Source organism: Chryseobacterium sp. II3a, assembly GCF_057815135.1.
In genome coordinates this window covers 173,015-403,700 of the sequence record NZ_JBYPZJ010000002.1, presented here as the reverse complement: position 1 = coordinate 403,700, position 230,686 = coordinate 173,015, and the positions used below count along the sequence as shown (strand labels likewise).

Annotated in this window: 196 protein-coding genes, 1 pseudogene and 1 riboswitch (2 of these 198 cut by a window edge); of the genes and pseudogenes, 86 read left to right on the top strand and 111 right to left on the bottom strand. The window is 35.2% G+C overall.

The annotated features are described in order from the left end of the window. The 3 genes from AC3HD6_RS06620 to AC3HD6_RS06610 form a co-directional block, all read right to left on the bottom strand. Positions 1 to 363, bottom strand: the 5' portion of a protein-coding gene (locus AC3HD6_RS06620) for a DUF2589 domain-containing protein (RefSeq protein WP_488895631.1). It extends 228 nt beyond the left edge of the window; 363 of the gene's 591 nt are visible here — the first part of the coding sequence; the start codon lies at positions 361 to 363; its stop codon lies beyond the left edge, outside the window. 359 nt (positions 364 to 722) lie between these two features. Continuing rightward, positions 723 to 1,760 (bottom strand): patatin-like phospholipase family protein, encoded by a 1,038-nt coding sequence (locus tag AC3HD6_RS06615; RefSeq protein ID WP_488895630.1) that lies wholly within the window; start codon positions 1,758 to 1,760, stop codon positions 723 to 725. Positions 1,761 to 1,950: 190 nt separating this feature from the next. Further along, positions 1,951 to 2,451, bottom strand: coding sequence for a M15 family metallopeptidase (locus AC3HD6_RS06610; RefSeq protein ID WP_488895629.1), 501 nt, complete (start codon positions 2,449 to 2,451; stop codon positions 1,951 to 1,953). Positions 2,452 to 2,805: 354 nt separating this feature from the next. On the opposite strand from AC3HD6_RS06610, the gene AC3HD6_RS06605 reads away from it, so the two are divergent. After that, on the top strand, positions 2,806 to 4,389 hold the full coding sequence (locus tag AC3HD6_RS06605; RefSeq protein WP_488895628.1) for a Na+/H+ antiporter: 1,584 nt from the start codon (positions 2,806 to 2,808) through the stop codon (positions 4,387 to 4,389). Positions 4,390 to 4,802: 413 nt separating this feature from the next. Here the strand turns inward: AC3HD6_RS06605 and AC3HD6_RS06600 are convergent, their stop codons facing one another. The 3 genes from AC3HD6_RS06600 to AC3HD6_RS06590 all read right to left on the bottom strand — a co-directional run bounded on the left by AC3HD6_RS06600 (position 4,803) and on the right by AC3HD6_RS06590 (position 9,056). Beyond that, positions 4,803 to 6,449 (bottom strand): DUF6035 family protein, encoded by a 1,647-nt coding sequence (locus tag AC3HD6_RS06600; protein ID WP_488895627.1) that lies wholly within the window; start codon positions 6,447 to 6,449, stop codon positions 4,803 to 4,805. Between the two features lie 188 nt (positions 6,450 to 6,637). Next, complete coding sequence (locus tag AC3HD6_RS06595; protein ID WP_488895626.1) at positions 6,638 to 7,903, bottom strand: AbiH family protein; 1,266 nt, start codon at positions 7,901 to 7,903, stop codon at positions 6,638 to 6,640. 352 nt (positions 7,904 to 8,255) lie between these two features. Further along, the gene (locus tag AC3HD6_RS06590) at positions 8,256 to 9,056 is read right to left on the bottom strand and encodes a type IV toxin-antitoxin system AbiEi family antitoxin domain-containing protein (protein WP_488895625.1); all 801 of its coding nucleotides are present in this window, start codon (positions 9,054 to 9,056) and stop codon (positions 8,256 to 8,258) included. A 544-nt stretch (positions 9,057 to 9,600) separates the two neighbouring features. Here AC3HD6_RS06590 and AC3HD6_RS06585 point away from each other — a divergent pair. The 6 genes from AC3HD6_RS06585 to AC3HD6_RS06560 all read left to right on the top strand — a co-directional run bounded on the left by AC3HD6_RS06585 (position 9,601) and on the right by AC3HD6_RS06560 (position 16,548). Beyond that, positions 9,601 to 11,115 carry a Fic family protein gene (locus tag AC3HD6_RS06585; RefSeq protein WP_488895624.1) on the top strand — a complete coding sequence of 505 codons (1,515 nt, stop codon included), beginning with the start codon at positions 9,601 to 9,603 and terminating at the stop codon, positions 11,113 to 11,115. 386 nt (positions 11,116 to 11,501) lie between these two features. Next, positions 11,502 to 11,882, top strand: coding sequence for a hypothetical protein (locus AC3HD6_RS06580; protein WP_488895623.1), 381 nt, complete (start codon positions 11,502 to 11,504; stop codon positions 11,880 to 11,882). A gap of 135 nt (positions 11,883 to 12,017) precedes the next feature. Continuing rightward, positions 12,018 to 12,491: a hypothetical protein gene (locus AC3HD6_RS06575; RefSeq protein ID WP_488895622.1), complete on the top strand. Its 474-nt coding sequence runs from the start codon at positions 12,018 to 12,020 to the stop codon at positions 12,489 to 12,491. Beyond that, on the top strand, positions 12,491 to 12,934 hold the full coding sequence (locus AC3HD6_RS06570; RefSeq protein ID WP_488895621.1) for a hypothetical protein: 444 nt from the start codon (positions 12,491 to 12,493) through the stop codon (positions 12,932 to 12,934). Before AC3HD6_RS06575 ends, AC3HD6_RS06570 begins: the two co-directional genes overlap by 1 nt. Next, positions 12,924 to 16,163 (top strand): tetratricopeptide repeat protein, encoded by a 3,240-nt coding sequence (locus AC3HD6_RS06565; protein ID WP_488895620.1) that lies wholly within the window; start codon positions 12,924 to 12,926, stop codon positions 16,161 to 16,163. The genes AC3HD6_RS06570 and AC3HD6_RS06565 overlap by 11 nt, the downstream gene beginning before the upstream one ends. Continuing rightward, positions 16,150 to 16,548 (top strand): hypothetical protein, encoded by a 399-nt coding sequence (locus AC3HD6_RS06560; RefSeq protein WP_488895619.1) that lies wholly within the window; start codon positions 16,150 to 16,152, stop codon positions 16,546 to 16,548. The genes AC3HD6_RS06565 and AC3HD6_RS06560 overlap by 14 nt, the downstream gene beginning before the upstream one ends. Positions 16,549 to 16,812: 264 nt before the next feature. On the opposite strand, the gene AC3HD6_RS06555 is transcribed toward AC3HD6_RS06560, so the two are convergent. The 5 genes from AC3HD6_RS06555 to AC3HD6_RS06535 form a co-directional block, all read right to left on the bottom strand. After that, positions 16,813 to 17,064, bottom strand: coding sequence for a hypothetical protein (locus AC3HD6_RS06555; protein WP_488895618.1), 252 nt, complete (start codon positions 17,062 to 17,064; stop codon positions 16,813 to 16,815). Positions 17,065 to 17,476: 412 nt separating this feature from the next. Then, on the bottom strand, positions 17,477 to 17,704 hold the full coding sequence (locus AC3HD6_RS06550; RefSeq protein ID WP_074230777.1) for a superinfection immunity protein: 228 nt from the start codon (positions 17,702 to 17,704) through the stop codon (positions 17,477 to 17,479). Positions 17,705 to 18,011: 307 nt separating this feature from the next. Further along, positions 18,012 to 18,674 carry an alpha-ketoglutarate-dependent dioxygenase AlkB family protein gene (locus AC3HD6_RS06545; protein WP_488895617.1) on the bottom strand — a complete coding sequence of 221 codons (663 nt, stop codon included), beginning with the start codon at positions 18,672 to 18,674 and terminating at the stop codon, positions 18,012 to 18,014. 56 nt (positions 18,675 to 18,730) lie between these two features. Then, on the bottom strand, positions 18,731 to 18,952 hold the full coding sequence (locus AC3HD6_RS06540) for a hypothetical protein (RefSeq protein WP_212650173.1): 222 nt from the start codon (positions 18,950 to 18,952) through the stop codon (positions 18,731 to 18,733). Between the two features lie 37 nt (positions 18,953 to 18,989). After that, positions 18,990 to 19,763: an XRE family transcriptional regulator gene (locus AC3HD6_RS06535; RefSeq protein WP_212650174.1), complete on the bottom strand. Its 774-nt coding sequence runs from the start codon at positions 19,761 to 19,763 to the stop codon at positions 18,990 to 18,992. A gap of 61 nt (positions 19,764 to 19,824) precedes the next feature. Between AC3HD6_RS06535 and dinB the strand changes: the two genes are divergently transcribed. The 6 genes from dinB (at position 19,825) to AC3HD6_RS06505 (ending at position 28,060) form a co-directional block, all read left to right on the top strand. Then, a complete protein-coding gene (dinB, locus tag AC3HD6_RS06530) occupies positions 19,825 to 20,973 on the top strand; it encodes a DNA polymerase IV (RefSeq protein WP_212650175.1) in 1,149 nt (382 codons plus the stop codon). Between the two features lie 18 nt (positions 20,974 to 20,991). Next, positions 20,992 to 24,045, top strand: a complete 3,054-nt coding sequence (locus AC3HD6_RS06525; RefSeq protein ID WP_488895616.1) for a DNA polymerase III subunit alpha — start codon at positions 20,992 to 20,994, stop codon at positions 24,043 to 24,045. A 776-nt stretch (positions 24,046 to 24,821) separates the two neighbouring features. Then, on the top strand, positions 24,822 to 26,039 hold the full coding sequence (locus AC3HD6_RS06520; protein ID WP_488895615.1) for a tyrosine-type recombinase/integrase: 1,218 nt from the start codon (positions 24,822 to 24,824) through the stop codon (positions 26,037 to 26,039). Positions 26,040 to 26,046: 7 nt separating this feature from the next. Next, positions 26,047 to 26,430: a hypothetical protein gene (locus AC3HD6_RS06515; RefSeq protein WP_488895614.1), complete on the top strand. Its 384-nt coding sequence runs from the start codon at positions 26,047 to 26,049 to the stop codon at positions 26,428 to 26,430. Further along, a complete protein-coding gene (locus AC3HD6_RS06510) occupies positions 26,376 to 27,044 on the top strand; it encodes a tyrosine-type recombinase/integrase (protein ID WP_488895942.1) in 669 nt (222 codons plus the stop codon). Before AC3HD6_RS06515 ends, AC3HD6_RS06510 begins: the two co-directional genes overlap by 55 nt. After that, positions 27,041 to 28,060, top strand: a complete 1,020-nt coding sequence (locus AC3HD6_RS06505) for a site-specific integrase (RefSeq protein ID WP_488895613.1) — start codon at positions 27,041 to 27,043, stop codon at positions 28,058 to 28,060. Before AC3HD6_RS06510 ends, AC3HD6_RS06505 begins: the two co-directional genes overlap by 4 nt. 40 nt (positions 28,061 to 28,100) lie before the next feature. On the opposite strand, the gene AC3HD6_RS06500 is transcribed toward AC3HD6_RS06505, so the two are convergent. Genes AC3HD6_RS06500 through AC3HD6_RS06485 form a run of 4 tightly spaced genes read right to left on the bottom strand, consistent with a single transcriptional unit; the run spans position 28,101 to position 31,437 of the window. Then, positions 28,101 to 29,084: a hypothetical protein gene (locus AC3HD6_RS06500; RefSeq protein WP_488895612.1), complete on the bottom strand. Its 984-nt coding sequence runs from the start codon at positions 29,082 to 29,084 to the stop codon at positions 28,101 to 28,103. Between the two features lie 44 nt (positions 29,085 to 29,128). After that, the gene (locus AC3HD6_RS06495) at positions 29,129 to 30,139 is read right to left on the bottom strand and encodes an adenylate/guanylate cyclase domain-containing protein (RefSeq protein ID WP_488895611.1); all 1,011 of its coding nucleotides are present in this window, start codon (positions 30,137 to 30,139) and stop codon (positions 29,129 to 29,131) included. Further along, a complete protein-coding gene (locus AC3HD6_RS06490) occupies positions 30,140 to 30,916 on the bottom strand; it encodes a nucleotidyl cyclase domain-containing protein (RefSeq protein WP_488895610.1) in 777 nt (258 codons plus the stop codon). Between the two features lie 8 nt (positions 30,917 to 30,924). Then, the gene (locus AC3HD6_RS06485) at positions 30,925 to 31,437 is read right to left on the bottom strand and encodes a Pycsar system effector family protein (protein ID WP_488895609.1); all 513 of its coding nucleotides are present in this window, start codon (positions 31,435 to 31,437) and stop codon (positions 30,925 to 30,927) included. A gap of 283 nt (positions 31,438 to 31,720) precedes the next feature. Between AC3HD6_RS06485 and AC3HD6_RS06480 the strand changes: the two are divergent. Then, positions 31,721 to 32,122, top strand: a pseudogene (locus AC3HD6_RS06480) (Y-family DNA polymerase); the annotation flags it as partial. A 57-nt stretch (positions 32,123 to 32,179) separates the two neighbouring features. Further along, positions 32,180 to 32,959: a DinB/UmuC family translesion DNA polymerase gene (locus tag AC3HD6_RS06475; protein ID WP_488895941.1), complete on the top strand. Its 780-nt coding sequence runs from the start codon at positions 32,180 to 32,182 to the stop codon at positions 32,957 to 32,959. 166 nt (positions 32,960 to 33,125) lie between these two features. Here AC3HD6_RS06475 and AC3HD6_RS06470 read toward each other — a convergent pair whose 3' ends face one another. Beyond that, positions 33,126 to 33,737, bottom strand: a complete 612-nt coding sequence (locus AC3HD6_RS06470) for a YdeI/OmpD-associated family protein (RefSeq protein ID WP_488895608.1) — start codon at positions 33,735 to 33,737, stop codon at positions 33,126 to 33,128. Positions 33,738 to 33,742: 5 nt separating this feature from the next. Continuing rightward, positions 33,743 to 34,876, bottom strand: coding sequence for a serine hydrolase domain-containing protein (locus AC3HD6_RS06465; RefSeq protein ID WP_488895607.1), 1,134 nt, complete (start codon positions 34,874 to 34,876; stop codon positions 33,743 to 33,745). A gap of 97 nt (positions 34,877 to 34,973) precedes the next feature. Between AC3HD6_RS06465 and AC3HD6_RS06460 the strand changes: the two genes are divergently transcribed. Then, positions 34,974 to 36,302, top strand: coding sequence for a M48 family metalloprotease (locus AC3HD6_RS06460; protein WP_488895606.1), 1,329 nt, complete (start codon positions 34,974 to 34,976; stop codon positions 36,300 to 36,302). Positions 36,303 to 36,471: 169 nt separating this feature from the next. Here the strand turns inward: AC3HD6_RS06460 and AC3HD6_RS06455 are convergent, their stop codons facing one another. Both AC3HD6_RS06455 and AC3HD6_RS06450 read right to left on the bottom strand, forming a co-directional pair. Next, positions 36,472 to 38,001, bottom strand: coding sequence for a hypothetical protein (locus AC3HD6_RS06455; RefSeq protein ID WP_488895605.1), 1,530 nt, complete (start codon positions 37,999 to 38,001; stop codon positions 36,472 to 36,474). Positions 38,002 to 38,082: 81 nt separating this feature from the next. Then, positions 38,083 to 39,624, bottom strand: a complete 1,542-nt coding sequence (locus AC3HD6_RS06450; protein ID WP_488895604.1) for a glycine--tRNA ligase — start codon at positions 39,622 to 39,624, stop codon at positions 38,083 to 38,085. Between the two features lie 327 nt (positions 39,625 to 39,951). On the opposite strand from AC3HD6_RS06450, the gene AC3HD6_RS06445 reads away from it, so the two are divergent. Both AC3HD6_RS06445 and AC3HD6_RS06440 read left to right on the top strand, forming a co-directional pair. Next, positions 39,952 to 40,668, top strand: coding sequence for a pseudouridine synthase (locus AC3HD6_RS06445; protein WP_488895603.1), 717 nt, complete (start codon positions 39,952 to 39,954; stop codon positions 40,666 to 40,668). Between the two features lie 477 nt (positions 40,669 to 41,145). After that, the gene (locus AC3HD6_RS06440; protein WP_488895602.1) at positions 41,146 to 42,183 is read left to right on the top strand and encodes a quinone-dependent dihydroorotate dehydrogenase; all 1,038 of its coding nucleotides are present in this window, start codon (positions 41,146 to 41,148) and stop codon (positions 42,181 to 42,183) included. A gap of 33 nt (positions 42,184 to 42,216) precedes the next feature. Here the strand turns inward: AC3HD6_RS06440 and AC3HD6_RS06435 are convergent, their stop codons facing one another. After that, entirely contained in the window at positions 42,217 to 43,110 is an 894-nt protein-coding gene (locus AC3HD6_RS06435) for a hypothetical protein (protein ID WP_488895601.1), read from the bottom strand. 16 nt (positions 43,111 to 43,126) lie between these two features. Beyond that, positions 43,127 to 44,371, bottom strand: a complete 1,245-nt coding sequence (locus AC3HD6_RS06430) for a DUF445 domain-containing protein (protein ID WP_488895600.1) — start codon at positions 44,369 to 44,371, stop codon at positions 43,127 to 43,129. A gap of 106 nt (positions 44,372 to 44,477) precedes the next feature. On the opposite strand from AC3HD6_RS06430, the gene msrB reads away from it, so the two are divergent. From msrB to AC3HD6_RS06415, 3 genes are all read left to right on the top strand, one after another. Further along, entirely contained in the window at positions 44,478 to 45,005 is a 528-nt protein-coding gene (gene msrB, locus AC3HD6_RS06425) for a peptide-methionine (R)-S-oxide reductase MsrB (protein ID WP_488895599.1), read from the top strand. Between the two features lie 129 nt (positions 45,006 to 45,134). Beyond that, a complete protein-coding gene (locus AC3HD6_RS06420; protein ID WP_488895598.1) occupies positions 45,135 to 45,893 on the top strand; it encodes a murein L,D-transpeptidase catalytic domain family protein in 759 nt (252 codons plus the stop codon). Positions 45,894 to 45,984: 91 nt separating this feature from the next. Further along, positions 45,985 to 46,398, top strand: coding sequence for a cupin domain-containing protein (locus AC3HD6_RS06415; protein ID WP_488895597.1), 414 nt, complete (start codon positions 45,985 to 45,987; stop codon positions 46,396 to 46,398). 138 nt (positions 46,399 to 46,536) lie between these two features. On the opposite strand, the gene fabF is transcribed toward AC3HD6_RS06415, so the two are convergent. The 4 genes from fabF to AC3HD6_RS06395 all read right to left on the bottom strand — a co-directional run bounded on the left by fabF (position 46,537) and on the right by AC3HD6_RS06395 (position 50,384). Beyond that, positions 46,537 to 47,778 carry a beta-ketoacyl-ACP synthase II gene (fabF, locus tag AC3HD6_RS06410; RefSeq protein ID WP_488895596.1) on the bottom strand — a complete coding sequence of 414 codons (1,242 nt, stop codon included), beginning with the start codon at positions 47,776 to 47,778 and terminating at the stop codon, positions 46,537 to 46,539. A gap of 191 nt (positions 47,779 to 47,969) precedes the next feature. Continuing rightward, entirely contained in the window at positions 47,970 to 49,238 is a 1,269-nt protein-coding gene (locus tag AC3HD6_RS06405; RefSeq protein ID WP_488895595.1) for an acetyl-CoA C-acetyltransferase, read from the bottom strand. 10 nt (positions 49,239 to 49,248) lie between these two features. Then, a complete protein-coding gene (locus AC3HD6_RS06400) occupies positions 49,249 to 49,854 on the bottom strand; it encodes a TetR/AcrR family transcriptional regulator (protein WP_488895594.1) in 606 nt (201 codons plus the stop codon). A gap of 113 nt (positions 49,855 to 49,967) precedes the next feature. After that, a complete protein-coding gene (locus tag AC3HD6_RS06395) occupies positions 49,968 to 50,384 on the bottom strand; it encodes an OsmC family protein (RefSeq protein ID WP_488895593.1) in 417 nt (138 codons plus the stop codon). A gap of 255 nt (positions 50,385 to 50,639) precedes the next feature. On the opposite strand from AC3HD6_RS06395, the gene AC3HD6_RS06390 reads away from it, so the two are divergent. The 12 genes from AC3HD6_RS06390 (at position 50,640) to AC3HD6_RS06335 (ending at position 71,416) form a co-directional block, all read left to right on the top strand. Then, positions 50,640 to 51,518, top strand: coding sequence for an AraC family transcriptional regulator (locus AC3HD6_RS06390; protein ID WP_488895592.1), 879 nt, complete (start codon positions 50,640 to 50,642; stop codon positions 51,516 to 51,518). A 475-nt stretch (positions 51,519 to 51,993) separates the two neighbouring features. Continuing rightward, complete coding sequence (locus tag AC3HD6_RS06385) at positions 51,994 to 54,957, top strand: SusC/RagA family TonB-linked outer membrane protein (RefSeq protein ID WP_488895591.1); 2,964 nt, start codon at positions 51,994 to 51,996, stop codon at positions 54,955 to 54,957. A gap of 14 nt (positions 54,958 to 54,971) precedes the next feature. Then, positions 54,972 to 56,609 (top strand): SusD/RagB family nutrient-binding outer membrane lipoprotein, encoded by a 1,638-nt coding sequence (locus AC3HD6_RS06380; RefSeq protein WP_488895590.1) that lies wholly within the window; start codon positions 54,972 to 54,974, stop codon positions 56,607 to 56,609. A gap of 151 nt (positions 56,610 to 56,760) precedes the next feature. Further along, complete coding sequence (locus AC3HD6_RS06375) at positions 56,761 to 58,059, top strand: MFS transporter (RefSeq protein WP_488895589.1); 1,299 nt, start codon at positions 56,761 to 56,763, stop codon at positions 58,057 to 58,059. A gap of 34 nt (positions 58,060 to 58,093) precedes the next feature. Further along, positions 58,094 to 59,065 (top strand): glycoside hydrolase family 130 protein, encoded by a 972-nt coding sequence (locus AC3HD6_RS06370; RefSeq protein ID WP_488895588.1) that lies wholly within the window; start codon positions 58,094 to 58,096, stop codon positions 59,063 to 59,065. 10 nt (positions 59,066 to 59,075) lie between these two features. Then, positions 59,076 to 61,418, top strand: a complete 2,343-nt coding sequence (locus AC3HD6_RS06365) for a GH92 family glycosyl hydrolase (protein ID WP_488895940.1) — start codon at positions 59,076 to 59,078, stop codon at positions 61,416 to 61,418. Positions 61,419 to 61,452: 34 nt separating this feature from the next. Next, on the top strand, positions 61,453 to 62,880 hold the full coding sequence (locus AC3HD6_RS06360; protein WP_488895587.1) for a glycoside hydrolase family 125 protein: 1,428 nt from the start codon (positions 61,453 to 61,455) through the stop codon (positions 62,878 to 62,880). Positions 62,881 to 62,989: 109 nt separating this feature from the next. Then, positions 62,990 to 65,140, top strand: coding sequence for an endo-beta-N-acetylglucosaminidase H (locus AC3HD6_RS06355; RefSeq protein WP_488895586.1), 2,151 nt, complete (start codon positions 62,990 to 62,992; stop codon positions 65,138 to 65,140). A 60-nt stretch (positions 65,141 to 65,200) separates the two neighbouring features. Further along, positions 65,201 to 67,606, top strand: coding sequence for an endo-beta-N-acetylglucosaminidase H (locus AC3HD6_RS06350; RefSeq protein WP_488895585.1), 2,406 nt, complete (start codon positions 65,201 to 65,203; stop codon positions 67,604 to 67,606). A gap of 121 nt (positions 67,607 to 67,727) precedes the next feature. Beyond that, complete coding sequence (locus AC3HD6_RS06345) at positions 67,728 to 68,594, top strand: ROK family protein (protein ID WP_488895584.1); 867 nt, start codon at positions 67,728 to 67,730, stop codon at positions 68,592 to 68,594. A 17-nt stretch (positions 68,595 to 68,611) separates the two neighbouring features. Next, complete coding sequence (locus AC3HD6_RS06340) at positions 68,612 to 70,894, top strand: GH92 family glycosyl hydrolase (RefSeq protein ID WP_488895583.1); 2,283 nt, start codon at positions 68,612 to 68,614, stop codon at positions 70,892 to 70,894. A 24-nt stretch (positions 70,895 to 70,918) separates the two neighbouring features. Then, a complete protein-coding gene (locus tag AC3HD6_RS06335) occupies positions 70,919 to 71,416 on the top strand; it encodes a cupin domain-containing protein (protein ID WP_488895582.1) in 498 nt (165 codons plus the stop codon). Positions 71,417 to 71,743: 327 nt separating this feature from the next. On the opposite strand, the gene AC3HD6_RS06330 is transcribed toward AC3HD6_RS06335, so the two are convergent. The 5 genes from AC3HD6_RS06330 to AC3HD6_RS06310 all read right to left on the bottom strand — a co-directional run bounded on the left by AC3HD6_RS06330 (position 71,744) and on the right by AC3HD6_RS06310 (position 77,946). Then, positions 71,744 to 74,449, bottom strand: coding sequence for a TonB-dependent receptor domain-containing protein (locus tag AC3HD6_RS06330; protein WP_488895581.1), 2,706 nt, complete (start codon positions 74,447 to 74,449; stop codon positions 71,744 to 71,746). A gap of 68 nt (positions 74,450 to 74,517) precedes the next feature. Next, the gene (locus tag AC3HD6_RS06325) at positions 74,518 to 74,844 is read right to left on the bottom strand and encodes a hypothetical protein (RefSeq protein WP_488895580.1); all 327 of its coding nucleotides are present in this window, start codon (positions 74,842 to 74,844) and stop codon (positions 74,518 to 74,520) included. A 55-nt stretch (positions 74,845 to 74,899) separates the two neighbouring features. Next, on the bottom strand, positions 74,900 to 75,550 hold the full coding sequence (locus AC3HD6_RS06320) for a hypothetical protein (protein WP_488895579.1): 651 nt from the start codon (positions 75,548 to 75,550) through the stop codon (positions 74,900 to 74,902). A gap of 82 nt (positions 75,551 to 75,632) precedes the next feature. Continuing rightward, complete coding sequence (locus AC3HD6_RS06315; RefSeq protein ID WP_002982671.1) at positions 75,633 to 76,319, bottom strand: response regulator transcription factor; 687 nt, start codon at positions 76,317 to 76,319, stop codon at positions 75,633 to 75,635. A gap of 88 nt (positions 76,320 to 76,407) precedes the next feature. Continuing rightward, entirely contained in the window at positions 76,408 to 77,946 is a 1,539-nt protein-coding gene (locus tag AC3HD6_RS06310; protein WP_488895578.1) for a sensor histidine kinase, read from the bottom strand. 201 nt (positions 77,947 to 78,147) lie between these two features. On the opposite strand from AC3HD6_RS06310, the gene AC3HD6_RS06305 reads away from it, so the two are divergent. Continuing rightward, positions 78,148 to 78,633, top strand: a complete 486-nt coding sequence (locus AC3HD6_RS06305) for an SRPBCC family protein (RefSeq protein ID WP_488895577.1) — start codon at positions 78,148 to 78,150, stop codon at positions 78,631 to 78,633. Between the two features lie 116 nt (positions 78,634 to 78,749). Here AC3HD6_RS06305 and AC3HD6_RS06300 read toward each other — a convergent pair whose 3' ends face one another. The 7 genes from AC3HD6_RS06300 to AC3HD6_RS06270 all read right to left on the bottom strand — a co-directional run bounded on the left by AC3HD6_RS06300 (position 78,750) and on the right by AC3HD6_RS06270 (position 85,897). Then, positions 78,750 to 79,577: a hypothetical protein gene (locus tag AC3HD6_RS06300; protein ID WP_488895576.1), complete on the bottom strand. Its 828-nt coding sequence runs from the start codon at positions 79,575 to 79,577 to the stop codon at positions 78,750 to 78,752. Position 79,578: 1 nt separating this feature from the next. Further along, a complete protein-coding gene (locus AC3HD6_RS06295; RefSeq protein WP_488895575.1) occupies positions 79,579 to 80,418 on the bottom strand; it encodes a hypothetical protein in 840 nt (279 codons plus the stop codon). 1 nt (position 80,419) lies between these two features. Continuing rightward, positions 80,420 to 81,307, bottom strand: a complete 888-nt coding sequence (locus AC3HD6_RS06290; RefSeq protein ID WP_488895574.1) for a hypothetical protein — start codon at positions 81,305 to 81,307, stop codon at positions 80,420 to 80,422. A gap of 552 nt (positions 81,308 to 81,859) precedes the next feature. Further along, positions 81,860 to 82,198, bottom strand: a complete 339-nt coding sequence (locus AC3HD6_RS06285; protein ID WP_068940622.1) for a hypothetical protein — start codon at positions 82,196 to 82,198, stop codon at positions 81,860 to 81,862. A gap of 91 nt (positions 82,199 to 82,289) precedes the next feature. After that, entirely contained in the window at positions 82,290 to 84,335 is a 2,046-nt protein-coding gene (locus AC3HD6_RS06280) for a S9 family peptidase (protein ID WP_488895573.1), read from the bottom strand. A gap of 140 nt (positions 84,336 to 84,475) precedes the next feature. After that, complete coding sequence (locus AC3HD6_RS06275) at positions 84,476 to 85,216, bottom strand: uroporphyrinogen-III synthase (RefSeq protein WP_123276203.1); 741 nt, start codon at positions 85,214 to 85,216, stop codon at positions 84,476 to 84,478. 12 nt (positions 85,217 to 85,228) lie between these two features. Beyond that, positions 85,229 to 85,897: a DUF4271 domain-containing protein gene (locus tag AC3HD6_RS06270; RefSeq protein ID WP_488895572.1), complete on the bottom strand. Its 669-nt coding sequence runs from the start codon at positions 85,895 to 85,897 to the stop codon at positions 85,229 to 85,231. Between the two features lie 240 nt (positions 85,898 to 86,137). Here AC3HD6_RS06270 and AC3HD6_RS06265 point away from each other — a divergent pair, with 240 nt between their 5' ends. The 4 genes from AC3HD6_RS06265 to AC3HD6_RS06250 all read left to right on the top strand — a co-directional run bounded on the left by AC3HD6_RS06265 (position 86,138) and on the right by AC3HD6_RS06250 (position 89,588). Next, positions 86,138 to 86,854, top strand: coding sequence for a polyprenol monophosphomannose synthase (locus tag AC3HD6_RS06265; protein ID WP_488895571.1), 717 nt, complete (start codon positions 86,138 to 86,140; stop codon positions 86,852 to 86,854). Positions 86,855 to 86,901: 47 nt separating this feature from the next. Next, positions 86,902 to 87,267 (top strand): DUF4296 domain-containing protein, encoded by a 366-nt coding sequence (locus tag AC3HD6_RS06260; protein WP_488895570.1) that lies wholly within the window; start codon positions 86,902 to 86,904, stop codon positions 87,265 to 87,267. A 69-nt stretch (positions 87,268 to 87,336) separates the two neighbouring features. Beyond that, positions 87,337 to 88,467, top strand: a complete 1,131-nt coding sequence (gene tgt / locus AC3HD6_RS06255; protein ID WP_160137123.1) for a tRNA guanosine(34) transglycosylase Tgt — start codon at positions 87,337 to 87,339, stop codon at positions 88,465 to 88,467. An 8-nt stretch (positions 88,468 to 88,475) separates the two neighbouring features. Further along, positions 88,476 to 89,588, top strand: coding sequence for an LptF/LptG family permease (locus tag AC3HD6_RS06250; protein WP_488895569.1), 1,113 nt, complete (start codon positions 88,476 to 88,478; stop codon positions 89,586 to 89,588). On the opposite strand, the gene AC3HD6_RS06245 is transcribed toward AC3HD6_RS06250, so the two are convergent. After that, positions 89,582 to 90,298, bottom strand: coding sequence for a biotin--[acetyl-CoA-carboxylase] ligase (locus tag AC3HD6_RS06245; protein ID WP_488895568.1), 717 nt, complete (start codon positions 90,296 to 90,298; stop codon positions 89,582 to 89,584). The genes AC3HD6_RS06250 and AC3HD6_RS06245 overlap by 7 nt on opposite strands. An 87-nt stretch (positions 90,299 to 90,385) precedes the next feature. Here AC3HD6_RS06245 and rsfS point away from each other — a divergent pair, with 87 nt between their 5' ends. The 5 genes from rsfS (at position 90,386) to AC3HD6_RS06220 (ending at position 95,063) form a co-directional block, all read left to right on the top strand. Next, entirely contained in the window at positions 90,386 to 90,751 is a 366-nt protein-coding gene (rsfS, locus tag AC3HD6_RS06240) for a ribosome silencing factor (RefSeq protein WP_129057874.1), read from the top strand. Positions 90,752 to 90,772: 21 nt separating this feature from the next. After that, positions 90,773 to 92,791: an ATP-dependent zinc metalloprotease FtsH gene (gene ftsH / locus AC3HD6_RS06235; RefSeq protein WP_068940612.1), complete on the top strand. Its 2,019-nt coding sequence runs from the start codon at positions 90,773 to 90,775 to the stop codon at positions 92,789 to 92,791. A gap of 135 nt (positions 92,792 to 92,926) precedes the next feature. Beyond that, on the top strand, positions 92,927 to 93,508 hold the full coding sequence (locus tag AC3HD6_RS06230) for an LUD domain-containing protein (protein ID WP_068940610.1): 582 nt from the start codon (positions 92,927 to 92,929) through the stop codon (positions 93,506 to 93,508). A gap of 24 nt (positions 93,509 to 93,532) precedes the next feature. Then, positions 93,533 to 94,405, top strand: a complete 873-nt coding sequence (locus AC3HD6_RS06225) for a phosphatidate cytidylyltransferase (RefSeq protein ID WP_488895567.1) — start codon at positions 93,533 to 93,535, stop codon at positions 94,403 to 94,405. A gap of 4 nt (positions 94,406 to 94,409) precedes the next feature. After that, positions 94,410 to 95,063, top strand: a complete 654-nt coding sequence (locus tag AC3HD6_RS06220; protein ID WP_488895566.1) for a phosphatidylserine decarboxylase family protein — start codon at positions 94,410 to 94,412, stop codon at positions 95,061 to 95,063. 135 nt (positions 95,064 to 95,198) lie between these two features. Here the strand turns inward: AC3HD6_RS06220 and AC3HD6_RS06215 are convergent, their stop codons facing one another. From AC3HD6_RS06215 to AC3HD6_RS06200, 4 genes are all read right to left on the bottom strand, one after another. Then, positions 95,199 to 95,549 carry a DUF1801 domain-containing protein gene (locus AC3HD6_RS06215; protein ID WP_066694508.1) on the bottom strand — a complete coding sequence of 117 codons (351 nt, stop codon included), beginning with the start codon at positions 95,547 to 95,549 and terminating at the stop codon, positions 95,199 to 95,201. A 21-nt stretch (positions 95,550 to 95,570) separates the two neighbouring features. Beyond that, complete coding sequence (locus AC3HD6_RS06210) at positions 95,571 to 97,409, bottom strand: ABC transporter ATP-binding protein (RefSeq protein ID WP_488895565.1); 1,839 nt, start codon at positions 97,407 to 97,409, stop codon at positions 95,571 to 95,573. A gap of 233 nt (positions 97,410 to 97,642) precedes the next feature. Beyond that, the gene (locus AC3HD6_RS06205) at positions 97,643 to 98,566 is read right to left on the bottom strand and encodes a M28 family peptidase (protein WP_488895564.1); all 924 of its coding nucleotides are present in this window, start codon (positions 98,564 to 98,566) and stop codon (positions 97,643 to 97,645) included. A gap of 177 nt (positions 98,567 to 98,743) precedes the next feature. Continuing rightward, positions 98,744 to 99,133 carry a DUF4293 family protein gene (locus AC3HD6_RS06200; protein ID WP_488895563.1) on the bottom strand — a complete coding sequence of 130 codons (390 nt, stop codon included), beginning with the start codon at positions 99,131 to 99,133 and terminating at the stop codon, positions 98,744 to 98,746. 143 nt (positions 99,134 to 99,276) lie between these two features. Here AC3HD6_RS06200 and rho point away from each other — a divergent pair, with 143 nt between their 5' ends. Both rho and AC3HD6_RS06190 read left to right on the top strand, forming a co-directional pair. Beyond that, complete coding sequence (gene rho / locus AC3HD6_RS06195) at positions 99,277 to 101,097, top strand: transcription termination factor Rho (RefSeq protein WP_488895562.1); 1,821 nt, start codon at positions 99,277 to 99,279, stop codon at positions 101,095 to 101,097. 203 nt (positions 101,098 to 101,300) lie between these two features. Continuing rightward, complete coding sequence (locus tag AC3HD6_RS06190) at positions 101,301 to 101,897, top strand: superoxide dismutase (RefSeq protein WP_068940595.1); 597 nt, start codon at positions 101,301 to 101,303, stop codon at positions 101,895 to 101,897. 69 nt (positions 101,898 to 101,966) lie between these two features. Here the strand turns inward: AC3HD6_RS06190 and AC3HD6_RS06185 are convergent, their stop codons facing one another. From AC3HD6_RS06185 to AC3HD6_RS06175, 3 genes are all read right to left on the bottom strand, one after another. Beyond that, the gene (locus AC3HD6_RS06185; protein WP_488895561.1) at positions 101,967 to 103,466 is read right to left on the bottom strand and encodes a T9SS type A sorting domain-containing protein; all 1,500 of its coding nucleotides are present in this window, start codon (positions 103,464 to 103,466) and stop codon (positions 101,967 to 101,969) included. A gap of 331 nt (positions 103,467 to 103,797) precedes the next feature. Next, positions 103,798 to 104,217: a DUF6146 family protein gene (locus AC3HD6_RS06180; RefSeq protein WP_488895560.1), complete on the bottom strand. Its 420-nt coding sequence runs from the start codon at positions 104,215 to 104,217 to the stop codon at positions 103,798 to 103,800. Between the two features lie 49 nt (positions 104,218 to 104,266). Continuing rightward, positions 104,267 to 105,466: an endonuclease/exonuclease/phosphatase family protein gene (locus AC3HD6_RS06175; RefSeq protein ID WP_488895559.1), complete on the bottom strand. Its 1,200-nt coding sequence runs from the start codon at positions 105,464 to 105,466 to the stop codon at positions 104,267 to 104,269. Positions 105,467 to 105,879: 413 nt separating this feature from the next. On the opposite strand from AC3HD6_RS06175, the gene AC3HD6_RS06170 reads away from it, so the two are divergent. The 3 genes from AC3HD6_RS06170 to AC3HD6_RS06160 all read left to right on the top strand — a co-directional run bounded on the left by AC3HD6_RS06170 (position 105,880) and on the right by AC3HD6_RS06160 (position 111,912). Beyond that, complete coding sequence (locus tag AC3HD6_RS06170) at positions 105,880 to 108,624, top strand: carboxypeptidase regulatory-like domain-containing protein (RefSeq protein WP_488895558.1); 2,745 nt, start codon at positions 105,880 to 105,882, stop codon at positions 108,622 to 108,624. Between the two features lie 11 nt (positions 108,625 to 108,635). Next, the gene (locus tag AC3HD6_RS06165; RefSeq protein WP_488895557.1) at positions 108,636 to 110,795 is read left to right on the top strand and encodes a DUF5689 domain-containing protein; all 2,160 of its coding nucleotides are present in this window, start codon (positions 108,636 to 108,638) and stop codon (positions 110,793 to 110,795) included. Positions 110,796 to 110,937: 142 nt separating this feature from the next. Continuing rightward, the gene (locus AC3HD6_RS06160) at positions 110,938 to 111,912 is read left to right on the top strand and encodes a phosphotransferase enzyme family protein (RefSeq protein ID WP_488895556.1); all 975 of its coding nucleotides are present in this window, start codon (positions 110,938 to 110,940) and stop codon (positions 111,910 to 111,912) included. 66 nt (positions 111,913 to 111,978) lie between these two features. Here the strand turns inward: AC3HD6_RS06160 and AC3HD6_RS06155 are convergent, their stop codons facing one another. From AC3HD6_RS06155 to AC3HD6_RS06135, 5 genes are all read right to left on the bottom strand, one after another. After that, positions 111,979 to 112,449, bottom strand: coding sequence for a DUF6702 family protein (locus tag AC3HD6_RS06155; RefSeq protein ID WP_228407579.1), 471 nt, complete (start codon positions 112,447 to 112,449; stop codon positions 111,979 to 111,981). Between the two features lie 58 nt (positions 112,450 to 112,507). Further along, positions 112,508 to 113,260 (bottom strand): LOG family protein, encoded by a 753-nt coding sequence (locus AC3HD6_RS06150; protein WP_488895555.1) that lies wholly within the window; start codon positions 113,258 to 113,260, stop codon positions 112,508 to 112,510. Between the two features lie 9 nt (positions 113,261 to 113,269). After that, a complete protein-coding gene (locus AC3HD6_RS06145; protein WP_488895554.1) occupies positions 113,270 to 113,983 on the bottom strand; it encodes a nucleotidyltransferase family protein in 714 nt (237 codons plus the stop codon). A gap of 69 nt (positions 113,984 to 114,052) precedes the next feature. Continuing rightward, positions 114,053 to 114,469: a RapZ C-terminal domain-containing protein gene (locus tag AC3HD6_RS06140; RefSeq protein ID WP_488895553.1), complete on the bottom strand. Its 417-nt coding sequence runs from the start codon at positions 114,467 to 114,469 to the stop codon at positions 114,053 to 114,055. A gap of 45 nt (positions 114,470 to 114,514) precedes the next feature. Continuing rightward, entirely contained in the window at positions 114,515 to 115,540 is a 1,026-nt protein-coding gene (locus AC3HD6_RS06135; RefSeq protein ID WP_488895552.1) for an aminoglycoside phosphotransferase family protein, read from the bottom strand. Between the two features lie 261 nt (positions 115,541 to 115,801). Here AC3HD6_RS06135 and xrtF point away from each other — a divergent pair, with 261 nt between their 5' ends. Both xrtF and AC3HD6_RS06125 read left to right on the top strand, forming a co-directional pair. Beyond that, positions 115,802 to 116,332, top strand: coding sequence for an exosortase family protein XrtF (gene xrtF / locus AC3HD6_RS06130; RefSeq protein WP_488895551.1), 531 nt, complete (start codon positions 115,802 to 115,804; stop codon positions 116,330 to 116,332). Next, positions 116,319 to 116,753 carry an exosortase F system-associated membrane protein gene (locus AC3HD6_RS06125; RefSeq protein ID WP_488895550.1) on the top strand — a complete coding sequence of 145 codons (435 nt, stop codon included), beginning with the start codon at positions 116,319 to 116,321 and terminating at the stop codon, positions 116,751 to 116,753. Before xrtF ends, AC3HD6_RS06125 begins: the two co-directional genes overlap by 14 nt. A 26-nt stretch (positions 116,754 to 116,779) precedes the next feature. On the opposite strand, the gene AC3HD6_RS06120 is transcribed toward AC3HD6_RS06125, so the two are convergent. The 19 genes from AC3HD6_RS06120 to AC3HD6_RS06030 form a co-directional block, all read right to left on the bottom strand. Continuing rightward, on the bottom strand, positions 116,780 to 117,766 hold the full coding sequence (locus tag AC3HD6_RS06120; RefSeq protein WP_488895549.1) for a cation diffusion facilitator family transporter: 987 nt from the start codon (positions 117,764 to 117,766) through the stop codon (positions 116,780 to 116,782). 57 nt (positions 117,767 to 117,823) lie between these two features. Next, positions 117,824 to 118,816 carry an aspartate-semialdehyde dehydrogenase gene (locus AC3HD6_RS06115; RefSeq protein WP_068940569.1) on the bottom strand — a complete coding sequence of 331 codons (993 nt, stop codon included), beginning with the start codon at positions 118,814 to 118,816 and terminating at the stop codon, positions 117,824 to 117,826. 67 nt (positions 118,817 to 118,883) lie between these two features. Next, complete coding sequence (locus AC3HD6_RS06110) at positions 118,884 to 119,324, bottom strand: hypothetical protein (RefSeq protein ID WP_488895548.1); 441 nt, start codon at positions 119,322 to 119,324, stop codon at positions 118,884 to 118,886. An 86-nt stretch (positions 119,325 to 119,410) separates the two neighbouring features. Further along, entirely contained in the window at positions 119,411 to 122,023 is a 2,613-nt protein-coding gene (locus tag AC3HD6_RS06105) for a TonB-dependent receptor (protein WP_488895547.1), read from the bottom strand. A gap of 208 nt (positions 122,024 to 122,231) precedes the next feature. After that, positions 122,232 to 123,092 (bottom strand): carboxylating nicotinate-nucleotide diphosphorylase, encoded by an 861-nt coding sequence (gene nadC / locus AC3HD6_RS06100; RefSeq protein WP_488895546.1) that lies wholly within the window; start codon positions 123,090 to 123,092, stop codon positions 122,232 to 122,234. Between the two features lie 12 nt (positions 123,093 to 123,104). Then, positions 123,105 to 123,743 carry a hypothetical protein gene (locus tag AC3HD6_RS06095; protein ID WP_488895545.1) on the bottom strand — a complete coding sequence of 213 codons (639 nt, stop codon included), beginning with the start codon at positions 123,741 to 123,743 and terminating at the stop codon, positions 123,105 to 123,107. Positions 123,744 to 123,753: 10 nt separating this feature from the next. After that, a complete protein-coding gene (gene nadB, locus AC3HD6_RS06090; RefSeq protein WP_488895544.1) occupies positions 123,754 to 125,325 on the bottom strand; it encodes an L-aspartate oxidase in 1,572 nt (523 codons plus the stop codon). A 30-nt stretch (positions 125,326 to 125,355) separates the two neighbouring features. After that, positions 125,356 to 125,982 carry an NAD(P)H-dependent oxidoreductase gene (locus AC3HD6_RS06085; protein ID WP_488895543.1) on the bottom strand — a complete coding sequence of 209 codons (627 nt, stop codon included), beginning with the start codon at positions 125,980 to 125,982 and terminating at the stop codon, positions 125,356 to 125,358. A gap of 123 nt (positions 125,983 to 126,105) precedes the next feature. Beyond that, on the bottom strand, positions 126,106 to 128,373 hold the full coding sequence (locus AC3HD6_RS06080; protein ID WP_488895542.1) for a T9SS type B sorting domain-containing protein: 2,268 nt from the start codon (positions 128,371 to 128,373) through the stop codon (positions 126,106 to 126,108). 38 nt (positions 128,374 to 128,411) lie between these two features. Beyond that, positions 128,412 to 130,670, bottom strand: a complete 2,259-nt coding sequence (locus AC3HD6_RS06075) for a T9SS type B sorting domain-containing protein (protein WP_488895541.1) — start codon at positions 130,668 to 130,670, stop codon at positions 128,412 to 128,414. A gap of 166 nt (positions 130,671 to 130,836) precedes the next feature. Beyond that, positions 130,837 to 131,313 carry a ribonuclease HI gene (gene rnhA, locus AC3HD6_RS06070; protein WP_488895540.1) on the bottom strand — a complete coding sequence of 159 codons (477 nt, stop codon included), beginning with the start codon at positions 131,311 to 131,313 and terminating at the stop codon, positions 130,837 to 130,839. Between the two features lie 24 nt (positions 131,314 to 131,337). Then, positions 131,338 to 132,924: a replicative DNA helicase gene (gene dnaB, locus AC3HD6_RS06065; RefSeq protein ID WP_488895539.1), complete on the bottom strand. Its 1,587-nt coding sequence runs from the start codon at positions 132,922 to 132,924 to the stop codon at positions 131,338 to 131,340. Positions 132,925 to 133,076: 152 nt separating this feature from the next. Continuing rightward, a complete protein-coding gene (locus tag AC3HD6_RS06060) occupies positions 133,077 to 135,176 on the bottom strand; it encodes a T9SS type B sorting domain-containing protein (protein ID WP_488895538.1) in 2,100 nt (699 codons plus the stop codon). A gap of 36 nt (positions 135,177 to 135,212) precedes the next feature. Further along, the gene (locus AC3HD6_RS06055; protein ID WP_488895537.1) at positions 135,213 to 135,809 is read right to left on the bottom strand and encodes a tetratricopeptide repeat protein; all 597 of its coding nucleotides are present in this window, start codon (positions 135,807 to 135,809) and stop codon (positions 135,213 to 135,215) included. A 299-nt stretch (positions 135,810 to 136,108) separates the two neighbouring features. Beyond that, positions 136,109 to 137,344 (bottom strand): MFS transporter, encoded by a 1,236-nt coding sequence (locus AC3HD6_RS06050; RefSeq protein WP_488895536.1) that lies wholly within the window; start codon positions 137,342 to 137,344, stop codon positions 136,109 to 136,111. Between the two features lie 92 nt (positions 137,345 to 137,436). After that, positions 137,437 to 137,799 (bottom strand): hypothetical protein, encoded by a 363-nt coding sequence (locus AC3HD6_RS06045; protein ID WP_488895535.1) that lies wholly within the window; start codon positions 137,797 to 137,799, stop codon positions 137,437 to 137,439. A gap of 69 nt (positions 137,800 to 137,868) precedes the next feature. Then, a complete protein-coding gene (locus tag AC3HD6_RS06040; RefSeq protein ID WP_488895534.1) occupies positions 137,869 to 139,368 on the bottom strand; it encodes a GH3 auxin-responsive promoter family protein in 1,500 nt (499 codons plus the stop codon). 136 nt (positions 139,369 to 139,504) lie between these two features. Continuing rightward, on the bottom strand, positions 139,505 to 139,807 hold the full coding sequence (locus tag AC3HD6_RS06035) for a hypothetical protein (protein WP_488895533.1): 303 nt from the start codon (positions 139,805 to 139,807) through the stop codon (positions 139,505 to 139,507). Positions 139,808 to 139,986: 179 nt separating this feature from the next. Then, positions 139,987 to 140,382 carry a hypothetical protein gene (locus tag AC3HD6_RS06030; protein WP_488895532.1) on the bottom strand — a complete coding sequence of 132 codons (396 nt, stop codon included), beginning with the start codon at positions 140,380 to 140,382 and terminating at the stop codon, positions 139,987 to 139,989. Positions 140,383 to 140,629: 247 nt separating this feature from the next. Here AC3HD6_RS06030 and mfd point away from each other — a divergent pair, with 247 nt between their 5' ends. The 7 genes from mfd (at position 140,630) to pth (ending at position 148,741) form a co-directional block, all read left to right on the top strand. Further along, the gene (gene mfd / locus AC3HD6_RS06025; RefSeq protein ID WP_488895531.1) at positions 140,630 to 143,998 is read left to right on the top strand and encodes a transcription-repair coupling factor; all 3,369 of its coding nucleotides are present in this window, start codon (positions 140,630 to 140,632) and stop codon (positions 143,996 to 143,998) included. 372 nt (positions 143,999 to 144,370) lie between these two features. Next, on the top strand, positions 144,371 to 145,192 hold the full coding sequence (locus tag AC3HD6_RS06020) for a hypothetical protein (RefSeq protein ID WP_488895530.1): 822 nt from the start codon (positions 144,371 to 144,373) through the stop codon (positions 145,190 to 145,192). Between the two features lie 7 nt (positions 145,193 to 145,199). After that, a complete protein-coding gene (locus AC3HD6_RS06015; RefSeq protein WP_488895529.1) occupies positions 145,200 to 146,015 on the top strand; it encodes a hypothetical protein in 816 nt (271 codons plus the stop codon). Between the two features lie 7 nt (positions 146,016 to 146,022). Beyond that, positions 146,023 to 146,757: a hypothetical protein gene (locus AC3HD6_RS06010; protein WP_488895528.1), complete on the top strand. Its 735-nt coding sequence runs from the start codon at positions 146,023 to 146,025 to the stop codon at positions 146,755 to 146,757. Positions 146,758 to 146,902: 145 nt separating this feature from the next. Further along, on the top strand, positions 146,903 to 147,043 hold the full coding sequence (locus AC3HD6_RS06005; RefSeq protein ID WP_488895527.1) for a hypothetical protein: 141 nt from the start codon (positions 146,903 to 146,905) through the stop codon (positions 147,041 to 147,043). Positions 147,044 to 147,150: 107 nt separating this feature from the next. Beyond that, entirely contained in the window at positions 147,151 to 148,092 is a 942-nt protein-coding gene (locus tag AC3HD6_RS06000) for a hypothetical protein (protein ID WP_488895526.1), read from the top strand. An 85-nt stretch (positions 148,093 to 148,177) separates the two neighbouring features. After that, positions 148,178 to 148,741 (top strand): aminoacyl-tRNA hydrolase, encoded by a 564-nt coding sequence (pth, locus tag AC3HD6_RS05995; RefSeq protein ID WP_488895525.1) that lies wholly within the window; start codon positions 148,178 to 148,180, stop codon positions 148,739 to 148,741. Positions 148,742 to 148,881: 140 nt separating this feature from the next. Here the strand turns inward: pth and AC3HD6_RS05990 are convergent, their stop codons facing one another. The 4 genes from AC3HD6_RS05990 to AC3HD6_RS05975 all read right to left on the bottom strand — a co-directional run bounded on the left by AC3HD6_RS05990 (position 148,882) and on the right by AC3HD6_RS05975 (position 152,302). Continuing rightward, entirely contained in the window at positions 148,882 to 149,517 is a 636-nt protein-coding gene (locus AC3HD6_RS05990) for a carbonic anhydrase (protein ID WP_488895524.1), read from the bottom strand. A 54-nt stretch (positions 149,518 to 149,571) separates the two neighbouring features. Then, complete coding sequence (locus AC3HD6_RS05985; RefSeq protein ID WP_488895523.1) at positions 149,572 to 151,164, bottom strand: SulP family inorganic anion transporter; 1,593 nt, start codon at positions 151,162 to 151,164, stop codon at positions 149,572 to 149,574. Between the two features lie 148 nt (positions 151,165 to 151,312). Further along, positions 151,313 to 151,612, bottom strand: coding sequence for a hypothetical protein (locus AC3HD6_RS05980; protein ID WP_068940520.1), 300 nt, complete (start codon positions 151,610 to 151,612; stop codon positions 151,313 to 151,315). Positions 151,613 to 151,633: 21 nt separating this feature from the next. Next, positions 151,634 to 152,302, bottom strand: coding sequence for a carbonic anhydrase (locus tag AC3HD6_RS05975; protein WP_068940518.1), 669 nt, complete (start codon positions 152,300 to 152,302; stop codon positions 151,634 to 151,636). Between the two features lie 391 nt (positions 152,303 to 152,693). Here AC3HD6_RS05975 and AC3HD6_RS05970 point away from each other — a divergent pair, with 391 nt between their 5' ends. Together AC3HD6_RS05970 and AC3HD6_RS05965 are read left to right on the top strand one after the other, a co-directional pair. After that, on the top strand, positions 152,694 to 153,800 hold the full coding sequence (locus tag AC3HD6_RS05970) for a helix-turn-helix domain-containing protein (RefSeq protein WP_488895522.1): 1,107 nt from the start codon (positions 152,694 to 152,696) through the stop codon (positions 153,798 to 153,800). Positions 153,801 to 153,901: 101 nt separating this feature from the next. Next, positions 153,902 to 154,510, top strand: a complete 609-nt coding sequence (locus AC3HD6_RS05965) for a DUF2306 domain-containing protein (RefSeq protein WP_488895521.1) — start codon at positions 153,902 to 153,904, stop codon at positions 154,508 to 154,510. Here AC3HD6_RS05965 and AC3HD6_RS05960 read toward each other — a convergent pair. Genes AC3HD6_RS05960 through AC3HD6_RS05950 form a run of 3 tightly spaced genes read right to left on the bottom strand, consistent with a single transcriptional unit; the run spans position 154,507 to position 156,791 of the window. Beyond that, positions 154,507 to 155,064, bottom strand: coding sequence for a serine O-acetyltransferase (locus tag AC3HD6_RS05960; RefSeq protein ID WP_488895520.1), 558 nt, complete (start codon positions 155,062 to 155,064; stop codon positions 154,507 to 154,509). The genes AC3HD6_RS05965 and AC3HD6_RS05960 overlap by 4 nt on opposite strands. Positions 155,065 to 155,075: 11 nt before the next feature. Continuing rightward, entirely contained in the window at positions 155,076 to 156,227 is a 1,152-nt protein-coding gene (locus AC3HD6_RS05955; protein WP_488895519.1) for a glycosyltransferase, read from the bottom strand. Next, positions 156,228 to 156,791, bottom strand: a complete 564-nt coding sequence (locus AC3HD6_RS05950) for an acyltransferase (RefSeq protein WP_068940507.1) — start codon at positions 156,789 to 156,791, stop codon at positions 156,228 to 156,230. A gap of 41 nt (positions 156,792 to 156,832) precedes the next feature. Here AC3HD6_RS05950 and AC3HD6_RS05945 point away from each other — a divergent pair, with 41 nt between their 5' ends. Both AC3HD6_RS05945 and AC3HD6_RS05940 read left to right on the top strand, forming a co-directional pair. Further along, positions 156,833 to 157,807: a 3-oxoacyl-ACP synthase III family protein gene (locus tag AC3HD6_RS05945; RefSeq protein ID WP_488895518.1), complete on the top strand. Its 975-nt coding sequence runs from the start codon at positions 156,833 to 156,835 to the stop codon at positions 157,805 to 157,807. A 26-nt stretch (positions 157,808 to 157,833) separates the two neighbouring features. Then, the gene (locus AC3HD6_RS05940) at positions 157,834 to 158,070 is read left to right on the top strand and encodes a phosphopantetheine-binding protein (protein ID WP_488895517.1); all 237 of its coding nucleotides are present in this window, start codon (positions 157,834 to 157,836) and stop codon (positions 158,068 to 158,070) included. Between the two features lies 1 nt (position 158,071). Here the strand turns inward: AC3HD6_RS05940 and AC3HD6_RS05935 are convergent, their stop codons facing one another. Both AC3HD6_RS05935 and AC3HD6_RS05930 read right to left on the bottom strand, forming a co-directional pair. After that, a complete protein-coding gene (locus AC3HD6_RS05935; protein WP_488895516.1) occupies positions 158,072 to 159,250 on the bottom strand; it encodes a glycosyltransferase in 1,179 nt (392 codons plus the stop codon). Beyond that, positions 159,250 to 160,089 (bottom strand): glycosyltransferase family 2 protein, encoded by an 840-nt coding sequence (locus tag AC3HD6_RS05930; protein WP_488895515.1) that lies wholly within the window; start codon positions 160,087 to 160,089, stop codon positions 159,250 to 159,252. The genes AC3HD6_RS05935 and AC3HD6_RS05930 overlap by 1 nt, the downstream gene beginning before the upstream one ends. 252 nt (positions 160,090 to 160,341) lie before the next feature. On the opposite strand from AC3HD6_RS05930, the gene AC3HD6_RS05925 reads away from it, so the two are divergent. The 8 genes from AC3HD6_RS05925 to AC3HD6_RS05890 all read left to right on the top strand — a co-directional run bounded on the left by AC3HD6_RS05925 (position 160,342) and on the right by AC3HD6_RS05890 (position 169,544). Continuing rightward, positions 160,342 to 161,112, top strand: a complete 771-nt coding sequence (locus tag AC3HD6_RS05925; protein WP_488895514.1) for a class I SAM-dependent methyltransferase — start codon at positions 160,342 to 160,344, stop codon at positions 161,110 to 161,112. Between the two features lie 147 nt (positions 161,113 to 161,259). Continuing rightward, positions 161,260 to 162,288, top strand: a complete 1,029-nt coding sequence (locus AC3HD6_RS05920) for an acyltransferase family protein (RefSeq protein WP_488895513.1) — start codon at positions 161,260 to 161,262, stop codon at positions 162,286 to 162,288. A gap of 167 nt (positions 162,289 to 162,455) precedes the next feature. Then, the gene (locus tag AC3HD6_RS05915) at positions 162,456 to 164,183 is read left to right on the top strand and encodes an HAD-IIIC family phosphatase (protein WP_488895512.1); all 1,728 of its coding nucleotides are present in this window, start codon (positions 162,456 to 162,458) and stop codon (positions 164,181 to 164,183) included. A 14-nt stretch (positions 164,184 to 164,197) separates the two neighbouring features. Continuing rightward, entirely contained in the window at positions 164,198 to 164,434 is a 237-nt protein-coding gene (locus AC3HD6_RS05910) for an acyl carrier protein (RefSeq protein WP_488895511.1), read from the top strand. Positions 164,435 to 164,444: 10 nt separating this feature from the next. After that, positions 164,445 to 165,881 (top strand): MBOAT family O-acyltransferase, encoded by a 1,437-nt coding sequence (locus AC3HD6_RS05905; protein WP_488895510.1) that lies wholly within the window; start codon positions 164,445 to 164,447, stop codon positions 165,879 to 165,881. A gap of 53 nt (positions 165,882 to 165,934) precedes the next feature. After that, positions 165,935 to 166,873 (top strand): hypothetical protein, encoded by a 939-nt coding sequence (locus AC3HD6_RS05900; protein WP_488895509.1) that lies wholly within the window; start codon positions 165,935 to 165,937, stop codon positions 166,871 to 166,873. Positions 166,874 to 167,191: 318 nt separating this feature from the next. After that, the gene (locus AC3HD6_RS05895; RefSeq protein WP_488895508.1) at positions 167,192 to 168,625 is read left to right on the top strand and encodes an MBOAT family O-acyltransferase; all 1,434 of its coding nucleotides are present in this window, start codon (positions 167,192 to 167,194) and stop codon (positions 168,623 to 168,625) included. Position 168,626: 1 nt separating this feature from the next. Further along, the gene (locus tag AC3HD6_RS05890) at positions 168,627 to 169,544 is read left to right on the top strand and encodes an SGNH/GDSL hydrolase family protein (RefSeq protein WP_488895507.1); all 918 of its coding nucleotides are present in this window, start codon (positions 168,627 to 168,629) and stop codon (positions 169,542 to 169,544) included. 7 nt (positions 169,545 to 169,551) lie between these two features. Here the strand turns inward: AC3HD6_RS05890 and AC3HD6_RS05885 are convergent, their stop codons facing one another. From AC3HD6_RS05885 to AC3HD6_RS05765, 25 genes are all read right to left on the bottom strand, one after another. After that, entirely contained in the window at positions 169,552 to 170,493 is a 942-nt protein-coding gene (locus AC3HD6_RS05885) for a glycosyltransferase family 2 protein (protein ID WP_488895506.1), read from the bottom strand. Positions 170,494 to 170,690: 197 nt separating this feature from the next. Then, positions 170,691 to 171,635, bottom strand: coding sequence for a glycosyltransferase family 2 protein (locus tag AC3HD6_RS05880; protein WP_488895505.1), 945 nt, complete (start codon positions 171,633 to 171,635; stop codon positions 170,691 to 170,693). Positions 171,636 to 171,913: 278 nt separating this feature from the next. Then, positions 171,914 to 172,849 (bottom strand): glycosyltransferase family 2 protein, encoded by a 936-nt coding sequence (locus AC3HD6_RS05875; RefSeq protein ID WP_488895504.1) that lies wholly within the window; start codon positions 172,847 to 172,849, stop codon positions 171,914 to 171,916. Between the two features lie 2 nt (positions 172,850 to 172,851). Beyond that, the gene (locus AC3HD6_RS05870; protein WP_488895503.1) at positions 172,852 to 173,787 is read right to left on the bottom strand and encodes a glycosyltransferase family 2 protein; all 936 of its coding nucleotides are present in this window, start codon (positions 173,785 to 173,787) and stop codon (positions 172,852 to 172,854) included. Between the two features lie 4 nt (positions 173,788 to 173,791). Beyond that, positions 173,792 to 174,610: an FkbM family methyltransferase gene (locus tag AC3HD6_RS05865; protein ID WP_488895502.1), complete on the bottom strand. Its 819-nt coding sequence runs from the start codon at positions 174,608 to 174,610 to the stop codon at positions 173,792 to 173,794. A gap of 41 nt (positions 174,611 to 174,651) precedes the next feature. Continuing rightward, positions 174,652 to 176,448 carry an asparagine synthase (glutamine-hydrolyzing) gene (gene asnB, locus AC3HD6_RS05860; RefSeq protein ID WP_488895501.1) on the bottom strand — a complete coding sequence of 599 codons (1,797 nt, stop codon included), beginning with the start codon at positions 176,446 to 176,448 and terminating at the stop codon, positions 174,652 to 174,654. Positions 176,449 to 176,494: 46 nt separating this feature from the next. Then, positions 176,495 to 177,436 (bottom strand): glycosyltransferase family 2 protein, encoded by a 942-nt coding sequence (locus tag AC3HD6_RS05855; protein ID WP_488895500.1) that lies wholly within the window; start codon positions 177,434 to 177,436, stop codon positions 176,495 to 176,497. 34 nt (positions 177,437 to 177,470) lie between these two features. Next, positions 177,471 to 178,604 carry a hypothetical protein gene (locus tag AC3HD6_RS05850; protein ID WP_488895499.1) on the bottom strand — a complete coding sequence of 378 codons (1,134 nt, stop codon included), beginning with the start codon at positions 178,602 to 178,604 and terminating at the stop codon, positions 177,471 to 177,473. Positions 178,605 to 178,638: 34 nt separating this feature from the next. Then, positions 178,639 to 179,763: a hypothetical protein gene (locus AC3HD6_RS05845; RefSeq protein ID WP_488895498.1), complete on the bottom strand. Its 1,125-nt coding sequence runs from the start codon at positions 179,761 to 179,763 to the stop codon at positions 178,639 to 178,641. A gap of 32 nt (positions 179,764 to 179,795) precedes the next feature. After that, positions 179,796 to 180,758 (bottom strand): glycosyltransferase family protein, encoded by a 963-nt coding sequence (locus AC3HD6_RS05840; RefSeq protein ID WP_488895497.1) that lies wholly within the window; start codon positions 180,756 to 180,758, stop codon positions 179,796 to 179,798. Positions 180,759 to 180,770: 12 nt separating this feature from the next. Next, positions 180,771 to 181,559: a glycosyltransferase family 2 protein gene (locus AC3HD6_RS05835; protein WP_488895496.1), complete on the bottom strand. Its 789-nt coding sequence runs from the start codon at positions 181,557 to 181,559 to the stop codon at positions 180,771 to 180,773. Positions 181,560 to 181,570: 11 nt separating this feature from the next. Then, positions 181,571 to 182,521, bottom strand: a complete 951-nt coding sequence (locus AC3HD6_RS05830; RefSeq protein WP_488895495.1) for a glycosyltransferase family 2 protein — start codon at positions 182,519 to 182,521, stop codon at positions 181,571 to 181,573. Position 182,522: 1 nt separating this feature from the next. Then, a complete protein-coding gene (locus tag AC3HD6_RS05825) occupies positions 182,523 to 183,191 on the bottom strand; it encodes an NAD-dependent epimerase/dehydratase family protein (RefSeq protein WP_488895494.1) in 669 nt (222 codons plus the stop codon). A gap of 65 nt (positions 183,192 to 183,256) precedes the next feature. After that, positions 183,257 to 184,183 (bottom strand): glycosyltransferase, encoded by a 927-nt coding sequence (locus AC3HD6_RS05820; RefSeq protein ID WP_488895493.1) that lies wholly within the window; start codon positions 184,181 to 184,183, stop codon positions 183,257 to 183,259. Between the two features lie 64 nt (positions 184,184 to 184,247). Beyond that, positions 184,248 to 185,111: a glycosyltransferase family 2 protein gene (locus AC3HD6_RS05815; RefSeq protein WP_488895492.1), complete on the bottom strand. Its 864-nt coding sequence runs from the start codon at positions 185,109 to 185,111 to the stop codon at positions 184,248 to 184,250. Between the two features lie 6 nt (positions 185,112 to 185,117). Beyond that, positions 185,118 to 186,335, bottom strand: coding sequence for a glycosyltransferase (locus tag AC3HD6_RS05810; protein ID WP_488895491.1), 1,218 nt, complete (start codon positions 186,333 to 186,335; stop codon positions 185,118 to 185,120). Continuing rightward, the gene (locus AC3HD6_RS05805; RefSeq protein WP_488895490.1) at positions 186,336 to 187,436 is read right to left on the bottom strand and encodes a DegT/DnrJ/EryC1/StrS family aminotransferase; all 1,101 of its coding nucleotides are present in this window, start codon (positions 187,434 to 187,436) and stop codon (positions 186,336 to 186,338) included. Continuing rightward, positions 187,429 to 187,926, bottom strand: a complete 498-nt coding sequence (locus AC3HD6_RS05800; protein ID WP_488895489.1) for an acyltransferase — start codon at positions 187,924 to 187,926, stop codon at positions 187,429 to 187,431. Before AC3HD6_RS05800 ends, AC3HD6_RS05805 begins: the two co-directional genes overlap by 8 nt. Then, positions 187,916 to 188,338, bottom strand: a complete 423-nt coding sequence (locus AC3HD6_RS05795) for a sugar 3,4-ketoisomerase (RefSeq protein WP_068940445.1) — start codon at positions 188,336 to 188,338, stop codon at positions 187,916 to 187,918. Before AC3HD6_RS05795 ends, AC3HD6_RS05800 begins: the two co-directional genes overlap by 11 nt. Further along, the gene (locus tag AC3HD6_RS05790) at positions 188,328 to 188,729 is read right to left on the bottom strand and encodes a sugar 3,4-ketoisomerase (RefSeq protein ID WP_488895488.1); all 402 of its coding nucleotides are present in this window, start codon (positions 188,727 to 188,729) and stop codon (positions 188,328 to 188,330) included. The genes AC3HD6_RS05795 and AC3HD6_RS05790 overlap by 11 nt, the downstream gene beginning before the upstream one ends. After that, positions 188,726 to 189,985: an ABC transporter ATP-binding protein gene (locus AC3HD6_RS05785; protein ID WP_488895487.1), complete on the bottom strand. Its 1,260-nt coding sequence runs from the start codon at positions 189,983 to 189,985 to the stop codon at positions 188,726 to 188,728. Before AC3HD6_RS05785 ends, AC3HD6_RS05790 begins: the two co-directional genes overlap by 4 nt. A gap of 44 nt (positions 189,986 to 190,029) precedes the next feature. Further along, positions 190,030 to 190,878: an ABC transporter permease gene (locus AC3HD6_RS05780; protein WP_488895486.1), complete on the bottom strand. Its 849-nt coding sequence runs from the start codon at positions 190,876 to 190,878 to the stop codon at positions 190,030 to 190,032. A 169-nt stretch (positions 190,879 to 191,047) separates the two neighbouring features. Continuing rightward, entirely contained in the window at positions 191,048 to 191,911 is an 864-nt protein-coding gene (gene rfbA / locus AC3HD6_RS05775) for a glucose-1-phosphate thymidylyltransferase RfbA (RefSeq protein ID WP_488895485.1), read from the bottom strand. Between the two features lie 241 nt (positions 191,912 to 192,152). Next, the gene (gene rfbB, locus AC3HD6_RS05770) at positions 192,153 to 193,232 is read right to left on the bottom strand and encodes a dTDP-glucose 4,6-dehydratase (RefSeq protein WP_488895484.1); all 1,080 of its coding nucleotides are present in this window, start codon (positions 193,230 to 193,232) and stop codon (positions 192,153 to 192,155) included. Between the two features lie 4 nt (positions 193,233 to 193,236). Then, positions 193,237 to 194,550, bottom strand: coding sequence for a UDP-glucose dehydrogenase family protein (locus AC3HD6_RS05765; RefSeq protein ID WP_488895483.1), 1,314 nt, complete (start codon positions 194,548 to 194,550; stop codon positions 193,237 to 193,239). 214 nt (positions 194,551 to 194,764) lie between these two features. Between AC3HD6_RS05765 and rimP the strand changes: the two genes are divergently transcribed. The 12 genes from rimP (at position 194,765) to pckA (ending at position 214,422) form a co-directional block, all read left to right on the top strand. Then, entirely contained in the window at positions 194,765 to 195,232 is a 468-nt protein-coding gene (gene rimP / locus AC3HD6_RS05760; protein ID WP_488895482.1) for a ribosome assembly cofactor RimP, read from the top strand. 18 nt (positions 195,233 to 195,250) lie between these two features. Further along, a complete protein-coding gene (nusA, locus tag AC3HD6_RS05755) occupies positions 195,251 to 196,486 on the top strand; it encodes a transcription termination factor NusA (protein WP_347216810.1) in 1,236 nt (411 codons plus the stop codon). Between the two features lie 79 nt (positions 196,487 to 196,565). Continuing rightward, positions 196,566 to 199,520, top strand: coding sequence for a translation initiation factor IF-2 (gene infB, locus AC3HD6_RS05750; RefSeq protein ID WP_488895481.1), 2,955 nt, complete (start codon positions 196,566 to 196,568; stop codon positions 199,518 to 199,520). 559 nt (positions 199,521 to 200,079) lie between these two features. Next, positions 200,080 to 202,929, top strand: coding sequence for a SusC/RagA family TonB-linked outer membrane protein (locus tag AC3HD6_RS05745; protein WP_488895480.1), 2,850 nt, complete (start codon positions 200,080 to 200,082; stop codon positions 202,927 to 202,929). 12 nt (positions 202,930 to 202,941) lie between these two features. Then, a complete protein-coding gene (locus tag AC3HD6_RS05740) occupies positions 202,942 to 204,375 on the top strand; it encodes a RagB/SusD family nutrient uptake outer membrane protein (RefSeq protein ID WP_488895479.1) in 1,434 nt (477 codons plus the stop codon). A gap of 112 nt (positions 204,376 to 204,487) precedes the next feature. After that, entirely contained in the window at positions 204,488 to 205,171 is a 684-nt protein-coding gene (locus AC3HD6_RS05735; RefSeq protein ID WP_488895478.1) for a hypothetical protein, read from the top strand. A gap of 111 nt (positions 205,172 to 205,282) precedes the next feature. Then, positions 205,283 to 207,220, top strand: a complete 1,938-nt coding sequence (locus AC3HD6_RS05730; protein WP_488895477.1) for a putative porin — start codon at positions 205,283 to 205,285, stop codon at positions 207,218 to 207,220. 12 nt (positions 207,221 to 207,232) lie between these two features. Next, complete coding sequence (gene bshC, locus AC3HD6_RS05725) at positions 207,233 to 208,819, top strand: bacillithiol biosynthesis cysteine-adding enzyme BshC (RefSeq protein ID WP_488895476.1); 1,587 nt, start codon at positions 207,233 to 207,235, stop codon at positions 208,817 to 208,819. A 38-nt stretch (positions 208,820 to 208,857) separates the two neighbouring features. Further along, complete coding sequence (locus tag AC3HD6_RS05720; RefSeq protein WP_488895475.1) at positions 208,858 to 210,813, top strand: amino acid ABC transporter substrate-binding protein; 1,956 nt, start codon at positions 208,858 to 208,860, stop codon at positions 210,811 to 210,813. Positions 210,814 to 210,884: 71 nt separating this feature from the next. Further along, complete coding sequence (fabD, locus tag AC3HD6_RS05715) at positions 210,885 to 211,760, top strand: ACP S-malonyltransferase (RefSeq protein WP_488895474.1); 876 nt, start codon at positions 210,885 to 210,887, stop codon at positions 211,758 to 211,760. Between the two features lie 12 nt (positions 211,761 to 211,772). Beyond that, positions 211,773 to 212,678 (top strand): GYDIA family GHMP kinase, encoded by a 906-nt coding sequence (locus AC3HD6_RS05710; RefSeq protein ID WP_488895473.1) that lies wholly within the window; start codon positions 211,773 to 211,775, stop codon positions 212,676 to 212,678. A gap of 127 nt (positions 212,679 to 212,805) precedes the next feature. Continuing rightward, on the top strand, positions 212,806 to 214,422 hold the full coding sequence (pckA, locus tag AC3HD6_RS05705; RefSeq protein ID WP_068940413.1) for a phosphoenolpyruvate carboxykinase (ATP): 1,617 nt from the start codon (positions 212,806 to 212,808) through the stop codon (positions 214,420 to 214,422). A 182-nt stretch (positions 214,423 to 214,604) separates the two neighbouring features. On the opposite strand, the gene AC3HD6_RS05700 is transcribed toward pckA, so the two are convergent. Continuing rightward, complete coding sequence (locus AC3HD6_RS05700; protein WP_488895472.1) at positions 214,605 to 215,012, bottom strand: type II 3-dehydroquinate dehydratase; 408 nt, start codon at positions 215,010 to 215,012, stop codon at positions 214,605 to 214,607. Between the two features lie 30 nt (positions 215,013 to 215,042). Then, on the bottom strand, positions 215,043 to 215,996 hold the full coding sequence (locus AC3HD6_RS05695) for a helix-turn-helix domain-containing protein (RefSeq protein WP_488895471.1): 954 nt from the start codon (positions 215,994 to 215,996) through the stop codon (positions 215,043 to 215,045). Between the two features lie 392 nt (positions 215,997 to 216,388). On the opposite strand from AC3HD6_RS05695, the gene AC3HD6_RS05690 reads away from it, so the two are divergent. The 3 genes from AC3HD6_RS05690 (at position 216,389) to AC3HD6_RS05680 (ending at position 222,579) form a co-directional block, all read left to right on the top strand. Next, positions 216,389 to 217,636 carry a hypothetical protein gene (locus AC3HD6_RS05690; RefSeq protein ID WP_488895470.1) on the top strand — a complete coding sequence of 416 codons (1,248 nt, stop codon included), beginning with the start codon at positions 216,389 to 216,391 and terminating at the stop codon, positions 217,634 to 217,636. Between the two features lie 314 nt (positions 217,637 to 217,950). Beyond that, positions 217,951 to 218,048: riboswitch (SAM riboswitch) on the top strand. 83 nt (positions 218,049 to 218,131) lie between these two features. After that, the gene (locus tag AC3HD6_RS05685; protein WP_488895469.1) at positions 218,132 to 221,068 is read left to right on the top strand and encodes a SusC/RagA family TonB-linked outer membrane protein; all 2,937 of its coding nucleotides are present in this window, start codon (positions 218,132 to 218,134) and stop codon (positions 221,066 to 221,068) included. A gap of 17 nt (positions 221,069 to 221,085) precedes the next feature. Beyond that, entirely contained in the window at positions 221,086 to 222,579 is a 1,494-nt protein-coding gene (locus AC3HD6_RS05680) for a RagB/SusD family nutrient uptake outer membrane protein (RefSeq protein ID WP_488895468.1), read from the top strand. Between the two features lie 273 nt (positions 222,580 to 222,852). Here the strand turns inward: AC3HD6_RS05680 and AC3HD6_RS05675 are convergent, their stop codons facing one another. From AC3HD6_RS05675 to AC3HD6_RS05650, 6 genes are all read right to left on the bottom strand, one after another. After that, positions 222,853 to 223,467 (bottom strand): hypothetical protein, encoded by a 615-nt coding sequence (locus AC3HD6_RS05675; RefSeq protein WP_488895467.1) that lies wholly within the window; start codon positions 223,465 to 223,467, stop codon positions 222,853 to 222,855. Next, positions 223,433 to 223,702, bottom strand: a complete 270-nt coding sequence (locus AC3HD6_RS05670) for a hypothetical protein (RefSeq protein WP_488895466.1) — start codon at positions 223,700 to 223,702, stop codon at positions 223,433 to 223,435. The genes AC3HD6_RS05675 and AC3HD6_RS05670 overlap by 35 nt, the downstream gene beginning before the upstream one ends. A gap of 186 nt (positions 223,703 to 223,888) precedes the next feature. Then, positions 223,889 to 224,251, bottom strand: a complete 363-nt coding sequence (locus tag AC3HD6_RS05665; RefSeq protein WP_488895465.1) for a hypothetical protein — start codon at positions 224,249 to 224,251, stop codon at positions 223,889 to 223,891. Between the two features lie 251 nt (positions 224,252 to 224,502). After that, entirely contained in the window at positions 224,503 to 225,105 is a 603-nt protein-coding gene (locus tag AC3HD6_RS05660) for a hypothetical protein (RefSeq protein WP_488895464.1), read from the bottom strand. A gap of 225 nt (positions 225,106 to 225,330) precedes the next feature. Further along, complete coding sequence (locus AC3HD6_RS05655) at positions 225,331 to 225,792, bottom strand: hypothetical protein (RefSeq protein ID WP_488895463.1); 462 nt, start codon at positions 225,790 to 225,792, stop codon at positions 225,331 to 225,333. Between the two features lie 120 nt (positions 225,793 to 225,912). Beyond that, positions 225,913 to 226,107 (bottom strand): hypothetical protein, encoded by a 195-nt coding sequence (locus tag AC3HD6_RS05650; RefSeq protein ID WP_488895462.1) that lies wholly within the window; start codon positions 226,105 to 226,107, stop codon positions 225,913 to 225,915. 512 nt (positions 226,108 to 226,619) lie between these two features. On the opposite strand from AC3HD6_RS05650, the gene AC3HD6_RS05645 reads away from it, so the two are divergent. Then, positions 226,620 to 226,943: a DUF6660 family protein gene (locus tag AC3HD6_RS05645; protein WP_488895461.1), complete on the top strand. Its 324-nt coding sequence runs from the start codon at positions 226,620 to 226,622 to the stop codon at positions 226,941 to 226,943. Positions 226,944 to 227,078: 135 nt separating this feature from the next. Next, positions 227,079 to 230,686, top strand: the 5' portion of a protein-coding gene (locus AC3HD6_RS05640) for a CusA/CzcA family heavy metal efflux RND transporter (protein WP_488895460.1). It continues 754 nt past the right edge of the window; only the first 3,608 of its 4,362 coding nucleotides appear in the window; its start codon is at positions 227,079 to 227,081; the stop codon falls past the right edge of the window.

Genomic DNA, 230,686 nt, shown 5'->3' with positions numbered 1-230,686 from the left:
TTCACTAGCAATACTCTGGGTTTCCACAGAATTAAGTTTGGCGTTAAAATCAATAGTCATTTCATCAATTCTTAAAGACGGAATTGACAGCATACACAGCAATGGAACACTTAATTTTACTTCTGATTTTACTACACTTTCATTGTTTTCAGCAGTGCTGGGAACTGACTTTGTATAGATAAAATCCACATACTTAAGCTTTTTGGCTCCTCCTTCCGGTGCTCCTTCTTCAAAGCCGACTTCTTTAATAAAATTTACTTGTGACATGGATGCATCATGCTGAGCCTTGATTGCTGCCTGCATAGGCCCTCCGATGTAAACACTGAAATCTAAACTGTTTAATTCTTGTACTAAATTTGCCATAATTCTAAAATTGTTAAGGTTATTAATTGGTTAATAATATATAGTAGTGCTAGCAGACTAATATTCAGTATTGGGCAATAGATATCCTGTTCAGTATTTGATGAACTGAAGGTTATTATTAAAAAATAATAGGGATAATGTAAGTTTGAAATAAGCTTATTTAGCTTTGGTTTTCTTGGTTATTTTGTTGATTCAAAGATCGTTCACTTAAGCGTCAAAACTTGTCGTGTTATAATTTATTTTCATTTTTATTTCATTTTTTATGAATATTATAAATTGATACGATCAAGTGTTTGCATTCAGTAAGAATTTTAATATAAGCTTGAAAGCTTATTTAAGGGTGATATAAGCTTTTAAGCTTATATTTTGTTTTTGATAAGCTTTTGGACAATCTGATTTAGAACTTCCCGGTTATCATCAATGTAGCTTAAGCCGGCTTGTATCAGGTTTTCAATATTAGACCGTCTTACATTATCCATGGCTGGAGAAGCATTTTTCAATGAAGGATTCAGACGGTAATAGTTTTTCTGGTTTCTCAAACCTAATGTCTGAAACATTTGAGAAAGCTGATAGTCTACAGTTTCTGCATTGGCAGACATTAAAATATCAATAATTGGTCCTACCCAGCCAATTTTCCCAGCCTTTTCAAGTCTTTTAAAAGGATAAGGTCTGGCTTCAATTCCCGTTCCGATCGAAATAAGAATCATATCATTTACTCCGGGATGATTGGCTTTCTGATGATTTTTCAAAACTTCTGCAAAAGGAATTTTTCTGGCCTCTGCATAAGCGCAAAGAGCAGGATTATTGGCAAACATTCCGCCGTCAATCAGGCTGAAGATTTGGCCATACATTGATTTGATCTGTACCGGGCTGAAATAGGTAGGTGCTGCAGAAGTTGCTCTGCAAACATCTTTTACATAAAAATTATCTGTACTGAGATGAGCTTCACATGAATTGAAAAGTTTCGCTCTTCTGTTCTCTATATCATAACTTGTTATTAAACATGGTTTTATTAATTCCTTTAATTCTAAATTTCCAAAAAAGTCATTTAAGTTTTTTTCAAGAGCTTCCTGAGAAATTCTTTCATTCAATAATCCAAATGGATTAACCAGCTTTTCCCAAAAGGAAACCTGGAAAATATCACCGCCCTTTTCAGCATACAATTCCAACCCTTTTTGGATAGAATATTTTGCTTTACGAACTTCATCGGGACATAGAATAATAGAAGCAATCAGTCCTCCTGTGCTGCTGCCGGCCACCAGATCAAAATAATCCCCAAGCTTAGCACTTGGTTTATCATAATACTGGAGCTGTTCTTCTATGTAGCGCAGAATAATACAGGTAATAATCCCTCTTATTCCGCCTCCGTCCAAAGAAAGAATGGTTGTCTTTTTCATATTATTTTGTTAATTGCTTTTTTAAGAATACATTGTAACAAGATCTTATGAAATCAATGATTTTAGTCAGAAAAAATGTTTGGATTTCATGCTCAGACCTTGTTGCTTTTAGTGGCTTTCTTGTAAAACAAAGGTAGGGCGGGGAAGCGACAGAACTTGACGTGTTTAAATTAATTTCAAAGAAAAAAGACTAAAAAATAACATAATTTTGTTGATCTCTAGACTTTTTTAAAAGTGTTCTCCAACTTGTTTTTACAGGTCCTTTTTTCGAAGGAATTGTCTTTTTTTCAAAGTGGGAAAGATCTTTAAATGTTTTCCAGTTTCCACCCCAATCCCAGCCGTGTTTAGCAAAGATTTTTACACATTCATACCAATCTGCCACCTTGTCGTTATCCCAGTCTTTTGCGGTATCCCAACTCGCCGTTTTTCCATCAATTATAAGGCACATGTCTACCGCAAGACCATAATTGTGAATACTTTGGCCTGCCTTGGCATTCGTTACCTTTTTTCCGGATGTAATTCTTCCGATAGCATACAGCTTTTCCTGCTCTTCGAAAGACCTCAATCCCTGTGTGATTCTTATTTTGGCTCTGCCTGTAAGCGCCTTATCACATTCTTTAATAATCTGTTTTACTTCATCTCTTACCAATGGGTGAAGCTTCTGAATTCTTTCTAATGTTACTTTTTCCATATTCTTTTATTATAGAGCAAAAGTATAGACCGGAAGCGACAAAACTTGACGTATTTAGAATAAAAAAATATTTATTCATCCTCTCTTGAATTAATTACTTAAAATAAAAAGTCTGTCCGTCTGATCAGTCTTTAGTTGTTTATATATTGACGATTGTAAGATAATCCTATCATTGTAAACCATCTTTCTCATGAGCGGGGATGATGTTGAGGTGTTATTGTACAGTTTCTATTTAAGTTTTGATAAGATTGAAAAAATGAGTGCTAAAATACAGATTGAGTGTATATTTGTAAAAGATGTTGTCTTCACATAGATCATGAGGATGATGGATAAAAATTAAAAAACACAATTTCAATGCACACCGTTTTACCCTTTTTATTAGCCATGATAGCCGCTATAGTATTATTAAATATGTGGGCTGTTAAATTAAAAATCGCTTATCCGATTTTGTTGGTTGTATTTGGACTTCTTGTAAGTTTTATACCCGGCTTGCCTGCTGTAAAGATCAATCCTGACCTTATCTTTTTTATATTCCTGCCACCACTACTATTTGAGGCTGCCTGGACTATTTCCTTTAAAGAGATGAAGAGATGGTGGCGTATTATTGGAAGTTTTGCTTTCTTAGTTGTATTTTTTACTGCGTTTTCAGTAGCTATTGCTGCCAATTATTTTATTCCGGGATTTACAATTGCTCTGGGATTCTTGTTGGGAGGCATTGTATCCCCGCCAGATGCTGTAAGTACAGGTGCTATTATGAAGTTTGTGAAAATTCCCAATACGACTGCAGCTGTTTTAGAAGGAGAAAGCCTGCTGAATGATGCTTCTTCGCTGATTATCTTCCGTTTTGCACTTATTGCAGTAGGAACCGGACAATTTGTATGGCAGGAGGCTTCATTGGATTTTTTATGGATGGTGATTGGAGGGGCAGGAATTGGTCTATTATTAGCCTGGATTTTTGTGCAGGCTCACAAACGGCTTCCTACAGATGCTTCTTCAGATATCGCATTGACGCTTATTGAGCCTTATCTGATGTATTGGGTGGCAGAACAAATTCATTGCTCCGGGGTTTTGGCGGTTGTGTGCGGAGGCCTGTATATGTCTGCTAAAAGAATGATCTTTTTAAACAGTACCAGCCGTATAAGAGGATATAGCGTATGGGAAAGCTTTGTATTTATTCTGAATGGTATTGTTTTCTTAATTATCGGACTGGAGCTTCCTGAGATTGTAGGCGGGCTGCGTTCTGAAGGAATAGCCTTAAAGACTGCCATTAATTATGGAGTATTAGTGACAGCTATTCTTATTATAGCTAGAATAATAAGCTCCTATGCAGCTATGATTGCCACAATTATTTTTCGTCCTTCTGTAACTCCCAGAGCATCTTCCTTGCGAAGACGGCTAATGTTGCCTATTTTACTTGGATGGACGGGAATGAGAGGCGTGGTATCCCTGGCGGCAGCACTTGCTATCCCTCTAACTCTTGAAAACGGGAACCCTTTCCCAAACAGGAATCTTATACTATTCATCACCTTTGTAGTAATACTGCTTACCCTTTTGGTACAGGGGCTTACATTGCCTTATTTTATAAAATATGGAAAAGTTTTTGAAGATTTTATAGATGAAGAAAAAGAGGAATTGGCCCGAAAGGAAATCAAACAAAAATTAAGACAACATGTTTATCATTTTCTTAAGAATAAACATGAAAGTGAACTTCATAGTGATGCGGGAATAGAAAGGTTACTGAGGCATTGGGAAGAAAAAAACAAAGCCAATGATGCTGACTGGATGAACGAAAAGTCCAAAGCTGTTTTTATCGAAATGCTTGAAAGCCAAAGACAGTTTCTTTCAGAACTTAATAAAGATGTTTCTGTGAATGAAGAAATTATCAGGCATCAGCTCTATCAGCTTGACCTGGAAGAAGAACGGCTGCGAATGATTTAATTTACCGTAAAGCATTCAAATAAATGATGTTTTTGAAAACAAAATTAAAATGCTAATGCGACAAAATGTGTCGTGTTATAAAATATTATTTATTTGTTTTTCAGTGTGTTAAATATGATGTTAATTCATGGTGAAAAAGTGATTTTATTCTTGAAAAGTAATAATTTTGTATAGATAATTCACGATCGTCATGTATGCGCTGGTAGATTGTAATAACTTTTTTGTTTCCTGTTATCAAAAGTTATTATTTATCGAAAGTAAGCATACGTATTGTTGCTAATTGTTTGATTTACAATTCTAATTATGATAACAATGTTTTGATAATTAGAACTAACTATGTATGTTTTGAAGAGATCACTAATAGGTCTTAAACACTGTATTAATATATTTAATGAAAATTTTACTTCTTAAATCTAATTATAGACCTCTGGATAAAGATCTTTCACAAGCGCATCCACATCGTACTCTTGTTTCGGGAAATTTTGATAAAGTTTCTCTAATTTAGAGTGGAAAGTCTTTTTTTTGTCTTGTTCTATTATCAGATCCCAAATTTTATACTTTTTGAAGGCTAATTCAATGTATTCCCAATACTGGCTGTAAAAATGAATAGCATTGTTTCCAAAAGTTATCCAGTTCGAAAGCTTGGATCCTATTATTTTATTGTGTTTAGCAGATTCTAAGATGAATAAAAAAGTATCTTTTTCATATGCCTTGTGTATAAGTTTCCTGCTTGCCACCCTATTCCATATCTTATAACTTTCAAATTCATTATTGTCCAAACGAGAACTGATAAACTCCAAATCTTTTTTTTGTAGGACATATCCTCTTTCGAAAAACAGTTTACAGATGTAATGCTTAGAAGGGATTTCTTCTTTTTTATATAATTCTAGGAATGGTATTTCATCGTCAGAATCCGAGTGATTGATATTGAATTCAATATTTTTATTTTTTAAGATAAAAAATAGAAAGGTATAGTTATATTCATCCGTTTCCCGGATCCATTTAATTATAGGAGACACTTTCTTGTTTTTCAGGTCTAAAGTCTTATTAAGTTCTTGAAGTTCCAGATAATTGAGTTTATCTATATTGTCATCAATTAGTCCATAGGAGGAAAATTTCTTAGATTTTTCGTCTTTGATCTGTTGGATGATTTTCTTGACCTTGGTTTTGCGCTTCTGCTCCTCTATGACTTGTAGGGCGTTCCATTCGTCATCTTCCTTCTTCTGTAACAAGCCGATAAGTTCGGTCTGTTTTCTTGCCTCATTTACTGGTAGATCATAATAAAAAGCCTGAACTTCCATTTGGTCGAAAGAGATCTGTTTAAGTTCTACGGATTTTTCTTTCCATTTGGTCTTTACTTTATAATCATCAATGTACACCTCTTTGTATTCACATTTTAATGCAAATGAATTAAGGGTCTCGTCAAGTTTGAAAAAATTGTGATACTTATTTAGATACTTGACATCTTGTTCAAATCTGTCCTGATTTTTTACATTAAAATTGTCCAGGATCCAAATCAGGTAGATGTTATTCTCTTTATAAAAGTTATGCCTTCTTAACATATACCACAAAGGCAATTTTGATAATTGAATTTCGAATACAATTTCTTTATCTAAGAATTTGCAGTACACATCAGGCTTTCTTTTTTTTTCATTCCTGAAAATGAATTTACTGTCTATCGCAATACTACTTTTGTCAACACCTTCTACACTTGAAAGTGAGTGTCCGATTCTGTTTTTAAGGTACTTATGCCGCTTTGATTCATTACTTTTTATAATTTGAATGTACTCGCTTTGCTGTTGCGGTGTTAATGAGTTATCAGATAATAAACAATATGAATGTTTCGGCAAATGTCTGAAGAAATGACGGTCATAAATACTTTTAGATATGGTCAGATCTTGTTCACATTCGACACAGACGGGAATGATCTTTTTCTCATTAATGAGTCTTCTAATCTCAGAATCAACTTTTCTGTTTTCTTCGAAAAGTATGTTGGCATCCAAAATATCTCCTGAGATTTTGTCACGTGCAATACTAATTAAACGTACACTTTTTTTCATCTCTATATTATTTTTACGGACATTGAAAAATCTTGGGAGTTTTTCTCATTATAATGTATGAATATATTTTATTTATTATTCTTCTGGTGACGCAAATTTTTAAATTTAAGATTTTTATAGCAGATCGATCAGATAGATAAGTTGGCTTACCGATGCTATGATTTCGCATAAAAAAGGGATAGAATGTTTTAATCCACATCTTTTACTTCAAGCTGTAACTTTAAAGGTATAAGGGGTTCGCTGTACCTTTTATTGACGACCCTGTCTCGAAGCTTTGCTTTACTATTGAAATTTCGGGAGATGTTTTTATAGATGTCCAAAAAATTATTCTCAGTCGCATTTTTCTGATGATAAAAGACTTTAATTGAAGCACAGTTGTCGTGTTCGAAGATTGTGTTTAACAACGTTCGGTCAGAATTACCGCAAGAATGTCCCAAAATGATAACTTGGAATAACCCGTCATTGATCATGGTCAGGATCTTTTTGTAATTATCTGTTTTTGCGTAATTGATAGATTTTATATGATCTAAATACCTGTTATCATTAAGTTTTTCTATTTCTTTGTAATGATCATCAAGCTCATCTCCATATCCGAAGATGATGGGATTTTCCTCACTGTTTAGTTCACCGTGAATATGATACACGTTTGTCTCAGTAGCAGTATAATGTGATTCTGTAGATGTATAGTTGAAATTTATAAATTCTGTGTACGGCTTTTTCGAAGTAAATAATTGTGGAAAATGTCTAAGAATATAAGACGTAAAATGTTCTTTTGAACGTGAGTGGATGTTCTCACGACTAAAATCTTTAACGATTTGTTGATCGATGCTTCTTAAATATTGTCCCCTTTTCATTGTACCGTCATATTCTTCGATATGTGGTCTCAATAGGCTCCAGTGATCGTCAATTATTTTGCGGATCACTTGTTCAGATAAATCCTGGAAGACTATAGGACGATCAATGATGTCAGCGATCCGGTCTCGTATTTTTGTGTTGATTTTAAATTTATTCTGCACATCGCTAAGATATTTTTCAAGTAATCTGGTAATAGCTGCAAATTCTTTATTCAAAACATCAATAACATTGGCTGTATCTCTTCGGTTAGATCTTGACAGGTCTTTTAGATTATTATAAAAATCTGATTCTATGTCCACCCAGCCGTCATAATGCAGCCCTTTTGATAAATGTAGGAAGAAATTATTTTTAGTAATGAAATTTCGTTTATATTCCGAAGAAAATGCTTGTAGTTCAGGGAATGTTCTTATGATATCGCTGCCCTGCGTATTGTGTTTGGAATTTAGAGAAAATTCATTACAGTCAAAGAGAGATTGGTCATACCTTTCATATTCCTCGCATTTGTCCTTCCAATATTTATTGATAAAATTTTTGTAGCTGGTTGGCATTCCGTGTGCTAGGTCAAAGCCATTTCCTATAAGGACTATTCTATTTATCATGGTCACATTTATCGATTTTTAATTTTGTAAAAATTACGAAAATTTTTGCAAAATTGTTTGTGAGAATCTTCACTCACTCCTTTATCGTAAATTTTTTCGACTGATTGTATTCAATAGGGATTTTATGTTTGTTCGTAGAGAAGAGCCTTGACATTTCACAGGAACTATAACCAAAGGACCAATATTAAGATGAATTCTCCTTCGCATTAATTGCTGACTGAATAAAACCCTGAAGGCATTCTCCAGATTCGTAGGCGGTAAATTGATCACTTGGTTCTGGCAAGCAAGATTTAGCGTGTTTGAATTTGACCGAGTATTGGTAAGTCTTTACACTATCTGATTTAGATGAACGTCATTGTAATATTGAATTATCGTAATAAATTTTCCATTTCTCACAGTATTGTGGATCTGAGATTTCATAGTCCAGATAGAAATTAAACATGCGGTTAAATTGCAGCAATTCAGAAAAAGATGCTTTTTCATATCCTGAATTTTCTAAGTAGAACCCTAGCGATTGATGGTATGGATAAGCAAATGATAGTTTCTTATAGTAATGGATCAATTTTTCAGGATCTATTAATGTTCGGGCATTTTTAAATGATTTCAATATATTTTTGGATCCTCCGGAATAAGATGGACGTATAGTGACATCTATTAAAGTCTTTTCAATATCTGAAACTCTCAGATTATCTTTGGTAATGTTCATATGATCTGAGTTTTGTCCTTTTAGAAAGTTAATAGTGAACTCGTCGAACTTTTTGAAATTAGTTGTCATTCTTTGTGGTTTACTGAATGCCTGATCAATTGCGGATTGTGTTAGACTGCCAGAAGGTGTAGATGTTAAGATTTTTTCTTCTGACATATATATTATCTGCTGTGGTGAATTATCAAGACCGTGAATATGCAATGCAGATTGGTGACTGAAATAATAGTACCTTGCATAAGCGAGAGCGATTTCATAATTATTTGCTCTTAATTTTTTAGGTAAGTATATATCTTGGTGTGAAATATAGAAATGTTCCAGAAGGTATTCCCGGATTTCTTTCTTGTACTTTTTTAGCTTGCGAAAACTTGCTAGATCGTTGATAAGACTTTCGAATTCTCTTTTATTGATAGGTTTGATAATAATACTTGCCAAATAGGCGTCAATCATATTTGAAAATATCATAATAAGGGAGTATTACTTTAATTGTATACAATTAAAGTAATACGAAGATACAATATTTTTCCTACAATAGCAATAGTTCAAAATAAAAAATTTGTCATGTTTTCTGCTTAGTTTATAATTTTTTTGGATCTGTAAGAGTGCGATAGGCTTTGGCTAGTTTACTCTAGTTGTATTACCACGAATTTATGGAGTAAAGGTGTTTTTTGGATTACACATTACACTTATGATAAATAGTAAGCAAGTTGTTTACCGCTAAGCTTGGCGTTGTTATATAAAAAAGCTAGTAGCTATGCTACATAATAAGATAATGGGGGTAAAGCAACGTAAAGCTAATAATGATACAACATAATAAGCTAATAATAATGCAACACAATAAGCTAATAATGATGCAACATAATAAGCTAATAATAATGCAACACAATAAGCTAATAATAGTACAACATAATAAGCTAATAATAATACAGCACAATAAGCTAATAATGGTGTAGCATAATAAGCTAATACTTATATTTGTAAAAAAGTTAATGTAATGGCTACACCTGCTGAAAAACTAGCCGCATCACTTGAAGTTCTGAAAGAACTACAAGATAAGGGTATTACGGCTATACGATCCTCTGATATTAACCGTACTCACCGAGAGAGGCTAACTAACGGTGGTTTTCTAAAAGAAGTTATGAAAGGATGGTACATCCCCGCAAGGCCGGACGAAACTGTAGGAGAAAGTACGGCTTGGTTTACATCCTACTGGGATTTTTGTGCGGCTTACTTGACCGAACGGTTTGGAAGTGATTGGAGTTTATCGCCGGAACAATCCCTTCATTTGCACGCCGGAAACCAAACGGTACCGACACAGCTCCTTGTCCGGGCGGTCAAAGCAAGAAATCAGGTTACTGAACTTGTACATGGAACATCCCTATTCGAAGTGAGGGCAAACTTGCCAGAAAAAAAAGATTTTCATATAGATAGTCATGGGTTAAGGATGTTCTCTTTACCATCTGCATTACTCAACAGCTTTGAAGATTTCTATGTCAGAAACCCCGTGGATGCAAGAACAGTACTGGCGACTTTTAGAGACGCATCAGGTATCCTGGAACTTTTACTTAACGGTGGGCACAGTGTTATTGCTGGTAGAATTAGTGGGGCTTTCCGAAATATTGGAAGAGATAGGATTGCCGATGATATTATAAAGGGAATGGGGGCCGCAGGTTATAATGTAAGAGAACTCGATCCTTTTACTGCTCCAAGCCCTATTGTTATTAATCATCGTGAATTGTCTCCCTATGTAAACAGGTTGAAGCTTATGTGGCAAAACATGAGAAATACGGTTATAGAGAATTTTCCGCCGGAGCCAGGATTACCAAAAGACAAAGAAGCTTATTTAAATCAAGTAAAAGATAATTATACAAAAGATGCTTACAATTCTTTGTCTATTGAGGGCTATCGTGTCAGTATCGAATTAATTGAACGTGTCCGTTCTGGACAATGGGAGCCTGACAATAATGAGGTTGACCGACAACAACGTGATGCTATGGCGGCTAGGGGATATTGGCAGGCTTACCAGCAAGTACAGCAAAGCATTGAAAAGATATTAAATGGAGCTAATGGTGGGGAGATAGCAGATTATGACCATCAGGAATGGTACCGTGAAATGTTTGCACCAAGCGTAGCAGCCGGTATTTTGAAAGCTTCTGATCTGGCAGGATATAGAAATCAGCCCGTTTTTATAAGGCGCTCCCAGCATGTCCCGCCCAGTGCCGAAGCAGTTCGTGATTTAATGCCCACATTTTTTGAACTGCTTGTCACCGAGGAACATGCGGGTGTAAGAGCTGTCCTAGGTCATTTCATTTTTGTCTATATACATCCTTATATTGACGGGAATGGGAGAATCGGACGTTTTCTTATGAACACTATGTTAGCATCGGGCGGATATTCCTGGATTGTTGTTCCGGTTGAAAGAAGGCTCGAATATATGGCTGCCTTAGAAGCTGCAAGTACACAACAAGATATAAAGTTGTTTTCACAATTTATAGCAAGTCTGATATAAAACGTTTGATAAACAAACGTAAAATATACCATATTAGTTATTAAAAATATATCTTAATTAGGCAATTCTACAGCATCTGTTTCGATTAGAATTGTAATAGTTTATCTTACATTTGGTACTTAAGATGATCCCTGCATTCAATGTAGGAGGTTAATTTTAATTAACTAAAAAAATATGTGAAATAAAGAGCTGGATTGCTACTCTGGGCAACAATTTCTGCCAATCATTTACACGCATCTTTAAGTATCTTCTCTACTTCTTGAGATTTTTCTGAAATATCAATGACTTTTGATTAAAGCATCATTGGACTTGATTATAAATAATAGTAACCATAAAATAGAATCTACTTCTTAATATTTTTTTGTAAATTTATTGAAACAATAAAAATGCTTACTCAGTTCGGATTAGATTATGGCTTAAAACCCGATTTTGCTATCCTTTCGGATACTTCTTTCCAGCAAAATTTTAGTAAAGCCAAATGTATTGGTCTAGCTTATATTCATTGTCCAGATAAAAATGGAAATAGAATACCATGTGAGTTAGTTTTTTTGGTAGAGGATGAAGATTATGCAGATAAATTCCTTGACTCATTAATTGCCTGGAAAGAAAAATCAGGGGATAGTAAAGCTGTCGATTTAGAATTTATAGAATATTTAAATGGAGACTATCTACTATCTATTTCTCCAAACGTTCCTATTTTGATTGAACGTATTATACCCGAACATTTGCGAGAACATGTAAATCCTAGTGTTATTTTCGTTGCATAAGGTAAGGGTGGAATGAGGATAAGTGAAAATTATAAAGACTTTAGAGATAATTATGTCGAAGGTAGAAATATAGCAATTCGATATTTTATTGTTGACAAGAATAATAACATCTCGAAAAGAAGCGAAAAATATTTTTTGAAGACCGAATTTAAATTTTATAAGGAAGGCCAACTAGGAGAAACTTCTTTATTAAATCCGCTTATAAATACAAATATTAAAAGATCTCGTCCACCAAAAATTGCTAAGGATAATGAGGAATTTATTAAGCGTCGCAGTAATAAACTTAGATATTTTTTTCCAGTAACATTTCAGAAATTAAATACGGAAGGATGGCTTGAGGGGAATATTAAAAGTGTGAGTACAAAGTATTCATTGGATCAAATTACACAGGCTGTGTGCAATTTGATTTTATTTGAAAGACTGAAACAATCTACTGTGCCTATAATAAATACTGTTGAGAATGGATATGATCTCAAAATCATTGAATATTTGTCGGAAAATTACGAATCGTACAACAGCTATTTTCCAGAAACGGAACACTTTACAAAACAAAAAGTTGAGAGACAAATCCGTCTTGATGAAAAATACTTTAAAAAAAGAAACTTATAATGAACACAATATTTGATTCAATCGTTGATTTTTTAATCACCGAAAAAGCTGGAATTGCTAGTAAAGTATTAGCGAGTGCTACCTATGATGTGCTTAAAACCAATTTGCCTTTTAACTTATTAAAACAAAAGATTGGTAACATGTTTAAAAAAGAAAGAGATGCAGACACGTTTATAAAAGAATTGTGTGAAAAACCTGCAACTGATAGTTATCAGAAAGATGTTGCTAACGTATATTTAGAAACAACGGGTATTGTAGCTCCAGATAATCTTGTTGCTCTACTGGAAGAATGGATTAAGGAAAACAGACAATCGATTGAAAACATAAATAATATTCAAATTTCTAATTCAAGTGGATTTAACATCGGCGTTCAAAATGCAAAAAAGGATATAATCAATATTCAGGGAGATTACTATTCTAAGAATGAAACAAATGAAAATTGATCAGCAGGATGCAGACATTATCATAAATGTTGGGGGGAGCTTCCACAATCAAGGACAGATCAATGCTAATGAAGTGTATCTAAATGTTAATGGTGAAGAACTTCATAATATTGTTCATCAAGACCAAAATACATTAAAGGCACAATTTAGCATCAATTATCTTGAAAATCTAAAGAAAAATTTTGAACAAAAAATAATTATTGACCGGAGTATATACACCGAAGTAGAACAGATCTTTGAAAATAATTCTGAGCTAAGCATAATTGGTCCCCCAGGTGCTGGTAAAAGCTGCTTGCTATTTGAACTGTCAAAAAAATATCAGGAGGCTATTTATATTAATATAAAAAATAAATCCATAAAAACAGTCGTCCTACATTTAATCAACAAGATTCGGATGAAGAATGGTCAAGAGTTGATTAATGCTATTGATGTTGATTCAAGTCTGGAGATTTTGCAAGACCTGCTTGTCAGTAGTAAAATGATCTTTTTTATTGACGAATGTGAAGAAGCTTTCGAGACATTAGATCGAATTTTACTTTTGAACAAGTTTGAAAATAGATTTTTGTATGCATCTCAAAGTATACAAGAATTTTTGTCTTGCAATATTGAGACTTTTCAGTTAAATAAATTTAGCTTAGAGGAAGCCAAACAATTTCTATCCGACCAGAAGATCATTCTAGAGTTTACAAAATTTAATGAATTATATGAAGCTTCCCACGGAAATCCTCTTTATTTATTTTATTATAGCCACTTTACTATTGACCCTTTTCCCAGGGATCTATTAAAATATCATCAAGCAATATGGGGAAGGCTATCCAGTAAAGATAAAGAATGTTTGATCTTTATAGCTTTGTCCTATTTGCCTATTTCTATTCTTACTGTAAATTCCTTGGTGAAATTTGATAGTATCCAGGAAGCCACGGATTATATAAATAAATTGCGTCTCATATCAATTTCGCAGGAGACTGGTCTTTCTATATTCCATCCATCATTCAAAGAATTTATTTTAAATGAATTAAAAAAAAGTTCAACTCTTAAAACTTACCAGATTAGACTCGGGGAGTTCTTTATAGAGGAGAATGAATTTGTTCAAGCAACATATTTACTGGTTGATCATAAACCGTTATCATTAGAAAATTTTGGATTTGAAGTACTTCCTGATCTGGTCAACCGTGGCGATTTCGAATTAGCAAATCGTTTGATTGAAATCCTACTTAATAAAAAGAGATCTCGTTATATCACTGGATATCTTAAATATAACATGTATGGGAATCTACGAATATTAAACAAAATAGAAGAGGCAAACAAAGCTCTGGATGAGGCGCTTAAGCTACTTAAATCTGTTAAAGATCGAAGGTTTTATCTTATGGCCTTAATGAACAAAGCTGTGGACCACGTTGAGAAAGGAGAGAAGCAATTGGGACTCGAAATGGTTGACCTAATCATGGAAGATAATCTTTGTTCAGATGGATTGTTTAAAGCTCAGTTGTTGGTTACTTTATCTAAAATATACATCGATTTACATCAGTACAGGAAGTCTGCTGTTGCTGCTAAAACGGCCTATGATCTATTTGCCGAGCAGAAACATTACTATGGGCTTATTTCAAGTCTTGGAAATTTAGCCGCAGCGCTTGGTAGTCTTGATAAGGATGGCCCGGCAAAACTTTACTCTTTGAAGCTTCTTGATCAACCACTAGATGATGTTAATTACGCCATAAAACTTGTTGCATTAAACTCCCTGACTTCATTAAGCAGGAAGAGCAAGGATTATGTAAATGCAAAAAAATATGGACATGAAGCTGTTTATTTATGCCAACATCATAAACTTGAATCTAAAGCAGTACTTAATCTGGTAAACTATGGAAATGTCATTAGGGATTTTGGTGAAACCCACGAAGCAATACTGATTTACGAAGAGGCACTTACGCTAAGTTTGAAATTAGATTTATTTAAAGAGCAATCAAGAATATATTGGATTTTATCAAATATTTACGAGGGATTGGGTGACAAGATCAAAAGCTTAGAATTCATCAATAATTCCATAAAAATTGCAGAAAAAATAAACTATGAGTACGGTATTGCACATGCTTATGAAGAAAAGGCTGCTTTACTTCTGGAAAGGAAGGAGGTCGAAAATGCTGGGAAAGATTATGAGAAAGCATTCAATGTTTTTTTGTCTATGGATGATATGCAACATGAAACTAGGCATTGTTTGACGAAAGCGCTAATTTGTTATGCTGAATCTAAAAACCAGATTCTTTTTTTATCACTTGTTAATCTTTCACTTGATAGTTTTGAGGACAAAACATTTATTGATATTAGTGGATTAATTGACCATGATCTTAATAATTTCGATATCTGCAAATATATTTATGATTTAACAGAAAGATCTATCAAATCTCAAAGATCGAGAAACCTAATAACTTCGTACATCAATTATTTGAAATTTTGTAAAGAAAATCCTAAAAAGTTCAAAGGCAATTTTTTAAAACTGTTGGTTTTAATGGTTGAAAATATTAATTCAAATGATCTTATAAAATCAAATCTTGCTATTCTGATTGAACAATCTGGAGAGTTATTAAATTTTGATGATGTCACAGATCTTATTAATATCTTAAATCAAAAATTAGAAGGTTTTTTTGCACGTCAAACTAGGGATGAAATTATTTTTATTGTCAGACTGGATGAGAATTATAAGTTTGAATTTATATGTTTTAAGAATGAACTAGTTAATTTAAAATTGATCATAAATTTCATTCTTTTTATCTTTTCTATGTCTGAATGTTTGATTTTAAAAAAAGAAAGGAAAGAAGACGTTTGTAAAATTAACTTCATCAAGTATAGTAGTTTTATTTCACTTGCCAAGTTAAAAAATTCTATTTCTTTTGAAGATGATTTTCAGACTGTTTCTTTAGAACGAGTAGATTTTTCAATACCAATTTATATTATTGTTAACGACCAGTATGAATCTTTTGCGAACCTTGCAGAAGATATGAACAATAAATGTAATATGGCTTTTATCCGTTCACTACTCAACAGTATTATAGATCATTTTTATCATTTGAATAGTAAAAATAGTAACAAATACCTGACACAGATAATACCGAGAATAGCATATTTATATGATTATACATCAGTGGTAGCACATATCGATCTAAAATCTGATTTTCAGGTTGATCTAACAATTCTTGATGTTGCATTAAAAGAATTTCAAAATGGAAGAAATTAATAAACTTTTTACAGAAGCGATGGTCGTTTTTTTTCGTACGCCACAACATAAAAATGATCTACCTTCTATTGGCGTCGGATTTTCAAATACAGATAAGCCAGCAAGAGCAAAGAAACTTTTAAAATTAATTAGCCCAAAATTTATTCTTCGAATAATTCGCGATCAAGTTCGTATTAAGCTGATTGGATTAAATGATGAAGAGATAGTATTTGAAGCAGAACTAAATTATAATGAAGAAGAGTTTAATGTATTCAAAGACGTGGTTTTAAATGGTTCCAAAGGAACATTGGTTTTAGGTACTTTTATAAATTGTGAATTTTACATTGTCAATCAAAAGGATTGTGCTGAAACTTTTAATTTAGAAAAGATTGAATTAATTGGGTAGCTGTTCTAAAATTGAAACAAAAAAATTTAATTAAGATAACTTTTTTAATGAACAACAGTAAGAATTAATGGCATTTAAAAGTGGGAACTAATTTCAACATATTAACAAATTTTTAGCCTTTCTCCTTAAACTTTCTCTAAAAGATGTTACAGAAGTTCTACCAAAAAGATAAGATGAAAAGAAAGTAGTTATTAGAAAAGGTGCAAATAATAAAATAATTATGCTTATAAAATAAATAACTTCACATTACTGGAAGCCGTTTAATTATACGAAATTAGTACAGCACAATAAATATTTCGGATCTACAGCATCTTGATCATAAATATGATAAATGTTAAATTTATATCCTTCTTTATCTACAAATACTCCTAAAAATATGTTGCCAAGGGTGGTGATGTTTAATCTTTTATGCAGCTCCAGGGACATTTCATCAAAAGTATCAAACATATTTTCATCTTCAATTCTTTTTTCTACTCCATTATTATAAATGTAATCTAGATGTTCCAAATTTTCCATGTTATTAATTTTAATCTACAAATAAGCTCTAAAAAATTTATATTTCCAAACTTTGAATTTAAAATCCAATGCTTTGTCCTTTAAAACATATATTTTATGATATAAAAATATACAATGTTTTCTGTTAATTTTTCAGACTTAAAAATCTTTCATTGTAAGAAGATTGCCAAATATCTTTAACTTCTGTTTCACTAAAGATAATAATTTACAAGTTCGGACTTTAAAAATTCTCAATTTTTACCATTAATCATATTTTTATACCGAAAAAGATTTAATTTTTCCCGTTTCTTTTTAATTTTTATATTGTTAATTCCCAGTTTTACGAGCTTGCGTAATATATGATTAATTTCGCTTTCTGATACTTTTAAAACTACCTTTACCATCCTATAATTGCTTGCTTAATATTCTTACATTAAAATCCTTTGCTGCTAGATACTGCTTTTATAAATGAAAGCCACCAACCATACACTGTCCACCCAAAAAATGCATTGATTAATAATACGACTAGAAATTTAAACTTTAGAACTGGAAGGCGTAGTAAAGCTATCATTGAAGGAATGAAATAAATGAACAAAATTATTTTTAGAAATAATGCTCCTCCTTCTTCTTGTTGGGTTGTAACGGTCAAAATTTGTATCATGCCTATTTAATAAAAAGCGTGGAACTAATATCAATCCGTACATAGGTGCCGCGAAGTACCCGATAACCAGAAAGACTTAGCCCACGCCGTATAAGCATGGGCGTAAGTCTATCATTTTTGGTTATCATTTTAAAGTTCGCGGCTTTATGTACCAAAACGATAGCTTACGCTTGACGTTATTTTAATTTATAGACAAATATATAAAATCAAAATTAAAAAGTTATATAATAAAAATAGCCGTCGTCTACTCTTAAAGAATAAAAAGAGTATGTAGATAAAGCATCTTTAGGGCTACTGTTTATTGTGATTATGCAGTTTGCAAACGAAAAGTTAAATTAATACGTTCTTTCATTGGAATAGTAGATTTAGCAATTCTGTGTTCCCAGTGTTCTTGTAAATCACCCTTCATAATTAATAATGACCCATTAGGAAGAGGAAGGCTGTATTTGCTCTGATGATAATCTACTTTTCTAAAGTCAAAATTTCTTGTTTGTCCAAGGCTTATTGAAGCAATAATTGGTCGTTTCCCATATTTGCTTTCTTTATCTCGGTGCCAAGCAACAGAATCATTGTGATCTCTATAAAGGTTCAATAAAACACCATTGAATTGATAGCCAAATTCATTTTCTATTCTCTGCTTTAATGCTAAAAGATCAGGATTCATCGGTTTTCTATTTTCTTCAGAACTGTAAGATTTTGTATCTCCGTACCAAGCTGTCAAACGTGGAGTCAATACCATCTTCTCATACATTTTTTGAGTACGTTGTTCCCAAGGTGCTGTTTTCAGTAGCTTATTTTTTAGCTGGTCAGCTTCTTTCCCGCTTAGAAAATTCTCTCTGTATTCCAAAAGATCTTTTGGAAATTCATAAAATTCTTCAGTATCAAATAAACTAAGCTGGCTCATAGCTGTATTCTTTTTTAATATTATATTTGTTTTACCCCCGTTGATAGGGGGATTTTTTTTCATCATTTGTGTTTTTAATCCTGTTGTATGTATAATAGAACAGGATTTTTTATAAATTGATTTTACTTTGTGTTGGAAAAGCTATTTTCAAAAACGTTTATATTAATGATTTTATCATGAGCGATATCATAAATAAGCTCTACTGAAAAGCTCGAAACCTTATAAAGAATATATTTTGATTGGGAAGTGGTTCGTTCATTGAGAAAAAGTCCATGAGCAATAGTAAAATCATATTGCGCCGGGCGGTCTGGTAAGTTCTGAAAATCATAATAGGAGATAAACATAATCTTAATATTATATAAATGCTTGTATGTGATTGATTTATTTTTTTGAAAGCTTTTGATCTAATTCTTGAATATCTCTTCTAATTTCAAGGAACATATGTTTAAAATTATAGTTTTCAAAATTATCAGGTTCAAAGTCTTCGGGAAAAATTCCTGATGCATATTGCCAGATTTCAACAACTTCTCTTAAGGGAATATCATAAGGTTTGTAAAATGAATTGTCAGCAGCAACAGTTATTGATTTCTTATTTCTTGAGGTAAATCTTTTATAAGAAATACCATCATTTAAAGTCACAAAAACATAACTTTTATTTTGTTTCAGGTCATCAATATTTTCAACATACTTTCCGATAATGTAAGAACCATCTTTAAATGGTGGCATCGAATCTCCCTGAGCTGGAAAAGCTCTGTATTTTCCATTTGTAAGGAAAGGTAACGAGATTCTCTGTAAGCTTTCGATATATTCTGGATCGCTATAGCCAGACAAGTATCCCATGGATGCTTTTTGAGGTACAATTTCAATGCTGTTATTTCCCAATTGATCTACGACCACTGGGAGGACAATCCTGTTGTCCGGTAGTTTCAATACATCTTCTAGCGGATATTTCCTAATATCCACAGTAAGAAGCAGATCAATACTCAAATTAAAGTATTTTGAAATTCTGATGAGCAGCTCATAAGGAGCTTCAGAACGCCCATCCTCATATTTTGAATAACGCACCCTGCTCATTAAAATTTGATCCGCGAGCTCCTGCTGTGATAAATTCTTCTGAGTCCTTAAAAACCTGATGTTATCTGAAAAAATTGACATTGATACAAATTGTATCTGCAAATATAATAAAAATGATACAAATAGTATCTAATTTTGTAAGGTGAATCGTGCGATTGTACATATGGACTTGGACACATTTTTTGTATCCTGCGAGAGGCGTAATAACGCTCAACTTGATGGAATTCCCCTTATTATAGGAGGTGGAGACCGTGGAGTTGTTGCTTCATGTTCCTATGAAGCAAGGAAATTTGGAGTCCGCTCAGCGATGCCGATTCGAATGGCTCTCAGATTATGCCCAGATGCTAAAGTGATTCGTGGAGATCATGAGCTGTATTCTAATTTATCACATACCGTAACTGAAATTATTCAGGAAAAAGTACCTGTGCTGGAAAAAGCAAGCATCGATGAATTCTATTTGGACCTTACCGGAATGGATAAATTTTTCGGATGCTATCAATGGACTCAGGAAATTGCAGCGGCAGTAAAAAAAGAAGCCGGGCTTCCCATAAGTTTTGCTTTATCTACTAATAAAACCGTTTCAAAAATCGGAACAGGAGAATCAAAGCCCTTAGGAAGATTAGAGATTAAAGAATTGGAAGTTCAACCATTTTTAAACCCTTTATCTATTAAAAAAATTCCGATGGTTGGTGATAAGACTTTCCAGCTGTTGTCAAGGATTGGTATTCGTACCATTCATACTTTAGCTGAAATGCCGGTACTGGTACTTCAGCAAATGATCGGAGTCAATGGAAAAGAACTTTGGAAAAAAGCGAATGGGATTGATGAAAATCCTGTTGTTCCTTATTCAGAAAGAAAATCGATTTCAACGGAAAGAACTTTTACGAATGATACAATGGATATCATGGAACTGAAAAGACTAATATCAGGAATGGCTGAACAATTGGCTTATCAATTAAGACAGGAAAAATGGCTGACTTCAACAGTAGTAGTCAAGATCCGTTACGCAAATTTCGATACGGAAACAAAACAGCATAAAGTAGCCTATACTTCAGCGGATCATACACTTTCGAGAGTGGCTCTGGAACTTTTCAATCAGGTATATACAAGAAGAATGAGATTAAGATTGGTGGGGTTGCGGTTTACAGGGCTTGTTCATGGTAACCATCAGATGAATCTGTTTGAAGATACGGAAGAACAGATGAACTTATACCAGACGATGGATTATTTGAAGAATAGATTTGGTGTTGATGCAGTCGGTAGAGCATCAGGTTTTGATTTTGGAAAATAACTTGTAAACTTTTCTATTATGTTTCTAAATTGTCATTCTTTCCACAGTCTTCGTTACGGTACTTTATCGGTAGAAGAATTGGTACATCAAGCGCATTCTTTGGGCATTAGAGAATTAGTATTAACGGATATTAATACGATTACTGCTATTTATGATTTTAAGAAAAAATGTGAAGATGTAAGCATTAAACCTATCGCCGGAATTGAAGTCAGAAAAGAAAATAAGCTGCTTTATATTGCTATTGCAAAAGAGTTCTCAGGAATTGGTGAAGTCAATAAAGTGTTGACGGATCACAATTGCCATGGAAATGAACTTTCTGAAACAGCTCCTGCATTTAAAAATGTTTTTATTGTTTATCCAATAGATAATATTCCTTTAAAGCTAAAAGAAAATGAGTTTATTGGAGTCCGGGAAGAAGAATTGAACTTATTAATCCGTCCAGAGTTTAATAGATTGATTCCGAAAATGGTGGTTCTTCAGCCGGTTACATTCAGTACTAAAAAAGAATATAATCTTCATAGAATCTTAAGGGCTATTGACAATAATACTTTATTGTCGAAACTGAACGAACAGGATGTTTGCGGAAAATCAGAGTATTTTAAATCCACAGATTTTATTATCAAGGCTTTTCAAAGGTATCCTGATATTATAAAAAATACCAAAAGATTATTGAGAGCCTGTAGTTTTGAATTTGATTTTGAAAAAGTTAAAAATAAACAATATTATACAAAGTCCAAGAAATCTGATGTAAAACTTCTTAAAAGATTAGCTTATTTAGGGTTAGAAAAACGCTACGGGAAAGATCATGAAATCGCAAAAATAAGAGTAGAGAAAGAGCTAAAAGTAATTGATGAGCTCAACTTTTGTTCTTACTTTTTGATTACATGGGATATTGTGCGATACAGCAATAGAATGGGGTTTATGCACGTTGGCCGTGGAAGCGGAGCAAACTCCATTGTCAGTTATTGTATTGGAATTACAGATATATGTCCTTTGGAACTTGATCTTTATTTTGAGAGATTTCTCAACCTTAACAGGAAAAGTCCTCCGGATTTCGATATAGACTGGAGCTGGCAGAATAGAGATACAATACTGGAGTATATTTTTAACAAATATGGGAAAGATCACGTTGCGTTTTGCGGAACCAATGTTGAATTCAAATATAAATCGAGATTCAGGGAGGTTGGAAAAGCTTTTGGACTACCAAAAGATGAACTGGATGAACTGACAAAAAAGCCAATGGAAGTTCATGAAACAAATTCTGTTGTCCAAACAATTCATAAATACGTCAGGCTGATGGAAAGATTTCCCAATCAAAGGAGTATGCATGCCTGCGGAATTTTAATTTCTGAAGAACCTATTACCAATTATTCTGTTCTCGAAATGCCACCAAAGGGATTTCCTATCGTTCAGTTCGATATGAATGTAGCGGAAGATATTAAGTTGGAAAAATTTGATATTCTGTCTCAAAGAGGTCTGGGAACCATAAAGGATACCGTCGAGCTCATTAAAAAAACAAGAGGAATTGATGTTGATATCCGTGACACAAGCATTTCCAAAGATGAAGAAAAAGCTAATGAATATTTAGCGATAGGAAGAACGATCGGTTGTTTTTACATAGAGTCTCCTGCTATGCGGGGTCTTTTAAGAAGATTACAATGTGATAATTATAGGATATTGGTTGCAGCTTCCTCTATTATCAGACCGGGAGTAGCACAAAGTGGAATGATGCGGGAATATATCTTCAGGCATAATCATCCGGATCAGTTTCAATACTTTCATTCTGTATTTGAGGAGCATCTAAGAGAAACATATGGAATTATGGTTTATCAGGAGGATGTAATCAAAATTGCTCAGTATTTTGGTGGCTTATCCTTAGCTGATGGAGATATCCTGCGAAGGGCAATGAGTGGAAAAGGGCGCTCTATTAAAAAACTTCAGGAAGTAAAAGCTAATTTTTTTAAATCTTGTAAAGAGAAGGGGCATTCTCTGGAATTGACGGCTGAAGCATTTCGACAGATTGAGTCCTTTGCGGGGTATTCTTTCTGTAAAGCACATTCCGCCTCCTATGCTGTGGAAAGCTATCAGAGTTTATATCTGAAGGTATATTATCCCCTGGAATTCATGGTCTCTGTGATCAACAATCAGGGAGGATTTTACCGTACAGAAGTTTATATCCATGAAGCGAAAATGTCTGGAGGAAACGTTCAAGTTCCTTGTGTGAATTCAAGTGAATTTCAGACTACTTTAAAGGGGAAAAATATTTTTTTAGGGTTAATGCTTTTGGAAGGATTAGAGACAAGAATTGCCCACGGAATTGTTGATGAACGGGGAAGAAATGGAGATTATAAATCTTTACAAGACTTTATCAAACGGATTCCGATAGGTATTGAAACGATTCAGACCTTAATTTTTATCGGAGCATTTCGCTTTACAGGTAAACAAAAAAATGAACTTCTTGTGGAGGCAAGAGTATTATTGGTGAATTTTAAACCGGAGAATCGAGGTTTAATGTTGATTGAAGAACCTGTCCAAGAATTTAAGCTTCCTGAACTCAAAAGAGAAAATTTTGAGGATGCTTTTGATGAAATTGAATTGATTGGTTTTCCTGTTTCATGCAGTCCTTTTGATTTATTGCAAACAAAATATAGAGGTTCTGTTTTCGTAAATGATTTATTGAAATTCCATAAAAAGCAAGTGAAAATGTTGGCTTATCTAATTGCGAGAAAACATGTGCCAACAAAGAAAGGTGAAATGTATTTTGGAACCTGGATCGATGCGAACGGAGATTATTTTGATACAGCACATTTTCCGGACAGTCTGAAACAATACGGTTTTCAGGGAGGAGGCTGCTATTTGCTGTTGGGAACCGTAGAAGTAGATTATCATTTCCCTACCATTACTATTCATAAAATGGCAAAGATGCCAATGATTCCTGACCCACGTTATTCTTATGATAAGGAAAAACAATATGATATTCATCGACAGATTAAAGAAGATGTAAGTATGACTAATAGAAAGCCTTACCCGCAGACTCATGAAATTAGTTTATCTAGATATAAAGTACAATAACAATTGTGAAATTTTGGCTGTAAGACGACTCGCAGTGTTCTTGTATAAAGAAGATACTTACGTTTATTGCTTAATTATTATTTTTTTTAAAGTTCAAATATTAAAATTTAGTTTTTTTATTGTACTTTTAGACTTCCAATTTTCAAAAATGAAACGGTTTTATCTCAGTTTAGTGTTTAATAAATATCTATTATATGGTAAAATCATCTATCAGGCTTAAATTATTATAAAAATATTTATGCTACTTCCCAACTAAATTATTATCGAGGTTTTTCGAAAATGAAAATACGAATGCGTAGTACATGAGCTATGTGTTATATAGGCAAATTCAAATATTAAATCCCCTGCTAATAAATAATTTAATTTGCTATTGAATATTATAACAATATATTACATTGTTATAATTATTGCATTTTTAATATTTGATAGTTTTCTTTGATGAATTATGAATGACTTCGTTGGTGAAGTGGTGTTTTTTTTATAAAAATATAAGTTATTTATATAATTTTTATTAAGTTTGTGTAAACAAATAAAATCTGCCTAGTATTGGTCCACTAACAGATTTTTTTTGTTCGATAAAATTATATGGAAAAAAGAGAATTCTTTTGTCCCCTATATCTTATTTTCTTATATCAAATATAAAAAATATTGCTAAATAAAAAAATATCTTAATTAAATTTTTAGTGAAAAATTTAATTATCAAATTGATATAGAGTGATAACGATACTCAGTTTCCAATATTTAATCAATTATTGTTAAACTTTATATCAATATTTATGAACATTCATGAACTACACTCGCAGCTTGAAACGTATATTAAAGAGAATATATATTCAAGCAGTATGACAGAACGCTTATCTACAGAATACAACAGGCTTCTCGCATACATGAAAGAAAAATCAACTGAGATTTACACACCGGAATTGGGAAAGACCTATTTAAAATATAGGGATACGATTATCAAGAAGCGTAAGTACCACCACTATGATGCACGTTACATTACACTGCTAAATGGAATGCTTCAGGATCGCTGGATATTAAAAATTTCCCGAACAAAGTATGATGCGCCATTTCCTGGGAGAATTGGACCTTTTTTTACAAAGTTTCTTGAAGAGCACGTAGCTGAAAAAAGATTAAAGACAGCAACCAGAAATAATTATTATCGAAGTCTTTACAAATTTTGTGAACGAATGGAGTATGAAAAGATAATAGAATTAAAAGATATTACTGCTGAAAAAATTCTTGATTTTATGTCATCCGTAAAAAATTGCAAAGATCACAGTGCAATAATATTAAGGGCGGCGCTAAAGAAGCTTTATAATGAGGGGATGATAGATCGTCGCACGTCAAAGATATTAGATCATTTAAAAATCAGAGTAAGAAATGAAATCCAAACATACTTTACAGCTGATGAGATTTTATGGCTTGAGCAAAGTATAAATAGAAGTATACCAAAAGGCAAAAGAGATTATGCTATGATTTTATTGGCAACTAGGTTGGGGTTAAGATCTTCTGATATTAGATATCTTAAATTTTCCAATATTGATTGGAAGAATAATATAATTCGGTTGGAGCAATTCAAAACAAAAGTTCCTATTGAATTACCTTTATTGGTAGATATTGGGGAAGCATTAATTGATTACATCAAAAATGGTAGGCCTAAGATAAAATCAAAGGATATATTTCTAAGAGCTAATGGACCATATACAACTATGACTAGCACAGCCTTTCACAATAATATCCGCGAATACTTGAAAAAGGCTAATATTGATTATAGCAATAGAAAGCATGGTAGCCACGCATTGCGTCATAGTTTAGCTACTAACTTATTGAAAAATAGAGTTCCAATATCAATAATCTCAGATGTATTAGGACATTCGGATACAACAATAACAATGGATTATTTACATATAAGTGTAGAAAATTTACTTGAATGCTCCTTGGATGTCCCAATAGTTGATCCTAATTTTTACTTACAAGCAAACTTTAAATAATATAATTATGGAAAAAAAATTTATATATACCAGTAAATTAGCTCCTTATATTCAGGGTTTTTTAAAAGAGAGAGGGCTTAAAGGATATAATTCATCGGCACTTAAGTGGATTTTATTAGAGATCGATAAATTTTGTAATGATTACAACATGAAAGACCATTTTATAAGAGAAGAGATTGTAAATAAATGGAGAAAAACCAGAACTAATGATAGCCCCCGATCTTTATACATGAAGTACAATGCTTGGATTCAATTAGGCAATTATATGCGTGATTTAGGGATAGACTGTTATGTACCGATTTCTTATAGAAAAGGAGCAAAAAATAATTATATTCCATATATTTTACCCATAAAGAAATTCAAACTATATTTTTACTGTCAAATTCCTTAAAGATCAGTTATCAGTATTCGCAAACCATGATTTTTACTATGCCAGCAATGCTTCGATTGCTTTATAGTACCGGGTTAAGAATTGGCGAAGCATTAGCAATTAAAAATAAAGATATTAATTTTGAAAAAAGAACAATAGTAATAAATGATTCAAAAAATAATACACAAAGGCTCTCAGCAATAAATGATTCGTTATTACCAGTATTGTTACAGTACAAAGAATTTAGAGACAAAAACCCAATAGAAAAAATTCTTTTACCTGAATCGCCATTTTTTATTACACAAAGAGGAAAAAGCTGTTTGGGAGAAAGTCTTAGGCGTTGGTTCTGTGATATTTTAAATAGAGCAGGAATATCTTCAAAATTGGGAGGAAATCCTCCACGAATTCATGATCTAAGACATACTGCGGCTGTTCATAGCCTTGCAAATATGGTACGTAATAACATAGATGTTTATTGTGCATTGCCTATGATTTCTGTGTTTTTGGGTCATAATGATCCAAGGTCAACTAATAATTATGTTAGGCTTACAAACGAAATGTTTCCTGGAATAATACAGCTAGAACATCCGACATCTTTAATTTTCCCTCAAATCCCAAAAGTGAATAATCCATGACTGATTTTGCTAAATATCTCCAAAGTTTTTTCCATAAATATCTTGCTGGAAATTATGGAGCGTCATCCAATACGATAAGAGCATATAAAAAAAGCTTTAATCTATTGGTGACATTTCTGAGTAAAGTGAAAGGTATCCCTCCTCATAAATTAGAATTAAAACATTTAAATAAGCAATCCATAGAAGATTTCTTAATGTGGCTTGAAATACATTGCAAAAATTCCATTTCAACAAGAAATAATCGTTACGGAGCCATTTGTTCTTTTTGTAAATATTTACAATATGAAGTACCAGACAGATTAGCTGAGTGGCAAAATATCCGATCAATTAAAAGTAAAAAAGGATTTTCAAAAGTAATGAATTACTTGTCTTTAGAAGGTATACAGTTATTGCTCAAACAGATATCTGTAGAAACTTTGGCTTCTAGACGGGACTTGGCTATGCTTGCGCTATTATATGATAGTGGGATGCGGGTTCAGGAGCTTGTAGATTTAAGCCCATCATGTGTAAGGTTTGAATATCCTTATCATATAAGAGTAACAGGTAAAGGTAATAAACAACGAGATGTTCCTTTGCTGAAAGAACAAATTAATTTATTAGAACAATATGTCAAAGAGAATCATTTGCTTAGACCTGAAAAACAATTTAGCCCTTTATTTTTTAATCGAGGAGGAGGAAAGCTTACGACGGCAGGTATAACTTATATTTTAAAGAAATATGCAGAAAGTGCTAGAAAAGTTAATAGTCAACTGATTCCTGCAATTATTAGTCCTCATGTTTTTAGGCATTCTAAAGCAATGCACCTTTTACAAGGTGGAGTTAATATTGTTTACATTCGAGATATTTTAGGACATGTAAGTGTACAAACGACGGAAAGATATGCAAGAGCTGATTCAAAACAAAAACGAGATGCTCTTGAAGCAGCTTACCAAGATGTAATCCCAGAAAAAGGAAGACTTGGGTCTTGGGAGGGAAATGATAATGAGATAGATTTTTTAACTAGTTTAGGAATATAATAAAAAGGAACTACTAAAATCAGTAGTTCCTTTTTATTTGTTATCTCAATCTCTGCAAGTTTGTTAAATAACGCTTGCAATTATGCCGATCTGTGATGTCTTTCCATTTTGTCCCGATAGCAGTTTTAGCAGCCAAGACAATTCCAAGACCACCAATGATCTGGTTTACATATTCTGGGGCTGTTGCTGCCGAATTTTGTAATAGGATGTATGTTGCAAGCGGAATAGTAGCAACACCAAATCCCTGAGTTAAAATTTCGGAGGTCAGTTCTGAATATATGTCATTAAACCTATCAACGAATTCGCGCTCAGTTATACCTTGTTGAACATTGTTGATAGAGTTATTGAGTTCGGAATTAAATGCTTTTATTTTATCCCGATTTTGATTTCTGAACCTAATGATATTTTCAATGGAAATTTCTGAAATATTTCTTGGAACTGTTAAGGTTAAAACTCCTTGAGTAAAATTTTGTTTGTTAATTATAGCTCTGGGGATTGCTCTGCTATAATTTAAAAAATTGTCAAACCTATTATTGTCTGTTATAATAGATTTTCCCTCTTCAAAAGCAATTTCTTCTGCAAGAAAGGTCATAAATATAAATGCGAGTTCTTCAGATACAAATATTCCAGTATTATCTTTTTTTCCGTAATTGTTTGTAATACAAAATTCCTCCCAGTGCATGGAGAATTTTTCCTTATAGATCTTAAAGTTTCTTTTAGAGGGATCCGTAATATTTCTCAAAATATTTACCCTATTAAAAATATTTGAATATCGATAAGGAGCTTGCTTAAGCTTATCGATAAACTCAATAGCTTTTAACGAGGCTCTATCACCTTGGTTATAATCAGGAGAATATGGCTCTATCAAATCAGTGTTGTCTATAACCCTTTGATAGTCGATGGAAAGTTCATTCCTCCTGTTGTAGGGGATTATAGGATTAAAATTGTCCACATAAAGTAATGCAAATTTCAGCCAATTTGGTGAAGGAGGCTCAAATGTTGGGAAGTAAACTAAATTTTCCATTTATTCAATATAATTATTTGTGAATTTGACTATTAATTTTGTGTTCAAGAAGTAAGATTCCACATCATTGAAGAACCGTAAACATCGCAACGTACGTCGCGTATTTTATGTTTTTGTTTATTCCAGCTAGTAGTTTTAGCCAAATCAAGATCAGGACTTTCATCCAATAAGCCTTTATATACTCTTTCAGTAACCAGTATCGGAGGGTAAACTATTGTCCTTGTTTTTCTTTTAAAAGAAGTCATTCTGCCTCCGCTGTTAAAATATTCCTGTTTATGATCATACATCACAAAACTTTGTGCAAACTCAGACTCTGTCATTTCTACTGTTTCTGTTGTAGTAAGATAAAAAGGAGCATTTGGATTATAGCCTTGATTTTCGCCATACATTCCCATCAGCCCCGCCAAACCGTATCCCCCTTTTATGGCCCTAGGGTTTATAGGGTTTCTTACAACTTCATAGTAAGTTTCTGTAATAGTTTTATTTCCTAAGTCAGTCAATCTTGAAGCAATATTGGCGGGATAACCAGCCCAAACAAGCCCTTTGTTTTCCGGTCCTTCAGTACCATTTCTTTGAATGCCAACCTTAATTATTCTAAGTTCTCCATAATCAATACCTATTCCGCATTTGAAATCTACCCCACTAAATTTTACATTTAAAATCTTATTTGCTATATGGTTAATGGTTATTGCACACTTAACAGCATTGGTGAAACAATTTGTTGTAGGGAAGACAATCATTACCCTATCTCCGATGATATTTCTAGTATGACCACCATGTGCTCTACTAGCCTTAATAACCGCTTTGGTAAAGGCTGTATAAATTCGTCCCAAGGTTTTCGATCTGTGGCTTTCATTGAGAACAACTGAATTCCTTATGTCTACATATAAAACACAGGTTTCAAGTTTTTTACCTTTTTTTAATTTGTTACGTTCATAGCTTAGAGCTGGATCATTGGCATTTGGAACTAAATAAGTATCACTATATTCAAATTCTGTATTAATTACATCCTGAATATCAACTTCGATTTCGGTTATAATTGATTTTATAGACACTTATTTTTGATTTAATGGTTCATATTTAATATAGCATAATTGTTTATAAGAGACTCCTTTCAAGTAAGGAATGTCCTTTTTTGATAATTTCCAAGGAATATATCTGGTAAGGATCTTTGTGTCTTGTGTAGTTTTGGTCATTTTATCATAATATGCGGAAACATCTGTGTCCTGATAATAATTAATACTATTATCTTCAGAAATAGTTTCGAGCCTGAAAAGCTCTGTTAATGGTTTTCCGATTATAGTATATTCATTGTAAAGTCCACTTTTATTTTTAAAATAGTTTATAAATCCAGCATGTAAAGCTATTTTACTTTCAAACCTCGTGTTGGCTGTTGCAGCAATAATTGCTTTTGAACATTTACTTGCCATTTTAATATTTTCATCAAAAGTTAAAAGGGAAAAGGGAGGACCAAAAACAGCTATAATCCCATCTCCGATTATTTTATCGATTTCACCGTTATGCTCATATATAATAGGAATCACCAATTTATAGTACTCATCAAAAAATTCGCTTATCGCATCTCCATCCAAACCTGAGAATCTTGTGGAAAAACTACATACATCTATAAAAATTAATGTTACCTGTGCCGGAAGTCCAAATTCAAAATAACCAATATAGGTAGGATTGAGGTTTATAACTGAATCATTGAATCCTTTTTCAATTCTATCCGGATCAAAAGCTTCATTTAAAAGAGGAGCGTAGTCTTCCGTTAGAGGACTATTTTTGTTATATTGGATATTTAGTGATCTAATCTGCTCTAGATTTGCCATATTTTAGGTTAAAGGTTTTGGATTAAATATGAAAAGATAGTAACCAATATAATTACAAGGCTGGTTATGAAAAACCTAAGTGACCATCCTACATTTTTGTATTTATTCCAACCTATTTTTGAAATTATGTGGATTTGTTCAGTTATTTGATCAGTTAATTTGTCCTCATCGTCGATAATTGTCTGTGCGCGAGTTTTATAGTCAGCCTGAGTAAGATCTTTGTAAATGTGTCCAAAGTAAATGATTGAAGTCGGATTTACATTTTTGAGTGCTGGATTTACACACAGGAATGCAAAAGTTATAGATATAAGACTTGCCAATCCGTACGCAAATACAAGGATTGTGATCCATACTGAATCTTTTAGTGAGTCAAAGACTGCCGTAGAATTAGTATAGGCAATTGTAAAAAGGATTCCATAAACTGTAAGGAGCAGTGTTGCCTTTGTTTCTGAAAATCTGAGCCATTCAATATTTAATTGAAGAATTTCCCAATACCTTTCGGGATGTTTAGGTTCATACATGGTGAGATTAATTTTTGAGAAATATACAATTTATCTGAAAAAGATGGTTACGGGAAACTACTTAAGTTTTGAATTTCACATTATTTTTCAACTTTAGGTTTGTTATTTCAAATTAATGTGTAATCTTCGTCCAATTCTGACTAGCAATTATTCTGTTTTTTAATTTGTTATCACTAGCTTAACATGAAAATATAATATTAATGTGTTTATTTTCAGTGTTTTGTTTTTATGACTTTCGATAATATTTAACTTTTGATAACAACTCTTATCGAAAGCTTTTGATAATTCCTGTGAGAGGACTCTGGATCCAGACCTTGAAGGCAAACCCGTTGTGGTTCTTTCCAACAACGATGGATGTGTAGTGTCCAGAAGTAAGGAAGCAAAAGATCTTGGAATTCCTATGGCAGCTCCTGCATTCAAATACAAAGATCTCTTCAAAGAGCATAATGTAAAAAGCTTTTCTGCAAAATTCGAGCTCTATAATTATAAAAGCCAGCAGGTCATTAATATAGCCCGTTCTTATGTTCTGGATTATGAAATATACAGTATTGATGAGCTTTTTCTAGACTTAACAGGCTTCAAATATATTGATATTCACGAATACTGTGCTAAAATCAAAACAGAAATTCAGGAGAAAGAAAATATTCCTGTAAGTATTGGTATTGCCCCCAGCAAGACTTTATGTAAAGTAGCCAACAGAATTGTAAAGGATTTTCCGGAGCAATTTAATGGAGTGTATATTATGGATACTCCTGAAAAAATAGAAAAAGCGTTGAAATGGCTGAATATAGGAGATGTTTGGGGAATAGGAAGAAAACTGGCTGCTAAAATGAATGATAGCGGTGTGTATAAGGCTTGGGACCTTCTTCAGAAACCCGAAATGTGGGTTCGGAAAGTGATGGGAATTCATGGGGTAAGGATGATCAACGAGTTGAAAGGAATCCGTCAACTGGAACTGGATGCTCCATCTCCTAAAAAATCAATTGCGGTTACCCGAAGCTTTATGGAAATGCTTACTGATAAAGAAGCTGTCCGGGAGCGGGTAAAAACCTTTGGAATGTATTGTTCAGAAAGATTACGCCGCCAGAATACCTGCTGTAAAATGATAACGGTCTTTGTGCAAACCAACCGATTCAGAAAAGACCTTCCTGAATATAGAAATGCTATGACTCAAATTCTTCCCAATCCAACCAATTCATCCATATTGATAGGAAGAGTAGTGAATGAGCTTTTTGAAGCCGTTTACAGAGATGGATTCCACTATAAAAGGGCAGGAGTGATGGTCAACGATTTTGTTCCTAAAGATCAAAGACAGATCAGCCTTTTTGAAGAAGACATACAGAATCAACATCTTCCTGTGATGAAAGCAATGGATGCTATGAACAGAAAGTTCGGTAAGGATAAAGTCCGCCTTGGAAGTATGAGCGGTGAAAATACTTTTGGTCGTGCCCAATTATCTCCGGAATATGAAGCATTCTTGAAAAAGAATACGCTGCCAGAGGCGAATTTTAGGTTTCATTGATTTTAGCGGTTTATGTGGTTTTATGGAATAAGAGGGTCTATGTAGAGAGTCTTTGAAAGTGTACCTTAAATTATTTCAATTCAATATAATTTCAGGCTTGTTGATCAAATGCTATTTTTTCAATAATTTGTTAATTTTTTTAATTCCGGATTAAGAGAAATTAAATTCATCTTCTTTCATACTTCCAATTCCTTCCTTTTCCTTCTCCAATCCATTCCAAAGCTTGTTCCATTCTTTTATTTCTGGTAGCTTCAGTTTTGGCTTCCGTGATCCATGTGATATATTCCTTTCTAAAGGATGGGGATGCTTTTTGAAAAACTTCTAATGCTTTTGGTTGTGCCTGTAACTCAGATGAAAAATAATCAGGAGTTTCTATTTCTGTTTTGGAAGGAGCTGCTTTTTTCATAGTAACACCCATATCTGTAAGCTCCATGGCTTCTTTAATGGCTTTTTTCAGTTGAGGTTTTGAAGGAAGATCTTCAATCTTTGTAATTTTCCCCAAACTAAACATGGAATTCTTTTCAATATCCTGTGTGAGTTCCTGCATGGTTTTCATTTCCTTTTCAAGCCAGAACCCAAATGTGCAGTGTTGTTTGAAAGAAGCCATAGCACAGAGGTTTTTACCCTTGTAAATAAAATGTGGAAAACTCCACTTCATGGTTTCCTCCGCATCAGGACAAGATTCATGAACGGTTTCCCGAATGTAGTGAAGAATAGGTTTAGCAAAATCCTGAGACTTTTCAATATAGGTGTCTATTTTTGAGCTGTATTTCTCCATCTTTTTTATTGGAATAGTTGTACGGTTTCATTAACAAGGAACTTCACCTGATCCGGTCTTCCTCTGTCATTTTTAGGATTATTAGGATAGCTTCCGGTTTTTACGATGACCATATTATGTTCCGGAACCATAATGATATATTGCCCCTGAAGTCCCAGAAAATAATAATGCTTGATTGGGTTGTCATGATTGATCCAAAGACCCATTCCGTAAATGTTTTCAGACTTTTCTGTAGGCGTTCTCATCTGCTCAATAAAGTCTGTGTTAAGAATTTGCTGATCTCCAACTTTACCATCATTCAGAAATAGAAGCCCAAGTTTAGCAAAGTCTCTTGCATTGGAATGGATACAGCAATAGGTTTTTTCCATCCCATAATCATCGGTGCTCCATTTTGCATTTTGTTCCATTCCCATCGGAATCCAGAATTTTTCAGAAAGGTAACTTGCCAATGGTTGTTTCAAAACTTTTTTTAAGGCGAAACCAAGGAGCTGTGTAGAGCCGCTCTGATATTCAAACTTTGTTCCCGGCTGTTCTTTGAATTTTCTTGAAAATACAGCTTTTACAAGGCTTTTTCCATAATAAGCTTTGGCATTGGGAAGAAAGGGGTTGTTGTAATTTTCATCCCAATCAAGACCAGATTCCATTTGGGCCAGATTTTTCAAGGTAACTTCATTTCCGAAAGCCTTTTCTTTAAATTCGGAATACAAATCAGACAGTTTTTCATCAATGTTATTAATCAGTCCTTCTTCCAAAGCTTTTCCCAAAAGCATCACTGTAACAGCCTTTGCCATAGAAAAAGAATTGGTTTGTGAGAGCTGATTGTATCCGTCCCAATATTGCTCATGAAGGATCTTACCATTTTTTATGACTACAAAAGCAGCTGTTTTGGAGTGTTTTAAATCGTCAACTAAAGTTTTCGGTAATTTTCTTGTGTTGTATTCGGGAACTTCTTCCCATCGTTTGGGATCTTCTGTTGTAATAGGATTGCTGGGAAACAGGTTTCCGTCATCAATATAGGCACTTGATTTTCCCTTAAGGTATGTTTTGGAAATTCCACTGAATAAATAATCATATCCCAAAAAGTAAGCTGCTGCCGCTCCTGCTACAGCCCCGCCTATGATGTATTTTAGTATTCTCATTTTTCGTCAATCGGTCTTTAACAAATTTAAAATAATTTGTGAATAAAAATAAGAATCAATCACCAAATACATTATTTTTGCTTAATTGATGAAAAATATGACCAGAAAACTTATTGTATTGATGTGCTTTTTGCTGTCAGTAGCGGGGATTTCCCAAACCTATAAAGCAATAGATACCGCGGATTACCTCCAGCGGAAAGATTTTTTGAAAAACTTTACGACCAATAATGAAACTCTGATGAAAGGGCTGAGGTCACAGTATTCTGGAAGAACAGGTTCTGAAATGTCTAAAGTATATAAAGAATTCGGAGCTGATTTTGAAAAACAGGTGAAAAATAAAGACTTTGTTTTTAAATCTGAATTTGATGCAGTTATTAAATCTTTAGTAGAAAGGCTCAGAAAAAATAATCCCAGAATTCCCAAGGATCTTAAAGTTCTCATTGCAAGAGACAATACTCCCAATGCTTACTGCCTGGCAGATGGAACTTTTGTGATTAATATGGGACTGTATAACTGGATGGATAATGAAGCTCAGATAGCAGGGGTAATTTCCCATGAATTAGGACATAAGATAGAAGAACATACGCTGAAATCTATACTGAATAGTGTAGAAGAGGATAAACTAGACAAATCTACAGTACAAAATATCAAAGAAACCACAGATCAACGCAGTAATGGACGTAATGAAAAGGCTTTTGATATTCTTAAAAACAGAATTTATAAAAAAGGAGTAGAGAAGAGAAAGCTTGAAATGCAGGCGGATTCCCTGGGGTATGTTATTTTTAAAAACAGTGACTTTAAGAAAACTGAGTTTATCAGCGGATTACAAAAACTCCAGAAATTCGATACCATTTCACCCAAAATACTTAAAATGGAAACCTATAAGAAGCTTTTTGATCTTCCCAAACAGGCTTTTAAGGATAAATGGATGAAGAAAGAAGATTTTTCTCTGTACAATTATAACTTTTACAAAGAAAAACTGAATAAGGATTCTATAGCCTCGCACCCTGAAATGGTGAAAAGAATAGAAAAGCTTAAAAAGACTTTTCCTGAACTTAATACTTCTGTAGAATCGGAAAAACCATCTGAGGCATATCTGGCTTTGAAAAAAACCGCAAGAATGGAGATACTTCCCAACTATTTTCACTCTGAAGATTATGGATTAGGAATTTATACAGCGATGCAATTCCTGCAGGACGGAGAAGAGGAAAAATACTATAAAGGGTGGCTGGGAAAATGCTTCTCCAAAATTTACGAGGCCAGGAAAAACTATAACCTGAACCGATATCTGGATAGAGTAGAACCTAAGGATCAAAGTGAAAGCTATCAGCAATTTCTGAACTTTATGTGGAATCTAAGCCTGGATGAGGTCAAAAATATTTCAGATTATTATCAGGGTATCGAAATTGCTGCAACATCGAAATAGTATCATAAGGTAATATCTGCTTGAGCATTAAAATACTTCAGATTTCCAAAATGAAAAGCTATCTCAAATGGGAGATAGCTTTTATTTTTAGCCACATGTTCAAATAATTTTACACCATAAACATATGGAATATATAAGTAAAAAATAATGTGAAAAGAACAATCTTTTATTAATAGTTCAGTTTTTCTAAACGGATTTTATTGAATTTTTCTTTCTCATTATACTCACGCAGCAAGATATAACCTTCTTTTCCTACATACGGAATGACTGTGTAATTGTCTTTTTCCGAAATAGGAATGATCTCTTGTTTGAATTTTCCATCAATGATAGTATTGATAAAGAGGTTCCATCTTTTTTGTTTCGTAACTTCATCTTTTTGATAGTCACGATAGAAGAATACCACATCTTTACCTCCGTTAAGGTATTGCGAGAACAGATAGTCACTATTTACCCATTTTGATTTTTCTTTTTCAAACACCTGAACATTTTTTACTTTGAAGTCTTTATCTGTGTAAATGTAAACAAGATCAGTTGTTTTAGGAGCAGTATACTGGCCTGCCGGTTTATATTTTTCAGATAAAATTCCAACACTTCCATCATTCATAAAATACATGTCTTTGGTTTGCAGCATATAACCATTTTCTACAAAACCATTTTTATCAACTTTGGGTAAAAATGCAGCAATATTAGGATCAAAATTAATGACTTTGGTATCTGTAGTAAAGTTTGATTTATCCACCATCATTCTCGCAAACCCTACAAAATCAGAATTATTGTAATTCCTTCCCAGTAGAACCACCTTGTCATCAAACGTTTTATCATTATCAAGCTGTCTGTAGTTAGAATAGAAAGAGTCAATATTGTCAATAGCATCATCAGAAAGCCCTGTAATAGGTTTGTTGGATACTTCTTTCCCTGTTTTCATGTCAATGACCAGAAGGCTGAATGCTTTGTCTTTTTCATTTACTTTCTTCATCACACAATACATATAGTTTTCATCTCTTTCAAGAACTGATAATGTGGTGAAAATCTTTTTACTTCCGTCGGTATTATATTGATATCTCCAGACTTCCTTTTTGTTATGATCAAAACGGATCAGGTTATTGCTGTTTTGATACTTTCCATAATCCTTAAATTCTATAGCAAAATAGCCTCCTTCTTTCAGCTCTCCAACTGCTGAAACATAATTATAGCCCTTTTCCTTTTTCTCATCACGGCTTTCTTTACGCTGTGCTTTCCAGCTTTTGGGCTCATTGATCTCCTTGAAAGTGCCATCTTCCTGATAATCATAATATATTTTCCGGGTAATTGTATTGGTTTTTGGATCTATGACCATAGAAACAGGCGTGAATATTTCTCTGCTTTTTACCAGTGAATAATCCATCATAGAAGGTTTGAGAATGATTTGCCCTTTGAAGTCTACATATCCTCTATAAGAAGCTGCTGTAATATCTCCTTCGAATTCTTTGTTGGCAACAGGATTAAGGTTTTTGTCCAAGATAACATATTCAAACTTTTTTGCCTTTTCGCCAGATTTTCCGTAAGAATATAGAGAAACATAACCGTAAAGATTGTCCTTATCATCAAATAGGGCATTCATTCCTACGTGATCTCCGGCTGCTAAAGTTGTTAAATCCTGAGTTTGGGAAAATACCAATGTCTGGATGAAACCAAACATCAATAAAGTGATTTTTTTCATGGTTGAATTTTGAGCTAAAATAATAAATTCTAGAATACGTTGATAAAAAATAAAAAGCCCTGAACAATCAGGGCTTTTGCATTATATTTTAGAAAGTAGATTTCTGAAGTTGGTCTTCTCATCAATGATTCTTCTCAATTCTGAAACCGGAACTCTTTCCTGTTGCATCGTATCTCTGTCTCGGATGGTTACTGTATGATCCGTTAATGAATCATGGTCTACCGTAATACAATAAGGAGTACCAATGGCATCCTGTCTTCTGTAACGTTTTCCGATGGCATCTTTCTCCTCGTAGAACAAGTTGAAATCGTACTTCAGGTCGTTAAAGATATTTTCAGCATACTCAGCTAAACCATCTTTCTTCATTAAAGGAAGAATTGCTGCTTTAATTGGGGCTAATGCCGGAGGTAAAGATAAAACTGTTCTTTCCGAACCATCTTCCAATACTTCGTCTTTTAAGCAATGGGAGAAGATAGAAAGGAATAATCTGTCTAAACCTACAGAAGTTTCCACTACATAAGGAACATAGTTTTCATTTCTTTCAGGATCGAAGAACTGTAGCTTTCTTCCAGAGAACTTTTCGTGAGCCTTAAGGTCAAAATCAGTTCTTGAGTGAATTCCTTCCAATTCTTTGAAACCAAACGGGAAGTTGAATTCAATATCAGCTGCAGCATTCGCATAGTGGGCTAATTTTTCGTGATCATGGAATCTGTAATTATCATTCCCTAATCCTAAAGCTAAGTGCCAGTTCAGACGCTTTTGTTTCCAGTTCTCGTAGAATTCCAGTTCTGTACCCGGAGCTACAAAGAACTGCATTTCCATTTGTTCAAATTCACGCATTCTGAAGATAAACTGTCTAGCCACAATCTCATTTCTGAATGCCTTACCAATCTGTGCAATACCAAAAGGAAGTTTATGACGTGAAGTTTTCTGAACATTCAAATAGTTCACAAAAATACCCTGAGCTGTTTCCGGTCTAAGATAAAGATCCATAGCACTGTCTGCAGAAGCACCAAGTTTAGTTCCGAACATTAAGTTGAACTGTCTTACCTCTGTCCAGTTTTTAGAACCAGTATCCGGATCTGCAATTTCAAGCTCTTCAATCAATGCTTTTACATCAGCAAGATCTTCATTTTCTAGAGATTTTGCCAATCTTGAAAGAATAGCCTCTCTTTTCGCTCTGTATTCCAGAATTTTTGGATTCGTAGCAACAAACTGATCTTTATCGAAAGCTTCTCCAAATCTTTTCGCAGCTTTTTCGATTTCTTTATTCTCTTTATCTTCAATTTTAGCACAGTAGTCTTCTACCAAAACATCTGCTCTGAAACGTTTCTTAGAATCCTTGTTATCAATCAATGGATCGTTGAAAGCATCTACGTGGCCTGATGCCTTCCATGTTGTTGGGTGCATAAGGATCGCTGAATCAATACCCACAATATTTTCGTTAAGCTGTACCATAGCTTTCCACCAATATTGTTTGATATTATTTTTAAGTTCAGCCCCGTTCTGTCCATAATCATAAACAGCGGATAAACCATCATAGATCTCACTGGAAGGGAAAATAAATCCATATTCTTTAGCGTGAGAAATTACTTTCTTGAAAACATCTTCTTGCTTTGCCATAATTTTTTTACGTCTGATGTGCAAAAATAGCAAATTGGATCCAAAATCATGAGATTCAGTAAAAAAAGCTATTAATAATCCATTAAATAGTTTGATTTTCGTTTTCAGGAGCCGGGAACCTGCTTTCGCTACTCGCTTTTTTTTTAGTTTCGGCGGCGGCTTTGCCGCCGCCGAAACTAAAAAAAAGAGCTCAAACATACCGCTCAATCAGGGCTATTGACTTCTGTGCCTCTACAAACCTGTCAGGTTTAGAATAAGAATAACCTCTTACATTTTTAAACCTTCTCGCTGAAATAAGAATCATTAGAAAATCTCTACTTTTGCACCATGTTAGAAATTCTTTATCGTGACGAACACATTATTGCCATCAACAAACCCAGCGGGTTATTGGTTCATAAATCCTTTTATGCAGGAGAAGCCGATACCTATGCTATTCAGGAACTGAGAAAACAGATTGGGCAAAAAGTGTATCCTGTACATAGATTAGACCGAAAAACTTCCGGTGTTCTGCTATTTACGTTAGATAAAGATACCCTCAGAATAATGAGTGAACAGTTTGCATCACGCGAAGTAGAGAAAAGATATATTGCTATTCTGCGAGGCTGGGCAAAAGAAGAAGAAACCATCGATTATGACCTGGTTAATGAAAATGAAGTCACGCAAAATGCGGTTACATACTACCAGCTTTTGCAGACTTCGGAAATCGATTTACCTTTTTTAAAACATCAGACTTCGAGATATTGTTTGGTAGAAGCCATTCCTGAAACAGGAAGATTTCATCAGCTGAGAAAACATTTCAAACATATCCTGCATCCAATTTTGGGCTGTCGTAAGCATGGCTGCAATAAGCAGAATAAGTTGTGGCTTCAAACATTTGGCATTAATAAAATGACACTTCATGCTCATCAATTAATTTTTAATCATCCTATTTCTAACGAAAGAATTACAGTAAATGCTACTGTGGATGAGGAGTTTAAAAGAGTAGGAAATATTCTGAATTTTGATTTAAGCTCGTACTCTAAGCCCAAAGACTTTATTGAATAAGCTTTCTGTATCAAAGGAAAAATTTTTGGGAATTATCCTTGTCAAGGTTTTAAACCTTGATAAGGATAGCCGAATAGAGTAAAAAAATATCTCGTCGATTTTTCCAATTACGTGATGTGTTTGTTGTATAGATGAGACACATAAACATTCTTTGATAAAATTGAGTGTTTATTTTAAACGCTATGATCGCCAGGCTTTGTTAATAATTAGAAGGATTTTTTTTCGATCGCAGTAATACTTTGCTCAGCCAAGATAGATTAATTCTTAGCTTAGTGAAACGCCCTTGCGGCCAAAAATGTTTTCAAGGTTAATTAAAAATCTTCGCGATCATAGCGTTTAAAAATATCTCACAGATATTGTTGTTTAAGCGGATGTTTAGGTTCTATAGATGACGTTTATAATATATTTTTTGATAAAATATCATAGGGTAATCCACCATTAATTTTAAAATGAGTAATTTTGTAAAACTTTTTTTCAATGTACAAATCGCTCATTCGTCCGATTCTTTTCAAATTTGATCCTGAAGAAGTACATCATTTTACTTTTTCGATGCTAAAGAATTTTGGATTTCTTACTAAATTATTTTTCCCAAAACCTATTGAAGACAAACGTCTGGAGAGAGAAGTTTTCGGATTAAAATTTAAAAATCCTGTAGGACTGGCTGCCGGTTTTGATAAAAATGCTGTGCTGTTCAACGAATTGGGAGACTTAGGGTTTGGCTTTGTAGAAATTGGGACAGTTACGCCAAGAGCTCAGGTTGGAAATCCTAAAAAAAGATTATTCCGTCTTATTGAAGATGGTGGAATCATCAACAGAATGGGATTCAACAATGATGGGCTGCAGGCTGCTATTGAAAAACTGAAAACCAACAAAGGGAAAATCATCATCGGTGGAAACATCGGAAAAAATACAGATACACAACCTGAAAATTATACCCAGGATTATCTGGATTGTTTTGAAGGGTTACATCCTCATGTAGATTATTTTGTATTGAATGTAAGCTGTCCGAATGTAGGAAGCCACGCCAAACTGGAAGATGTAGAATATCTTCGTGAGCTGATTACGGAAGTAAAGAAAATCAATCAGTCAAAATCTGTACAGAAACCAATATTACTTAAAATTGCTCCGGATCTTAATAACACTCAGTTGGATGAAATTGTCGACCTGATTGCAGAAACTAAAATAGATGGTGTGATTGTTTCCAATACTTCTGTCAACAGAGAAGGGTTGAAAACTTCTCCTGAAATGTTAGAGCAAATAGGAAACGGAGGTTTAAGCGGAAAGCCGATTCGTGAGAGAAGTACAAAAATGATTAAGTATCTTGCCGATAAAAGTAACAGAGCATTCCCAATCATTGGAGTGGGCGGAATTCATTCAGCAAAAGATGCTATTGAAAAATTAGATGCCGGTGCAAGCCTGGTTCAGTTGTATACCGGATTTATTTATGAAGGTCCGGAACTGATTAACGAAATCAACAAAGAGATTTTAAAAAGAGCGAGTAGATTGCCAAGATAATATAAAAAGAGAGTTCAGAATATGAACTCTTTTTTATTTTGACTTTATTACAGATGCATTTTTGATATCAACCGTTAGTGTATGAGCTGGAGAAGAATCCGATTTTCTTATTTTATAATAGATCATTTTACCATCCTTTGATTTTGTCTGTGTAGTGTCATAGATGTTTTCCATACAGCTTTCAGTAAGAAACTCTTCGTAACGTTTATAATTCCAATCCTTCGTAAAATAAAGAATTCTATAGCCTTTTTCACCTTCACTGGCTCCGCATCTTCCACAGGCATTAAGATTGGAGGCGTGGTCAAAATACAATAAAATTCGGTTTCCTTTTTCCCCGGAAACATAAGAAATAAGTTCATTTCCGCCATACAGATTAATAACATCAAAGGTGTTTATTTTTTTGTTATTGGGTAGAATGAGGTAATTATTATAGCGATAGATCATATCATTACCAGTAAATAGTTTTGCAGGCTGAGCTTTGTCTTTATTATCAAGATAAAAATTTCCTGGAATAGGGTTTTCTTTAGTTTGGTTCTGTCCAAATAAAATGATTTCTTTAGGATTAAAACCTTTTGCAATTTCAGCTACTTTTTCTACATCCTGCGGAGAATTGATTTTTTCTTTAAACTGCTTGGAAATCTGTTGATGTTTAGATCCGAAATTATATAATGACAGCTTCCCATAATCATAAAGTCCGGTGAGTGGGATTTTCTTCTGATATTTATTGTAATAATACCAGCCGTCTACGAAATGTTGGTATAAGTTGCAATCCGGAATGCCATCATAATGAAGCTGCAGAGTAATGGGAACTCCTGCGATTTCTCCCTTAAAGATCTGAGAAGAGTCTGTTACTGTTTTTAATTCAATCTTTTGGCTTTTACCAGGAAGGAAAAAGAAAAATAGGAGAAAAATAAGAAGTTTTTTCATGGTTGTGCTACCGTTTTTAAATAAAGAAATGGGCAATGGTATAAATGATAAGTCCTACCAAACCTCCTACTAAAGTTCCATTAACACGGATGAACTGAAGATCTTTTCCTACTTCCAGCTCCATTTTTTCACTCAATTCCTTCCCTTGCCAGTTGCCCACAGTGGTACTGATGAGGTTTCCGAATTGATGGGTGTTTTTCAGAATATATTTATAAGCCGTTACCCGAACCCAATGATCAATTTTGTTCTGAAGGTTTTCATCGGTTTTCAAATTTTGTGAAAATTCATTTAGGTTTTTGGAGAGATAATTTTTCAATGCAGAATGGTCTTCCTGAAGTTCTTTCATCAGGGTTTTCTTGATAGAAACCCAAATGTCATTGGAGTATTCATCCAGTTTGTCATTTTTAAGAAGCCCGTTTTTGATGGTTTTAAATTCGTCATCCCATTTTGGGTCTTCCTTTAAATCAATCGAAAATTCATGAATTTTTTGAGTGATTAAGGCTCTCACTTCATGTTCCGGATTTTCTTCTATTTCCTTGAAAAAATCAGACAGTCCATCTGCTATTTTATCTGCTATTTTATTATCAACGAAAGATGGGATGAACGTATAACTTCCTTTCTTTACCCTATCTTTTATCATCTCATCATTTTGAACGATGTATTCTTTGATCTGTTTGGCAAGATTGGTGATGATTCTCTGATGGTCATTCTTTTCCAGAATATAATGGATCCCGTTTCCTACCACTTTGTTGAGTTTGATATCATCAGTCATATCAGAAACCTTTTTACTGATAAACTGGCTCACTGTAGAATCATCAAGCTTATTGAGAATGTCAAGAATAATATCTGATAGGTTTCGGATCAGAATATTCTGATTTTTTTCTTTGGCTAGCCATTCTCCTACAAAACCGGAAATTTTTAGTTTTTGGATGTATGGGCGGATATTCTGAGGAGAAAGAAAATTACTGACTACGAAACTTCCCAGGTTATCACCCAATTTTTGTTTACTGTTTTCAATCAGGTTGGTATGTGGAATTGGAAGTCCAAGGGGATGACGGAATAATGCGGTAACTGCAAACCAGTCTGCCAATGCACCTACCATGGCAGCTTCAGCAAAAGCCCGTACATAGCCGATCCAATGAGAGGAACTGGATTTCTGCATAATAGTCGTCACAATGAAAATAAGAGCCATCAGAACAAACAATCCTGTGGCAAATGCCTTATATTTTCTAAGCTGTTTTCTTTTTGCTTCGTCATTCATATTCTCAAATTTACTAAATTTGGTTATGAAACCATTGAATGTTAATAAAGCTTTTTAGTTCAAAACGTATAAAAGGTTTATTATACTTTAAATGCTAAAGCTTACGATGAAGTTTTTAATTTCAGCCATTATATTAATTGTTCTGCAGGGATGTACACAGAAACAGAAACCTATTAAAATTACTTCTATGGAAAATACAGAAGCAAAAAACAATCCATATTATTCAAGAACCAATACTACAAAGCTGAATATCTCCAATGATGAATGGAAGAAGATTCTGGCTCCCGATCTTTACGCAATTTCACGGGAAGCGGCTACAGAAAGGGCTTTTACAGGAAAATATAACGACTTTGATGAACTAGGTGATTATTATTGTGCCGTTTGTGGGAACCATTTATTCCGTTCCAGTTCAAAATTTTCAAGCAGCTGCGGATGGCCAAGTTTTTTTGAGGCTGATAAAGAAGGAGTTTATTATAAAAGAGATACTACCTATGGAATGGAAAGAGTAGAAGTGCTTTGTAAGAGATGTGATTCCCATTTAGGACACGTGTTTGATGATGGTCCAAGGCCTACAGGATTGAGATATTGCATGAATTCTATCAGCTTGGAATTTGTTGGTGATTCACAAAAATAATGAGCTTTATTTCACAGAATCAGGACGTTAAAGTTTCTTAAATTCAGTTAAATTTTTTAGACTTATAAGTGGCTGATAGCGATGTTTTTATAATTTTGCCCCACTAATTTGGTACTAATATATTATTGAATGAAAGGATTTTATGGCGTAATAGGCCTTTTTTACATGGTGACGACTTCATTCTACATTTCTCCAAGAGCAGTGGTAAAGAATGAAAACGTCAACATAACAAAGACAGAAAGAGTAACTGACACGAAATCTGAGAAAAATACTACTACGGCAGTATCTTCTTCGGAAGCACTATACCAATCCATCGAATTTGATCCTGAACATGAATTGAACTATGAAGTTTTTTCTAAAGCATTAACAGGATTTGAAAACCTAAAAAAAGCAGGATTACTTACTGACGAGTCGCATCTATTAACTGTTTGCGATTTTTCTATGTCTTCCAATACTAAAAGACTTTGGGTGATTGATTTGAATGATAAAAAAGTATTGTTTAACTCACTGGTAGCTCATGGTAAAAATACAGGCGAAGAATTTGCCACGAATTTTTCTAATACGGAAAGTTCGCGACAGAGCAGCATGGGATTTTATATCACAGATGCAACTTATCAGGGAGATAACGGATACTCTTTGAGATTATTAGGAATGGATAAGGGATTCAATGACGCGGCATATAAAAGAGCAATCGTAATGCACGGCGCAGATTATGTAAGTGACACATTTGCAGCAATGCATAAAAGAATCGGAAGAAGCTGGGGTTGTCCTGCAGTCCCTAGAGAACTGTCACAATCCATGATTAATACGATAAAAGGTAGAAATTTATTATTTATCTATTATCCCGATCAGAATTACCTTTCCTCTTCGGAATGGTTAAAAGCATAAGAAAAAGCAGTCAAATTTGACTGCTTTTTTAATTTTTGAATACATTTATGATCAGAAACCATACTTATTAACAGTAATTATTATTTGATGTATGAATACAGAATATAAGAATAACCAAGATATGAATGTATCACCAAAAGTATCACCGGAGTTTGTTCCAGCTATTAGATTAGTAAGTAAGCTTGATGGATCATGTACTTTTGAAGCGGGAACAATACCAACTTTAGCCCACATTCATGCCAACGTATTCTGGATCAGCAATCGAACGGAGGAATGGGAAAAAAATACACATGTTGCCCCAAGAAAACAATACGTTGTTACAATTAAAGGAACCGTTCGATTCAAGGTTACAGACGGTTCAACATTTATAATTGAGCCAGGGATTATTCTTTTAGCAGAAGATGTTGAGGGTGATGGACATAGTTGGGATATAATAGAGGGTAAAGAATGGATACGACTGTATATTCCAATGGCTGAAAATGCAGATGACTTTTTCACTCCCTAGGAAACTTTAACATATTCTGTCTGCTGTATCCATATCAATAAAAAAATCCCTATGTAAAACACAGGGATTAAAATTATCTTGTCTCGTCCTGAAAAAGGTAACTAAAAAACGCTAAAATTAGTCATCTTTGTTTCAGAGCTAGCGGAACTTTTTGAATACTAAAGTGGCATTATGTCCTCCGAAGCCAAATGCATTACTCAATGCAAAATTGATTTCTTTTTCTTTAGCCTCTCCGAATACAATATTAATATCTTTAGGGATACTCTCATCAATGTTGTGAAGATTGATGGTTGGTGGAATAATACCGTTTTGAATAGCCTTAATAGATAGGATCGCTTCAACGGCTCCGGCTGCACCTAATAAGTGGCCAGTCATTGACTTTGTGGCACTGATATCAAGGTTTTTACTCCCTTTAAATGCATTATTGATAGCTTTTAGCTCAATCAAATCTCCCAGTGGAGTAGAAGTAGCATGTGGGTTAATATAATCAATATCCTCTATATTGGCACCAGCTTCTTTTACGGCTAAATGCATTGCTTTGATGGCACCCACGCCTTCCGGATGAGGTGCAGTCATGTGATAAGCATCTGCAGTCATAGCTGCACCGGCTAATTCAGCATAGATTTTTGCCCCTCTTGCTAAGGCGTGTTCATATTCTTCAAGAATCAATGCACCAGCTCCTTCACCCATTACAAAACCATCTCTGTCTGCATCGTAAGGACGGCTGGCTGTTGCAAAATCATCATTTCTGGTAGACATAGCCTTCATAATAGAGAAGCCACCTATTGAAGCCGGAGTAATAGCCGCTTCAGAACCGCCACTGATGATTACCTTTGCTTTTCCAAGACGGATGTAGTTGAAAGCATCCATCAATGCTGTATTTCCTGTTGCACAAGCAGAAACTGTTGTATAATTGATTCCTTGAAGACCATACTTCATGGAGATCATCCCTGAAGCCATATTGGCAATAAACTTAGGAACAAAAAAAGGATTAAAACGAGGTGTACCATCACCGTGTGCAAAATCCATTACTTCTTTTTCAAAAGTCCACATTCCGCCCTGTCCTGTTCCCCAGATTACTCCAGAGTCGAAAGGATCCATATTTTCAAGGTCCAAACCGGAATCCTGTATTGCTTCTGCTGAAGCGTACATAGCATATTGTGTAAAAAGATCACTTCTTTTGATTTCGTTGTGGGTAAGATGCAGCTTTGGATCAAAACCTTTTACCTCACAAGCAAAGTGTACCTTAAATTTTTCTGAATCGAAATGAGTGATTAACCCAGCTCCGCTGGCTCCGTTAATACTGTTGTGCCAAAAATCTTCGACATTATTTCCCAAGGGTGTCACTGCGCCCAATCCTGTAATGACAACTCTTTTCATATTAGTTGATTGTTTAAAACTGATTAGATTTTCATGCGGTAAAGTGTTTTTACCCATGCTTCATTTCACTGCTTTTCTTTATCATTCTGTTTTCCGTTTGCAATATTATCATTTTTCTTTCGCTGCGGACGAATAATAAAGTATATTATTTATAGCATAATGAATGTTTTTTCTGTAAAAGTAGCTGTAAACTACTTTTCTAAGATCATCGTTACGCCTTGTCCACGAGCCGCACAGATAGAGATAAAGCCTTTTCCGCTTCCTTTTTCATTCAATAGTTTGGCTAAGGTAGCTATGATTCTTCCCCCTGTTGCTGCAAAAGGGTGCGCAGCTGCCAAACTTCCGCCTTTTACATTGAGTCTGCTTCTGTCTATCTTGCCAAGAGCTTTTTCCAATCCGAACTGTTTAGCAAGATTATCATTTTCCCAGATTTTAATGGTAGCCAGTACTTGAGCGGCAAAAGCTTCATGAATTTCATAATAATCAAAGTCTTCCAGGTTTATTCCTGCTTTTTTCAGCATTCTTTCCGCAGCGAAGACGGGAGCTAATAATAAATTCTGTTGGTTTTCAACATATTCTATTCCTGCAAGTTCTGAAAATGTAATATAAGCCAGAACAGGAAGATTATTGGCTTTTGCCCATTCTTCACTAGCTAATAATACTGCAGAAGCACCATCTGTAAAAGGAGTAGAGTTTCCGGCTGTTAATGTTCCGTTTTGCTTATCAAAAGCAGGTTTTAATTGAGATAATTTTTCAAGGCTGGTATCGCGGCGAAGATTATTGTCTTTGTCCAGCCCATAGGCAGATGTAATCATATCATCAAAGAATCCTTCATCATAAGCCTTTGCCATATTCTGGTGGCTTTTAAAAGCCAAATCATCCTGATCTTCCCTTGAAATCTGATAATATTTAGCTGTTATTTCAGTATGTCCACCCATTACAAGACCTGTTTTGGGTTCCTGCCCTTTGTAAGGAATAGGCATCCAGTCTTTTAGTTTCGGACTTAACAGCTGTTTTAATTTTCCAAATGCAGATTTCTCCTTATTAGCTTTTAAAAGAGCTTTTCTCAATCGGGGGGAAGATTCAAAAGGAATATTGCTCATCGCTTCCACACCACAGGCGATACCAGAATCTATTTGTCCAAGAGCGATTTTATTCCCAATGTAAATTGCAGCCTCAATTCCGGTATCACAAGCCTGTTGAAGATCACAGGCAGGAGTGGCAGGATTCAATGAGGTATTCATTACGGTTTCTCTGATGAGGTTGCTTTCTGAGATGTGTTTGATGACAGCACCGCCGGCTACTTCTCCGAGTAATTGACCTTGTAATTGATAGCGATCTATCAATCCATTCAGAGCAGATAGTAAAAGATCTTGATTGCCCTTTTCTGCATAGGCGGTATTCATTCTGGCAAATGGGATTCTGCTGTATCCTACAATGGCCACTTTTTTTGTTTCCATATTTGAAAATTTATGATGGAAGAATGGTGAGTTCATGATCAATCATCTCTTTGACTTTGTCCAGCGCCTGATTCAGAAATCGTTCATTATCCATTGTTTTTGAAAGTAAGATTCCTCCTTCAATAAGCATAATAAATAGAGAGGCATATTCATCAGGATCTATAGAGACATTCAACTCGTTGTTTTTCTGCCCTTGAAGAATCACTGCAGCTATTCTTTCTGTCCATAATGTAAATGATTTTTGAACATATTGCTTAAGAGCAGGAAAAGAATCATCAGCCTCTGTGGCAGCATTCATTAGCGGGCATCCTCCATTTGAAAAAACAGAGCGCCAGTTTTTTCTGTAAAATGCTACAAAAGCATGAAGTTTACCGGTTGAGGTTGGATATTGATCTCCTAACGAATGATTCATTACTTTGCTCAGCAATCCTGCATTATACTTATACACTTCAATAGCTACCTGATCCTTATTCTCAAAGTTTCCATAAATGCTTCCTTTGGTGAGTCCAGTTGCCTGGGTAATGTCTGACAATGAAGTAGCGCTATAGCCCTTTGTATTGAACAAAGTAGCCGTTTTCTCAATGATAAATTGTTTTGTCTTTTCTGCCTTTGACATTTAAATGCTTAATTATAATGCAAATATACAAAAATATACCAAATGGTATATTTTATTTTAAAATGAAGTCTGAGAACTTTGCAGCGCCCAGACTTATTGTATTTGTTATATTTTTATGCTAAAGTAGCATTCAATGTAATTTCAAAGTTAAATGCTGCACTCACAGGGCATCCTTCTTCTGCAATCTTTGCATATTTCTGAAACTCTTCCTCTGAAATTCCGGGAACTTTTGCGGTAAGGGTTAGTTCAGATTTTGTAATTTTTCCAATGTTTGGATCAAGAGTGATGACTGATTTGGTGGTTAGCTCTTCAGGAGTGTAGCCTGCTTGTGAAAGCTCAGCACTTAATTTCATCGTAAAACATCCTGCATGGGCAGCAGCCAATAACTCTTCAGGATTGGTTCCTACACCATCTTCAAAGCGGCTGCTAAAAGAATATTGTGTTTGGTTTAAAGTAGTGCTTTGTGTCGTGATATGGCCTTTTCCTTCTTTAATAGTACCGTTCCAAACGGCTGTTGCATTACGTTTCATACTGTTGATTTTTGATTAATATGAATTGATATTGATGTGAAAGTTTATTTTCTTTACAAAATTGTTCTGTATAAAGATACAAAAAAGCATTGCTTGGAGTAGATTAAATTACAGAAGCATGATTTTATTCTGATATACATATCAAATTATGACGAAAAAAACAGAAAATATGTTTTTACATTGATATTATTTTATCATTTTTACAAATATTTGTACCGCGAACGATATTTTTAACCTTTTTCCAAAACTGCCTGAATGAACGGACTAGAAAATATTCTTAGAGAAATAACTCCACTATCTCCTGAAGACAGTTTTCTTGTATTTGACAGGATTAAGGAATCGTTTGATTTTCCCTATCACTATCATCCGGAAATTGAAATTAATTTCGTTTACAAAGGGAAGGGGTATCGTAGAATGATTGGAGACCATACTGGAGAGATTGGGGATCTGGAACTGGTGTTGGTAGGTCCCAATTTACCTCATTGCTGGGCAAATTATAAATGTAAGAACAGGAAAACTCACGAAATTACTGTACAGTTTAATCAGGATTTCTTTAATCAATCCATGATGCAGAAAAATATCCTGAAACCAATCAATAATCTGATTAAAGATTCCATCAGAGGAATTTTATTTTCTACGGAAACTGCAGAAAAACTAAAAGATTCGTTTCTTAATCTATCTAAGATGAACAGTTTTGAATCTTTCATAGAAATTATGAAAATTCTCAATGAGTTAGCCGTTGCGGAAGAAAAAACGCTTTTGTCATCCTACAGTATTGAACTTGAGACTTTTGATGATAATGATAAAATGAAAGTGATCCATGATTTTGTTCATAAGAATTTTGAAAATAAAATAACGCTGGACAATGCTGCTTCATTGGTGAACATGAGTAATGTGACATTCAATAGATTTATTAAAAAAAGAATGGGGACAACATTTATCAACTATCTCAATGAGATCAGAATAAGCTATGCGGCCCGCTGGCTGATGGAAAAGAATCTTACTGTTTTTGAAATTGCTTTTGAAGCTGGATTCAACAATATAGCGAACTTCAACAAAGTTTTTAAATCCATTAAAAAAACGACTCCTACAGAATTTAGGGAACAATTTAAAGGGGTAAAAAAAATCGAATAATTATTTTTCAAAGATTTACTTTTCAGTGATCTTAAATTTCCATAAAAATACCTTCTGTCATTCTGAACGAAATGAAGAGAATGAGAAATTTCTAAGACACAATAGCTGTCTATCCCTCATTTTGTTTACTCTTTCTGCTCAAAAATAGAACTAGGTTTTATTATTTGATGAGAAAAAAGTAAAAATAATTCCCCTTTTTTCAATTCTTGAGATTGAGTTTTAATTTATTGATAATTAGTGCTTTATGCACTTAAAAATTAAAGTACTGAAAAAATAATATCGTTTTATGATAAAATAGTATTATATCGGACTGGTTACAAAATTTAGATTTGTTAATGTGAATTAAATCTTAACTAAACTTTAAATAATTTAATACATAAACAGCAAAATATTGCTAAAAAAACAATAAAATTTTAGGTGTTGAATTTAAAGTAATGTCATTGATTCTCAATTAAATCTAACTAATCTAAACCTTATGAGAAAAGCAGTTATACCGGTTCTATTTGTTTTTTCCCTTTCTGCCACTGCACAGGAAAAAAAAGCGGCCGACACTACGAAGACAACCGATATTCAGGAGGTCGTAGTCACCTCTTTGGGGATTAAAAAGCAAGCCCGCGCTTTGACCTATTCCAGCCAGCAAATTGGCGGTGATGAACTGACAGAAGTGAAAACGCCCAATTTTTTAAACTCTATCAGTGGAAAAGTTTCCAATGTACAGATCAATAGAACTAACGGTGTAGGAAGTTCGGTGAGGGTTTTAATGAGAGGAAATAAATCAGCCAGTAGCAGTCAGCCTTTATACGTAATAGATGGTATTCCTATTATTAATAGTGTTGGAAAAGCTCCAGAAGCCAGCCAATACTCTACCATGCCAGACGCAGGTGATGTTTTAAGCTCTATCAATCCGGATGACATTGAAAGCATTAACTTCTTAAAAGGAGCTTCGGCTTCGGCACTTTATGGTTCTATTGGGGGAAATGGCGTTATTCTGATTACCACTAAAAAAGGAAAAGTAGGTAAAAGTTCTATAAGTTACAATACAAGTTTTACGGTAGATCAGGCATATAGTCTTCCTAAATTACAGAATAGTTATCTGTCTTATGATCCGGCAGTCTCTGGCCAAACTCCAGGTATTTCCAATGAAAGCTGGGGTGCAAAAGGGACATCTAAGGACTATCTAAAAGATTTTCTACAAACTGGTACAACATGGGTTAATAGCCTTTCTTTTCAGTCGGGAACCGAAAAATCAACGAATTATTTCTCAATAGGAAATACTACCAATAAAGGGATTGTCCCTTCTTCTTATTTTGATCAATATAATGTCTCTTTTAGAAATTCCAGCAAATATCTGAATGATAAATTAACATTGGATGCTAATTTTATTGGCTCTATACAAAACAGTATCAACAGACAGACTCCCGGCATTTCTTTCTCACCTTTAGTGAGTTTATACTGGTTACCCAGGGGAGTAGACTTTGATCAATATAATAATAGTAACTATTCTTTTATAGATAAAACAAGATTATTACCTGCTCAGAATTGGTGGGCTATAGGAGCAGATGGAAAATTCAACGGAAATCCTGCAACACAAAACCCTTATTGGATATTAAATAGAAATAAAGTTACTGTTAACAATAAAAATACATATAGTGCCTTATCATTGGCATATCAAATCAATCCATGGTTATCAGCAAGAGTAAGAGGGAACTATAGCTGGAATATTACGGATAGTCAAAGAGGCGTTTCGGCATATTCAGATCCAAATCTTATAACGAGCAATGGCGAAAATGGAAGATTCCTTCAAAATAAATACGAAAACTCTTCTACTTATGGGGATGTATTATTGGTAGGTAGTCCAAAATTAAGTGAAGACATTTCATTAGATTTTACAGTGGGAGGAAGTATCAATACTTCAAGAAATACAGTTACAGAAATTGATAATGCTTATTTAGCAGCTCCAAATTTGTTTACTGTGAGTAATCTGCAATGGAATGTAAACAGAGGGGTAGGAGATGGCTTTCATAATATAATCTATAGTACTAAAAAACAAATCCAGTCGGTTTTTGCAAGTGCATCTTTGGGGTATAAAAATATGTTCTTTGTGGATATGACTTTTAGAAATGACTGGGATTCTAGTTTGGCTTATACAGGAACCAGTGGATATGATTATGAATCTGTGGGTGCTAATGCTGTATTATCCTCAATCTTTAAACTTCCTGAAGCCATTAGCTTTTGGAAAATAAGAGGTTCCTATGCTACCGTAGGATTAGGATTGCCTGCAAATTTAACGACTGCAACCAATCCATATAATACTGCTTATGGATATATTGTTGATGCCGGTCAGATTATATATCCTAAATATTCACTTGTGACAGACCCTGCATTCAAGGAATTATTTGTAAAACCAGAGCTTAATAAAACTTTTGAAGTGGGTACTGAATTAAGATTGTTTAAAAACCGTTTAAGTTTTGATATCACCTATTACAATTCAAATGCGACCAACCAGCTTTTACCTATTACCATTTCTTCTAACTTAGGAGGTTTGCCGTCTGGTTCATATTATGTAAATGCTGGAAAGATACAAAATACAGGTTTTGAAGCTTCTCTATCCTATAAAATATTAGATTCAGAAAAATTGGGTTGGACGGCCAGTTTAAATGGTTCTGCGAACAAAAACAAAATTGTAGAATTATTTCCTGATCGATTAAATGTTAAGGACGATTTGCTCCTTGCACTTACTGGTGGTGGAGCTTATACAAAACTTAGAGTGGGTGGGTCTTTCGGAGATATCTATGGTATTAAGTTTCTGAGAGATGATCAGGGAAGAATTTTAGTAGATGCCCAGGGAAAGCCTATAGCAGATAAACAACAAATTGGTTATTTGGGGAATCCGAATCCTAAGTTTATGTTAGGGTTTAATAACTCTTTTAATATTGGAAAATTAGGGATCTCTTTTCTTATTGATGGGAAATTCGGAGGTCAGGTTCTGTCTCTTACAGAAAAAGCAAATGATATGCTTGGGGTAAGCCAGAACAGTGCTTCTGCCAGGGATGCAGGTGGAGTAGCTATCCCTAATGCTGTATATGCACCAGGAACACCAAATGCAGGAGCTGCCTATACTGGGTTAACTGATGCACAAGCTTATTATAAAGCGATAGGAGCCAACCAGGAAGGAGCAGGAATTGATGAAGCCTATATCTACAGCGCAACCACTGTAAGGCTGCGCCAAGCATCTATAGGGTATACTTTTGATATCAATTCTAGTTACCTGAGAAATGCGACGGTAAGTTTAGTGGGAACAAATCTATTTTTCTTTTATAAAAAAGCACCATTTGATCCTGAACAGGTATCAGGAAACACACCTGGGGGGGTAGGAGTAGATTCTTTTGGTATACCTATTACCAGATCTATCGGATTATCATTAAAAGCTAACTTCTAAATATACAAACTAAAATGAGAATAATTAATATTAAAACTTATATGCTTGGAGTAGCTGTACTTTTTTCTGCCTCCAGTTGTACCGGAGATTTTGAACAGTTTAATCAAGAGAAAGTTGGCGGTCCGGAAAATTTTTATGCAGACTTTAAGGCAATTGTAGACCCTATGAAAGCCATGCAAAGAGGTTTTCAGGCAGATTATCAGTTAGCAACGAATCTCAATGCAGATATGTATAGTGGAATGTTTAGTACAGCATCACAATTTAATGGAGGTACAAATAATCTTACTTATCTAATGATGGATAACTGGAACAATAGGATCATTTCTAAACAGCAAGATACTTTTAATAATTCTATTATCATTGATAACGCTGCAAAAAATAACTATCCTGGAATAGATTTTACTGCAACTTTTGCAGTGAAAAAAATATTGAAAATTCTTACAGCCGCAAGAGTTTCAGACCGCCATGGGCCTGTAGTATATAGTAAATATGATACTCCTAATGCAAACGGGATTACAGATTTTGATTCTCAGCAGGACGCTTACAATAATTTTATTAATGATCTTACCGCTGCTATTTCTGATTTGCAAAAAGTACAAAATACTCCCGCAACCCAGAATGTAGAAGATAAATCTGTTGTGAAAAAAGCAGATTTGATCTATGGTGGAGACATCGTCAAATGGGCAAAATTAGCAAACTCTCTAAAGCTAAGATTTGCTCTACGTATGAGCTATGCTGATCCTGTAAAATCAAAAAAATATGCAGAGGAAGTCTTTGCTTCTTCCGCAGGGTTAATATCTGATAATACAGATAATGCATTGATAAGTGTTGGGCAGCACGAATTAAGTTTTATTATCTATTCATGGGGTGACTGTTATATAGGAGCACCCATAATGGCTTATATGAGTGGTTTCAAAGATCCCAGACTTTCTGCGTATGCTAATCCTGCAACAGATCCTGCAACTTTTGTAGGAGGTAAACCACAATATATAGGAATACGTCAAGGAATTGATTTAATTAATGGGAAACCAACCTATGGAGGCTATTCTCAACCTGCAGCAAGAGCTGCCAGTGGAGATTATTTCTCAGGCACTGATGGAAAGTTCAAATTATTTACTGCTGCTGAAACATGGTTTTTAAAAGCTGAAGCAGCTTTGAGAGGTTACTCAGGTGCAGGGGATGCACAAGCTAATTACCAGGCAGGTATCACTCAATCTTTTGGAGAATGGGGGAAAAGTTCTGATGTCGCTAATTATCTTGCTGATAACGTTTCAACAGAAGCTCCTTACATTGATCCTAAAAATACAGCCAATAATATACTTGCCGGAGACTCTCAATTAAGCACCATTACAATTGCTTGGAACAACAGTGATTCCAACGAAAAGAAACTTGAAAGAATCATCACTCAAAAATGGTTAGCTCTTTATCCGGATGGTCCTGAAGCATGGGCTGAACAAAGAAGAACGGGCTACCCAATTTTATTCAAAGTCAGAAAAAATGATAGTGGAGGATTAATTGGAACAGATCAGATGATCAGAAGAATTCCATTTACAAATGATACAAAAAATTCGACTTTCAATTACGCACAGGCGGTGCAGCAATTAGGCGGCCCGGATAACGGAGCTACCAAGTTATGGTGGGATAAGAAATAATCAAATCACTTCAAAAATACAGAGACATCTCATAAAGGATAATCATTCGGGCAGGAGATAGGCGTAGGATCTCCCAAAAATTTATAGTTTCGTTTTTAGCCGGAATGAACTTTGAGATGTTCTCTTTTTCTTTAGAATCTTATTTTTAAATATGGGAAAAAACAACTCCGGAACCCGTCGGATTCAGCCAATTCTCTGGATATCCACATTATATTTTGCAATGGGTGTGCCCTTTGTAACCATTAATGCGGTGTCAGGAATCATGTATAAGGATATGGGAGTTTCGGATTCACAGATCACTTTCTGGACGGCTCTCATTATGTTTTCATGGACGTTAAAGCCACTTTGGAGTCCTTTTCTGGAGATCTATAAAACCAAAAAATTCTTTGTTGTTTCTACCCAGTTTGCCATAGGGATTCTCTTTGCCTTAGTTGCCTTAAGTCTGCCTTTGCATGATTTTTTTAAATACAGCATTGCTCTTTTTGCAGTAGTAGCCTTTTGTGGGGCTACGCATGATGTAGTTGCAGATGGAACTTATATTGGTTTTCTTACCAATAAAGAACAAGCCAGGTACATTGGCTGGCAGGGAGCATTTTATAACCTTGCCAAGATTATCAGCAGCGGAGCTTTAGTATATGCAGCTGGAGTGTTAGAAAAAACAAAGGGAGTTACCCACGCCTGGATGATCATTATGGTGGTCTATGCACTATTGTTTTTTGCATTAGCTATTTATCATTATTTCATTCTGCCTAAAGAAAATAAAGAGGCTCAGAAAGATGAAAAAACAGCAGGAAATGTCCGCAAAGAATTATTGGAAGTAATCACTTCTTTCTTTACCAAAAAGAATATTCTGTGGTCATTACTGTTCATTATCCTGTACCGTTTTGCAGAAGGTTTTGCGATAAAAATAGCTCCTTTATTTTTTAAAGCACCAAGAACTTCAGGTGGATTAGGATTATGTACTTCAGATATTGGACTTATTTATGGAACTTATGGTTCTGCGGCATTCATTCTGGGATCTGTTTTGGCAGGATATTTTATTTCAGCCCGCGGATTGAAGAAATCTTTAATTTGGCTCTGCTGTGCATTCAATATTCCATTTGTGGTGTATGCATTGCTGGCTTATTATCAGCCGGTAGATCTTTTACCCGTAGGAATTGCTGTAGTGGTAGAATACTTTGGTTATGGATTCGGTTTTGTGGGATTAATGCTTTATATGATGCAACAGATTGCTCCTGGAAAACATAAAACAGCTCATTATGCTTTTGCTACAGGAATTATGAACCTTGGAGTAATGATTCCGGGAATGTTCAGTGGGATGATTAGTGACTGGATTGGATATAAAATGTTCTTCATCTGGGTGCTGATTGCTACCATTCCTGCTTTTCTTGTGACTCTGTTCGTTCCTTTCCCTTATTCAGAAAATCAGAAAGAAGAACCAATCAATTAATAAACAAATTTTAAATAAAAAGTAAAAATACTTTATGACAGCTCAATCAGTAATGATCCCTTGGCAGGATCGCCCGGAAGGTTGTAATGATACTATGTGGAGGTTTTCCGAAAACCCGATCATTGACAGATATGCGATACCCACATCCAACAGTGTATTCAATAGTGCAGTAATCCCTTTTGAAGATGGGTTTGCCGGAGTGTTCCGTTGTGATAACAAAGCAGTACAGATGAATATTTTCGCAGGGTTCAGTAAAGATGGAATCAATTGGGACATCAATCATGATCCGATTGAAATGCATGCCGGAAATACTGATATGATTGAATCCGATTACAAATATGATCCCCGTGTCACCTTTATAGAAGACCGCTACTGGATCACATGGTGCAACGGATACAATGGGCCTACCATCGGAATTGGATATACTTTTGATTTTAAAGAATTTTTCCAGTGCGAAAATGCATTTCTGCCTTTCAACAGAAACGGAGTGCTTTTTCCGGAAAAAATCAATGGTAAATATGCGATGTTGAGCCGTCCGAGTGATAATGGACATACTCCTTTTGGAGATATTTATATCAGCTATAGTCCTGATATGAAGTACTGGGGTGAGCACCGCTGTGTAATGAAAGTTGCTCCTTTCGAAGACAGTGCATGGCAATGTACGAAGATTGGAGGTGGACCGGTTCCTATTAAAACGGAAGAAGGGTGGCTGCTTTTTTATCATGGAGTTATCAATACCTGCAATGGGTTTAGATATTCGATGGGAGCTGCTTTGCTTGACCTTGAAGATCCTGCAAAAGTATTGTACAGAACAAAACCTTATTTATTAGCTCCGGCAGAACTGTACGAGCTAACAGGTGATGTGCCGAATGTGGTTTTCCCTTGCGCAGCTTTGACGGAAGGAGACAAAGTAACAGTGTATTATGGCGCAGCCGATACTGTAGTGGCCATAGCCTTTGGATATATTTCAGAAATTATTGATTTTATGAAAAAGAATTCAATCTAATTATTTTAAGATAAAAAAATATAAAAACCAGCTTAATTGCTCTCCTTTTTGGGATCTTTGTAATGGTTTTCCTATTTTTAAACAAACTTTTAAATTAAAAAATCCCCGATACTCTCTTATCATGAAAAAAGAATTGCTGATTTGTTTTTTTACATCCTTGATTTCCTTAGCGAATGCCCAATACAATAAGAATGATATTTTATCATGGGTAGATCCGTTTATAGGAACAGGAGGGCATGGGCATACCTTTCCGGGAGCAACTACACCATTCGGAATGATTCAGCTGAGTCCGGATCAAAATACGAAAAGTGGTGACTGGGACTGGTGTTCCGGATATCATTACAGCAGTAAGACGATCATGGGATTCAGTCATAATCACCTTAGTGGTACAGGTTGGGCAGATCTGGGAGATATTCTGGTAATGCCAACAGTAGGACAGGTAAAAATGGTTCCGGGATCAGAGGATAAACCAGAAACCGGATATCGTTCAACATTCACTCATGATAAAGAAACAGCAGCACCAGGATACTATTCTGTAATGCTGGACAGTTATGGGATTAAAGCAGAACTTACTGCTTCTCCGAGAGTAGGATTCCATAAATATACCTTCCCAAAGACGGATGAAGCCAATATTATTATTGATCCTACGAATAAAATCTTCGGAAACATTTATCACACATTGGTAAGTGTAGAAGGGAATAACAAGATTAAAGGATATTGCTACAGCAATGGCTGGGGCGGAAAGAGATTTGCCTATTTTGTAATGGAATTTTCCAAACCGTTTAAATCTTATGGGGTTTATGCTGAAGGGAAAATAAAAGACAATGAAAAAATTGCCCTGGCTAAAGATGCTAAGGCTTTTGTAAGATTTGCTACTGAAGATCAGGAAAGTATTGAAGTAAAAGTTTCTCTATCTCCGGTAAGCACAGAAAATGCGCAGGAAAACTTTGATACAGAAGCAAAAAACATAGATTTCGCAAAAGCTAAAGAGACTGCACAAAAGACCTGGAGAGATCTTATTGGAAGGTTTCAGGTAACCGGAGGTACAGATAGTCAGAGAAAGATATTCTACACAGGAGTTTATCATACATTTATCGCTCCAAACCTTTATATGGATGTGAATGGAGATTATGTAGCAGCTCAGGAAAATATGAATACCAAATGGTTCACGAACTATAGTACATATTCCTACTGGGATGGCTTTAGAGCTACCCATCCATTATTGACGATTATGGATCAGAAACATACCAAGGAATTTGCCAATTCTCTTATTAGCAGATATACGGATCGTAAAGATCATATGCCTATCTGGGAATTATGCGGGTATGATAATTTTTGTATGCTGGGTTACCACAGTGCGTCAGTAATCTGGGATGCTATTTCCAAAGGAGTTCCCGGTATTGATGGCGAAAAAGCTTTTGCCGCGATGAAAGATGCTTCTCTTACAGATAAAATGAGCAGCAGTGATGGAGGCGGTGGCCTTAATGATTATATTAAGCTTGGCTATACTCCTTCCGAAAACGGAGCTTCTGTTTCTGCAACATTAGAATATTCATACGATGACTGGTGTATTCAGCAGCTGGCAGAGAAATTAGGAAAGAAGGATGAAGCAGAAGTGTACAAAAAACGCTCAATGAACTTCTTGAATACCTTCAATAAAGAGAATAATCATTTCTGGCCGAGACAAAAAAATGGAAAGTTCTTAGCAGATTTCCCTCTTAATGACTGGAAAAAACTTCAGCCACATTGGGTATCTGGAAATATATGGGCTTATGACTTCTTTGTTCCGCATCAGATTAATGAAATGATGAATTTGTATGGCGGGAAGAAAGGGTTTGAAGAAAAACTGGATAAAACATTTACTGAAAACCTTAAAATGGAAGGCGAGCAGCATGTTGATATTTCTGGATTCATCGGGTCTTTAGGATTTGGTGATGAGCCGGGACATCATGTTCCATACCTTTATAATTATGCCGGAAGTCCTTACAAAACACAGAAAATGGTAAAATACATCCGTGATAATATGTATGCTGCCAAACCGGATGGGATTGTGAATAATGAAGACTGCGGGCAGATGTCAGCATGGTATATTTTTTCTTCATTAGGATTCTATCCTGTAACACCAGGAAAACCTGTATATGCTATTGGAGCCCCACAGTTCCCGAAAGCTTCATTACAACTTGAAAACGGGAAAACCTTCACGGTGATTGCTGATAAAATTTCAGATAAAAATATCTATGTACAGAAAATGTTCCTGAATGGAAAAGAGTACAAAAGTTGGGAACTGAACCACAGTGATATCATGAATGGTGGTGAGTTAAGATTTGTAATGGGAAGCAAGCCTGTAAAATAAAGACTAATAAAAAATAAACGAAATAAAAGTATCAATGGAAAGGAGAGATTTTATTAAAACAAGTGCATTGGCCGGAGCAGGATTAATGTTTACTCAGAATGTTTTTGCTAAAACCCTTGCTACGGAAGGATTTCCTGTAGTTCGTGTTCCTAAAGATAAAAGACATTTTACCAGCGAATCCGTAGAAAATGCTATTGCAGCCTTTAAAAAGAAAGTAAACAATAAAGAGCTAAGCTGGCTATTTGAGAACTGCTTTCCAAATACATTAGATACTACTGTTTTCTACAGTGAAACTAACGGAACACCGGATACTTATGTGATTACGGGAGATATTGATGCGATGTGGCTTCGGGATAGCTCTGCACAGGTTTTTCCATACCTGCAGTTCTCTAAGAAAGACGAGAAGCTTCACAAACTTATTTCCGGAGTTATCCATAAGCAAACAAAGTTTATCCTGAAAGATCCTTATGCCAACGCATTCTACAATGATGATCAAAAAATCAGTAAGTGGAAAGAATATGATCATACTGATATGAAACCGGGAACCCATGAAAGAAAATGGGAGATTGATTCATTGTGTTATCCTATTCGTTTAGCGTATCACTTCTGGAAAACAACAGGAGATACAAAACCTTTTGATGCTAATTGGCTGCAAGGGATAAAACTTACACTACAAACTTTCACAGAGCAGCAGAGAAAGAATGATCTTGGACCCTATAAATTTGAACGTACAACGGCTTGGGCTACTGATGGAGTTCCAATGGGTGGATATGGTTATCCGACCAAACCTGTAGGTCTTATCAGTTCTATGTTCCGTCCAAGTGATGATGCTACAATCTATGGATTTTTGATTCCTTCCAACTTATTTGCAGTAGTAAGTTTACGCCAGGCTGCAGAAATGGTTTCTCAGATTAAAAATGAAAAAACCTTGGCTCAGCAACTGAACAGCCTTGCTGATGAGGTAGATGCAGCCATCAAAAAATATGGAATTTATAATCATCCTGAATTTGGAAAAATATATGCTTTTGAAGTCAATGGTTTCGGAAGTTATAACCTGATGGATGATGCAAACTGTCCAAGTCTGTTAGGATTACCTTATCTGGATGCGGTGAAAGCTGACGACCCTGTTTATCAGAATACAAGGAAATTCGTTTGGTCGGAAAATAATCCATTCTTTTTTAAAGGAAAACTGGCAGAAGGAATAGGAGGCCCTCATATTGGTCTGGATATGATCTGGCCAATGAGTATCATTATGAAAGCACTCACTACAACAGACAAAAGTGAGATCAAATGGTGTATAGATACCTTACAGAAAACGCACGGCGGGACAGGCTTTATGCATGAATCCTTCCATAAAGACAACGACAAAAAATTCACCAGAGAATGGTTTGCATGGTCCAATACCTTATTTGGCGAATTGTTGTGGAAAACATTTAACGAAAACCCTCAGCTACTGACATAGCCCACAATTTTATATGGCTTATTTACTTAAGATGCTTTCCACAAAATGAAAGGATCAGGGGACTGCTATATAAAATTCAAACACCAAAACACCTTAAAAAGATTATACAATGAAAAAAAAATCAATCCTTACTGTACTGATGGCCATGGCCCTTCAGTCTGGTGCTTTTCTTAACGCACAGCAGCTTAATCCTAAAGGAATATGCTATGTGGAAGTGAATAACAACAACATCCTGAATGCAGGAGCGTACAAATTGCAAACATCAAACAGTTATCTGTTCAATGTGGTGAATATTTTTGCGGCTAATATTAATTATGATACCAGCCGTGGAAGAGCTTATCTGTATTCTAATAATAATGTGACCAAGGTTCTTACCAATGCGGACACTTATATTAAACCTTTGCAGCAGAAAGGAATGAAAGTAGTTCTTACCATTCTGGGAAATCACCAGGGAGCAGGAATATGTAATTTCCCAACCCGCGAGGCCGCAAAAGACTTTGCAGTACAGTTAGCCAATACAGTAAATACTTATGGTCTGGATGGGATTGATTTTGATGATGAATATTCAGATTATGGAAACAACGGAACAGGGCAGCCTAATGACAGTTCCTTCGTAATGCTTGTTCAGGAATTAAGAGCATTGCTTCCGGATAAAATCATTTCATTCTACTATTACGGAGATGCCGCTTCAAGGCTTTCCTGGAACGGAGCCAGAGTAGGAGATAACATCAACTACAGCTGGAATGCGATGTATGGAACCTTCTCCGCTCCTAATGTGCCACCTCTTACTAAAGCCCAAATTTCTCCGGCAGCAGTATGGTTGGGAAATACTTCGAATTCTACAACAACCAGCCTGGCTACTCAAACGAAAAACGGAGGGTATGGATTATATCTTTGGTATGACCTTAAAGGAACCAATCAGACTTCTCAACTTTCAGCAGGTACCCAAACATTATATGGTGAAGCCACAGTTTTAAGTGGAACTTTACAATCATGGACACAAGGGACCAATTGTGATGCACCTATTGGATTATTTACGAGCAATCTTACCGGAACCAGCGCAAAACTAAACTGGTCAACAGTAGGAACCAATACCTACGATATTGATTATAAACCTGCCTCTTCAACAACATGGACAAGCGCAGCTACAGCAGTCAGCTCTAGTTCAGTTACAGTTTCAGGACTAACAGCCAATACTGAATACGATTGGAGAATCAGAACAAACTGTAGTGTAAAAAGTACGTATATGTTCGCTCCGAGATTCAATAGTGGATCAGGTACAACAACTCCTACAGGTTCTTATGCTCTGTCTTTGGATGGGACAAGTGAGTCAGGAGCAGCCGGAAATATGAATTTAAGTGGATCGGCATTATCTTTTGAGGGCTGGATCAAACCTTCATCCTTCAAATCAGCATCTCCATATATTTCTTCTATTATGGGGACAGAAGCAGGAGATACTAATTCAGCATTACTAAGACTTGGAGATGCAGGGCTTGCTAATAATAAACTCCAGTTTGTATTAAGTATCAATAATGTGCAGCAAAAACTGGCTTCTTCTACTGCCTTGAATGCCAATACATGGTATCATGTAGCAGCAACATATGATGGAAGTACAATGAAACTTTATATCAATGGTACTCTGGATGCAAGTAAAGCACAATCCGGAAATGTAAATTCAAATGGAGCATTTAATGTGGGATATTTATACAATACTTCCAGAAATTTCAATGGTAAAATAGATGAAGTCAGAGTTTGGAAAAAAGCATTAACACAAACGGAAATCAGTCAGAACATGTGTAATGTTTCTGTTCCGGCTGCTTCTCTTGCCGCTTATTGGAAATTCAATGAAGGAAGTGGTTCAACGGTTCAAGACAATTCTGGAAATGGGGTTTCTTTATCATTAACGGGTGTGGATGCATCAAATTGGGTAACAGACTTGCCGTGTGCAACCGGAACCTCAAAATTATTGAGAAATGCAATAACGCAAAATGTAACAGGAGATATCAATACCAAGAATCCAATCAAAATATTTCCAAATCCAGTAAGTAAATCTTCATCATTTACAGTTTCTGTTTCTGATGAATATAACAAAGGAAAATTGACAATCTATGATTTTTATGGAAGAATTAGAGAAACAAAATCACTGAATACCGGAGAGAACCAATATGAATCCTCTGGACTTTCATCAGGAAATTATATTCTTCAGTTTGAATCTCAGAACGGAAGTATAAAACAGACAGAGAAACTAATGATAAAATAATAATATAGTCATTGGGCTTAGGCTCAATGACTTTTCCTCTTTTAATAAAAAATAATATCTATGAAAAAAAAATCCTTTCTTATTCCTCTAATGGCTTTAATGCTTCAGACTGTTTCTCAGCTCAAGGCCCAGCAGCTTAATCCTTTGGGAGTTTGCTATGTAGAAGTGAATAACAATAATATGCTGAATGCAGGGTCTTATACTTTGCAGAGTACTAACAGGCAGCTTTTTGATGTGGCCATCATCTTCGCAGCCAATATCAATTATGATGTTTCTAAAAGCAGAGCATATATCTCAAATAATAATAATGTTACCAAAGTATTGAATGATGTCAATACTTATGTAAAACCTTTACAACAGAAGGGAATTAAAGTGTTACTGGATATTTTGGGAAATCATCAAGGTGCTGGAATCTCTAATTTTCCTAATCGTGAAGCTGCAAGAGATTTTGCTCTGCAGGTAGCTCACACAGTATATACGTATGGGCTGGATGGAGTAGATCTTGACGACGAATATGCAGGATATGGAAATAACGGAACGGGTCAGCCAAATAACAGTTCTTTTGTAATGTTATTGCAAGAGCTTAAAGCTGCGATGCCTGACAAGTTAATAACATTTTATTATTTAGGACCTGCAACGAGCAGACAGAGTTATAATGGAGATCTGGCGGGTAATTATATTGATTATAGCTGGAATCCTTTTTATGGGACCTACAGTGCTCCGAATGTACCGCCTCTCAATAACTCAAAGCTTTCCGCTGCTGCAACCTGGATCCAGAATTCAAACCCACAGTCTACATCAGTTTCTACATTAACATCTTTAGCGAATAATACAAAAAATGATGGTTATGGTGTATTTATGTGGTACGACCTAGGAGGAACTAATGTTGCCAGCTATCTGAGTACCGGATCCAATATTCTTTATAATGAAAACACTCAGTTAAGCGGACAATTGTATTCATGGAGTCAAGGACAGGCTTGCGATCCACCGTTAGGACTGGAAGTTACTAATGTTACAGGGACATCAGCCAAATTGAATTGGACTTCCAATGGCTCCCAGACCTATAATATTGATTATAAACCTGCTAATTCAACAATATGGACCAATGTAGGAACTAACTACTCCGGAAGTAATATCACAATCAGTAATTTAACCATGAATACAGATTATGATTGGAGAATACAGTCTAATTGCTCTTCAACCTTAACCAGTACCTATCTTTTTGCTCCAAGGTTCAATTCAGGAAACGGATGTGCAACACCTTCAGGACTGATGTCAGGAAGCTATCTTGGAAATTCCGCTCAATTGTCATGGGATGCCGGAACAGCATCTTCTTATACACTTCAATACAAAACAGCCGCTGCTGCTTCATGGAGTGAAGTTCAGAATATTAATACGAATAGCTATTCTCTGCAAAATCTTAGCCCTAATACAAACTATGTGTGGAAAGTACAGACTGCCTGTACAGGTGGAACAACAAGTACCTATTCAACAGAAGGCACATTCAATAGTGGATTTGTACCAGTGGTAAGTCCTGGTCCAAGATCACTTTCCTTTAACGGAAGTACAAATTACCTGAATGCCGGGCAATTTAACCTGAGCGGAAATGCAGTAACCATTGAAGGATGGGTAAAAGTAAATGCTTTTAAAACTGCTTTCCCTAATATTTCATCAGTACTTGGTATTGAAGTAGGAGATAACAATTCTGCAATGCTTAGATTCGGAGATGGCGGTCTGGCGAATAACAAACTTCAGTTTATCCTGAGCTTCGGTTCCGCACAGACAAAAATCAATACAAACACCGCATTTAATACCAATACATGGTACCATGTGGCAGCAACCTATGATGGAACGGCGATGAAACTGTATATTAATGGCAATCTTGATGCAAGTACGCCGGTTACGGGTAATTTTACAGCCAACGGTATTCTTTATTTGGCAAGAAATTATGACAATTCTCGTGCACTTAATGGTTCTTTGGATGAATTCAGAGTATGGAAAAGAGCATTAACAGCCCAGGAAATTATGAATAACAGCTGTAATGTGCCAGCCAATTCACAAGGGCTGGAGGCCAACTGGAAAATGGATGAAGGAAATGGAATAGGCGCTTTGGATGCTACTGCAAATACTCATTTTGCAACCTTAGTAAACATGAATGATACGAATTGGAAAACAGAGGTTCCTTGCAACGCTTCACTGTCTGTAAGAGACGTTGAATCTGTAAAAGAAAACAGTACTGCTTATCCGAACCCCGTTAAAAGAGGAAGTGATATTCATTTTACAGTTGCTGATAGTTCCAGCGAAATATTATTCTATGACGTTTCAGGAAAATTATTGAAAAAGCAGGATATTAATCAAAATAATAACACAGTGAATACACAGGATCTGACAGCAGGTACTTATATTTACAAAATTACATCCTCAAAAAATAAAATAGTATCATCAGGTAAGATTATTGTAAAATAACACTCTGTAAATGAGTGTTTTATATGAAAAATAGAAAAGATTGTAAAGCGGGCAGACAAGCTATATGTTGTTTGCCTGCTTTTAAGTCAATAAAAATAGCTTGAATTTAAAATAAAAAATGATGCAGAATATACTAGGAATCGATATTGGTGGATCACATATTACATTGGCGCAGGTAGATCCTGAAAAAAAAGAGATCATCACTTCAACGTATCTAAGGGAGCATGTCAATTCCTTTGATGACAAAGAAACTATTTTCTCCGCATGGACTTCAGCTATTAAAAAAGCATCTCATAACCTGATTAAAGATGATCTTTTAATAGGAATTGCAATGCCTGGCCCTTTCGACTATGAAAACGGGACCTCCTTGATGCAGCAAGGAAAATTCATTGATATATACCAGGTGAATATAAAAGATGCGTTGGCTGAAAGGCTTTCCGTTTCTCCCAAACAGATTCATTTTGTAAATGATGCTGCTGCATTTATGGAAGGAGAAGTATTTGGAGGTTGTGTTCAAGGATTTAAAAGAGTTTTTGGAGTAACGCTGGGTACCGGATTAGGAACCACATTCTTTAATGGAGAATTTGCAACGGATGAAGACCTGTGGGATTCACCATTTAAAGTCTCTATTTGTGAAGATTATCTGGCAACACGATGGTTTGTGAAGCGCTATGAAGAACTGACCGGAGAACAGATTTCAGGAACCAAAGACCTTTTGGATAAACCTTTAGAAATACAGCAAACGATGTTTGATGAATACGCAGATTCTTTCTCAGATTTTATTGTGAAATATGTAGACCATTACAAACCGGAAGTTTTAGTTATAGGAGGAAATATAGCAAAAGCCTATCCTTATTTTGAGCAAAGATTTACTCAGAATCTGATAAAGAATAATATTAACTTGCAGGTCAGAATTTCAGCCATTTTTGAGGATGCTGCCATTCTGGGAGCTGCTAGCTATGCATTAAAAAAAGCTTATATAAATTAATAAAACGAAACGATACAATGAAGTCTATTTTTTCTACTTGCTTTCTTTTATTACAGGCCTTGGTGTTTGGTCAGAATATATCTCCTGTAGATTATGTGAATCCATTGATGGGAACCCAATCCAAACCTTCTTTATCCAACGGAAATACTTATCCGGCGGTAGGGCTTCCATGGGGAATGAACCTCTGGACAGCACAAACCGGAAAAATGGGTGACGGATGGGCTTATACTTACGATGCCGATAAAATAAAAGGATTCAAGCAAACCCATCAGCCTTCTCCATGGATGAATGATTACGGAGCATTTTCCATCATGCCGGGTGTGGGGAAACTAAAATTCAAAGAAGATGACAGGGCAAGCTGGTTCAGCCATAAAGCTGAGGTTGCTACACCATATTTCTATAGTGTTTATTTAGCAGATATCAATGTAACCACTGAATTTACTCCTACAGAAAGAGCTTCTTTTTTCAAATTTGATTTTCCAAAAACAGACAGCGCTTATGTAGTCATTGATGCATTAGACAAAGGATCTTACATCAAGATCTTACCTAAAGAAAGAAAAATCCTGGGATACACTACAAAATATTCTTCAGGAAAATATGATAATTTTAAAAACTACTTTGTCATCCAGTTTGATAAAGACTTTGAGCTGACCAAAACATGGAAAGATGATAAACTGATTAATAATCAATTAGAGATGACCAGCAATCATACCGGGGCAATAGTAGGTTTTAAACTTAAAAATAAAGAAACGGTATATGCAAAAATAGCCTCTTCATTCATTAGTTTTGAGCAGGCTGAGCTGAACCTTAAAAGAGAGATCGGAAACAGAAATTTTGAACAGGTAAAAACAGATGCTAAAAATATCTGGAATAAAACCTTAGGCAAATTAGAAGTAAAAGGAGGAACAGATCAGCAGATAAGAACTTTTTATTCTTCACTCTACAGAACCCTATTTTTCCCTCAAAAGTTATACGAAATTGATGCTCAGAATAAAGTAAAGCACTGGAGCCCGTACAATGGAAAAGTTGCAGACGGAAGAATGTTTGCCGGAACAGGTTTCTGGGATACTTTCCGTGCTTTGTATCCTTTCCTGAACCTGGTATATCCAAGCATCAATGTAGAAATGCAGGAAGGATTAGTGAATGCTTACAAAGAAGGAGGATTCTTACCAGAATGGAGCAGCCCCGGATATTCCGATATTATGATTGGAAACAATTCTGCGTCCGTAGTAGCAGATGCATACATCAAAGGCCTTCGTGGATATGATGTGGAAAGTCTTTGGCAGGCGGTAAAACATGGTGCCAACAATGAAGGACCAATGAAAGCAGTAGGCCGCGCAGGAGTAAAATATTACAATGAGTTGGGGTATGTACCTTATGATGTGAAAATTAATGAGAATGCAGCCAGAACATTAGAATACGCTTATGATGATTTTTCCATCTATCAATTAGGAAAGGCATTAGGAAAACCTGCTTCAGAAATTGATATTTACAAAAAAAGAGCGTATAATTACAAAAATCTGTTCGATAAAGAGACAGGATTAATGCGTGGAAAAAATAAAGACGGTAATTTCCAGAAACCATTCAATCCTTTTAAATGGGGAGATGCTTTTACAGAAGGAAACAGCTGGCATTATACCTGGTCAGTTTTCCAGGATATTAATGGTCTGGCAGAATTGATGGGTGGTAAAAAGAAATTTGAGGCCAAATTGGATGAAGTATTTTCATTACCGCCGGTTTTTGATGACAGCTATTATGGTGGAGTGATTCATGAGATCAGAGAAATGCAGATTATGAATATGGGACAGTATGCCCATGGAAATCAGCCTATTCAGCACATGATTTATCTGTATAATTATGCAGGAGCTCCTTATAAAACCCAGTATTGGGCAAGAGAAGTCATGAACAAACTATATCATGCTACGCCTGACGGCTATTGCGGAGATGAAGACAATGGGCAGACTTCCGCATGGTATATTTTTTCAGCATTAGGCTTTTATCCGGTAACACCAGCAACAGACCAGTATGTATTGGGAGCACCACTATTTAAAGAAGCAACCATTCATCTGGAAAATGGCAAGAAAATTGAAATAAAAGCTCCGGAAAATAACACTGCCAATTTATATGTAAAGTCATTGAACGTAAATCAACAGCCGTATTCAAAGAATTGGCTGAGCCATAAAGAATTAATCAAAGGAGCAGTTTTAGACTTTAAAATGGATAGTAAACCGAACACAGACAGAGGATCACAGGAAAAAGATTTTCCCTATTCAATGTCAAAAGAAGAATCAGGTAAATAATTTTAATTAAGAGAAACAAGATATATGAGTACTGAGAAAAGAGAAATATTCGATAGAGTTGAAAATATGTTGCAGACACAAGGTTTTACCATTGCGGCAAAAGATGAGACCAGACCGTGGGGAGGATTTTTCGTAATCGATGAAACACAGGCACAGGATTTTGCCAACCAATACTTTGATGGAATTGATGTTGAAAATCTAAGAATAGGAGGTAAGTTAAGTCCTAAAATTCTTATTGTAGCTCCTGAAGCAAGACTAAGCTGGCAGTACCACCACAGAAGAGCTGAAATCTGGCAGGTATTGGAAGGGACAGTAGGAATCAAAAGAAGTGCTACCGATGAAGAAGGAGAACTTGGAGAATATCATCCAAAAGATCAGGTAAAACTCCAGCAGGGTGAAAGACACAGATTAATAGGTCTGTCAGGCTGGGGAATTGTAGCCGAAATATGGCAGCATACCGATGCCTCCAATCCTTCGGACGAAGATGATATCGTAAGAGTACAGGATGACTTTGGAAGATAAATAAAAAATCAGCTTCAATATTGAAGCTGATTTTTTATTGGTTAGGAAGCTGGAAGAAGGAAGAGGGAAGTTCCGGGAGATTTTCATAACCTCTTGTTATTATCCTTATTATTGAATTTCTTGATTGAAATAAGTCTCTGGATATTAGTGAAAATATGTGAATAGCTAAACCTTATAGTTTTTTTTACAGCATAAAAAAACAGCATCAACTCTGATGCTGTTTTATCTTTTCAAGGATTTCCTGAAACGGGGAAAGAAGTTAAAAAGAGTTCAAGCAAATAAACTGTTCAATAGTACTTCCTGCCTCCATCTTCCAGCTTCCCTCTTTTAAAACGTCACATCCAATCCCACATAGAAGTTCGCTTTCATAATTGGAGCGTATACCATGCCGCCATCAAAATAATTTCCGAAAGGATTTCTAAAATCGATGATCGCATTTTTCTGATAATAAGAAGTAAGGTTTTCTCCCCCTACATACGCTCTAAGTTTCTTATTGAAATTCTTTGAGATTTGTGCATTCAATACCGCATAAGAATTAGAGTATCTTGGTAACTGAAACTCTTCAGGGTTGCCTGACATATCAGGAAGTCTTTGTTTTCCTACCCAGTTTAAGGTCGTATCAAAGCTCCAGAAACCTCCTTTATCATTCTTATTGGTAGAATAGGCAAGATTTACGAAGCCTCTGTGTTTTGCCATAAATGGAACTTCTCTTCTTCCTCCGATATAGTCTGCCTGTACATCATAATATTTATACGCTAATCTTACATCAAAGTTTTTGAAAGGAGTAAAATCCCACTGCGTTTGGAAAGAATTGGCAAATGATTTTCCCTCTAGATTATAAAATGTCAGCTGCTGTGGAGATTTATCTAAATCCACCAATACCTGATCCTGGAAATCTGTTCTGAAAAAGTCGGCAATGATCGTAGATTTTCTTCCGAAAAGTTTGAATTCCTGCTGTAAACTTGCCCCATAGTTCCACGCTATTTCGGGTTTTAAACCATAAATATTCCCTCCGTTAGGCAAAATATTGATTGCTCTGTTGGAAGCAAAGTACTGTTGGCTTTCTGCAAAAACATTCGCTGTTCGGAATCCTCTTCCCGCAGAAAGTCTTAGAATTGTTTGCGGAGTAAAATCATATTTAAAATTCACTCTTGGAGTAAACTGAGTTCCTGCAAGATTATGAAAATCAACTCTGGTTCCTGCTACTAAAGTATATTTTAATCCTGTTAAAGTATATTCGGCAAAGATTCCCGGAACGATTTCGTTTCTTTTAATATCATCTATTAAATAAGTTTCTTCATAACCATCATAGAGGAAGCTAGCTCCCGCTTTATATTTGTGATTGGTATTTCCAATGATGCTTTCAAAAATTAAATTCGAATAATACGTATGCTGTTTCCCGGAATAATTTCTCAGTCCAAAGAAACTATCCTGCTGGTGGTACACGTATTGGTTCATCCAACCGATACTCTGATAAGGTTTTCCTTTGAAAACGTACCCTGTTTTATTCCAAACCTGGAATCTTGAAATATCAATTCCTACCCCATATGCAGGCTGTTTATCCTGCCCCAGTTTTTTATCGAAACCAAGCTGTCCTGCAGTTCTTTCATCCCTGATAAAATTAATTCCAAAGTGAGAACCGAATCCTGATTTTTCCAGATCATTATAATTAAGAAGGTAAGCAGCATTAATCTGAGTTCCTTTTGGTCTGTCCAGGAAGCCGTCGTGATTCATATCCGTGTTTCCAAAAGTTCCATTCCCATGAAGTAGGAAAGTTTGTGACCATTTATCATTAATAGGAGATACATTGGTAATATTCACTTCAGCTCTTCCGTTAAAATCCGAAAAAAGATTTAAAGAAGTTTCAGGCTCCTTAGCGTTCTTCAATAATTCAGTGTTAATCTGCCCGGTAATACTTTCGTAGCCATTGGTTACGGTACTTCCTCCTTTCGTCAGCTGAATACTTTCAATCCATCGTCCGGGAATAAAATTCAATCCATACGCAGAAGCCAATCCTCTGATCTCAGGTAGCTGTTCTTTCGTTAAACTTGTATATTTTTGATCTAGCCCCAGCATTTTAAGCTGTTTTGTGCCTGTTACAGCATTGCTGAAAGATACATCTACGGTTGCATTCGTTTCAAAACTTTCAGACAAATTACAACATGCTGCTTTTAGTAATTCTTTTTTATCAATATTAAAAACTAATCCTGCCTCTTTTTTGCTTAAAGAAGTGGCCGCTTTAGAACCAGTTACAACAACTCCATCAATAGATTTTTCATTTTTACTGTGAGAATCATTGTCAGGTTGAGGGGAATGATCTTTATGGTCTTCATGTTTTGCTTCTTCTTCATAATGAACCTTTGGATTGGCCTCTCCAAAAGTAAAATCTCTGTCATACAGACAACATCCCGGAAGCCCGTTATAAGTGGCATCTAAAGCTTTGTATTTTTCATTATCATGCCCTGCATCAGCAATAGCTTTCAAAATCTTATCCGCTGAGGTTTTTGAAGCATCAAAATGCAATGCAACCGTCTGTTTTTCTGCATTCCACTCCGCTGAATCTGCTCCTGCACCTTTAGCAGCCTTTTCAATTCGGGCTTTGCATGAAGCACAGTTTCCTCTCACATAAAACTCATTGTCCTTTTTAGCAGGAATTGTGGTATCCGTATGATGGTCATGGTGGGATTCCGATTGTGCAGGTTGTAGGTCTCTGTCATACAAACAACATCCCGGAAGACTTTTGTAAACATCATCAGAAGCCTTGAATTTTTCATTGTCATGGCCTGCTTCCGCTACTTTTTTCAAAATATCATCTGTAGAAACTTTATCTGTTTCTAAGGTCAGCGTCTGAAGGTCAATAGAATAAACAGCAGTTTTTGCCCCTGCTTTTTTGGCTGCTCCTTCAATTCGTGTTTTGCACATTTCGCAGTTCCCTTTTACTTTGAAATGGTTTTTCTGAAGATTTTGAGCTGATATAAATTGGGTAAATAAGAATAATGTACCAAGTATGAACCTGGAAATATATAATTTCATTTGTTTAAAGTTTAGATTAAATAAAATACGGTTCGTTATAATATATAACAAACTCACAATGTTTTTAATTAACCTATTTTAGGCGGCTGCCAGATTTCCTTTAAACGATCGGAAATGTAAGGGTCTGAATACTGAAACTGAGGATTTTTATTTGTTTTGTAATAAGAAAGTTCCAGACGCAGGTTCTTTGAAAAAGGGGTTTCAATAAAAGTAAAGCAGGCAATACATGACGAACAGCAGTCATCATTACATGATTTTTTAGAATCGTCCTTGCTATCTTTTTTTGAGGAATGATTTTTACAACAGTCACCCTTCTTTCCGGATTCAGTTTTGCAGCAGGTTTCCTGCATAGATTGAGCGTAGAAGCTATCCTTAGGAACCAGAAAGATTCCCAAACAAAATACTATTGCCAGTATGTGAAATAGCTTCATGCCTGCAAAAATACAAAATTTATGGCAATGGATCACCAACTTTTAGAGAACAACTATGCCAAGGTTCACCATGAGCTGGGTTTACTTTAGGTTTTTCCCCCATAGCCAGAGTTTGTGATGCTGCCTGATTCTGAGCAGGAGTTGGGGTGGGAGTAACTTGTATATTGTTTTGTATAGATTGAGAAGCTGCCGCTGGTTTACTGCTCAAAGGCTGTCCTACAGGAATATCACATCGGTGTCCCGGTTGTCCATGTGGTGGATTCATTCCCGGAGCCGTTTTTACGGATTGAGCATTGTTACTCATCGATACTTTTGCTTGAGCGGCCGTACTTGGATCAATCTGAATGGCATTATTAGCTCCTACACTGATGTTCTGAGAAGCTGGAGTAGCTGCTGGCTGGCTGTTTAAAGGCTGTCCTACAGGAATATCACATCGATGTCCCGGCTGCCCATGAGCAGGATTCATTCCCGGAGCCGCAGCTATAGCAGCCGTTGCAGGACTGGATTGAATGCCAGCCTGATCCATCAGTGAAGCTTTTGGTACATTATTGATAGCTACGGAAGACTGTTGAGAACCAGCTTCATCCTTTAAATAAGTCGCTTTTTCATCTTTCTTACAAGAGACAGCTAATATTGATACTGAGATCAAACCTAAAAACGTATTCTTCATATCCTTGATTGGGTATGAAACAAAATTAGCAAAACATTTTCAATTGTTTTGCTAATTTTATATTTATAATACGATTTTTAAATTAATTTTTTACAAGAAGTCTAAATCCTTCACCGTGTACGTTAATAATTTCCAATCCTTCGTCATCTTTCAATAACTTACGAAGCTTGGCAATATACACGTCCATACTTCTTGCGGTAAAGTAATTTTCCTTTTTCCAGATCTTTCTAAGAGCAAGGTCTCTCGGCATGAAATCGTTTCTGTGGATGCAAAGAAGTTTCAATAGTTCGTTTTCTTTTGGAGAAAGTTTGTATTCTTTATCCCCTACCTTCAGCTGTCTTAGCATAGAATCAAAGAAAATATTGCTGATCTTGAACTGCTCCTGCTCTTCATTTTCCAACGTGGAGCTTCTTTGGAGGATAGCCTTGATTTTGTATAAAAGAAGTTCCGTATCAAATGGTTTTGTGATGTAGTCATCAGCTCCCAATTGGTATCCTTTAAGAATATCCTCTCTCATATTTCTTGCTGTAAGGAATATGATGGGTGTATTTTTATCAATCTTTTTTACATCTTCAGCCAATGAAAACCCGTCTTTTTTAGGCATCATTACATCAAATATACAGATGTCAAATTCATTTTCTGTAAATTCTTTCAATCCCTGTTCTCCATCAGTAGCAAGGGTAACTTCAAAATTATTGATCGTTAAATAATCTTTAAGCACTGCCCCGAAACTCTGATCGTCCTCTACTAATAATATTCTGTTGCTCATAACTTTTACTAATTAATAATTAACAATTAAGAATGAACTGTCTCACTCTCTCTTCTTATATTTTGTTTTTGGTTTCTTATTTTATATTTTACCCCATTGGTAGTTTTATTGTAAATGTACTTCCAGCACCCTTGTTGGATTCTACAATAATCTGTCCTTTGTGGAGCTCTACAATTTTTTTAACATAGGAAAGGCCTAGTCCCTGTCCTTTTACATTGTGAATATTCCCGGTTTCTTCTCTGAAGAATTTCTCAAAAATCTTTGTTTTGTTCTGGGTTTCCATCCCCATTCCTTTATCTGAGATCTCGATAACATACCAATGGCCTTCGTTTCTTGTTTCTACATGAATTTCAGGAGCTTCAGGAGAATACTTGTTAGCATTATCCAGCAGGTTAACCAGCATATTCGAAATATGAAACTCATCAATCTTGAAATTATAATGAGTAGCATTGAATTTTTGAGTTAGAGTACCGTTTCTCTGTTGCACAATAAGGTTAAAAGATTCAGTTGTTCTTTGAATAAGCTCTCTTACATTAGTCTCCTTCAGGAATAATTCTACTTCATTCCTTTCAAGCTTAGACATGTTCAGAACATTTTCTACCTGCTTTTTCATCCTTAGGTTTTCCTGTTTAATCAATTCGGAATAATATTTTACCTTATCCGGATTAGTAGCAATTTTATCATTAGCTAATGAATCTGTTGCTACAGAAATAGTCGCCAGTGGTGTTTTGAATTCATGCGACATATTATTAATGAAGTCTGTTTTTACTTCAGCAAGCTTTTTCTGTCTCATCATATAATTGATGGAGATAATATAAATCCCAAGAATAGTAAGCAATGAAAGGAAAGTCCCCAATAGCATCGGCCAGTTGTTCATGGCTAGTGAATACTCCTTCTTAGGGAAAACCAGAGCCAGATTGTATAAAGTATTGTACTTTTTATCAGTAAAAAGAGGGTAGCTATAGGTATTGCTGTCCTTTTTTTCTTTGTAGGCTTTATTAGCAATACTGGTAAGTTTGTTGTCTTTATCAACAATTCCATATCCGAATTTTGCCGTAATACCTCTGATTTTTAATTCTTTGGTAATGACAGAGTCGAGAGTCGCTGGGTTGACCCTTTGTGCAATAGGTAAATTGTTCCCATATACCTTTACAAACTCTTTTACAGCATAATCCCCGGTTTCAATGTCCTGATTGATGTCCGAGGTTAGAATTTCACGATTGGTTGTATCTCTTTTTATTTTATAAGCTGCTTCGTCGGTATATAAAGTAGTAAGTTTTACAGAATCTCCTGTTTTAGAGATGGGAAGCTGTGCATTGGAAATAATATTCTTGGAGTAGATAATCTGTCTTTGCGTTCCGGAATCTTCTACCTGTTGAATAGTAGTAAGTGAAGGGTTTTTGCTGTTAGCAAGAATGGTACTTCTGTTATCCTTAGTCAGATATTTATCGGCTTCAATTTCTTCAATTGTTTTGGATGTATTTTCCAAAACAGAATAAACTTTATTTGAAAAGTCCTGTTCCAGTACACCGTAATAGCCTTTCAGCCAATAAAATTGGAGCGTAACAAAGACAATCAGTGAGATTGTCATAAACACCGAAATTATTGGGATGAATTTATTATTCATTATTTAATTATATATGTTTTGGAAAAATGAATGTTAAAATTAATTGTTTTAAGAGTAGGTAAACAAAAAACGAGCCAAAAAATTATGTTTTTTTTCTTAAAAGACTGTTTTTTAACAATTATTTATGAATTATTGATTACTTGTCATAGGAAAAGTCCTTTATGTCAATAAAGAGTTACCTTTAATCAAAATTATTACTTTATGGAATCTAACATCATTTTCAACAAAGATTTTGACTCAAAAAGTATCTATGTAATGAATATTTACAAGACTGATGTTTCAAAAGTGTGGAATTATTTTACCCAATCCGAATTATTGGATCAGTGGTGGGGCCCAAGACCCTGGAAATGTGAAACTGTAAAACAGGATTTTAAAGAAGGCGGTATCTGGTTGTATGCTATGGTAGGTCCGAATGGAGAAAAAGGATATTCCCAATCCCAGTATGGAGAAATCATTGAACATAGGAGTTTTGATTGGACAAGTGCCTTCTGTAATGAAAATGGAGAAGTAAATGAAGATGCTCCAAGGTCAAAATGGCTGATTGGTTTTACAGGAGTGGAAGAGGGAACAAAGGTGACAGTGAATATTCACTACCAATCTGAAGAAGTGATGAAGAAAATGTTGGATATGGGGTTTGAAGAAGGCTTTTCAATGGGGCTGACTCAGCTTAAAGAAATTATTGGTTAACATGAAAATGAAAAATTGATAGACAGATCATTAATTTTATAAATGAAAACCGGAGACTCCAATGGGAGCCTCCGGTTTAATGAAATATGGAATATAAAATGTTTCGTATTTAAGATTTATAGCTTTTCTATGCTGATGAAAGTTCCGTCTGTCGGAACAATTTTATAGATATCTGCCACCGTTAGGATAGAAACACCTCCTGATACCTGAACTTTGAGCTTATCTCCTTTGTCAAACATGGCCAGAAACTCCATGGTTCCCACTCTGTTAGCTCCGGCTGTAATAAGAATGGCTTCATTTAAAGGAACATCATTTCTTGCAAGGGTAGCTCCATTTTTTAAAGCCCTGAAGGAAATCACAGGTGGGCTGACATGGATCCCGGATGTCTTTACCTTTAAGCTGATAAGAATCTTATAAAATCCTGATTCCTTAAAAGTAAAGTTGCTGAAATTGTTGTTCACGGTTCCCTGAGAATCAATAATGCCAAGTTTATCTCCATCCAATGTTGTGTTGTAAAAACCAAACGGGACATCTTTTTCTCCACATCCGATCAGTACACATCCTACAGAAGGAAAATCATTTTCAGAAGTTGCTGGGTTCATGCTGGCACGTGTGACTCTTCCTCCGGTTTCGTAAAAAGTAGGTTTCCATATCTCGCCATCATATACTACCACTCTTTGGATATCTTTTCTGTACATAATCATTCCCTGCATAGAAGGATCTTTATCAAAATGATTAGGCTGGCTGGCATTATACAGCGGTAATTCTGTTTCATTATTGACCGTTGGAATCATCATTCCTTTAGACCGGGCAGTATTATCTTCATTATTGACAACACTGAACATTGAATTCGGGCTTGGATTGGATGCGCTTCCGATAATGACCTGAGAAAATGCTATTTGGGTTGTCATCAGAAGTGCGGTGATATATATTTTCTTTCTCATCTTAATTCAGTTTTTCTATATAGATAAAAGTATCCTTATCATTCATTTTAAAATTCACACCAGCTCCTACATTTAATCCGGTGTCAGCCTGAATACCTGCTCTTAAACGGATTTGATCTCCTGCGTGCAGATATTTTGTAGTAGAAAAATTGTTCACCGAGTTTGCGCTGCCTGCTGTTACAAGTAATCCATAAAGTAAAAAACTGTTTTCATGAATTTTTTGCCATCCGTCTGTTGTTGCATTGGTGTAAAGGGCTTGTAAAGAAATAATTGTAGCTGCATTTCCTACGGAAAGCCCTCCGGCACTGCTTGTTTTTACAGAAGGATTGATTCTGTAAAAGCCATCTGCCGGAATCGTAATTTCTCCATTAGCATTCACCTTAACCCCTAAATTGTTGATGTTATTTCTATCGAAATCATTTAAAATATTGAAAGGAAGGGTAGGGCGGCCTGTAATTCCCAGTACATTAGCAACAGATACATCGGCAGCATTAGATCCCAGTATGCTTACATTTTTATAATTTTTAATACTTCTCTCTGTGGCAGCTATCCATCTGTAGCCATCATACTTTACAACATCTTTAATCTCTTTGTTATAAAATATCAAACCGTTATCTTCAGGCTTGTTTTCATACAGATCGGGATGTGCTGCGTTATAATTAGGAAGTTCAGTATGGTTTTCAACAATGGGAAGCATAATTCCTTTGGCATTATGTTCTACTTGTAATGCTGCCCTTTGATGGACGGTTTCAGGTCTGTTCCCCATTTTGACCTGAGCAAAGCACATGGTGCCAATCGCTGTTAAAATAAAGACTGGGAATGTAATTGTTTTTCTGATCATTTTAATCACTTACTTTGGTGAACATTATTTCTCTTGGGTAATATTTGGCAATATTGGTATTGGTAGCGGCGGTAAGAGTAACCACTACAGATACCGTTGCCAATGGAGAATGTATTCTAGAAACAATATAATCTCCCGGATTCAACCGGATTCTGGTGGTGGTAAAAGCTGCGGTGTTAGTATCTCCGCCAATTCCCAGGATACCATAATAATCCGGGAAGAATGTAGTGAGCTTAACTTCGTTATAGCTTCCGTTACTTTGCTTCAGATAGGCTCTTAGTTGATATTGAGGCCCACTTGTAAGGGATACTGCTCCTCCGGTTTTGGAAGGAACATTCAGGTAAATATCATAGACTCCGGCCTCATTAATGACGAATTTGGCATTGTCAAAGCTTTTGTCTCCATAAAGTCCTCCCCCAGCTACAACTGCTGCTTCCCTGGTTATATTAAGACTATTATAGGATTGCTTTCCATCGATAGGTGCACTGAAGCCAAGACCCACATGTCGGCCACATCCAAGAAGTACACATGCGACCCCTATTTCTTCGTCCGAATTGGATAAAAACCTGGATTGTTTCATTTTGAATTCTGCAGCAGTGGGTTCATTGTTCCATTTTCCTCCATCATAGGAATAAAATGTAGCATGCGTTTTTTCGAACATCATCATTCCTGCCATCTCATTATCTGAGGTTGGGGAGCTATACAACGGAAGGTTTTCCGGTGCAGATACTTCGGGAAGCATCATTCCGTAATTCTTTCCTTCATATTTCCCGTCTACCTGTAAAATGGCCTTATTGTGGATCTCGACTGTTGGATTTTTCGAAATACCTACTTGTGAAAAGGCCATGCTGACAATGAGCAACATTAAAGAAGTGCTAATTTTTCTCATGGTTTGATTTCTATTTAAATTTTAATCTGTCTTTTATTCAGAAGAATTTTTTTTGAAATGCATAGTTTTTCAGTCCTTAGTTTTTTGTGTGTTTTTTCAAATTTTTATCCGTCCCGGCTCTCTTCGAATCGGGATTTCATTTGTTTTTGTCTTTTTTTTCAGTACTGTACATATGTTGTAAGACTGAAGAAATTGACCATTGTTATTCTGAGGGAAATTGACCACGGAAGTGGGTCAAAAGAATTTGGTCTCTAAGCCTCTAAATTACAAATCTAATATGGATTGTATCTATTAAATTGTGAAAAATTATAAAATATGAATATGAAATTCATAAAAATGCTGTATAATAGCTTGGGAATGAAATGGTTTATAATATTAACTCTAATTTAAAAAATACGACATTTTTTAAATTATAAAGTTGTTTTTGTTTAAAAAAAATAGAGACAAAATTTTACTTGTCTCTATTTGTATAAGGGATGTGGTATTTTATAAGGATTTTGCTAATAATGTTGCCTTTTTATTAGTAAATTTTCAAATTACCGCTTTTTCTGCTTAAATAAGTTCTTCTTCCTGAAAATATTGAATAATTGCCTTTTTCATTAATAAAGTCTGTTCATTAGGCTTTAATTCGGGAAGATCTTCCAGTTTTTCAAAGTGTGGCCATCCATCTTCATAGTGTGAAAATTTATAATATCCAAAAGGTTCAAGCAGTCTGCAAATTGCAATATGAATCAGGTTTACCTTATCTTCTTTTGTGTATTTTTGCTGTCCGCTGCCCAGCTCCTGCAGGCCTATTAAAAACAGTAGTGTTTCAATAGGCGGGTTCTTCTCAGTCTGGAAATTGTCCTCGAAGAACTGTTCTATTTTTTTCCAATATTCGGACTCGTTCATATAATTGGTAAATGATGATTAATAATTGATGTTGTCAGTGTTTAATCTCTTCTTATGGTTTGTTTTTAAGTTTTATTGACAGTAATTAATTTTATCCTTTATTATCAATTTTCAATAAAAATGCATATTCCAATGCATCTTCTTTCAGGGATTCAAATCTTCCGCTTGCTCCACCATGTCCTGAACTCATATCTGTTTTAAAAACCAGAATATTGTCATCTGTTTTTAATTCTCTAAGCTTGGCAGTCCATTTTGCGGGTTCCCAATATTGTACCTGGGAATCATGGAATCCTGTTGTAATCAGTATATTTGGATAATCTTTAGCTTCTACATTGTCATAAGGGGAATAATCCTTCATATAATGATAGTATTCCTTGTCATTTGGATTGCCCCATTCATCATATTCTCCGGTTGTTAATGGAATAGTATCATCTAACATAGTTGTGACAACATCCACGAAAGGAACCTGTGCTACAATACCATTGAATAATTGTGGTTCATAATTAACAACAGCTCCTACTAAAAGCCCTCCGGCGCTTCCACCCATTGCATACATATGTTTGGATGAAGTATAGTTTTCCTTTATTAAATATTTCCCTGCGTCAATGAAATCGAAGAAAGTATTTTTCTTAAACAGCATTTTCCCATCCTCATACCACTCTCTTCCCAGATATTCACCACCACGGATGTGAGCAATAGCGTAAATAAAGCCACGGTCAAGAATGGATAACCTTACATTGGAGAAGCTGGCATCTACAGTATGTCCATAACTTCCATATCCATAGAGTAACAGTGGTGTGTCTGCTGATTTTTTTGTGTCTTTATGGTAAACAAGAGAAATAGGAATTTTTGTTTCACCATCTCTGGAGTCTGCCCAGATTCTTTCGGAAATATAATTTTCAGGGAAGAATTTTCCACCCAAAACCTCTTGCTGTTTCAGAAGTTTTGTGGTTTTATCTTTCATGTTGTATTCATATGTAGAACCGGGTTGGGTAAGAGAAGTGTAGCCATAGCGTAGAATGTCGGTGTCAAATTCAAGGTTGATTCCGATATAGGCTGTATAAGTTGGATCAGAGAAAGGAAGGTAATAAGATTCTTGGGTCCTTTCATCAATAATCTTGATTTGAAGCAGACCTTTTTCTCTTTCTTCCAGCACCAGATAATCCTGAAAGATTTCAAAGCCTTCTAATAAAACTTCAGGACGATGAGGAATTACATCTACCCAATTTTCCATACCGCAGTGATCAATCTTTGTTTTTACAATTTTGAAATTCGTGGCATCGTCGGCATTCGTAATAATGTAAAATTCATCTTTATAATGTTCTACAGAATATTCAAGATCATCTACTCTTGGCTGAATAATCTTCCAATCTGCAAAAACATTATCAGCAGGGATAAAATGATGTTCATCCGAAATAGTGCTTGAGCTTGCGATGAAAATATACTGTAAAGACTTTGTTTTAAAGACATTCACATCAAAGGTGTCATCTTCCTCATGAAAGATCAGTACATCTTCAGAAGAATCTGTTCCCAGTTTATGTCTGTATACCTGGAATGCACGAAGGCTTTTATCCTTTCTGATATAAAATACATGTTGATTATCATTCGCCCAAACGGCTTTTCCTGTAGTATTCAGGATTTTGTCAGGAAGAATTTCTCCGGTTTTTAAATTTTTGAAGTTAAGGGTGTAGATCCTTCTTCCTACATTATCCGAAGAAAAAGAAGTCAATTCATTATTGGGACTTACCGCAACACTTCCTACTTCAAAAAAATCTTCTCCTTCTGCCAGAATATTTACGTTAAGCAAAATTTCCTCTTCGTTATCAAGGCTTTTATACTTTCTACAGAAAATAGGATATTCTTTTCCTTCTTCGTAGCGTACAATATACCAGTATTCATTAAAGAAATAAGGAAGAGATTCATCATCCTTTTTATAACGTGCTTTCATTTCTTCGAAGAGCTCTTCTTGAAGATCTTCGGTGTCTTTCATGATGAATTCTTCGTAAGCATTTTCTTGTTCTAGATATTGAAGAACTTCCGGGTTTTCCCTTTCATTAAGCCAGAAGTAATTGTCAATTCTTCTGTCACCATGGGTTTCTAGTATTTTTTCTATTTTTTTTGCTTGTGGAGCTTTCATCAGATATTTTAATTTTTGTACGTTCGAAACGATTTCCGGGAACGTACTATTGAATGTTAATTTTTGTTCAAATGTAATCAAAAAAAAACCATCTTTCCTTTATTGGAGAGATGGTTAGCTTTATTTTTTTGTATTAAAGACTATTTGTGCAGTGCTTTAATGTATTTTTCTAGGGCCATGGTCATAGAAGGAGTTTCCTTCGTAGGAGCCATTAGGTCTACTTTTAATCCTGCTTCTTCAGCGGCTGCCAAAGTGGTGTTTCCAAAAACTCCGATTTTTGTTTCATCCTGTTTGAAGTCTGGGAAGTTTTGTTGTAGAGATTTGATTCCCTGTGGGCTGAAGAAAATCAACATGTCGTAATCTTTAATGTTGATGTCTGTCAGGTCACTACATACAGTTCGGTACATGATTGCTCTTGTCCACTCTATATTAGCAGAATCTAAAGTTTTTACAATGTCTGGGCTTAATACATCTGAAGATGGTAACAGATACTTTTCAGTGGGGAACTTCTTGAACAGAGGAAGTAGGTCTGAGAAGTTTTTCTCCCCAAAGCTGATCTTTCTTTTTCTGTACACGATATGCTTCTGCAGATAGTTGGCAATAGCTTCCGACTGGCAGATATATCTCATGGTATCCGGAACTGCAAAACGTAATTCTTCTGCAAGTCTGAAATAATGGTCAATAGCATTTTTACTGGTAAAAATGATACCGGTATATTGCGTCAGATCTATTTTCTGAGTTCTGAGTTCTTTATTGTCAACCCCTTCAACGTGGATAAATGGACGGAAATCAATCTTTATTTTTTCCTTCTTCGCTATATCCAAATATGGAGAAGATTCACTAGGCGCTGGTTGAGAAACCAATATGGACTTTATTCTCATCTTTGACATTTATTAAAAAAATAACAATTTCCAAAGCAATAATAATGGTGCGATTTGGAGCGTGCAAATATACAAAAATTTATAATACCATTTCTCCGGAAGAATCTTGTTCTTGTGAAATAAATAGAAAAAAACTTTGAAAATGAATACAAAAGCAAAGAAGAAGAAATAATATGGGAACATTTTATTTCTGTCTATAGGGAAGTAATAATGGGTTACACATAAAATGATCAGCAAAAAAGACAGGATAAAATAAAATTTTGTGGAGGTGAAATAAAAAATAGTCCATTTTTTTCCATCTCCTATACTTTGATAAAATAAATACCCTAATGTAGACTTTGCCAGATAAAAAAAGACAACAGCCAGCAAGGTGTACCCAAACTTATTGAGCTGATATCCTAAAACATGCAGATCTGCAATAAACTTAGGGACGACCGGAATATACTGCGAGATTAACACGGATAAAGTAAGGGTAATCACGCAGGATGTAATGATCCAGCTGGGAAGGTTATTACTGGCATCAAAATACTTTTGAAGCAGAAAATCTTTAAGACTGGCATCTCTTTCTATAATGTTCATCATAAAGACATATAAAAATACACAGCCTATAAGTATAAAAATTACCCAATCGTTATTCTCAGGTATTCTTACATGATTGATGTAGTTTGGTGATGACGGCAAATTTTAAGTTTTTTATTTTTTTATTTAACTATAAATAACACAACTTGGCATAGAATTTCTTTATTGCTTCATCTGTTAAATCTAATCTTAAAACATATTTTCATTGATTTTTATAGATCATTCAGAACTGCAGAAAACAATCTTTATCTGATACATGAATCTTTGAAAAATATTTTTGCAAAATTATAGATTATTTTGTATAAAATAAAAAGGTTAAATAAACTATCTTTGCAAACTGAAATGAAAAAACTCGTCATCATCCCAACGTATAACGAAAAGGAAAATATTGAAAATATTATTTCCGCTGTTTTTGCATTGGAGGATGATTTTCATGTCTTAGTAGTAGACGATTCTTCTCCTGATGGAACAGCCGATGTTGTAAAGGAATTACAGAAAAAATATTCACATTACCTGCACCTGTCGATAAGACATGTTAAAGATGGTTTGGGGAAAGCCTATATTCATGGGTTTAAATGGGCGATCGAAAATAAATACGACTACATTTTTGAAATGGATGCAGATTTTTCGCATAACCCTAATGATCTGCCGAAACTTTTCGAAGCTTGTCTGAATGCAGATATGGCTATTGGTTCCCGTTATTCAAAAGGAGTGAATGTAGTGAACTGGCCTATGGGAAGAGTTTTATTATCTTATTTTGCATCAAAATATGTAAGATTTATCTTAGGACTGCCTATCCATGATACAACAGCCGGTTTTGTCTGTTTCTCACGAAAGGTTCTGGAGGAAATCGGGTTGGAAAATGTGAGACTGAAAGGATACGGATTCCAGATAGAAATGAAATTCAGAGCCTTTAAAAAAGGTTTTAAAATTGTAGAAGTTCCTATTATATTTACCAACAGAATTTTAGGAGAAAGCAAAATGAACGGTGGAATTATCCATGAAGCTGTTTTTGGGGTTTTAAACTTAAAATGGAAGTCAATCATCAATAGATTATAAAATTAAACATGACCAATTCTTCCAATAAAAAATATAAAAATAAGCGGATGAAAAATTTGATCCTTGTTTTTGTTTTTCTGGGGCTGTTTTCATGTAGTGATTATATTGATAAGCCTAAAAATCTGATTGATCAGGATGTGATGGCAGAGATTGTTGCTGATCTTGTAATCAACGATCAGGTTAATTTTATGTATCAGAACAGGAATATGGAAGCGGGTACAAGGTTTATTTTAAAATCTCATAATGTAAAACCGGATGACTTTGTCGATAGCTTTAAGTATTATGTGATTAAAGAAGAGATGGCAGACATCGCAACTGAAGCACAGCAGATTTTACTGAAAAAAGACCCAAAAGCGGAAAAATACGTAAAAGATAAGCTGAAGCAGACGGAGCTTGGAATGCCTCAAAAATAAATAATGATGAAGCGGGTTTCGCCCGGTCAATGATAATCGCTGAATGCAGCGAGCTAAAAAAGTGTACAGATGAAATTTTTTAATATCGAAAAAACCTCTGAGGGAAAAGCAAGGGCAGGGGAGATTACTACAGACCACGGGAAGATTCAAACTCCCATTTTTATGCCGGTAGGAACTGTTGCAAGTGTGAAAACAGTTCATCAGAGAGAATTAAAAGAAGACATTAAAGCCCAGATTATTTTGGGGAATACTTACCACCTTTACCTTCGTCCAGGGATGGAAACGATGCAGGATGCCGGTGGTTTACATAAATTCATGAACTGGGATCTTCCTATTCTTACAGATTCGGGAGGTTTTCAGGTATTCTCGTTAGCGAGCAATAGAAAAATGACAGAAGAAGGAGCAAGGTTCAAGTCACATATTGATGGAAGCTACCATATGTTCTCTCCGGAAAGATCAATGGAAATCCAAAGACAGATCGGGGCAGATATTTTTATGGCTTTTGATGAGTGTACACCTTATCCTTGTGATTATAACCAGGCAAAATCATCGATGGAGCTTACCCACCGTTGGCTAAAAAGATGTATTGAATGGACTAATGATAATCCTGAATTATACGGCCATAAGCAAAGACTTTTCCCGATTGTTCAAGGGTCCACCTATTCAGACTTAAGAAAGATTTCTGCAGAAGTGATTTCTGAAGCAGGAGCAGAAGGAAATGCTATCGGAGGGCTTTCTGTAGGAGAACCTGAAGAGGAAATGTACAGAATTACAGATGAAGTAACAGATATTCTTCCAAAAGAAAAGCCAAGATACCTGATGGGAGTTGGGACGCCTTGGAACATTCTTGAATCTATTGGCTTAGGAATTGATATGATGGATTGTGTGATGCCTACAAGAAATGCAAGAAATGCAATGCTTTTCACTTGGCAAGGGGTAATGAACCTTAAAAACGAAAAATGGAAGCGTGATTTCTCGCCGTTAGATGAGTTCGGAACCAGCTTTGTAGATCGTGAATATTCAAAAGCGTATCTTCGTCACTTGTTCGTATCCAAAGAATATCTTGCAAAACAGATCGCCTCAATCCATAACCTTGCATTTTACCTTGATTTAGTAAAAGTAGCAAGAGAACATATTATAGCAGGAGATTTCTATGAGTGGAAAAATTCTGTAGTACCAGTTCTTAGACAAAGACTGTAAGAAGACCTATGCTTAAAATTGTAGACAAATATATCATCAAAAAATACCTTGGAACTTTTAGTTTCATGCTGGTACTATTGTCTATAGTGGTACTTGTCATCGATGTTCAGCAGAAGATTCCAAGAATTGAAAATGCAAAAGCTCTTGATCCTAAACTGGACCTTGGGTATTTCCTGATTCATTTTTATCCTTTCTGGATCATCAACCTTGTGGTGACATTCCTATCCATTCTGGTGTTTATCACCGTGATCTATTTCACATCCAGAATGGCTAATAATACTGAAATTGTTGCCATTATCAGTAGTGGTGCCAGTTTTCACAGATTTTCAAAACCTTATCTGTATACTTCGATTCTGATTGCTTTAATGGCTCTTGTTGTATACCACTTGGTGCTGCCTTGGGCGAATATTAAGAAAAATCAATTGGAAGCATATACCTATAATGCGGCCAATAAAGAAAAGATTTTGGGGACAGCTCCAGCCTCTTCACAGCTAAGCAGAACAGAGTATATCTTCGTAGATTCCTGGAATAAAAGAGAAAAAAGAGGCTCCAGTTTTGTGTATCAAAAGTTTGACAGCCATAGAAAGATGGTGTATGAACTAAAAGCCAGTGAAGTATATTGGGACCAGGATAAAAAGCAGTTTGTATTAAATAACTATCTTGAAAAGACAATTAATAAAGATAATACAGAGAAACTGAATAATGGTGTGGAGCTTAGAAAGAACTACAGCCATTCTCCCGAAGAACTTTTCCCGAATGAACTCTTAGGACAGAATAAAACAACACCGGAACTTTTAAAATTTATAGAAAGAGAAAAAGCCAGAGGAAATAGTAACTTGAATTCTTACCTGAATGAACTTCATCAAAGGACTTCAATGCCTGTATCTATTATTATTCTGACTTTCCTTGCTCTTTCCCTATCCTCTCAAAAGAAGAGAGGGGGGTTAGGAATTAACCTTGCAATAGGGATATCATTGGCATTCCTTTTTGTCTTTTCATTTGAAGCTTTAAAAGTGGTTTCGGAGAATAAAAGTTTATCTCCGGCTTTGGCGATGTGGCTGCCTAATCTGGTATTTCTTCCGCTTACTTTATATCTTTATATCAAAAGAGCCAATCAGTAAAGGAGCTTTATTTCTTTGTGATAGAAAGATCGAAGACCATCATTTTCCAATTCAATCCAAAGTTCCCCTTTGTCATCTGCATTACGGATGATGCCATTTTGTCGCTCTTTTTCAATTTCAAAGACCGAGATCTCATCTTTTCGGAATAAATTCTTATTGAACTCGTTCAATATTTCCTGATCAGAAGGAATATTTTTCAGTTTTTCTGATAAGAATTCATGAAGATTCAGACTAATCGCTTCAAGGTTAAATTCCTGCCCAGTCTGTGTCAGGAGTGATCCGGCATTTGATATTTCATCGAATTTATCCTGAAGAATATTAATTCCGGTTCCGATAATAAAATAATTATTTTGATTAATTTTTTTCTTTTCAATCAAAATTCCAACGATTTTTTTACCTTTAAGGATAATATCATTCGGCCATTTGATTTTTACATCATTATCAGCCAAATTGGCCAGGAAATCCCTGACAAGAATTGCGGTATAATAATTGAATATAAAGTCGGAGCACAGTATGTTTTGAGTATTCACTGCCAGCGTATATGCTAGGTTTTTTCCGGCAGTCTGAGTCCAGACATTTCCATACTGCCCACGGCCTTTAATTTGATTGAAAGTATGCAATCCTATAAAATCTGAATTTTCGTAAAGTAAAAACTTTGATATTTCGTCATTAGTAGAAGAACATTCTTTCAGATAGAAGAGTTGACTCATTTAAGAAAACTTTAAGACATTAAGGGGGTAAAAGTAAGGTTAAAGTAAAGAAAAAACAATAAATTTGCAGATTATAGTATTTTTTTAATGAATAAAACAGCAGAAAAACAAGCACTAATAGATAAAATCGTTGAAGCACTTCAAGATGTAAAGGGAGAAGATATTATGATCTTCGATCTTTCAAACATTGAAAACTCAGTAGCGGAAACGTTCGTAATATGTAGCGGAAACTCGAATACACAGGTTTCGGCACTAGCTGGAAGTGTAGAGAAAAAAGTGAGAAACGACCTGAAAGACAGACCTTGGCATGTAGAAGGTACAGAAAATTCAATGTGGGTATTGGTAGATTATGTTTCAGTAGTAGTTCACATTTTCCAGAAAGATGTACGTGAATATTACGATATCGAAGAACTTTGGGGTGACGCAGTCATTACCAAAATTGAAAATGAATAATAAAAATTTTAAAAAGTCTAAATGAATAACAAAGGATTCAATTGGTTCTTTCCTATTGCAATCATAGCTCTTTTGCTTTTCTTTGGTTCCAATTTCCTTGGTGGAGATACAGCAAAAACTATTGATGAGGATGGTTTCTTTAGAGAAATGCAAGCGGGGAAAGTCCAAAATATTATTATATACAAAGACATAGAGAAAGCTGATGTTTTCCTTACCAAAGAAGCAAAGTCAGCAATGGTTAAAACCGGAAAGGAAAATAATCCTTTTTCAGCTTTAGATATGGCTCCAAAAGCAGATTATTCTGTGAAATATGGAGATCTTCAACTTTTCCTTCAGAAATTTGAACAGATCAAAACAACCAATCCAGCTATTAAAACAGCTAAAGATTATGGAACAGGAAAGAGCCCTTTCGCTGATATTCTTATATCTGCCTTAATCTGGATTGCCATTCTGGGATTATTCTACTTCCTTCTTTTCAGAAAGATGGGCGGCGGCGGAGGCCCTGGTGGACAGATCTTCTCTATCGGGAAATCTAAAGCTAAGCTTTTCGACGAAAAAGAAAGAATTCAGGTAACATTTAAAGATGTTGCAGGATTAGAAGGAGCTAAAGAAGAAGTACAGGAAGTAGTAGATTTCTTGAAAAACTCTGAAAAATATACAAAACTAGGAGGTAAAATTCCTAAAGGTGTACTATTGGTAGGCCCTCCGGGAACAGGTAAAACCTTATTGGCGAAAGCTGTGGCAGGAGAAGCTAAAGTACCATTCTTCTCACTTTCAGGATCTGATTTCGTGGAAATGTTTGTTGGGGTAGGGGCTTCAAGAGTAAGAGACCTTTTTGCTCAGGCTAAAGCAAAATCTCCGGCGATTATCTTTATCGATGAGATTGATGCTATCGGACGTGCAAGAGGAAAAAATAATTTCTCTGGCGGGAACGATGAAAGAGAAAATACATTGAACCAGCTTCTTACTGAAATGGACGGCTTTGGAACAGATACGAATGTTATTGTAATGGCTGCCACCAACAGAGCGGATATCCTTGATAAAGCTTTGATGAGAGCAGGACGTTTTGACCGTTCTATCTATGTAGACCTTCCGGAACTTCATGAAAGAAGACAGATCTTTGATGTTCACTTAAAGAAAATCAAACTTGATGGAGATGTAGACAGAGAATTCCTTGCTAAACAAACTCCCGGATTCAGTGGGGCGGATATTGCTAACGTTTGTAACGAAGCAGCGCTTATTGCAGCAAGAAATAATCATACTTCAGTAACAAAACAGGATTTCCTTGATGCTGTAGACAGAATCATTGGTGGTCTTGAAAAGAAAAATAAAGCTATCAAACCTTCTGAAAAGAGAAGAGTAGCTTATCACGAAGCTGGACACGCTACTATTTCTTGGCTAGTAGAACATGCTTCACCACTTCTAAAAGTAACGATCGTTCCAAGAGGACGTTCATTAGGTGCAGCTTGGTATCTTCCGGAAGAAAGACAGCTTACCACTACTGAACAGATGTTGGATGAAATGTGTGCAACATTAGGAGGTAGAGCAGCTGAGCAGGTGATCTTCAATAATATTTCAACAGGAGCACTTTCCGACTTGGAAACAGTAACGAAGAGAGCACAGGCAATGGTAACGATCTATGGGTTAAGTCCAAATATCGGTAACATTTCCTACTATGACAGTTCAGGTCAGTCTGAATATAATTTCGGAAAACCTTATTCTGAAGAAACGGCTACTAAAATTGATGCAGAGATCAAATCGATTATCGAAAATCAATATGAAAGAGCCATCAGAATTCTTGCAGACAATAAAGACAAGCTGGATGCTTTAGCGAGTAAGCTTTTAGAAAAAGAAGTGATCTTCCGCGAAGACTTAGAGGAAATCTTTGGTAAAAGAGCATGGGATCCAGAATTGACAGAGAAGCCGGTGACCAATACAATCCCTGAAACAGTTCAGCCGGAAGTGTTGGAAACCCCTCAGATTAAAGAAAAAGAGGAAGAAAGCGAAATACAGGCTCCTGAAAGCCCAACACAGCTTTAAAAGCCCTTTAAAATAGGAAATATAAAACCTGACAACTTTAAAATTGTCAGGTTTTTTCATATTTAAGGAGATATTTTGGAATCTATTGTAATTTATTTTCTATTTTTGTATAAAGTTGACTAAAAATAGATTAAGTTGAATTTATTCAAGAGGATTGTAAGCAAACTTACCAACCAGCCTGAGGAAGAGGATAAACAGAGCCTGGAGAAGCTTGGGGATTCGCTAAAAAATGCGGATCTCGACTATAAGTTTGCGCAATTATTTACGCATTCAGGGGGATTTTTTAATTATTGTGCAGATGAAGCGGAGGCTCTACAAACTTTAAATCAAATTATCAAAATAGAAGGTATTCACAATCTTTTCTGTTGGGATAAGGAACTTCAGAACTTCTTAAACGTTGTGAAGTCACCTTATACTTCAGAATTGCAGCCATCCAATGATGCCGCATTTATCACGTGTGAATATCTGATTGCATATGATGGCAGAATTATGCTTTCACATAATAATATTCTTCATTATCATTCTTCAAGGCTTCCGGATAGAATTATCATTATTGCCAATGTTTCACAGATTGTGAATAACCTGAATGATGCTATGGGGAAAATAAAAAGAAACGGAAATATCAAGAACCTAACTTCCATCAGCGGAAGCCAGTCTAAAATGGACAGTTCTTCCAATTCCAATACAAAACTGTTTTTATTGCTGCTTGAAGACTAAGCACCCACTACTAAATTTTAAATTTTGGACAAAAATCTCATTCAAAGAACCGCTTCAGGTCTCATCTATGTAGCCATCATCATTCTTTGTTCGACTCCGCTTGGGGCGCAGCTGATCAACAGTGTTTTTCCTGGCCTTATTCAGCAAGAATATCTTTATTATGGTTTGATAAGTTTCTTATTGGTAGTAGGTACCTGGGAGTGTGTGAAAATAATGAAGTTTGGAAAAGGCTATGAAAAATGGGTTGTATACCCATTAGTCATTTTTATATTTTATATTTTTTCCAAGCGATACTTTCATCATGATTTCTTTTTTGATTTCAGATTGAGCGAAATATTAGCTCTTGCCCTTATTGGTATTGCTGTAGTTACTTTATTTAAGTTTCCTAACGAATTATACTTTGACAGTGGAAAACTGATTTTTACAGTCATTTATGTCGCTCTGCCATTCAGCTTTGCATTAGGATTACCTAAGTTCTCGAGTTATAGCGATAACTTCTCACTGGAAGTTCTTTTTCTTTTTATCCTGATCTGGAGCAGTGATACTTTTGCTTATTTGGTAGGAAAGTTTTTCGGAAAACATAAAATGGCTCCTAAAATTTCACCAAAGAAAACATGGGAAGGATATGCCGGAGGTGTTGTTTTGACATTGGTTTTATCCTACTTTATTGAGCGCTATCAGCCTGAACTGAGGGGAAACTGGATGGTTGTAGGGTTTTTAGTGGCCGCTTTTGCCCCACTGGGAGATTTGGTAGAGAGCCAGCTGAAGAGAAACTTTGGTGTAAAAGACAGTGGAAACATCATTCCAGGGCATGGCGGAGTATTAGATAGACTGGATAGTTTTATTATCTGCGTTCCTGTCGTATATTTGTACTTTATTTTAGAAAAATTTATTTAGTCTCATGAAATTACATAGAGAATCAAAAGGAACGATTACGGTAGCTACAATACTTTTTCTGGTATTGGGAGCTTTAGCCATCTATTTCCTTAAAATATGGTCTTTGTTGATCATCGCACCCTTATTGGTAATTTACTGTCTTGTATTCTGGTTTTTCAGAGTTCCGAACCGTACTATTCTTGACCACAGAGAGAATGTAATAGCACCGGTTGACGGGAAAGTAGTAATGATCAAAGAAGTGGAAGAAAATGAATTCATTAAAGGGAAGGCCATCCAGGTTTCTATCTTTATGTCTCCATTGAACGTCCACATCTGTAGATATCCGGTAAGCGGAAAAGTGATCTATAAAAAATACCACCCTGGAAAATATCTGGTAGCATGGCATGAGAAGTCATCTACAGAAAATGAAAGAACAACAGTGGCTATTGAAACTGAAACCAATCATAAAGTAGTTTTCAGACAGATTGCGGGATATGTAGCGAGAAGGATTGTGTTCTACTGTAATGAGGGAGATCAGGCAAAAGCCGGCCATGAGTTTGGGTTTATCAAATTTGGGTCAAGAATGGACGTATTCCTGCCTATAGATACCGAAATCATCTGCAAGATCGGAGATATTACCAAAGGAGGTTTAGATGTTATTGCTAAATTAAAAGATTAAGATATATAATCATCATACCAAGACTGTTCTGAAAAGGACAGTCTTTTTTTTGTTTATAAACACTAAATGACACAAATTGGTTGAACGAATATACTAATAAAAAAAACGGAGATTATCTCCATTTTTCTGTTCTATCTAAGCCTTAATATATGGTTTTATTTCGTCTAATAAACTTAATATAAATTCTACTGGTAAATCTTCTTCCGCATCAATTAAAAGTATCTTAAACTTCTTCCTCCCATCTTGTGTCAGTTCCGGATAATCCAGTTTGTCACCATGATAGAAACTAAGGTAATGCTTCTTGTATTTTTTGCTGTAATAAAAATAGCACAGCATTTTCTTTTTGTATTTGATAAAGGGAAGTCCGAAGCTGAAAGTCTCCGTAATATTTTCAGGATCTGAAGCCAGGATGGTTTCCCTTAAAAAAAGAAGAGTACTTCTTTCAGGCTCTTCGATTCTGTAGAAATACTCTTGTATAGGGTTCATTTTTATAGGATTTAAAAATAATTAGTCAAAATTTTGAAGTTCAACAAGTTTATTGTACATTCCTTTTTTTGCAATAAGATCATGGTGGGTTCCTTGTTCTACAATGGTTCCCTTTTCCATTACTACAATCCAGTCTGCTTTTTGAATGGTTGAAAGTCGGTGGGCAATCACAAGCGAAGTTCTGTTTTCCATCATTTTTTCCAAGGCGTCCTGTACGAATCTTTCAGACTCTGTATCTAAAGCTGAAGTGGCCTCATCCAGAATCATGATCGGTGGATTTTTCAATACCGCTCTGGCAATCGATACTCTTTGCTTCTGACCTCCGGAAAGTTTGTTTCCATCATCTCCGATATTGGTGTCATATCCTTCAGAAAGCCCGGTAATAAATGTATCTGCATTAGCAATTTTGGCCGCCTCAATGACTTCTTCTCTGGTTGCATTGGGTTTACCCATTAGAATATTATTGTAAACAGAATCATTAAACAATACAGATTCCTGAGTTACCATTCCCAGAAGCTGGCGGTATTCCTGTAATTTTAAATGTTTAATATCTACACCATCAATAAGGATTTGGCCTTCGGAAACGTCATAGAATCTTGCCAGAAGGTTGGCTATGGTTGTTTTCCCACTTCCACTTTGTCCTACTAATGCTACTGTTTTTCCTTTAGCAATCGTTAAATCAAAGTTTTTAAGGATCAGATTAGCTTTGTCATAGTAGAAGCCAATATTCTTGAATTCGATATTATTGTTAAGCGTTGAAATGGAAACCGGTTCTGCAATTTCTTCAATTTTCACATCAGCATCAAGGATTTCCAATACTCTTTTAAGAGATGCTTCCCCTTTTTGCACATTGGAAATGGATGTTGATAGGCTCTTTGCAGGAGGAAGTATCTGGAAGAACATTCCTAAGAATACTAAAAAGTCTGCAGGCGATATGCTTTGTTCTACGATAATCTGCTTACCTCCATACCATGCAATGATCAAAAAGGTAATAGAACCTAGGAATTCGCTCATTGGAGAAGCCAGCTCTTTCTTTTTACCTAAGCTGATAGAACTTGATATCCATTTGTTCATTGATTTCATGAAACGGTTGTCCATGATTTTTTCGGCATTAAATATTTTAATAACCTTTGAAGATTTTAAAGTTTCATCCACAATAGAAAAGATGGTTCCCAACTCATGCTGTGCTTCATGGGAATCTTTTTTAAGACTTTTCCCGATTAATGCAATCATTGTTCCCATTACAGGAAGTACAAGCAGAGAGAAAAGAGTCATTTCAGCACTTAGGAAAAATAAAGTAACTAATGTACTGATCAGCATGAAAGGTGCATTGATCAATTCTATTAAACTACCTAAAATATTCCCTTCAACTTCACCTACATCATTAGACATACGGGACATCATATCCCCTTTTCTGCTTTCTGTAAAGAATGAAACCGGTAAAGAAAGTATTTTTCTGTACATCGCACCACGAAGATCTTTGGTAACCCCAACACGATAGTTGATCAGTAATAAAGACCCGAAATATCGGAATGCATTTCTTAAAAAGAACATGAAGGCAGTGATGACACAAAGCCATGCAAGAACTGTAAGAGAACCATGGGTACTTACTAGAGACTGAACATAATAGTTTGAATATTCTTTTATATAAGTGAAGAAATCTGTAATGTCTCCGGAATAAACAGGAGGTGTTTCATACTTTTCAGGCTTAATAGTGCCGAAAAGCATGCCTAAAACTGGCAAAATAGTTCCTAAGGAAGCAATCTGAAATACAGAATACAGAATGTTGAAAAATAAACTTCCGTAGATATATTTTTGATGAGGCCTCGCGAACCTCAGAATTTTTTTATACTCATTCATTCAATGAAAAATTTGGATAGCAAAATTACGTAAAATTAGAAGATAAGACGTTCTTAATCCAGTTTTACTTTAATGGATAAGTTTTAAAATAAGGTTTTTTGTTACAACAATTTGAAATTAAATAAATGAGGAGAAAAAGATTATCCATTCAATAAGATTAAAATAGACCAATTTTTCAGGTATAGACAAAATAAAAACCGCCATATAGACGGTTTTTTGTGTAAAATATAGTATTAATTAAAGTTTACCTGGTCGTTGTATTTAGGGGCAAAGTTTTTAGGATTTAATTGCTCTAATGTTTTTCCGAAATTATTGATGATCTGGGTCATATTATCAACGTCAACAATATTGATATCATCTTTTACTTGATGATAATGAGTGGCTTTGGTCATGTCCACCGTAGAAAATGAATGGGCAATGATCTTCTTTTTCACGAAACTGACATTATCTGAACGATAAAAGAGCTGCTGCTTTGCATAGGGGTCCGCATTGATTTTTAATCCATTTACTGCATAGGTATTAAAAAGTTCATCAAGATCTGAGAAGCCATCCCCAGTCATATACAACGCATTTTTTCCCCATTGAGATTCTGTAGCTACCATTTCAAAATTGAAAAGAGCTGTCATATTACGATAGATTTTGTCAAGATTTTTATCCTCAGAGATAGCCTTTGATCCCAGCATTCCTTTTTCTTCTCCATTGAAGGCCATGAAAGCCATAGAAAACTCAGGCTCCTTATCTTTGAAATAATCTGCGATACCTACCAATGTGGTAATTCCGCTGGCGTCATCATCGGCACCATTATAAATATTGTCTCCACTTTTGTTGGTGGTTCCTATATGATCAAAATGTCCTGAAAAGCCAAGAGTTTTATCAGATTTACCTTTCTTTATACCACAAACATTGTAAGCTGTTTTGCCTTTATAATCAAAAGGAATCAGGTATGAACTTCCTGTACAGTATTTAAGATTGTTTTCTTTGAAAAGAGCGGCAATATAATTAGCTGCATTTTCATTTTCCGGAGTTCCTATTTCGCGGCCTTTCATTTCATCAGATGCCAAAGTGGAAATGACGGTTTTTACTCTTTCTTTTGAAATTTCCTGTGCAAAAACGGATATAGAGAATAGTGATAAAGTAAGATACGTTAGCTTTTTCATAGTCTTTAATTAAAATTTATAGAATCTGTCGTATTTCAGATTGAAATGTTGCAGGAAAGTTACATAAATTAATTGATCTTAGCAGATTGTTAGGGAGAATAGCAGAATTTAGATCTATATCCATAAAAAAACAGCTCCTAAAAAGGAACTGTTCTCACTCAAAAAATCGTTGTAAGGTTATCGAAGTCTGTCTACAGATTTCACGAGCCTCTCATCTTTACGGATGTATACATTTGCCATAAGCAGACATATCACCGCGATTAATGGGAAAATCGGCTCAATACCCTTCTCAGGAAATTGAATTCCTCCGGATAAGCTTAGCAGCCAGTACGCCAATACACCAATCAACAAAACGTTTATAATGATGCTGATTGTATTCAGCAAAATTTGTCTTTTTCTGTTTTTAAAACTAAAAACACTTAATGATCCAATAATAACAAGGATGATAGATCCTATATTAAGTACAGGAATACTATCTGAAATCACAACATCCTGTCCCGTTATAAAAAGGAAAACAGCAGCTAAAACTGCTAGTAAAGTCCATATAGTTTGTATTCTCTGTAGCATTGAATATTAAAATCTAGGCAAAAATAATATAAATTTTGCACAATTCAAAAATAAGTGTAGATTTGCATTATACAATGTACTTGAAAACAAAAGTCACCGGACTTACTTTTCTTACTCACAATTAATTACATTTTTACATAAATATGTTTAACATAGAAACGTTAAGGTCAAAATCCGTAACGGAACTGACTAAAATCTTAAAGGATTTGGGCGTTAAAGTTGCTAGAACTAGCAATGAAAATGACAAAATCTTTGCAATTCTTGACTTTCAGGCTTCCAATCCTAAAGTAGCAAAAGATTATTTCAACGCCACGGAAACCAGCGCCACTACTGAAGAAGCTCCAGCAGAAAAAACTGCAAAGGCTCCTGTAAGAAAAGCTGCTCCAAAGAAAGCCCCGGCAACAAAGCCTAAGGCTGCTGCTAAAGCCCCGGCAGAACCAAAAGTAGAGGAAAAAGTAGAAGAGAAAACGCCGGTTGCTGAAGAAGTAAAAGTAGAAGAACCCAAAGCTGAAACAATAGCAGTAGCAACAACAAATGAAGAAGCATCTGCCGCTAATTCAGCTAAGAAAAAAAGAAAAAGAGTTTCTCCTACCAATACAGGAAATACAGAAAACACTCAGGAGAAATCAGAAGCTCCTAAAAGCACAGAAACTCAAGAGCCTGCCCAGGCAGAAGAAAAGCCTCACAACCCTCAACAGCAGGCTAACAGATCTCCAAAAGGACACAATCACCCGCAAAACGGCGGAAACCAACATAAAAATCAACATCAACACCAGAATCCTAACCAAAATCAGAACAGACATTCTGAAAAGGCAGAGGAACAACACGACCATAAAAAGGAGTTTAACTTCGATGGAATGGTAAGTATTGAAGGTGTGTTGGAAATTTTACCGGATAACTACGGATTTTTACGTTCTTCAGATTTTAGCTATATCTCTTCACCTGATGATGTGTACGTTTCTACAGCACAGATCAGAAATTTCGGTTTGAAAACCGGAGATACCGTTAAAGGAATTGTAAGATTGCCGAAAGAAGGTGAAAAATATTTTTCATTATTAAGACCTACAGAAGTTAACGGACGTGATTTGGCATTTATCAAAGACCGTGTAGCATTTGAATATCTGACTCCACTTTTCCCGGAAGAGAAATTCAACCTTGCAGGAAGCGGATCTACAGTTTCTACCAGAATTGTTGATTTATTTGCACCTATTGGTAAAGGACAAAGAGCAATGATCGTAGCACAGCCTAAAACAGGTAAAACGATGTTGCTTAAAGATATTGCTAATTCTATTGCAGCCAATCATCCTGAAGTATACATGATGGTTCTTCTGATTGACGAACGTCCGGAAGAGGTTACTGATATGGAAAGAAGTGTAAATGCAGAAGTAATAGCTTCTACATTTGACGAAGCAGCTGAAAAACATGTAAAAGTAGCTAACCTTGTTTTGGCAAAAGCTCAAAGAATGGTAGAGTGCGGGCATGATGTTGTGATTCTTTTAGACTCAATCACCAGATTGGCAAGAGCATACAATACAGTAACGCCTGCATCAGGGAAAGTTCTTTCCGGTGGGGTAGATGCTAATGCACTTCACAAGCCGAAAAGATTCTTTGGGGCAGCAAGAAAAATTGAAGGAGGTGGTTCTCTAACGATTATTGCGACTGCATTAATTGATACCGGTTCTAAAATGGACGAAGTAATCTTTGAAGAATTTAAAGGTACTGGTAACATGGAACTTCAGCTGGATAGAAAAATTGCCAACAGAAGAATTTATCCTGCGATTGATCTTGTTTCATCAAGCACGCGTAGAGATGATCTTCTTTTGGACGAAAAGACTTCACAGAGAATGTGGATTCTAAGAAAATATCTTTCTGAAATGAATCCTGTAGAAGCCATGGAATTTGTAGATAAGAACATCAAAGGAACTCTTAATAATGAAGAATTCCTGATGTCTATGAATAAATAAATTTAATATTGTTAAATAAAAAGCACGGGTCCTTGGGATTCGTGCTTTTTAGTTTAATAATTTGTACTTTAAAAAAATATTTTAAAACTTAATTCATTCTCAATCAATATATCAATGTTAAAGATTTATTAAAGTAATCCCCAATCTTTGATAATACCTTAAATATTGGCTAATTTTGAAGTATAACATTAAAAATAAAGATTATGTCATTTGAATTACCAAAATTAGGATATGCATACGATGCATTAGAGCCTACGATCGATGCAAGAACTATGGAAATCCACTATACGAAACATCACCAAGCGTATATTGACAATTTAAATAAAGCAATCGAAGGAACTGATCTAGCAGGAAAAACAATTGAAGAGATCTGCCAGACAGGAACTGACAAGCCAGCTGTAAGAAACAATGGCGGTGGACATTTCAACCACTCTTTATTCTGGGAAATTTTGACTCCAGGTGGAAGCAAGGAGCCGGTAGGGAATGTAAAAGCTGCTATCGAAAATTATGGTGGTCTTGAAAAATTCAAAAATGATTTTTCGGAGGCTGCTAAAACAAGATTTGGTTCAGGATGGGCTTGGTTAGTAAAAAATGCTGACGGTTCTGTATCTGTTTCTTCTACACCAAACCAGGATAACCCATTAATGCCTGTTGCAGACGTGAAAGGAACTCCGGTGCTAGGATTAGATGTTTGGGAGCATGCATATTATCTAAACTACCAGAATAGAAGACCTGACTATGTTTCTGCATTCTTTTCTGTAGTAAACTGGGATAAAGTAGAAGAATTATTCAACAAATAATTTTCAGCTATTATAAAAATAAAAGGTTCAGAATTTTCTGAACCTTTTTTAGTTGGATATTTTTAAAATTTATCTTTTTATTATTTTCTGTGTGAATGCTTCGTTACCTGAATTTACTTTTACAATGTATGTATTGGATGGTAATGAATGAATATCAACAGCTATTTCTTTTTCGTTGCTAAATGGTCTTTCAAAGACAACTTTACCATTGATGTCATTTATTTGTAATGATCCTGAACGTACTTTGTCAAGCAATACTACAAACACTCCGTTATTAGGATTCGGTGAAATCTGTATATTTTTCTGCTGAGGTTTTTCTTTAAACATAGATTTCGTATTGTTAGGATCAGCATTAAGATCAATATGGTAATCCTTATCTTTTGGTCTTGCAAATTTAGCTGCAGGATTGGAAGCATTTGTGTTAATACGTACATTATCACAGTACATGAAGTCGTAAGGAGTATTGATACTGTTTTCAGCATGAATTCCATCATTATTGCCGCCAACGGAATACACAAGTTCGATAATGAATTTGTACTGCCCAGAAGGTGGATTGGTAAGATCAGCCTGATTTACGGTAAACTCAAATTCATTAGGATTAGGGAAATTAACTGTTGCAGATGTTGGATAAACGGCACTTGTTGCGATGTCTAAGAGAGATAGTTGAAAATTCACGATACTTGCTCCTTGTGGAATCGCATAATTTCCATTGATATGTAATGGGAAACTTACAGGGAGTTTACATGAACGGGTTTGATAGGAAAAATCTATATAAGCCGTATTCATTTTGCAGATATCATTACTTAATGAGGATATTTCAGTACTTGTTAAGGTAAAGTTGGTTTTATTCAGGTAAAATCTAGGAAGAAGATTGTGATCCGGATCATCATTGTATTGTTCAATGTTTCCTGTATATGATCCTCCACGGCTCGCAATGTTGGCGGCTGCTTCTATATAAGGCGAATAATCGCTGACATGCACTACGATAAATTTAGCATTTCTATCCATCTTAAACTTTGTAAAGGCCGCAAAAGCATTATCTTCATGTAATCCGTTCGGAGGATTGAAGTTTACTAAATAAGAACCATTGCTCAGGCTGCCATTAGCTCTCTCTGCATCAGAGAATAAGATGATTACTAATGGTCTTTCACGGTGCTTATCCAATGATTTCTGTGGGCTTACAATATCAGGATGAGGATAATGGTCAAGTGCAGATCCTATTAAGCTAACAGCATCATGAAAATGATCGCCATTTCCTAATCTTCTTGAAAATGTTTGAGCAGTTGCTAAATCATTGGTGAAGTTCGATTCTATGTAGATTCTAGGGACAGAAGGGCTCATTCCAGGGAAATCGGTTCCATAGTGTACCACAGAAACCCTATTATCCCGGTTGCATTTTAAAATCTCTTCCATGAGTTTTCTTGTGGAAACAGTCATTTGATTGAAGGCTACATCACTTATAGAGCCACTGTTATCCAGACAAAAAATGATATCACTTCCTGTTTGTGAGTAGAATGGTGTCCATGATAGTAGAATTGAAAGCAGAATAAGTTTAATTGTATTTCTCATATTTCATTGTTTTAAAAGTGTTAATATGAGATGGGATTAAATAGTTTATCTGAGAGTTGGCTATGAACAGAATGAAAGGTCTGTAGGGCAGAAGATAGCATGGCTGAACAGCATGCTGTACAAGATGTTTTTTTCATGGTTTTAAATTTTGTTTATGGTTATTGTTCACTGAAAAACTAAAAATCAGTGATATACAAATATATTAAAACCTGAATAAAAGATTGAAAATATTTTATTAAATTAAGTAATTATAGTATTTATTTTTGATTTTATTTCAAAAATAATGTTTTTATTAAGTGTTGCTTAATATGGAGAGGCTGTGGCTATCTTCTTACCTTATCTCACTTCCGGATAAACCGTTCATTTTTAATCCGTATTTCCAGTTTACGTATGCAAATACCTGGTAAAGCTTGTATTCAAATTTTATCCCGTAATTTTCCCTTGGATTATAATCTATTCCAGATTCTATAATATTTCTATATTTTCCAGTGCTATAATAGTTGTTCCATTCACTCACAAGGAATGAATTTTTTGTTTTCAGAAAAGATTCTGAATATTGGCTCATAGGTTTGGCAACAGCATTAAGAAAATAATCAAATTGGGTATCCATAACAGTAAGATCCCATTCTCCATCTTCATTTTTAGACGGCTTCATTTCATGCTGTTCTTTATCCTTTTTAGGTGTATTTTGCTGTGAAAGACAGCTGAAAGGGATAAAGGCAATAAAGAATAATAAGATAAGATTTTTCATGATTTTATTATTTATAAAAAAAGCACTCCAATAAGAGTGCCTTTCTGTATTATTTTTTAATATATTCTTTCTGAACTACAGAAACTGCAGGGAAGTGGTCACTATATCCACCAGTGAATCGGTCTCCATCCCAAGAACGTAATGGATATCCTTTCCATTGTCCTTCCTTATTAACAAGGTAAGGCGGAGCATAGATTTCTGCTTTAAAGATCGTATAAGTAGGCGTTATTTTTTCCGGAGAATAAAGATTTCTGGATACTATAATCTGGTCAAATAAGTTCGGAGCATCTCTGTAAGCAAGCGAAGCTACACCAGCCTTATATAGTTTATACATTAAGTTGTAATAAGGAGTCTTATCAGATAATTCGCTTGGATCACCCACAGCTGCCAAATGTTTCTTTAAACTTGGGCTTACCGGATCATCATTATAGTCACCCATTGAGAATAATTTGATACCCGGGTTTTCAGCTGTTACTTTGTCCATTTCTTCCTTCAATACAGTAGCCGCTGTATTTCTTTTAGCAAGAGAAATAGCTTCTCCACCTCTTCTTGATGGCCAGTGGTTCATGAAAATTCCTACTTTTTCTCCATCTAATAATCCGATAGCAATTACAATATCTCTGGTATATTCTCTTTTTCCGTTTTCATCATAAATCTTAATTTCTTTTTTATATGAATCTAAAACAGAAAATCTTCCTTTCTGATAAATAATGGCTACATCAATTCCTCTGGAATCATAAGAATTGAAATGTACAATGCCATAGTTGCTTTTTGCCAAAGCAGGCTGCTTGATAAGATCTTCAATAACCTGTCTGTTTTCTACCTCGATCAATCCGCAGATGGCAGGATTATCATTGGTATATTGTCTTCCAAGTTCAGAAATAACCTTAGCTTCATTGGCCAGCTTTTGGTTATAATATTTTGTTCCCCATCTTTTTGGGCTGTTGGCAGTAAAGTCTTCAGATAAAAACTGTTTTCTGATTACTTTTTTACCAATCAAAAGATCATCACTCCATTCTCCTTTGTAATCTTCTGTAGTTTCAAGATATTTAAGAGAATCTACAGGTACACTTCTGTGAAATTTAGGATTAGAACGAGGTAATGTCCCGTCAATATAATCAGCAGAAGGAATGGTATCCCAAAGGTTTTCAACGTTCAGGAATGCGACAGCAGCTCTCTTTACCTGCTTCTGTTGTGAGAAAGCAGAACCAAAGCAAAATAGGGCGGCCATGATTAAATATTTTTTCATATTCTTAGTATATTCAAAAAATTGAGGGGTAAAATTACTAATTTTATATAAGAATAAAGATTAAAATGATCTGAGTTTAATTTAACAAAAGGTTAAGACTGAGTTGGAAAGTCTGGAAAAAATGGATTATTCTTCATTATTTTGATATTGGAAACTCCTATTTATTATTTAAATAATGCTAAAGAATAAGCTGTTTGTTTGGGATTAAAAATATCCAATTATGATTGTTGAACACTTTTCCTAACATCTAGGACTCTTTTTTGTGATTGATTAAAATTTGGGCATATTTTTAGGATAATGAATGGAGGTTAAGAAAAATTAATAGAATAAATAGCTATAAATGTTTGAGTTAATGAAAATAGTACTAAATTTGTTGCCCCTTAAATAAAGAAGGAGTTAAAAATAAGTTTATTATGATTAAAAAACTATCCCTAATCTCTTTGTTTACTTTAATGCCTGCCTCTTTTTACTTTGCGCAAACCACTGTTTTTGCGTATGTTAAAGATCAGGATGGTAAGCCTTTAGAGAAAGCAGAAGTAGATCTAGCACAATCCACTGATGACACATCTGTGGATAAAATTGGATACTTCCAGTTTGTGGATTTAAAACCTGGCCACTATCTTATCACAGTGTCAAAACCAAATTTTGAGTCTAAAATCTTAGAGTTTGATGTAACTGCAGATGAGAAGAAAAAAGATTTAGGTGTTATTACACTTAATTACAACTTAGGATCAGATGCAGGAGTAATAGTTATTGACGACTCAGCAAGTGATGCCGAAGATGGAGGCTCTTCAATGCAGCCTACTGTAGGACTTTTAAGCTCAGGAAGAGATGCTTTCCAAAATGTTTCCGCTTTTGAACTAGGTGCTTACTGGTTCAGACCAAGAGGAGTAGACAACAGATTCGAGGATGTACTTTTTAATGGAGTATCCATGTCTAAAAATGATGACGGGAGAATTGACTTCAACAACTGGGGCGGACTGAATGATGTAACAAGATATCCGTATGAAAATGTAGATAACATCACTCCTTCAGAATATACTTTTGGGAATTTAGGTGGTGTTGTATATTATAATACAAGAGCATCCAGCTATAGAAAACAAACTTCATTAGCTTATTCATTTACTAATAGAAGCTACCTGCACCGAGCAATGGCTACTTACTCTTCCGGACTTACAAAAGATGGATGGGCATTTACTTTCTCAGGAAGCAGAAGATGGGGTGATAGAGCGATCATTGATGGGGTATATCAGGATGCTTACGCTTACTTTGCCTCTATTGAAAAGAAATTCAGTGACAGACACTCGATCAACTTAACGGCTTTTGGTTCTCCTACCTACAGGGCTTCTAATGCTCCGAATACTCAGGAAGTGTATGATATCATGGGTAAAAATTACAACTCATATTGGGGTTGGCAGGATGGAGAGAAAAGAAACTCCAGAATCAGAAACGTTTTTGAACCAATGTTTATCTTAACGGATTATCTGAAAATTGGTAAAAACTCAAACTGGACAAACACTGTTTCTTATCAGTTTGGTAGCGATGCAAGAAGTAGGTTAGACTGGTTCCATGCCGCAGATCCAAACCCTACTTATTATAGAAAACTTCCAAGCTTTGGTACTTATACTGCTGATGAATTCAGACAGCAGGCTCAGATTGATTGGAATGCCCTATATAGTGCAAACCGTCTTAATCTTACCAATATGGATGGTTCAGCTAGAGGTGCTGTATATACCATTGTAGAAGACGTAAATAAAGATAAAACTTTAAATTTATCCTCTCACTTTGATACAAGATTAAAAGATAACTGGAAGTTAAACATTAACTTCAATTATCAGAACTTGAAATCTGACAATTTCAGAAGAGTTAAAGATTTATTAGGAGCTAATTTTGCTTACAACCTGAATGCATTCAACGGAGATGCTAGATATGATGCAGACAATAATGATGTAACAGTAAGAAAAGGAGACAGAACTCAATATTCTTATGAATTGACAAGAAATCATTACTCTTTGAACATTTCATCTGAGATCGACTTCAATAAGTGGAACTTTGTGGCTTCCATCTTCTCTTCTTATTCAGAAGCTTACAGAGAAGGTAACTTCAGAAGTGGTCTTGCAAGATTTAGAGATAATTCTAAAGGGAAAAGTGCAGTATATGATGCATTAGATGCAGGGATCAAAGGTAAAATCACTTATAAGATCAACGGTAAAAACTTTATTGTTTACAATGGAGCATTCTTTAGTTTAGCACCTACTCTTAATGAGATCTATATTAACCCAAGAATGGTTGATTACTTAACTCCTGGTGTTACTAACCAGATGATCAATTCAAATGATTTAAGTTATATCTTGAGAGGGCAGATCTTAAAATTAAGATTGTCTGCTTATTATACAACGATTCAAAATTCTACTGAGATTTCCAGATATTATGCTGATGTAAATGATGGTGAATTAGGAAACTCATTCAGTACATTGGTTAATGAGGCGATGAGTGGTGTGAACAAGAGATACATGGGGCTTGAATTAGGTTTCGATGTTAAAGTAACGCCAACTTTAAGTGCTGTGGGGGTAGCAAGTGTAGGTGAATATAAATACACAAACAATCCTGAGGTTTCTACATTTGATGACCTTAACGGGTTCAGAGGAACTGATTTCTGGGGTAAAGCAAATGTTAAAGACTACAAAGTAGCGGGTACTCCGCAAAAAGCTTTCTCATTCGGGTTAAAGTATAACTCTCCAAAATATTGGTGGGTAGGAGCTTCTGCCAATTATCTGATGGATCAGTATCTTGATTTCTCAGCTTTGAACAAGACTCCTTATATGTATACAGACAGACAGACCAATGATCCTTTCCCAGGAGTAACTCCTGAATTAATTGAGCAGATTACAAAGCAGAAGAAATTTGATAATCAGTTCATGTTAAATGCCAATGCTGGTAAATCTTTCCAGTTTGGTAAATACAGAATGGGAATCAGTGTATCTGTAAATAATATCTTGAATAACAGAGATTATGTAACCGGAGGATTTGAACAAGGAAGAAATGTAAACTTTGCTGATGCCCTTGCTGATTCTCAAAGAGCAACCCCTTATTTCGGACCAAAACTTTGGTATGACAGAGGAAGAACTTTCTTTACTAATGTTTATTTAAGATTCTAATAACAACTACAATGAAAAAATATAATTCAATTTTAAGATCTATTTTCGTTGCAGCTGCCTCTCTGTTTGTTGTAACGGGATGTGTGCACGATGATAAATACGACCAGCCTAATCTTGATGGATACGACTGTGCCGACAAAAAAGGTATTGTAGTGCCATTTGCAGATGTAAAAGCAAAATATCAAAATGCAAGGTATGTATTCCCAAAAGATACTACTCCCAATGACGAATCTGACGACCTTTATATGGTAGGGTATGTTTCTTCTACAGATGAAACAGGGAATATCTATAAAACAATTTATGTTCAGGATGCATTAGAAAATCCTACGCAAGGCTTTACAATCAGTGTTGATGCGGTAAGTACTTATACAAGATATCCGCAAGGATCAAAAGTATATATTAAGCTTAATGGTCTTGCTATTGGAACATACGGAGGTTTGGTTCAGCTTGGAGTTGAAACAGGAACAGAGACTTCTGCTATCTCCGTATCAAGAATTCCTGAAAAACTTGTTGCAAAACAAATCTTCAGATCTTGTGCTCCAAAAGGGAAAATAGTACCTAAGATTATGAAATTAGCGGATATGGTAGCAGCAAATGATCAGTATTTCGGATGTCTTATCCAGGTTAATGATGTAGAATTTGATGCAAGAGCATTGTGTACTACTTATGCACCAAATGGAGTAACAGTAGATAAAACTATTGGAGAAGGATGGGCAGGAGGAAAATATGCAAAAACTGCGGTTGTAAGAAATAGTGGTTTCGCTTCATTTGCAAGTCAGTTACTTCCTTCAGGGAAAGGAAAATTTGTAGGGATTTATAGTAAATTCCAATCAGGATCTACTACTACCTATCAATTATATGTAAATAAGACTGAAGATCTTGAAATGAAGACTTTCCCTCGTTTAGATGGTCTTACAGAAGGTCCTTGTGATTTTAACCCAAGTTCTCTTACAGCTAAAACAGTTGCTGATGTGAAGCAATTGGCTGCCGGAACTACAAACTGGGTACAGATTACAGGAGATTATTACCTTAAAGCTCAGGTAGTCGCTAACGATGAATCAGGAAATCTTTACAAATATGTTTATGTAGAAGATGCAACAGGAGGAATCAGAGTGAATATGAACAAAACAAATCTGTATCTTGACAGCAGATTCAGATTAGGTAAAGATGTAAATATTAAACTTAAAAATCTTTACGTAAGAAGTGTCAATGGAGAGATTCAGTTAGGAGCCTTATTCAATAACAATACACAGTTTGGACAAATTGAAGAAGTAGAAATGTATAAATATTTCTTCGATAGTAATACAGCGGCAAGATCAGTTGTTCCTACAGAAAAAACAATTTCCCAGTTAACGATGGCTGATGTTGGAAGATGGATTAAAATCAAAGACGTTGAGTTTGTGAAAGGAGATTTAGGAAGAACATTAACTGACGGTAATAATGTTACCAGCAGAACTCTTGAAGATTGCTCAGGTAATACGGTTGTTTTAAGAACAAGCGGCCAGGCAAGTTTCGGTAATGTAAAGCCTGGAGGCTATGAAGTAAAAGGTGGGAAAGGCGATGTATACGCAGTTTTAAGTGTTTTCAACGGAACATACCAGTTATGGATTACCAGATTAGCTAATATCGACTTTGATGCTCCAAGATGTGATGGAAGTGTATATGTTCCAATTCCTGTTGTATATAGTGATGACTTCGCAGCTGGTGGATTCAGTGCAGACTGGACTACCGTAAATAAAGTGGGGCCAAACCAGTTCTGGCAAACATCTAACCAAGGAAACGGAATTAATTATTATGCTATGATGAATGGTAATGCTGGTGGTGCTAATAATAACTTTGCGAACGAAGATTGGTTAATCTCTAAAGCGGTAAGTTTAGCAGGTAAAACGAAGGCAGCGGTAAGTTTCACAACAGACGTAAGATATTCAGGAAATGCACTACAGGTTTATGCTACTGATAACTATACTGGAGATGTTGCTACAACCAACTGGACATTGCTTCCTGCAACCTTAGATACCAATTCAGGAGCATTCGGTGATTGGGTTGGTTCAGGAAATATAGACTTAAGTGCTTTCTTAGGTAAAAACGTAAGAATTGCATTTAAATATACTTCTACAACTTCTGCAGCAGCAACATGGGAAGTAGATGATTTTAAAATAAAAGCACAATAATCACTATTGTTTTATAAAGTAAAAGCCAGCTTGAAAGAGCTGGTTTTTTTATGCTATAATGAGAGAACTCTATAGCTGCAAGTATTTATATTTCTTGTATTTTAGTAATAATCAATTTGCATTGCCTCTAATAAAAATTGACATGATAGAAATTCAAAAGCTGAAGAATATTGTTCTTCATTATTACCAATTAGCAGTGATTGATATTACACCCATGGAACCTGGTTGGGCTGCATTAGCATATAGAGTGCAAACAGAAGATGGGAAAATATTTTTCCTGAAGGTATATGAGAAAAACAGAAGTTCTATTGCTTATATCTTGGATACAGTCCCAACCTATTTGTTTTTTATTAATTGGCTGAATTCGGAGGCTCTTTTAAAAGGGAAGATTTCATCAATGATTCATACAAATAATGGAGATATTAGAATAGAAGATGAGAGCGGCATTTACATTCTTATGGATTATATAGAAGGAGATACAGTAGGGGAAAGGGATCTTACAGGAAAAGAGGTCCGGGAACTGGCAGAGATTATTGCACAGCTGCATACCATAGATCCTCCGGTATCTTTACAAACGGAATCCATTACGGAAAAATTTCAGCTTTCATTTCTAAATAAACTAAGAGAATGGCTGACTTCTAAACTGGTAGCATTGAAACCTGATATTCAGGATGTCTTAAAGCCATATCTTAACAGTTTGATCCGTCAGACCGAGGAATTGGAAGTTATGGGTAAACAGTTTTCTCAATACAGTTTTACCTTTGTACTTTGTCATACAGATATTCATCATTGGAACATTATTGCAGATGAAAACCATATCCATCTTATTGATTGGGAAGGCATAAAGTATGCACCAGCCGAAGCCGATATTTTTTGTCTTTATCAGGAATCTTATTTCTCGGAATTCATGAAATATTATCAGGATTTACGACCATCTTATGAAATCAATATGGAGTTACTGAGATACTATATGATAAGCCGGCATATGACTGATCTCTGGGAAGGGATAGAGCAATTACAGTTCGATGAATTGTCCTCTGAAGAATATGATGAGCAATTGAAGGCTTTGGGGGTGGTATGTGTGGAAAATGCAATGTTTATTAAAAGTTTTAATTAATAACCTATCCTGATAAAATAAAAAACCACTGCAATTGCAGTGGTTTTTATATACAAAATTATTTATCTAAAAAGAAACCTCATTCACTTCTTTTCCTCGTTGGAAGTTCATCATTTTCTGGCTGCCTTTGTAGGCAATACTCACCAGGTTGATTTGCTTCGGAAAAGAGCTTAAAAGGATCGTATTTTTAATCTTTAAGGTATTGATATCCGAAACTCCTCCGGTCTCAAAATATACCCATACAGTTTCTCCGCTGATCTGACTTCCCGTGAAGGTAATTGTTTTGGGAGCACCATTGACAAATACATCAAAATTATTGTTCACATATTTTTTCACCTCGGCTTCAAATCCTGCTGTGTTAGGATTGATTTTAATAGCGTCAGAGATATGGCTTGTATTCATTTTTGTGGTAAACTTCAATGTCTTGCTTCCATCAATATAATCCACTTTGGTCATTGAAGAGAAAAAGTCTACATACATAAAACTCATTAACACAAAAAATGTTAAAATTCCTGATATATATAAAAGTTTTTTCATCTTAATTAATAGATTTACAATCATACTTGCTAGTTATAGTTCACAAATAATATGCCAATTAAAAATTTACATTCACAGAATACTTGTCGTAAAATGCTTTAATATGTGCTACTGCCTCATCAGCAGTGTCTACCACACGGTAAAGGTCAAGATCATCTTCTAAAATCATTCCTTCTTTTACCAGAGTAGTTTTGAACCAGTCTAATAATCCACTCCAGAATTCACTTCCTACCAATACGATCGGGAATTTACCAATTTTATTGGTTTGAATTAAAGTTAAAGCTTCCGTTAGTTCATCCAATGTTCCGAAGCCTCCTGGCATTACTATGAATCCCTGGGAATATTTTACAAACATTACTTTTCTCACGAAAAAGTAATCGAAGTTCATGGAGTATGACTTGTTGATATAAGGATTGAAATGCTGCTCAAAAGGCAGATCAATATTAAGTCCGATTGATCTTCCTTTGGCATTAAATGCGCCTTTATTTCCAGCTTCCATAATTCCCGGGCCTCCACCTGTAATAATTCCGAAACCCAGTTTGGTGATTTTCTCAGCAATTTCTACAGCCATTTCATAGTATTTATTTTCCGGTTTCAGGCGTGCTGAACCAAATATAGATACACATGGACCTATTTTTGCCAATTTTTCATAACCATCTACAAATTCAGCCATAATCTTGAAGACCATCCAGCTGTCTTTAGTGATGGTTTCATCCCATGTTTTTTGTCTAAGACTATTATGCAGCTTTGTTTCGTTACTATCAAATTCAGGATTCACTAAACTTTCATCCCTGGTTCCATCCATTCCCATTGGTAAAATTTATTTAAAATGTTTTTCGGCTTCTATTACAGATTCTGGTCTTCCAACATCTATAAGAATACTGTCATGCAGAAAACCATGTATATGTTCGGTCTGCATAAGATCCAGATATTCTTCCATAACAGAGAATTTGCCTTTTCTTTTTATTTTTTCAAAGATGACAGGATTGATACAGTGAACTCCACTGAAGGCAAGAGCCTTAAATCCTTTATTAAATTCAGCCAGCCTCTGTTCACCTGTCTGTACATTCAGCCAGCCTCTTAATACTAAATCATCATTGAAAAGGAGTTTTCTCGAACTTTCGCGGTCCGATACTGCTAAAGTAGCAAAATCTTTTATTTTTTTGTGGTATTCTACCAATGCATTAATATTGAGATCAGTTAAAATATCAGCATTTAAAATTAAAAAATCTTCTCCATGATCTAGAAATCTTCTGGCAAAAATCAAGCCGCCACCGGTTTCCAATAGCTCATTGGTCTCATCGGAGATTTCAATCTTACAGCCGAAGTTATCATTTTTATTTAAAAAATCAACAATCTGATCTCCAAAATGATGAATATTAATCACAAAATCTTTTATTCCATATCCTTTTAGATAATTGATATTTCTTTCCAAAAGAGGAATACCATTCACCTGAGCCAAAGCTTTAGGATGGTGGTCTGTAAATGGCTTAAGCCTTGTGCCTTTCCCGGCGGCGAAAATAAGAGCCTTCATATAGTATGAGTAATAAATGATGAGTAATGAGTAAGGTAATAACGGAATGCGAATATTACTGATTGTTCATTACTCATTACTAATGTTCAGTTGTGGTTGTTCGTCGTGATGAATGGTTACTTCAGTACCATTAGGATACTTTTCTTTGATAAATTCTGCGATTTTGATAGCAGAATATACAGATCTGTGCTGCCCGCCGGTACATCCGAAATTGATCTGAAGATTTTCAAATCCTCTTGCCAGATAATCATCGATATTAATAGATACCAGAGACTTTATCAGTTCCAGAAACTTAGGCATTTCAGTTTTGGTTTCAAGATACTCCTGTACACCGATATCATTTCCGGTCTGGCTTTTATATTCTTCAATTCTTCCGGGATTTAAAATTCCTCTGCAGTCAAAGGCAAAACCGCCTCCGTTTCCTGATTGATCTTTTGGAATTCCTCCTTTTTTGTACGAAAAACTGTGGATGTCGATGTGTAGCATTTTCTTCTTTATTTTATTGTAATATTCTTTAAAACCTTAAAGCGCTTAATGGTTCAAATTTAATATTTCTTTAATCTTCTGTTCTGTTTTATAAGAGGTCAGTTGTTCTATGACTTTATTAAGCTCCGGATAATGTTTCATGTCTTCCCAGGAAGTGGCAAATTGTGTAATGTTTTGAATTCCTTTCTCAAGACTTGCCATAAAGTGTTGTTTCCTTTGAATTAAGCCTCTGAAACCATAGGCTCCTAAGACTTGTAAGAATCTCATCATTTGCATTGGTTTCACCGAGTTTTTTAGTTGATTCTGAGTTTTTTGATCTTCAAAAAGTTGGATGTAAAAATCCAGCATTTGATTTTTAAAGGCTTCAGGGAAATCTGCCTTGGCTTGAAACAGCAATGAAATAACATCATACATCAAAGGCCCTTTCATTGCCGACTGATAATCAATAAATGAAACTTCATCTTTTTCATTCACCATGATATTCCTTGCCTGAAAGTCCCGGATCATGATGCCTTTAGGTTCAAGACTTTCCACCAATGCCGCAATTTTTTTGAACTCTTTCAATAAGGCAGACTTATTATATTCCAGTTCCAGAACATCAGCTACAAAATTTTTAAAATAATACAGATCATGAATCACAGGAAGTTCATCATAATTTTCATATTCAAATGTTTTCGAAAAATCAATTTTTCCCTGTGTTTGAAGCTGCAGTCTGAAAAGCTTTTCCAAAGTCTGTTCTACCAAAGATTTTATATGGGGTGATAGCTGTTCTTTTGTAATCAGCTCTGACAACGTTTGTGTACCTAAGAATTCCTGAATATACATTTTCCTGTCTTCTGAAATGGCAAGAATGGCAGGAGTATTAAGGTGAAGTGTAGAAAATACTTCAGAATAATAAAGAAAACTTTCATTTTCCGGAATATTCTCATTGTAGGTGATGATGTATTTTTCAGTGTCGGTTATGGCCAGAAAGTTGACCCTCGCAGAACCACTTTGAGCTAATGTGATGAATTCAGTAGATTTTTTGCCGAGTTGGTTTTCAAAAAATCGATTTGCGTGTTCAGAAGTCATAATAATATGGAAACAAATATAGTAATTTAACATGAATAGTGTTAGGCTGGAAGAAGGAAGCTGGGAGAGGGGAGAACTGAATGCTAAAATATTGGATGAGGTTCGTTTTTATAAACTTTATCTGAATGCCCACGGGTAAATTTTCTTTTATTTGTCACCAAATAGTGTATTTTGTGTGTCCTACAGATTGTTTTAGAAGGGATACTTTAACTTTTTTGTTTCTCGTTCAGGTTATTACGGCCTAATTTTTATCTTTGTAATATGTTAAAGGACTTTAAGCCGGTTTTAGGAATTTTACTGCGCTTCATCATTATTTATCTGGTGTTGCTTTTTGCGTATCAATTTTATCTGAATGCAGGCAGGGATTCTGGATTGGATCCTTTTTCAGGAATTATTGCCAACCAGGTGAACGCAGTACAAAATGTGTTAGGGTATCCATCTCAATTGTACAATGATGTGAAGAATGAACAGGTTTGGTTTTATGTAAAGAAACAGTATGTCACAAGAATGGTGGAAGGTTGTAATGCTATTTCTGTGATGATTCTATTTGTATCTTTTGTTTTTGCTTTTTATAAAGGGTCTAAAACCTTTGTTTTTGTACTGGCGGGTCTTGTCTTACTCTATATCATGAATCTTTTGCGGATTGTAGGCCTGAATATGGTCATGGCAGAACACAAGGAATATGGTAAAATGTTCCATGATTTTGTTTTTCCCGCAGTTATTTATGGAAGTGTTGTTTTACTTTGGTTAATCTGGATTAAATTCTTTGCTTTACAACATGAAAATTCTTAGCTGGCTTCTTGTTATTTTAGGAATCTGTGGACTAATAGGAGTCAGGGTGATGGAGGATAAAATATTTTATGATCCGTTTCTGGACTATTTCCACGAAGGAAATAAAAATATAAGTTTCCCGGTATTTGAATGGGGGAAACTAATAGGTGCCCATTTGTTCAGATTTATCCTTAATCTTTTTTTCTCCTGTCTGATTATCCAAGGGCTGTTTAAGAATAGACAATGGACTTTACAGGGTGCTTTGTTGATGATTATTGTTTTTGCAATTGCTTTCCCTATTTATCTGTTTTGTATTCAAAATACATTCGAAATAGGATATCTGTTTTCCTTTTATATGCGAAGGTTTGTGATTCAGCCTTTGATTATACTATTGATTGTTCCTATGTTTTATTATAGAAAACAAATGGTAAAGAGCGATTAAGATTATTTCCTTATTTATATTATCGCTTAGTCTACAGTGTGCTTATCTACGCTTGTTACATTTTCTGCCGTCCATTCCACTCTTTTTACGAAATCTTTCTGCCGAACAGGGCAGTTTTCAATCTGGCATACCGGACATGAAATAGGCTTACAGTCATCCATGTGAAAATTGAACTCAATATTTCTTTTGATATTGTTGGCTAAAAGAATAATGACTTTCTCCATTTCATTGTGGGCATCCCTAAGATCATAATACCAGGGTAGGGTGATATGAGCATCAATATGTAACGAGGCCCCAAACTGCTGGATTTTCATATTGTGCACATCAATCCATTCTGTATGTCTGTTTTTTTCGAGAATTTTAATGACCTGATGCAGTATTTCCGGATCCTGTTCATCCATAATGCCACTCAAAGACTTTCGGACGATTTTATAGCCTACAAATATGATATAAAGTCCAAATACCAAAGCGACCACAGAATCCAGCCAATAGATTTTGGTGAAGTAAACAACCACTAAACTGGCTACTACTCCCAGTGTTGTAATGGTATCAGACTGTAGGTGTTTTCCTGAGGAAATAAGAACGAGGGAGTTTTCTTTCTGACCTTTCTTGATGGAAATATATCCTAAAAGATAGTTGATAATGGCGGTGGCCATGATGATCCAAATCCCTAAATCAATTTTGCTTAAAGTTTTTCCTACAATAAGACTGTGTATCCCTTCATAAATGATCATAAGACCGGCAATGGCAATGAGAGCACCTTCAATACCGGATGTAACAAATTCAACCTTTCCATGGCCGTAAGGGTGATCTTCATCCTTAGGTTTTGCGGCAAGATGAAGAGAATATAATCCCATAAAGGCACTGATGACATTCACAATGCTTTCCATAGCATCGGAGAATACAGCATCGGAATTGGTAAGCTTCCATGCAATAATTTTTCCTACAAAAAGAATAACTCCAAATGCAGCAATAATTTTTTGAAATCCTATTTTTTCTTTGTGGGTATTCATAAATGTGTTTGATAAAAAAAAGAATCTCAATTCTGAGACTCTTTTTATTTTGTTAGTTTATACTAAGTTGTTTGCTACAAGGTATTCTGCGATTTGTACAGCGTTTGTTGCGGCTCCTTTCCTCAGGTTGTCTGCAACGATCCAAAGGTTGAGCGTTTTCGGCTGTGACAGGTCTCGTCTGATTCTTCCTACAAAGACTTCATCTTTTCCTTCCGAGTATAATGGCATCGGGTAGTGGTTGTTTTTCACATCGTCCATTACAATTACTCCAGGAGTTTCAGATAAGATTTTTCTTACTTCATCCAATTCAAATTCATTTTCAAATTCGATGTTTACACTTTCTGAGTGACCTCCCTGAACCGGGACTCTTACTGCAGTAGCTGTTAAATTGAAAGTGTCATCGCCCAGGATTTTCTTAGGCTCTTTCATCAATTTAATTTCTTCTTTTGTATAATCATCATCTGCAAATACATCGCAATGAGGCAATGCATTCTTGAAGATCTGATATGGATATACTTTTGCAGCAGAATCATCACCGCTGATTTCTCCGTTTAACTGGTCAACTGCCGCTTTTCCTGTTCCTGTTACAGATTGGTAAGTAGAAACAATTACTCTTTTTAAATCATATTTTTTGTTCAAAGGTCCTAAAACCATTACCAACTGAATGGTAGAACAGTTCGGATTTGCAATGATCTTGTCTTCTTTAGTCAATACATCTGCATTAATTTCAGGAACGACTAATTTTTTATCAGGATCCATTCTCCATGCTGAAGAGTTATCAATAACTGTTACTCCAGCTTCTGCAAATAAAGGAGCAAATTCAAGAGAAGTAGAACCTCCGGCAGAAAAGATAGCAATATCCGGTTTGGCAGCTATAGCGTCCTTCATGCTTACAATCGTAAATTCCTTCTGTTTATACTTCACCTTCTTGCCTACAGATTTTTCGGATGCTACCGGGATTAATTCTGTTACAGGGAAGTTTCTTTCTTCCAAAACTTTCAGCATAACTTGTCCAACCATTCCTGTTGAACCTACTACAGCTACTTTCATTGATTAATTAAAAATTTTAAGATTAAATTATTTACAAATTATAACGCATATAATTTCTTTGTCTGTTTTAAGCCCCAAAAACTCTTGCCCAAGGGAATGCGAACGCAAATAAACCCACGGCAATTAATCCCATAATGGTAATTCCAAGGGAAATGGTATCGTTTGATTTTACTTTTTTGTTGATGATGGTCATTAATACTGCTGCAATAAGCATAGAAAATGGGTGTTCAACAAATGTTTGTCTGCTGTAGGCATCTTTCATTAATGTTCCTGAATCTAATGCAGCTTTGAAACCTGGTGAAAATATGAATAACAAGCATATTCCTAATAGAAACTGAACGTGGAAGAAAATCATCGTGAAGAGAGTGGTCTTCTTTAAAAATTTGTTCACTTTTCCACTGAAACCGAACATTGTAGCTAAAAGTGCAATAGTAAATAATGCCACTAAAAGTAGTTCTAAATATCCGAATCCTTTGTGTGCACTAAGAAAAATCTTGTAAAAATCCATAATCTATTTTTTTTGTACACAAAGATAGCAAAAATCCCGGCTCAAAGCCGGGATTCATATTTATAAAATCTAATATTGTTATATTATTAGAAGTTGAATGATATGGTTGCTGCCCATGTTCTTCCGAATCCGAAGAACACTCTGTTTGATGGATCAATACCTTTGTAAAGAGTAGCTTGATATGCATCATACTTTTGTTGAGCAGTTGTGGTTACCCCTCCTGTTGTAGTAGTAGTAAAGTCACCTGCCGTTTTAACAAAATTATTGGTTGCACCATCTTGGATATATGTAGTATCAAATAAGTTGTATACGTTGGCTCCAATTGTGAAATACTGATTATTATCTTTTAATCTTATTTTATAAGAAATACCTAAGTCTGTAAGATTGTAATCAGGTAATTTCAATACTCCTCTGTCTTGGTTTGCAATATTTGAGAAGGTAGCAATATCTATTGAAGAATAAAGCTTACCTACATAACGCCATCCAGCATAGATGCTTAAATCTTTTACCGGTTTAACAGTAGCACCCAATGAAGCTGTCATTTGAGGAATACTGTTGCTGCTTGTACCTCCAACTTTTACTTTATCAATATAAAGAGTAGTTGTGTTTGAATCTCCGGCAACAGTTAGTGGATTGTTGTTTCCATCAAATGTTGTTCCTGTAGCGTTTCCTTTGTAATAGTAATCTCCCCAAGAGAACATACCATTAAGTTCTAAGAATTTATTAAGTTTATAAGTTGCGTCAACTTCTACTCCCTGGTGAATCTCTGTAATTCCATTCATTTCTGCGTAAGCGTCAGTTACATCAGGAACCTGGATAGTTCTTCTTAATGCTCTGTCTTTCCATTGAGTTCTGTAAACGTTAACATTTGCAGTGAAGTTTGCAGACCTGAAACCATATCCAACTTCAGCAGAGAAAATTTTCTCATTAGTAAGTTGAGGGTTTACAACTTGCTGGTTACTTGGGTAAACAGTATTCATGAATGGTTGTTTGCTGTAATAACCAACATTTGCGAAAACGTTGTGATTCTCGTTAATGTTATAGTTAGCCCCCCCTTTGATGTTATATCCAAAGATGTTTTTGAAACCTGTTTTTCTGTTTACAGTTTGATTTCTCTGTACTGTAACACCATCCTGAACAAACTCATCAATTCTTTGGTAAGCTTGGTTTGATACTGATCCCTGTAAGAAAGCAGATAACTTATCTTTAGTATACTCAATCTGTCCAAATCCACTGTACCAAAGTACTTCTCCATCATTGCTGAATCCAACTCTTTCATTTAAAGGAACTTGGCTTCCTCCAAAAGGATTCCAGTTCAATTTTTTATAGTCAGAAGTTGCAGTTACTACATTTGGTGGAATGTTTTTGTTGGCGTTGTCTTTATATCCTGATGCTCCATATAAATCAGAAACAACCTGATAGTGGTATCCGTAATAATATCTATTGTCAGTACCTATTGAGAAATTCCAGTTGTCATTAACTTTATGTTGGAAATTTGCTAAAATCCCGTACCAGTTATGAGAGTTAATACTCGCTCTACGAATTAATGTATTTCCAGCAGCTGCTGTATTTGGATTAACCGCAGCATTTTCAGCGAAAACTTTGTCGTAATTATAAAGGCCTTGGGCATCTCTGAAATATGGTACGTTATTTACAAGAGCTGATAAACCTCTACCATTCACTTTACCAAGATCAGAAGTTCCACCACCTCTACCATTAGACATATAGGCAACTGTACTTAGTTTGGATTTATCATTGATAGTCCAGTCCCAGTTAAGCATAATTACAGGTTTGTTATAGTAGTTAGCTCTGTTTGCTAAAGCAACTCTTTTCCCTTCACCATTTGTGTAATATCCCCAGTCACTGTTGTAAGTTCTGTCAGGAGTTCCATCATTATCCGGGTTATATTTGATATAATCACCAATAGATGGAGCGTAAGATCTTTGATCATGCCATTGTGGGGCTCCTGTAATTGTAAACTGGAAGCTGTGTTTTTTACTAGCTTCCCAACCTAATGCGAAGAAATATGCGTATGCTTCGTAATCTGTATTTTGAATGTAAGTAGAACCAGACTGTCTGCTCATTAAGAATGAAGAAGACCAACCTGTATCAGACTTACCTGTATTATAAGCAAATGATGTTTTTAGAAAGTCATTGTTACCAACTCCTAGTCTTACAATACCTCCTTTTTTCATATCTGCTGCCTTTGTGATGAAGTTCATTGTACCTCCAACAGAAGCAATAGCTAATTTAGAAGAACCAAGACCTCTTTGTACCTGCATGAAACTTGTTACGTCAGATAATCCAGTCCAGTTTGAGAAATAAACAGTACCACCCTCCATATCATTTACAGGCATACCGTTTACCATTACTGCGATGTTTCTTGATTCAAAACCACGCATAACAATTTGAGAGTCTCCAAAACCACCACCACCTTTTGTAGCATATACTGAAGGTGTTGTGTTTAGTAATTCAACAAGCTCTTGATTTCCTTGTCTTTCTAAAATCTGTGCAGCTTTAATAGTGGATACTGCAACTGGTGTCTTTCTATCTTTAGCGATATCTGTAACACCTCTTAGGATTACCTCCTCAATGTCTTTGGATTTAGCGACTGTATCCTGAACTTGTTGAGCGTAATAGACGCTAGCTGTTGATAATGTAATTACCGCAGTTAGAATCGATTTGTTGATTAATTTCATAATCGTTAGTAATAATTAGATTTAATTTTCTGCAAAATTCGCAAAATATATTTTAACTATTATTAACTCAATGTTAATTTTTAATCAGTCTTAATAATGCTAATCGTTTGATTGTTAGTAAAATGAATAAAAAATGACTTTTGGCATGAAAAAAGTCATGTTATTGAATTTTTAATAAAGCGGGTGTGTTTTTATTAAAAATTCAACGCTATTTCACTGCTTTGAGACTCAAATCTATATTCTCAGCAGAGTGTGTTAAAGCCCCTACAGAGATATAAGTTACCCCTGTTGATGCGATTTCTTTAAGCATGTCTCGGGTGATCCCACCTGATGCTTCAGACTCAGTAGAACCATTTATCATTTTCACAGCTTTCTTCATCATTTTAACATCCATGTTATCAAGCATGATTCTGTCAACTTTTGCATTGATGGCTTCCTGAACTTCTTCCAGATTTCTGGTTTCTACTTCAATTTTTAACTTTTTCTTCGTTTTTTTAACGTAGTCTTTAGCCATTTTTACTGCGTTGGTAATGCTGCCATTATAATCAATATGGTTATCTTTAAGCATAATCATATCATAAAGACCATATCTGTGGTTGGTTCCGCCACCAATGGCAACTGCCCATTTTTCACACATTCTGAAGTTTGGAGTTGTTTTTCTTGTGTCTAAAAGCTTCGTTTTTGTTCCTACTAATCTTGAGTCCCAATCATGAGTTAACGTTGCTATACCGCTCATTCTCTGCATGCAATTAAGAACAAATCTTTCTGTAGAAAGGATAGATCTTGCACTTCCGGTTACTATTAAAGCTATATCTCCTACTTTACAAGGTGTTCCATCCTTGATCAATGTTTCAACTTTAAGATTTTTATCAAAAGTTTTAAAAATAATCTCTGCCAATTCTACTCCTGCAAGGATACAATCTTGTTTTACCAATAATTTAGCACTCTGTTGAAGATTTTCCGGAATGGTGGAAAGGGTAGAGTGGTCTCCATCCTGAATATCTTCTTCAAGCGCAGTTTTTATAAATGTTTTTAATGCTTTATCTGTAACGTAGGCTGGTCTTTTCATTTGTTATATTTTTTAATAATATCTGGATAAACCTTTTCCGAATAATAAATCGTGTATGATAAATAGAATGATAATCTCATGATTTTTAGCTTCTATTTTTTCAAATTCAATATAATCTTGAATAGTAGTATTGTCTTGGTTTATTCCTCTGTATTTTAATACTTCTTTAGTAAATCTTCCTTCTCTTTTTATATAGAAATCCCATTTAAAGTTATCCCAGTCGTATTCTTGTGTAAAATAATGGATTTTATTTTTATTAAAAGCTAAAATGGGATGCGCGGGATTATTGATATAATAATAAGTTAAAGGTAAGTTGTTGTCTTTTATAAATTCTTCAATATCAATATCAATAGGTTTAGAGGAAATCTTTTGTCTTGAAATTTCTAAGACATTGCATATTATTTTTAAGACTAAAGGATATTTGGATTTTGAAATAAAATATTTTCTTAACCCTATATTGATACCATACCCTGCTGCAATTGCCAAAGGAAATGCTGCAAGAAATAATGATATTTGTACAGAATCATTTAGGTTTTTTCTGAATACTGAAAGGATAAAGATAAAACTGAATGCAAGGAAGGCAATAACGACCTTTCTTGAATAGAACAAAATGTTTATTTCTGTTGTTATATTTAAGTTTCTAAGCTTCATCAGAGGAAGTTTACACTAAATCTTTATTATAAAATGCTCCTTTGTTTTCTGTCATTTCCATAGATTGGGTAATGATGAGATGAGCTACAGTGGTCAGGTTTCTTAGTTCTGACAATTGTGGGGAAAGGATAGAGTAGTGGTAAATCTCATCAACAGCTGCTGCAATTTCCTGATGTTTTTGTAAAGCCATATTCAAACGTCTGTTGCTTCTTACAATTCCTACCAGGTCACTCATCATTTCCTGAAGTTGTTTTCTCAGGTAGCTGATAATAACCATCTCATCCATGATTTTCATTCCTTCCTCGTTCCATTCAGGAACGGCTTTTAAATCATCAAAATTGAATAAGTTTTCATTAAGAAGGGAAACTGTTTTCATAGCAGCATTGTGTCCGAATACTAACCCTTCAAGTAAAGAGTTTGAGGCAAGTCTGTTGGCTCCGTGTAATCCTGAATTGGTGCATTCTCCTACGGCAAAGAGATTTCTGATGGAAGATTGTCCGTCTCTGTCCACTTCAATACCTCCCATGAGATAGTGGCAGGCAGGAACTACCGGAATTAATTGGGTAAACGGATCAATTCCTTCGTCCTTGCATTTTTTATAGATGTTTGGGAAATGTTCAAGGAATCTCTCCTGATTCATTTCTTTGCAGTCAAGACCTACATATTCATCCCCGGAAATTTTCATTTCATTGTCGATAGCTCTGGCTACAATATCTCTGGAGGCTAATTCTTCACGTTCATCATATTTCTGCATGAACTTTTCACCTCGTTTGGTTCTTAATTTGGCTCCATCTCCACGTACTGCTTCAGAAATAAGGAAGAGCATTCCGTCAATCTTATTATAAAGAGCAGTTGGGTGAAACTGGTAATATTGCATATTTGAAACCTTTCCTTTGGCACGGGCTACGAAAGCAATTCCGTCTCCTGTGGCAATGGTAGGATTCGTCGTATTTTTATAAACATGTCCGGCTCCGCCAGTGGCAGCCAGTGTAATTTTAGATGTTATTTTTTTGATGGTCTTGGATTTTTCATCCAAAATATAAGCACCATAACAATGAATGTCTCCCTCATTCAGTTCTTTGCCGGGAACATGGTGCTGGGTAATGATATCAATGACATAATGATGATCCAGGATCTCAATATTCGGACTGCTGTTTGCTGTCTCCAATAGAGCCCTTTCGATTTCAAAACCTGTAATGTCTTTATGGTGGACAATTCTGTTTTCGGTGTGGCCGCCTTCTCTTCCTAAGGCAAATTTGCCGTTTTTCATATCGAATTGAGCGCCCCATTCTACGATCTCGTTGAATCTTGCCGGGGCTTCCTTTACTACCATCTCTACAACATCGCGTTTGTTTTCACCGTCTCCGGCACGCATGGTGTCATCTATATGTTTTTCAAAATTGTCTTTCTGAAAATCAGTAACTACAGCAAGGCCGCCTTGTGCGTATTTGGTATTACTTTCGTCTTCATCAGACTTGGTTACAATGATGATTTTGGCATCAGGGAGTTGTTCAGAAACTTTAATGGCATAAGAAAGTCCGGAAATTCCGGAACCGATTACTAATACATCCGCTTTTATCATGTGCTTGCTTTAGGTACAATCATTTAAATATTAAATAAATTTAAACAATTTTTCGTTTGGTTTCCTTACTTTTTTCATGTACTGGAAGTGATCTTCCTCAGAACGGTAGCCTAAAGCGAGGGTGACGGTTACTTTTTCTGTTTGAGGATTAATGTCTAGAATTTCCTCTATCAGATCTTGTCTGAAGCCTTCCATGGGACATGAGTCTATATTTTCAATGGCAGCGGCATACATCAGATTGGCTAATACGATATAAGACTGCTTTTCTGCCCAATTGAAAATTTCATCCTGTGTTTTTTGATTAACATGCTGATTGATGCTGTTTTTGAATGGATCAAGCATTTCAAGAGGAGTTTCTCTTACTTCTGAAATATGTTTAAAATATCCCTGGATATAATTCTCCTCAATATTTTTTTTTGAAACAATTACAACAAGATGAGAGCATGTAGAAATTTGGGATGGGTTATAAAAAGCAGGGATCAGTTTCTGTTTCATTTCCTCACTTTCAACAACAATAATTTTATACGGTTGAAGCCCAAGAGAGCTTGCAGACAGTTTTCCTGACTCAAGAATGTTGTGAAGGGTTTCCTGAGGAATAATTTGATTATTAAATTTTTTCACAGAATATCTTCTGCTTAAAGCTTCCAAATAATTCATAGCACAAATTTAAGAATTGAATATGAATAAAGGGCTTTAAAATGAAATATATCCTCTTAATTTAATACAAAAAAATCACCCCGCATAGCGGAGTGACTCTTTTAATATGATTGATAAACGTGATTAATTTCTATTTTTAACAACAATCCAGCCTGCAAAGTTGATGGGTGTTATTTTGTTCATATTGTTCTGTTCATTCCAGGAAACAGAATACCAGTAGCTTCCTGTAGGAACTCTTCTTCCGTTGGCGGTACCATTCCATCGATATCCATTGGTTTTGTCTGCTCTGAAAACCTGTACGCCATATCTGTCATAAATATTCACTTCAAAATTAGGTTTAACGGCTAATGCTGAGTAATCAATAAAGTCATTGATGCCGTCATCATTAGGGGTGATGATATTCACAAGATTAGGAACTGTAATATTAATGGTAATAGGTTCACAATTGTAGCTGTCTTTTACATATATTTTCACAACTCCTCTTGGAATGTTGGTAAATACGTTAGAATCTTGCCAGGTAATATTATCTGTTGAATATTGGTAAGGAGGCATTCCGCCATTCACATGTACGGTGAAAGAACCTCCCGAAATGTCTACACTTGTGATAACAGGATTTTCTGCTGGGAATACAGTTACTGTTTGGGTGGTGAAACATTCTCCAGTTTTAAGTTTTACCCAGTAGGTTCCTACGCCGACATCTTTAATAGATTGAGAGGTTGCTCCTGTGCTCCATTCATAACTTTTGAATCCTGGACCTGCGTCTAACGTTGTTTTGCTTTCCATACAAATAATTTTGTCTTTTAAAACTCTGGATGGGGCTGGTGCATTAACTGTTAAAGTAACTTTAGCAATTGAAAAACATCCGGTTGAATTGAAAACTTTGACGAAGACAACTCCGTTTGGAGCAATGTATGCTCCCGGATTCATTATTTCGTTGGTTCCATTAAGTGCATCAGTTATAGATGGATAATATTTTTTTGTAAATGCTGCCGGATTGGGAACAACAGAAGCATTGATGAGATTAAAAGAGGCAGTCAATGGGTTGCTTTCTATAAAACATGATTCTATGGGAACGTCATAAACGGTCACAACTGGATGAGTGTTCAGTGTGATTTTAGCGGTGCTTACACATCCTTGTGCTGTAATCACCCTTACGTAGATAATCCCTGGAGGAGAGCTGTAGGCTGAAGGATTTGGGATCTGATTGGTGCTGGCATTCAGGTCGTGTATACTAGGATAAAACTCTTTGGTAACATTGGTTAAGGTAGTGACTGCAGCTGTATTGAGGTCAAAGATGCCGACTCCGCCATTATTATTGTTGCATTCTGTAAGGCTTGCGTCAGTAGCGGCAAATGATGAAGGCTCTAATTGTATGATACCGTCTCCATTATCACAAAGTGTTGAGGTGGGATCTTTAACAACAACTTTAATGGTGGTGTTTCCTGTGTACAGGAAATTGGTAGGATTGGCAATAGGAGTCGCAACACCTAGTAAGTAATAAGTGAAAATATAATTTCCAGGATTGTTTACAAACTGATTGTTGTATGATGTAAGGTCTACAGTTCCGTTTCCTGTTGCAGGGTTAGTACATACAAAAGGTTTTAGAGTATTGTTTAGAATGGGAACTTTATCTACAAAAACTTTAGCATTTTGGATGGAGTGTCGGGCGCTCGCCCCTCCTGTAGCTGCTGAAAAGCCAAAATATCCCTGTGTCATGCCTACAGCATTTCCGGAAGGTGCAAATGACTGATCGGCAATAAGTATTCCGTCTATTTTGATTTTAATAATCCAATTGGTTGGGTTGGTAAGATCTGTTTCCCCATTTACTTCAACGTGTCTGTAGGTGTTGCTTACAAACGGCTTAGTGGGATTCAGGTCCGGAGAGTGAAATGTACTGCCAGGTGTATTGTTGAATTCTATATTGTTTCCTGCAGTATCGTTTGTGCCATATAAAACATGTACTTTGCTCATTTGGCCTTCTGTAGTATTGTTAAAAATATCGAACCCTACCATTAGCCCTGATGCGTTGGCAGGAATTCCAAGGCCTCCCCCTGATACAAACCCCGTTGGAGGGTTAGCAAGGTACCAGAATGTAAAACCATCTCCACGCCCAAACTGTGTTGTTCCGTTTCCATCAATTCTGAAATCAAATTCTACTTTCCATTTGTCACAATAGCTTAAGGTAATTGGAGTCGAAAGTTTTATAGCTCCGTACTTGCTTGTCTGGTCTGTGGTAAGTCTTATAAAATCTCCGCTTACGATAGCATCTGAAACAAGATCCCAACCGGTAGTATTTACTGGGTTTCCGGTAAGTTGATAGGTTTGAGAAAGTATTTTTTCTGGTAAGCAGAGTAAAATGCCCAGTAAAAAAAAGAGTAGAGTTTTTTTCATAGTGGAAGAATTGTGATGTTGTTATGTGTATTAAGATTTTATTCCATATTTTTTACCAATACCCAGCCTGAGTATTTTGTTTCTGTGTTGTTTTTATCGTTTTCATTCCATGAGATTGTATACCAATAGGTAGCGCTAGGTATTTTTTTACCGTAAGCTCTTCCATCCCATGTATAGTTTCTTATTTTATTGGCTTCATATAGTTTATTTCCATATCGGTCATAGACTGTGAAGATTAAATTTTTCTTGTAAGCTAAAGCTGAATAATCAATGAAATCATTTTTGTTGTCTCCATTCGGTGTAATGGCATTGATGAGGTTGGGAACTGTAATCTGAACTTCAATAGGAGTACAGTTATAGAAATCTTTCACAAAAACCTTTACTTCTCCTCTTGTCAGGCCTGTAAAAGTATTTGATGCCTGCCAATGTGTACCGTCTAAAGAATATTGATAAGGTGTTTTTCCACCTGCTACATTTACTGAGATTGTATTGTTGTGGATATCAATACTGGAGATGACTGGATTGGGTGATGGTTGTACATTGACAATTTGTGTGGTAATGCAGTTTCCTGTTTTGAGCTTAACCCAATATGTTCCTACACTTACATCTTTAATGGAGGAAGTGGTAGCTCCGGTACTCCATAGATATTCAGAAAATCCGGGACCTGCATCCAGATCTGTTGTGTTCTCAATGCAAATGGTTTTATCTTTAAGAATAGAAGATTTAACAGGGGGGAGAACAACCAGGTTGATTTTAGCAAGAGCAAAACACCCGTTGGTATCAGTTACTTTTGCATATACTGCTGTGCTTGTTGAAATGAATTGATAAGGATTGATAATCTCGTTAGTGTCATTAATAGCGTTGGCAACTGTTGTGTAGTATTTTTTAGTGATGCCGGTGGTTAAGGATGTTACATTAGCTGTTGTCAAATTAAATACAGCTTTAAGTATATCGTTTTCGATAAAGCAAGATTGGATGGATGTATCATTTACCGCTGTTTCAGGGTAAAAAGCAAGAGTGATTTTTGCTGTACCCGTACATCCTAACGGAGTGGTTACTTTTACGTAAACGGTTCCTGGTGCAGATAGGTAGGTGTCCGGATTTAAAATCTCATTGGTTCCTGAGTTTAAATCATTGAGTGTTTTGTAGTATTTCTTTGTAACACCAGGTACGCCGGTAACATCAGCGGAATTTAAGTTAAAAGTGGCGGTCCCTGCTTTATTGTTATTACATGCCGTAATGGTTTTTTCTTCCGCTTTGAAAGGGGCCATAACCAATAAAATTTTACCATCCGGGTTGTCACACAGTAGTCCTGCATTGTCTTTAATAACGACTGTTACTGTTGAGTTAGCGTTAAACTGATAATCAACGGGATTAGCAATAGGTGTAGAACTTCCAAATGGATAATAGGTAAATGTATAATTGGAAGGGTTGCTGACAAATTGTGAATTGAAAGAAGTCAGGTCTACTGATCCATATCCGGTGGTAGGATTAGGACAGAATGACTGTGTTGCTGAATTCTGTAAAATAGGAACTTTATCCGTATAAATTTTTACATTTTTAATGGAATGTCTTGATCTTGCCCCTCCTGTAGAAGCTGAAAAACCAAAATAGCCTACAGTCATTGCTGCAGCAGTGCCTGAAGGGGCAAAAGACTGATTACAAATTATATTCCCGTCTATTGTTATTTTTATAATCCAGTTGGTAGGAGCTGCAGGATCTACCTGTGCAGTTACTTCTACATGTTTGAAAGTTGTTCCCTGGAAAGGTTGTGTAGTATTTAGATCCGGTGAGTGAAAGGAGCTTCCCGGAACATTAAAGAACTCAACGTTATTGGTATCTGTTGTATTTTGAACCTGTCCATATGCAACGTGGACCTTACTCATGGTAGCAGTAGTGGTATTGTTGTAAGTGTCTAGTCCTACCACAAAACCTACTGCATTCTGCGATACTCCAAGGCCGGAGCCTAGTACACTGGCAACTGGTGGGTTGGCAAGATACCAGAAGGCAATTCCGTCTCCGTTGGAGGTTTGGTTGGAATCCATCCTGAAATCAAATTCCACTCTCCATTTGTCACAATATTTTAAATTGATTGGATCATTCAGCCTGATGGAACCGGATTGGTTGTTGGTGTCAGGGGTCAGCTGAATAAAATCTGTGTTTACCTGGGTAGGGGAAACCAGGGTCCATCCGGTAGTGTTCACTGGGTTTCCGATAAGCTGATAAGTCTGAGCGAAGGATGCTCCAGATGAAAAAAGTAAAAGAATAGAGAAGTAAAATAATAAATTTTTATTCATTTCACTGGGAATTTAATTAATAGGTAAATATATTAAATCCCAATTAATAAATAGTTATTTTATGTTAATTTTGTTAAAAAAATTAATTATTATTCAAAAAATAATATTTATTATGACAAAGTAATGAATGTTTTTGTGTGTTGTTTAGGATTAGTATTAATTAAAATTAAAACAGAGAGTTGTTCTCTAATCCTTCAAAATAAGCATCAATTTCCAAATCAGAAGAACTGGCTGCGGCAACGGCTAACTTATCACAAAGTTCATTTTCGAAATGACCTGCATGGCCCCTTACCCAATGCATAGTGGGTTTATGAAGGTTGTAAAGCTCAATGAATTTTTTCCAGAGATCCGGATTTTTTACATTTTTCCAGCCTCTTTTGATCCATCCGGTGATCCAATTCTGATTAACTGCATCTGCAACATACTTGCTATCCGTATATACATGAATATCGTTTTCTGTAGACTTTAGCTTTTCTAATGCAGAAATTACAGCAAGGAGTTCCATTCTATTATTGGTGGTTTTTCTGAACCCTTTAGAAAATGTTTTCTGATAGTTTTTTTCAGGAATACGCATAAGAATTCCGTATCCGCCTTTTCCTGGATTTCCACTGCATGCACCGTCTGTATAAATTTCGATTTTCAAAATCTGTTCTATAAATTGAATTATTTAAAACGGAAAGTCATCATCATCATCAAAATCATTCATAGAAGATCCTGAAAGTTTCGAGCTGTCCGGAAGGTCAAATGCTGCTCCCGGCTGAATTGTTGTTTTAATTTTGTCAAAGCCACTTGGTTCTCCAAAGTTTGATGGATAGCCGCTTCCCATACCGCCATCAAGGGCGGCTTCAATATCTCCGAATTTTGCAAAATGTTTTAAGAAAGAAAGTCTTACATCGGCAGTAGCACCATTTCTGTGTTTTGCAATAATTAATTCAGCCTGATTTTCTGTAGAAGTTTCTTGCCCTTCTTCATCATTATCCCATACCGTGATTTTATAATATTCAGGTCTGAAGATGAAAGATACAATATCCGCATCCTGCTCAATTGCTCCGGATTCCCTTAGATCGGAAAGCTGAGGTCTTTTTCCGGGGCGCGTTTCCACACTACGGGAAAGCTGAGAAAGTGCTATTACCGGAACGTTCAATTCCTTTGCAATGGCTTTTAATGAACGGGAGATCATGGAGATTTCCTGTTCACGGTTTCCAACTCCTTTTCCTCCTCCACCGGCTGTCATCAGTTGGAGGTAATCGACCATGATCAGTCTTACCCCATGCTGCATTACCAGTCTTCTGCATTTTGCACGGAAGTCGAAAATTGAAAGTGATGGTGTTTCATCAATGTATAGAGGAGCGTTTTCCAATTCAGATACGTTGGAGAATAGTCTTTGCCACTCTTCGTCATCAAGTGTTCCTTTACGAAGTTTTTCAGAGGAAATTCTCGTTTCAGAAGCAATCATTCTGGTGATAAGCTGTACAGAGGCCATCTCAAGAGAGAATAGAGCCATTGGGATTTTGTGACCTACAGCAATATTTCTTGCCATTGAAAGAAGAAATGCTGTTTTTCCCATCGCCGGACGTGCAGCAATGATGATAAGGTCAGAATTCTGCCAGCCTCCGGTTTCTTTATCCACATCACGAAATCCTGAAGGAACTCCAGAAAGTCCTTGCTTGTCCTTTAAAGATTTAATGGTGTCAATTGCTTGTTTTACTAATGAGTTGGCGGTATCAAAACCTTTTTTAATGGTTCCGTTAGTGATCTCGAAGAAAGACTGTTCTGCTTTATCCAGAAGCTCAAACACGTCTGTTGATTCTTTGTAGGAAGAATCAATCACATTCGCAGAAACGTTAATAAGACTTCTTAAAATATATTTTTCAAGAATAACACGAACGTGATATTCAATGTGGGCAGATGAACTTACTCCCATGGTAAGGTCAATAATATAATGGTCTCCTCCTGCCTGACTTAGCTTATCTTCTTTCTTCAGCTCCTGGATGATGGTCATTAAGTCTACAGGATGGTTGCCTTCATAAAGTTTTAAGATAGTAGAAAAAATAACTTGATGTCTGGGATCGTAAAATACTTCCGAGGTAAGGAGGTCAATGGAATGGTCAAGACCTTTTTTGTCAATCAAAAAAGTTCCGATAACAAGTCTTTCGAAATCCACTGCATTAGGAGGCATTTTTCCATCCGCAATAGACAGCTCTTTTGCAAAGTTTCCGTGTGTAAGGGATGATAATGTTTCTTTCTGCGCCATGGTGCAAAGATAGCTTATTTAAAAAATATTTAAAAAATAGTATTCAACAAATTATTAGCAGTCTTTGTAAAAATACGGCCAATAGGGGGTTGGGTGTGTTGATAAAAAAATCACCTCAATTGAGGTGATTTTTTATGATATGATTAAAAAAGTTAGTCTCTGTTTTTCACAATGATCCATCCTGAGAATTTGAATGGTGTGCTCTTGCTGTTATTTTCATTCCAGGTTAAAGAATACCAGTAAGTACCTGTAGGTATTTTCTTACCTGCGATTGTTCCGTCCCATTTGTATCCATTAGATTTATCGGCCTGGTGGATTTTTACACCATATCTGTCGAAAATACTCAATGTCAGGTTTTGCTTGCCTGCAATTGCGGAATAATCAAGAACGTCATTAATACCGTCTCCGTTTGGAGTAATAACATTTACAATATTAGGAACGATTGTTTCAACAATAATAGGATCACAATCATAAGCATCTTTTACATATATCTTGTAATTTCCTCTTGGTACATTGTTGAATACATTAGAATCCTGCCATACAATATTGTCTATAGAATATTTATAATCAGGAGTTCCACCTGCTACATTTACAGTAATATTTGTGGTAGATACATCAATGCTGGTAATTACAGGTTGTTCTGAAGGATATACTGTAACCTTTTGAGTGGTAGTACATTCTTGAACTTTACTTGTTAGTTTTACCCAATATGTGCCTACTCCAACGTCAGTGATGGTTTGAGTGGTGGCTCCAGTACTCCATTCGTATTTTTTGAATCCAGGTCCTGCATCTAAAGTAGTTTTGTCTTCCATACAAATGATTTTATCCTTAAGTACGCTGGATTTTTCCGGAGGAAGAACCTGAAGAGTTACTTTAACAACATTGAAACATCCAAGGTCATCATATACTCTTACATATACCACACCATTAGGTGCCATATAAGTTTTGTAATTGGTGATTTCATTCGTGGCATCTACTGCGTCAGCCATTGAAGGGTAGTATTTTTTCTTCGTACCATCAGTTGGTGCTGTTACCGGAGCGCTATCAAGGTCAAACATTCCCATGGAAGGGTTTGATTCCAGATGGCAAGCAACTAGTGGAGGTGGTATAAGCACTTTTACCAATGGGTTGAATTTTAATTTAATTTCTGTAATCGCAATACATCCATATTCATTGGTTGCCTTTACAAATACTGATCCTTCGGCAGAAACATATTGATAAGGATTGGTAATTTCGTTGATGACGTGGTCAAGGTCATACATTGAAGGATAATATTTTACATTAAGATTAGGAGTGATTCCTATATCGGCTGATGATAAGTCATATAGTGCCGTTCCAGAATTGTTGTTACTACAGGAGAGGAGTTCACCAGGGGTGAGGGCAAAAGATCTGTCAACAAAGTTAATTTCCCCAAATTCTCTACATTGATTTAAAAAGCTGACAGGTTTGGTAGGGTCTGAATAAGATATAGAATAAGTGTATTTAGTGGTTGTGTTAACCGAAATAGGGGCTGTGATAGGATCATAATCAGCTGCTGCATCGGCCGCACTGCGATAATATTTTATAATGAAATTTGGATTATTATTTCTGATGTGATTGGATAAGGTAGCAAAATCAAAGGTTACTGGGTTGCCGCAAATATCAATATCTCCATCATTTTTTGCTCCAGGTTTTAAGAATGGAAAAGGTTGGTAGATTTTTAATGAATTATTATCAAATGGAGTAAGCAATGATGCTGTTCCGCCAAAACTTAATTTAAAAGGTGCAATTTCAGATGAGAAGTTATTTAATAGCAAATGATATACTTCACCGGGAAGTACGTCAATGTATTTTACAAAACCGATTCCGCCGCCATCTTCCGTAGTTTCTGTAGCAGTCATGTTAAGACCTGTAAGAGGTCTGTTTATTAAGTTACCCATTCCGGCGTAAGAACATCTTAGAGGAGTTTCTCTGGGGTTGCTGCAACTGTGATTGGGGCCATATAATGCAAAATCATAATCAATGTTGTAAGCATTAGGTCCCAAAGGGGTAATAAGGAAGGTTAATGTTCCTGCTGTTTGTATGCTGAAGGTGAACCAGATTGAGTTACTCTCAGAGCTTAGACAGCCACTTCCTTCTTTTACGCTTCCGCTTCCATTAGGTTTTAACGAGATCTCTGAATCACTGCAAATAGGGATAGCGGTGATACAGTCCTGTTGTGCAAAGACCATCTGGGTAATGAAAATTAGAAAAATCAGTAGATATTTTTTCATTTTTTGACCAATTTAAAGTTGAATACTTAACGTAAGTTATTTGTTTTTAGGGATAAGTTGTTTACCCCATCCAGGTACAGAGTTCAAGGTTGTGAATCCTGTTGCTGCTTTTTGGTATTGAGCTTCAGCCTCGGTCATATTGCCAGATTTTTCTGCTGATTTTGCTTTTAGGATTGCTAATCTTGGATTGTTTGGGTCAGAACTTTCTGCTTTTGCAATGTATTTCGAAACCTCTTGTGCTGCTTTTGCCGGATCTTTATACACATTCAGCTGTATGCTTTGCAACATGATAAGGCCTAGAAGAATGTTGTTTTCCGCGTTATCAGGTTGGGAAAGCGATACTCCAAGAGCAAATTTTTCTGCTGTTACGCTTGAATGAATAGCTGAAGCAGCAGAATTTTTTGATAAAAGTTCCGCTTTAAGATACATAGAGACGGCAGCATAATGGAAAGCCTGCCATTGTTCAGAAGTATTAGTTTCTGTGAATTTCTTAAACAATTTGTCGTAATCACCTTCTGTATTGGCGGTGTTGAGCTGTGAAGCGCTTTGTTGTAAAGCTTTATCAGTAAAAGTCTGGGCGCTTACCCATAAGCCAGTCACGAAAAAGCTTAAAATAAATAAAATTTTATTCATAAAGGGGATATTTGTAGCAAATATATGAAATTATTAATGTTTCGTGATAGATTTTAGTATATATTTAAAGAATGTATATTGTTGTTTTGTGATCTTATATTTTGTTGTTGTTGCTTGGATATGTGAAGATTGTAATGGTTATTGGTTTTATGGAGTTATTTGTGGATATAAGTATTGGTTATTTTGAAATAAATGTGGTATAAAATAAAAATAAGGATAGAAAATACTTCTATCCTTATTTTGTATATGTTTAATCTTATTTGATTTAATTGTTCTTAAATCATTCAGTCATAATTTTGTTAATATTGCATCTTTCTTAGCTTTGGATTAGTGCTTCCAACAATTAGGGCAACCAATACAGTCATGCAGCCGCCAAACACTACAGAGCGCACTACCCCTAATAATTTGGCCATAACTCCACTTTCGAATTGGCCCATTTCGTTACTGGACATGATGAATATTGAATTAACGCTCAAAACCCGACCTCTTATATGATCAGGTGTTTTTAATTGTACAATAGTTCCTCTAATTACTACAGAAATACCATCAAGCATTCCACTTAATACAAGGAACATGAAAGAAAGCCAGTACAGCTTGGATAAGCCAAATCCAACGATACAGATTCCGAATCCTGTGACCACCATAAGAAGTATCTTTCCCTGGTTTTTTCGTAAAGGAATGATAGATAAAATAGTAATGATGCACATGGAGCCAATATCAGACGCGGCATTCAGCAATCCGAAGCCTTCCGCTCCTGAATTCAGAATATCAGTAGCAAATACGGGAATCATTGCTACTGCACCTCCAAAAAGTACAGCAAACATATCCAGGCATAGGGCGCCCAAAATTTCTTTTGTTTTAAAAATATAAGAAATGCCTTCACGCATGCTTTCCACAACATCTACCGTTTCTTTCTTGTACTCTGAATGTTGTTTGTTGAGCTGCCAGAAAAACAATGAAGCAATAAATATCAAAGATAGAATAACCACCAATGTCCATTGTACACCGAAATATCCAATAAGAAGACCTCCGATGGCGTGGCCGCATACAGAAGATATAAGAAATGTAGCCTGGTTTAGGGTAACAGCATTGGGGAGGTTCTCTTTTTTTACAATTTTAGGAATCATAGAAGGAACAATAGGGCCAATAAAGGCTCTCGCAATTCCAGTAAAAAATATAACCCCATAAATATAATATGTGATCTGATGCCCGGTAAAATGCATCTGAACATTAAAAAAGGCAGGAATCACAAGTAGCCCGATCAGAAAAATGTAAGCATAATTGCAGATAAGCAACAGTCTCTTTTTTTCATTCATATCAATCACGTGGCCGGCATACAAGGCGCAGCTTACTGCAGGAATAACTTCTGAAAGTCCGATAAGACCGATTGAGAAGGGATCTTTTGTTAATTGATATACCCACCATCCTAATAAGGTAGCAAGCATTCTGAAGGCTAAAACAATAAAAAATCTCCCGGTAAGAAGATTTCTGAACTCAACATTTTGTAAAGTTTGTAATGGGGTAAAGGAAATCATGAACAAAAATAGCCCTAAAAATTTATTTAGGGCTATCTCTATATCGTTTTTTAAAAGATATATTAAATATATATCAAAAGATAAAATCTATTTTAGTCTGTTCTTGAAGAACTGATTACAATAGCAGCAACTCCAGCCGCTCCGATAATAGTAGCTCCAGCTGCAATTCTTGCTTTTCTTCTGTCTTTTACAGCTGCTACATTAGATTTAGGGATAATTACTTCTGTGCTGTCTTTTTTTCCGGCTGTACCTACAAGATTATCTCCAACAATGTTTCTGAATAGTATTTTCTGTTTCGGAGATCCGTCTCTCATAGTAACTTTGTAAACTTTTCCGGCTTCCAGATTGGAATAGTTGTTTTTTGAAATATCCTCGCTGTATTTTGTAGTAGCGCAAGAGGTCATAACAAATAAAGACGTTAATAAAGATGATTTCAACAGTACAGATGCTTTCATTATTTTCGTTTAGTTTTTCAAATTTATAATTTTTTTCGAATATACGTTTTTGGAATTGAAAAAATATCTTTAAAATTTGTAAATTTCTAACAAATCTGCGATATTTCTGTCATTTGCTAATCTTGGAGTCTTGTTTTGTCCGCCCAATTTCCCCTGAGACTTAGCATATTCATGAAACGCATTTTTCTTCAGCTTTGTAATGTGCAGCTTTTGCAGAATATTCCCTGAAATGAGATCATCATAATAGGTATTTCTGTTTCTTAGCTGCTGATCCAGCTCATTTCTGAACGTTTCCATATTTTCAGGATCTTTTTCAAATTCAATCAGCCATTCATGATAAGGAAGACCTTCACCAGGGTTTACCTGAGGTGCTAAATGAAACTCAGTAATCTGTGCCGGATATTTTTCAAGAGTTGCCTTCATTGCCTCTTCCACTTCAAAAGCAATGACATGTTCTCCGAATGCAGAAGTAAAATGTTTGGTTCTTCCACTTACCAGAACTCTGTATGGATTTTTATCAATAAATCTTACTACATCACCAATAGAGTAGGCCCATAATCCAGAGTTAGTTGTTAAAATTAGGGCATAGTCCTTATGAAGCTCAATTTCTTTTAATGTTAATCTCCTGGCATTCGGCTTTCCATATTCTTCCAAAGGAATAAATTCATAGAAAATACCATGATTGGTTAAAAGAAGAAGCCCTTCCTTTGTATAATCATCCTGAAAAGCAAAGAATCCCTCAGAAGCAGGAAAGGTTTGAATGATATCTACTTTTCCACCCAATAAATCTTCCATCTTATCACGATATGGTTCATAGTTGACGCCTCCTGTAACAAGGAGCTGAAGATTAGGAAAGATTTGTTTTACTTTTTTTCCGTGTTTTTCAGTCAGTTTCTCAAAATACATAATGAGCCATGGCGGTATTCCTGAAATCAACGTCATATTTTGGTGCTCTGTTTCTTCAATAATCTTGTCAACCTTCGTTTCCCAGTCTTCCATAATATTGGTTTCCCAGCTTGGAAGTCTGTTTTTTTGAAGATAATTAGGAATATGGTGAGCTACGATTCCGGATAATCTTCCTGTTTTGATTCCGAAAACTTCTTCCAGTTCCGGACTTCCCTGCAGAAAAATCATTTTTCCGTTCACAAAATCTGCATTATTCTTTTTGCTGATATAATGAAATAAAGCGCTTTGAGCTCCTGCAATCTGAAAGGGCATTCCTTCTTTAGATATAGGGATGTATTTTGATCCTGAAGTGGTTCCTGAGGTTTTAGCGAAATATTCGGGAGTATCTGTCCAGAGAATATTTCCCTGGCCTCTTTTTACTCTTTCAATGTAAGGTTTTAGATCTTCATAATCGGCAACAGGAACTTTGTCCTGGAAATCCTTTACAGAACGGATGTTTTCGAAATCATGTTCCCGTCCGAAAAGTGTTTTCTGAGCTGTATTTACAAGAGAAATCAACAGATCTTCTTGGTTTTTTTCTGCATTTTTTTTGAAGCCCTCCGCTTTTTGAACATGTTTTTTTGCCCAGATAAGCGCTGCGTTTTTCTTGAAGAAGTTTAACATGGTTCAAATTTATAAATAAGTAGAGAATTGTGGAACCCTTTTTAGAGCGTAAGGCATAAAAAAACCGATGAAATAAATCCATCGGCTTTTCTCGAAATTTGATTATGAAAATAACAACTATATGTTGATGTTATGCTTATTTGTTTGCTTTATACCTTTTGTCCGGCGTGCCATCTTTTTTCAGATGCTTATTTTCTTTATATCTCTTATCCGGAGTGCCGTCTTTTTTCATTTTAGCAGCAGGAGCAGGTTGAGATGGTTTTGCCTCTGCCGGTTTAGCTGCTTTCGCAGCCATTGGTTTGGCAGCTTTTACTTCTGCAGGTTTAGCGGCTGCTGCTTTTACAGGAGCAGGAGTTGTATGGGTAGCGGGAGCAGTCTGCTGAGCAGTAGCAAGGCCTAGTCCTAAAACTAATGACATTGCTGATAATAATTTTTTCATAAGAATATTGTTTATTTTTTGTTGAATAAAGATATGCAAAAAGCAGGCTATAAATTTTGGTTTTTTAAACTTAACTAAAGTTTATTACAGCTTAAAAAAAAATTAAAGTTCTTTTCTGAAGAATAAAAAAAGCCTGCTTCCGGTTAAGAGAGCAGGCTTTTGCATTATTAGAAGATATTCTAACGTGTACAGTTGGCTGTCCACGTTTTTCCATCCTGAATGTATAAAATTTTTAAAGTATTGTTATCAATTCTGATGTAAGAAGTTGCTGTAGACCCTACCATAACTAAGGTGTGATCTCCCTGTTGGTTGAATTCTATTCCATTGAGATTTGGAATATTGTTAGAGAAGGCAAAATTGTATTTAGTGCCACTGGCAATCTTCGTTACAAATACACTTCCTGCATCAGTACTGATATTGGTAGAACCACCGTCGTTATAGGAAACGCTTCCTTTATAAGTACCTGCGAAAAAGTCGTTGTCTACAGGATCATCATCCTTACTGCACGACGAAAAAGATAATGCTGTAAAAACAAACAGCGTTAAAACACCTAGAATTTTCATTGCTTTTTTCATAATACTACTTTTAATGTTTGGTTCTTTTAAAAGCCAAACACTATGCCATGAGAAAATATTCGTTTTTTTTTAACAAGTAATTAATAAAATTAATAAAATTTAAGATTTAAATAGGCTAAGTGATTCATTTTAAATCCCAAAGTTGTTCTGTTTCCATTCAAAGAAAAAAATATCCTTACCTTTGTATAGCAGTAAACGGTTTCGGAAAACTCCCGAAATCGCTTTTGTCGTTATACCATTACTATTTATGCAGTTAAAATCCATCAATGAAAAGTTCCTTCCGGATCTGATGCAAAAAGAATTCGGGAAAGAAATTTTCACTCAGTTAGAAAATAGTCAGCATATTGCCGTGAAGGGAAGTGCTGGATCTTCAGTCTCTGTTTTTATAGCTGAACTTTTTTTGGTTCAGAAAAAAAATATTCTTTATCTGGTAGATGATAAAGAGGATGCATTATATGCCAATACTGAAATGGAAGATCTTCTTGGAAAAGAAAAGGTATTGTATTTTCCAGCGACTCACCTTGAGCCGTATCAGGTAGAAAAAACACAGAACGCGAATCTTGTTTTGAGAACAGAAGTTCTTAATAAAATCAATTCGGGGAGGTCTCCAAAAGTGATTGTTGCCTATTCCGGAGCCTTATCAGAAAAAGTATTAAAGAAAGAAGATTTCAAAGCGATTTCTCATCACATAAAAGTAGGCGACCAGCTGGATTTTGATTTTGTAGATGAACTGCTTAATCATTATCATTTTCAGCAGACCGATTTTGTCTCGGAGCCTGGTGAATTTTCTGTGAGAGGAGGAATTGTAGATGTGTTTTCTTATTCCTATGAAAAGCCATACAGGATTACTTTCTTTGGTAACGAGGTGGAAAGCATTAAAACATTTGATATTGAAACTCAGCTTTCGGTAGATAAAGTGAAAGACTTTCAATTGGTATCCAATATGAATTTTTCTGTCACCGGAAGCAGAGTTTCATTATTGCAGCTTTTACCTAAAGAAAGTTATGTAATTTCCAAAAATGGGATGATAGGGATGCAGAAGATTAAAACATTTTATGAAAAGTCCCTTGAAAAATACGAAACGCTAAGTAAAGATATTGCCCACAGAGCACCACAGGAGCTTTTTATTTCTGATCAGGAGTTTTTATTTGATTATAAAAAGTTTAAAACCATTGATTTCGGAAATGTTTCTATTGAAGGATTAAAAGAAATTGCTGAAATTAAAATGGAGCAACTTCCGCAGCCTTCTTTCCATAAAAACTTTGAGCTTTTGATTGAAGATATTGAAGAAAAACAACAAGACGGATTTGATACCTGGATTTCCTTCTCAACAGAAAAGCAGAAAGAAAGACTGGAATCTATTTTTGAAGAGCTTGAACATGAACTTCCTTTTAAAAGCTTTAAGTCTGAACTGCATGAAGGTTTTGTAGATCATGGACATAAGCTGCTGGTATATACTGATCACCAGATTTTTGACCGTTACCAAAGATATAAGGCTAAAAATACCTTTGCAAAATCAGAACAACTTACCCTGAAAGATCTGATGTCTTTAAAGATTGGAGATTATATTGCCCATATCGATCATGGAATTGGGAAATTTATGGGATTGGTGAAGGTGAACAATGATGGTAAAATTCAGGAATGTTTTAAGTTAACGTATAAAAATGGTGATCTATTATATGTAAGTATTCATTCATTACATAAGATTTCAAAGTATAATGGCCCGGATGGAAAAGAGATTGTATTAAGCAAACTTGGTTCTCCAACCTGGAAATCCCTGAAGCAAAAAACAAAAGCTAAGGTAAAACAGATTGCATTTGATCTTATTAAGTTATATGCTCAAAGAAAAACAGCTAAAGGATTTGCCTATACGCCGGATTCTTACCTGCAGAATGAACTGGAAGCGAGCTTTATTTATGAAGATACACCGGACCAGGAGAAGGCTACCATAGATGTGAAAAAAGATATGGAAGCAGATACGGTGATGGATCGGCTGGTTTGTGGAGATGTTGGGTTCGGTAAGACAGAGGTTGCCATTCGTGCGGCATTTAAAGCGGCTACAGATGGGAAACAAGTGGCCGTATTGGTTCCAACAACTATTCTTGCATTCCAGCATTACAGAAGTTTTAAGGAAAGACTTAAAGATTTTCCGGTAAATGTTTCTTATGTCAATCGATTCAGGACGGCCAAACAGAAGTCCGAAACTTTAGATGCTCTGAAAAACGGGAAGGTAGATATTATTATCGGAACCCATCAGCTGGCAAGCAGTTCTGTGAAATTTAAAGATCTTGGATTATTGATTATTGATGAAGAACACAAATTTGGAGTTTCTGTAAAAGATAAACTGAAGACTCTGAAAAATAATGTGGATACCCTTACTTTGACCGCAACTCCGATTCCAAGGACACTGCAGTTCTCTCTGATGGCGGCAAGAGATTTATCTGTTATTAAAACTCCACCGCCGAACAGACAGCCGGTGGATACACAATTGGTAGGATTTAATGAAGAGATCATTCGTGATGCTATTTCTTATGAAATTCAAAGGGATGGTCAGGTGTATTTTATCAATAACAGAATTGAAAACCTTAAAGATATTGCCGGGCTTATCCAGCGTCTGGTTCCTGATGCAAGAGTAATCACAGGGCATGGGCAGATGGATGGTAAACAACTGGAGAAGAATGTTCTGGATTTTATGGAAGGAAAGTATGATGTGCTTGTTTCTACCACTATTGTAGAAAGTGGAGTAGATGTTCCGAACGCCAATACCATCTTTATTAATGATGCTCAGAGATTTGGGATGGCCGACCTTCACCAGATGAGAGGGCGGGTAGGACGAAGCAACAGAAAGGCCTTCTGTTACCTGATTACACCGCCTTATGATATGATGACCTCTGATGCCAGAAAGCGTCTTGAAGCTATTGAGCAGTTTTCTGATCTGGGAAGCGGATTCCAGATAGCTATGAAAGACTTAGAGATTCGAGGAGCTGGAGATTTATTAGGTGCGGAACAGAGTGGTTTCATCAATGAGATGGGATTTGAGACTTATCAGAAACTGATGCAGGAAGCGCTTGAAGAATTGAAGGACGATGTTGATTTTGAGAACTTATTTGAAAATGAAGAAGACAGGCAAAAGCTTTTCAAATCTGTGAAAGATGTTAATATTGATACTGATTTGGAGTTGATGCTGCCTGATTTTTATATATCGAATACCGAGGAAAGACTTTTACTGTATCAGAAAATAGCAGAGATTAATAATGAAAAAGATCTTCAACAGTTTGAGCTTGAGCTGATTGATAGGTTCGGGGCATTGCCGAAAGAAGCGGTGAACTTACTGAAAAGTGTTTCCCTGAAATGGCTGGCTGCAGATATAGGGTTTGAGAAGATTGTTATGAAAAATGGGGTGTTCTTAGGGTATTTTCCAAGTAATCCTCAGGATAAATTCTATCAGACAGACAGGTTCAGACATATTATTAATTACCTGACAAGAAACCCTGCGGAAGCTCAGCTTAAAGAGAAATCAGGTAAGGAAGGAAACCAGTTGATGATGAGAAAAGAAAAAGTGAAGAATGTAGATGAGGTGAATATTTTATTAAAAGCGATTATTGAACATAATTAAATTATAGCTTTCAAAAATTATTGATTTTTCTGCAAACAATACTAAACCATATAAAAAGTATGATTTTTTATATGGTTTTTTTGTGATTGTTATCATGTTTTTTCTTTGGAATATTCATGTTTAAGAGAATTAACCCCTCTTTTATAGGTTTGAAGTCACTTTTTAATGAGAAAAAAAATTTTTTAAAGCCTTATGCAGAAGTAGTTTGAGGTGTGGAATCATTTTGTTTTAACTTTTCAAAAGGGTGATTGTAGAAATAATTCTACTTTTTAGTATAATTAATTCTATTGTGTAATGTGTTTATTTCTATAGGTTTAAAGATAATAACTGGAATTTTTTCGATTCGTAATTTGTACCTTTGCAGTCCTTATTATGAAAAAAATTATATTTACTTGTGTAGTCGGATTTCTTTCCTTCTATGCTCACGCACAGGTGGGAATCGGAACTCCGAAGCCGAAATCAACGCTAGACGTAAACGGTAAAATCACCTTAAGAAAAGAACTTAGAGTAGGCGGAACTTCAACCAACGCAGGAAGCGCTGGATTGAATGGTCAGGTATTGGTTTCTCAGGGAGAAGGAAAATCTCCGGTGTGGAAATCATTGAATGTTCCCTTTATGGAAGAAGGGCAGTATAAACTAATTAATTCGTATTTGTCATCAGACCAAACCGGTATCATAGAACTTTCTAATGGTGTTGGAGGTGATGGTATTTCCCTAAGTAGGGTTGGAGATAATATTACTGATACTTCGAAGGGCAAATGGGTGAAGATTGCTGGTCTTGAAAATACATTTACGATCAAGAATGGGAAGAACAGGCTTACTTATCAATTTCAAACAGGGATTGAATTGAAGGCCAATACCCCTACCACTTCGCAGAATGTAAGATTTGCATGTGGGGTTTTCAGAAATGGATTGCTTGTGGCCGTACGTCCTGACAGAGTAGCTTCCAATAATAACACTGAGAAGGCAGGTCTTCAAGATTATATTTTCACACTTAACTATACGGAACTGAATGTTCCTGTTGGAGTACAGAAACTTGAAATTGCATGTAGAAAAATTAGTACCTCAAATCTGAATTCTCAGTTTGCTATAGGTCGTGATGTACAAAGTTCCAATGGGGCGTCCAATTCATTTACATTGGAGTCCAACATGAAGATAGATGTCATCGAATATGTAACTTATAAATCTAACTAATCAAGTGATGAAAAATATATTATCGACTTTACTTCTTGCTACGGGATTAATGCTTTCAGCTCAGGTGGGAATTAATACCAATTCTCCAAAATCAAAACTTGATATAAATGGAGATTTGAACCTAAGGAAAAAGATTGTTGTTCTGGATCCTACGAATAATATCCTTTCCGAAGGTAATAATGACCAACTACTTGTCTCTCAAGGTGAGGGATATCCTCCCATCTGGAAGACGCTTCGTATTCCGGAATATGAACCGAACAAATTCTATTTGATTTTTAATAATTCCGTTTCAGACCAGACGGGTATTGAGTTTCAGACTTCAGAGCAACCCAATATGACTACCTCCAAAGCAGTAGCCTTTACCAAAGGAGCTGATTTTTCTAGTCTTAAGGGATTCAAGAAAATTGCAGGGCTGTCGCAAGATATCAATGTTTACAGTACAGAGAGCAAGGCTTATTTTCAGTTTGAAACCGTGGTGCAGGCAGATTTTGCCGTCAATGGAAGCACAGATACTTCCATAGATTATGCATGTGGCATTTTCGTGGATGATAAGCTGATCAATCTGAGACAAAATAACCTGAAGGCAAACAATGCTCAATTTCCTTTCCTTACCCATAACCAGATTGGAGTTGTAGCCAATCTTTCCACAGGAATTCATAAGGTAAGTGTGGCTTGTTCAAGATTGGCTTCTTATGGTGATACCACCAAAAAATTGGCAATTGGGAAAAATGCAAGTTCCAATATCAATAATTTTATTGCACAGTCATCCTTAAAGGTAGACGTGTATGAGATTCCACAGGTATTCAACCCAATAATAAATTAGAACAATTATGAAGAAAATATTTTTTATTCAATTTTTATTGATGATTGGATTAAGTAATGCTCAAGTGGGCATCAATACTTCAAATCCTGTGAATACATTGGATGTGAATGGGGATGTAAATGTAAGGAAAGAGCTGAGAACGGGAGGGACTGATCTCTTGAGGGGATCGGCAGGTAATGATGGGGATATCTTCCATAATGACTCGGGTATGGCGGCAAACGATTGGAAAAGCGTCAAGATTGCTGATGGCCAGGGAAGTATGTCATTGTTCTCCATCAATACGGTTGCCGATCAAACTGGAGCTCTATTTACGACTAATGGGGGTACATCACCCTATAATGCTGATGCTGATTTAACGACGAGCTGGACGGTATTGGTTACGGATACTTTTTCTGTAACGAATACAACAAATAAAGTAACGTTTTCGTTCCAAACCACCGCCCAAAAGGTTAACAATGCCACTGCTTCTGCAAGTTTTGCATGTGGTGTCTTCGTGGATGATAAACTAAAAGCAGTGAGAACGGATGTATTGCTTGGAGAGAGTGGGACTTATAAGATTTTCAATCTTAACGCAACTCTTGCAAAACTTGGCCAAAAAAATAAATACGTTGCAAAAGTTGCTTGTACCAGCAGAAACCTGAATAGTACTTCATTGGGGATAGGAAGAGCTGTTGATACTGCGGTCTTGAATGCTGATATGTCTCAATCTATTTTGACGACTTCCGTGTTACAGCCTTATTAATTTTCCTGCTCATATAATAATTAAGAATCTAAAAACGTTATGTTTTTAGATTTTTTTATTGATTAGCTCTGTTCTTTGTGAATTTATTGAAAGAAGTAGCCTGTGTTGTATAAAATTGAATTATATTTGAACAAATTAAAAATATATGGTAAAAAACTATTTTCTTCATGTGTTTGCTGGTATGGTTCCATTGGGAAAGGCTGGCTTCACTTTATCCCACACAGGAATATCGAAACCTGCAACAAGCTATAATTACAGGCCTCAGAATCTGATCTTTATCTATTAAGAATTATAGGTGAACTATTATTGCTAATCTTATCAGAATATAAATAATCATATAATTTTTATGCAAAAAAAAATTATATTTGTGAAAAAATAATCAATTACCAGGAAATGAAACAAATTTTCTATTTTATCTTATTAATTGCAGGCTTTTCTTCAATACATTCCTGCAAAGACTTATTAGATGAAGACGGGAATCCTCTTTTGGATCTGAATAATACAGGAGGACTGAGCGGCCCAAGAGCTTTATATAGAGAAGTGACGGCTAAAGATACGCTGGCAGAATATCATTACAGCGGATTGCTTATGAATAGAGTGATTACAGACAGTGCTTCCATTACAGATATTATGTACAGTGGTGAAAGAATCAGCCAGATCACTTTCAGAGGCTTTCTTGATCTTAATGGAAACGGGAAACTTGATAAAGACAGTGTATCTTATGATAGACAGTTTAATTATGGAAATAACAGCCAGCTGCAATCCATTTCTGAAACCCGTTCTGTTTTCAGAAGACCACCACCGGTGCCACCTTCCACTAAACCAGGACCTCAAACCTTATTCGCTTCAGAAAAATACATTCATACTTTTACTTATAATACAGCTACTTCAAAACTTGAGTCTATGACTACAGTAAAAGGAGAAGAAGTAGTAGGCGGTCCAATTAAGTATACTGAATATTCAAAATCAGACTTTTCTTATGTAGGAGATAATGTGTCTAAGGTACTTAACATTTCTGGACCAGTAACATCAAATAATCCAAACGTATTGGGTGCCCCTACTGAAAAATATAGCTTTGAATACTACGCTTACGACCAACAGATCAGCCCATTCACTTTATTGCCGCAAGTATATAAAATCTCAAGATTATTATCTACTAAATATAGCATTAAAGAGAGTATGATTCTATCTCCAAATAATCCAAAGAGATGGTCTGTAACAGATCTTACTGTAAATATTCCAGTACCTATTGTTATGAGTACAAACTATGTATATGATTTACAGACTTACATGACAAAAGGTTATGATATCAACTATATCTATAAACCACAATAGAATAATTTTTCAACAATATTTAAACTCAATCTTCCTAAGATTGAGTTTTTTATTTTTTATCCCTTAATTTTGCAAAAAATTTCTGATGAAATATTTAATTGTTGGGCTGGGAAACAAAGGCTCAGAATATGAAAATACACGACACAATATAGGCTTTAAAGTTGCTGAAAAAATAGCTGAAAAACTCGAAGTATCATTTAATACTGCTAATTTTGGCTGGATGGCGGAAGGAAAGTATAAAGGCAGAAAAGTCTTTGTTCTTAAACCCGATACTTATATGAATCTATCCGGTAATGCCGTACGATACTGGATGCAGAAAGAAAATATTCCCTTGGAAAATGTATTGATTATAACAGATGATCTGGCACTGCCTTTCGGAACATTAAGAATGAAAGGTAAGGGATCTGATGCAGGCCACAACGGATTGAAGAATATCAATGAAGTATTACAGACTCAGAACTACGCAAGACTTCGTTTTGGAATTTCAGCAGATTTTTCAGCAGGGCGACAGGTGGATTATGTATTAGGAACCTGGAATGAAGAAGAAGCTGAAAAACTTGCTGAAAGAATAGATACTTTTTCAAAAGCCAGCCTTTCCTTTGTATTTGCAGGTATCAGCAATACAATGTCAGGATTTAACGGGAAGTAGATTATTTCCGTTTTTATAAAATAAAAGGCCATCGGATTTCCGATGGCCTTTTGCTATGCTTAAAAATTAATTTCCAATCAATTTATCTGAGCTGCATTATATACTTTTAAGTAAGTAGCTAAATAATACTCTTGATTATTTTATAACCAGTTTACAGCACCCGTTTCAACATCATAGTTGGCTCCAACAATCTTAATTTTACCTTCTTCTTCAAGTCTTTTAAGTGTTGAGCTTTGTTTACGGATGTCTTCAATGGCACTTTTTACATTCTGGTGATTAAGTCTTTCTAAAAGAGAACTGTTTTTTGATGAACGTTCTTCATTTTCTTCAATTATTTCATTGATAATTGGGTCGAAATGATTGATAAGATGGTTCAGGTTGTCCATTCCCATACCTTCAATTTGTGCTGCATCAAGACCTCCTTTCAGAGCTCCGCATTTAGTGTGTCCTAAAACTACGATTAGTTTAGAGCCAGCTACATTACAGCCAAATTCCATAGATCCAAGAATGTCCTGATTTACAAAATTACCAGCAATTCTGATACTGAAAACGTCTCCCAATCCCTGGTCGAAAATCAATTCTGCAGAAGTACGGCTATCGATACAGCTAAGAACCACTGCAAAAGGCCATTGTCCTTCACGGGTTGCATTTACCTGCTCCAGAAGGTCTCTGTTGGCTTTAAGATTATTAACGAACCTTTGGTTTCCTTCCTTTAAAAATTCTAGTGCTTTTTCAGGAGTAATGGTAGACTGAGTTTCGTATGTATGTGCTTTCATATAATTTTAGTTGTTTGTTGAATTGTTAAGTTTAGAATAAAATTGGTTTTGAGCTTACATTGCTCTTTTGTGGGTAATCAGAATGTGAGAATCCTCGCTTCTTTCATAATCTTTATATGAAGTTTTAAAGCCAAGAAGTTCTACGTTGATATCTTCTTCTTTTGCACGAATATTGGCAAAATCCTGGATCATTTCCAGTACATCTGTCGCAATGTATGAAGTTTCTCTTGCATCAATGATTACAGTAGAGTTAGATTTAATGTTTTTTAATGTTTTTTTGATGGCTGCTTTATTTAAGAAAGATACTTCTTCAGCCAGTTTGATCTTGATTCCATCTGCATCATCCAGTTTTTCTCTGCTCAGGTAATAAGCTCTTTTCATATTTCCCTGAAGGATATAGAATACAGAGATCGCAAGACCAATTCCAACCCCTTTTAGAAGGTCCGTTGCTACAACAGCTACTACCGTTGCCACGAAAGGTACAAACTGGAACTTTCCAAGATGCCAGAAATGTTTAAAGGTAGCAGGCTTAGCCAGTTTATATCCTACCAGAATCAAGACAGCTGCTAAAGTTGCCAATGGAATCAGGTTCAGTATAAAAGGAATGGTAAGTACGCATACCAATAAAAGTACACCATGGATCATCGCAGATGTTTTAGAAGTAGCACCAGCGTTAGCATTGGCAGAACTTCTTACCACAACAGAAGTCATAGGAAGTCCACCAATAAATGAACTGATCAGGTTTCCTATTCCCTGTGCTTTAAGCTCAAGATTAGTGTCTGTAATTCTTCTTTGCTTGTCTAATCTGTCTGAAGCTTCAATACAAAGCAGGGTCTCAATAGAAGCTACAATGGCAATAGTTGCTCCTACGATCCACACTTTAGGATTCATAAAACCTCCGAAATCAGGCATTGTAATCAAATTCTTAAAGTCATCCAGGGATTTTGGAACAGGTAATGATACTAAATGTTCTGTACCAATGGCCAATGTGCTTCCTGATAATTTGAACAGTTCATTTAACAAGATTCCGGCAACTACAGCAACTAATGCTCCGGGAAGCATTTTCATTCTTTTAAGAGCTGGAAATTTATCCCATGCAATAAGTATCCCTACAGATACTGCTGTCACAATAATAGCACCAAGGTGAATCGCTCCAAAAAGTTCCGTAAAATAATTAAAGTTCAGACCATTGCTGAATAGTGACTGATTTCCTTCATAATCCTTATCAAATCCCAGTGCATGAGGAATTTGTTTTAAAATAATAATGATCCCGATGGCTGCAAGCATCCCCTCGATAACGTTATTGGGAAAATAATTAGAAATACTACCCGCTCTTACAAAGCCTAAAACCAATTGAATCAGACCAGCAATAATCCCGGCACATAAGAACAGTTCAAATGCTCCAAGATCGGTAATTGCTGTTAATACAATAGCTGTAAGACCTGCAGCAGGTCCTGAAACCGATATATTTGAATTACTAAGAAATCCTACCACAAGACCACCTACGATTCCGGCAATAACTCCAGACAATGGCGGTGCTCCAGATGCTAAAGCGATTCCTAAGCACAAAGGCAGTGCTACTAAGAATACAACGAGTCCGGAAGGGAAATTCTCCTTGATTCCTCCTAATAATGATGTTTTTTTCATGATATTTTTGAAAATATTATAACCGATTGATTTATTAATTAAATAATCAATTATAAAAGATTGGAAAATTAATTTTAAAGCATAAACAGCTTATTCAGTGTCTTAAAGACATGAATAACTATAAAAAAATCTAACTACTACTTTAAAATTAAGCTTCCGGAGGCGGAGAAAATATACTAAGTAAAGGAGATAGATGAAAGGAATCATCTATCAGTACAAAAGACATAGACTGAGGTGCAGGCTCAGAAAACTTCAGATAGTCGAAAACATCTAAAGGTTTTGGAATTGTCTTTTCGTAAACAATAAAAGAGGATGGGTGAGAATGCGGTTCTTCTTCATTCACTATTATATTTGTTCTCAGAATGTCCCAGCCTGCCACCGCAGCAATGCTTGGCAGCGCTGTAAAATTCAGAAAAAACGTTAATACAATAATACTCCAGAATTTCATTTCACATTCTTTTTAGAAAAACTATTTAGTCTTTCTGCTCATTACCCAATCGGAACTGGTAAGGTTGTAGATCTTTTGGATGTCTTTTAAGATTTTCTCAAAATCAATTTCAAGATCAATAATTTTACCTGTTCTAAGGTCAAATACCCAGCCGTGTACAATAGGTTGTTCTTCTAAAATATATCTTTCTTGTACACAGGCCATTTTAATTACGTTAATGCACTGCTCTTGAACATTAAGCTCAACCAATCTGTCATAACGCTTATTTTCATCTTCGATAGAATCAAGTTCTGCCTGGTGCAATCTGTAAACATCACGAATGTTTCTCAGCCAAGGATTTAATAATCCTAAATCCTGAGGAGTCATCGCTGCTTTTACACCACCGCAATTGTAATGTCCACATACGATAATGTGTTTTACTTTAAGATGCTCTACAGCATATTGAATAACCGCTGTGGAACTCATATCTAAAGTATTCACAACATTGGCAATGTTTCTGTGAACAAAAACCTCTCCCGGTTTTGCACCCATCAGTTCTTCCGCGGTAGCTCTACTGTCTGAACATCCTATATAAAGATAGTCAGGGTGTTGAGTTTTTGCCAGATCATGGAAGAAATTTGGATCTGCTGAAACTTTAGATTCTACCCATTTCTTATTGTTCTCAAAAATAACTTCGTACGATTGTGACATAATTTTAAATTTTTTAAAAAAGGTTTATAATTATTTATTTCGTTTAAATTATTTTCGAAATCAATAGACCGAATCAATAATTATGCAAAAATATACTTTTTGCAGAAAAACTATCCACTTTTAACAAAGTTTAATATTAAAATATGCTTAAAATCATATCTAATATTGCGATATACTTTGCTTTAGAGCGAATAAGAGTTCCTCAATAATCCAAACGTTTAAAAACTAAGCTAAAATTACAAAGTATAAACCATAAAATAAAACATGAAGATTAAAATATTTTTAAATTTTTACATTCTCCACAGAAATTGGGTAAACTGGTTAAAAATAAATAGTATTTACTGTAGAAAAATGAATAAATTGATGCTCTGATTTTAACCCTATACTGTCAATGGCTGATTTTGATCTGGGAATATTGTATTGGAGCGGAATTTTTATTGCCTGTTTTTCATCTTTTCTGATATTGGGAAAGCAGAAAAAGGAAGCACAGGATTTTCTTTTAGCAGCCTGGTTTTTGATGATTGGAGTTCATCTTGTTTTTTTCGTATTATTCCGCTCAGAAGGATATTTAAAGTATCCTTATCTTATTGGATATGAACTGATTTTTCCTTTTGTGCATGGTCCCATGCTGTATTTGTATATTTTATATGTGACAGGCAGAATCCCGAGTAAAAAGACATGGCTGCTAAATTGGATTCCTGTTCTGATCATCTATATGATTTTGTTTCGATTCTTAATGCTGTCTCCTCAGGATAGAATGACGGTTTACCAGAATAGAGGGAAGGGATATGAAGTATTGAGTGATGTGCTTAAATTTTTAATGAATTTTTCGGGAGTATTGTATGTAAGCCTGAGTCTTTTTGCCATCAAAAAATACAAACGGAAAATTTCTGAGCGATATTCCAATACTGAAAAAATTAATCTGAATTGGTCCTACTATTTGATTACGGGAATTGCATTCATATGGATGGCTGTGATTTTAAGAAATGATATTCTTATTTTTTCAATGGTTGTTGTCTTTATTTTGGTTGCTGCTTATTTCGGGATCAGTCGTGTTGGTATTTTAGATTTACCTGATACTGTTGCCGCTGAAAAAGAAACTGAATTTGTAAAATACCAGAAAAATTCTCCTGGAGATAAAGTAATACAAGGTGTTTATAATAAGCTGATAGATCGAATGACGAACGAAAAACTGTATAAAGACCCGGAGCTGAGTCTGAATCATGTTGCACAATTGCTGGATGTTCATCCCAATGTATTATCCCAGACCATTAATTCTGTTGAGAATAAAAATTTTTATGATTATATCAACCGGCAGCGGATTGAAGAATTTAAAAGAATAGCAAGTCTTCCTGAAAATCAAAAATATACAATTCTATCATTAGCATTTGAAAGCGGGTTCAATTCAAAGACATCTTTTAACAGGAATTTTAAAAAATATATGAACTGTTCTCCCAGAGAATTCCTGAAAAGCCAAAATCTGACAATGAAAGAGTAAATGTCAGATAATAAGGGATATAATATTGGTTTCATCTTTCATTTTGGAACAGTGGGATCATTTTTTCTGTTCATTTTTGCTAAAAAATAGAACCAGCATCCATGAAGAAATTCTTATTTATCATCATTTGTTTCTTTGCATTAATTATTGGTATGTATCCTTTAACTTATGCTTTTGTTGAACATAAAAATACTTTTCTGGGATCTAAATCTTTAGAAGTCCTTCAAAACCAATTCTGGAAATCTGCGTTTTTTGCCCATATTATTTTTGGTGGAATTTCTCTTTTTATTGGCTGGCGTCAGTTTGGTGGTAATTTTCGTAATAAGCATCTGCAACTTCACAGAATCATTGGGAAGTTGTATGTTATTTCTGTAATAATAAGCTCTTTATCTGCAATTTATATGGGACTGTTTGCGAATGGCGGGATAATCTCCTCTGTCGGATTTATCTGCCTGGGAGTTGTATGGCTCATGACTACATTGGCAGGAGTTGTATACATCAGAAAAGGCAGTGTGCTGATGCATCAACGACTTATGATTTATAGCTATGCATGTACCTTTGCAGCCGTAACATTAAGGCTTTGGCTTCCCTTATTAAACAGTGTAACCAAGGATCCTGAAAATTCCTATCTTGCTGTAGCGTGGTTATGCTGGCTTCCCAATTTAATGGCAGCCTATTTTATTAATAAAAAGAATTTTGAAGCTAATTAAGATATTTTGTTATTGATATATCCCCCGGTGGCATTTTCTGAAGGATAGATCTTGCCGGGATTTCCCATAACCATGGAGTTTCCCGGAACATCAAAATTTACGTATGCATTGGGTGCAATCAATACATTATTTCCTATGTTCACATTGCCAACAATAACGGCATTGGGGCCAATCCACACTTCATCACCAATCACAGGATAGCCTTCGTTTTTACCTCTGTTTTGCTGTCCGATAGTTACACCCTGAGCTATATTGCAGTTTTTACCGATTTTAGCTTTAGGGTTGATAACCAATGTTCCCCAGTGCCCAAGATATAAACCGGCACCTATTTGTGTTTCCGGATAAATCTGGAAACCGTATTTTATCTGATAATGTCTTAAAACAAATTTCCAAAATAGACCAGAGATAGATTTTTTATGGTATTTCTGAGCTTTTCTTAGAATGTAGAGATAGTGAAGATTAGGATTAATGCACTTTTTCCAAATTCCAAAAGTAGAAAGCCATTGTCCGCTCTCCCTGTAAAAATCTTTCTGTATGGCTGTGTACTCTGGCATAACAAAATATTTTATACATGATCAATGATTTCCTGAAGATGTGCTACTGATTTTTCAAGCACAAACGGAAGATCTGTCTGACTTATTTCCTTCTCATAATGTCCGGAAAGTTCACTGTTTATTAAGAATTGTTTCATCCCTTTATAAATTCCATCCTCTGAATTGGGAGTAATCAGACCTAGTTTTCCATCCTGAAGAAGGTCTTTTATTCCTGAAACATCAGTAGAAACTACAGGTTTATTCAGAATAAGAGCTTCTGCAATAATGGTAGGGAATCCTTCATGACGGGATGACATGACATAGAAATCCGATTGTTTAAGATAGGGATATGGATTGCTTCTGAAGCCAAGCATCTTTACCGTCTCCTGAAGTCCCAATTGATTAAGCTTCGCCTGTATATTTTCAAAATCAAATCCATCTCCAATAATGATGATCTGATGTTTCAAGCCTTCATCCATTAATTTTTTATGAACATCCAAAAGTCTATCATAGCCTTTTTGAGGATATACTGTACCTATTGTTACAAAAGTTGGAAGGTCTTTGGAAAAAGGATAATCATTGATTTCAACTTCAGCCTTCTGCAAAGTATCCTGAGAGTCAATAGGATTGAAGATCTTAACGACTGCCTGTTTTTCTTTGTCATTCTGGGCCATCTTTTGCATTTCCTCTTTCAGTTTATTGGAAATGACCAGGATTCTGTCAAATTTGAAAAACTGGCTGATCACATCAGGAGTATATTCCTTTAGATTAAAGATATCATTCTGGATCCAGACAATCTTTTTGGAATCCTTTTGTGGGCTGGATAGTATCTCTTGATACATCCCATGGATCGCCGCTATTTCTATATCATATTTTTTATTCTTTAATATGAATTTATAAAGCAGAGAAGGGAATAACAGGAACATTTTCTGATAAAGAACCCTGAAAGCTTTTACCGGAATTTCATGAGGCCTGTTGGTGGTAATCATTTCTCCTTTTAATAAATAATGTAATTTTACCCATGACGGAACTTCTTTGATGTACATTCCTGTGTACAGGTTAATCAGGAGATCAACTTCATATTTGTCTTTGGGAAGGTTTTTAAGAAAGTTGACCAGAACTTTTTCTGCGCCGCCATGGCGAAGGGAACCGATTCTAATAAGTATTTTCTTTTTTTCAGGCATTTATTTTTTTATAGGTTTATAAGTATGAGGGAGGTTTTCTTTTACGTAAGCTTCTAGTTTAGGTCTGTCTAATTCAAGTTCTCTTGGGTACATGACATTATTTTTTAATGCTTTGTCACCATATTCTTCAATAGTACAAATAAATTTTGCAGGAATCCCGGCATAAACTGTTCCATTCGGCATAGAGGAAGTTAAAATAGAACCTGCTCCCAATACACAATTGTCACCTATTTCTGAGCCTAACATGATGATAGTGTCTGCACCAATAAAGCATTGTTTGCCAATTTTTATTCGTCCAAAAGCTCTTACATCTTTGTATTTTTCAAAAAAGTGTAAAGCATTATAGCCACCATCATGATTAATAAATCTAACATTATTAGAAAGGGTCGTTTCGTCGCCTATTTCAATTAAAAAAGGTTCTGTGCCTAATTCGGGAACTTCTACAAAACGAACATTTTTTCCTACCTTTAATCCTTTAGCAATACAAATTTTGAGATAAATTCTCTTGATAAGGTATTGATAAGTGGTATGAATTTTTAATATGATACGATATATAAATATCATTATTCTAAATTTGTTTTTCTCATACAAAGAAAAGAATTTATATGATAAGAATTTCTAAAATAGAATATTATTTACCTGAATTGGTTCTTACTAATATGGATTTGGAAAAGGAGTTTCCTGAGTGGAGCTCTGAAAGAATCCGGGAGAAAGTAGGGATTGTGCAGCGTCATATTTCTTCAGAAAATGAGACGGTTTTGGATCTGGCTATTCAATCATCGGAAAAGGTTTTTAAGGAGTATGACAGGAATAGAATAGACTTTATTCTTTTCTGCACTCAAAGCCCGGATTATTTCCTTCCCACTACGGCCTGTATTTTACAGGATAAACTTGGGCTGAGAAAAAATATTGGGGCTGTAGACTTCAATTTAGGATGTTCAGGATTTGTTTATGGATTGGCTTTTGCAAAAGGATTAATTGCTGCTGGAATTGCCCACCATATTTTGTTAATCACTTCAGAAACCTATACCAAACATATTCACCCGAAAGATAAAGGAAACCGCTGTCTGTTTGGAGATGCTTCGGCTTCAGTCATTGTTGAGAAAGATACAGAGGTAGGGGATTACCAATTCTGTCTGGGAACTGATGGAAGTGGAGCAGAGAATCTTATGGTGAAAAAAGGAGGCTTCAGGACAGATTTTATAGCCAATCCCAATCATGAGTTTGATCCCGAGAATCTTTATATGAACGGGCCGGAAATTTTTAATTTTACTATAGAAAAAATTCCAGGATTGATCCAGGAAACTTTGGATGTCAATGGGCTTACGATGGATGATATTGATTATTTCGTTTTCCATCAGGCTAATTCTTTTATGTTGAATTATTTGAGACGAAAAACGAAGATTCCCACTGAAAAATTCTATATTGATATGGAGAAAACCGGAAATACCGTCTCTGCAACTATTCCGATAGCATTGAAAAATATGATGGATAAAGGTCTGTTAAAAAGAGGGAATAAGATTTTGCTGGCAGGCTTTGGAGTAGGGTATTCCTGGGGTGCTACCATAATGGATTTTTAATTCTTAAATCACAAAATTTAAAATATATGAAAACTTCCGTCTTCTTAAAAAAATTGCAAGAGGAGCTAGATGAAAACCAAGCATTGAGCATAGAAACCAAATTGAATGATTTGGAAAATTATGATTCTATTAGTTTACTTTCCGTCATGGCTCTTGTAGATGAAAACTTTAATCAGAAGCTTGACGTCAATGAGTTCAAAGATATGGAAACAGTATCTGATCTGATGAATATTATTGGATTGGAAAACTTTGAAGAGGATTAAATCATCTTCCTTCATTTTGTTTTTGTTGATAAAGGTTCTCGAGGATCTGCTCAACGGCATTGAAGATTTTTTGATTGTCAAATTGTTCTTCAATGGTAAGAAGGTTCTTTCTGATTCTGGAAATCAATTCCGGATCAGAAAGAAATTTTTTCATGGCTTCATACATTTCGTTGGTTTCATAATTGATCAAATACCCTGTTTCGCGATCTTTAATCATAATTCCTACATCACCGGTTTCCGTTGCAATAATTGGTTTTTGAAGAATCAGTGCTTCGGCAATAACAAGCGGCCAGGCTTCTGATTCGGAAGGAAGAATAAAGTAATCTGCATTTTTAATATAAGGATAAGGATTCATTTTATTGCCACATAAAATAAATGTATCCTGCACATTATTGGCACTTATCTGTGCCTTTAGGTTTTCCATTTCTTCTCCATTTCCAAGGATTAAGATACTGTGGTGAAAACCTTCGTCTATCAATCTTTTATGAGCGTCAATAAGCTTATGAAACCCTTTTCTGTGATGAAGTCTTCCTACAGAAACAAATACAGGCCCCTGAGGAAAATCTTCAAGCTTTTCTTCTGCCTTTCTTTTAATTTCTTCAATAGGAATCGCATTGATGACCACACTTTCTGAAGGATATTTTAAGTCCGGATAATAAAGATGCATCATTTCTTTGATCCTTTGTGAACAGTAAATCATATGATCAAACTTTTGGAAGTTTTCAATGATGTTCGGAACAGCAGGCTGTAAAGCGGGTAAATTGATCTCAGAATGAAACCAGCCTACTTTTTTTGAATGCTTATTACTTGAATTGTTGACAGATGAGAATGTAGCATAAGAAGGAGAGATTTCTATATCAAACTTTTTATTCCCTAGAATACGGTCTTCAATTTTTTTATTTCTTAATATTTGCATGAGCTTCAGTCTTCTGCGGACAAGCTGAAGTTTATGGATGAATGGATTTTTGGAGAAGCTCTCTTTCCCTTCAGTAAGATAAACTTTTTTTACATGGCTAGGGATTTCGTTTCGGAGTTCTCCCTGGTTCATGTTTAGACATATAGTTAATTCAAATTTATCAGGATTCAGATTATTGAGCATACTCAATACTACTTTTTCCACCCCTCCCATTTCCATGGAGCGGTGTCTGAAAAGAACCTGTATTTTCTTATTTTCTGACATTATCTAAAAAGTTTTTGTAAAGTAATGGCTATGTTTTTTTTTATCCTGTACCAAATTCCATGCTGATATTCCAAAAGAGCAAAGATCTCCTGATGATTGGTATATTTTTCCGGGATCTTTTTCCCATTGATGCTTGTAAGATTTCTTCTTTTCATAGTTGTTAAGACAACTTGTGCGAAGTAATCATAAGATTTTCCCTTATTGTTATTCTGAGAAATACCGCCTGCATGGGCTCTGTAAAGATAATTGGTGTCATCTATGAAATAAACATCACCTTTTTCATACATCTTTAAATACAGATCCTGGTCTTCAGCTATTCTTAATTTCGGATTCATTTTGTCTGTCTGTTCATAAACATCCTTTCTAAACGTTACAAAATGATTGATCTGGTTGGGATAATTGAAGAAATAAGGGTCACCATTTCTTACCTGCATTGCAGATTTAAAGGGAGCAATAGGTTTTAGATCCTTATCACATCCCATAAAGCGGGAATAAGTGAGTACTACTTTCTTTTTGTCTTTAAAAATCTGAATGGCCTTTTCAACTGCAGTAGGAAGTATGGCATCATCAGGATCTACAAAACCACAAATTTCTCCGGAAGCAAGCTCTATAAGTCTGCTTTTTGTAACCCCTACACCGCTGTTCTTTTCATTTTCAAAAAACTTAAATCTTTCATCTCCTGCAATGATGCCTTTTACCTGTTCTTTTTCCTCTTCTGAAGAAGCATCATCTACAATAATAGCTTCCCAATTGGAGTAGGTCTGCTTCAGTAGAGAATGATAACAATCTCTGAACAATCTGGCATTATTGTAATGAGCAATAAGTATGGAAAACTTCATATAGATTTATAGAAAGTGTTGACAATTAATTTTTGGCAAAATGATTCCTCATTTTTATCAGTTTTTGCTGACGAAGAACTCAGAAAATAGACTGAAAGAAAACTGTTCATTGAAAAATGAAATCCTGATGGTAAACTGGCATTTTTCATAATAGGGATTAAGGGAATGCATTTTCACTTGGTTATACAAATATAATTTGTTTTTATATAAATGGAAAAAAAACTTTATTTTTGCTCAATTAAAAACAACACAATGGGGGAAATAACAAGGGTTCTCAAAACATTTATCGGGTATCTGAAAAGGCCTGATCTTTATCCGGAATTAGGCCGGAAAATTATTAAAAATACAGTCAACAGAGGTAACGCATTTAAAGGCAAAGAAAAGACGAACTCTTGGGCTGCTGAAAGAGCAGTATCACAGAAAGAAGCAGTATCACAGCTTTTTGGACTTGAAATAGATGCCTTTCGTAAAGATTATCAGGAAATTTTAGCTAATGCTGCTCAGAGAGAAAAGGAATGTCCTGTAAAAATGGGTGGTCCCGGTGCTTTGGAACTGATCTACTATGCATGTGAATTTGCTAATGCTCAATATGTTGTAGAAACAGGAGTTGCCTATGGTTGGTCTTCATTAGCATCCCTTTTATCGTTAGTAAAAAGAAAAGGTACGCTTTACAGTTCAGATATGCCTTATCTGGCTCAGGACGGGGATCAATATGTAGGATACGTAGTTCCTGAACCTCTTAAGGGAATTTGGAAGCTATTTCGCTTTGCAGACAGAGAATCATTACCAAAGATCTTTGCTGAGAACTCTACATTTGATGTTCTTCATTATGATTCTGATAAGAGCTATAACGGAAGAATGTGGGCGTATGAAGAACTTTATAATCATTTGAAAAAAGGGGGTGTTTTCATCAGTGATGATATTGGTGATAATTCTTCTTATCAGGATTTCTGTGAAAAAAATAATATAGAGACTACAGTAGTAGAATACGAAGGGAAATATATTGGTGTATTTATTAAATAATTTTAGAAGAGGCTGTTTTTATTAAGAGATATTGGTAGACTCTTTTGCTAATTTATTTGATAAGAAATATGCCAGATTCTATGCGTAACGATTTCTGGATGAAAAATGAGATTATAAATTTATGATACAGCTGTTTATACGCTTTTTATGAAGATAAGTCAGATTACATTTACCAGATTTCTTGCGGCTATGGCTATTGTCATTTCCCATTTCAATAAAGATCTGTTTTTATATAAAATCGATTATATTTCAAATATATTCCTGAAAGCCAATGTGGGAGTGAGTTACTTCTTCATACTTTCAGGTTTTATTATGATTGTGGCATACCACAAAAAAGAGAAGATCGAATATTTAGATTATTATCGAAACCGATTTGCGAGGATTTATCCCTTGTACGTATTAGGGCTTCTTTTGTATTTGATAACCAGATATTCTAACTTCAGTATTTATAAAGGATTCTTGTATTTGTTCGGATTACAGAGCTGGATTCCCGGTGAGGCGATGATTCTGAATTTTCCCGGCTGGTCTATTTCTGTAGAGTTTCTTTTTTACCTGCTCTTTCCTTTGCTGTATAATTATTTTTACTCCAGAGGAAATAAGAGTATATGGGTGGTAACGGTTATTATTTGGATAATTACCCAGGTCTTTTGTAGTCTGTATTCAGATTCTTCCTATTATAAAGGTCCTCATACTGAAAGTCATGAATTACTGTACTATTTTCCGTTGATGCATGTCAATGAATTTTTGGTAGGAAATCTTGCCGGGCTATATTTTGTGAAAAACTCTGGTCGGAAGAATTATGATATACCAATAGTTATTATTTTCGGACTTGTATTATTGTCTTTGATTTTTCTTCCGCTATTCTATCATAATGGGCTAATGGCAGTGCTCTTTATTCCTCTTATTATTTTAATATCCAGAAATAATGGGGCATTAACAAAGATATTTTCATTAAAACCTTTAGAGTATCTGGGCGAAGCAAGCTATGCTGTCTATATTACACATATCCCTGTTCTCTATATCTTGAGAGAGCTTTTAAAGTGGGGGAATTATAATTTTTCGATTGATATTGTATTTGGGATTTACATGGTCTTTCTTATCATAATTTGTATTTTGTTTTATCAATTTATTGAAAAGCCACTAAGAGATTATCTGAAAAGGGTGAAGATCAGATAAAAATCTCTATTTTTGTAAAAAGCAACACAATTATGGAAATGAGAAAAGTTCTCTATACTTACGTTTCAGATGAAAGTCTGATATTTCAATTCATCTGCAAAGAAAATAATCAAAAAGTGCTGTCAGCACCGGAGCGATATACATTGATTTTTTAATAAAAGGACAATATGTATAAAACATTTTCGGAGCTTAAAAAAGAACTTCGTAAAGATTCTAAAGGGGTAAAGAATGTAAAAGTTGCTTTGCTGGGAGATACAGCAACTCAGTTTTTAAATATTGCTCTAAAAGGAACTGCTATTGCTGAAGGAATTGATCTTGAAATCTTTGAAGCCGATTTCGGACAGATATCCCGCCAGATTCTGGATCCTTCCTCAGAATATTACGAGTTTAATGCAGATTATACTATTATTTTTGAATCTTCTCACAAACTGTTGGGGCAGTACTATAAATCCTATAGCTCACAAACCGTTTTTGCAGAAAATAAAATCAGTTATATAGACGAACTTTATCGTACCATTCAAAGCAGAACGAAAAGTAGGGTCATCTACTGTAATTTTCCGGGCATCAACAACCAGGTTTTTGGAAACTTTTCAACCAAAGTAGAGTCTTCCTTTGTTTTTCAGCAAAATAAACTTAACTACCTTCTTTCGGCAGAATTAGCCGTTAAGAATGATAATTTTTTTATTGCGGATTTACTTTCCATTCAAAATAAATGGGGTCGGGATTTTATGTTTTCGCCCAATATCTATATCAATACGGAAATGGTTCTTTCTTTAGATGCGCTGCCTATTATTGCACATCATATCGTAAGTATTATTTCCTCTTTGGAAGGGAAATTTAAGAAATGTCTGATCCTGGATCTGGATAATACTACCTGGGGCGGAATTATTGGTGATGACGGCCTTGAAAAAATACAAATCGGAAGCCTGGGAATTGGAAAAGCATTTACGGAGTTCCAATATTGGGTAAAAGCATTGCAGAAAAGAGGCGTAATTCTGGCTGTATGTAGTAAGAATGATGAAGATAAAGCGAAAGAACCTTTTGAAAAACATCCGGATATGGTTCTTAAGCTGGAAGATATAGCTGTATTTGTGGCCAACTGGGAAAATAAAGCAGATAATATCAGAAAAATCCAACAGATTTTAAATATAGGATTTGACTCAATGGTTTTTCTTGATGACAATCCGTTTGAAAGGAATTTAGTAAGAGAAAACCTTCAAGAAGTCTGTGTACCTGAACTTCCGGAAGATCCTGCTGAATATCTGGAATATTTATATAGTTTAAACCTTTTTGAGACGGCCAGTTTCTCAGAGAATGATACAGAAAGAACCAAACAATATCAGGTAGAAGCACAGCGTGCTATTGCTTTAGAAAGTTTTACCAATGTGGACGATTTTCTTAAAAGTATGAATATGGTATCTGATGTTCAGTCTTTCAATAACTTTTCAAAACCAAGAGTTTCTCAGCTTACACAGCGTTCCAATCAGTTTAACCTGAGAACAATAAGATATACCGAACAGGATGTAGACCGGTTAATTCATTCAGAAAATCACTTTACCATCTCCTTTACTTTAGAAGATAAATATGGTGATAATGGGCTCATCTGCGTTATTGTAATGGAGAGAAAAGATCCTGAAAATCTGTTTATTGATACATGGCTGATGAGCTGCCGTGTCCTGAAAAGAGGAATGGAAGATTTTACGCTGAATACCATTGTAGATACTGCCAAAAATAACGGATATAAATATGTAGTAGGGGAATACATTCCTACTGCTAAAAATCAAATGGTTGAAGACCACTATGAAAGACTTGGGTTTACCAGGCAGAATGGAAAATGGATATTAGCCGTAGAGGATTACAAAAACAGAAACGTATATATTAATAACAAATTATAACACAGTAAAAGATTATGAATAATGATGAAATTTTAAGTAAACTGACAAGTATTTTCCGTGATGAATTGGATAATGATGAAATTGTACTGACTCCAGAAACAACGGCTGAAGATATTGAAGAATGGGATTCGCTTTCTCATATTCAGTTAATTGTAGCAGTAGAAAAAGGCTTTGGAATACGTTTTACTTCATCTGAAATCAGAAGCTGGAATGATGTAGGAGAAATGATAGATTCCATAACTTCAAAATAAGTGATGTTGTATGCTTCTTAATTCATACAGCTTTATATTATTCTTTATTGCATTATATTTTATTTATTATCTCTGCAGAAAAACCACAAAGATCCAAAATATAATTCTGCTCATAGGAAGCTATGTCTTTTACAGCAGCTGGAGTTGGGAGTTCTTATCATTGCTGGTAGCGACTACAGGGATTACCTATTTTGTAGGGAATAAAATAAAGGCTGCCCAAAAAGAGAAATCTAAGATATGGTGGCTGAGGTCGGGAGTTTTTATTGTCCTGATTCAGCTTTTGTATTTTAAGTACTTTAATTTCTTCATTGATAACTTTAATGATTTCCTGCATCTTTTTGGGGTTAAGAATCAGTTGGGGCTATTGAAGATTATTTTTCCGATAGGGATCAGTTTCTATTCATTCAGAATGATAAGTTATTTATTGGATATCAGAAATAATAAACTGAAGGAAATTCCAAGTCTGCTGGATTATGCAGTTTTTATTGCCTTTTTTCCATGTATTATAGCCGGTCCTATTGACAGAGCCACTCCATTTTTGAAAAACCTGAAAATAAAAAGAGAATTTTCTTCCGCTCAATTTACTGATGGATTGAAGCAAATTTTATGGGGACTTTTCAAAAAGCTGGTGGTAGCAGATAATATTGCTGGAATTACTTCTCAGCTATTTGAGTCCTATCATACCTTAAACGGAAGTGCTTTATTGGTTGGAGCTGTATTGTATTTTATCCAGCTATATTCTGATTTCTCAGGATACACTGATATGGCTATAGGTATTTCTAAGCTGCTGGGGATTAAAATTCAGCCGAACTTTAATTATCCGTTGTTTGCACAAAATGTTGCCGACTACTGGAGAAGGTGGCATATTTCTTTAACTTCATGGCTTACGGAGTATGTTTTTACGCCTTTATCCATTCACTTCAGAGATTATGAGAAATATGGACTGATTATGGCCATCATCATCAATTTTTTGGTAGTGGGGTTCTGGCATGGTGCAGAATGGCATTACATCGTTCATGGATTGGTAAGTGGTATTATGTTTATTCCATTGATTCTGAGTGGAAAAATGAATAAAAAGATTAAAACATCTAACAACTTCATCCCCACAAAGGAGGAATTAAAGAATATTCCTGTAACATTTATTCTTTTTACTTTATTGATGATTCTTTTCTTTTCTAAAGATATGGAAATGGCTGCTAAATATTATCAGGGAATTTTCTCCTTATCATTTTTCCAGTTGCCCAATTTCCCAATCCAGAAAGAAGTTATACTGGTAATGGTATTTATGGTATTGCTAGAGTGGGGGAATAGAGATAAAGAATATGCGATTAAGGAGATTTTTGTGAAGAAAAATATCTTTTTACGATGGGGATTTTATTATGTACTGGTGTTTTTGGTTTTTCTGTTTTATATTGCTCCTAAAGGATTTATGTATGCTATGTTTTAATGCATTAACAGAAGCTATATAAAAACACAGTACGCTAAGGTTTACTTTGAATTATGAAAAAATCACTTTTAAGATTGATAATATTTTCTATATTGCCGCTATCGGTGTTAGGATATGCTGTCTGTTTTTTATCAAAACATTCAGATGATTTTTATAGAAGATTTACATCGCCCCAGCAGAACTCTTTTATTTTGGGCAGTTCCAGGGCAGCATTGATGGATCCTGCTGCTATTGATAGCATCTTGCATTCCAAATATCCCAATACTGCTATGTATAACTATTCCTTTACTTGGGCACACTCTCCCTATGGGCCTAAATATCTGGAATCTATTGAGAAAAAAATAAAACCGGAAACGAAAGATGGTGTTTTTATTGTTACTGTTGAGCCTACCGCTTTAATGGTAGATAAAAAGAAACCGGACAGCCCGGAGTTCTATGTTGAAAACGATAAAAGTGTTGCAAAAACTTCAATGGTAGCCATAAACCCTAATATTGAGTATCTGTTTGAAAGCTATGAGCCTTCTATTACTAATGAGCTCAATAAAAAAATACTGCCTCCGAAAAATATAGTTGGAAGACCTGCCATTTTGGATAACGGAAGATATTATGTGAAAATTATAAAAAAGACGGCTCCGGAAAAGCAGGAGATTTCTAACAAAAGAAACATGAGATTATTTCAAGAAAGGATTGACGGATTGAAAGTATCTGAAAATCGGATTCTGTATCTTGAAAAAACGATTGAGTTTCTTAATCGGCACGGGAAAGTGATGATCATAAGAATGCCTGTGAATAAAGTCGCTTACTCTATAGAAGAAAAAGCATTCCCGGATTTTGATAGCCGTATGCAAGCTGTTGCTTCGAAAACAAAAGTTTCCTATATCAATTATAATGGATTGGATAGTACATATCAATGGCTGGATGAGGTTCATTTGGATGAAAAATCTGTTGAAGCCTTCTCTGCAGTGGTAGCAAAGGATGTTTTATCTCATTAAATAAGAATGCCGAAAATATGGTAAGCTGCTTATCATAGCATATTTTAGAAAAAAATGATTATATATAACACTTTAGTAATAAGAATTGTAAATTTAATCTCAAAATTCACTGATAAAGTGTCAGCAGGTTAATTAAGATCAGAAAAACAAATTGTGTCACTTAAAACACTCACAATGACTGAAATAATAAATGTTCCCCAATTCATAAAGAGTATTCTATCGGAGAAAAACTTAATGTTTGTATTTTTTAAGAATAATATAAAAACTGAAACGAAAGGTTTCAGAGAAGTACTATAATCCATATATCTTCTAAGCACTATGTTATTCAACTCAATAGGATTTCTTATTTTTTTACCAGTAGTCTTTTGTCTCTATTGGTTTGTTTTCAACAGAAAATTTCAGGAGCAGAACAGGCTGCTGTTATTGGCGAGCTTTTATTTTTATGCCTGTTGGGATTGGCGGTTTCTTTTTTTACTGATGTTTTCCATTGGCTTGGATTACGTATCAGGAATTAAAATAGAGAATAGCAAAACCAATCGGGAAGCTAAATTCTGGCTTACTTTAAGTATTGTCATTAACCTCGGTTTCCTGGGGTTCTTCAAATATTATAATTTCTTTGTCGAAAGTTTTGCAGATCTTCTTAGTGGCTTTGGTTTCAAGGCCAATGTGTGGCTGCTCAATATTATACTTCCTGTAGGAATTTCGTTTTATACTTTTCATGGACTGTCGTATGTGATTGACGTTTATAAAAAAAGAATAAAGGCTGAGAGAAGTTTTACCGATTATGCTGTTTTTGTAAGCTATTTCCCTCTTCTTGTGGCAGGGCCCATAGAAAGGGCTACACATCTTTTGCCCCAGATACAGCGGGAGAGAGTATTCAATTATGAGCAGGCAGTGGATGGGATGCGGCAAATCTTATGGGGATTTTTCAAAAAAATGGTCATTGCAGATAATTGTGCACCGTTGGTAAATGAAATATTTAACAATTACCAGACGGAAAGCCCAGTTAATCTTGTTGTAGGAACTGTACTGTTTGCCTTTCAGATCTATGGAGATTTCTCCGGATATTCAGATATTGCATTAGGTGTTTCAAGATTATTCGGGATTGAACTGCTAAAAAACTTTGCATTTCCTTATTTCTCCAGAGACATTGCAGAATTCTGGCGAAGATGGCATATCTCACTTTCCTCGTGGTTCAGAGATTATCTGTACATACCATTAGGAGGAAGTAAAGGCGGGCTTGCAATGAAAATCAGAAACACATTTATTATTTTCCTGGTGTCAGGCTTCTGGCATGGAGCAAACTGGACGTTTATGATCTGGGGCGGTCTCAATGCATTGTACTTTATGCCTTTGCTTATTATGAATAAAAACCGTCAGAATATGGAAGTAGCGGGCCAGGGGAAGCTTCTACCATCGTTTAGGGAATGCTTCCAAATTCTGATCACCTTCCTGATCACCTGTATTGCATGGATTTTTTTCAGAGCTGAATCTGTAGCTCAGGCGATTCACTATATCGGTAGAATTTTCAGTCGTGAATTGCTCTCTATCCCGCATACATTACCGGTAAAAGTATTGGCACTGATTGGCTTGATGATCATTATAGAATGGATCAACAGGGAAAGATTCCACGGGTTAGAAATTAAAAGATTTAACCCTTGGATAAGACGTATTTTTTATCTGGTTGTTATGTATATCATTCTCCGTTATGCCAACTTCGGGAATAATGAATTTATTTATTTTCAGTTTTAGCATGAAGAAATTTTTAATTAAAATAGTGCCTTATTTTGTTGCAGTACTTACTGTATTGGCAGTTCTTGGATCTTATGCAGACGGTAATACGGATGATAATTATATGCATTTTGCGGTTAAAAAACCAAAAAATATGATATTGGGAGATTCGCGTGGTTCTCAAGGAGTCGTTCCTGGAGTATTGAAAACCAAGCTTTCTGCCAATTTTGATAATTTTTCTTTGAATATTGTAGAATCTCCTTATGGACAGGTTTATTTTAAAGCGTTAAAAAGAAAATTAGATCCTGAAACTAAAAATGGAATTTTTATCTTGACAGTGAGTCCATGGAATTTATCATTAAATAAACAAATCAAAAAGGAAAAAGATTTTCCTGAAGAGCATTCTCCATTGAACGATATGTATTTTTATGACCGTTCACCCAATTATGAATATCTGCTGAAGCATTATACAAGAAGCTGGTTTAAAATTTATACTGAAAGAGCAGAATCGGGAAGGTCCAATACCTTTCTTCATCCTGATGGCTGGCTGGAGGTCACTATAAATATGCAGAAAGACACTGTTGTGTATAGAACCAATACAAAGGAAGCGTTTTACAGAGACTTGGCCAATACAGTAGAATTGTCACCGGAACGTCTCAAAGCCATTAATGAAATGATTAATTATTTGAGGACCAAAGGTAAGGTTTATCTGGTACGTCTTCCTACATCTAAAGGTCTTACCAATATAGAAAATAAAAAGTATCCTCATTTCAATACATTGATGAGAGATATAGGAAGGAAACAAAATGTGAGGTTTTTTGATTTCTCAGGAAATTATGCTGAATATGATTACACAGATGGGAATCATTTGTATAAAGACTCAAGCAGGAAAATTTCTTCCCGCATTGCAGACTCTATCATTGCTAGTAGAGGTAAATAGGATAAAGTTAGAGTAAATTATTCCTAAAGTTAATGTTATAGATTCCAGACCGGATGCTTTTATAATCTGTTACAAGATATTTCAGGATCATTCCCCATTTTTTTGAACCAGGAGAATTGGCAATCTGAAAACTGCGGTACATTCTTTTAATATGAAGCTTTATATTTTCTGGTAGGGTACCTTCGTTTTCAGCCCAGGCATCTACTTCTTTCCATAATAGGACACGGGTAGTAGCAGGATTTACCTTTTTTGAATCTACCAAGGTAATTCTGTTGTCCTCATGTACACCTCTTACAGCCACAGCTTTATCTAAAATTCCGGGATAGAGATTAAGATAATAAGACAGTCTTAATAAGAATTCCGTATCCTGATGCAGTCTCAGGGAAGCTTTAAATAAAGGATCCATTTTTTTCATTAAAGAATCCCTGCGGATGGTTAAAGCATCAATACTGAACAGTCCAAAACTTCCCAGCATATAAACTTGCCCCAGAAAAACATCTTTAGGCTCATGTCTTTTATAAACAGTAGTTAACCGATCTCCGAATATAGAGTAATATTGTTCTTTTGCTTTTTCAGTGTAATAATGAACGCCAAGAGCACCATAAACGCCTTCTACTTCAGGTCTTTTAAAAAGTTCTCTTTCTGCATCAAATCTATTGGGTAGGAAATAGTCATCTGCATCCAGAAAAGAAATAAAATCACCCGTGGATTTTTCTATTCCTAAGTTTCTCGTAGGACCCGCGCCATGATTTCCTTTATCAGGATGTTGATAAAGCTTTACTCTGTCATATTTTTCGGCAAGTTGTTTACATACCTCTAGAGCATGATCCGGTGATTTGTCTTCTATAAGAATGACTTCATAAACTTCATCAAACTGAAGAGCAGATTCCACTGCTTGAGAAACATATTTTTCGGCGTTGTAAACGGGAATAATTACTGAAATTTTCATTTTTTTGTCTACTTAACTTTTTATATCATTTGTGTGTGCAAAAGCATTGCAAGATAGTTAATTATAAAGACTTATCTCTATTTTTTTAGCTGAAAAAGTTGAGATGTTGTTTGCTGAAGTTTTTAATTCAAAAAGTCTGCCGAATAAAGGGATTTGGGTGATATTTGAATTCTAGCTCTGGGATATGGTTTTCGGTTTTAAGAAATTAATGAATGCCGGAAATTAATATTGTATAATCCAGACCTTATACTTTTATAATCAGTAAAGAAATACCTGATAATCATTCCCCATTTTTTTAATAAAGGAGCTTTTGCAATTTCAAAACTTCTGTACATCCTTTTGATATGGACCTTAACGTCTTCAGAGATATCACTTTCGGTCTGGGACCAAAGATCAACTTCTTTCCAAAGCATGGCACGGGAGACGGAAGGATCTATGACCCGAAGGTCTACCTTTGTTATTCTATTATTTTCATGTACACCTCTTATAGCGATAGCTTCGTCAAGAATACCGGGATACAGATCGAGATAATAAGAAAGTCGGAAGAGGAATTCTGTGTCTTCATGAAGTCTTAAATGGGGCTTAAATAAAGTGTTCACCTTATTCATCAAAGATTCTCTGCGAATCGTTAAAGTATCAATGCTAAAGAGTCCGAAAGGTCCCAGCATATGAAGCTGGCCAGGGAAAACATCTTTGGGGTCATATTTTTTATATACTGTCGTTAGTCTATCCCCAAACAATTGATAATATTGTTCTTTTGCTTTTGCTGAATAATAATGAACGCCAAGGGCTCCATAAACACCCTCTACTTTCGGATCTTTAAATAATTCTTTTTCTGCATCAAATCTATTGGGTAGGAAATAGTCGTCTGCATCAAGAAAAGCGATAAGATCACCGGTTGATTTTTCAATCCCCAAATTCCTGCTGGGGCCAGCACCATGGTTTTTTTTATCCGGGTGTTGGTAGAGTTTTACTCTTTCATGTTTTTCTGCTAACTGCTGACAGATTTGTAATGCATTATCTGGAGATTCATCTTCAACAAGAATAATTTCGTGAACTTCATCAAACTGAAGCACAGAGTCTACTGCCTGAGAAACAAACTTTTCTGCATTATAAACGGGAATAACTACTGAGATCCTCATTTTTCTCCTTTTTACAATAAATTTAGAATTATAATTGTGCTTTATTAGTACCTTTTGAATTCGAAATTTAAGCTTTTAATTTTATTTTAAGGTAGTAAGATTTTATTTTTTTCATAAAATGACAGATAAATACCTTAGAAGTAATCAGAGTAATGATTTTCTTTAAAAATTCTTCTAATAAAGGTGAGAAAAGCAATATAAAAATCCCCTACTGTGAGAATTATTCTATATAATCTTGTCTTATTTTAGGTGAAAGAGTCCCAAGTTTGGAAAGTTTACTATGAATGTAAATAAGTGAATCTGTATTTTGTTCTTACTATATTTGGATTTTTAATAATAGCTGACAATAGTCCTATTGCTTTGGAAAATCCTTTCTTTGAGGAAAGTTCGAATGCCTTATTTTGGAGATAAATGTGATGGGCAGCATCAGATTCCAGTGAGACAGATTTAGACCATTCATAGAGCGAATTCCAGAAAAGAGATTGCCTCTGGTTATATTGTGGCGAGTATCTTACAATCTTGGAAATCCTGTTGTCATCATGCATTCCCCTCATGGCAACGGGAATATCAATAATACCGGATTTCAAATGGCATTGATGGGCCAGTTTGATAATAAAATCTGAATCTTGATGAAGACGCAGCGCTTCATTAAATCTTAATTTTTTAGATTCAATAGAATGTCTTCTGACAGTAAGCGCATCTAAAGTGAAGAACGAACCAAAAACTTTGGGAGTAAGTCCCAGTAATCCCCTGAATACTTCATTTCCTTCTGCAGGATAGTTAACGGTGAGAAGTTCACTGTCGTTGATATTAGACATAAATTCTTCTCTCCCTTTTTCGGTAAGATATTCGGTACCAATAGCATTAAAGACTCCATCTATTTTTGAATCTTTAAAAAGTTCTTTTTCAGCGGTAAATCTATTGGGAAGAAAATAATCATCGGCATCCAGAAATGCGATGAAATCCCCAGTTGCTTTTTCTATTCCGAGGTTTCTGCTGGCTCCGGCACCATGATTTTCCAGGTCTGGATGTTGGAAAAGTTTTACCTGATCATATTTTTTCGCCAATTCTGTACATATCTGAAGCGCATTATCTGGAGATTGGTCTTCTATTAAAATCACTTCATAGACTTCATTGAGTTGTAAGGCAGATTCTACTGCTTTTGATATATATTTTTCCGCATTATATACAGGAATAATTACTGAGATCTTCATTTTCATCTATTGTAGTAAGTGAAACGGTATTTGGTCTTTAATATTTCAGGATTTTTAAGGGCTTCCTCTAAAATATTATAGTATTTGACAAGTCCTTTTTTTAAGGATAGATCAAATGATTTATATAGTAAATAAATTCTTTTTCCAGGTTCTGATGGAATCTGATGGGAAACCGCCCATTGATTAAGGGATTGCCATAAAAGAAATTGCCTCTGGTTATATTGTGGTGAATATTTTACAATTTTAGTGATTCTGTTATTATCATGAATACCTCTCATGGCAACAGCTTCTGTTATATTGCCTGTTTTTAAATGACAGTGGTAGGACAGTTTGATAATAAAATCTGAATCCTGATGTACACGAAGGTCCTCATTAAAACGAAGGTGGCTTCGTTCCAAAGAAGCCTTTCTTATAGTAAGCGAATTAAGATGAAAAGATGTACCGAAAGTTTTAGTTGTTAAACTTAAAAGCCCTTTGAATACTTCTTCTCCTTCTGCAGGATAATTAACTGTGCTCAGTGATACTTCTTTAAATTTAGACTGAAACTCTTCTTTTCCTTTCTCAGTAAGATATTCTGTACCTATCGCATTGAAAACACCATCTATCTTTGGGTCTTTGAAAAGTTCTTTTTCAGAATCAAAACGGTTAGAAAGATAATAGTCGTCTGCATCCAAAAATGCAATAAAATCTCCGCTAGCTTTTTCTATTCCAAGGTTCCTGCTGGCTCCTGCACCATGATTTCCATGATCAGGGTGTTGAAAGAGTTTTATTTTATCATACCTTTGAGTCAGTTCACGACAGACCTGTAGTGCATTATCTGGTGATTGATCTTCTATTAAAATCACTTCATATACTTCGTCAAGCTGTAAAGCTGATTCTACCGCTTTAGAAATGTATTTTTCTGCATTGTATACGGGAATAATTACTGATATTTTCATGAGCCTAAAGGGGAGTGATAATTAGGTTATCATTAACGAACAGCTCCGGGCTGATGGTAAAAAAATCTTTTCCATATATTCTGCTGTATACTTTAAAATTATTGTCAAAAAAGAATTGAAGCAAGTCCTGAGAGGTATGGTCTCCCTGTTCATCAATGGCGGATGGGCAAAACTCCATAAAAAAAATAGGTCTGTTTTTTAAGAAAATATCTTTATTTTCCAGAATGACAACAGCTTCATATCCCTCAACATCCATTTTAACAACATCAAACGTTGCATCGGATATCATCTTTTTCAGAGGTTCTATCTGCACATTGATCAATTTTTTTCCAGGATTTTTGGTTTCAATAAACGAACTCATTCCCGCATGTCCTGCAACATAGTTAAATGATTTTACAGCTGAGGATCCTCCAATTGCTATATTGAATAGTTTGATGTTATGGTAATTATTTTTTTTAATGCTTTCATTAAATTCATGATAGACATCCGGAATGGGCTCAAATGAATAAATCTGTTTGCAGTAAGGAGCCAAAAGCAAGCTGTGCTGACCAATATTGGCGCCTATATCCAATAATACTTTGTCTTTGGTAAGAACAGATCTTATATCATCAATAATATATTTCTCATAAATACCATTTTCAAAAATATAGAGATCTACAAAACCAAATTTTTTATTAAGATAAATCTTGGTTTTTCTATTGTTATAATGAATGGTGAAGAGCTTACGGTTATCAAGATACGATATATTCAGCTTTCTTTTGATAAAGCTGATTGGCTTCTCTTTAAACAATATACTCTGAAGGGATTTTAAGTAATTTGGCATAAGATTTTTTTTAGGCTTGTGTTTTAAAAATAATTATAGTTTTATAAATATAATTTATTATTATCAGCCCATAAAGCAAGCTGTAAAAGATTCCAATGTCTTTCATCCTTGTCAAGGAAGCTCTGAGCTGCTTTAAAATCAATAAAATTAAATACTTTATGATTCGGATCTTTTAGCAGGTCATTGGAAAGGGTCATTAGATTTTCTTCTGCAAACCAATTTTTTACTCCAAGCCCAAATCCTTGTTTATGGCGTGACCTGATAGTTTCTGTCCAGTAAGAACCCATGGCCTCTCGAAGAATGATTTTATCATTATTGTCATTAAGTTTCAGCTGATCCGGTAATTGGATACAAAATTCAGCAAAGTCGAGATCCAGGAAGGGAGTCCTTACTTCTAAAGAATTAGCCATTGCCATTCGGTCAGACTTTACCATCATATTAGCAGGAACATAATTTTCCAAATCTATTCTCATGATATCGTTCAGAGAGTCCGGATTGGGAGTAAAACTATAAGTCTGCAGGTAATCAGAAGAAACTCCAAGAAGGTCACGTTCTTTCTTATTAAAAGCATTTCTTACATCATTCAGATGAAAATCCATTATAGATGAAAACTCCATATTTTTACGAGTAAGAAACGAGGTAGGCTTTATTTGCTGATAGAGTTTTAATCCAAACTGAGCAATAATATTCCTATAGCTGAAATGCTTTTTTAATTTATTTTCAACGGTATAGAAATGATACCCTCCGAATAGCTCATCTCCTACATCACCGGACAATACAACCGTAAGATTCTTTCTGGCTGCTCTGCATATTTCATAATGAGGGATAAAGGAGGCATCGGCAAAAGGTTCATCAAAAAAAGGCGATATTTTTAAAAGAGAGGTAACCAAATCAGATTTCTTCTCATGAACCTCAATATGATTGGTTTTGTATTTATCAGCAATTTCTTTGGCATACTTCAGTTCATTGTCTTTATGATCATATCCGAAGCTAATAGTAGTCTGATGAGGCAAGAATTCATCTACCAGCGCAACAACAGATGAAGAGTCTAATCCTCCACTCAGGAAGCTTCCAACTTCTACATCTGCAATAAGCTGCTTTTTTACTGCATTTTTCAACAGATATAGAAATTCTTCTTTAGCATCAGAAAGACCAATTACTCTATCTTTTGCCGGCAGGCTATAATAACGTGAAACTGTGAATTTCCCATCTTTCCAAATCAGCTGATGTGCTGGTGGAAGGGTGAAAATATTACTATAAATACTCTGATCAGAACTTACATATCCATATTGAAGATAATGGGAGAGCCCCTGGGTACTTATTTTAGGTTGAATAAGCCCTGAAGCTAAAATGGCTTTGATTTCTGAAGCAAAAATAAATTCATTGTTGTTACCAATAGCATAATAAAAAGGCTTTTCTCCAAAACGGTCTCTCGCACAGAATAACTGCTGTTTTTGTTCGTCCCAAATCGCAAATGCAAACATTCCCGGAAGATCGTTGATGAGATTTTCTTGCTTTCTTTGGTACATGGCAAGAATAACCTCCGTATCAGAACCTCCGTGATAAGGATATTCAGAATATTGTCTTTTGATATCCTGATATCCGTAGATTTCCCCATTCAGGACAATACATTCGTTCTTAGTATTGGAGAACATGGGCTGCTTTCCATTGTCAGATAAATCTATAATAGAAAGTCTGCGGTGGCCCAGTGCGGCATTTTCATAAAATTCATAGTGAGAAGAATCCGGACCACGGTGAACCAATGAGTCTGTCATTTTTCGAATTTCCTCTTGGTAATTCCTTGCATTTCTGCTTATAATTCCCGCTATTCCACACATAATATATTATTTTTCATCATTAATTTTTACTTTTTGTACAGCTAATTTACGATAGATTCAGAAAAGTAGGGCCTGATTGAATCAATTGACTTCGTAAAACGGTTAACTTTTCACTGTCTCTTGCAATTTTTTGATATTTCTGAGACAGTTCTTTATACTTGTTGAAATCTCCAGTTATAAAGTTTTTAAACATACTTTTTTTCAGTGATTTCTTTTCTGATCGCAGCGCATTTGGTAGACTCGGGTTCAGCGTGTTGATTTCTATACGAACATCTTCGTATTTGGTGAAGTCTATTTTATGGAGAAGCTGCACACCATCATGAACCACTTTACTTCCCGGAACAAGCAAGACTTTCTTTTGATGAAAATGAACTCTGTTAACATATTCATCATCTTCACCATAATGGAAAAAATAAGGATTAAAGCCACCTATGGTTTCTATGGTTTTCTTTGGAAGCAGCCAATGAGCGGCATTCACAAAATGAATCTCATAATAAGATTTTAGGGTTTGGAAATACAGATCGGAAATCATTCTTGTTTTTTCGTAATTCTTAGCAATATACTGGTCCAGGAAAATATCGAGGTATTTTTCTGAACCATCTACATGAATAGGGCTTATGATACCAATTTCGTTCTGATTAGGATGACTGTTATATACTTCCAGCATTTTTTCCATACTGTTTTCATAAAGCCATGCATCCTGATTCATCAGATAAAAGAAATCAGCACCGTCTTTATATGCCTTTTCAATGCCTATATTATTAGCCTTCCCGAATCCAAGATTAGATTCAGATTGGATGAAATCTACTTCAGGGAAATTCGTTTTGATGTATTCCTGAGTCCCATCCGTAGATCCGTTGTCTATTACATTACATTTTACAGGGACAGATGATTTTCTTAGGCTCTTAAAGCATCGTTCTGCCCATTTCATGGCGTTGTAGGTAACAATGATAATATGAATCTGAGGCTGAGGCATTTTTATTGTCATGTTTTTATTCAGGATTGATTAATAATCCATGATCTTATAGCAAATTAGTGATTCTAAAATACAAAAAATAGTATACTTGCTTAAGAAGGTCATCAAATTGAGGGAAAGTTAAGAATCCCTGGGTCATCAGCATCATTCTCCATGAAAGATTAAATAAAATTAATATGACCGCAATGATTTCCTGTTTCTTGCTTAGAATAGTTCTTTGTTCAGCAGCAATAAATATGGTTAAAAGTGAAAAGAAAATGTTCACCCATCGTCCCCAGTCCACGGCCAGATAGAACAATGGAATTAAAAATAGAACCTGTATGATCAGGAACAGGGTATTGATTTTAATTTTATTGAATTTGCAGTAGAGATAAACTGTTAATGCACCCAGCAAAATACTTATTCCATAGGTTTGATAGTCATAAGAATGGGATTGGTAATACCCAAGAACATCATAGTTGGGATCATAATCAAAAATTCCCATTTCTTCAAGAATTAGACCATGTTCTTTAAAGAAATGTATTGTATTTTCTGTCTTTAAACCAATCCCAAATTTATAAAGGATGATCATAAGAATAGTTGCAGGCAGAAACTGATAGAGTAGTATTTTTTTGAGCTTATCCAATGATGAGCCTTCATTTTTCATAAAATAAGCCATCCCAACAAATGGCAAATAGAAATAAGCGGCCTCATGCGTTAAAAGCGCAATAGTGATAAAGATGGTAATTGTAAAATCTTTAATCGTAACCTTTGAACGAAGACATAAGATGTAAAGAAGATACAGGAAAAAGAACAACATTTCCTTTCTGGTGGCAATATTAGGATCTTTTACCATCATCCCAAAGCCTACAGGAAGCAGAATTAATGCAATGACCAGAAGATTGTTTTTTTCATTCCAGAAGAGTCTGAACAAAAGATAAAAAATTCCGGTATACAATAAAGCTACAAATGCAAATACAATGTATTCAAGATTAATATGAGTAAGCTCATTAATCCCCATAAATAAAGTTCCGAAAAGGCCTCTTCTTTTGAACCCTCCATCCTGGTAATTGATGATCCAGTCTCCAAAACACCAGCCTCCTTTTTTAACGACGATGAGGGTATAAGAGGTTGTAATACTTACGTAGTAGTAAATGGCAAATAGTAAGCCTACTATATAATTAACTATTCTTGCTTTCATGTTCATGATCTAAACAAAGTTGAGTCTATTTATTTTAAGACAGTTTAAAATAAATAAAATAATACAGTTTTTTTATAATGGAATCTACGGCAGGAATGGTAAGAAAGCCGGCCGTAAAAAGCAGCATTCTCCAAAGTGAATTAAATAGAATCAATACAACAGCTGTAATATCTTTTTTCAATGAACTGGCCATTTGCTGTTCACCAGCGATAAAGATGGTTAATAAGGTAAAGAAAATATTGATCCATCTCCCCCAATCATAAGCCATATAGAATAAAGGAATAAGGAAAACAGCCTGTATAATCAGAAACTTCTTATTAATACTGATTTGGTTTGATCTGCAATAAATATAAAATGTTGCAGAGGCAAAAAATAAACTGATGAGGTAGGTGATATAACCATATGAATGAGCTTTATAGAAGTTAAGAACGTTATAGTTAGGATCATATCCATAAATGCCTTTAAGTACTAGAGAGAGCCCATGTTCCTGCAGAAATTGAATAGAGTTTGGAGTGCTTATACTGTATCCAAACTGATACAGCAGCAACATAACAACAGCGGCAGGAGCTAAATGATAAAAGATTATTTTTTTTAGTTTGGTGCTCGCAGGAGCATGATCCTTGATAAAATAGGTGAAACTTACAAAAGGTATAAAAAAGAATGCAGCTTCATGATTGAGAATCGCGAGAATAATAAAAAATGTAACTGCAATATCTTTTACTGTTTTTTTAGATTCAAGCCAAAGAAAATAGAGCAGATACAGAAGGAAAATAAGGATTTCTTTTTTAGCAATAATCGTTGGATCCTTAAAAAGCATTCCCATTCCTGCCGGAAGTAGCAGAATACTGATTGTAAGAAGCGTATTTTTCTTCTGTAGGAACAACTGAATTAATAAAGTGAAAAAAACTGCATATACTATAGATACAAAGGCAAATACAATGAATTCAAGTTTGATTGCTGTAAGTTCATTGAAAAGAATAAACAAGCTTCCAAAAAGCCCTCTTCTTTTGAATCCGCCATCCTGATAGTTGATTAGCCATTCACCGAGATACCAGCCATTTTTATGAAATACGAGCTGAAGATAACTGTTGTAAATACAGATACAATAGTAAATGAGAAATATCAATCCTATGAAAGAGTTGACGATTTTTGTTTTCATAATTATTTGTTATCAGATTTTAGATGATGCTTTTAGTCAATAAAAACTTTTTTAAAAGTATCCATTACCGGATGAGGCAAAAACTTTTCATAGAGTTCTTTTGCCGATAAGGTAAGTTCTGTATCCAAAATAATGTTTTGCAGCTCTTTACTGTCGTTATAATAATAGGCTTGATCCTTTAAATGCGTAATATGTGCTTTCTCCGGAGGATTCGCAAAAGCAATGACCGGTTTTCCCATAATGGCAAATTCAGCAACTGTGATCCCAAAGGTTTCTCCTCTTTCGCGGGCATGAAGCAAAGCATCACAGGTATTGATAAATTTTTGCTTCATGATAATATCTGAACTGGGAGGCAGAAATATAATATTAGAGGGAGAAGACTTCCACCATTTCTTTTTAACGAAAGAATTTACCCCCATAAAAATAAAATAGACATCCTTATATTTTGAAGCAATCTTTTCGATCGTGTGCTGGGCAAAAAGAATATTGAAGCTGATATGGCCTCCGTAATATCCAAAAACCTTGGCTTTTTTGGGAATATTGAGTTCTGCTCTCAGGTCCTCATGGGTTTGGATATCGAAATTAACCATGTGAGGGACATAAGGATATTTTGAACCCGTCATTTCCTGGCTTAGCCATTCGGAAACATAGGCGTAAACATCTCCATGGGGTTCAAAATGTTTAAAAACGCTATGAATTACAGATTTACATTCCTTGGTATCTATTCCATCGATATTTCCATTTTTGATGGCATAAAAAAGGTCTATATTATCCTCCCGGATAAGCTGATCCACCTCATTGAAATCTGAGTAGCCATGTACCCGGAATCTTTTTTCAAACTTTTCAATGCCTAATGGATGATTGGTCTTTGAATTTTTATTGTATACAATTATAGATTCATTTCCCAGATATCTTTCATTGAAATCTGCGTAATCATATACTGCAATGGAAGTTCCTCTGTAGTTGAGTTCATCCTCATGGAAAAGAATTTTCATCTTGATGTTGTGTTATTTAAATATATTTTTCAGCCTTCGCGCTATTTTCTGAATAATGGTTTTCTTTGGATACTTGGTAAGGTCATTATGTTTAAAAAGTCCTTCTCCTTGCGCAATCCTGAAATTTTGTTTTACCCACCAGGCTGCAATATTTCTTTCCAGTGAAGCTGTTTCTCCAGAGAAAGGAATAATAGTCTCAAGCAAGAATCTTTTTCTGACAAGATAAGGATTATTGGTCCAGTTGGCCCAACGTGAGGTGGTGATAAAGTACTCACCTTGTTTTTGTATTTTATCAGGGAACTCTTTGGCAGGATCCAGCCAATGTAAAGATTCAAGAAGATGAGGTGATGTACACTCATGCCAGTCGTCATAATAATTCAGCTCATTTCCTTTATGTCTGATGGAAATAAGAGGGTAACCCGGCGTATTTCTGCTGCGGTATCGGACTACATCAAAACCATTGTCAAGCATTTTTAATCCGCTTTGGAGACGGGAAAATACGGTTTCCTTATTTTCAACGAGTTCGAAGTCATGCTCCAGAAAAAGAATATTTTCACAGACTGCATTCTCAGCCAGCGTTTTCATGCCTTTTCCAATACCGATATTATCTTTTAATCCTATATACCTGATTTTATATTGATCAGCCAGTTTTTTATCGGACTCACTTACTTCCTGAAAAAGAATGACAATATCATCAATCATATCCAAAAGACCATACTTCTGATAAGACTTCAGGGTATTCCTCAGTGTTTTTCCTGTTTTCCAGGAAAGAATGCAGATACTTATAGGGAGTTTCTCCATATTCATTCTTTTTAAATATTCAGGAATGGGTGTTGAGCGGTCATTGCTGTTTTTCGAGCTGTTTCAATCTCATTAAATTTTTCGGAGAAATATTTATACTGCTCCATATAAAATTTATACTCGCTCCTATTTCCTTTAGCTCCCATTTTAAGGGCAAAAGAAAATAGAGCTTTTTTCTCTCTTTTAGTATCGTAAGGATAATTAAGATCAAGGTACTTTGTTTCCCGCTGCATAATCATGGAAAGCCTTTTATTCTGCAGCAGCTCCTCTTTATTCTTAGGTTCTTCTTTATAAAAGGACTGTACGGTATCATGTACCACTTTGCTTTGAGAGCATACTAGTATTTTGAGTCCGAAATAAGTTATACGGTTAACGTATTCATAATCTTCAGCACCATGAAAGAAATAAGGATTAAAACCGCCTACTTTTTCAATAATACCTCTGGGAATACACCAGTGTGCTGCATTTACAAAGCGAATTTCATAATATGCCTTTTTTTCGCCAAAATAGATGTCTGAAAGCATCCGGTTATTCCTTAGGTCTTTGGCAAGGTAGTCTTCAAAATGGAGATCAAACTTTTTCTCGCTCCCGTCAAGATGCATAGGACTTAAAATCCCGATCTGCCTATGATCAGGGTAATTATTATACACATCCAAAATCTGTTGAAAGCTATCTGGATAGATCCAGGCATCCTGATTCATCAGGTAGAAAAAATCAGCGCCTTCTTTATAGGCTTTTTCAATTCCTAAATTATTGGCTTTTCCAAACCCAAGATTTTCAGCAGACTGTATAAAATCAACTTCAGGAAAATGAGTAGTTATATATTCCTGCGTTCCATCAGTAGAACCATTGTCTATAGTAATGCATTGAACAGGGATAGAAGAATGTCTTAAGCTTGTAAAACATCTTTCTGCCCATTGCATGGCATTATATGTAACAATAATAACATAAATACTGGCCATTTTAAATATACTTTCTGGTTAGGGTTTCTAAATATTCTGTCGGTTTTTTTTCAGAGAAAAAAGCTAAGATATCTTCATCAAAATCTATGGTGTAAAAATCCCCTTCATCAGCCTCTTGATAAAGTCCTTTTTTATCGGTTTCTTTTTCAATAGCATTGATGATTTCCTTTAAATCATAATAGTATGGAAAAGAAAAATTGATGGTTTTATTATCCGCTTGTAAGCCATGAGATTCTACAAATCTGCAGATGTCTTCAATATCTAAAAGAAGCCTTCTGGCTTTAAGATGTAGAGTAAATTCCTTGTTGCAGGCAATCTGTGTTTTAAGAAAATTGAAAAGAGTATTGGGATTTCCGCCTTTGCCTACAATATTGCCAATTCTCAGGATGAGGTAATGGTCAATATTATTTTCTATATAATTTTCAATTTCTTTTTTATGAATAACATAAGGGCTGTTTTGCTTGGATTGGTCATGAATGCTCAGGGTAGAAAAATAGATCAGTTTCTTTTCACGGTTGTTTTCATAGACGGCTTTTAAAAGAGAAAATTCTCTTTCAAATTCTGATGCTCGTGTCTCCAGGGAGTTTGATACTCCAGATGCAAAAAAAATAATATCTTCTCTGTCATAATGTTTTACAGCGTTTGCTATAATACCGTTACCAATAATCATATGTTAGTGGGTTCATTAATTGTGTTATAGGAGGAACAATATCTCATATAAAAAATATGAATTATTTATTTCAGGTAATCAAATATATGAAAATAGTATTTCATTTTGATTTTGGTGATTACCCGCTCCAAAAAAGGAATATTTTTGAGATAATTTTTATACTGTTCAAGGCAATATAGGATATGCCCTTTTTCAAGATCAGCATTAAGGTTGAGATCTTTAATCGTGTTTTTTACAAAAGGATGTCTTTTAAATATCGTAAATAATGTTTCTCGTGAAATGATTTGTTTTTCAGAACCTTTAAAATGAGAAAATGTTTTGTAACCGATACTTTGTTTGGGATGTATGCGGTATTCTCCTAAAATTTGGTCTTCCGTCCAAACGGCATCTTTATCTGCAGCCAGTAACAGCAGTTCATAATCGTGAATGATTACCGGATTGATTTTTTTCAAAGGAAGGTGTTCCTTCAAAAATGTATTTCTGATAGCCATACTCATACCTGGAAATATATTACCCTGATATAAGATTCTTTTGATAATATCTTGAGGCTGTGTTAATGTATTTGGATGGGTTGAATCCAGATCCCAATAGGTAATTGATTCCGAAGGATCAATTGCCTCTCCAAAAAGTTTAATGTTATGACATACAATATCAATAGGAGGGTGCTTTTCAAAAATTTCAGCAATTGCAGCGGTTTTATTGGTAAACCATCGGTCATCTTGATCACAAAGGCAAATAAGGTCTCCGGTACAAAGGCTCATCGCTTTTTCAAAATTACCTACGTAACCTAGGTTCTCCGAATTCTGATACACTTTAATGATTTCCGGAAACTGATTTTCATAACGAGAAATAATCCTAAAAGTATCATCGGTAGAACCATCATCACAGATGATGATTTCGTAGACAGATTTTTCCTGCTTGAGAATACTTTCCAGCTGTTCTGCGATATATTTTTCCCCGTTATAGGTACAGAGGGCCACGGATATTTTCATCGGTTGAAGATATTAAAATTTTATATAACGGAAACGGAATATCTTTTTATAGCAAAATCCAGTTTTAGTTCTTTTTTTGAAAAAGTTTATAATAATATTTTTTGAAATTCAGATAGCCGGATATCAATCTGCCGCCTGTTATCTTATAGAATTCGGATCTCATTTCAATAAATTGAGAAGAGCGTACATCAATGATGTGATAGGCTAGCCGGTCATGAAGATCATCACCATATAGTTTTTTTAATATAGGTAGGATTTTGATTCTCTGATGAAGAATTTTGTAAAGGTCTGAAGACATACTGCTATTATTGTCTTCTTTACGATAATGGGCTAGTGGTTCATCTACAAGAAAAACCTTTGGATTATCTTTCATGACATAAATCCACATCAGCCAGTCTTCACAGCTTGTTAAAGATGTATCAAAAAGAAATCCTTTAAGGAGCTCTTTAGATATCAGTGAACAGTGAATCGGGATACTAAATTTTAAATCCCATCCGAACACAATGCCTTCAAAAGAGAGGTATTCCTGCTCTACACGGTTGTAGCCGGGGTCATGGATATGATTTCTGTAAATGGTAAATTGGCTTACCATTAACGGGCATTCTGAATGATGAATCAGGCTTTTGGAAAATTTTTCACGATGAATCATATCATCACTATCTAAAAACTGAATGTAATCTCCCTGTGCTTTTTCTAGTCCTGCATTTCTTGCAGAAGACAGCCCTCCGTTTTCCTTGTAAACATAACTGAATCGGGGGTCTTTTGTAATCCATTTTTTTGCTGTTTCCTCAGTGGTATCTGTAGAACCGTCATTGACAATAATGCACTCCCAGTTTTGATGTGTCTGTTCAAGAACAGATTGAAGACATTCATCAAGATACTGAGCCTGATTGTAACAAGGGACGATAACAGATACTTTGGGAGTCATAACTTATTAAATTTTTTCTTCTTTGTTTTTAAGTGTGTTTAGCAGGTACTGTTCGTAGTGGCCTATATTTTTCTCAAGATTATGGTAAGATAAAAACTGATCTGTTTCTAACTGTTGCAACTCTTTTAACTTATTGTTGGATATAATATAGTGTGTATGTTTTGCCAGTTCTGAAGGGGTGAAAAAATAGGGTGGTATAGATGTCTCATTGTCAATAGGCTTTATTAAATTATTTCCATCAATATTATCCAGAATAATAGGGATATTATTCATACATAATTCAGTGGCAGCATACCCTACATATTCATAGATGGAAACAATCCATGCAAGAGAAACATTCTTTTCTTTAATTCCTTCCAACATGTTTTCAGCATGCCCTTCAAAGGAAATATGATGATTAAGTCCTTTATTTTTGATGATCTCCATTAATTCTTTATGATAATCAGGATCTTGAATGTGACCAAAGATTTTAAGTTTTACTTCAGCATTTAAATTTTTTAAAATCTCAAAAGCTTCCAAAATCTTGTCAATAGGTTTTATTCGATTGATTCTTGTAAAGACCCCAATATTAAACTCCTTTTTTTCCACAATTTTGTGGTAATCTACAGGATTCAACTCATCAATATTGATTGATAATGGGAATCCAAAGGTATTTTTTATTTTAACTTCCTGGGCTTCTATTTCGCTTAATTGATATTCATCAGCATATACAAAATTGTATTCAGTAGAATTTTTGTCATAGGCATCATAAATTTTGAAATCCTTATTAAACTGGGCCTGATGGCACATCAAATGTGTTTCAAAGTAGATAGCTGGATCAAGATTATTTTTTATATGATGAAAGAATAAAGCATCCACCAGAATGACCGCATCAAAAGAACTAAAAAGCTTACGTAGTCTTTTGTGGTACAGACTGCTTCTTCTATATCTGTTAATTCTGAATAGAATATAATTGGAGACTTTTTTGAGAGGAAGACGATTGATGAAAGACGCTTGAATTTCTCCCGGTCTGTAAAGAGTTGTGTGAATCTTTATCCCTAATTTCTTGAGTTCAAAATAATAAACATGCGGAAATTTTTTATTTATATGAACATCAGCAGTGGTCAATACTTCCACATCAAACAGCGATTTATCTATATTCTTTACTATTTCAAAAGTATATTTTTCAGATCCCGCTTTTTGTAATGAATTGGTTACAAATAAAAGTCTTTTCCTTTTTGGCATTTAGAACTTGTTTATAGCTTTAATGATCGTCGTTATATCTTCCTCGTTCATTACAGAAGATATAGGAAGACTTAGAACTTCCTGATGTATTTTTTCACTGATGGGAAACGAAAGTTGTTCCCATTCCTTATAGGCCTCCTGTTTGTGAGGTGGAATAGGGTAGTGGATCAGGGTTTGAACTCCATTTTCCGTAAGATAAGCCTGAAGTTCATCTCTTTTTGATGATCTGATTACAAAAACATGCCATACATGCTCTTTTTCATTTTCGGGATATTCAGGAAGAATGATTTCAGGATGTGTAATTTCATTGATGAAACGTTGGGCAATAGCTCTCCTTACTTCATTTTCACGATCAATATATTTAAGCTTTATATCCAAAACGGCAGCCTGAATTTCATCCAATCTGGAGTTTAATCCTTTATAAATATTGACATATTTCTGATTGGAACCATAGTTTGCCAATGCTCTGATGGCTTTAGCCAGATCATCATCATTGGTTGTTACTGCTCCTGCATCTCCCAAAGCTCCAAGGTTTTTACCAGGATAAAAACTGAACCCAGCTGCATCTCCAAGGTTTCCGGATTTTATACCATCCCATTCAGCACCAATAGCCTGGGCATTATCTTCAATGATTTTAAGATGATGTTGATTGGCTATTTCCTTAAGCTGATCTGAAAAAACAACTCTTCCTTGTAAATGAACAAGCAGAATGCCTTTTGTTTTAGATGTAATTTTTTCTTGAATTTTAGAAATATCAATATTATAAGTATTGATTTCCGGTTCTACCAATACGGGAATTAATCCATTATCCGAAATGGCAAGAATGGAGGCAATATAAGTATTGGAGGGAACAATAATTTCATCACCGGGATTCATCACTCCCAATTCAATATAGCCTCGAAGAATAAGACGAAGGGCATCCAGACCATTAGCTACTCCAATGGCATGTTTTGCACCAATATAATTGGAAAGGTTCGTTTCAAAATTTGAAAGCTCTTTTCCCATCAAGTACCATCCGGAACGGAAAACATCAATGAGTTTAGCCTCTATTTCATGTTGGTATTCTAAATTAATTTTCTGAAGATCTAAAAATTTAATCATGAGTGTTTGTATATGTTATTTCTCCATTATTAATAGTTCCTTTTTGCTTTGCCGGATTTCCAAACCAAACGGTGTTGGGTGGAACATCTTTTGTAATCACACTTCCTGCTCCGATTAAAGCATTTTCTCCAATGGTATTACCGGCAATGATGGTTGCATTGGCTCCAATAGAAGCTCCTTTTTTCACAAGAGTTTTACTGAATTCTATTGGATATTGTTTAGAACGAGGAATTAAGTCATTGGTAAACGTTACATTAGGGCCAATAAAAACATTATCCTCAAGAGTAACTCCATCCCATACCTGAACTCCAGGCTTTATTGTCACATTATCTCCAATGACAACATCATTCTCTATGAATACATTGCAGTTGATATTACAGTTGCTGCCAATTTTAGCATTTTTTAAAATAACACAAAACTGCCAGATCATGGTTTCTGCACCAATATTCTCAGATTGGACGTCGGCCAAAGGGTGTTTTTTATAATCCATTTTGTATTTTTAAAAAAGTATCATAGTCCCTCACATAATCGTTTTCATTATAGTGATGAGAAGCCAAAACCAGACAAATAGCTCCTGAAGAAAAATTCATTTCTGAAGCCCAAATTCCCGGTGGAATGTGTAATCCTAAATCGGGACGATTAAGAAATACCTGTCTTTTAAATTTTCCGTCATCCAGTGATACTTCAAAACTTCCACTGGCTGCAATCAGAAATTGATGACATTCTTTATGGGAATGTGCACCCCGGCTTTCTCCACCAGAAATATCATATAGATAAAAAACTCTTTTTACATTAAAAGGAAAATGAGAATCATTTTCAACCACTGTAAGATTACCTTCATCAAAACCTATTTTGCCAAGATCGATGACGCTGCAATCAAAAACTGAAACTTTATCCTTCATGTGTAAGCTGTTTAAAGATTTCGAAATCTCTTATGTAGTCATTTTCATCATACGATTTATCAGAAACAATGAGTGCCAGAGAGTTGGTTGAAAAATTTTCAAGTCTCCTCCAATACATTTTAGGAATGTATAACCCGTAATAGGAACGGTTTAATGAATACACTTTTTCTTCCTTTCCATCATGGATGACAACATCAAGGCTTCCTGATAAAGCAATGATCACTTCCTGTTGCTCTTTAAAAGCATGACTGCCTCTAAGTTCTCCACCCGGAACATCATAGATCCAGTAAGTTCTGGCAATTTCAAAAGGAAGTTGATTAGGGTGTTCAAGAAACGAAAGGTTTCCCCGCTTATCATATATTTTTGGAAACTGTATTATTTGGGGTATCATGGCATTTTTACATTATAGTCAAAGTTAGGTCTTGTAATTCCTGGGTACACATGCATTTTGCTTCCTACTTTTACGTTTTCGACTTCAAATCCTACAGAATTATCAAGAATAAATAGGGCTTCAGTTTGGTCTTTTCCGAAAAACAATTTAAAGTAGTAATTCCCAGCATTTAACAATCCTGCCGGAATATCAAACTCAATAGAATAATCTCCTGTTTTAGAATCCTGATTCTTACTAAGAATTTTTCCTACATGGAAGATAATAAGTTCTTCATAGTTTCTTAATTCAAATGTTGCATCCAGATTGATATTGGGACGGTTATTATGAAATACTAATTTAACTCTTATCCCGGAATTAATATCAATAAGTTCACCATGTTGCGCAGAGACTGAAAATTCCTTTATTCTGATATTTTCATTCCCTATGGCATCATCAAGATTCCCGTTGTATTGATAATGAGACGTAGATGCGCTGTTTTTTTGATATTCTATAATGGTACTCAGCATATCTCCTTCATATTCCAGAGCTCCCTGGGTCAAAAGGATACCTTTATTGCAAAGCTCTTTTACAGCAGTCATATTATGACTTACAAAAAGAATGGTTCTGCCTTCTCCCTTAGCCACATCATTCATTTTTCCTAAACATTTTTTCTGGAAATCAGCGTCACCTACTGCAAGAACCTCGTCTACAATTAAAATTTCAGATTCAAGATGAGCTGCCACTGCAAATGCAAGACGCACATACATTCCCGAAGAATATCTTTTAACAGGGGTGTCAATATATCTTTCAACTCCTGAAAAGTCTACGATTTCATCAAATTTGCGGGTAATTTCTTTTCTGGTCATCCCCAGAATGGCGCCATTTAGAAATACATTTTCCCGACCTGTCATTTCAGGGTGAAAACCGGTCCCTACCTCTAATAGAGATGCTATTCGGCCATTTGTATAAATCTTTCCTGTGGTGGGTTTGGTTACTTTACTCAACAGTTTCAACAATGTTGATTTTCCGGCTCCGTTTCTGCCAATGATTCCTACCGCATCTCCTTGTTCAATCTCAAAGTTGATATCACGGAGTGACCATACGTAGTCAGAATTTCCTTTGGAAGCTCTGTCATTGGCTTCACCAATCTTTAAGTAAGGATCTTCTTTGCCTCTTATCTTATGCCAAAACCTGTTGAGGTCATGGGAAAGAGTTCCTGTTCCCACTTCACCCAGGCGGTATTGTTTTGATATGTTTTCTGCTTTTAAAGCTAGCATTTTTTTCAGTTTTTAAATTTTTTGTTCTAGTGTTTTTATCTCAATTAGACAGTATCCATGAAGGTCTTCTCTACTTTGTTAAAAGTGATAACTCCTATTACCAGAAGAATCAGGATAATGATAGTGCTGACAACCAGCATTACCGGAGAAAAATCTCCCACACCTAGCCAGCCATACTTGAAGCATTCAAAAATACCTGTTAATGGGTTGAATTTTGCAAGCTTTTTGAAATATCCCGGAAGCATAGACACAGGATAAATTACCGGTGTCGCATACATATATAAGCTGATACCAAACGTCAAAAGCATGCTTAAATCCTTATATTTTGTAGTAAGTGCAGAAAATATCATTCCAACTCCTAATGCAAAAAGGGCCATAAGGATTAATAAAAAAGGAGTGGCTAAGATCCACCAATTAGGAGAAACTTCATGATTGATAAGATAATATCCCCATACAATAAGGAACAAAATAAATTGTACACTTAAACGCATCAGGTTTGAAATGACAATTGATATAGGGGTTACTAATCTTGGAAAATAGACTTTACCAAATATATTGGCATTCCCTGTAAAGGTTGCTGTTGTCCCCAGCAATGCTCCGGAGAAATAATTCCATAAAGTAACTCCAGAAAGATAAAATATGATACCGGGAGCACCATCTGTAGGTAGTTTTGCAAATCTTCCAAAAATAATCAGATAGGTGATTGTTGTAAAGATGGGATTTATAAAAAACCAGATTGGGCCCAAAATGGTTTGCTTGAAACTTGATATGAAATCTCTCTTTACAAACATGTAAATAAGATCTTTATACCGCCAGACTTCTTTGAGTTTTAAATCAAGTAAAGAATGATTCGCTTCAATGGTTTCTGTCCACTTTTGCTGTGGTTCATTCATCAGTGTGAGTTTTTACAAATTTATAATAATTAATTCTTGCCGTATTTTAGTTGGTAAGTTATTGTTTACGTAAAACTAAAAAATAATAACTAATATATTGATATTTGTTATTATGACAAAAACTATTGACTATAAAGCCAATAGTTTTTAAAGTTTATAAATGATGTGATTATTGACCAACAAGTTTTTTTAAGTACTCACCGTAGCCGCTTTTTCCATATTTTGTGGCGGTTTCCAGCAGTTTCTCTTCGTTGATGAATTTATTTCTGAATGCTATCTCTTCAATACATCCAATCTTGAAGCCTTGTCTCTTTTCAATAACACTTACAAATTCTGAAGCATCATTAAGGGAATCAAAAGTACCCGTATCCAGCCATGCCGTACCTCTATCTAGAACTCCAACTTCAAGTTTTCCGTTTTTCAAATAAACATTATTAATGTCTGTAATTTCGAGCTCTCCTCTTGCAGAAGGTTGTATGTTTTTGGCAATTTCCACTACATTGTTGTCATAAAAATATAGGCCAGGGACTGCATAATTAGATTTAGGTTTTAATGGTTTCTCCTCAATGGAAATCGCTTTGAAATTATCATCAAATTCTACAACTCCATATCTTTCAGGATCAGCAACATGATAAGCGAAAACAACACCTCCGTCCGGATTGGTTTTGTTTTTTAATAAAGTTCCCATTTCAGAACCATAAAAGATATTATCTCCTAAAACAAGTGCTGCGGGATCATTACCAATAAACTGTTCTCCCAGAATGAAAGCTTGTGCTAACCCATCCGGGCTAGGTTGTACAACGTATTCTATATTACAGCCAATCTGTGAGCCATCGCCCAATAATTTAATAAATCCAGCTTGGTCATGTGGAGTAGTAATAATCAGAATATCCTTAATTCCAGCTAAAAGTAAAGTGGATAGTGGATAATAAATCATAGGTTTGTCATAAACAGGCATCAACTGCTTGCTTACGGCAATGGTTAGAGGGTAAAGTCTTGTTCCGGATCCTCCGGCTAATATTATTCCTTTCATCTTTTTCCTTATTATTTGGTATTCTCTAATTGTATAGTTCAATTGTTTTTGATGTTGAGATCAATAGTTCCTTAAAAGATTGAGCGGCTTTTTGAACAATGGGTCACCAATCTTTTTATGAAGCTTTATCAGTTCTTTTAGATTTTCATCTGGTATAACTGATATTATAGGAGAATGAACTATATAATGAAAATTCATAGTCATCAGAAATTGAAATGGCTGATGACTATGAATTTGTTCTTTAGTTATACTGTTTTTCGTAGTATTTTTGATAATCTCCGCTGGTTACATTTTCCAGCCATTCCTTATTTTCAAGATACCAGTCGATGGTTTTTCCTAATCCTTCTTCAAATGTTACAGATGGTTTCCAGCCTAAATCTTTGTTTAATTTATTGGCATCAATAGCATAACGCTTATCATGACCGGGTCTGTCTTTTACAAAAGTGATTAGCTTTTCAGAATAACCTTCCGGTTTCCCTAATTTAGCATCCATTTGTTTGATCAGTTCTTTTACAAGATCGATATTCTGCCATTCGTTGAATCCTCCTATATTATAAGTCTCTCCGGTTTTAGCATCATTGAATATCTGATGAATAGCTCTCGCATGATCAATTACAAATAGCCAGTCTCTTGTATATTTTCCATCTCCATAAATAGGTAATGGTCTTTCATTAATGATATTAGAAATACAAAGTGGAATCAATTTCTCTGGAAAATGGTTGGGACCATAGTTATTAGAACAATTGGATACAATAAACGGCATTCCGTATGTGTTTCCATAGGCTCTTACCAAGTGGTCAGATGCTGCTTTTGAGGCAGAATATGGAGACTGAGGATCGTAAGACGTAGTTTCCAGGAAAAATCCTGTTTCTCCTAAGCTTCCGTATACTTCGTCAGTGGAAACATGATAGAATAGATTTGTTCTTTTTTCATCAGGGAATCTTCCGTGAGTATGGTCTGGGTTTAAAGTCCAGAACTCCTTACAAAGGTTTAGAAGGTTGGCTGTTCCATTTACGTTGGTGTTAATAAAAGCCATTGGGTCAGTAATACTTCTGTCAACGTGGCTTTCTGCTGCCAAATGCACAACTGCATCCGGATTGTATTTTTCAAAAACTTTTCTTAGTTCTTCAGGTTTTGTGATATCTGCTTTTTCGAAAACATAGTTAGGCTCATTTTCAATGTCCTTTAGATTTTCTAAATTCCCGGCATAAGTAAGTGCATCAAGGTTGATGATCATACTTCCTGGATTGTTTTTTACAAATTCTCTTACAACATGGGATCCGATGAATCCTGCTCCCCCCGTAATAATGATATTTTTCATTTCTTTATTTTGTAATTGTTTTCCTACCTATACTTTTATAATAGAATCCGTTTTGTTCTGGAATTTCTAACGGATACATGTTTCTTCCGTCAAAAATAACTTTATTTTTCATTTTTTTAGCCATAAGCTCAAAATTAGGATTCTTGAACTCCGGCCATTCTGTAGCAATAAATAAAGCATCTACATCTTCCAGTGCATCATACATTCCTTTGGCGTACTGAATTTTGTCTCCCAAAAGTTTTTGAACATTGGCTTCGGCAACTGCATCATAAGCCACAACTGTTGCTCCTTTTTCCAATAGAAGTGCAATGTTGTCCAAAGAAGAGGCTTCTCTGATATCATCTGTATTGGCTTTGAAGGCAAGACCCCACATCGCAATCTTTTTTCCTTCTATATTTCCGCCAAAATATTTTTCAATTTCAGAGACAAGAATTACTTTTTGTGAAGTATTTACATTTTCTGTAGCTTCCAGAATCTGGAAGTTGAAATCTTCCTGTTTTCCGGATTTTATGAGAGCTTTTACGTCTTTAGGAAAGCAACTTCCTCCATACCCAATGCCCGGGAAGAGGAACCTGTGTCCGATTCTGTCATCACTCCCCATTCCTAATCTTACTTTATCTACATCAGCGCCTACTTTTTCACAGTAGTTGGCGATTTCATTCATAAAGGTAATTTTTACTGCCAGAAATGAATTGGCGGCATACTTTGTAAGTTCCGATGATTTTTCATCCATAAAAATAATCGGAATACCGGTATTCGTAAATGGCTGGTAAATTTTAGCCATAATATCTCTCGCTCTTTCAGAACTTGCTCCTACAACTACTCTTGCAGGATTCATGGAATCTTCAACGGCAAAACCTTCTCTTAAAAATTCGGGATTGGAAACAACATCAAAAGGGATGTTTGTTTTAGACGATATGGTCTCTCTCACTCTGTCTGCAGTACCTACAGGAACAGTACTTTTGTTCACAACAACCTTGTACTCGGTCATCATTTCTCCAATGTCATTAGCGACCTTCAATACATAAGAAAGATCTGCAGAACCATCCTCTCCTGGAGGAGTTGGTAATGCCAGATAAATCACTTCACTTTTATCTAAAGCTTCTTTTAAATTGGTAGTGAAAAATAATCTTTCAGACTGGATGTTTCTAAGAAACATTTCTTCAAGATTCGGCTCATAGATGGGAACTATGCCGTTTTTCATACCTTCTACTTTTTTTTCATCAATATCAACACAGTATACTGAATTGCCAAGTTCCGCCAGAGTAGTTCCTGTAACTAAACCTACATAACCTGTTCCTACAATCGTTATATTCAAAATGTTTGTTTTTTAATTCTAGGACAAAAGTAATAAAAATACCTTCATCTGCTTCTTTAATTTAATGTAAATGAATTTCCTTCTATTTGCTTGATAATAAGATAATTTTGCATTTTTGGAAAAAAAGCGTATATTTGCAATGGATTTACGGAAAAAATGGGAAGGCTTCGCAAGAAAGCCTTTTTTCGTACTGTAAATCAAGATAAAAGAATGTATGGAGTTTAAAAAAAGAATTGAAGAATTATTAAATGAATTCCTTGAGACCAGAAAAGATCTTTTTCTTATTGATCTTAAGATCTCTGCAGGGGATGATATTACAGTGATTTTAGATGGTGATAATGGAGTTTCTTTGCAAGACTGCCTTGATGCAAGCCGTGCTATAGAATTCAATATGGATCGTGAAGAGCATGATTTCAGCCTTCAGGTGATGTCTGCAGGATTAAGCGAGCCATTAGTAACGCCAAGACAGTTCAATAAAAACATAGGAAGAGAGATTGAAGTGATGCTGGAGGATTCTTCTAAAATTGAAGGGGAATTGTCAAAAGTAGACGATGAGAAAATCACACTTGTTCTACGTTACCGAAAGCCGAAAGATATTGGAAAAGGAAAAGTAGATGTGGAGGAGGAGAAAGAGATTGCTTACTCTGAGATTAAAAAGGCATTAGTAGTAATTAAATTTTAAAAAAAGAAAAAAGAATAGATGGATAATATAGCGTTGATTGAATCCTTTGGTGATTTTAAAGACGAAAAAGGGATCAGTAAGATTGATCTTATGGCAATTATTGAAGATTCACTGAAGACTCTTTTGAGAAAAAGATTCGATTCAGATGACCACTTTGATGTGATTGTAAACCCGGACAAAGGGGATTTTCAGATATTTTTAAATAAAACAATTGTAGAGGACGAAATGTCTGAAGATGATGATTTAGAAATTGAAATTTCTGAAGCGAAGAAGATTGACCCTACCTTCGAAGTGGGCGAAGACTTTACAATGGAAATTCCTGTTGCACAGTTGGGAAGAAGAAATATTCTTACCCTTAAGCAAATCCTGGCTACAAAACTTCAGGAGCATAATAATGCGATGCTGTATGAACAGTTTAGAGATAAAATTGGTGAAATCGTTGTAGGTGAAATTCACCACATCCGTCACAAACATGTTATCTTATTAGATGACGAAGGAAACGAATTCATTTTGCCAAAAGAAAACCAGATCCCATCCGATTTCTTTAAAAAGGGTGAGAATATCAGAGCTATTGTTGAGACAGTAGATTTTAAAGGTTCAAAACCGCAGATTATTATTTCCAGAACTGCACCTAAATTCCTAGAGAAATTATTAGAGCTGGAAATTCCTGAAATCCAGGACGGAACTATTATCCTGAAGAAGGTAGTGAGAATCCCAGGAGAAAAGGCGAAGATTGCAGTAGATGCTTATGATGACAGAATTGATCCTGTAGGAGCTTGTGTGGGTGTTAAAGGATCCAGAATTCATGGGGTAGTAAGAGAGTTGAGAAATGAAAACATCGATGTTATTCAGTGGTCTAAAAACCCTGAGATTTTGGTGAAGAGAGCTTTAGGAAATGTAACGGTTAATAAAATTGATATCAATGAAGATGCTAACTATGCATTAGTTTATACTCCTGTTGAAGAAATTTCTAAAGTAATCGGAAAACAAGGACAAAATATCAGACTGGCTTCTTGGTTGTCAGGATATGAAATTGATGTTTACAGAGAGTCCAGCGAGGATGACGATGTTGAATTGAGAGAATTTAATGACGATATCGAGCAGTGGATTTTGGATGAGTTTAAGAAAGTAGGACTTACAACTGCAAAATCAGTATTGGATAAAGAGACTGAGAGTCTTTTAAATATGGTTGACCTTGAAGAAGAAACAATTGAAGAGGTTAAACGTATTCTGAGAGAAGAATTTGAAGATTAAGATGTAAAATAAATCTTAATAAGACAGTAAAAAAGGAAATACTTTAATTTTAAAAATTAAAAAACAGTAAATAATATAGATGCCAAAAATTAGATTAAATAAAGCGGTTAAGGAATTCAACATCTCGATGTCCAGATTAGTAGAGTTTTTACACTCAAAGGGTTTCGAGGTTGAAGGCAATCCTAACGCTCAATTGGAAGAATCGGCATATTCTGCATTGGAAGCTGAGTTTGCTAAAGATGGCGAACAAAGAAAAGCTTCCCATGAGGTGGTGATCACTAAAGTTCCGGAAGAAAAACTGGAAATTGAAGAGAAGAAAACCCCTGAAGTGATAAGAGCTAAAGCAAATAAACCAGAAACTAAAATTTTAGGTAAGATAGATTTAGAACCTGCAAAACCTGAAGTTGAAGAAACCCCTGCTGCTCCTGTAGCGTCACCGGTTGAAGAAAAGAAAGAAGAGATTGTGAAAGAAGAACCGGAAGTAAAAGCAACTCCAGAAAAGCAGGAATTTAAAGTTTTGGATAAAATTGATTTGTCTCAAATAGAATCTAGAAATAGACCTGTGAAAAAAGACAAACCAAAAATGGAGGAGAAAAAAGAAGAAGAAAAACCGGTAGAACCTGTAAAAGAAACTCCAAAACCAGTGGTAGAAGAGAAAAAAATAGAAGCTCCGAAAGTGGACGCTGAACCTGAAAATCAGGAACCTCAAAAAATTGAAACTGTTTATCAGAAACTGGACGGTCCTAAGATCGTAGGTGAAAAAATTGACTTAACTCAATTTGCCCCAAAACCAGGAGCTGGTGCTAAAAAGAAGAGAAAGAGAATTGAAAAACCAGGCGGAGGTCAGAATAACCAAGGCCAAGGTGGAAACAATCAAAACTCTGGAAATAATAACCAAGGTGGCCAAGGTGGAAACCGTCCGCACAATAATAATGGTGGTGGACAGGGTGGAAACCGCCAAGGACAAGGTGGACAAGGGAATCGTCCGCAAGGTCAAGGTGGTCAAGGTGGAAACCGTTTCGGAAATAACCAAGGTGGAAACCGTCCAGGCGGCCAAGGTGGTGGATTTAAGAAAGGTGGTCAAAACAATAGACCTGGTCAAAGAGTGATGCCAGTTGAATTAACTGACGAGCAAGTTAAAAACCAGATCAAGGAAACCTTAGAAAAACTTACCAATAAAGGAGGTAAATCTAAATCTGCAAAACACAGAAAAGATAAAAGAACCTTCCGTAGAGAGCAAGATGAACGTCAGCAGGAGCTTGAAGCACAAGACAGAACGCTGAAGGTAACAGAATTTATTACAGTAGGGGAATTAGCGAGCTTAATGAACGTTTCTCCAACTGAAGTAATCTCTGCTTGTTTCTCCCTTGGGGTAATGGTTACCATGAACCAAAGACTGGAAGCTGATACCTTATTGTTAGTAGCCGATGAATTTGGATATAAAATTGAATTCTCTGATGCGGATCTTGAGGATACAGATGCAGAAGATGAAATCGATAGCGAAGAAAGCTTAGTATCAAGAGCTCCGGTAGTTACTGTAATGGGACACGTTGACCACGGTAAAACTTCATTACTGGATTATGTTAGAAAAACTAACGTAATTGCAGGTGAATCAGGAGGTATTACTCAGCACATTGGGGCTTATAATGTGAAACTGGAAAATGGTCAGAGAATTACATTCTTAGATACACCGGGTCACGAGGCCTTTACAGCGATGAGAGCAAGAGGTGCTCAGATCACAGATATTGCAATTATCGTAATTGCTGCCGATGATGACGTAATGCCACAAACAAAAGAGGCAATTGCTCACGCACAGGCTGCTGGAGTACCAATGATTATCGCTATCAACAAAGTAGATAAACCAAATGCAAACCCTGACAACATCCGTCAGCAACTTTCTGGATTAAACCCACCGGTTTTAGTAGAAGAATGGGGTGGAAATGTTCAGGCTCAGGAAATCTCTGCAAAATTCGGTAATAATGTAGACGTGTTATTGGAGAAAGTTTTATTACAAGCAGAAATGCTTGAATTAAAAGCTAATCCAGACCGTTCAGCGAATGGAGTGGTTATCGAAGCATCTCTTGATAAAGGAAGAGGATATGTGGCAACGATGTTGGTGCAGACCGGAACTTTAAGAGTAGGTGACTATGTAGTAGCAGGTAAAAACCACGGTAAAGTAAAGGCGTTGCTTGATGAAAGAGGAAAGAATCTTGCAGAGGCAGGACCTTCAATTCCTGCAACAATCTTAGGTTTAGACGGGGCACCTACAGCTGGTGATAAATTCCGTGTTTACACTGACGAAAGTGAAGGTAAAGCGATCGCTAATAAGAGAGAGCAGTTACAGAGAGAACTTTCTATCAGAACGAAAAAGCATACAACCCTTGAAGAATTAGGTAGACGTATTGCTTTAGGAGAATTCAAAGAATTGAATATTATCCTTAAAGGTGACGTGGATGGTTCTGTGGAAGCGCTTTCTGATCAGTTACAAAGATTATCTACAGAAGAAATCAGCGTGAAAATCCTTCACTCAGGTGTAGGGCAGATCACTGAATCTGATATCAACTTAGCAGCAGCATCAGATGCTATTATCATTGGATTTAATGTAAGAGCTGGTGCTAATGCGAAAGAACTTGCAGACCGTGAGGAAATTGAGATCAGAACATATTCTGTAATCTATAAAGCAATTGATGAAGTAAAAGAAGCGATGGAAGGTATGCTTTCTCCGGAAATCCAGGAGCAGGTGATTGGTAATGTTGAGATCCGAGAGGTATTCAAGATTTCTAAAGTAGGTTCAATTGCAGGTTGTATGGTTCTTACAGGAAAAGTGACAAGACAGTCTAAAGTACGTTTGTTAAGAGATGGTATTGTGAAGTTCGATGGAGAGCTTGAAAGCTTGAAGCGTTTCAAAGATGATGTTAAAGAAGTAACAAAAGGGTACGAATGTGGTCTTAACTTAAAAGGATATAACGATATTGAAATCGGAGATATTCTTGAAGTTTACGAAGAAGTAGCTGTTAAGAAAAAGCTGAAATAATAATCAGATACATAAGTATATAGAATAAGCCATCTCAATGAGACGGCTTATTTTTTTGCTGATGATTGAAATCTGTAGATAGGTTGCTTCATGAAAAATTTTCTTTTCTATAAGTATCTGCTTGAGATAAAAATGAAAAGATGTTAAAAATAGTTTTTTCTAAGTAAAGAAACATTAACGTTATTAAAGAGTTGCATTGTAGCGTTTTTGGTTAAAAAATAGAAATTTGGTATATGTTATATAAAACTCTGTATATCCCTAAAACTGGTTAAATTTTTTTATTTTTAATATGTATTTAGTTGAAAATTAGCACTGTTATAATTTAGATTCATTATAAATAATTTTTTTTGCATCGAATTATTATTTGTTAAATCCTTTTTTAGTAGGTTTATTTTTTATTTTCAATAATAAAGGTGCGTAAATATTGTGAATCTTTCTGTTTTAGAGGGGGTGTTTCTATTGTATTGTGAACGAAAATCACTAATCTGTGCATATAAAATTTGCTAGTGTTAATATTTATTAACATATTTGCCTCTAAAATATATTAAAATTTGTTAATATGAATGTTAAACTACGTGTATTAAGTGCTGGAGCATTGTTCTTTTTGGGGCAAGCCGCTTTTGCACAGACAACAAAAAAAGATACGGCTAATGCAACTCAGATTGAAGAGGTTGTAATGGTTGGATTCGGTCAGAAAAAAACAATTCAGGAAATGACAGGTGCTGTTAGTACCATGTCTGCTAAGTCAATTGAGGATGTTCCTGTTGCTTCTGTCGATAAAATGTTACAAGGTAGAGTAGCTGGGGTACAGACAGGTGCTGCTTCAGGACAGCCTGGGGGTATGACGAATGTTCGTGTTCGTGGTATTTCTTCACTTAATGGAGTGTCTTCACCTATTTATATTGTTGATGGGGTAAGAGTTTCTTCAGGAGATATTTCAAAGCAAAATACTACTACCAATGCTCTTGCTGGATTAAATCCTGACGATATTGAAAACGTAACTGTGCTTAAAGACGCTGTTTCTACTGCCGTTTATGGTGCTGATGCAGGAGCGGGGGTTATCGTTATTACGACAAAATCAGGTAAAAAAGGAAAAGCGAAATTTAACGCTTCTTTCAATAGTGGTTTTAATGACAGAGCTATACAAGGACAACCTTCTTTCAGTTCTCCAAGCTGGAAAAGTTATTTAGCTGCTGCATATTCAAACCAACAAGGTAAAACATTTACTGTAGAACAAATTGCCAATGGCGCTTTAGGAACTGGTTTAGCTAATATTTTCAAAAACCAGACGAATACTGATTGGCAAGATGCAACTCAAAAGAAAGGATACCAACAGAATCTTGATGTGAATGTGTCAGGAGGAAATGAAAAGTTTACTTATTATAGTTCATTCAACTACTTCAACCAGGAAAGTGTTGTTAAAGGTTCTTACTTTAATAGACTTGCATTCACAAACAAAATTGCATACCAAGCAACTGATAAGTTAAAAATCAGTACAGATTTCCAGGTTTCTTATGGAAAAATTAGTACACTAGCTGCTGGAGGAGCTTTCTCAAACCCTATTCTTGCACAATATTTTAACAGACCAACTGACCCTGCTAGAAATCCTGACGGAAGCCTTTATCTTGGAGCATCAAATGGAAGGTTAAGTAATGGTAACTTTAACCCGGCTGCTCTTCAAGAGATGAATTATCAGCGTGCTGGAACTTTCAGAGCTTTTGCAAACTTAAATGTTGAGTATAAAATATTAAAAAATCTTACGTATAGATTTGTTTTCTCTCCTGAATACATTAACATGGAGGAGGAGCAATACTGGAATCCATTACACGGAGATGGTAGAGCTTATAGTGGACTAAAGCAATCTGGTGTAAACAGATTTTTTAACTTCAACGTACAGAATATCTTAGACTTTAATTATAGACTTGACCGTCATAATTTTGGAGCTTCATTAATCCAAGAAGCTTATAAAAAAGACAACAAATATTTAACTGCAACTGGAATCACTGTTGGTACTCCAACACTTCAGACACTTCAGAACTTTGTTGTTCCTTTTGGATATAATGGACAAGTAGACATCTCATCTCGTTATGGATATGCTGTTACTGGACACTATGACTATGATAAGTTAGTAATGCTTGATGCATCATATAGACGAGATATACTTTCTCAATTCCTTCCTGGGAAAAAAGCAGGTAACTTCTGGTCCGTAGGGCTTGGTTTAGATGTAGCACGTTTTGATATGATTAAAAATATTGAGGCTATCTCTCTATTGAAGTTTAGAGCATCATATGGTAAATTAGGTAACCAGATCACTGCAAATCCATATGCTACATATTCTTATACAACGAATTATGACGATCAGGCTGCTGCTGTTATTAATAGAGTATTCAGTCCTAATTTATCTTGGGAAACAGTAAATCCTTTTAACGTTGGATTTGATTTAGGTTTCTTTAAGAATAGATTGACAATTACTGCTGAATATTATAACAAGAAAACTAAGGATCTAATCTACAATATCCCATTATCTGCAGCTCAAGGAGGTATGGATCCAATTGAAGGAAATAACCCGAATTTCAATAGCTATGTTGTTGAAAATATTGGTTCATTGGTAAACAGAGGTTTCGAATTTGCTGTAAATGGAGATATCTTTAGAGGAGATAGAAACCAATTTAACTGGTCTGTTGGATTTAACTTATCAACACTACATAATGAGGTTACAGAACTATACGGTGGAAATGTTGATACTTCAACTCAAACAATTAGAGTAGGTGAAGGGGCTAGAACTTATTACCTAAGAAAATGGGCAGGAGTAGATCCAAATAACGGAGATCCTCTTTGGTATGTAAATGGAGTAGATGGAGAAACAACTAACAACTATAACAAAGCTAGACAAGCAGTACAGGGGTCTTTCTTAAGCAATGTATTTGGAGGTGCAAATACTTCCCTTTCTTATAAAGGATTCTCACTTGATGCACAGTTTACATATGGCTTCGGAGGTAAGATCTTTGATAACTGGGCTTCTTATTTATACTCTGATGGACAATACACATCAAGTTATCCTGGATACGATGTAACAGGTGATTACTGGACTCCAACGAATACCGGAGCATCTAATCCAAAACCAATTATCGGTGGAAATAAGAGATCGAACTCAGCTTCAACAAGATTCCTATATAAAGGGGATTATATCCGTTTAAGTAATGCAAGTTTAGGATATACATTTAATAGTGATTTCCTTCAAGGAACTGGTCTTAACTCTGTTAAAGTTTATGTGATGGCTAATAATGCCTGGACTTATAGATTTGATAAGAATCTGAAGTATGACCCTGAAACCAATATCTCTGGATTCTCGGATCTAAACTTACCAGTATTGAAATCATTCTTATTTGGTGTTAATTTAAGTTTTTAAAAATTAGAAGAAATGAAAAATAAAATATTAAAAGTAGCATTATTATCTCTAGGGCTTTTAATGGTAAATGTCTCATGTAGTGATGATTTTGTAGAAAGACAATTCAACCAGGAAGTGGAGCAAGCTCCTTTGACAACGATTCAGGAATTGGAATCGTTTTCAAGAGGTATGTTTAATGTAATGAGAGATAAAACTTATTATGGTTGTGATTTCTTAGCATACGGAGAGGTGAGATCAGATGAAATGTATAGTAATCTTGCGAGTGGTTATTATGTTAACGTAATGAATTACACTCAGATATCTTCAGACGCATATGCGAAGAATACTTGGACTTTTATTTATAGAGCAGTAGCAACAGCGAATGTTGTGATTAATACAGATATCAGTGGATTTAAAGCTAGTGATAAACCTTCTGCAAACTTTATACAAGGACAGGCTTATGCAGTAAGAGCTTTAGGTTTCTTTGATTTATTACGCTTATATGGACAAAAGTATACTGGAGCACCAACAAGTTTAGGTGTTGTATTACCTCTAAAGTATGATCCAAGAGCTAAGCAAGGTAGAAGTACTATTGCTGAAACAGAAGCTCAAATTGAAGCAGATTTTGCTAAAGCAGAACAACTAATGACAGCTAATAATAGAACTACTAGTAAAACAGATCTATCTGTAGCTGCATTAAAAGGATTAATGGCTAGATATTATCTGTACAAAGGCGATTATGCTAAAGTTAGAGATTTAGTAAAATATGTTGTAGATCTTAAGGCTTATGAAGTAGTAGCGGCGTCAGGTCTTCAGGATTCATATTCATTTAAAATGAATGGATCTGCTACCAATTCAATTTTTGAATTGGCAGTAGGAAATACAGGATCTCTTTCTACCGATTCTTACGCCTATAAAATTAATTATGACGGATATGGAAATGTCGTTGTAAATCCAGAAGTTCTTGACTTATATAATCCTGGTGATGTAAGATTGAAGTTTTTTACAGAATTGGAAGGTGATCTGTATGTCTCTGCTGGTGATAAGGGTAAATATCTGAATATAACAGGATCTGACAATATAAAAATGCTACGTTTTGAAGAAATTCTTCTTGACGGTGTTGAAGCAGAGCTTAATGGTGGTAATCCTGCTACAGCTCTTGAATATTATAAGCAATTGGTATCAAACAGATGGACTGAGTATAAAGATGATGCTGGAGTTACTCACACTCTTGCCGCACAATTAGCTCTTGTAACTTCTGTAGATATGGATATGTTAAAAGCAGAAAGAACAAGAGAACTTATTGGTGAAGGTTTAAGACAATGGGATCTTAGAAGATGGGGAGATGCTGTACCTAGACCTGCAGGTGCTAGTGCAGATCCATTCCTAAATGCCTTCCCTATTCCATTATCAGAAACTAACGTTGGTGCTGTTAAAGGAAACCAAGGGTATGATAACTATAATTAATACTTTTAAAATTTAAATAAGTATTTTATATAAAAACCGCTATTAATAGCGGTTTTTTTTATAAAATTGATTCGGAAATATAGTATCTTTACAAATATCAATATCTTATAATATGAAAAAATTTTGTTTATCCTTATTTTTATTGTCAGCTGCAGTAAGTACCTATGCACAATCAGGCAATGAAAATGTTTTTATGTCCAGTGATAAAATATTTACACTAGGAGGGAAAAGAGCTAAAAGCGGTGAATATAAAATAGATGGAAATCCATATACCAATAGCAAAAACTTTGAAAAAGTAACAATTGATGGATATTCTAAAAATGTACAAGATCTTCGTTACAATGCTTATGCAGATGAAATGGAATACCTTGACAAGAAAGACACTTATTACGCTGATAAAACAGAAGGGTTAACTATTGTTTTCCCATCATTGAAAAAAACCTATATCGTTAAAAAATATAACTATATGGGGAATGATAAATTTGGATATCTTGTACTATTAAGTAAAAAAGATGCTAAGTATGGATTGTTTAAGCGTGAAAAAGTAGAACTGATGCCAGGAGAGAAGTCTGTAAATGCTTTTGCAAAAGATGCTAATGATTATTATGCAAAAGAAAAAGATGTGTATCTTGTTTCAAAAGATAATACTTACTACAAATTACCTAAAAATGTAGATGAGCTTTCAGAGGAACTTTCTTTAGATGCTAAAAGTGTAAAGGAATTTGCTAAATCCAATAAGATTAACTTTAATAGAGAAGAAGACTTAGTAAAATTGTTCGATTTTATTAATAAATAGCACTGCTAAAGATCCTATAGGATGAATGTATAAAGTAAAAGCCTGCTGCATAAATGTGGCAGGCTCTTTTATTTACTATTATTTCTTATTTTTGCTGTACAATAATGAATAATGAAGTATATCCTTTTCATAATCACTTTCTTTGGCTTCGCTGCCAGTGCACAAGTTGTTAAAACAGAAGAAACCAAAACATCCAAGAAACCGGAAGATACTCTGGTCATAGACTCTGGAAAGAAAGATTCCTTGAAAATTTTCAAACCTACTATCAACGATTATCTGTATCAGACTCAGTTTTCAGAAAAGAAAGTTTTTGATACAGTCATGACTTTTGACAAAACTTATATTTTCTCTCAATATAATAACAATGATAACTTCGGCAGAGTACAGCCAGCTAATATAGGCTCAGGATTTAATCCATTGGTATTTGAAGTGAATGCAGAGCAAAATTTATCTTTATTACCTTCCAATAAATCTTATATGATTATAGGTGCAAATGATGTAAAATATTACGATGTAAAAACACCTACTGCAACATTTATCTATCACAATGCGATGAGAAACGGAGCTGCATTAAGATCTACCTACACTCAGAATATTGGTAAAAGATTCAATTTTGCGCTAGAATATATGGGGCTTCGTTCACAAGGTCTTTATAGAAATTCCCTGGCAGCAAATAATAATACTATATTCTCCGGGCATTATGTTTCCAAAAGTGGGAACTATGAACTTTTTGCACACTACCTTCATCAGAATGTTAATAATCAGGAGAGTGGTGGGATTACCGAAGATAACTTATTTCAAAGTGGGGACAGTAATTATAAAAACAGACAAAATGCTCAGGTTAACCTGGCTTCAACGACTTCGCAATTTGCTTACAGAAGATATTATCTGAGTCATCAGTTTACACCATTCAATGCTGAAAAATTCCCATTCAGTATCAGACATACTATTTTCCATCAAGGGAATAAATATTATTATACTCAGGGAGGATTGGAAGGCTATTGGTACAAGGTACCTACTGATTTAGTCAATGGTTTCCCTCTAGCAACGAAAAAATACTCCAGCAATCTGAGTAATACTTTGAGTTTAGTTTTTAATAATGAAAAATTCAAGCTAGATGCCGGAGTACGTTACCAAATGATCAAGTTTGGAATAAATGATATTGTGGCACTTGATGGTGTACCTTTTCCTGGTGAACTTAAAGAAAGCAGAATTGGAGCTGTGGGAAATCTACAGGTAAAACTTTGGGATAAGATTCAGCTGAATTCATTCCTTGAATTTTCAAATGGAAGCCAGTTTAAAAGTTATTTAAGAACAACAAACAATCTGAAGTTTGAGCCAATAAAAGATTATTTTGTGAATGCAAAAGTGAATTTCCAGAGTGCTTATCCATCATTCAACTACTTATTGAATACTTCTGTTTATAATAATTTCAACTATTATCTTGAGAATGCAAAGAATCAATCTGTGATGGAACTTGGCGGAAGTATTAATCTGAAATGGTTTAAAACAGAACTTTTTGCTAACTACTTCAGAATAGATAATTATACTTACTTTGACAGTAATAAAGCTCCAAAGCAAAGTGAAAATTCAATGAATATCTCTCAGATCGGAGGGGATGCAACTTTCAGCTATGGTAAATTCCATTTAAATACAAGACTGCATTTTCAAAATGCACTAACCAACAAGAATCTGCTTCCAATGCCAAGTTTCGTGGGAAGAGCAAATTTCTTCTACCAAACACAGGCATTTAAAAAGGCTGCAGAAATTCAGGCTGGGCTTAAAGTGTATTATTTCTCTAAATTTAATTCCAGAGAATACTTTCCGGTTCTTAATGAATATGTTCTTGCTGGTAAAGATTCATTCGCTATTGGAGGACAGCCTATTGCCGATTTATATATTAATATGAAGGTGAAAAAAATGTTCTTCTTTATAGAAGGACAGCAGATAGGAACCGTTATTTCTACTAACAAAGCTTATGCATTTCCACATTATCCGGTGTACGATTTCAGACTGAATATCGGAATTGTGTGGTATTTGTTCAACTAAAAATGATACAGGTTGAAAACAATTAATAAAATATCATTTAATGATATAGCAAGCATACCTCAATTGGTAAAAGATTTTTTGAATCAGAATATTGAGGGTTTTGAAAATAAAACATTTTCTGTTGAGCATTTCAGCCAGCAGATTCACTTAAAAAAAGATTCTTTTTCTTCAGAGCAGAGGAATATATTATTTGATGCTTTTTCAAAGCAATTATCAGATTTTTCTCTTTCTTCGAAGCAGAAAGAGAATCTTAATAATCTAAAACTGTCAAATACTTTTACCATTACTACTGGTCATCAGCTGAATCTGTTTTCAGGACCTGTTTTCTTTGTCTATAAAATTTTGCAGACGATCAAAACATGTACCTATTTGAAAGAACATTTTCCGGATTTTAATTTTGTTCCTGTGTATTGGATGGCTTCTGAAGATCATGATTTTGCTGAGATCAACCATTTCAAAACGGAGACTCATTATTATGAAATCAATGAAAAATCAGGTGGCGCTGTAGGCAGAATTAAGATTAATGATACTTATTTTATCTCCGAATTTGAGAAAGAATTCAAAGACTCTGTGTTTGGTACAGAATTGATTTTAATGCTGAAAGAAGCTTATAAAGTTGGAAATACTTTAACACAGGCAATCCAGATTTTGGTCAATCGTCTCTTTGCTGAATTCGGATTATTGATATTGGATGGAGATTCCAGAGAGCTTAAAGAACAAATTAAAGAGGTCTTTAAAGATGAACTGCTTCATTTCAGTTTACATAAAACTTCAAAAGATAAAGTCGATTTCCTGACTGAAAAATATGGGAAAGTTCAGGTGAATCCTCGTGAAATTAATTTATTTTATCTTTCTGAAACGAGAGACAGAATTGATTTTAATGGGCAGAAATATGTTGTTGTAGATACAAATCTTCAATTTACTAAAGAAGAGATTATTGCAGAACTAGAAAATCATCCTGAAAAATTTAGCCCGAATGCCTTAATGCGTCCCGTATATCAGGAAAAAGTACTGCCTAATCTTGCCTATATCGGAGGGAATGCCGAAATCATGTATTGGCTGGAACTGAAAGATTATTTCTCAAAATTAAATATTCCTTTCCCAATCCTTATTCCAAGGAACTCCATGCTTTTTCTGAAAGAGAAGACATTGAAGAAAATTGAAAGACTGGATCTTAAAATAGAAGATTTCTTCCAGAATTTCACTGTGATTACCAACCAAAAGATTGTAAAAGATAATCCTATTTTAGAATTATTGGATAGCAAGGAAAAGATGCTGGTTAGCAATTTTGCTGAGTTAAAAGCATCTGCTGAAACTACAGAGAAATCTTTTGGAAATATGGTAAAGGCAGAAGAAGTGAGACAGCTGAAATCATTTAAAAGGATGAAAAAACGTCTTCTTCATGCTGAAAAAATAAAGCAGAATGAATTATTGGAAAGACTTGAAAATCTGTTTTTAGATGTACACCCTTCCAAGATATGGCAGGAAAGAGTGTATAACTTTAGCGTATTCTTTTCGGATGAAGGCTATCCATGGCTTGAAAATTGTTTGGAAGAGATGGTGGTTCAAGATTCCAAATTAATAATTGTTGCCATTTAATTTTAAAGAAGTATTTTTGTAAATTATAATTATCGAATATGATAAAGAGGTTTTTTATTCTATCCAGTTTATGTATGGTTTTGGGAGTTTCAGCCCAGAAGTCGCATACCGTTGTACAAGGTGATAACCCTTACAACATTGCAAAGAAGTATGGAATGACTGTAGATGAATTGCTGAAACTAAACCCTAAACACAAAGATGGCAAACTGGCTATTGGAGATGTTTTAGCCGTAAAGACAGAGAAGGCTGTAGCTCCGGCTGCTCCTAAAACTGTAGTGCCAGAAAAAGTTGGCACTATTGCGGGAACTTCGGTTGGAAAAATCATTTTGCAGCCCAAGCAAACCATCTACGGGATTACTAAACAATACAGAATATCTGAAACTGATTTGAGAAAATTGAATCCTGAACTGGATTCTCACATGAAAATCGGGGATGAGATTACTTTACCTCTTGCCAGTATCAAAAAATATGGGGGAGATCAGCCTATCGTAACTGCAACAACGGCAACGGCAGCAAAAACTGTAGAGACACCAGTTGATAAAACAGTAACGGCTGTACCTACTACACTTGCTGCAGAAGGAGAAGCCTATGTGATTCAGGCTAAAGATAATTATTACAGAATTACCAAACAGTTTGGGATCAGTCAACAGGATCTTTATGCTTTAAATCCAGGATTGGAAGAAAAAGGATTAAAACCTGGTGAAACCATCAAAATAAAAAGATCAACTACAGAATCTGTAGCAGAAACAACCAATTCAAAAGCGAAAATGGATTCGGGGAATGAGAATTCTTCAACGGTTTCTAATAATGTTGCGGTTGGTGATGACTATGTTACCTATACAGTTCAACAGGGAGATACTGTATTCTCCATTGTGAATAAATTTGGAGTAAGTATCGATGAATTAATCGCTCTTAACCCTGACCTTTCAAAAGGATTAAAATCCGGAATGGTTTTAAAAATCAAAAAACAGGATCCGGTATATGTTAAGAAAAACGGTGAAGCACTAAGTGTAGTACTGATGCTTCCTTTTGGTTACAGTACCAACGAAACTCAATATAGAGGAATGGCGCTTGATTTCTTAACAGGTGCTAAGTTGGCTATCGAAAGAAATGCAAGAGGAGGGCAGAAACTGGATATCAAAGTGGTAGATTCCGGAAATGAAGCTTCTTTCAAAAACTCTCTTACGCAGATCAATCCTGAAAATACAGATCTTATTATTGGGCCATTCTTTAAGTCCAATGTAATTGATGTATTAGACTTTACTAAAAATCAAAAAATTCCTGTAGTAGCACCATTTGCTAATACACCGGAATTGTATAATTATAGCAATTTGATTATCGTTGAAACGAACAATCAAACCTATGCAGATAAGCTTGTAGAAGAAGTTAAAGCAGTATATTCAGATCAAAAAATATATGTAGTTGCAGACGCTAAAAAAGAAAATGCGAACTATATCAAAGCAGGGCTTGAAAAAGCAGTGAAAAATCCTAATATTGTTATTGTAAACTCTCCGGCTGATATTCAGTTGGATCAAAACATGATGACTGGGCAGTCTGCTCCGGTTATTGCTGTTTTAGCTAATGATGATATGGGAGAAGCTTTTGCTAATAAAGTGATTGCACTTTCTAAAGAAGTACAGGGTGTGAAGGCATTCAGTATGTTCTATTCTCCGGTTTTCGAAAAGAAAGTAGATGATTTGAGCCAGGCAAGTCTGGTATATCTGATGGACAGAAAAATCAACACAGATGGTAATTTTGAAAAAGAGATCCTGGCAGCTTATAAAAGCAAATATTGCAAGACTCCACCAAAATATGCTATCGTAGGTTTTGATGTTGTTAATGATATGTTGACAAGAGAAAACAGAAAAGGAGAAATCTTCAAACAAATGAATAAGGTGCAGACTCAGCTAGCAACTAAATTTGAGTTTGTAAAATCTAAGGCAAACGGTGCTTATGTAAACACAGGGTACAGAGTAATCAGGTTAGTTCCTTAGATGATATTTATCTTTGTGTAAAAGATATTGTTAACATTATAGTTATATTTGCATAATATTTAATTCAATACATGAAAGCACTTGTATTTCCAGGGCAGGGTTCTCAGTTCGTAGGAATGGGAAAAGAATTGTATGATTCTAGAAAGGATATTAAAGATCTGATGGAATCTGCCAATGAAATTTTAGGTTTCGACATTCTTTCCATTATGTTTCACGGAACGGATGCAGATCTTAAGAAAACAGAGGTTACCCAGCCTTCAATTTTTATACACTCAGTAGCAGCATTAAAAGCAGTAAATGGTCTTGGAGCTGAAATGGTAGCAGGACATTCTTTAGGAGAGTTCTCAGCATTGGTAGCTAACGGCGTATTATCATTTGATGATGGTTTAAAACTGGTTTCTGAGAGAGCTAAAGCAATGCAGGAAGCTTGTGATGCTAATCCAAGTTCAATGGCTGCTATTTTAGGTCTTGAAGATGCTAAAGTTGAAGAAATCTGTGCACAGATCAGTGGAATCGTAGTTCCGGCAAACTATAACTGCCCAGGACAATTAGTAATCTCTGGAGAAACTTCTGCAGTGGAAGAAGCTTGTGTGAAATTAAAAGAAGCAGGAGCAAAAAGAGCATTGTTATTGCCGGTAAACGGAGCTTTCCATTCACCATTGATGCAGCCAGCTCAAGAAAGATTAGCAGCTGCTATAGAAAATACAAAATTCAGAAAAGCTACTATTCCTGTATATCAGAATATCACGACTACAGCAGTAACAAATCCAGATGAGATTAAGCAAAATCTTATTGATCAGCTTACAGGTCCTGTAAAATGGACTCAGTCTGTACAGAATATGATTAAAGATGGTGCCTCTAACTTCGTAGAAGTTGGTCCAGGAAAGACCCTTCAGGGATTAATCAAAAAAATTGACGGATCAGTAGAATCTACTTCTGCCATCTAATTAATAAAAAATATGAGCGCGATATTTTCACCGGGCAAGCTTATGCTTACTTCAGAATATTTCGCAATCGATGGAGCTCTTGTCTTAGCGGTACCTACACGGCTGGGACAAGAGTTTTTTTTTGAAGAAAAAGATGATCATCAGTCTTTAATTCTTTGGGAAGCTCTCCATCAGAACAAACCTTGGTTAAAAGCTGTCATTGATTATAAAACTTGGCAGATTTTGGAAACCAATATTCCATCAAGCGCTGAATTCATTTTAAAAACATTAAAAAATGTTCAGCAGCTTTCTACTACGAAATTCAAGAACGATTTTACTTATCACTTAAAAACAAATCTTCAGTTTCCCGCTGACTATGGCTTAGGAAGCAGTTCAACATTAATGAATAATCTTTCAGAATGGGCAGGTATAGATCCTTTCTATTTAAATACAATCAGCTTAGGAGGGAGTGGCTATGATATTGCAGTTGCAAAAGAAAAGTCAGCAGTTCTTTTTCAGAGCAAACCTGAGATTCGATATGAGAAAGTAGATTTCAATCCAGCCTTTAAAAATGAATTGATTTTTATTCATTTAAATCAAAAACAGGATAGCCGGGAAGGAATCAATCTTTATAAATCGAAAAAGAAGTCCCAAGAGTTGGTGAATGAATTTTCGGATATCACAAAGAAAATTTTATTATGCAATGAATTGCAAAATTTTTCTGAATTAATGAGGCTTCATGAGCGTAAAATTTCCGATTTTATTGAAATTCCTACAGTTAAGGAAAAAATATTCCCAGACTGCCCTGTATTTGTCAAAAGTTTGGGGGCTTGGGGCGGAGATTTTGTGCTGAGTGCCAAATTTGGGGGCTTTAAAGACTATTTTTGGGAGAAAGGTTTCGCCACTATTTTCGAATGGGAAAATATAATTAATTTATAATCAATATTTTACGATCCGGTTTTTTTATTTGTCATTCTGACTTATATCAGTATATTTAAACCACCTTTAACAAATAATTAATATTATTTTTGTTGAAGTCAATAAAGAAATAGAAAATATAAGTAAAATGAAAAACACTAAAATCATCCAGGATTTAGAGAAATTAGGGATTAAAGGAAACTATGAAGTAGTGTATAACCCTTCGTATGAAGAATTATACCAGGCTGAAGTTTCTCCTGAAAATCAGGGGTTTGAGAAAGCGGAACTTACGGAATCGGGCGCGGTATCAGTAAAAACAGGAATTTTCACAGGTCGTTCACCTAAAGACAGATATATTGTTCAGGATGATGTTACAAGAGATACAATTTTCTGGGATGGTAAAGTAAACTTACCTACTACAGCAGAAATTTTCGGGTCTTGTAAAGAACTAGTGCTGAACCAGCTTGCTGAATCTAAAAAGATTTATGTAGTAGATACATTCTGCGGAACGAATGCAGATACGAGACTTAAAGTAAGATTTATCGTTGAAGTAGCATGGCAGGCGCATTTTGTTACTAATATGTTCATTCGTCCTTCTCACTATGAGCTTGAAAACTTTGGAGAGCCAGATTTCACAGTAATCAACGGTTCTAAAACAACAAACCCGAACTGGGAAGCTCAAGGATTGAATTCTGAAAACTTCATCATGTTCAACCTTACTGAAAAGCTACAGATCATTGGTGGTACTTGGTACGGAGGTGAAATGAAAAAAGGGATGTTTGCTATGATGAACTATTACCTTCCATTAAAAGGTATGGCTTCAATGCACTGCTCTGCTAATGTTGGAGAGAAAGGTGATGTAGCTTTATTCTTTGGTCTTTCAGGAACAGGAAAAACTACATTGTCTGCAGATCCAAAAAGATACCTTATCGGTGACGATGAGCACGGTTGGGATAACAATGGTGTATTCAACTACGAAGGAGGATGCTATGCTAAAGTTATCGACCTATCAGAAGAAAAAGAACCGGATATCTTCGCTGCAATTAAGAGAGATGCACTTCTTGAAAACGTTGTTGTTAACAATGGAGTAGCAGATTATACAGACGGATCTATCACTGAAAATACAAGAGTTTCTTACCCAATCTATCATATTAACAAGATTGTATTGCCTTCTAAAGCAGGACATGCTAAAAAGATTGTTTATCTTTCTGCGGATGCATTTGGAGTACTTCCTCCGGTTTCTATCCTGAATGAAGATCAGGCTCAATACCACTTCCTTTGCGGATATACTTCTAAATTAGCAGGAACTGAAAGAGGAATTACTGAGCCTCAGCCATCTTTCTCTCCAGCATTTGGTGAAGCATTCCTTACATTACACCCTACAATGTATTCTAAAACATTGATCGGAAAAATGAAAGAACACGGAGCTAAAGCATATTTGGTAAATACTGGTTGGAATGGTACTGGTAAGAGAATTTCTCTAAAAGACACAAGAGCAATCATTGATGCCATCATTGATGGTTCTATCGATAACGCTCCTAAAACTCAGGTTCCAATCATGAACCTTGAAATTCCTACTGAACTTCCAAACGTTTCTACAGGCATCCTTGACCCTAGAGATACATATGAAAATGCTTCAGAATGGGAAGAGAAAGCAAAAGATCTTGCTTCAAGATATATCAAAAACTTCGAACAGTATTGTGATACTGAAGAAGGTAAGAGATTAATTGCTTCAGGACCTCAATTACAAGAACAAACTATCTAATCATAGATATAATACAAATAGAAAGCCTCATCGTAGATGGGGCTTTTTTATTTTTACTCGATTAAGCTGACTTCGCAGATGTTTGGGGACAAACATGAACCTTATAAAAATAAGATCTGCTTAATCTGTTAAATCTGCGAACAAAATATTTATACATTCACATCTGAAGATTCATCATTTGATTATTTCAGACTAAGGATAGCCAATCTGTATCCATCCATGCCAAATCCGGATAAAACAGCATCAGTGTTAGCCGCTGTAACAGACTTCTGTCTGAATTCTTCTCTTTTGTAAATATTGCTGATGTGAACTTCAACTTTAGGCTTTCGGATATTCTTCAGGCAGTCAGCGATAGCATAAGAATAATGGGTGAAAGCACCTGGATTGATTACAACAGCATCGAAATCATCTTGCTGAAGTCTATTGATCAGCTCTCCTTCGATATTGGATTGATAGTAGCTTATTTCATGAGTGTGGAACTCAGATTGTAAGTTTTCCAGATAGGCTTCCATGGAAACAGTTCCATAGATTTCAGGTTCCCGGGTGCCTAGTAGATTAAGGTTAGGGCCATTTATAATCAAAACTTTCATATAAAAAATTTACCCAAAGATAAATATTTTCTATTCACCATAAGTGTCACCTGGCTTTAAGTTTTGCTGAATGTATTCAGAAGGAGTAATCCCTTCTATCTGTTTGAAAACCCTATTGAATGTTGATTGGTTAGAGAATCCGGCTTCAGTATAGACATACATTAAAGTTGCTTTTTGAAAATCAATTTCGTTAAAAAGCTTTTTTACGTGTTCAATTCTATATATATTGAGATAGGTATTGAAATTAGGATGTCCCTTATATCGAATTGCTTTGGAAATATAAGAACTGTTAACATCAAGGGCAACACTTAATGCGGAGAGGTTAAATTTAATATCTTTGAAAAGCTTATTTTCTATCATGGATGTTTCGATTCTTGCAAAAAGTTTCTCCATACTTTCATGGTCAATATCAGTATTTTCTGATAAAATCTCTGTTTTTTTTATCTTTTTTACTTCAGATTTGTCTGCTGAAATTTGTTTAAGTTGTAATAATACCTCCTGTTTTCCAATTTTGTCCTTATAATAAAGGAGCAGAGCCACAACTAAAATATTTGAGGTGATTAAAATTATATCTGAGAATAGAATTTGTTGTTGAGTGTGTTTAGGGAAATTGTAAGAGAAATTATTAGCAATAATAGAAACTACAACAATATGAAACAGACTATAGAGTGTATATCTTAAAACTACTTTTCTGGAGAAGAATACAGATGCACCTAAAGGAATAGGCAACAGCCAGCAAAAGTTCATAACGGAGTTATTCCAGAATGCGAGTATTACATAAAAGCTGTATAGAGGTGCTGTTATTAGATATAGATGTACAAGGGTATTGATAGAGAACTTTTGTCTTACCAATAAATAAAAGAGTCCTAATGATATTGCCCCTCCTGAGATATACCAGGACATGGTATTATTGTGAATAAAAAAAGTGAAAGCGATAGCATAAATTCCTAGGATGATAGTCATAAGAAGAATATATCTATCCATTAATTCTTTTTTTAATTTTTCTATTTTTTCATCTTTTATGTTCATTCAATAATTTAATTGTTTTTGAGATATTTAATGATTTTCATATAAATGACTGGTTTAAATATTTGATTTTCAGACATTAACACTTGTTTAAGTCATTTTCAGGATTCTCATTTAATATCCTGTTTTTTTGAATTATTAATTAAAATATTTTTGTGGATCAGATTTTAACTAAAAAATATTTTTTATGAAGGTTCTTCTTTTTTAAAAGAAAATATTAAATATAAAAAGATTTATGAGAACTATAGAAAAAAAGTATTTAAAAAAAATGCACAGAAATTTCAAATAAGCAGTATAGCATAAAACACAAATGTCCATATAAAATACAAATGAATTTAAAAAAAATTATTATGAAGAAAATTATTTTACTGATTGCGGGTTTTGCCTTTGCATCTATGTATTCGCAGGTTGGAATAAACACTTCAAATCCTCAGGGAATTTTCCATGTAGATGGTGCAAAAGATAATGTGGCAACTGGTACTCCGACTTTGGCTCAACAAGCCAATGATTTTGTAGTAACCTCGACTGGGAATGTAGGTATTGGCACTACCACACCCAATGCCTCTGCAATTTTAGACATCAATGTAGATGGTCTTGCATCAGGAAATAAAAAAGGATTATTGGGCCCCAAAGTAGCACTTACCTCTCAGACAGATCAGGTTACAATCCCTTCACCTGCAACCGGGTTGTTGGTGTACAATTTAGGAACTGGGGGACTTGTTTATACAGGATATGTTTTCTGGAGCGGTACTGAATGGAGAATCTTTAGTAACGGATCTCTTGCTCCTGGAAAAGTAGAAAGTATTGTATGTAACGGGGTTACACTTTCTCCAAATACTTATACGGCCGGAGTTCCTTACACGGGTACAATGACTGTACCTTATACAGGGGGAAACGGAGGAGTATACGGTGCTCAGACTGTGGGACCTGTAAATGGACTTACTGCAACATTGTCACCGGGTAATTTTAATACAGGCTCAGGAACTCTAAGCTATACAATATCAGGAGTTCCTACAGTCACAAGCCCTATTACTACGACATTTCCATTGAGTATCGGAGGACAGACATGCGCTGCAACAGTGGGTGCAGGAGGTGGAATTTCTCCAGGTGAGCTTTTATATTACCACGGATCAATTCCACGTAAAACAGCTTCTTTTTTGTTGAGTGATTTCCTTTCTGATCTGCCGGTATTGAATAAGACGTTTAGGATTGATGCTTTCATAACTGCGCCGGGAGCTTTTGACAATACGAATGCTACTACCAATATGGCGCCCCGTCTTTATAATATTACTCCGTCAAATGTAAAAGTATGGGTCTCAGAAGTATCAACTCACACAGGGGACTCACATGGAGCTAACCTCTTAATTTTTCCAAATAATTATGCTGAATTTGATGATGGAGTTTATCTTACACAAGCGAGAAATGAGACTGTGACCTTTGATGTAACTACGGTGGATAATAAATGGTTTAGAGTATATTATGTATTACGTATTGATAATAAATCTACTGTAAGTAATGGGAATGGAAATACTACAACAGATTCCAGTACTGCAGATAACACATTGGAAGTTTATATTTCTATTCAAAGATTATATTAATGTTAAAATAGTATGATGTGCGTGATAAGAGTTGCTTGTAAAAGCAGCTCTTTTTTTTGATCTATTAATAGGAGAGAGGCTATCAATTTTTAAACAAGAAATCATTTAAGTTGGTATGGTTAGGATTAATCTAGGTTTGGGTTATTTTTAATGATATTTGTCATATTTGTGAAAATGATAATTTTTTATAACTATTTATATTAGCAGGTTTTAATTAAAATTTATATTAATTTTTGAAAAATTATCATTAAAAAACTATAAGTCCACTTGTTTTATAGACTAAAAGTTTATAGCTTTGCAACCATATTTCGATCGGCTTATAAAGAAAGATGGAGGGAACTGACCCTACGAAGTCTTGACAACCTGCATTCGTGTAAGGTGTTACATTCAGCCTTTAAAGGAAAAATAAGCATTTGGTTTATCGTATTTATCGATGCCCTTTGCTGACTTTTCAGTAAAGGGCAAAATTTTAATATATGATAAATAAAATTGATTATGATTAATAAAAATTTATTCAATTCTAAAGTTTGGATTCCGCCAGTTGCAGCATTTTTCTTAGGAGTTGTAGGGGTAAGCGGGCAGAATTCCAAACCTAAAAAAGATACCCTTAAGGAAAAGGAAATTGATGAAGTAGTGGTGGTAGCCTATGGGAAGGCTAAAAGAAACAGCTATACCGGTTCAGTAGCAACCATTTCCAGTGACAAAATCAATAACAGACCTGTAACCAATGTAACAAAGGCATTGGAAGGACAGGTTCCGGGAATTCAGGTTACTGGCGCTTCAGGACAGCCTGGAGCAACGTCTACAATCAGAATTAGAGGAGTAGGTTCAGTAAGTGCTTCCAGTGAGCCTTTGTATGTTGTGGATGGAATTCCTTTTGACGGAAATATCAATGCAATCAGCCCTAACGATATAGAATCTATCAGTGTTCTGAAAGATGCTACAGCAAGTGCTTTGTATGGTTCAAGAGGAGCAAATGGAATCATAATTATTACTACAAAGTCAGGTAAAAAAGGAGAAGCAAGAGTAAATCTTAATATCAGCCAGGGGTTCTCAGGCAGAGCGGTAAAAGATTATGAACAGGTGAATACGGATCAGTATTTCCAATTATATTGGGAGGCGATGAGAAACGGATATCAATCAGGTTCAATATCTGCGCAGCAGGCAGCCCAAATGGCAACAGATAATATTATATCTAATTTAGGAGTTAATCCTTATGGAGCTAATTATCCAAAACCTATAGGAACTGACGGTAAATTATTACCTGGAGCCAAAGCCTTATGGAATGATGACTGGAGGGACATTTTGCAAAGAGTGGCTTCCAGAAACCAGGTAGACCTTGATATCAGTGGTGGAAGTGAAAAAAGTAATTATTTCTTTTCATTAGGATATCTGGATGATAAAGGAATGGCGATTGAGTCAGGATTTAAAAGATATAATACAAGATTAAAACTCAATTCTGAAGTTAAAAGCTGGCTGAATGTTGGAGTAAACTTAAGCTATACCAACAGTATTCAACAGGCTCCAAGTTCTTCAGATTCTAAAGCTAGCAATGTTATTCAGGCTGCAAGAGTAGTTCCGTCTTTCTATCCTTATTATGAAAGAAATCCTGATGGATCTTATGTACTGGATGCAGAAGGAAACAGAGTGTATGATTTTGGAAAATACAGACCCGCTGTAGCACTTCCGAATCAGAACTTAGCCGCAAGTTTACCATTGGATAAAAATGAAAATAAGATCGATAACTTCTCAGGAAAAGGATTTGCGGAATTAACGTTCCTTCCGGAATTGAAGTTTAGATCAAGCTTTTCCGTTGATATGGTTAATTATAATGAGCATTATTATACGAATCCACTTCTTGGGCAATCAAAAGAGACTGGAGGTTCTGTTTCAAAGTTAAATAGCAGAACACTTTCTTATACAACCAGTAATATTCTTACCTATGATAAGAGATTTGGAAAACATCATATTAACGTATTGGGAGGTCACGAATTTTACAAATACGATTATCAGGTTATTTCAGGGAGCAGACAAGGTTTTTCATTACCTAATTATTATGAGCCTGATGCAGCCTCTTTATTGGTAAATTTTGGTGGAAACAGTGATAAATTAAGTTTATTAAGTTTCCTTGGAAAGGTAGAGTATGATTTTGATAATAAATATTTCTTATCCGCATCTACAAGGGCAGACAGTTCTTCAAGATTTTCAAAAGAAAATAGATGGGGTACATTCTGGTCGGTAGGAGGATCCTGGAAACTTTCAAGTGAAGAGTTTATCAGAAACCTGAATTTCTTTAACACATTGACATTACGTGCAAGTTATGGAGGGCAAGGAAATGATAAATTACAGAAACCAAACGGTTCACCGCTGTATTATGCATATCCGGAATTATATAGAGATTATGCCCTTGCCGGTGAGCCTGGAAAAACATTGGAAAAAGTAGGAACTCCAAATCTGAAATGGGAGACCAATCTTAATTTGAACTTAGGACTTGAGTTTGCTATCCTTAATAATAGAATTAAAGGTAATGTGGAGTATTTTGAAAGAAAAAGTAAAGATCTTCTGTTTAATGTACCGGTTGCTCCATCTTTAGGAATCAGTGATTATCCTGCCAATGTAGGAACTATTAAGAATTCCGGGTTTGAGATTTCATTGTTTACAACACCTATAAAAACCAGTGATTTCCAATGGAATGTAGATGTTAACCTGAGCACCCTAACGAATAAAATTACTAAACTACCAAAAGGACCTCTTGCAGTAGGATCCACTAAGCAACTGAATGAAGGAGGTTCTGTATATGATTTCTTTATTCAGGAATGGGTAGGAGTAGATCCAAGTAATGGTAAACCATTGTGGAAGACAATTACGAAAGATGCTAACGGAAATTTGGTGGAAGGAACAACCTCAGAATATGGTAAGGCTACAAAAATATTACAGGGTTCTGCTTTACCTAAATTAACAGGGGGAGTAAGTACAAGTATGACGTATAAGAATTTTGATTTTTCAGCATTACTGACTTTCAAGATTGGTGGGAAAATTCTTGATACAGATTACACTTCACTTTTACACAGCGGAAACTCTGGTGGACGTGCATGGGGTGTGGAAATGCTGAACAGATGGACTCCTGAAAATCCTTACACAGATGTTCCTGCTTTAAATACAAAAACCAATAACTGGAATTCAATGTCTACAAGATTCCTTTATTCCGGAACGTATGCAAGACTTAAGAATGTGAGTTTAGGATATACGCTGCCATCAGATTATTTTGAAACGATCGGATTGAAGAAGTTCAGAATTTATGTTCAGGCAGAAAACCTTCTGACCTTCTATAAACATAAAGGTATGGATCCTGAACAGGCGTTGGATGGAACAACGTATTACAGATATCCGGCGATGAGAACGATTACTTTTGGTCTTCAGGCAACATTCTAACTTTTAAAATTTGAACAATGAAAAATTTAAAATATTTATCTTTTGCTTTACTAGGATTATGGTCGCTAACAAGCTGTGAAAGTGAAATGGATACGGCTCCTACAGATCAGGCTACCAGCGTTGAGGTTTTCAAAACTGCTGAAAGTGCAGAAACGGTTATCAACGGAACCTGGGCAAAATTCAACAATGACGGAACTACCTTTGCGAATATCGGATATTCAACTGTTTTAAGAGCAAGTGATGCGATGGGAAGCGATGTAGCTGTATTAACCAATAAATATGGTTTTTCATCTACCTACGATTTTACGGAAATGGTGAATAATACAGTAGGCCGTCCGTCATTTATCTGGACCATGCTGTATTCTACCATCAATAATATGAATAATGTTATTGCTAAAATTGATGCTACAGAAGGAACTCAAGCTAAAAAAGATCAGGTAAAAGGCCAGGCAAAAACATTGCGTGCTTTCTGTTATCTGAATCTTGCCAGCTTTTATCAATTCAGTTATCTGAAAGACAAATCAGCTTTAGCAGTTCCTATTTATACGGAACCTTCAACAACAAGCAGTGTTCCAAAGAAAAAATCCAGTCTGGAAGATATTTATACTTTAATTAAAAGTGATCTTACAGATGCTGATAATTTACTGAAGAACTATACACGAAATAAAAAAGATAAGATCAACCGTAACGTTGTGAACGGGATTTTAGCAAGAGTATATCTGAATACAGGAGAGTGGAGCAAGGCTGCAGCAGCGGCAAAAACAGCAAGAGAAGGTTTTGCTCTGATGACTCCGGAAAAATATAAAGAAGGCTTTAATGACATTGCTAATGGGGAATGGATCTGGGGACATGCACAGACTCAGGAGATGTCCGATGCTAGTTATGCTTTCCACTATCTGGATGTATCTTCATCAGGAAGCTATTATTACAGTTTTATGGCAGACCCTTATTTTCAAAAACTGTTTGATGCCAATGATATCAGATCTCAGTTATTCTCATGGGATGGTCTTCCGTCAAGAGAAGGATTGTTGAGGTATGCTAAATTCAAGTTCAAGTCTACCCTTATTGCAGACATTGTCTATATGAGAGCGGCTGAAATGTACCTGATTGAAGCAGAATCAGAGGCTAGAAATGGAAATCCAGCTCAGGCAGTAGCTGTTTTAAATCAATTAAGAGCAGCCAGAAATGCGGATGCTTATACAGGATCATTGGCACAGAATGATGTGGTAAAGGAAATCCTGATTGAAAGAAGAAAAGAATTGTTTGGAGAAGGATTCTCGCTTTCAGATATTATCAGAACGCAGGGAACCGTGGAAAGAAAGCCATTTGTAGATGCGGAAGGAAAACCAATCAAAGTTCAGATAACAACCCCTAACGGAACAGTAAAAACAGTGGACGGAAAAGGTCATAGCGTGTTTGATCTTCCGAATAAGACTCCGTTTGTATCAAACAGTCCCTATTATTTATTCAGTATTCCACTGAAAGAGATTGAAAATAATCCCAATCTATAATCACAGTCCAATAATTAGATTTGATTTTTTAGCTACCGCTTTTGCGGTGGTTTTTTTATATAAAATGGCTGCCTTATTTTTTTAAGGCAGCCATTTATCATTGTGTCAATAAAAAAGTTCTGTTTGTATTAAATTTTATATACTTTGACAAATGCAAACATCACTTTCATCAAAAAAAAGCTGCTCTCTAACGTCTCCCGACTTATAAAATTACTTTTATTTATTGGTTTAAAGTTTGAGAATTTTGCGATATTTTTTTTATCTGTTTGAATTTTAACTAGTTATTAGTATTTGTTTTTTTATGTAAGCCCATTTGTTTTTACGCCGTTCAAAAAAATAAACATCTGTTTTGCCTCCATTTCTTTCTTCGTTAATGTTATTTTCTTTTACTAAAATAAAAGCTTTTTCTTTTTTAGGATCAATATAAAAATTTGTAAAAATTAATTCAACGTATGGCCTTTTTCTATTTTTTTCTATTGTATTTTCAAGTTTTATTTTTTTTGCTAAAATCTCATCTGAAAGTTCTTTAATCTCAAATGAAATATACTTTGTATGTTCATCAATCTTAAATCCATTATCATTGATTAGATCGAAATAATCTTGTTTGCAATTTTCTATTACATTTAATCCTTCTATTTCATCTATACTTTCACAATTCTCAATAAAAAAATTACTTTTGCCAACTTTACTTAAAACAAAAATCGGATATTTTTGTTTGTTTGCATTTTTATAAGGAGAGTGATATAAATTTGAAATAAAATAAATAATATTTTTATTAATTATTTCTCTTCCTATATCCTCTGACTTTTGTTCTTTATTACATGAAAAAATAATAAGAAATAAGAAAAAAAAACTAAAATTTCCATTTAAATTTAACAGACATTTCATACGCATTGCTTTTATTAATTGTAGTACCAAAAGTATTTTCTTCCCAATAATTACCATAATCTTGACCTTGAGGTCCCCTATAAGGTAATGTAAGACTTGCTCTACCCCAATGAACAAATTCATGTAATGTAGTGATAGCTACTACAAAAGAGGTTGCCTGAATTGTTGTGGGTAATGAAGCCATTTCTAATCCTTGTACCCCATGCTGGCGCGAGCGTCTCGCTCGTGCCCTCAATCACAAATTAACATTTATTTCTAACATCTCTTGATTTTTGCTCATATTTTAAAAATAGAGAAAATAGTTGTAATGTAAAAACGAAACCCTTGCAATGATGAGGGTTTTATTTTTATTCTTGACACGAGCTAGAAGCTCGCGCCAGCGAGGGGGATTTGTTAATAAGTAAATTCTTGAGATTAGATTTTATTTTGTAATATCTATATCTTCTAAAAACTTTTCTTTTATAATTTTCTGTATACCATCATATGATACATTTTTTATGATAGAATCTTGTTTTATATTCTGTATAAAATATTTTAAATTCTTTTTATTTATTTTGTCTGGAGTCATTGAATAGGTCGTATCAACAGAAATTAGCAAATAATTGTTTTTGAATTTACAATCCACTAATCCACTGTCGATAATCAAATCATTATTCTTTAATAATCTATTTTGGTTACCTCCTTCATAGAGAACTTCATACCCGAGAGGTAATTTTTCTGCTTTATCTGAAAAGTTGCAGGAGTATAAAATAATTGATAAAATTAAAATGGTTACTTTCTTCATGTTAAAAAAATATTATGGTTTACGCTTTGCTGTATACCAAGCTGGTTTTATTGTGTTTATTCCTTTAAAATTAATTTTATATTGCAATCTTTTCCTGTCACAAATTCTGCTGTTGAATTTCTAATTAGAAAAATATAAGTATTTTCTTCTTGTATTAGATATGTTTTAGACTTTGATAAAGGGTAATATAAGCCTCACTTTATGTTCTCTGATGTGTCACGACTTTGGATAAAGTTTATAAATTACTTTATTTATTTGCTTGAAGCCTGGAGACTTTGCGCAGCGGGGGAATCAGGAAGCTTTTTTATAAATTCTTTGATTTTAATGTCTTGTAGCCCATCATGTTGCAAGTAATGTTCAATTTTTAATACTTTATTATAATCTTTACGAGATATTTTATACCTAAGAATTCCTAAAGAGAATTTTGATATTTCAACTCTTAAATTTTCCATTTCCAATCGATGAACCTCATCATCTCTTTCAAGCATTTTTTCAAGATCTATCAACCTTTGACATATATAATAAATTTCATCTTTAAGGAATACAGGAGAAAACCCAAGTAAAGAAAATATTCGTGAAAAGATAATTTTTTTTAAACCATACTCTTTTATTCCATGAAAATATTCTAATTGATTAACATTTATATCCACATTTAATATTAAAAAGTTCACTACTTTTTTAGGGGCTACCTGATTTGAATAAAAATTTTTCAATTCTCTGATACTTGTCCATCCTGCTCTGTGTAATGATAAGCCTGCTTGATGTAAATAAGCAAATAAAAATACACACAAGTTATATTCTAATTTAATTTTTTTCATATTTTCATTAAAAAGGTTACCACCAACGTTTAACATATTTTGGGTTCAAACTTCTTATATCCAATTGCATACGTCCTTCTATCATAATTCTACCAGAATTTCCCGTGCCACCAATATGAGGAGTAGAGGCTAGACCCTTGCTCTTCGAGGTCTTCCGACTTTGGAGAACGTTTATAAAATTACTTTTATTTATTGGCTCAAAGTCTGGAGACTTTGCGCAGCGGGGATTCCCGAATATTTTCATGACTTTATTTTATAAATCTATTTTTTTATAAATTCCCAATAAAATGCCTTTTTATATTCTGGTTTAGACTCTAAGAGTAACCTCAAGCCTATATTTAATTTAATAAATTGTTCTTTTTGTATTTCAGTCTCTATACATTTCGGAGGATATTTTTCATTCTCAAAATAGAAATTTGATGTAAGCACTACCTTTTCATTTTGATAATTTTTACATTCTCCAAAAACAAAATCACCAAACTCTTTTCTTAGTTTCCATAGATCAGATTTCTCTTTTTCAGTTATAGGTATAATGCCTTTTTCTTCCAAAGGAACAGAGTAGAGTCCACATCTTACTCTATAATAAATTCCTGTTTTACTGTCATAAGATTCTATTTTAGATATGAAATTATCTCTTTTTATTATTTCTTCATAGTAGAAATCTTTATGCTGTGAAAATGCTAGACACGGCAATAAAAAATTTAATAAAATTAATTTTTTCATAGTAATCACTTTTTATAATACATAAACCTTTGAAATACTGGAAGTATTTTTTTATAAGTATCATCCACTAAGCTTCTTAATACATTTGGTAATCTATAATATTGAGTAATATTAAGTTCATCAACAGTAAATTAAAACAGTATCACCAGTCTGCTCCCCATAACAGCCATCACATCCTGCTTTAGTAAGCTGCAAGACTCCAAATGAGTTAGATACCTCCATCATAACATGATCTTTATCGTATAATCTTAATGTAGCAGGACTGCCAGTGTTAGGATCATTTAACCCCATTCTTACATTTCCCGATGGAAGCAAACGAAGCCCGGAGTTGTTATTAGCCTTAAAAATAAGAGACTGGTTATCTGTAGTACCAAGGAAGTTTGAAGACTCATTTGTGCCCGAATTTCCTGTTGTGTTTCAGTTTTGTGCGAAAATACTAGATGCAGTGATGCTGCAAACTAGTAATAGTGTCCGTTTCATATATTAGAAAATAAAGTTATTTTGAATTTGAATGGAAGTATTTCCGATAAACTTTGAATTGTTTCATCATTTTTGATCATGGTTGTTTTTTTTTGCAAATATAATGAGTGCTTATCTGAGATCAAATTTAATGTGCTGTTATTGCGTGTTTTATACTTTTTTTTAGAATCGTTGATTATTTTGATTGATACCATTAATAAGTATGGCGTTTTTTTTGAAAATAAATAACAACTGGGTGATAAATATGATTTTTGAAAAGCCTGTAAATATAAAATAGGAATGATTTTTGTCATGTTTAAAACTTTAACGATTCACCTATTTTAGAAAAAAGCTTTACCTTTGTCACAATGAACCTGTTAAGATGGATACTGGCAATTTATTTCATGGCGTTATCACTGATGCCATGTGAAGATGTGTCTCATCCATTGAACTCAGGAAACAAAAGTATTTCTTTAAGTATTTCCGAGACTCATTCTACAGACCAAGGAGATATCTGTTCACCATTGTGTGCATGCAGTTGCTGCCAAATGACAGTTTCAGCATTTAAAATGAATCCATTACTGGAACTTCCTGAGCAGATTCCTGCTTATTTTTCAAAGAAGATCTTATTTCATAAAAACGACTTTGCCTACCAGATTTATGATCCTATCTGGCAGCCTCCCAAGATTTAATTTTATTGATTGTTAGAAAGTTATACTTTCTAAGCCTACTTGAAACTTTGCAATACTATTGCAGAGGTTTTCAGGATATTTTTGCTGCAGTATTCTATACTGTATGCCTTATTTTCAATAAAATTAAATAAAATCGTGTTAGATAAAATCATAAAATTCAGTATCAAAAACAAGGTTATTATTGGTATAATGACCCTGGTATTGGTTATTTGGGGAGCATGGAGTGCCAGCAAATTACCCATTGATGCCGTACCGGATATTACCAACAACCAGGTTCAGATCATTACGGCTTGTCCTACATTGGCAGGGCAGGAGGTAGAGCAATTGGTCACCTTTCCCATTGAACAAAGTATTGCCAATGTCCCGGATATTCAGGAAACAAGAAGTATTTCAAGATTCGGATTGTCTGTTATTACAGTAGTTTTCAAAGAAAATGTAGATGTTTACTTCGCCAGACAGTTAATTAACGAACAGTTAAAAAATGCAGTTGAAGAAATTCCTAAAGGAGTGGGAACTCCTGAATTAGCTCCTGTAAGTACAGGTCTTGGAGAAGTATACCAATACATCCTTCACCCTAAAAAAGGAAGTGAAAAGAAATACAATGCCAAGGAGCTTAGAACCATGCAGGACTGGATTGTTCGCAGACAGCTCAACGGAACTCCTGGAGTGGCCGAGATCAATAGTTTTGGAGGAGAATTAAAGCAATACGAAGTAGCTATTGATCCCAACCGATTGAAAGCAATGGGAACAAGCATTACCGAAATCTTTACAGCCCTTGAAAAAAATAACCAGAATACAGGTGGTGCTTACATTGATAAAAAACCCAACGCCTATTTTATCCGTGGAATCGGACTGGTAACTTCTCTTGAAGATATTAAAAACATTGCCGTTAAAAATGAAACCGGAAGTGTCCCTATTTTCATCAAAGATGTTGCCGATGTTCGTTTAGGAAGCGCAGTACGTTATGGTGCTTTAACTTATGATGGAAAGGTAGATGCTGTAGGTGGAGTAGTGATGATGCTGAAGGGAGCCAATAGTAATGAGGTTGTAAATAACATTAAAGCAAAAATTCCTACTATTCAGAAATCACTGCCTGACGATGTAGTGATAGAACCATTTTTAGATAGAACAGATTTAGTTGGAAGAGCTATTAGTACCGTTGAGAAAAATCTCATCGAAGGGGCACTGATTGTTATTTTCGTTCTTGTGGTTTTCCTAGGAAATCTTAGAGCTGGACTAATTGTAGCATCAGCCATTCCGCTTTCCTTATTATTTGCTCTGGGGATGATGAATGTCTTTGGGGTAAGTGCTAATCTAATGAGTCTTGGAGCGATAGACTTCGGGTTAATTGTTGACGGAGCGGTGATCATTGTAGAAGCAACTTTACACCATTTGGGCGTAAGGAAATCTATGAGAACCTTAACACAGTCTGAAATGGATGAAGAAGTTTTTCTTTCTGCCTCAAAGATCAGAAGCAGTGCCGCATTTGGAGAAATCATCATCCTGATTGTATATATCCCGATTCTTACTTTGGCGGGTGTAGAAGGAAAAATGTTTACCCCAATGGCAAAAACCGTAGGATTTGCGATCCTTGGAGCATTGATTCTTTCCCTGACGTACATTCCGATGATGAGTGCCTTATTCTTGTCTAAAAAAGTATCACACAAAGAAACTTTTTCTGATAAAATGATGAACTATCTTCAGAAGATCTATCAGCCATTATTACAGAAAGCTATCAAAGTAAAATATATCGTTGTTTCAGCAACAATAGCGGTTTTTGTGATCGCTGCATTTGTCTTTAAAAATATGGGTGGTGAATTTATTCCCCAATTGCAGGAAGGAGATTTTGCTTTCCACTGTATATTACCACAGGGAAGTTCGCTCAGCCAGAGTATAGAAACCTCAATGCAGGCTTCCAGATTGATCAAACAATTTGATGAGGTTAAAATGGTCGTTGGAAAAACGGGATCTGCTGAGGTTCCTACAGACCCGATGCCGCCCGAAGCCACCGATATGATTGTAGTATTGAAGCCGCAAAGTGAATGGAAAACCAAAAAATCCTATAATGAGCTGGCAGATGAGATCAGTGAAAAACTGGAAACCATTCCCGGAGTATTCTTTGAGAAAAATCAACCCATTCAGATGCGTTTTAATGAATTGATGACGGGAATCAGACAGGATGTTGCGGTGAAGATCTTTGGAGAGAATTTAGATTCATTGGCGGTGTATGCTGATAAGGTTGGAAAAATTATTCAGACCGTGGATGGAGCAACAGCTCCGCAGATTGAAAGGGTAAGCGGTCTTCCACAGATCAATGTTCAATATGACAGAACAAGAATTGCCAATTATGGATTAAATATAGAAGATGTCAACAATGCGGTAAGTACAGCCTTTGCAGGAAAAGCTGCCGGACAGGTTTTCGAAAATGAAAGACGTTTTGATCTGGTAGTTCGTTTAGACAGTCTTCACAGAACAGATATTTCTGATGTGAATAACCTGATGATCACCTCAGCTACAGGAGCTCAGATCCCATTATCACAGGTTGCCAATGTGAGTTATAAACTTGGGCCAGCACAGATCAGTCGCGAGCAAGGGAAGCGTAGAATTGTAATAGGGTTCAACGTGAAAGGGCGTGATGTCGAAAGTGTAGTGAAAGATATTCAGACCAAGTTGGATAAAGTAAAATTGCCATCCGGATACTATTTTACCTATGGCGGACAATTTGAAAATCTTCAGGAAGCCAGCAAACGTCTGATGATTGCAGTTCCTGTCTCGTTGCTGCTTATTTTTATGCTGCTGTATTTTACATTCAAATCATTCAAGCAGGCTACTTTGATCTTTACAGCGATTCCAATGAGTGCCATTGGAGGAGTATTTGCGCTTGTGGTAAGGGATATGCCATTTAGTATCAGTGCCGGAATCGGATTTATTGCCCTCTTTGGGGTTGCGGTTCTTAACGGAATTGTACTGATTGGAACCTTTAACCAGCTCGAAAAAGAAGGCGAAACAGATATCTTAAAACGGGTTTTTGAAGGAACCAAAACCAGATTAAGACCTGTTCTGATGACTGCAACCGTAGCTTCCCTCGGATTTTTACCGATGGCTATTTCTACAGGAGCGGGGGCAGAAGTTCAGAAGCCTTTGGCAACCGTAGTCATAGGAGGTTTAGTAACGGCTACTTTCCTTACGTTATTCGTGCTACCAATGCTGTACATTATTTTTAACACAAAGATTTTGAAGAGAAAAAATAATAATCCTCAGTCATTTACCATCGTTCTTGTATTGGGATTAATGATGCTTGGGCAAACATTCAAAGCTCAGTCCAGACCTATTTCAGTGGAAGACGCGGTACAGATGGCGATTAATAATAATTTGACTTTACAATCAAAAGACTTAAGCATTAAATCAACAGAAGCCCTGCGTCCAACAGCTAAAGAGCTTCCCAAATTAAGCTTTGATGCCCAATTGGGACAATACAACAGTCCGAAATTTGACCAATCTTTTGCGATTTCACAAAGTATTCCTTTCCCGACTTTATTTAAAGCCAGAAAGGAGCTCATTAATGAAAATATTAAAAGCAAACAGATCGATAAGGAGATTACGACCAATGAATTGATAAAGGACGTTCGTACTTATTATTATCAGATCGAATATCTTCAGTACAATAAAGAAAAACTGACCAGTTTAGCTGGTTTTTATGAAGAATTTATCAGAATTGCAACAGTAAGATTTAAAGCGGGTGA

Bases quoted from the DNA above. Each gene is read 5' to 3' on its own strand.
- AC3HD6_RS06170 (WP_488895558.1), top strand. From the start codon at position 105,880: ATGATTAAAAAACTATCCCTAATCTCTTTGTTTACTTTAATGCCTGCC.
- AC3HD6_RS05645 (WP_488895461.1), top strand. From the start codon at position 226,620: ATGAACCTGTTAAGATGGATACTGGCAATTTATTTCATGGCGTTATCA.
- AC3HD6_RS06430 (WP_488895600.1), bottom strand. From the start codon at position 44,371: ATGAATGACGAAGCAAAAAGAAAACAGCTTAGAAAATATAAGGCATTT.
- AC3HD6_RS06395 (WP_488895593.1), bottom strand. From the start codon at position 50,384: ATGAAACGTAATGCAACAGCCGTTTGGAACGGTACTATTAAAGAAGGA.
- AC3HD6_RS06340 (WP_488895583.1), top strand. From the start codon at position 68,612: ATGAAGTCTATTTTTTCTACTTGCTTTCTTTTATTACAGGCCTTGGTG.
- AC3HD6_RS05975 (WP_068940518.1), bottom strand. From the start codon at position 152,302: ATGTCACAATCGTACGAAGTTATTTTTGAGAACAATAAGAAATGGGTA.
- AC3HD6_RS06550 (WP_074230777.1), bottom strand. From the start codon at position 17,704: ATGATACAAATTTTGACCGTTACAACCCAACAAGAAGAAGGAGGAGCA.
- AC3HD6_RS06220 (WP_488895566.1), top strand. From the start codon at position 94,410: ATGAAATTACATAGAGAATCAAAAGGAACGATTACGGTAGCTACAATA.
- AC3HD6_RS06455 (WP_488895605.1), bottom strand. From the start codon at position 38,001: ATGAAAAAAATCACTTTATTGATGTTTGGTTTCATCCAGACATTGGTA.
- AC3HD6_RS06315 (WP_002982671.1), bottom strand. From the start codon at position 76,319: ATGAGCAACAGAATATTATTAGTAGAGGACGATCAGAGTTTCGGGGCA.
- AC3HD6_RS06415 (WP_488895597.1), top strand. From the start codon at position 45,985: ATGAATACAGAATATAAGAATAACCAAGATATGAATGTATCACCAAAA.
- AC3HD6_RS06360 (WP_488895587.1), top strand. From the start codon at position 61,453: ATGGAAAGGAGAGATTTTATTAAAACAAGTGCATTGGCCGGAGCAGGA.
- rimP (WP_488895482.1), top strand. From the start codon at position 194,765: ATGGAGTTTAAAAAAAGAATTGAAGAATTATTAAATGAATTCCTTGAG.
- AC3HD6_RS05685 (WP_488895469.1), top strand. From the start codon at position 218,132: ATGATTAATAAAAATTTATTCAATTCTAAAGTTTGGATTCCGCCAGTT.
- AC3HD6_RS06200 (WP_488895563.1), bottom strand. From the start codon at position 99,133: ATGCTACAGAGAATACAAACTATATGGACTTTACTAGCAGTTTTAGCT.
- AC3HD6_RS06190 (WP_068940595.1), top strand. From the start codon at position 101,301: ATGTCATTTGAATTACCAAAATTAGGATATGCATACGATGCATTAGAG.
- AC3HD6_RS05885 (WP_488895506.1), bottom strand. From the start codon at position 170,493: ATGAAAATTTCAGTAATTATTCCCGTTTACAACGCCGAAAAATATGTT.
- AC3HD6_RS06545 (WP_488895617.1), bottom strand. From the start codon at position 18,674: ATGATGAAAAAAAATCCCCCTATCAACGGGGGTAAAACAAATATAATA.
- AC3HD6_RS05740 (WP_488895479.1), top strand. From the start codon at position 202,942: ATGAAAAATAAAATATTAAAAGTAGCATTATTATCTCTAGGGCTTTTA.
- AC3HD6_RS05665 (WP_488895465.1), bottom strand. From the start codon at position 224,251: ATGAAGAAAGTAACCATTTTAATTTTATCAATTATTTTATACTCCTGC.
- AC3HD6_RS06125 (WP_488895550.1), top strand. From the start codon at position 116,319: ATGAAAATTCTTAGCTGGCTTCTTGTTATTTTAGGAATCTGTGGACTA.
- AC3HD6_RS06160 (WP_488895556.1), top strand. From the start codon at position 110,938: ATGATAGAAATTCAAAAGCTGAAGAATATTGTTCTTCATTATTACCAA.
- AC3HD6_RS05800 (WP_488895489.1), bottom strand. From the start codon at position 187,926: ATGGATTATAAAAAACACCCTTTGGCCGACGTCCAATCTGAGAATATT.
- AC3HD6_RS06210 (WP_488895565.1), bottom strand. From the start codon at position 97,409: ATGAATGAGTATAAAAAAATTCTGAGGTTCGCGAGGCCTCATCAAAAA.
- AC3HD6_RS06385 (WP_488895591.1), top strand. From the start codon at position 51,994: ATGAGAAAAGCAGTTATACCGGTTCTATTTGTTTTTTCCCTTTCTGCC.
- AC3HD6_RS05970 (WP_488895522.1), top strand. From the start codon at position 152,694: ATGGCTGATTTTGATCTGGGAATATTGTATTGGAGCGGAATTTTTATT.
- rfbB (WP_488895484.1), bottom strand. From the start codon at position 193,232: ATGAAAAATATCATTATTACGGGGGGAGCAGGATTCATCGGATCCCAT.
- AC3HD6_RS05735 (WP_488895478.1), top strand. From the start codon at position 204,488: ATGAAAAAATTTTGTTTATCCTTATTTTTATTGTCAGCTGCAGTAAGT.
- AC3HD6_RS06115 (WP_068940569.1), bottom strand. From the start codon at position 118,816: ATGAAAGTAGCTGTAGTAGGTTCAACAGGAATGGTTGGACAAGTTATG.
- AC3HD6_RS05940 (WP_488895517.1), top strand. From the start codon at position 157,834: ATGAAAACTTCCGTCTTCTTAAAAAAATTGCAAGAGGAGCTAGATGAA.
- AC3HD6_RS05730 (WP_488895477.1), top strand. From the start codon at position 205,283: ATGAAGTATATCCTTTTCATAATCACTTTCTTTGGCTTCGCTGCCAGT.
- AC3HD6_RS06005 (WP_488895527.1), top strand. From the start codon at position 146,903: ATGGTAAAAAACTATTTTCTTCATGTGTTTGCTGGTATGGTTCCATTG.
- infB (WP_488895481.1), top strand. From the start codon at position 196,566: ATGCCAAAAATTAGATTAAATAAAGCGGTTAAGGAATTCAACATCTCG.
- AC3HD6_RS06280 (WP_488895573.1), bottom strand. From the start codon at position 84,335: ATGAAAGCTCCACAAGCAAAAAAAATAGAAAAAATACTAGAAACCCAT.
- AC3HD6_RS06060 (WP_488895538.1), bottom strand. From the start codon at position 135,176: ATGAAAAAATATCTACTGATTTTTCTAATTTTCATTACCCAGATGGTC.
- AC3HD6_RS06470 (WP_488895608.1), bottom strand. From the start codon at position 33,737: ATGGAGAAATACAGCTCAAAAATAGACACCTATATTGAAAAGTCTCAG.
- AC3HD6_RS06290 (WP_488895574.1), bottom strand. From the start codon at position 81,307: ATGAGAAAAATTAGCACTTCTTTAATGTTGCTCATTGTCAGCATGGCC.
- AC3HD6_RS05835 (WP_488895496.1), bottom strand. From the start codon at position 181,559: ATGGAGAAACTCCCTATAAGTATCTGCATTCTTTCCTGGAAAACAGGA.
- AC3HD6_RS05810 (WP_488895491.1), bottom strand. From the start codon at position 186,335: ATGCCAAAAAGGAAAAGACTTTTATTTGTAACCAATTCATTACAAAAA.
- AC3HD6_RS06380 (WP_488895590.1), top strand. From the start codon at position 54,972: ATGAGAATAATTAATATTAAAACTTATATGCTTGGAGTAGCTGTACTT.
- AC3HD6_RS05700 (WP_488895472.1), bottom strand. From the start codon at position 215,012: ATGAAAGTTTTGATTATAAATGGCCCTAACCTTAATCTACTAGGCACC.
- AC3HD6_RS06485 (WP_488895609.1), bottom strand. From the start codon at position 31,437: ATGTATGAACCTAAACATCCCGAAAGGTATTGGGAAATTCTTCAATTA.
- AC3HD6_RS06580 (WP_488895623.1), top strand. From the start codon at position 11,502: ATGCTTACTCAGTTCGGATTAGATTATGGCTTAAAACCCGATTTTGCT.
- AC3HD6_RS05910 (WP_488895511.1), top strand. From the start codon at position 164,198: ATGAATAATGATGAAATTTTAAGTAAACTGACAAGTATTTTCCGTGAT.
- AC3HD6_RS05795 (WP_068940445.1), bottom strand. From the start codon at position 188,338: ATGAAGGATAAAGTTTCAGTTTTTGATTGCAGCGTCATCGATCTTGGC.
- AC3HD6_RS06570 (WP_488895621.1), top strand. From the start codon at position 12,491: ATGAACACAATATTTGATTCAATCGTTGATTTTTTAATCACCGAAAAA.
- AC3HD6_RS06540 (WP_212650173.1), bottom strand. From the start codon at position 18,952: ATGTTTATCTCCTATTATGATTTTCAGAACTTACCAGACCGCCCGGCG.
- AC3HD6_RS06055 (WP_488895537.1), bottom strand. From the start codon at position 135,809: ATGAATAAAATTTTATTTATTTTAAGCTTTTTCGTGACTGGCTTATGG.
- AC3HD6_RS05820 (WP_488895493.1), bottom strand. From the start codon at position 184,183: ATGAAAATATCCGTGGCCCTCTGTACCTATAACGGGGAAAAATATATC.
- AC3HD6_RS06110 (WP_488895548.1), bottom strand. From the start codon at position 119,324: ATGGATTTTTACAAGATTTTTCTTAGTGCACACAAAGGATTCGGATAT.
- AC3HD6_RS05980 (WP_068940520.1), bottom strand. From the start codon at position 151,612: ATGAAATTCTGGAGTATTATTGTATTAACGTTTTTTCTGAATTTTACA.
- AC3HD6_RS06375 (WP_488895589.1), top strand. From the start codon at position 56,761: ATGGGAAAAAACAACTCCGGAACCCGTCGGATTCAGCCAATTCTCTGG.
- AC3HD6_RS06285 (WP_068940622.1), bottom strand. From the start codon at position 82,198: ATGAACGAGTCCGAATATTGGAAAAAAATAGAACAGTTCTTCGAGGAC.
- AC3HD6_RS06585 (WP_488895624.1), top strand. From the start codon at position 9,601: ATGGCTACACCTGCTGAAAAACTAGCCGCATCACTTGAAGTTCTGAAA.
- AC3HD6_RS05850 (WP_488895499.1), bottom strand. From the start codon at position 178,604: ATGAAAGCAAGAATAGTTAATTATATAGTAGGCTTACTATTTGCCATT.
- AC3HD6_RS06175 (WP_488895559.1), bottom strand. From the start codon at position 105,466: ATGAAAAAATATTTAATCATGGCCGCCCTATTTTGCTTTGGTTCTGCT.
- nadB (WP_488895544.1), bottom strand. From the start codon at position 125,325: ATGATAAAAGCGGATGTATTAGTAATCGGTTCCGGAATTTCCGGACTT.
- AC3HD6_RS05855 (WP_488895500.1), bottom strand. From the start codon at position 177,436: ATGACAATAAAAATGCCTCAGCCTCAGATTCATATTATCATTGTTACC.
- AC3HD6_RS06155 (WP_228407579.1), bottom strand. From the start codon at position 112,449: ATGAAAAAACTTTTATATATATCAGGAATTTTAACATTTTTTGTGTTA.
- AC3HD6_RS06180 (WP_488895560.1), bottom strand. From the start codon at position 104,217: ATGAAAAATCTTATCTTATTATTCTTTATTGCCTTTATCCCTTTCAGC.
- AC3HD6_RS06295 (WP_488895575.1), bottom strand. From the start codon at position 80,418: ATGATCAGAAAAACAATTACATTCCCAGTCTTTATTTTAACAGCGATT.
- AC3HD6_RS06105 (WP_488895547.1), bottom strand. From the start codon at position 122,023: ATGAAATTAATCAACAAATCGATTCTAACTGCGGTAATTACATTATCA.
- AC3HD6_RS06120 (WP_488895549.1), bottom strand. From the start codon at position 117,766: ATGAATACCCACAAAGAAAAAATAGGATTTCAAAAAATTATTGCTGCA.
- AC3HD6_RS06150 (WP_488895555.1), bottom strand. From the start codon at position 113,260: ATGGGAATGGATGGAACCAGGGATGAAAGTTTAGTGAATCCTGAATTT.
- AC3HD6_RS06205 (WP_488895564.1), bottom strand. From the start codon at position 98,566: ATGAAAAAGCTAACGTATCTTACTTTATCACTATTCTCTATATCCGTT.
- AC3HD6_RS05900 (WP_488895509.1), top strand. From the start codon at position 165,935: ATGAAAAAATCACTTTTAAGATTGATAATATTTTCTATATTGCCGCTA.
- AC3HD6_RS05675 (WP_488895467.1), bottom strand. From the start codon at position 223,467: ATGAAATGTCTGTTAAATTTAAATGGAAATTTTAGTTTTTTTTTCTTA.
- AC3HD6_RS05930 (WP_488895515.1), bottom strand. From the start codon at position 160,089: ATGAAGTTTTCCATACTTATTGCTCATTACAATAATGCCAGATTGTTC.
- AC3HD6_RS06000 (WP_488895526.1), top strand. From the start codon at position 147,151: ATGAAACAAATTTTCTATTTTATCTTATTAATTGCAGGCTTTTCTTCA.
- AC3HD6_RS05945 (WP_488895518.1), top strand. From the start codon at position 156,833: ATGATAAGAATTTCTAAAATAGAATATTATTTACCTGAATTGGTTCTT.
- rsfS (WP_129057874.1), top strand. From the start codon at position 90,386: ATGAATAAAACAGCAGAAAAACAAGCACTAATAGATAAAATCGTTGAA.
- AC3HD6_RS06520 (WP_488895615.1), top strand. From the start codon at position 24,822: ATGAACATTCATGAACTACACTCGCAGCTTGAAACGTATATTAAAGAG.
- AC3HD6_RS05845 (WP_488895498.1), bottom strand. From the start codon at position 179,763: ATGAAAACAAAAATCGTCAACTCTTTCATAGGATTGATATTTCTCATT.
- AC3HD6_RS05825 (WP_488895494.1), bottom strand. From the start codon at position 183,191: ATGATTATTGGTAACGGTATTATAGCAAACGCTGTAAAACATTATGAC.
- AC3HD6_RS05965 (WP_488895521.1), top strand. From the start codon at position 153,902: ATGAAGAAATTCTTATTTATCATCATTTGTTTCTTTGCATTAATTATT.
- AC3HD6_RS06450 (WP_488895604.1), bottom strand. From the start codon at position 39,624: ATGGCAAAGCAAGAAGATGTTTTCAAGAAAGTAATTTCTCACGCTAAA.
- AC3HD6_RS05745 (WP_488895480.1), top strand. From the start codon at position 200,080: ATGAATGTTAAACTACGTGTATTAAGTGCTGGAGCATTGTTCTTTTTG.
- AC3HD6_RS06140 (WP_488895553.1), bottom strand. From the start codon at position 114,469: ATGCTACACATCGACATCCACAGTTTTTCGTACAAAAAAGGAGGAATT.
- AC3HD6_RS06165 (WP_488895557.1), top strand. From the start codon at position 108,636: ATGAAAAAATATAATTCAATTTTAAGATCTATTTTCGTTGCAGCTGCC.
- AC3HD6_RS05695 (WP_488895471.1), bottom strand. From the start codon at position 215,996: ATGGATAGATATATTCTTCTTATGACTATCATCCTAGGAATTTATGCT.
- AC3HD6_RS06310 (WP_488895578.1), bottom strand. From the start codon at position 77,946: ATGAATAATAAATTCATCCCAATAATTTCGGTGTTTATGACAATCTCA.
- fabD (WP_488895474.1), top strand. From the start codon at position 210,885: ATGAAAGCACTTGTATTTCCAGGGCAGGGTTCTCAGTTCGTAGGAATG.
- AC3HD6_RS06035 (WP_488895533.1), bottom strand. From the start codon at position 139,807: ATGAAAAAATTATTATCAGCAATGTCATTAGTTTTAGGACTAGGCCTT.
- AC3HD6_RS06305 (WP_488895577.1), top strand. From the start codon at position 78,148: ATGGAATCTAACATCATTTTCAACAAAGATTTTGACTCAAAAAGTATC.
- mfd (WP_488895531.1), top strand. From the start codon at position 140,630: ATGCAGTTAAAATCCATCAATGAAAAGTTCCTTCCGGATCTGATGCAA.
- AC3HD6_RS06560 (WP_488895619.1), top strand. From the start codon at position 16,150: ATGGAAGAAATTAATAAACTTTTTACAGAAGCGATGGTCGTTTTTTTT.
- AC3HD6_RS05680 (WP_488895468.1), top strand. From the start codon at position 221,086: ATGAAAAATTTAAAATATTTATCTTTTGCTTTACTAGGATTATGGTCG.
- AC3HD6_RS06515 (WP_488895614.1), top strand. From the start codon at position 26,047: ATGGAAAAAAAATTTATATATACCAGTAAATTAGCTCCTTATATTCAG.
- AC3HD6_RS05920 (WP_488895513.1), top strand. From the start codon at position 161,260: ATGAAGATAAGTCAGATTACATTTACCAGATTTCTTGCGGCTATGGCT.
- AC3HD6_RS06245 (WP_488895568.1), bottom strand. From the start codon at position 90,298: ATGAGTCAACTCTTCTATCTGAAAGAATGTTCTTCTACTAATGACGAA.
- AC3HD6_RS05655 (WP_488895463.1), bottom strand. From the start codon at position 225,792: ATGAAAAAATTAATTTTATTAAATTTTTTATTGCCGTGTCTAGCATTT.
- AC3HD6_RS06040 (WP_488895534.1), bottom strand. From the start codon at position 139,368: ATGTTAAACTTCTTCAAGAAAAACGCAGCGCTTATCTGGGCAAAAAAA.
- AC3HD6_RS05870 (WP_488895503.1), bottom strand. From the start codon at position 173,787: ATGAAAATATCAGTAATTATTCCCGTATACAATGCAGAAAAATACATT.
- AC3HD6_RS05780 (WP_488895486.1), bottom strand. From the start codon at position 190,878: ATGAATGAACCACAGCAAAAGTGGACAGAAACCATTGAAGCGAATCAT.
- AC3HD6_RS06355 (WP_488895586.1), top strand. From the start codon at position 62,990: ATGAAAAAAAAATCAATCCTTACTGTACTGATGGCCATGGCCCTTCAG.
- AC3HD6_RS05865 (WP_488895502.1), bottom strand. From the start codon at position 174,610: ATGCCAAATTACTTAAAATCCCTTCAGAGTATATTGTTTAAAGAGAAG.
- AC3HD6_RS05985 (WP_488895523.1), bottom strand. From the start codon at position 151,164: ATGAAAAAAACATCATTATTAGGAGGAATCAAGGAGAATTTCCCTTCC.
- AC3HD6_RS06565 (WP_488895620.1), top strand. From the start codon at position 12,924: ATGAAAATTGATCAGCAGGATGCAGACATTATCATAAATGTTGGGGGG.
- AC3HD6_RS06250 (WP_488895569.1), top strand. From the start codon at position 88,476: ATGCTTAAAATTGTAGACAAATATATCATCAAAAAATACCTTGGAACT.
- AC3HD6_RS05935 (WP_488895516.1), bottom strand. From the start codon at position 159,250: ATGTCAGAAAATAAGAAAATACAGGTTCTTTTCAGACACCGCTCCATG.
- AC3HD6_RS06420 (WP_488895598.1), top strand. From the start codon at position 45,135: ATGAAAGGATTTTATGGCGTAATAGGCCTTTTTTACATGGTGACGACT.
- AC3HD6_RS06300 (WP_488895576.1), bottom strand. From the start codon at position 79,577: ATGAGAAAGAAAATATATATCACCGCACTTCTGATGACAACCCAAATA.
- AC3HD6_RS06390 (WP_488895592.1), top strand. From the start codon at position 50,640: ATGAACGGACTAGAAAATATTCTTAGAGAAATAACTCCACTATCTCCT.
- AC3HD6_RS06265 (WP_488895571.1), top strand. From the start codon at position 86,138: ATGAAAAAACTCGTCATCATCCCAACGTATAACGAAAAGGAAAATATT.
- AC3HD6_RS06045 (WP_488895535.1), bottom strand. From the start codon at position 137,799: ATGAAAGCATCTGTACTGTTGAAATCATCTTTATTAACGTCTTTATTT.
- AC3HD6_RS05815 (WP_488895492.1), bottom strand. From the start codon at position 185,111: ATGACTCCCAAAGTATCTGTTATCGTCCCTTGTTACAATCAGGCTCAG.
- AC3HD6_RS06145 (WP_488895554.1), bottom strand. From the start codon at position 113,983: ATGAAGGCTCTTATTTTCGCCGCCGGGAAAGGCACAAGGCTTAAGCCA.
- AC3HD6_RS05915 (WP_488895512.1), top strand. From the start codon at position 162,456: ATGTATAAAACATTTTCGGAGCTTAAAAAAGAACTTCGTAAAGATTCT.
- AC3HD6_RS06095 (WP_488895545.1), bottom strand. From the start codon at position 123,743: ATGAAGCTTAGAAACTTAAATATAACAACAGAAATAAACATTTTGTTC.
- AC3HD6_RS06505 (WP_488895613.1), top strand. From the start codon at position 27,041: ATGACTGATTTTGCTAAATATCTCCAAAGTTTTTTCCATAAATATCTT.
- AC3HD6_RS06075 (WP_488895541.1), bottom strand. From the start codon at position 130,670: ATGAATAAAAATTTATTATTTTACTTCTCTATTCTTTTACTTTTTTCA.
- AC3HD6_RS06490 (WP_488895610.1), bottom strand. From the start codon at position 30,916: ATGGCAAATCTAGAGCAGATTAGATCACTAAATATCCAATATAACAAA.
- pckA (WP_068940413.1), top strand. From the start codon at position 212,806: ATGAAAAACACTAAAATCATCCAGGATTTAGAGAAATTAGGGATTAAA.
- AC3HD6_RS06350 (WP_488895585.1), top strand. From the start codon at position 65,201: ATGAAAAAAAAATCCTTTCTTATTCCTCTAATGGCTTTAATGCTTCAG.
- AC3HD6_RS05890 (WP_488895507.1), top strand. From the start codon at position 168,627: ATGAAGAAATTTTTAATTAAAATAGTGCCTTATTTTGTTGCAGTACTT.
- AC3HD6_RS05925 (WP_488895514.1), top strand. From the start codon at position 160,342: ATGGGGGAAATAACAAGGGTTCTCAAAACATTTATCGGGTATCTGAAA.
- AC3HD6_RS06605 (WP_488895628.1), top strand. From the start codon at position 2,806: ATGCACACCGTTTTACCCTTTTTATTAGCCATGATAGCCGCTATAGTA.
- AC3HD6_RS06590 (WP_488895625.1), bottom strand. From the start codon at position 9,056: ATGATTGACGCCTATTTGGCAAGTATTATTATCAAACCTATCAATAAA.
- AC3HD6_RS06275 (WP_123276203.1), bottom strand. From the start codon at position 85,216: ATGAGAATAAAGTCCATATTGGTTTCTCAACCAGCGCCTAGTGAATCT.
- AC3HD6_RS06015 (WP_488895529.1), top strand. From the start codon at position 145,200: ATGAAAAATATATTATCGACTTTACTTCTTGCTACGGGATTAATGCTT.
- AC3HD6_RS05690 (WP_488895470.1), top strand. From the start codon at position 216,389: ATGAAGAAAATTATTTTACTGATTGCGGGTTTTGCCTTTGCATCTATG.
- nadC (WP_488895546.1), bottom strand. From the start codon at position 123,092: ATGAAAAGACCAGCCTACGTTACAGATAAAGCATTAAAAACATTTATA.
- msrB (WP_488895599.1), top strand. From the start codon at position 44,478: ATGAAGTTTTTAATTTCAGCCATTATATTAATTGTTCTGCAGGGATGT.
- ftsH (WP_068940612.1), top strand. From the start codon at position 90,773: ATGAATAACAAAGGATTCAATTGGTTCTTTCCTATTGCAATCATAGCT.
- AC3HD6_RS05905 (WP_488895510.1), top strand. From the start codon at position 164,445: ATGCTTCTTAATTCATACAGCTTTATATTATTCTTTATTGCATTATAT.
- AC3HD6_RS06435 (WP_488895601.1), bottom strand. From the start codon at position 43,110: ATGAAAAAACTTCTTATTTTTCTCCTATTTTTCTTTTTCCTTCCTGGT.
- AC3HD6_RS06405 (WP_488895595.1), bottom strand. From the start codon at position 49,238: ATGGAAACAAAAAAAGTGGCCATTGTAGGATACAGCAGAATCCCATTT.
- AC3HD6_RS06465 (WP_488895607.1), bottom strand. From the start codon at position 34,876: ATGAGAATACTAAAATACATCATAGGCGGGGCTGTAGCAGGAGCGGCA.
- AC3HD6_RS06135 (WP_488895552.1), bottom strand. From the start codon at position 115,540: ATGACTTCTGAACACGCAAATCGATTTTTTGAAAACCAACTCGGCAAA.
- AC3HD6_RS05895 (WP_488895508.1), top strand. From the start codon at position 167,192: ATGTTATTCAACTCAATAGGATTTCTTATTTTTTTACCAGTAGTCTTT.
- AC3HD6_RS05785 (WP_488895487.1), bottom strand. From the start codon at position 189,985: ATGCTAGCTTTAAAAGCAGAAAACATATCAAAACAATACCGCCTGGGT.
- AC3HD6_RS06020 (WP_488895530.1), top strand. From the start codon at position 144,371: ATGAAAAAAATTATATTTACTTGTGTAGTCGGATTTCTTTCCTTCTAT.
- rfbA (WP_488895485.1), bottom strand. From the start codon at position 191,911: ATGAAAGGAATAATATTAGCCGGAGGATCCGGAACAAGACTTTACCCT.
- AC3HD6_RS05660 (WP_488895464.1), bottom strand. From the start codon at position 225,105: ATGTTAAACGTTGGTGGTAACCTTTTTAATGAAAATATGAAAAAAATT.
- AC3HD6_RS05720 (WP_488895475.1), top strand. From the start codon at position 208,858: ATGATAAAGAGGTTTTTTATTCTATCCAGTTTATGTATGGTTTTGGGA.
- fabF (WP_488895596.1), bottom strand. From the start codon at position 47,778: ATGAAAAGAGTTGTCATTACAGGATTGGGCGCAGTGACACCCTTGGGA.
- AC3HD6_RS06260 (WP_488895570.1), top strand. From the start codon at position 86,902: ATGAAAAATTTGATCCTTGTTTTTGTTTTTCTGGGGCTGTTTTCATGT.
- AC3HD6_RS06440 (WP_488895602.1), top strand. From the start codon at position 41,146: ATGTACAAATCGCTCATTCGTCCGATTCTTTTCAAATTTGATCCTGAA.
- AC3HD6_RS06215 (WP_066694508.1), bottom strand. From the start codon at position 95,549: ATGAACCCTATACAAGAGTATTTCTACAGAATCGAAGAGCCTGAAAGA.
- AC3HD6_RS05710 (WP_488895473.1), top strand. From the start codon at position 211,773: ATGAGCGCGATATTTTCACCGGGCAAGCTTATGCTTACTTCAGAATAT.
- rho (WP_488895562.1), top strand. From the start codon at position 99,277: ATGTTTAACATAGAAACGTTAAGGTCAAAATCCGTAACGGAACTGACT.
- AC3HD6_RS05880 (WP_488895505.1), bottom strand. From the start codon at position 171,635: ATGAGGATCTCAGTAGTTATTCCCGTTTATAATGCAGAAAAGTTTGTT.
- AC3HD6_RS06335 (WP_488895582.1), top strand. From the start codon at position 70,919: ATGAGTACTGAGAAAAGAGAAATATTCGATAGAGTTGAAAATATGTTG.
- asnB (WP_488895501.1), bottom strand. From the start codon at position 176,448: ATGTGTGGAATAGCGGGAATTATAAGCAGAAATGCAAGGAATTACCAA.
- AC3HD6_RS05990 (WP_488895524.1), bottom strand. From the start codon at position 149,517: ATGAAAGCACATACATACGAAACTCAGTCTACCATTACTCCTGAAAAA.
- AC3HD6_RS06085 (WP_488895543.1), bottom strand. From the start codon at position 125,982: ATGAATTATTTGGAAGCTTTAAGCAGAAGATATTCTGTGAAAAAATTT.
- AC3HD6_RS06555 (WP_488895618.1), bottom strand. From the start codon at position 17,064: ATGGAAAATTTGGAACATCTAGATTACATTTATAATAATGGAGTAGAA.
- AC3HD6_RS05960 (WP_488895520.1), bottom strand. From the start codon at position 155,064: ATGCCAGAGTACACAGCCATACAGAAAGATTTTTACAGGGAGAGCGGA.
- AC3HD6_RS06615 (WP_488895630.1), bottom strand. From the start codon at position 1,760: ATGAAAAAGACAACCATTCTTTCTTTGGACGGAGGCGGAATAAGAGGG.
- dnaB (WP_488895539.1), bottom strand. From the start codon at position 132,924: ATGGCGCAGAAAGAAACATTATCATCCCTTACACACGGAAACTTTGCA.
- xrtF (WP_488895551.1), top strand. From the start codon at position 115,802: ATGTTAAAGGACTTTAAGCCGGTTTTAGGAATTTTACTGCGCTTCATC.
- AC3HD6_RS06460 (WP_488895606.1), top strand. From the start codon at position 34,974: ATGACCAGAAAACTTATTGTATTGATGTGCTTTTTGCTGTCAGTAGCG.
- AC3HD6_RS06475 (WP_488895941.1), top strand. From the start codon at position 32,180: ATGGATACTCCTGAAAAAATAGAAAAAGCGTTGAAATGGCTGAATATA.
- AC3HD6_RS05950 (WP_068940507.1), bottom strand. From the start codon at position 156,791: ATGATATTTATATATCGTATCATATTAAAAATTCATACCACTTATCAA.
- AC3HD6_RS05840 (WP_488895497.1), bottom strand. From the start codon at position 180,758: ATGAAAATTCTTTTCCATGAGGATGAACTCAACTACAGAGGAACTTCC.
- AC3HD6_RS06595 (WP_488895626.1), bottom strand. From the start codon at position 7,903: ATGATAAATAGAATAGTCCTTATAGGAAATGGCTTTGACCTAGCACAC.
- AC3HD6_RS06080 (WP_488895542.1), bottom strand. From the start codon at position 128,373: ATGAAAAAAACTCTACTCTTTTTTTTACTGGGCATTTTACTCTGCTTA.
- AC3HD6_RS06445 (WP_488895603.1), top strand. From the start codon at position 39,952: ATGTTAGAAATTCTTTATCGTGACGAACACATTATTGCCATCAACAAA.
- AC3HD6_RS05790 (WP_488895488.1), bottom strand. From the start codon at position 188,729: ATGATACCCCAAATAATACAGTTTCCAAAAATATATGATAAGCGGGGA.
- AC3HD6_RS06330 (WP_488895581.1), bottom strand. From the start codon at position 74,449: ATGAAATTATATATTTCCAGGTTCATACTTGGTACATTATTCTTATTT.
- AC3HD6_RS06010 (WP_488895528.1), top strand. From the start codon at position 146,023: ATGAAGAAAATATTTTTTATTCAATTTTTATTGATGATTGGATTAAGT.
- AC3HD6_RS06345 (WP_488895584.1), top strand. From the start codon at position 67,728: ATGCAGAATATACTAGGAATCGATATTGGTGGATCACATATTACATTG.
- AC3HD6_RS06030 (WP_488895532.1), bottom strand. From the start codon at position 140,382: ATGAAAAAAGCAATGAAAATTCTAGGTGTTTTAACGCTGTTTGTTTTT.
- AC3HD6_RS05805 (WP_488895490.1), bottom strand. From the start codon at position 187,436: ATGATTAAATTTTTAGATCTTCAGAAAATTAATTTAGAATACCAACAT.
- nusA (WP_347216810.1), top strand. From the start codon at position 195,251: ATGGATAATATAGCGTTGATTGAATCCTTTGGTGATTTTAAAGACGAA.
- AC3HD6_RS06525 (WP_488895616.1), top strand. From the start codon at position 20,992: ATGTTTCTAAATTGTCATTCTTTCCACAGTCTTCGTTACGGTACTTTA.
- AC3HD6_RS06500 (WP_488895612.1), bottom strand. From the start codon at position 29,084: ATGGAAAATTTAGTTTACTTCCCAACATTTGAGCCTCCTTCACCAAAT.
- AC3HD6_RS06050 (WP_488895536.1), bottom strand. From the start codon at position 137,344: ATGATTTCCTTTACCCCATTACAAACTTTACAAAATGTTGAGTTCAGA.
- AC3HD6_RS05830 (WP_488895495.1), bottom strand. From the start codon at position 182,521: ATGGCCAGTATTTATGTTATTATTGTTACATATAATGCCATGCAATGG.
- tgt (WP_160137123.1), top strand. From the start codon at position 87,337: ATGAAATTTTTTAATATCGAAAAAACCTCTGAGGGAAAAGCAAGGGCA.
- AC3HD6_RS06535 (WP_212650174.1), bottom strand. From the start codon at position 19,763: ATGTCAATTTTTTCAGATAACATCAGGTTTTTAAGGACTCAGAAGAAT.
- AC3HD6_RS05875 (WP_488895504.1), bottom strand. From the start codon at position 172,849: ATGAAGATCTCAGTAATTATTCCTGTATATAATGCGGAAAAATATATA.
- AC3HD6_RS06400 (WP_488895594.1), bottom strand. From the start codon at position 49,854: ATGTCAAAGGCAGAAAAGACAAAACAATTTATCATTGAGAAAACGGCT.
- AC3HD6_RS06610 (WP_488895629.1), bottom strand. From the start codon at position 2,451: ATGGAAAAAGTAACATTAGAAAGAATTCAGAAGCTTCACCCATTGGTA.
- AC3HD6_RS06320 (WP_488895579.1), bottom strand. From the start codon at position 75,550: ATGAAGAATACGTTTTTAGGTTTGATCTCAGTATCAATATTAGCTGTC.
- AC3HD6_RS06370 (WP_488895588.1), top strand. From the start codon at position 58,094: ATGACAGCTCAATCAGTAATGATCCCTTGGCAGGATCGCCCGGAAGGT.
- pth (WP_488895525.1), top strand. From the start codon at position 148,178: ATGAAATATTTAATTGTTGGGCTGGGAAACAAAGGCTCAGAATATGAA.
- AC3HD6_RS06600 (WP_488895627.1), bottom strand. From the start codon at position 6,449: ATGAAAAAAAGTGTACGTTTAATTAGTATTGCACGTGACAAAATCTCA.
- AC3HD6_RS06185 (WP_488895561.1), bottom strand. From the start codon at position 103,466: ATGAGAAATACAATTAAACTTATTCTGCTTTCAATTCTACTATCATGG.
- AC3HD6_RS05955 (WP_488895519.1), bottom strand. From the start codon at position 156,227: ATGCCTGAAAAAAAGAAAATACTTATTAGAATCGGTTCCCTTCGCCAT.